Origin of the sequence: Streptococcus sp. 2022WUSS083 (genome assembly GCF_044427155.1) — a bacterium.
Classification (GTDB): Bacteria; Bacillota; Bacilli; order Lactobacillales; family Streptococcaceae; genus Streptococcus; species Streptococcus hashimotonensis.
The window spans coordinates 1-230,686 of the sequence record NZ_JAOTGK010000002.1; the positions used below are offsets into that span (position 1 = coordinate 1).

The 230,686-nt window shown below is 40.8% G+C and carries 223 protein-coding genes, 5 pseudogenes and 1 riboswitch (1 of these 229 cut by a window edge); of the genes and pseudogenes, 172 read left to right on the plus strand and 56 right to left on the minus strand.

Translation table 11 applies throughout. The features are described 5' to 3' along the window. Window positions 1–97 precede the first annotated feature (97 nt). Both ODU41_RS01985 and dcm read right to left on the minus strand, forming a co-directional pair. A complete protein-coding gene (locus ODU41_RS01985) occupies window positions 98–766 on the minus strand; it encodes an ATP-binding protein (RefSeq protein WP_398578587.1) in 669 nt (222 codons plus the stop codon). Window positions 767–1,187: 421 nt separating this feature from the next. Beyond that, entirely contained in the window at window positions 1,188–2,453 is a 1,266-nt protein-coding gene (dcm, locus tag ODU41_RS01990; protein ID WP_172076163.1) for a DNA (cytosine-5-)-methyltransferase, read from the minus strand. 111 nt (window positions 2,454–2,564) lie between these two features. On the opposite strand from dcm, the gene ODU41_RS01995 reads away from it, so the two are divergent. From ODU41_RS01995 to ileS, 17 genes are all read left to right on the plus strand, one after another. After that, window positions 2,565–4,055: a Sau3AI family type II restriction endonuclease gene (locus ODU41_RS01995; protein WP_398578588.1), complete on the plus strand. Its 1,491-nt coding sequence runs from the start codon at window positions 2,565–2,567 to the stop codon at window positions 4,053–4,055. Window positions 4,056–4,080: 25 nt separating this feature from the next. Continuing rightward, entirely contained in the window at window positions 4,081–5,139 is a 1,059-nt protein-coding gene (locus tag ODU41_RS02000; protein ID WP_398578589.1) for an MmcQ/YjbR family DNA-binding protein, read from the plus strand. 82 nt (window positions 5,140–5,221) lie between these two features. Continuing rightward, window positions 5,222–6,214 (plus strand): aspartate--ammonia ligase, encoded by a 993-nt coding sequence (gene asnA / locus ODU41_RS02005; RefSeq protein ID WP_044678118.1) that lies wholly within the window; start codon window positions 5,222–5,224, stop codon window positions 6,212–6,214. Between the two features lie 132 nt (window positions 6,215–6,346). Further along, entirely contained in the window at window positions 6,347–8,194 is a 1,848-nt protein-coding gene (gene typA, locus ODU41_RS02010; protein ID WP_009909450.1) for a translational GTPase TypA, read from the plus strand. Between the two features lie 17 nt (window positions 8,195–8,211). Then, window positions 8,212–8,502, plus strand: a complete 291-nt coding sequence (locus tag ODU41_RS02015) for a DUF3165 family protein (RefSeq protein WP_099832401.1) — start codon at window positions 8,212–8,214, stop codon at window positions 8,500–8,502. 97 nt (window positions 8,503–8,599) lie between these two features. Further along, entirely contained in the window at window positions 8,600–9,949 is a 1,350-nt protein-coding gene (gene murD / locus ODU41_RS02020; protein WP_398578590.1) for a UDP-N-acetylmuramoyl-L-alanine--D-glutamate ligase, read from the plus strand. A 2-nt stretch (window positions 9,950–9,951) separates the two neighbouring features. Further along, entirely contained in the window at window positions 9,952–11,016 is a 1,065-nt protein-coding gene (locus ODU41_RS02025; protein WP_032500041.1) for a UDP-N-acetylglucosamine--N-acetylmuramyl-(pentapeptide) pyrophosphoryl-undecaprenol N-acetylglucosamine transferase, read from the plus strand. A gap of 5 nt (window positions 11,017–11,021) precedes the next feature. Next, window positions 11,022–12,104 (plus strand): cell division protein FtsQ/DivIB, encoded by a 1,083-nt coding sequence (locus tag ODU41_RS02030; RefSeq protein WP_398578591.1) that lies wholly within the window; start codon window positions 11,022–11,024, stop codon window positions 12,102–12,104. A gap of 152 nt (window positions 12,105–12,256) precedes the next feature. Then, the gene (gene ftsA / locus ODU41_RS02035) at window positions 12,257–13,636 is read left to right on the plus strand and encodes a cell division protein FtsA (protein ID WP_024395232.1); all 1,380 of its coding nucleotides are present in this window, start codon (window positions 12,257–12,259) and stop codon (window positions 13,634–13,636) included. Between the two features lie 25 nt (window positions 13,637–13,661). Then, complete coding sequence (ftsZ, locus tag ODU41_RS02040) at window positions 13,662–14,891, plus strand: cell division protein FtsZ (protein WP_398578592.1); 1,230 nt, start codon at window positions 13,662–13,664, stop codon at window positions 14,889–14,891. 6 nt (window positions 14,892–14,897) lie between these two features. Then, window positions 14,898–15,569: a YggS family pyridoxal phosphate-dependent enzyme gene (locus ODU41_RS02045; RefSeq protein ID WP_136628089.1), complete on the plus strand. Its 672-nt coding sequence runs from the start codon at window positions 14,898–14,900 to the stop codon at window positions 15,567–15,569. 16 nt (window positions 15,570–15,585) lie between these two features. Next, window positions 15,586–16,149, plus strand: a complete 564-nt coding sequence (locus tag ODU41_RS02050) for a cell division protein SepF (protein WP_024393136.1) — start codon at window positions 15,586–15,588, stop codon at window positions 16,147–16,149. A 4-nt stretch (window positions 16,150–16,153) separates the two neighbouring features. Then, window positions 16,154–16,417: a YggT family protein gene (locus tag ODU41_RS02055; RefSeq protein WP_002943042.1), complete on the plus strand. Its 264-nt coding sequence runs from the start codon at window positions 16,154–16,156 to the stop codon at window positions 16,415–16,417. A gap of 2 nt (window positions 16,418–16,419) precedes the next feature. Next, window positions 16,420–17,211: a YlmH/Sll1252 family protein gene (locus tag ODU41_RS02060; RefSeq protein ID WP_248017958.1), complete on the plus strand. Its 792-nt coding sequence runs from the start codon at window positions 16,420–16,422 to the stop codon at window positions 17,209–17,211. 8 nt (window positions 17,212–17,219) lie between these two features. Then, window positions 17,220–17,909 (plus strand): DivIVA domain-containing protein, encoded by a 690-nt coding sequence (locus tag ODU41_RS02065; RefSeq protein ID WP_024385043.1) that lies wholly within the window; start codon window positions 17,220–17,222, stop codon window positions 17,907–17,909. A 231-nt stretch (window positions 17,910–18,140) separates the two neighbouring features. Next, complete coding sequence (locus ODU41_RS02070; RefSeq protein ID WP_398578593.1) at window positions 18,141–18,581, plus strand: GNAT family N-acetyltransferase; 441 nt, start codon at window positions 18,141–18,143, stop codon at window positions 18,579–18,581. A gap of 12 nt (window positions 18,582–18,593) precedes the next feature. Next, window positions 18,594–21,383, plus strand: coding sequence for an isoleucine--tRNA ligase (gene ileS / locus ODU41_RS02075; protein ID WP_398578594.1), 2,790 nt, complete (start codon window positions 18,594–18,596; stop codon window positions 21,381–21,383). Between the two features lie 183 nt (window positions 21,384–21,566). Here the strand turns inward: ileS and ODU41_RS02080 are convergent, their stop codons facing one another. The 3 genes from ODU41_RS02080 to ODU41_RS02090 form a co-directional block, all read right to left on the minus strand. Further along, window positions 21,567–21,875, minus strand: coding sequence for a DUF1827 family protein (locus ODU41_RS02080; RefSeq protein ID WP_002938710.1), 309 nt, complete (start codon window positions 21,873–21,875; stop codon window positions 21,567–21,569). A 54-nt stretch (window positions 21,876–21,929) separates the two neighbouring features. Then, window positions 21,930–22,391, minus strand: a complete 462-nt coding sequence (locus tag ODU41_RS02085) for an NUDIX hydrolase (RefSeq protein WP_002938708.1) — start codon at window positions 22,389–22,391, stop codon at window positions 21,930–21,932. Window positions 22,392–22,576: 185 nt separating this feature from the next. Continuing rightward, on the minus strand, window positions 22,577–24,805 hold the full coding sequence (locus tag ODU41_RS02090; RefSeq protein WP_015646546.1) for an ATP-dependent Clp protease ATP-binding subunit: 2,229 nt from the start codon (window positions 24,803–24,805) through the stop codon (window positions 22,577–22,579). A gap of 223 nt (window positions 24,806–25,028) precedes the next feature. Between ODU41_RS02090 and ODU41_RS02095 the strand changes: the two genes are divergently transcribed. The 7 genes from ODU41_RS02095 (at window position 25,029) to ODU41_RS02125 (ending at window position 34,909) form a co-directional block, all read left to right on the plus strand. Then, the gene (locus tag ODU41_RS02095; RefSeq protein ID WP_002938704.1) at window positions 25,029–25,259 is read left to right on the plus strand and encodes a DUF1797 family protein; all 231 of its coding nucleotides are present in this window, start codon (window positions 25,029–25,031) and stop codon (window positions 25,257–25,259) included. 125 nt (window positions 25,260–25,384) lie between these two features. Continuing rightward, entirely contained in the window at window positions 25,385–26,074 is a 690-nt protein-coding gene (locus ODU41_RS02100) for an amino acid ABC transporter permease (RefSeq protein ID WP_002938702.1), read from the plus strand. Then, window positions 26,067–26,801, plus strand: coding sequence for an amino acid ABC transporter ATP-binding protein (locus ODU41_RS02105; RefSeq protein WP_002943067.1), 735 nt, complete (start codon window positions 26,067–26,069; stop codon window positions 26,799–26,801). Before ODU41_RS02100 ends, ODU41_RS02105 begins: the two co-directional genes overlap by 8 nt. A gap of 233 nt (window positions 26,802–27,034) precedes the next feature. Further along, window positions 27,035–27,883, plus strand: a complete 849-nt coding sequence (locus ODU41_RS02110; RefSeq protein WP_024385039.1) for a bifunctional methylenetetrahydrofolate dehydrogenase/methenyltetrahydrofolate cyclohydrolase — start codon at window positions 27,035–27,037, stop codon at window positions 27,881–27,883. A gap of 242 nt (window positions 27,884–28,125) precedes the next feature. Continuing rightward, window positions 28,126–30,303, plus strand: a complete 2,178-nt coding sequence (locus tag ODU41_RS02115; protein ID WP_398578595.1) for a YSIRK-type signal peptide-containing protein — start codon at window positions 28,126–28,128, stop codon at window positions 30,301–30,303. Window positions 30,304–30,464: 161 nt separating this feature from the next. Then, the gene (locus tag ODU41_RS02120; RefSeq protein ID WP_074391563.1) at window positions 30,465–31,010 is read left to right on the plus strand and encodes a hypothetical protein; all 546 of its coding nucleotides are present in this window, start codon (window positions 30,465–30,467) and stop codon (window positions 31,008–31,010) included. Between the two features lie 293 nt (window positions 31,011–31,303). Then, the gene (locus tag ODU41_RS02125; RefSeq protein WP_398578596.1) at window positions 31,304–34,909 is read left to right on the plus strand and encodes a KxYKxGKxW signal peptide domain-containing protein; all 3,606 of its coding nucleotides are present in this window, start codon (window positions 31,304–31,306) and stop codon (window positions 34,907–34,909) included. 264 nt (window positions 34,910–35,173) lie between these two features. Here the strand turns inward: ODU41_RS02125 and ODU41_RS02130 are convergent, their stop codons facing one another. Next, window positions 35,174–35,881, minus strand: a complete 708-nt coding sequence (locus ODU41_RS02130) for a hypothetical protein (RefSeq protein WP_044682202.1) — start codon at window positions 35,879–35,881, stop codon at window positions 35,174–35,176. Between the two features lie 1,630 nt (window positions 35,882–37,511). On the opposite strand from ODU41_RS02130, the gene ODU41_RS02135 reads away from it, so the two are divergent. After that, the gene (locus ODU41_RS02135; RefSeq protein ID WP_029171951.1) at window positions 37,512–39,491 is read left to right on the plus strand and encodes a M13 family metallopeptidase; all 1,980 of its coding nucleotides are present in this window, start codon (window positions 37,512–37,514) and stop codon (window positions 39,489–39,491) included. Window positions 39,492–39,625: 134 nt separating this feature from the next. Beyond that, window positions 39,626–41,035, plus strand: a complete 1,410-nt coding sequence (locus tag ODU41_RS02140) for a collagen binding domain-containing protein (protein WP_141591216.1) — start codon at window positions 39,626–39,628, stop codon at window positions 41,033–41,035. 781 nt (window positions 41,036–41,816) lie between these two features. Here the strand turns inward: ODU41_RS02140 and ODU41_RS02145 are convergent. Then, window positions 41,817–42,524 (minus strand): CPBP family intramembrane glutamic endopeptidase, encoded by a 708-nt coding sequence (locus tag ODU41_RS02145; RefSeq protein WP_029694000.1) that lies wholly within the window; start codon window positions 42,522–42,524, stop codon window positions 41,817–41,819. 163 nt (window positions 42,525–42,687) lie between these two features. Between ODU41_RS02145 and ODU41_RS02150 the strand changes: the two genes are divergently transcribed. From ODU41_RS02150 to ODU41_RS02175, 6 genes are all read left to right on the plus strand, one after another. Beyond that, complete coding sequence (locus ODU41_RS02150; RefSeq protein ID WP_024385031.1) at window positions 42,688–43,332, plus strand: response regulator transcription factor; 645 nt, start codon at window positions 42,688–42,690, stop codon at window positions 43,330–43,332. A gap of 2 nt (window positions 43,333–43,334) precedes the next feature. Beyond that, window positions 43,335–44,693: a HAMP domain-containing sensor histidine kinase gene (locus tag ODU41_RS02155; protein WP_024385030.1), complete on the plus strand. Its 1,359-nt coding sequence runs from the start codon at window positions 43,335–43,337 to the stop codon at window positions 44,691–44,693. Window positions 44,694–44,986: 293 nt separating this feature from the next. Then, entirely contained in the window at window positions 44,987–45,532 is a 546-nt protein-coding gene (locus ODU41_RS02160) for an isoprenylcysteine carboxyl methyltransferase family protein (RefSeq protein WP_395379919.1), read from the plus strand. A gap of 195 nt (window positions 45,533–45,727) precedes the next feature. After that, the gene (locus tag ODU41_RS02165) at window positions 45,728–48,628 is read left to right on the plus strand and encodes an LPXTG cell wall anchor domain-containing protein (RefSeq protein WP_395379918.1); all 2,901 of its coding nucleotides are present in this window, start codon (window positions 45,728–45,730) and stop codon (window positions 48,626–48,628) included. A gap of 217 nt (window positions 48,629–48,845) precedes the next feature. After that, entirely contained in the window at window positions 48,846–49,352 is a 507-nt protein-coding gene (locus tag ODU41_RS02170; protein WP_044669092.1) for an isoprenylcysteine carboxylmethyltransferase family protein, read from the plus strand. 67 nt (window positions 49,353–49,419) lie between these two features. After that, window positions 49,420–50,526: a hypothetical protein gene (locus ODU41_RS02175; protein ID WP_395379916.1), complete on the plus strand. Its 1,107-nt coding sequence runs from the start codon at window positions 49,420–49,422 to the stop codon at window positions 50,524–50,526. Between the two features lie 85 nt (window positions 50,527–50,611). Here the strand turns inward: ODU41_RS02175 and ODU41_RS02180 are convergent, their stop codons facing one another. Further along, a complete protein-coding gene (locus tag ODU41_RS02180; RefSeq protein WP_024413789.1) occupies window positions 50,612–51,520 on the minus strand; it encodes a neutral zinc metallopeptidase in 909 nt (302 codons plus the stop codon). A gap of 166 nt (window positions 51,521–51,686) precedes the next feature. Between ODU41_RS02180 and xseA the strand changes: the two genes are divergently transcribed. The 11 genes from xseA to ODU41_RS02235 all read left to right on the plus strand — a co-directional run bounded on the left by xseA (window position 51,687) and on the right by ODU41_RS02235 (window position 60,746). After that, a complete protein-coding gene (gene xseA, locus ODU41_RS02185; protein ID WP_398578597.1) occupies window positions 51,687–53,030 on the plus strand; it encodes an exodeoxyribonuclease VII large subunit in 1,344 nt (447 codons plus the stop codon). Next, on the plus strand, window positions 53,005–53,220 hold the full coding sequence (locus ODU41_RS02190; RefSeq protein ID WP_002936269.1) for an exodeoxyribonuclease VII small subunit: 216 nt from the start codon (window positions 53,005–53,007) through the stop codon (window positions 53,218–53,220). Before xseA ends, ODU41_RS02190 begins: the two co-directional genes overlap by 26 nt. Beyond that, window positions 53,220–54,089, plus strand: coding sequence for a polyprenyl synthetase family protein (locus ODU41_RS02195; RefSeq protein ID WP_398578598.1), 870 nt, complete (start codon window positions 53,220–53,222; stop codon window positions 54,087–54,089). Before ODU41_RS02190 ends, ODU41_RS02195 begins: the two co-directional genes overlap by 1 nt. Beyond that, the gene (locus ODU41_RS02200; RefSeq protein ID WP_398578599.1) at window positions 54,082–54,903 is read left to right on the plus strand and encodes a TlyA family RNA methyltransferase; all 822 of its coding nucleotides are present in this window, start codon (window positions 54,082–54,084) and stop codon (window positions 54,901–54,903) included. The genes ODU41_RS02195 and ODU41_RS02200 overlap by 8 nt, the downstream gene beginning before the upstream one ends. Next, window positions 54,896–55,321 (plus strand): arginine repressor, encoded by a 426-nt coding sequence (locus tag ODU41_RS02205; RefSeq protein ID WP_172017402.1) that lies wholly within the window; start codon window positions 54,896–54,898, stop codon window positions 55,319–55,321. The genes ODU41_RS02200 and ODU41_RS02205 overlap by 8 nt, the downstream gene beginning before the upstream one ends. A 2-nt stretch (window positions 55,322–55,323) precedes the next feature. Continuing rightward, window positions 55,324–56,985: a DNA repair protein RecN gene (gene recN / locus ODU41_RS02210; RefSeq protein WP_002942943.1), complete on the plus strand. Its 1,662-nt coding sequence runs from the start codon at window positions 55,324–55,326 to the stop codon at window positions 56,983–56,985. A gap of 93 nt (window positions 56,986–57,078) precedes the next feature. Then, window positions 57,079–57,912, plus strand: coding sequence for a DegV family protein (locus tag ODU41_RS02215; protein ID WP_002936253.1), 834 nt, complete (start codon window positions 57,079–57,081; stop codon window positions 57,910–57,912). Beyond that, window positions 57,905–58,738 (plus strand): SGNH/GDSL hydrolase family protein, encoded by an 834-nt coding sequence (locus ODU41_RS02220; protein WP_002936251.1) that lies wholly within the window; start codon window positions 57,905–57,907, stop codon window positions 58,736–58,738. Before ODU41_RS02215 ends, ODU41_RS02220 begins: the two co-directional genes overlap by 8 nt. Further along, complete coding sequence (locus ODU41_RS02225) at window positions 58,710–59,306, plus strand: YpmS family protein (protein WP_398578600.1); 597 nt, start codon at window positions 58,710–58,712, stop codon at window positions 59,304–59,306. Before ODU41_RS02220 ends, ODU41_RS02225 begins: the two co-directional genes overlap by 29 nt. Before the next feature lie 89 nt (window positions 59,307–59,395). Continuing rightward, on the plus strand, window positions 59,396–59,671 hold the full coding sequence (locus ODU41_RS02230) for an HU family DNA-binding protein (protein WP_002936247.1): 276 nt from the start codon (window positions 59,396–59,398) through the stop codon (window positions 59,669–59,671). Window positions 59,672–60,278: 607 nt separating this feature from the next. Next, window positions 60,279–60,746 (plus strand): GNAT family N-acetyltransferase, encoded by a 468-nt coding sequence (locus tag ODU41_RS02235; protein WP_024385015.1) that lies wholly within the window; start codon window positions 60,279–60,281, stop codon window positions 60,744–60,746. A 20-nt stretch (window positions 60,747–60,766) separates the two neighbouring features. Here ODU41_RS02235 and ODU41_RS02240 read toward each other — a convergent pair whose 3' ends face one another. From ODU41_RS02240 to ODU41_RS02250, 3 genes are all read right to left on the minus strand, one after another. Further along, window positions 60,767–62,026: a hydroxymethylglutaryl-CoA reductase, degradative gene (locus ODU41_RS02240; RefSeq protein WP_398578601.1), complete on the minus strand. Its 1,260-nt coding sequence runs from the start codon at window positions 62,024–62,026 to the stop codon at window positions 60,767–60,769. Window positions 62,027–62,286: 260 nt separating this feature from the next. Further along, window positions 62,287–63,441, minus strand: a complete 1,155-nt coding sequence (locus ODU41_RS02245; protein WP_024385013.1) for a hydroxymethylglutaryl-CoA synthase — start codon at window positions 63,439–63,441, stop codon at window positions 62,287–62,289. 28 nt (window positions 63,442–63,469) lie between these two features. After that, window positions 63,470–64,654, minus strand: a complete 1,185-nt coding sequence (locus tag ODU41_RS02250) for an acetyl-CoA C-acetyltransferase (protein WP_002942924.1) — start codon at window positions 64,652–64,654, stop codon at window positions 63,470–63,472. A 225-nt stretch (window positions 64,655–64,879) separates the two neighbouring features. Between ODU41_RS02250 and ODU41_RS02255 the strand changes: the two genes are divergently transcribed. The 3 genes from ODU41_RS02255 (at window position 64,880) to ODU41_RS02265 (ending at window position 67,749) form a co-directional block, all read left to right on the plus strand. Further along, the gene (locus ODU41_RS02255) at window positions 64,880–65,572 is read left to right on the plus strand and encodes a phosphoglycerate mutase (RefSeq protein ID WP_172054634.1); all 693 of its coding nucleotides are present in this window, start codon (window positions 64,880–64,882) and stop codon (window positions 65,570–65,572) included. Between the two features lie 105 nt (window positions 65,573–65,677). Continuing rightward, window positions 65,678–66,061: a VOC family protein gene (locus ODU41_RS02260; protein ID WP_044680420.1), complete on the plus strand. Its 384-nt coding sequence runs from the start codon at window positions 65,678–65,680 to the stop codon at window positions 66,059–66,061. Window positions 66,062–66,351: 290 nt separating this feature from the next. Beyond that, a complete protein-coding gene (locus ODU41_RS02265) occupies window positions 66,352–67,749 on the plus strand; it encodes a polysaccharide deacetylase family protein (protein WP_172054633.1) in 1,398 nt (465 codons plus the stop codon). A gap of 66 nt (window positions 67,750–67,815) precedes the next feature. Here ODU41_RS02265 and ODU41_RS02270 read toward each other — a convergent pair whose 3' ends face one another. Together ODU41_RS02270 and ODU41_RS02275 are read right to left on the minus strand one after the other, a co-directional pair. Continuing rightward, window positions 67,816–68,898 carry a DEAD/DEAH box helicase gene (locus ODU41_RS02270; protein WP_172054632.1) on the minus strand — a complete coding sequence of 361 codons (1,083 nt, stop codon included), beginning with the start codon at window positions 68,896–68,898 and terminating at the stop codon, window positions 67,816–67,818. Beyond that, complete coding sequence (locus ODU41_RS02275) at window positions 68,888–69,874, minus strand: Gfo/Idh/MocA family protein (RefSeq protein ID WP_398578602.1); 987 nt, start codon at window positions 69,872–69,874, stop codon at window positions 68,888–68,890. The genes ODU41_RS02270 and ODU41_RS02275 overlap by 11 nt, the downstream gene beginning before the upstream one ends. Before the next feature lie 82 nt (window positions 69,875–69,956). Between ODU41_RS02275 and udk the strand changes: the two genes are divergently transcribed. The 6 genes from udk to ODU41_RS02305 all read left to right on the plus strand — a co-directional run bounded on the left by udk (window position 69,957) and on the right by ODU41_RS02305 (window position 74,098). Next, the gene (gene udk, locus ODU41_RS02280) at window positions 69,957–70,586 is read left to right on the plus strand and encodes a uridine kinase (RefSeq protein WP_002936217.1); all 630 of its coding nucleotides are present in this window, start codon (window positions 69,957–69,959) and stop codon (window positions 70,584–70,586) included. A 1-nt stretch (window position 70,587) separates the two neighbouring features. Continuing rightward, complete coding sequence (locus ODU41_RS02285; protein WP_014638430.1) at window positions 70,588–71,127, plus strand: PadR family transcriptional regulator; 540 nt, start codon at window positions 70,588–70,590, stop codon at window positions 71,125–71,127. Between the two features lie 87 nt (window positions 71,128–71,214). Continuing rightward, complete coding sequence (locus ODU41_RS02290; RefSeq protein WP_002940218.1) at window positions 71,215–71,484, plus strand: DUF1294 domain-containing protein; 270 nt, start codon at window positions 71,215–71,217, stop codon at window positions 71,482–71,484. A gap of 64 nt (window positions 71,485–71,548) precedes the next feature. Continuing rightward, on the plus strand, window positions 71,549–72,046 hold the full coding sequence (locus ODU41_RS02295) for a GAF domain-containing protein (protein ID WP_044758508.1): 498 nt from the start codon (window positions 71,549–71,551) through the stop codon (window positions 72,044–72,046). Further along, a complete protein-coding gene (gene dnaX, locus ODU41_RS02300) occupies window positions 72,046–73,713 on the plus strand; it encodes a DNA polymerase III subunit gamma/tau (protein WP_074391544.1) in 1,668 nt (555 codons plus the stop codon). Before ODU41_RS02295 ends, dnaX begins: the two co-directional genes overlap by 1 nt. 196 nt (window positions 73,714–73,909) lie before the next feature. Beyond that, the gene (locus tag ODU41_RS02305) at window positions 73,910–74,098 is read left to right on the plus strand and encodes a DUF3272 domain-containing protein (RefSeq protein ID WP_002936839.1); all 189 of its coding nucleotides are present in this window, start codon (window positions 73,910–73,912) and stop codon (window positions 74,096–74,098) included. Here ODU41_RS02305 and birA read toward each other — a convergent pair. After that, a complete protein-coding gene (gene birA, locus ODU41_RS02310) occupies window positions 74,064–75,020 on the minus strand; it encodes a bifunctional biotin--[acetyl-CoA-carboxylase] ligase/biotin operon repressor BirA (RefSeq protein ID WP_044693680.1) in 957 nt (318 codons plus the stop codon). The two genes, ODU41_RS02305 and birA, sit on opposite strands and share 35 nt — an antisense overlap. Before the next feature lie 64 nt (window positions 75,021–75,084). Between birA and ODU41_RS02315 the strand changes: the two genes are divergently transcribed. The 11 genes and pseudogenes from ODU41_RS02315 (at window position 75,085) to ODU41_RS02365 (ending at window position 86,771) form a co-directional block, all read left to right on the plus strand. Next, window positions 75,085–76,119: a M42 family metallopeptidase gene (locus ODU41_RS02315; RefSeq protein WP_015647192.1), complete on the plus strand. Its 1,035-nt coding sequence runs from the start codon at window positions 75,085–75,087 to the stop codon at window positions 76,117–76,119. 1 nt (window position 76,120) lies between these two features. Next, entirely contained in the window at window positions 76,121–76,858 is a 738-nt protein-coding gene (locus tag ODU41_RS02320) for a hypothetical protein (protein ID WP_257110168.1), read from the plus strand. Between the two features lie 142 nt (window positions 76,859–77,000). Further along, window positions 77,001–78,866: a P-loop NTPase fold protein gene (locus ODU41_RS02325; RefSeq protein ID WP_172035385.1), complete on the plus strand. Its 1,866-nt coding sequence runs from the start codon at window positions 77,001–77,003 to the stop codon at window positions 78,864–78,866. A 241-nt stretch (window positions 78,867–79,107) separates the two neighbouring features. Then, window positions 79,108–79,959 (plus strand): annotated as a pseudogene (locus ODU41_RS02330) (DUF4238 domain-containing protein); the annotation flags it as partial. A 56-nt stretch (window positions 79,960–80,015) separates the two neighbouring features. Further along, window positions 80,016–80,483 (plus strand): cytidine/deoxycytidylate deaminase family protein, encoded by a 468-nt coding sequence (locus ODU41_RS02335; RefSeq protein ID WP_014638424.1) that lies wholly within the window; start codon window positions 80,016–80,018, stop codon window positions 80,481–80,483. 550 nt (window positions 80,484–81,033) lie between these two features. Then, the gene (gene metK / locus ODU41_RS02340) at window positions 81,034–82,224 is read left to right on the plus strand and encodes a methionine adenosyltransferase (RefSeq protein WP_172035384.1); all 1,191 of its coding nucleotides are present in this window, start codon (window positions 81,034–81,036) and stop codon (window positions 82,222–82,224) included. A gap of 30 nt (window positions 82,225–82,254) precedes the next feature. Next, the gene (locus tag ODU41_RS02345; protein WP_398578603.1) at window positions 82,255–82,866 is read left to right on the plus strand and encodes an NAD(P)H-dependent oxidoreductase; all 612 of its coding nucleotides are present in this window, start codon (window positions 82,255–82,257) and stop codon (window positions 82,864–82,866) included. Between the two features lie 150 nt (window positions 82,867–83,016). Continuing rightward, complete coding sequence (locus tag ODU41_RS02350) at window positions 83,017–84,276, plus strand: UDP-N-acetylglucosamine 1-carboxyvinyltransferase (protein ID WP_012775282.1); 1,260 nt, start codon at window positions 83,017–83,019, stop codon at window positions 84,274–84,276. A 94-nt stretch (window positions 84,277–84,370) separates the two neighbouring features. After that, window positions 84,371–84,943, plus strand: coding sequence for a GNAT family N-acetyltransferase (locus ODU41_RS02355; RefSeq protein WP_398578604.1), 573 nt, complete (start codon window positions 84,371–84,373; stop codon window positions 84,941–84,943). Next, window positions 84,940–85,800, plus strand: coding sequence for a methionyl aminopeptidase (locus ODU41_RS02360; RefSeq protein ID WP_044768827.1), 861 nt, complete (start codon window positions 84,940–84,942; stop codon window positions 85,798–85,800). The genes ODU41_RS02355 and ODU41_RS02360 overlap by 4 nt, the downstream gene beginning before the upstream one ends. Window positions 85,801–85,847: 47 nt before the next feature. Beyond that, a complete protein-coding gene (locus ODU41_RS02365) occupies window positions 85,848–86,771 on the plus strand; it encodes a YihY/virulence factor BrkB family protein (RefSeq protein ID WP_024380072.1) in 924 nt (307 codons plus the stop codon). Between the two features lie 46 nt (window positions 86,772–86,817). Here ODU41_RS02365 and ODU41_RS02370 read toward each other — a convergent pair whose 3' ends face one another. Then, window positions 86,818–87,255: a GtrA family protein gene (locus tag ODU41_RS02370; RefSeq protein ID WP_398578605.1), complete on the minus strand. Its 438-nt coding sequence runs from the start codon at window positions 87,253–87,255 to the stop codon at window positions 86,818–86,820. A 28-nt stretch (window positions 87,256–87,283) separates the two neighbouring features. Beyond that, window positions 87,284–87,386: riboswitch (PreQ1 riboswitch) on the plus strand. Here ODU41_RS02370 and ODU41_RS02375 point away from each other — a divergent pair. From ODU41_RS02375 to ODU41_RS02400, 6 genes are all read left to right on the plus strand, one after another. Further along, complete coding sequence (locus ODU41_RS02375; protein WP_012027540.1) at window positions 87,384–87,899, plus strand: QueT transporter family protein; 516 nt, start codon at window positions 87,384–87,386, stop codon at window positions 87,897–87,899. Its footprint overlaps the riboswitch before it by 3 nt. Before the next feature lie 115 nt (window positions 87,900–88,014). Continuing rightward, complete coding sequence (locus ODU41_RS02380; protein WP_024402049.1) at window positions 88,015–88,857, plus strand: aldo/keto reductase; 843 nt, start codon at window positions 88,015–88,017, stop codon at window positions 88,855–88,857. A gap of 81 nt (window positions 88,858–88,938) precedes the next feature. Next, window positions 88,939–91,095, plus strand: a complete 2,157-nt coding sequence (locus tag ODU41_RS02385) for a Tex family protein (RefSeq protein WP_024411552.1) — start codon at window positions 88,939–88,941, stop codon at window positions 91,093–91,095. Beyond that, window positions 91,082–91,516, plus strand: coding sequence for a SprT family protein (locus ODU41_RS02390; RefSeq protein ID WP_318831267.1), 435 nt, complete (start codon window positions 91,082–91,084; stop codon window positions 91,514–91,516). Before ODU41_RS02385 ends, ODU41_RS02390 begins: the two co-directional genes overlap by 14 nt. Before the next feature lie 69 nt (window positions 91,517–91,585). Beyond that, a complete protein-coding gene (locus ODU41_RS02395; RefSeq protein WP_012027536.1) occupies window positions 91,586–92,347 on the plus strand; it encodes a hypothetical protein in 762 nt (253 codons plus the stop codon). Then, entirely contained in the window at window positions 92,337–92,609 is a 273-nt protein-coding gene (locus ODU41_RS02400) for a PspC domain-containing protein (RefSeq protein WP_002936774.1), read from the plus strand. The genes ODU41_RS02395 and ODU41_RS02400 overlap by 11 nt, the downstream gene beginning before the upstream one ends. 41 nt (window positions 92,610–92,650) lie before the next feature. On the opposite strand, the gene manA is transcribed toward ODU41_RS02400, so the two are convergent. Then, window positions 92,651–93,592, minus strand: coding sequence for a mannose-6-phosphate isomerase, class I (gene manA / locus ODU41_RS02405; RefSeq protein ID WP_029171923.1), 942 nt, complete (start codon window positions 93,590–93,592; stop codon window positions 92,651–92,653). A 217-nt stretch (window positions 93,593–93,809) separates the two neighbouring features. Here manA and hprK point away from each other — a divergent pair, with 217 nt between their 5' ends. The 4 genes from hprK to ODU41_RS02425 are packed head-to-tail and all read left to right on the plus strand — an operon-like array spanning window position 93,810 to window position 96,464. Beyond that, complete coding sequence (gene hprK, locus ODU41_RS02410; RefSeq protein ID WP_004194807.1) at window positions 93,810–94,742, plus strand: HPr(Ser) kinase/phosphatase; 933 nt, start codon at window positions 93,810–93,812, stop codon at window positions 94,740–94,742. A gap of 1 nt (window position 94,743) precedes the next feature. Further along, a complete protein-coding gene (gene lgt / locus ODU41_RS02415) occupies window positions 94,744–95,520 on the plus strand; it encodes a prolipoprotein diacylglyceryl transferase (RefSeq protein ID WP_398578606.1) in 777 nt (258 codons plus the stop codon). 13 nt (window positions 95,521–95,533) lie between these two features. Then, window positions 95,534–95,944: a DUF948 domain-containing protein gene (locus ODU41_RS02420; protein WP_024376744.1), complete on the plus strand. Its 411-nt coding sequence runs from the start codon at window positions 95,534–95,536 to the stop codon at window positions 95,942–95,944. Continuing rightward, window positions 95,928–96,464, plus strand: coding sequence for a YtxH domain-containing protein (locus ODU41_RS02425; RefSeq protein WP_024376745.1), 537 nt, complete (start codon window positions 95,928–95,930; stop codon window positions 96,462–96,464). The genes ODU41_RS02420 and ODU41_RS02425 overlap by 17 nt, the downstream gene beginning before the upstream one ends. Before the next feature lie 27 nt (window positions 96,465–96,491). Here the strand turns inward: ODU41_RS02425 and ODU41_RS02430 are convergent, their stop codons facing one another. Continuing rightward, the gene (locus tag ODU41_RS02430; protein WP_238710099.1) at window positions 96,492–96,827 is read right to left on the minus strand and encodes a helix-turn-helix domain-containing protein; all 336 of its coding nucleotides are present in this window, start codon (window positions 96,825–96,827) and stop codon (window positions 96,492–96,494) included. 179 nt (window positions 96,828–97,006) lie between these two features. On the opposite strand from ODU41_RS02430, the gene ODU41_RS02435 reads away from it, so the two are divergent. The 8 genes and pseudogenes from ODU41_RS02435 (at window position 97,007) to ODU41_RS02470 (ending at window position 103,715) form a co-directional block, all read left to right on the plus strand. Then, window positions 97,007–97,831, plus strand: coding sequence for an SIR2 family NAD-dependent protein deacylase (locus ODU41_RS02435; protein WP_398578607.1), 825 nt, complete (start codon window positions 97,007–97,009; stop codon window positions 97,829–97,831). Then, window positions 97,819–98,565 carry a protein-ADP-ribose hydrolase gene (locus ODU41_RS02440; RefSeq protein ID WP_398578608.1) on the plus strand — a complete coding sequence of 249 codons (747 nt, stop codon included), beginning with the start codon at window positions 97,819–97,821 and terminating at the stop codon, window positions 98,563–98,565. The genes ODU41_RS02435 and ODU41_RS02440 overlap by 13 nt, the downstream gene beginning before the upstream one ends. Window positions 98,566–98,642: 77 nt before the next feature. Continuing rightward, window positions 98,643–98,903 (plus strand): annotated as a pseudogene (locus ODU41_RS02445) (alcohol dehydrogenase catalytic domain-containing protein); the annotation flags it as partial. Between the two features lie 82 nt (window positions 98,904–98,985). Continuing rightward, window positions 98,986–99,435, plus strand: a complete 450-nt coding sequence (locus ODU41_RS02450) for a MarR family winged helix-turn-helix transcriptional regulator (protein WP_024396153.1) — start codon at window positions 98,986–98,988, stop codon at window positions 99,433–99,435. After that, a complete protein-coding gene (locus ODU41_RS02455; RefSeq protein WP_002936747.1) occupies window positions 99,428–100,159 on the plus strand; it encodes an ABC transporter ATP-binding protein in 732 nt (243 codons plus the stop codon). Before ODU41_RS02450 ends, ODU41_RS02455 begins: the two co-directional genes overlap by 8 nt. Beyond that, entirely contained in the window at window positions 100,159–101,670 is a 1,512-nt protein-coding gene (locus ODU41_RS02460; RefSeq protein WP_248020384.1) for an ABC transporter permease/substrate-binding protein, read from the plus strand. The genes ODU41_RS02455 and ODU41_RS02460 overlap by 1 nt, the downstream gene beginning before the upstream one ends. 11 nt (window positions 101,671–101,681) lie before the next feature. After that, the gene (locus ODU41_RS02465; RefSeq protein ID WP_248020385.1) at window positions 101,682–102,443 is read left to right on the plus strand and encodes a nuclear transport factor 2 family protein; all 762 of its coding nucleotides are present in this window, start codon (window positions 101,682–101,684) and stop codon (window positions 102,441–102,443) included. Window positions 102,444–102,590: 147 nt separating this feature from the next. Next, window positions 102,591–103,715, plus strand: coding sequence for an aminotransferase (locus ODU41_RS02470; RefSeq protein WP_248020386.1), 1,125 nt, complete (start codon window positions 102,591–102,593; stop codon window positions 103,713–103,715). Window positions 103,716–103,728: 13 nt separating this feature from the next. On the opposite strand, the gene ODU41_RS02475 is transcribed toward ODU41_RS02470, so the two are convergent. Continuing rightward, window positions 103,729–104,910, minus strand: a complete 1,182-nt coding sequence (locus ODU41_RS02475; RefSeq protein ID WP_024384979.1) for a DUF2974 domain-containing protein — start codon at window positions 104,908–104,910, stop codon at window positions 103,729–103,731. A 169-nt stretch (window positions 104,911–105,079) separates the two neighbouring features. On the opposite strand from ODU41_RS02475, the gene ODU41_RS02480 reads away from it, so the two are divergent. The 7 genes from ODU41_RS02480 to ODU41_RS02510 all read left to right on the plus strand — a co-directional run bounded on the left by ODU41_RS02480 (window position 105,080) and on the right by ODU41_RS02510 (window position 111,061). Further along, entirely contained in the window at window positions 105,080–105,763 is a 684-nt protein-coding gene (locus tag ODU41_RS02480) for a response regulator transcription factor (RefSeq protein ID WP_024384978.1), read from the plus strand. Beyond that, the gene (locus ODU41_RS02485; RefSeq protein WP_024384977.1) at window positions 105,756–106,748 is read left to right on the plus strand and encodes a HAMP domain-containing sensor histidine kinase; all 993 of its coding nucleotides are present in this window, start codon (window positions 105,756–105,758) and stop codon (window positions 106,746–106,748) included. The genes ODU41_RS02480 and ODU41_RS02485 overlap by 8 nt, the downstream gene beginning before the upstream one ends. Window positions 106,749–106,844: 96 nt before the next feature. Further along, entirely contained in the window at window positions 106,845–107,603 is a 759-nt protein-coding gene (locus ODU41_RS02490) for an ABC transporter ATP-binding protein (RefSeq protein ID WP_024401113.1), read from the plus strand. Between the two features lies 1 nt (window position 107,604). Beyond that, window positions 107,605–109,608: an ABC transporter permease gene (locus tag ODU41_RS02495; RefSeq protein ID WP_398578610.1), complete on the plus strand. Its 2,004-nt coding sequence runs from the start codon at window positions 107,605–107,607 to the stop codon at window positions 109,606–109,608. Window positions 109,609–109,786: 178 nt separating this feature from the next. Further along, complete coding sequence (locus ODU41_RS02500) at window positions 109,787–109,951, plus strand: hypothetical protein (RefSeq protein ID WP_024384974.1); 165 nt, start codon at window positions 109,787–109,789, stop codon at window positions 109,949–109,951. Then, a complete protein-coding gene (locus ODU41_RS02505; RefSeq protein WP_024384973.1) occupies window positions 109,948–110,265 on the plus strand; it encodes a PadR family transcriptional regulator in 318 nt (105 codons plus the stop codon). Before ODU41_RS02500 ends, ODU41_RS02505 begins: the two co-directional genes overlap by 4 nt. A gap of 1 nt (window position 110,266) precedes the next feature. Further along, entirely contained in the window at window positions 110,267–111,061 is a 795-nt protein-coding gene (locus tag ODU41_RS02510; protein ID WP_398578611.1) for a hypothetical protein, read from the plus strand. A gap of 317 nt (window positions 111,062–111,378) precedes the next feature. Here ODU41_RS02510 and ODU41_RS02515 read toward each other — a convergent pair whose 3' ends face one another. The 17 genes and pseudogenes from ODU41_RS02515 to ODU41_RS02595 form a co-directional block, all read right to left on the minus strand. Continuing rightward, window positions 111,379–111,471 carry a type I toxin-antitoxin system Fst family toxin gene (locus tag ODU41_RS02515; protein WP_109371243.1) on the minus strand — a complete coding sequence of 31 codons (93 nt, stop codon included), beginning with the start codon at window positions 111,469–111,471 and terminating at the stop codon, window positions 111,379–111,381. 1,164 nt (window positions 111,472–112,635) lie between these two features. Next, window positions 112,636–112,845: a BOW99_gp33 family protein gene (locus tag ODU41_RS02520; RefSeq protein WP_009910447.1), complete on the minus strand. Its 210-nt coding sequence runs from the start codon at window positions 112,843–112,845 to the stop codon at window positions 112,636–112,638. Window positions 112,846–112,956: 111 nt separating this feature from the next. Further along, on the minus strand, window positions 112,957–113,409 hold the full coding sequence (locus tag ODU41_RS02525; protein WP_023371005.1) for a type II toxin-antitoxin system HicB family antitoxin: 453 nt from the start codon (window positions 113,407–113,409) through the stop codon (window positions 112,957–112,959). A gap of 39 nt (window positions 113,410–113,448) precedes the next feature. After that, window positions 113,449–113,631: a type II toxin-antitoxin system HicA family toxin gene (locus ODU41_RS02530; protein WP_009910449.1), complete on the minus strand. Its 183-nt coding sequence runs from the start codon at window positions 113,629–113,631 to the stop codon at window positions 113,449–113,451. A 183-nt stretch (window positions 113,632–113,814) separates the two neighbouring features. Beyond that, a complete protein-coding gene (locus tag ODU41_RS02535; protein WP_009910450.1) occupies window positions 113,815–114,201 on the minus strand; it encodes a hypothetical protein in 387 nt (128 codons plus the stop codon). 139 nt (window positions 114,202–114,340) lie between these two features. After that, window positions 114,341–114,841: a hypothetical protein gene (locus ODU41_RS02540; RefSeq protein WP_398578613.1), complete on the minus strand. Its 501-nt coding sequence runs from the start codon at window positions 114,839–114,841 to the stop codon at window positions 114,341–114,343. A 69-nt stretch (window positions 114,842–114,910) separates the two neighbouring features. Continuing rightward, window positions 114,911–115,342: a hypothetical protein gene (locus tag ODU41_RS02545; protein ID WP_172027108.1), complete on the minus strand. Its 432-nt coding sequence runs from the start codon at window positions 115,340–115,342 to the stop codon at window positions 114,911–114,913. A gap of 335 nt (window positions 115,343–115,677) precedes the next feature. After that, on the minus strand, window positions 115,678–117,138 hold the full coding sequence (locus tag ODU41_RS02550) for a phage/plasmid primase, P4 family (RefSeq protein ID WP_398578677.1): 1,461 nt from the start codon (window positions 117,136–117,138) through the stop codon (window positions 115,678–115,680). 59 nt (window positions 117,139–117,197) lie between these two features. Beyond that, a pseudogene (locus ODU41_RS02555) lies at window positions 117,198–117,443 on the minus strand (primase alpha helix C-terminal domain-containing protein); the annotation flags it as partial. A gap of 68 nt (window positions 117,444–117,511) precedes the next feature. Next, window positions 117,512–118,061 (minus strand): annotated as a pseudogene (locus ODU41_RS02560) (hypothetical protein); the annotation flags it as partial. Then, entirely contained in the window at window positions 118,058–118,330 is a 273-nt protein-coding gene (locus tag ODU41_RS02565; protein WP_024402462.1) for a hypothetical protein, read from the minus strand. The pseudogene ODU41_RS02560 and the gene ODU41_RS02565, both read right to left, overlap by 4 nt. After that, entirely contained in the window at window positions 118,323–118,673 is a 351-nt protein-coding gene (locus tag ODU41_RS02570; RefSeq protein ID WP_398578614.1) for a hypothetical protein, read from the minus strand. The genes ODU41_RS02565 and ODU41_RS02570 overlap by 8 nt, the downstream gene beginning before the upstream one ends. Before the next feature lie 60 nt (window positions 118,674–118,733). Continuing rightward, window positions 118,734–118,937: a hypothetical protein gene (locus ODU41_RS02575; RefSeq protein ID WP_398578615.1), complete on the minus strand. Its 204-nt coding sequence runs from the start codon at window positions 118,935–118,937 to the stop codon at window positions 118,734–118,736. Further along, a complete protein-coding gene (locus ODU41_RS02580) occupies window positions 118,930–119,133 on the minus strand; it encodes a hypothetical protein (protein WP_024409202.1) in 204 nt (67 codons plus the stop codon). The genes ODU41_RS02575 and ODU41_RS02580 overlap by 8 nt, the downstream gene beginning before the upstream one ends. Beyond that, window positions 119,123–119,398: a hypothetical protein gene (locus ODU41_RS02585; protein WP_398578616.1), complete on the minus strand. Its 276-nt coding sequence runs from the start codon at window positions 119,396–119,398 to the stop codon at window positions 119,123–119,125. Before ODU41_RS02585 ends, ODU41_RS02580 begins: the two co-directional genes overlap by 11 nt. A gap of 386 nt (window positions 119,399–119,784) precedes the next feature. After that, window positions 119,785–120,405, minus strand: a complete 621-nt coding sequence (locus ODU41_RS02590; RefSeq protein WP_105159888.1) for a Rha family transcriptional regulator — start codon at window positions 120,403–120,405, stop codon at window positions 119,785–119,787. A gap of 17 nt (window positions 120,406–120,422) precedes the next feature. Beyond that, window positions 120,423–120,623: a helix-turn-helix transcriptional regulator gene (locus ODU41_RS02595; protein WP_015647585.1), complete on the minus strand. Its 201-nt coding sequence runs from the start codon at window positions 120,621–120,623 to the stop codon at window positions 120,423–120,425. A gap of 207 nt (window positions 120,624–120,830) precedes the next feature. On the opposite strand from ODU41_RS02595, the gene ODU41_RS02600 reads away from it, so the two are divergent. The 16 genes from ODU41_RS02600 (at window position 120,831) to ODU41_RS02675 (ending at window position 137,273) form a co-directional block, all read left to right on the plus strand. After that, complete coding sequence (locus ODU41_RS02600) at window positions 120,831–121,346, plus strand: helix-turn-helix transcriptional regulator (RefSeq protein ID WP_398578617.1); 516 nt, start codon at window positions 120,831–120,833, stop codon at window positions 121,344–121,346. 349 nt (window positions 121,347–121,695) lie between these two features. Further along, entirely contained in the window at window positions 121,696–122,841 is a 1,146-nt protein-coding gene (locus tag ODU41_RS02605) for a tyrosine-type recombinase/integrase (protein WP_398578618.1), read from the plus strand. Between the two features lie 95 nt (window positions 122,842–122,936). Continuing rightward, window positions 122,937–123,173, plus strand: a complete 237-nt coding sequence (locus ODU41_RS02610) for a DUF2829 domain-containing protein (RefSeq protein ID WP_004194840.1) — start codon at window positions 122,937–122,939, stop codon at window positions 123,171–123,173. Next, window positions 123,166–123,864, plus strand: coding sequence for a 3-oxoacyl-ACP reductase (locus tag ODU41_RS02615; protein WP_024384971.1), 699 nt, complete (start codon window positions 123,166–123,168; stop codon window positions 123,862–123,864). Before ODU41_RS02610 ends, ODU41_RS02615 begins: the two co-directional genes overlap by 8 nt. Before the next feature lie 10 nt (window positions 123,865–123,874). Beyond that, the gene (locus ODU41_RS02620) at window positions 123,875–124,426 is read left to right on the plus strand and encodes a GNAT family N-acetyltransferase (protein WP_024384970.1); all 552 of its coding nucleotides are present in this window, start codon (window positions 123,875–123,877) and stop codon (window positions 124,424–124,426) included. After that, the gene (locus ODU41_RS02625) at window positions 124,423–124,896 is read left to right on the plus strand and encodes an ASCH domain-containing protein (protein ID WP_024384969.1); all 474 of its coding nucleotides are present in this window, start codon (window positions 124,423–124,425) and stop codon (window positions 124,894–124,896) included. Before ODU41_RS02620 ends, ODU41_RS02625 begins: the two co-directional genes overlap by 4 nt. A 65-nt stretch (window positions 124,897–124,961) precedes the next feature. After that, window positions 124,962–125,276, plus strand: coding sequence for a hypothetical protein (locus ODU41_RS02630; protein ID WP_024384968.1), 315 nt, complete (start codon window positions 124,962–124,964; stop codon window positions 125,274–125,276). 304 nt (window positions 125,277–125,580) lie between these two features. Beyond that, entirely contained in the window at window positions 125,581–126,963 is a 1,383-nt protein-coding gene (gene glmU, locus ODU41_RS02635) for a bifunctional UDP-N-acetylglucosamine diphosphorylase/glucosamine-1-phosphate N-acetyltransferase GlmU (RefSeq protein WP_024390222.1), read from the plus strand. Between the two features lie 8 nt (window positions 126,964–126,971). Further along, window positions 126,972–127,517: an NUDIX hydrolase gene (locus tag ODU41_RS02640; RefSeq protein WP_004194850.1), complete on the plus strand. Its 546-nt coding sequence runs from the start codon at window positions 126,972–126,974 to the stop codon at window positions 127,515–127,517. Window positions 127,518–127,527: 10 nt separating this feature from the next. Continuing rightward, on the plus strand, window positions 127,528–127,848 hold the full coding sequence (gene macP / locus ODU41_RS02645) for a cell wall synthase accessory phosphoprotein MacP (RefSeq protein ID WP_002936700.1): 321 nt from the start codon (window positions 127,528–127,530) through the stop codon (window positions 127,846–127,848). Between the two features lie 8 nt (window positions 127,849–127,856). Then, window positions 127,857–128,546: a 5'-methylthioadenosine/adenosylhomocysteine nucleosidase gene (locus tag ODU41_RS02650; protein WP_015647163.1), complete on the plus strand. Its 690-nt coding sequence runs from the start codon at window positions 127,857–127,859 to the stop codon at window positions 128,544–128,546. Window positions 128,547–128,897: 351 nt separating this feature from the next. Next, window positions 128,898–129,746 (plus strand): pyridoxamine kinase, encoded by an 849-nt coding sequence (locus ODU41_RS02655; protein WP_398578619.1) that lies wholly within the window; start codon window positions 128,898–128,900, stop codon window positions 129,744–129,746. Next, window positions 129,743–130,273 carry an ECF transporter S component gene (locus ODU41_RS02660; protein ID WP_395383348.1) on the plus strand — a complete coding sequence of 177 codons (531 nt, stop codon included), beginning with the start codon at window positions 129,743–129,745 and terminating at the stop codon, window positions 130,271–130,273. Before ODU41_RS02655 ends, ODU41_RS02660 begins: the two co-directional genes overlap by 4 nt. 345 nt (window positions 130,274–130,618) lie before the next feature. After that, entirely contained in the window at window positions 130,619–134,851 is a 4,233-nt protein-coding gene (locus ODU41_RS02665; RefSeq protein ID WP_398578620.1) for a SpaH/EbpB family LPXTG-anchored major pilin, read from the plus strand. Next, entirely contained in the window at window positions 134,838–136,376 is a 1,539-nt protein-coding gene (locus ODU41_RS02670) for a SpaH/EbpB family LPXTG-anchored major pilin (protein WP_398578621.1), read from the plus strand. The genes ODU41_RS02665 and ODU41_RS02670 overlap by 14 nt, the downstream gene beginning before the upstream one ends. Window positions 136,377–136,397: 21 nt before the next feature. After that, window positions 136,398–137,273 (plus strand): class C sortase, encoded by an 876-nt coding sequence (locus ODU41_RS02675; RefSeq protein ID WP_079396919.1) that lies wholly within the window; start codon window positions 136,398–136,400, stop codon window positions 137,271–137,273. Window positions 137,274–137,537: 264 nt separating this feature from the next. Here the strand turns inward: ODU41_RS02675 and ODU41_RS02680 are convergent, their stop codons facing one another. Beyond that, window positions 137,538–138,341, minus strand: a complete 804-nt coding sequence (locus ODU41_RS02680; protein ID WP_398578622.1) for a peptidylprolyl isomerase — start codon at window positions 138,339–138,341, stop codon at window positions 137,538–137,540. A gap of 143 nt (window positions 138,342–138,484) precedes the next feature. Here ODU41_RS02680 and ODU41_RS02685 point away from each other — a divergent pair, with 143 nt between their 5' ends. The 10 genes from ODU41_RS02685 to ODU41_RS02730 all read left to right on the plus strand — a co-directional run bounded on the left by ODU41_RS02685 (window position 138,485) and on the right by ODU41_RS02730 (window position 149,029). Next, the gene (locus ODU41_RS02685) at window positions 138,485–138,838 is read left to right on the plus strand and encodes a DUF2500 domain-containing protein (RefSeq protein ID WP_044683780.1); all 354 of its coding nucleotides are present in this window, start codon (window positions 138,485–138,487) and stop codon (window positions 138,836–138,838) included. An 84-nt stretch (window positions 138,839–138,922) separates the two neighbouring features. Next, window positions 138,923–139,300, plus strand: coding sequence for a VOC family protein (locus tag ODU41_RS02690; protein WP_024407510.1), 378 nt, complete (start codon window positions 138,923–138,925; stop codon window positions 139,298–139,300). Then, on the plus strand, window positions 139,301–139,840 hold the full coding sequence (locus ODU41_RS02695; protein WP_074391522.1) for a hypothetical protein: 540 nt from the start codon (window positions 139,301–139,303) through the stop codon (window positions 139,838–139,840). A 103-nt stretch (window positions 139,841–139,943) separates the two neighbouring features. Beyond that, the gene (locus ODU41_RS02700; protein WP_172078634.1) at window positions 139,944–140,933 is read left to right on the plus strand and encodes a LacI family DNA-binding transcriptional regulator; all 990 of its coding nucleotides are present in this window, start codon (window positions 139,944–139,946) and stop codon (window positions 140,931–140,933) included. A 155-nt stretch (window positions 140,934–141,088) separates the two neighbouring features. Continuing rightward, window positions 141,089–142,009, plus strand: a complete 921-nt coding sequence (locus ODU41_RS02705) for a sugar ABC transporter permease (protein WP_044678925.1) — start codon at window positions 141,089–141,091, stop codon at window positions 142,007–142,009. Between the two features lie 9 nt (window positions 142,010–142,018). Beyond that, window positions 142,019–142,906, plus strand: a complete 888-nt coding sequence (locus ODU41_RS02710; RefSeq protein ID WP_023369721.1) for a carbohydrate ABC transporter permease — start codon at window positions 142,019–142,021, stop codon at window positions 142,904–142,906. Between the two features lie 254 nt (window positions 142,907–143,160). Beyond that, complete coding sequence (locus ODU41_RS02715) at window positions 143,161–144,771, plus strand: ABC transporter substrate-binding protein (RefSeq protein ID WP_398578623.1); 1,611 nt, start codon at window positions 143,161–143,163, stop codon at window positions 144,769–144,771. 18 nt (window positions 144,772–144,789) lie between these two features. Further along, window positions 144,790–146,148, plus strand: coding sequence for a glycoside hydrolase family 32 protein (locus ODU41_RS02720; protein WP_141591159.1), 1,359 nt, complete (start codon window positions 144,790–144,792; stop codon window positions 146,146–146,148). 125 nt (window positions 146,149–146,273) lie between these two features. Then, a complete protein-coding gene (locus ODU41_RS02725; protein ID WP_248029147.1) occupies window positions 146,274–148,643 on the plus strand; it encodes a DNA translocase FtsK in 2,370 nt (789 codons plus the stop codon). Beyond that, a complete protein-coding gene (locus ODU41_RS02730; protein ID WP_398578624.1) occupies window positions 148,643–149,029 on the plus strand; it encodes a VOC family protein in 387 nt (128 codons plus the stop codon). Before ODU41_RS02725 ends, ODU41_RS02730 begins: the two co-directional genes overlap by 1 nt. A gap of 368 nt (window positions 149,030–149,397) precedes the next feature. On the opposite strand, the gene ODU41_RS02735 is transcribed toward ODU41_RS02730, so the two are convergent. Continuing rightward, on the minus strand, window positions 149,398–149,766 hold the full coding sequence (locus tag ODU41_RS02735; protein WP_004194874.1) for a DUF3397 domain-containing protein: 369 nt from the start codon (window positions 149,764–149,766) through the stop codon (window positions 149,398–149,400). Window positions 149,767–149,920: 154 nt separating this feature from the next. Between ODU41_RS02735 and rplK the strand changes: the two genes are divergently transcribed. The 13 genes from rplK to ODU41_RS02800 all read left to right on the plus strand — a co-directional run bounded on the left by rplK (window position 149,921) and on the right by ODU41_RS02800 (window position 159,958). Beyond that, window positions 149,921–150,346 carry a 50S ribosomal protein L11 gene (gene rplK, locus ODU41_RS02740; RefSeq protein WP_002935890.1) on the plus strand — a complete coding sequence of 142 codons (426 nt, stop codon included), beginning with the start codon at window positions 149,921–149,923 and terminating at the stop codon, window positions 150,344–150,346. A gap of 40 nt (window positions 150,347–150,386) precedes the next feature. Then, window positions 150,387–151,076: a 50S ribosomal protein L1 gene (gene rplA / locus ODU41_RS02745; protein WP_004194879.1), complete on the plus strand. Its 690-nt coding sequence runs from the start codon at window positions 150,387–150,389 to the stop codon at window positions 151,074–151,076. A gap of 107 nt (window positions 151,077–151,183) precedes the next feature. Continuing rightward, window positions 151,184–151,474 carry a hypothetical protein gene (locus tag ODU41_RS02750; protein WP_024384954.1) on the plus strand — a complete coding sequence of 97 codons (291 nt, stop codon included), beginning with the start codon at window positions 151,184–151,186 and terminating at the stop codon, window positions 151,472–151,474. Between the two features lie 8 nt (window positions 151,475–151,482). Then, window positions 151,483–152,271, plus strand: a complete 789-nt coding sequence (gene yghU, locus ODU41_RS02755; protein ID WP_398578625.1) for a glutathione-dependent disulfide-bond oxidoreductase — start codon at window positions 151,483–151,485, stop codon at window positions 152,269–152,271. Between the two features lie 254 nt (window positions 152,272–152,525). Beyond that, window positions 152,526–154,166: a polysaccharide biosynthesis protein gene (locus ODU41_RS02760; RefSeq protein WP_024408418.1), complete on the plus strand. Its 1,641-nt coding sequence runs from the start codon at window positions 152,526–152,528 to the stop codon at window positions 154,164–154,166. A 166-nt stretch (window positions 154,167–154,332) separates the two neighbouring features. Further along, entirely contained in the window at window positions 154,333–155,067 is a 735-nt protein-coding gene (gene pyrH, locus ODU41_RS02765) for a UMP kinase (RefSeq protein ID WP_015445263.1), read from the plus strand. Window positions 155,068–155,201: 134 nt separating this feature from the next. Next, window positions 155,202–155,759, plus strand: a complete 558-nt coding sequence (gene frr, locus ODU41_RS02770) for a ribosome recycling factor (protein WP_024391695.1) — start codon at window positions 155,202–155,204, stop codon at window positions 155,757–155,759. 131 nt (window positions 155,760–155,890) lie between these two features. Continuing rightward, window positions 155,891–156,745, plus strand: a complete 855-nt coding sequence (cvfB, locus tag ODU41_RS02775; RefSeq protein ID WP_024394250.1) for an RNA-binding virulence regulatory protein CvfB — start codon at window positions 155,891–155,893, stop codon at window positions 156,743–156,745. 9 nt (window positions 156,746–156,754) lie between these two features. Then, window positions 156,755–157,675 (plus strand): 2-dehydropantoate 2-reductase, encoded by a 921-nt coding sequence (locus ODU41_RS02780; RefSeq protein ID WP_014637703.1) that lies wholly within the window; start codon window positions 156,755–156,757, stop codon window positions 157,673–157,675. A 9-nt stretch (window positions 157,676–157,684) separates the two neighbouring features. Beyond that, a complete protein-coding gene (locus tag ODU41_RS02785) occupies window positions 157,685–158,140 on the plus strand; it encodes a DUF1801 domain-containing protein (RefSeq protein WP_044757717.1) in 456 nt (151 codons plus the stop codon). 5 nt (window positions 158,141–158,145) lie between these two features. Continuing rightward, on the plus strand, window positions 158,146–158,361 hold the full coding sequence (locus tag ODU41_RS02790) for a YozE family protein (RefSeq protein WP_009910192.1): 216 nt from the start codon (window positions 158,146–158,148) through the stop codon (window positions 158,359–158,361). A gap of 78 nt (window positions 158,362–158,439) precedes the next feature. Continuing rightward, complete coding sequence (locus ODU41_RS02795; RefSeq protein WP_024399092.1) at window positions 158,440–159,462, plus strand: PhoH family protein; 1,023 nt, start codon at window positions 158,440–158,442, stop codon at window positions 159,460–159,462. A 115-nt stretch (window positions 159,463–159,577) separates the two neighbouring features. After that, window positions 159,578–159,958, plus strand: coding sequence for an N-acetyltransferase (locus tag ODU41_RS02800; protein WP_052506639.1), 381 nt, complete (start codon window positions 159,578–159,580; stop codon window positions 159,956–159,958). A gap of 42 nt (window positions 159,959–160,000) precedes the next feature. On the opposite strand, the gene ODU41_RS02805 is transcribed toward ODU41_RS02800, so the two are convergent. Beyond that, complete coding sequence (locus ODU41_RS02805) at window positions 160,001–160,639, minus strand: MBL fold metallo-hydrolase (RefSeq protein ID WP_398578627.1); 639 nt, start codon at window positions 160,637–160,639, stop codon at window positions 160,001–160,003. 107 nt (window positions 160,640–160,746) lie between these two features. Between ODU41_RS02805 and ODU41_RS02810 the strand changes: the two genes are divergently transcribed. The 4 genes from ODU41_RS02810 to proC all read left to right on the plus strand — a co-directional run bounded on the left by ODU41_RS02810 (window position 160,747) and on the right by proC (window position 166,551). After that, window positions 160,747–163,215, plus strand: coding sequence for a bifunctional DnaQ family exonuclease/ATP-dependent helicase (locus ODU41_RS02810; protein WP_398578628.1), 2,469 nt, complete (start codon window positions 160,747–160,749; stop codon window positions 163,213–163,215). Window positions 163,216–163,376: 161 nt separating this feature from the next. Further along, window positions 163,377–164,453, plus strand: coding sequence for a glutamate 5-kinase (gene proB, locus ODU41_RS02815; protein WP_024393632.1), 1,077 nt, complete (start codon window positions 163,377–163,379; stop codon window positions 164,451–164,453). A gap of 64 nt (window positions 164,454–164,517) precedes the next feature. Further along, window positions 164,518–165,756 carry a glutamate-5-semialdehyde dehydrogenase gene (locus ODU41_RS02820; protein WP_172076042.1) on the plus strand — a complete coding sequence of 413 codons (1,239 nt, stop codon included), beginning with the start codon at window positions 164,518–164,520 and terminating at the stop codon, window positions 165,754–165,756. A 9-nt stretch (window positions 165,757–165,765) separates the two neighbouring features. Continuing rightward, a complete protein-coding gene (gene proC, locus ODU41_RS02825) occupies window positions 165,766–166,551 on the plus strand; it encodes a pyrroline-5-carboxylate reductase (RefSeq protein ID WP_044676510.1) in 786 nt (261 codons plus the stop codon). A 22-nt stretch (window positions 166,552–166,573) separates the two neighbouring features. On the opposite strand, the gene ODU41_RS02830 is transcribed toward proC, so the two are convergent. After that, window positions 166,574–166,978 (minus strand): TetR/AcrR family transcriptional regulator, encoded by a 405-nt coding sequence (locus ODU41_RS02830; protein ID WP_024395920.1) that lies wholly within the window; start codon window positions 166,976–166,978, stop codon window positions 166,574–166,576. Window positions 166,979–167,104: 126 nt separating this feature from the next. Between ODU41_RS02830 and ODU41_RS02835 the strand changes: the two genes are divergently transcribed. Continuing rightward, window positions 167,105–167,956 (plus strand): DegV family protein, encoded by an 852-nt coding sequence (locus ODU41_RS02835; protein ID WP_024377015.1) that lies wholly within the window; start codon window positions 167,105–167,107, stop codon window positions 167,954–167,956. 98 nt (window positions 167,957–168,054) lie between these two features. Here the strand turns inward: ODU41_RS02835 and ODU41_RS02840 are convergent, their stop codons facing one another. Beyond that, entirely contained in the window at window positions 168,055–169,314 is a 1,260-nt protein-coding gene (locus ODU41_RS02840; RefSeq protein ID WP_044669341.1) for a PLP-dependent aminotransferase family protein, read from the minus strand. A gap of 122 nt (window positions 169,315–169,436) precedes the next feature. Between ODU41_RS02840 and yaaA the strand changes: the two genes are divergently transcribed. The 11 genes from yaaA (at window position 169,437) to glf (ending at window position 181,510) form a co-directional block, all read left to right on the plus strand. Next, on the plus strand, window positions 169,437–170,171 hold the full coding sequence (gene yaaA, locus ODU41_RS02845) for a peroxide stress protein YaaA (RefSeq protein WP_024389399.1): 735 nt from the start codon (window positions 169,437–169,439) through the stop codon (window positions 170,169–170,171). 101 nt (window positions 170,172–170,272) lie between these two features. After that, window positions 170,273–171,718, plus strand: a complete 1,446-nt coding sequence (locus ODU41_RS02850; RefSeq protein ID WP_044674299.1) for an LCP family protein — start codon at window positions 170,273–170,275, stop codon at window positions 171,716–171,718. A 17-nt stretch (window positions 171,719–171,735) separates the two neighbouring features. Next, window positions 171,736–172,425, plus strand: a complete 690-nt coding sequence (locus ODU41_RS02855; protein ID WP_024408432.1) for a YveK family protein — start codon at window positions 171,736–171,738, stop codon at window positions 172,423–172,425. A gap of 9 nt (window positions 172,426–172,434) precedes the next feature. Beyond that, on the plus strand, window positions 172,435–173,118 hold the full coding sequence (locus ODU41_RS02860) for a tyrosine-protein kinase (RefSeq protein ID WP_024407532.1): 684 nt from the start codon (window positions 172,435–172,437) through the stop codon (window positions 173,116–173,118). Window positions 173,119–173,158: 40 nt separating this feature from the next. Next, window positions 173,159–173,890, plus strand: a complete 732-nt coding sequence (gene cps4B / locus ODU41_RS02865; RefSeq protein ID WP_044764209.1) for a capsular polysaccharide biosynthesis protein Cps4B — start codon at window positions 173,159–173,161, stop codon at window positions 173,888–173,890. Window positions 173,891–173,919: 29 nt separating this feature from the next. Further along, the gene (locus tag ODU41_RS02870) at window positions 173,920–175,746 is read left to right on the plus strand and encodes a nucleoside-diphosphate sugar epimerase/dehydratase (RefSeq protein ID WP_024411599.1); all 1,827 of its coding nucleotides are present in this window, start codon (window positions 173,920–173,922) and stop codon (window positions 175,744–175,746) included. Window positions 175,747–175,987: 241 nt separating this feature from the next. Then, the gene (locus ODU41_RS02875; protein WP_024400836.1) at window positions 175,988–176,812 is read left to right on the plus strand and encodes an aldolase/citrate lyase family protein; all 825 of its coding nucleotides are present in this window, start codon (window positions 175,988–175,990) and stop codon (window positions 176,810–176,812) included. Window positions 176,813–176,929: 117 nt separating this feature from the next. Then, complete coding sequence (locus tag ODU41_RS02880) at window positions 176,930–177,976, plus strand: lipopolysaccharide biosynthesis protein (protein ID WP_398578629.1); 1,047 nt, start codon at window positions 176,930–176,932, stop codon at window positions 177,974–177,976. Between the two features lie 52 nt (window positions 177,977–178,028). Beyond that, entirely contained in the window at window positions 178,029–179,105 is a 1,077-nt protein-coding gene (locus tag ODU41_RS02885; protein ID WP_044753275.1) for an alanine--glyoxylate aminotransferase family protein, read from the plus strand. Next, the gene (locus ODU41_RS02890; protein WP_024407540.1) at window positions 179,105–179,815 is read left to right on the plus strand and encodes an NTP transferase domain-containing protein; all 711 of its coding nucleotides are present in this window, start codon (window positions 179,105–179,107) and stop codon (window positions 179,813–179,815) included. The genes ODU41_RS02885 and ODU41_RS02890 overlap by 1 nt, the downstream gene beginning before the upstream one ends. A 582-nt stretch (window positions 179,816–180,397) precedes the next feature. After that, window positions 180,398–181,510, plus strand: a complete 1,113-nt coding sequence (gene glf, locus ODU41_RS02895; RefSeq protein WP_105141390.1) for a UDP-galactopyranose mutase — start codon at window positions 180,398–180,400, stop codon at window positions 181,508–181,510. Window positions 181,511–181,607: 97 nt separating this feature from the next. Here glf and ODU41_RS02900 read toward each other — a convergent pair whose 3' ends face one another. Together ODU41_RS02900 and ODU41_RS02905 are read right to left on the minus strand one after the other, a co-directional pair. Further along, window positions 181,608–182,153, minus strand: coding sequence for an NADPH-dependent FMN reductase (locus ODU41_RS02900; RefSeq protein ID WP_002941732.1), 546 nt, complete (start codon window positions 182,151–182,153; stop codon window positions 181,608–181,610). 62 nt (window positions 182,154–182,215) lie between these two features. Continuing rightward, window positions 182,216–182,665, minus strand: a complete 450-nt coding sequence (locus ODU41_RS02905) for a MarR family winged helix-turn-helix transcriptional regulator (RefSeq protein WP_009909619.1) — start codon at window positions 182,663–182,665, stop codon at window positions 182,216–182,218. A 253-nt stretch (window positions 182,666–182,918) separates the two neighbouring features. Between ODU41_RS02905 and ODU41_RS02910 the strand changes: the two genes are divergently transcribed. The 18 genes from ODU41_RS02910 (at window position 182,919) to ODU41_RS02995 (ending at window position 204,845) form a co-directional block, all read left to right on the plus strand. Continuing rightward, window positions 182,919–183,416, plus strand: a complete 498-nt coding sequence (locus ODU41_RS02910; protein ID WP_105134088.1) for a DUF5590 domain-containing protein — start codon at window positions 182,919–182,921, stop codon at window positions 183,414–183,416. Next, window positions 183,413–184,594 (plus strand): pyridoxal phosphate-dependent aminotransferase, encoded by a 1,182-nt coding sequence (locus ODU41_RS02915; protein ID WP_398578630.1) that lies wholly within the window; start codon window positions 183,413–183,415, stop codon window positions 184,592–184,594. Before ODU41_RS02910 ends, ODU41_RS02915 begins: the two co-directional genes overlap by 4 nt. Before the next feature lie 14 nt (window positions 184,595–184,608). Further along, window positions 184,609–185,955 (plus strand): asparagine--tRNA ligase, encoded by a 1,347-nt coding sequence (gene asnS / locus ODU41_RS02920; protein ID WP_014638198.1) that lies wholly within the window; start codon window positions 184,609–184,611, stop codon window positions 185,953–185,955. Between the two features lie 215 nt (window positions 185,956–186,170). Continuing rightward, window positions 186,171–186,398, plus strand: a complete 228-nt coding sequence (gene relB, locus ODU41_RS02925; RefSeq protein WP_002938604.1) for a type II toxin-antitoxin system RelB family antitoxin — start codon at window positions 186,171–186,173, stop codon at window positions 186,396–186,398. After that, window positions 186,388–186,657, plus strand: coding sequence for a type II toxin-antitoxin system RelE/ParE family toxin (locus ODU41_RS02930; RefSeq protein ID WP_024385504.1), 270 nt, complete (start codon window positions 186,388–186,390; stop codon window positions 186,655–186,657). The genes relB and ODU41_RS02930 overlap by 11 nt, the downstream gene beginning before the upstream one ends. Window positions 186,658–187,010: 353 nt before the next feature. After that, window positions 187,011–188,330, plus strand: a complete 1,320-nt coding sequence (locus ODU41_RS02935; protein ID WP_398578631.1) for an MATE family efflux transporter — start codon at window positions 187,011–187,013, stop codon at window positions 188,328–188,330. A gap of 183 nt (window positions 188,331–188,513) precedes the next feature. Then, entirely contained in the window at window positions 188,514–188,891 is a 378-nt protein-coding gene (locus tag ODU41_RS02940) for a RidA family protein (RefSeq protein WP_029171852.1), read from the plus strand. Between the two features lie 21 nt (window positions 188,892–188,912). Continuing rightward, window positions 188,913–189,800 carry an RNase adapter RapZ gene (rapZ, locus tag ODU41_RS02945; RefSeq protein WP_024412169.1) on the plus strand — a complete coding sequence of 296 codons (888 nt, stop codon included), beginning with the start codon at window positions 188,913–188,915 and terminating at the stop codon, window positions 189,798–189,800. Beyond that, a complete protein-coding gene (locus ODU41_RS02950) occupies window positions 189,797–190,771 on the plus strand; it encodes a YvcK family protein (protein WP_024400159.1) in 975 nt (324 codons plus the stop codon). Before rapZ ends, ODU41_RS02950 begins: the two co-directional genes overlap by 4 nt. Continuing rightward, window positions 190,768–191,685 (plus strand): DNA-binding protein WhiA, encoded by a 918-nt coding sequence (gene whiA / locus ODU41_RS02955; RefSeq protein WP_029171851.1) that lies wholly within the window; start codon window positions 190,768–190,770, stop codon window positions 191,683–191,685. The genes ODU41_RS02950 and whiA overlap by 4 nt, the downstream gene beginning before the upstream one ends. Before the next feature lie 285 nt (window positions 191,686–191,970). Next, window positions 191,971–192,666 (plus strand): Crp/Fnr family transcriptional regulator, encoded by a 696-nt coding sequence (locus tag ODU41_RS02960; protein ID WP_024414617.1) that lies wholly within the window; start codon window positions 191,971–191,973, stop codon window positions 192,664–192,666. 261 nt (window positions 192,667–192,927) lie between these two features. Continuing rightward, window positions 192,928–194,157 (plus strand): arginine deiminase, encoded by a 1,230-nt coding sequence (arcA, locus tag ODU41_RS02965; protein WP_014736009.1) that lies wholly within the window; start codon window positions 192,928–192,930, stop codon window positions 194,155–194,157. Further along, complete coding sequence (locus tag ODU41_RS02970; protein WP_044760898.1) at window positions 194,157–194,597, plus strand: GNAT family N-acetyltransferase; 441 nt, start codon at window positions 194,157–194,159, stop codon at window positions 194,595–194,597. Before arcA ends, ODU41_RS02970 begins: the two co-directional genes overlap by 1 nt. Before the next feature lie 18 nt (window positions 194,598–194,615). Beyond that, a complete protein-coding gene (argF, locus tag ODU41_RS02975; protein WP_011922164.1) occupies window positions 194,616–195,629 on the plus strand; it encodes an ornithine carbamoyltransferase in 1,014 nt (337 codons plus the stop codon). A 314-nt stretch (window positions 195,630–195,943) separates the two neighbouring features. Continuing rightward, window positions 195,944–196,891, plus strand: coding sequence for a carbamate kinase (arcC, locus tag ODU41_RS02980; RefSeq protein ID WP_009909634.1), 948 nt, complete (start codon window positions 195,944–195,946; stop codon window positions 196,889–196,891). 342 nt (window positions 196,892–197,233) lie between these two features. Then, window positions 197,234–198,736: a YfcC family protein gene (locus ODU41_RS02985; protein ID WP_024411618.1), complete on the plus strand. Its 1,503-nt coding sequence runs from the start codon at window positions 197,234–197,236 to the stop codon at window positions 198,734–198,736. Window positions 198,737–198,854: 118 nt separating this feature from the next. Next, window positions 198,855–200,195, plus strand: coding sequence for a dipeptidase (locus ODU41_RS02990; RefSeq protein WP_014636894.1), 1,341 nt, complete (start codon window positions 198,855–198,857; stop codon window positions 200,193–200,195). A gap of 369 nt (window positions 200,196–200,564) precedes the next feature. After that, a complete protein-coding gene (locus ODU41_RS02995) occupies window positions 200,565–204,845 on the plus strand; it encodes a family 16 glycosylhydrolase (protein ID WP_398578632.1) in 4,281 nt (1,426 codons plus the stop codon). A 52-nt stretch (window positions 204,846–204,897) separates the two neighbouring features. Here ODU41_RS02995 and ODU41_RS03000 read toward each other — a convergent pair whose 3' ends face one another. The 5 genes from ODU41_RS03000 to queA form a co-directional block, all read right to left on the minus strand. Continuing rightward, window positions 204,898–206,418: a hypothetical protein gene (locus ODU41_RS03000; RefSeq protein ID WP_105138723.1), complete on the minus strand. Its 1,521-nt coding sequence runs from the start codon at window positions 206,416–206,418 to the stop codon at window positions 204,898–204,900. 3 nt (window positions 206,419–206,421) lie between these two features. Continuing rightward, window positions 206,422–208,083, minus strand: a complete 1,662-nt coding sequence (locus ODU41_RS03005; RefSeq protein WP_024411622.1) for an Hsp70 family protein — start codon at window positions 208,081–208,083, stop codon at window positions 206,422–206,424. Continuing rightward, a complete protein-coding gene (locus ODU41_RS03010; protein WP_172065150.1) occupies window positions 208,080–209,066 on the minus strand; it encodes a hypothetical protein in 987 nt (328 codons plus the stop codon). The genes ODU41_RS03005 and ODU41_RS03010 overlap by 4 nt, the downstream gene beginning before the upstream one ends. Before the next feature lie 227 nt (window positions 209,067–209,293). After that, entirely contained in the window at window positions 209,294–209,767 is a 474-nt protein-coding gene (locus ODU41_RS03015; protein ID WP_002941715.1) for an arginine repressor, read from the minus strand. Window positions 209,768–209,830: 63 nt separating this feature from the next. Continuing rightward, window positions 209,831–210,859, minus strand: coding sequence for a tRNA preQ1(34) S-adenosylmethionine ribosyltransferase-isomerase QueA (queA, locus tag ODU41_RS03020; RefSeq protein ID WP_029171845.1), 1,029 nt, complete (start codon window positions 210,857–210,859; stop codon window positions 209,831–209,833). Window positions 210,860–211,206: 347 nt separating this feature from the next. Here queA and ODU41_RS03025 point away from each other — a divergent pair, with 347 nt between their 5' ends. Continuing rightward, window positions 211,207–211,914, plus strand: coding sequence for a glucosamine-6-phosphate deaminase (locus tag ODU41_RS03025; RefSeq protein WP_141599050.1), 708 nt, complete (start codon window positions 211,207–211,209; stop codon window positions 211,912–211,914). Between the two features lie 55 nt (window positions 211,915–211,969). On the opposite strand, the gene ODU41_RS03030 is transcribed toward ODU41_RS03025, so the two are convergent. Together ODU41_RS03030 and ODU41_RS03035 are read right to left on the minus strand one after the other, a co-directional pair. Then, the gene (locus tag ODU41_RS03030) at window positions 211,970–213,085 is read right to left on the minus strand and encodes a low temperature requirement protein A (RefSeq protein ID WP_074391496.1); all 1,116 of its coding nucleotides are present in this window, start codon (window positions 213,083–213,085) and stop codon (window positions 211,970–211,972) included. A gap of 565 nt (window positions 213,086–213,650) precedes the next feature. After that, window positions 213,651–214,613 (minus strand): glutathione S-transferase family protein, encoded by a 963-nt coding sequence (locus ODU41_RS03035; protein WP_074391495.1) that lies wholly within the window; start codon window positions 214,611–214,613, stop codon window positions 213,651–213,653. Window positions 214,614–214,744: 131 nt separating this feature from the next. Between ODU41_RS03035 and ODU41_RS03040 the strand changes: the two genes are divergently transcribed. Both ODU41_RS03040 and ODU41_RS03045 read left to right on the plus strand, forming a co-directional pair. Beyond that, entirely contained in the window at window positions 214,745–215,461 is a 717-nt protein-coding gene (locus ODU41_RS03040; RefSeq protein ID WP_074391494.1) for a pseudouridine synthase, read from the plus strand. A gap of 13 nt (window positions 215,462–215,474) precedes the next feature. After that, window positions 215,475–215,954, plus strand: coding sequence for a glutathione peroxidase (locus ODU41_RS03045; RefSeq protein ID WP_074391493.1), 480 nt, complete (start codon window positions 215,475–215,477; stop codon window positions 215,952–215,954). A gap of 18 nt (window positions 215,955–215,972) precedes the next feature. On the opposite strand, the gene ODU41_RS03050 is transcribed toward ODU41_RS03045, so the two are convergent. From ODU41_RS03050 to ODU41_RS03070, 5 genes are all read right to left on the minus strand, one after another. After that, window positions 215,973–216,974, minus strand: a complete 1,002-nt coding sequence (locus tag ODU41_RS03050; RefSeq protein WP_074391492.1) for an iron ABC transporter permease — start codon at window positions 216,972–216,974, stop codon at window positions 215,973–215,975. Continuing rightward, window positions 216,971–217,996 carry an iron ABC transporter permease gene (locus tag ODU41_RS03055; RefSeq protein WP_074391491.1) on the minus strand — a complete coding sequence of 342 codons (1,026 nt, stop codon included), beginning with the start codon at window positions 217,994–217,996 and terminating at the stop codon, window positions 216,971–216,973. Before ODU41_RS03055 ends, ODU41_RS03050 begins: the two co-directional genes overlap by 4 nt. Before the next feature lie 13 nt (window positions 217,997–218,009). Continuing rightward, on the minus strand, window positions 218,010–218,939 hold the full coding sequence (locus ODU41_RS03060; RefSeq protein WP_398578633.1) for an ABC transporter substrate-binding protein: 930 nt from the start codon (window positions 218,937–218,939) through the stop codon (window positions 218,010–218,012). 12 nt (window positions 218,940–218,951) lie between these two features. Beyond that, window positions 218,952–219,737, minus strand: coding sequence for an ABC transporter ATP-binding protein (locus ODU41_RS03065; protein WP_074391489.1), 786 nt, complete (start codon window positions 219,735–219,737; stop codon window positions 218,952–218,954). Window positions 219,738–219,888: 151 nt separating this feature from the next. Then, on the minus strand, window positions 219,889–221,334 hold the full coding sequence (locus tag ODU41_RS03070; RefSeq protein ID WP_074414563.1) for a UDP-N-acetylmuramoyl-L-alanyl-D-glutamate--L-lysine ligase: 1,446 nt from the start codon (window positions 221,332–221,334) through the stop codon (window positions 219,889–219,891). 360 nt (window positions 221,335–221,694) lie between these two features. On the opposite strand from ODU41_RS03070, the gene ODU41_RS03075 reads away from it, so the two are divergent. The 8 genes and pseudogenes from ODU41_RS03075 to ODU41_RS03110 all read left to right on the plus strand — a co-directional run bounded on the left by ODU41_RS03075 (window position 221,695) and on the right by ODU41_RS03110 (window position 230,005). Continuing rightward, window positions 221,695–222,441, plus strand: coding sequence for a 1-acyl-sn-glycerol-3-phosphate acyltransferase (locus ODU41_RS03075; RefSeq protein WP_024407568.1), 747 nt, complete (start codon window positions 221,695–221,697; stop codon window positions 222,439–222,441). Window positions 222,442–222,507: 66 nt separating this feature from the next. Further along, window positions 222,508–223,170 (plus strand): helix-hairpin-helix domain-containing protein, encoded by a 663-nt coding sequence (locus ODU41_RS03080; RefSeq protein ID WP_398578634.1) that lies wholly within the window; start codon window positions 222,508–222,510, stop codon window positions 223,168–223,170. Next, window positions 223,154–224,827 (plus strand): annotated as a pseudogene (locus ODU41_RS03085) (ComEC/Rec2 family competence protein); the annotation flags it as partial. The gene ODU41_RS03080 and the pseudogene ODU41_RS03085, both read left to right, overlap by 17 nt. Window positions 224,828–224,957: 130 nt before the next feature. After that, window positions 224,958–225,593, plus strand: a complete 636-nt coding sequence (locus tag ODU41_RS03090) for a CpXC domain-containing protein (protein WP_105154084.1) — start codon at window positions 224,958–224,960, stop codon at window positions 225,591–225,593. Between the two features lie 593 nt (window positions 225,594–226,186). After that, window positions 226,187–226,420 carry a hypothetical protein gene (locus tag ODU41_RS03095; protein ID WP_105154083.1) on the plus strand — a complete coding sequence of 78 codons (234 nt, stop codon included), beginning with the start codon at window positions 226,187–226,189 and terminating at the stop codon, window positions 226,418–226,420. A 94-nt stretch (window positions 226,421–226,514) separates the two neighbouring features. Continuing rightward, window positions 226,515–227,630, plus strand: a complete 1,116-nt coding sequence (locus tag ODU41_RS03100) for a recombinase family protein (protein ID WP_172009909.1) — start codon at window positions 226,515–226,517, stop codon at window positions 227,628–227,630. A gap of 14 nt (window positions 227,631–227,644) precedes the next feature. After that, window positions 227,645–228,052 carry a hypothetical protein gene (locus ODU41_RS03105; protein WP_105154081.1) on the plus strand — a complete coding sequence of 136 codons (408 nt, stop codon included), beginning with the start codon at window positions 227,645–227,647 and terminating at the stop codon, window positions 228,050–228,052. 180 nt (window positions 228,053–228,232) lie between these two features. Then, on the plus strand, window positions 228,233–230,005 hold the full coding sequence (locus ODU41_RS03110) for a DUF262 domain-containing protein (RefSeq protein ID WP_398578635.1): 1,773 nt from the start codon (window positions 228,233–228,235) through the stop codon (window positions 230,003–230,005). 92 nt (window positions 230,006–230,097) lie between these two features. Here ODU41_RS03110 and ODU41_RS03115 read toward each other — a convergent pair whose 3' ends face one another. Both ODU41_RS03115 and ODU41_RS03120 read right to left on the minus strand, forming a co-directional pair. Then, complete coding sequence (locus tag ODU41_RS03115; RefSeq protein WP_398578636.1) at window positions 230,098–230,397, minus strand: DUF5960 family protein; 300 nt, start codon at window positions 230,395–230,397, stop codon at window positions 230,098–230,100. Beyond that, a protein-coding gene (locus tag ODU41_RS03120; protein WP_014636307.1) for a hypothetical protein crosses the window boundary here: on the minus strand, window positions 230,384–230,686 show its 3' portion. Its footprint extends 66 nt past the window's final position; 303 of the gene's 369 nt are visible here — the last part of the coding sequence; its start codon lies beyond the right edge, outside the window — the gene reads right to left on this strand; its stop codon occupies window positions 230,384–230,386. Before ODU41_RS03120 ends, ODU41_RS03115 begins: the two co-directional genes overlap by 14 nt.

Here is a 230,686-nt window from a genome sequence, read left to right on the forward strand (position 1 = left end):
TGGCCAAGAAAATAGTCCAAGATAATAGAGATAAAAAGAAAAACACAGACAGTACGGCTGGATTTCATCAAAATCAGCTTGAATCTATCTGTGTTTTTTATTTACTGGCTAGTTTTTGCCCAGCCTCCTCATCCAACTCTCTTATTTCCCCTTTTTCAGAGATTATTTTTACTAAAAAATCTTCTCTGGAATATTTGTTGAATCGTTTTGAAAGACTTTCATAAAGAGTGTCAATAGGAGTCAAAGACTTTAGAGTAATATCTTGTATTGTTATTTTAGTTCCGTCTGGCTCAAGTGTATCTTCTTCATAGCAGATTGTTTGTGGATGATATATATTACTAGAGGATTCTTGAATTGCGTCATAGTTTAGCATAAAAGAATTTTTCTTTCGGTTTTGGATGCTATCAACAATAATAGTATTGGCTATTCCAAATAAAGCTAATTTACCAAGACCTTTTTTTCCTGTAACTTTACGTCCAGATTTTGATAAACCGCTAACACCATCTTTTGTTGAGTCTGATAATCGTCGATTTCGTGCAATTGTCAGAAAGTTGTTGTTTAATTCATTAGCAGACATGCCGTTGCCATCATCTGTGACAGTAATAACCATATCTGTATAATCAATATTAATTTCTACATTATGACTATCTGCATCCCAAGAATTACTAATCAACTCTGCAATTGCTTGAGGAAGTTGTTTATATAAACCAATACCTAGGTGCTGAATAGTTGCTGCATGATATTCAAGTTTAAATTCATTACTCATATAAATTGTCCTTTTTTTATTTTATTATAGCATAAACTTTTGTTTGATTGATTTATTTTTATATTCTAACAGTTTCTGATTCACATTTGTATCAAATCTTGGGGGACTAGATTATATAAAATAAACTAAGGATACCTCTAGAAAATGTGCAAGGAGTATTCTAGCATTAATTGATAGTAAAAATCACAATAGAATGGAAAATTCTTAAATTTAGGAATCTAGTGTATGGTATGTCCAAATTTGATTAGAAGAATTAACAATCAGTTGTTGAACTGGTAAACATTTTTATGAATTATATTTATTGTAGCTCTAGATTACAGGGAAAACTAAAAGACTATAACTCTAAACGACCTAGGGCTATAGTCTTTCAATGATTATTTGTCTAATTATTAAGGTTAATATATCGATTTGTTTTTGAAATCTATTCAATGTTTTTTATATACTCTCCAATTTTTCGTACGATATCAGTTACGAGGGCATTTCCCATAAAGAACATACGCATTTTATCAGATACCTCTATAATGGAGCCATCTGCTAATTTTTTCTGCTTAGTCCAATCGTCTGGAAAGTCCTGCAATCGTTCCGCCTCTACTGGAGTTATCAAACGATAGCGATTGTTCACATTGATAAAGTGAGTGGAGCGATTAACGGTCCCCTCGGAAGTCAACATGGTTCGTCCAGGAAGATTTAGGTCATCGGTTGGTGACATTCCACCTTCGGAATAGGTATAGGTGTGACCGTCTGCCGAAGTTCTTTCAATTTTTTTAGGACCTCGTAGATATTGGAATTTTTCTAGCTTAGCGGGGTCTGTCAAAAAGTATTTCTCAGGTACATCTTTTTCATCTTGTAAGATTTCTCCAAGAGTGATTGGTTGACCTTTATAGTCACACTGAGTATCAACGGAATAGTATTTTCCGTGTCTCATCACACCAGTATTCCAAACTGTTCCAGTGAAGTTATCTGATACTTCAACAATATCTTCTGCTAATTCGTAATAAACCTGGCGATTCTTTACGGGTGTTGATTTAATTGGGAATTGGGTTGCAAACAAACCTGAATGGAATAGATACTCATTGTAGCGATTTTCGTTAAACACAGTTTCAGTGTTTTCAAATTGTTCGTCAAGTCTTTTTGCAAAAGTGGTATCATTTCGATAAACAAAGAAGAATACACGACGACGGCGTTGGCTTCGTCCGTATTCGGCAGCATTGACAACTCGCCATTCAACCGAGTAACCAAGATTGTTAAATGCGGTCAACATAATGGCAAAGTCACGCCCTCTTTGTTTAGATGGTGCTTTTAATAGACGGTCAACATTTTCCAAAATAAGATACTTGGGTTTGGTGATTCGAGTGGCACGGATAATTTCCCAAAAGAGAACTCCTTTTTTTCCTTCAATTCCCTGTTCGTTCTTTTTGCTGCGAGCGACAGAATAGTCTTGGCATGGGAAACCGCCAACAATCATTTCTGGATTCATCTCAGCAAACTTTTCGTCAGAAATTTCTGAGATACTAATATTGATGTTTTCGCTATCTGGAAAATGCAAATTGTAAACTTCAAAAGCATCCTGTGATTTTCGAGAAGGCTCCCATTGATTTGCCCATTTTGTTTGGAAGTAATCTTTGTCAGCATTTTCAAGACCGATGCGAAAACCGCCTACACCGGCAAAGAGTTCGAGAATATTCATTTTTTCTCCTCAAGTTCATTTAATACTATCTATTATAGCGTAAAAAACAATTTCGATCAAGGATTTTTATTTGATATAATAGAGCTATAGGAATTTAGTAGGAAATTTAATATGGAAAAACAGTTATTCAATTATGATGAAACAGATATTCAAAGTATTCTTGATTATTCTCAATATTTATTAGATAGATCACTTGGAGAGATTATTGCGGAATACCAAGTTTCACCTTATAAAACTTATCAAGATTTTAAAGAGGGTACGCCTTCAGAAGTTGTTGATAAAGAAATCAGCATGAAATCTAAGGGGCAATATGGCAATTACATAGAAAAGTATTTCTATGGATATCAGCCCAATAGTGATTCTGCCGCTGACTTTGATAAGGTTGGAGTGGAATTAAAAGTAACGCCTTTTAAAGTGAACAAGAATGGAACAATTAGTGCAAAAGAGCGATTAGTTTTAACAATATTAAACTATATGGAGGAAAATCTAGATGACTTTTACTCCACTCATCTATGGCAAAAATGTTCTAAAATACTTTTACTGTTTTACAATGGTCTCATTCCAGGGCAGACTATGTCAGATTATATCATTGAAAAAGTCTTTTTGTATGAATGGTTTGAAGAGGATATGGAGGTTATCCTTGAGGATTATAATCGCATTGTAGAAAAGATTAAGCAAGGTAAAGCCCATGAACTTTCCGAATCAGATGGAAACTACTTGTCTACCTGTACAAAAGGTGCAGGAAAAGGAAAAGATTTTCGTATTCAGCCGTTTAGTGACACTCTAGCAAAACAAAGGGCTTGGGAATTAAAGTCAAGTTATATGACATATTTGATCAATCATAAGATATTCAATCAAATTGATCAAGAAAGTATTCTCGCAACTGCCAGAGGCGAGAAAAAAGCATTTACACAGGTTATTGCAGACAAAATTTTAGCCTATAAAGGATTTTTTGAGGAAGAATTATATAGTCGATTTGACGTGAATCCTAAAGCAAAAGGAAAAAATAGTACCTTAATTAAAAATATTTTGGGACTAACTGGTGACCTTGATAAGACACAAGAATTTCAAAAAGCCAATATGAATTTACGAGTCATTCGGGTAGATAAAAATGGCTTGCCTAAAGAAGATTCACCGTTTAAAACTTATCAATTTGAAGAATTGGCAAGGAATGATATTTGGGAGGAATCGCATCCATTTTTGGAAATTTGTAATAAACGGTTTTTGTTTGTCATTTTTAAAGAAGTATCGGATAAATTATTTGTATTAGATAACATCAAGTTTTGGGGTTTTCCAGATAGACTAATTCCGGAGGTCCAAAGAGTTTGGATAGAAACACGAAAAATCATCCAAAACGGTGTTGAATTGAGTCAAAATGGTAATAAAGTATCTACCAACTTCCCTCAGAGTAAAGTCAATACAATTTTATTCACGAAAATTCATGCTCAAAATACTTACTACGAAATACGACCAAATGAGTTTGTAGGTAAGGGTAAATTATCAGATACTGACAAACTACCAGACGGAAGAAGAATAACGAAACACTCATTTTGGATTCCTAAAAAATTTTTGAAAGAAGTTTTATTAGGTCAGTGGGATTAGAGTCAAATACAGTGAAAGGATTAGTATGAACAAATCAAATTCTTATCAGATCCACCTCCCCTCCCTCCTCCCTTTCGGTTTTATCCTCTCCAACAATCGTTACACCTACCGTGAGGTCTTCATGGAGGGGCAGTTTGAGGCGGTGGTGGAAGTCGATGAGGCTGGTCAGATGTCGTCCTATGTTTGGGATTGTGAGATGGATGAAGTCTATACTGCCCATATGGTGACTGCGCCAGCTGGGGCTTTTGTGGGGCAGGTACGTGAGGCTTATCAGTCCATTTTAGATCGGGTAGAGGAAGCCTGCTGTATCGCTCTGCCATTTTCCAAAGACCAAAGCAACCGCCTAGCCCAGCTCATCAAGGTGCAGTGGGGCGACCTTCCTGACTATCCCTTTGCCAAGTTGCCGACCTATGGGGCTTTTCGCCATCCTTCTAATAACAAGTGGTACGCCCTGGTCAGTCAGATTCCGAGGGACAAGCTGGACGGGAGCGGGTCACAAGAAGAGGTGGAAATTGTCAATCTCAAGGTTGACGGTCGGGAAATAGCAGAGCTGCTGAGTCAGTCGGGCATCTTCCCCGCCTACCATATGTCGAAGAAGACCTGGGTGTCAGTCTTACTAGATGATACGGTGGAGGATCAGACGATTTTTGACCTCCTTGAGAAAAGTCGTTATCTGGTGGGACCAAAAACCTACAAGGCAGAGCAAGGACCTGATTACTGGGTTATTCCAGCCAATCCAAAGGTCTATGATATTGATACCGAGTTTGCGGAAAATAAGGTAGTCTATTGGCCGCAAAAATCAACCATTCAAGCTGGGGACTTCGTAGCCATCTACGTGACGGCACCTGTACAGGCTATTCGCTATGTCTGCCGTGTCTTGGGGGCGAACTTGGAAAATCATGGACAATCAGACATTTCTACAGAAAAGAAAGTCATGCAGGTCGAATTGCTCGCTCAGCTGTCCGATGATGTACTTCCTAGAGCGCGCATGATGGACTTGGGAGTCAAGGCGGTGCGTGGGCCAAGACGCTTGACAGAGGGCGTGATAGAAGTACTGACATCCGAAGTGAAAAACCTCCATTAAATTATCAGAATATTTAATAAAAAGACTTTACAAGTAGGTAAAAAAGAGTATAATAGGGTGTATAAATTTAAGGAGGTAAGGTATGAAGAAAAGCTTCATTCATCAGCAAGAGGAGATTTCTTTCGTCAAAAATACATTTACACAGTATTTGAAAGACAAGCTAGAAATCGTAGAAGTGCAAGGACCGATTTTGAGTCGTGTCGGGGATGGTATGCAGGATAATTTGTCCGGTGTGGAGAATGCGGTTACTGTTAATGTGAAGTTGATTCCAGATGCGACCTATGAAGTGGTTCACTCACTTGCTAAGTGGAAGCGCCATACCTTGGCTCGTTTCGGTTTTAATGAGGGAGAAGGGCTCTTTGTTCACATGAAGGCTCTTCGTCCTGACGAGGATTCCTTGGATCCCATTCACTCAGTATACGTGGATCAATGGGACTGGGAGAAGGTCATCCCTGATGGTCGTCGCAACTTGGCTTATTTGAAGGAAACGGTTGAACAAATCTATAAGGCCATTCGATTGACTGAGCTTGCAGTTGAAGCACGCTACGATATCGAATCTGTCTTACCGAAGAAGATTACCTTTATTCACACAGAAGACTTGGTGAAAAATTTCCCAGACTTTACACCAAAAGAGCGTGAGAATGTGGTTGCCAAAGAATACGGCGCAGTTTTCCTAATCGGTATTGGTGGTGAACTGGCAGACGGTAAACCACATGATGGACGCGCCCCAGACTATGATGACTGGACAAGCCCATCAGAAGCAGGCTATAAAGGACTCAATGGAGACATCTTGGTTTGGAACGAAGCACTTGGTTCAGCATTTGAGTTGTCCTCAATGGGGATTCGTGTGGATGAAGAAGCGCTGAAGCGCCAGGTTGCTATTACAGGCGACGAGGACCGTTTGGAATTTGATTGGCATCGTGCCCTTTTGAATGGACTCTTCCCGCTGTCTATCGGTGGTGGTATTGGTCAATCCCGTTTGGCCATGTTCTTGCTTCGTAAGAAACATATCGGTGAAGTGCAGTCCAGTGTTTGGCCGCAAGATGTACGCGATAATTTTGAGAACATTTTATAAGAGATTGGCTTCAATCTCTTTTCTTCTGCTTTCAATCTGCTATCTGAAAACATTTACAACAAGATTATCTGTGATTTTTACGCCAATCTATGATATACTTTTTTAGTTAAATTAAAATATACAGAGGATATTATGACAAAACTTAGAGAAGACATCCGTAACGTAGCCATTATTGCCCACGTTGACCACGGAAAAACAACCCTCGTTGATGAATTATTGAAACAATCCCAAACACTTGATGAGCGTACGCAATTGGATGAGCGTGCCATGGATTCAAATGACATCGAAAAAGAGCGTGGTATCACCATCCTTGCAAAAAATACTGCCGTAGCTTATAACGGTACTCGTATCAACATCATGGACACACCAGGACACGCAGACTTCGGTGGTGAGGTTGAGCGTATTATGAAAATGGTTGACGGTGTTGTGCTTGTCGTGGATGCTTACGAAGGGACTATGCCACAGACTCGTTTTGTATTGAAAAAAGCCCTTGAGCAAAACTTGACTCCAATCGTGGTTGTTAACAAGATTGACAAACCATCTGCTCGTCCAGAAGAAGTTGTAGATGAAGTGCTTGAACTCTTCATCGAATTGGGTGCAGATGATGACCAGTTGGAATTCCCAGTGGTTTACGCATCAGCTATCAACGGTACTTCATCTTTGTCTGACAATCCAGCAGACCAAGAAGAAACAATGGCACCAATTTTCGACACCATCATCGAGCATATCCCTGCACCAGTGGATAACTCAGATGAGCCTTTGCAGTTCCAAGTATCCCTTTTGGACTACAACGACTTCGTAGGTCGTATCGGTATCGGTCGTGTCTTCCGTGGTACTGTTAAAGTTGGTGACCAAGTTACCCTTTCTAAACTAGATGGCACAACGAAAAACTTCCGCGTTACAAAACTCTTTGGTTTCTTCGGTCTTGAGCGTAAAGAAATCCAAGAAGCAAAAGCTGGTGACTTGATTGCCGTTTCTGGTATGGAAGACATCTTCGTTGGTGAAACTGTGACTCCGACAGATGCAGTTGAGGCACTTCCAGTTCTTCGTATCGATGAGCCAACTCTTCAAATGACTTTCTTGGTGAACAACTCACCATTTGCAGGTCGTGAAGGTAAATGGGTGACATCTCGTAAGATTGAAGAGCGCCTTTTGGCTGAGTTGCAAACGGACGTTTCTCTCCGTGTTGACCCTACTGACTCTCCAGATAAATGGACTGTTTCAGGTCGTGGTGAATTGCACTTGTCTATCTTGATTGAAACCATGCGTCGTGAAGGCTATGAGCTTCAAGTATCACGTCCAGAAGTTATCATCAAGGAAATCGACGGCGTGAAAATGGAGCCATTCGAGCGCGTGCAAATCGATACTCCAGAAGAATACCAAGGTTCTGTTATCCAATCCCTATCTGAGCGTAAGGGTGATATGTTGGATATGGTTGCGACAGGTAATGGTCAAACGCGTCTTGTTTTCCTTGTGCCTGCGCGTGGTTTGATTGGTTATTCAACAGAATTCCTTTCAATGACTCGTGGTTACGGTATCATGAACCATACTTTCGACCAATACTTGCCTGTTGTTCAAGGTGAGATCGGTGGTCGTCACCGTGGTGCCCTTGTCTCTATCGACCAAGGTAAGGCAACGACATACTCGATCATGCGTATCGAAGAGCGTGGTACAATCTTCGTTAACCCAGGTACTGAGGTTTATGAAGGAATGATTATCGGTGAAAACTCACGTGAAAATGACTTGACCGTTAACATTACGACTGCTAAACAAATGACCAACGTTCGTTCAGCTACCAAAGACCAAACGTCAGTTATCAAGACACCACGTATCTTGACTCTTGAAGAATCATTAGAATTCTTGAACGATGATGAATATATGGAAGTAACGCCAGAATCTATCCGTCTTCGTAAGCAAATCTTGAACAAGGCAGAGCGTGATAAGGCTGCGAAAAAGAAAAAATTAGCGACTGAGGAATAATTTCTAGGAGAAGAAGCATGTTTTATTTAATCCTCGCCATCATGTTAGTACTTTTTTATATTTTTATTGCACCTCGCAATATTAAGGGGACTATGAATTTGATTGCGGCAGTATTTTTACTGGTAGCATTAGCAATTGCCTTGGTACTTGGATTTTTAAGAATCATGCAATTTCCAAAGGAAATTTGGGTTGGTCTACTAATGATTCTGATTGGTTTTTGGGCGATGCGGGATATTTATTATCTCGATAAAGAACCTAAAGACAGGCAGAGGAGAACAGAGCGACCTGATCCTTATAGATATAGATGAAATTAACCGACGCTTTGCGTCGGTTTTTCTGTCCTCTGGCTTGAAAAAGGTCTTCGTAAAGGGTAAAATAAGGTGTTAGAAAGTAAAGGTAATTGAGATGAAGATGATTGATATTGTAAAAAATAAGAAAGTGTTAGTGCTAGGTTTAGCTAAATCAGGGGAATCCGCAGCCCGTCTCCTGGATAAATTGGGTGCTATCGTCACTGTTAACGATGGAAAGCCTTTTGAAGAAAATCCGACTGCTCAATCTTTGTTGGAAGATGGTATCCGTGTTATTTGCGGGAGCCATCCCTTGGAATTATTGGATGAAGATTTCGCTTTGATGGTAAAAAATCCAGGAATTCGCTATGATAATCCTATGGTTGAAAAAGCAATTGGAAAAGGAATTCCAGTATGGACAGAGGTTGAATTGGCCTACTTGGTATCAGATGCTCCAATCGTGGGGATTACAGGTTCGAACGGCAAGACAACCACAACGACCATGATTGCAGAAGTCTTGAATGCTGGAAATAAACCTGCAAAATTATGTGGAAATATTGGTTACCCAGCATCTTCGGTCGCTCAAACTGCGACTGCAGAGGATACCTTGGTCATGGAATTATCGTCTTTCCAGTTGATGGGGACAGAATCTTTCCGCCCACATATCGCTGTTGTGACCAACCTCATTGCCAGTCATATTGATTATCATGGGACTTTTGAAGACTATGTAGCAGCAAAATGGATGATTCAGCGTCAGATGGCGGCTGAGGATTTTGTGGTGCTCAACTTCAACCAGAAAGAAGCCAAGGAATTGGCTGGACAGACCAAAGCAACTGTAGTTCCCTTTTCAACACAGGAAGTGGTTGATGGAGCTTATTTGGCAGATGGAAAACTCTATTTCAAGGGTGAATACATCATGGATGCTGACCAAATTGGTGTTCCAGGTTCACACAATATTGAAAATGCCTTGGCAACAATTGTGGTTGCAAAATTGTTGGGAGTAGACCACCAAGCGATTCAGGAAAGTTTGTCTGCCTTTGGAGGAGTCAAACACCGCCTACAATTTGTAGGTGAGATCAGTGGCGTTTCCTTCTACAATGATAGTAAGTCTACCAATATCTTGGCGACTCAAAAAGCTCTTTCAGGGTTTGACAACAGCAAGGTTATTTTGATTGCAGGTGGCTTGGACCGTGGCAATGAATTTGATGAATTAGTCCCTGATTTAGTCGGACTAAAGAAAATGGTGATCCTTGGTCAATCAGCTCCCCGTGTTCAACGTGCAGCAGATAAGGCAGAAGTGGAAACGATAGAAGCTCTTGATATTGCGGATGCGACTAGAAAAGCCTTTGCCATTGCAGAAAAAGGAGATATTGTCCTGTTAAGTCCAGCCAATGCAAGCTGGGATATGTATGCCAATTTTGAGGTGCGTGGTGACGTCTTCTTACAGACCTTTGAGGAGTTGAAATAATCATGAAAAAAATTGTTTTTACAGGCGGTGGGACTGTTGGGCACGTGACACTCAATCTCCTTTTGATTCCGCGATTTTTGGAAGAAGGCTGGGAAGTCCACTATATTGGTGATGGGAATGGTATTGAGCATGAGCAGGTTGTGAAATCAGGCTTAGATGTCCATTTTCATTCTATTTCGACTGGAAAATTGCGCCGTTATTTCTCTTTCCAAAATATGTTGGACGTGTTTAAAGTTGGTTTTGGTGTTCTTCAATCCTTGGCCATCATTGCTAAAATTCGTCCGCAAGCTCTTTTTTCAAAAGGTGGGTTTGTATCGGTTCCGCCAGTTATTGCTGCTAATTTGTTGCGGGTTCCGGTCTTTATCCATGAATCAGACTTAACAATGGGACTGGCCAATAAAATAGCCTATAAATTTGCGACAACCATGTATAGTACTTTTGAGCAACCTGCCAGCTTGACTAAAGTAAAACATGTTGGTGCAGTTACAAAAGTGGGGCAAACGAATGACAAAGTTACACCAATTCAGTTGCCAGAAATTCTCAGTCACTTCGATAAAAGTCTGCCGACCCTACTGTTTGTAGGTGGTTCAGGCGGTGCTAAGGTCTTTAATGATTTAATCAGTCAGAATAGTGCTGCTCTGACCGAACGATTCAATATTATCAACTTGACAGGGGACAGTAGTCTCAACCAATTAGATAAAAACCTATATAGAGTTGACTATGTGACAGAACTTTATCAACCCTTGATGGATTTAGCGGATGTCGTTATTACCCGTGGTGGTTCCAATACTCTGTTTGAGTTGATTGCCATGCAACAACTCCATTTGATTGTGCCACTAGGACGGCAGGCCAGTCGAGGGGATCAGATTGAAAATGCTCTCTATGCAGAGAAAAAGGGATATTCTAAGCAGATTGATGAAAGTCAATTGACATTTGCCAGTCTGTTAGTAGAAGTTGATGAGCTATTGAAAAATAAGGAATTTTATATCCAAAACATGGCAAATTCTAATGAAATTCAGTCAGTAGATAGTTTTTACAATTTGCTTAGAGAAGATATGGGAAGGTAGGTTCTATGACGGAAAAAGATTCAAATGTAGAAGAATCAGTGCTAGAAGTGGAACAGGCATCCCAAGTAGAATTGGATTCAGAACAAATTTCACCAGCGGAGAAAGAATCTGTATTAGCCGAAGAAAAAGGACTTTCTACGGATGTAGACGTACCTGAGATGACTGCTCCGGATGATGAAAAAAGTGCCTTTTTCGAACAATGGAAAGCACGCCACCAAGCCTACCTTGCTCATAAAGATGAGGCAGATGTTCAGGCAGTTGACGAAGGGCAGACAGAACAGAGGAGCCCAAAAGCTAGAAAGAGTAAAAGAGTCCTTTTTCAGGGAATAAACAGAAGACAAGAGAATCGGGAATCCAAAAAGGAAACAGAGAAAGAGGTTCAAACTTTAAAAGTTGATATTCCTTCCAAGGTAGTGTGGAAAGCCGTTCCAGTTCTTGTGGCGAGCTTGTTATTGGCAGCCTTGGCTCTGTATTTTATTTCTCCAACCAGCAAGAAAAAACAGATAGAGGTCGTTGGAAATGAGCGACTAACTGCTGAGCAAGTAGAAAATTATAGCCTTATCTCTCCAGATGATTACATTGTAACCATAGCTTTGCATGCAGATGCTTACGCAAAGAATATTAAGAAGAATAGTTCGTCTGTAGAGACTGCAACAATCAAGTTCCAGTTTCCAGCTACCTTTACGATTCAAATTAAAGAATACGCTATAATAGGCTACATTCAGCAACAAAGTCAGTGGTATCCAGTATTGTCTAGTGGAGAGGTTGGTGGAGAGTCGATTTCACAGGATTCCTTGCCAGAAGGCTATCCAACGATTAATTTATCCGACAAGGAATTAATCAAGGAACTGGCCATTGAATTGGGGAAAATAGATACAGGAATTCGTTCTGCTATTCAGACAATAAATTTAACGCCAAGTAAAGTGACAGCGGATTTGCTGACACTCAATATGGCAGATGGGAACACGGTTTTAGTTCCATTGAGTGAGATTAGTCAGAAGTTGCCTTACTATACAAAAATAGCGGCAGAAGTGACAGTTCCAACGACAATTGATATGGAAGTTGGCATTTATAGATATGCAAGCTGAAATAGACAATTTTGTAAAGAAAAAGTAATAAAAAAAACCTTTAAAATCACCATAATTCGATATAATATGGTATAATGAATGATGACTAATTATACTATTTTTCAAAATGGAAGATGATTTGTTAAAGTTGGAAGTAAGAGAGGACTGATAGAATGGCTAGAAACGGCTTTTTTACGGGATTAGATATTGGTACAAGCTCCGTTAAAGTCTTGGTTGCAGAATATATTGATAACGAAATGAATGTGATTGGGGTCAGCAATGTAAAAAGTGCTGGCGTCAAAGATGGAATTATTGTAAATATTGAGGTGGCTGCTGGAGCGATTAAAAAAGCAATCGAGCAGGCAGAAGAAAAGTCAGGTATCCGCATTGAAAAGGTAAATGTTGGATTACCTGCCAACCTTCTTCAGATTGAACCGACTCAAGGGATGATTCCTGTTACAACAGACTCACAAGAAATTACAGACTTGGATGTTGAGAATGTTGTAAAATCAGCATTGACAAAGAGTATGACTCCGGAACGCGAAGTGATTTCATTTATTCCAGAAGAGTTCACTGTCGATGGATTCCAAGGCATTAAGGACCCTCGTGGAATGATGGGAATTCGCTTGGAAATGCGTGGTATGCTGTACACAGGACCACGTACCATTCTTCACAATCTTCGTAAAACGGTGGAGCGTGCAGGTGTCCAAGTTGAAAATATTGTAATTTCTCCGTTGGCACTAACTCGCTCTGTATTGAATGAAGGTGAACGTGAGTTTGGTGCGACTGTCATTGATCTTGGTGGTGGTCAAACGACTGTGGCTGTTATGCGTGGCCAAGAGTTGCAATACACAAACATCTACCAAGAAGGTGGAGATTATATCACAAACGATATTTCAAAAGTATTGACAACATCAAAGAGTATTGCTGAAAACTTGAAATACAACTACGGCATTGCCTATCCGCAAGATGCAAGTGATAAGGAAAAGTTCACTGTCGAAGTGATTGGAGAAAACGCTCCAGTTGAAGTGACCGAGCGCTACCTTTCAGAAGTGATTGCGGCACGTTTGCGTCAGATTTTTGACCGTGTGAAACAAGATTTGGAGCGTACACGTGCTCTAGATTTACCAGGAGGCATTGTTCTTGTAGGTGGTGGTGCTATCTTACCAGGAATTACAGAATTGGCCCAAGAAGTGTTTGGTGTTAACACTAAACTTTTTGTTCCAAATCAAATTGGTATCCGCAATCCAGCATTTGCAAGTGTGATTAGCTTTGTTGAGTATGTTGGTGAGTTAGAAGATGTTGAAAATATTGCCCAACATGCAGTAAATGGCGAGACTACCTTGAGACATAAGCCAGTTGAAATTCCTGTTGCTCGTCCTCGAATTAGTCAGCCAATTCAAAGAGAAATCGTGAACGAATTGAACACAGTCGATCAGGTAGAGGAACAAGTTGCTCCTACTTACCATGATGAGGAAGAAGAAGTTCGTCCAGCTGCTAAGGGAAACATCACAGATCGCATTCGTGGTTTGTTTGGCAGCATGTTTGAATAAGAGAAAAGAAAAGGTGATTTAAACTATGGCATTTTCATTTGAAGCAGCAGCTAGTCATGGTGCTGTCATTAAAGTAATCGGTGTCGGCGGTGGTGGCGGAAACGCGATTAACCGTATGATTGAAGAAGGTGTTGCTGGGGTTGAGTTCATTGCAGCAAACACAGATGTACAAGCGCTAAGTAGCTCTAAAGCTGAAACAGTTATCCAACTAGGTCCTAAATTGACTCGTGGTTTGGGTGCTGGAGGTCAACCTGAGGTTGGTCGTAAAGCTGCTGAGGAAAGCGAAGAAGCATTGACTAATGTATTAACTGGTGCAGATATGGTCTTCATCACTGCTGGTATGGGCGGTGGTTCAGGGACTGGTGCGGCTCCTGTTATTGCACGTATTGCTAAAAACTTGGGTGCGTTGACTGTCGCAGTTGTGACTCGTCCGTTTGGTTTTGAAGGAAATAAACGTGGAAACTTTGCGATTGAGGGAATTGAAGGTCTTCGCGAACAAGTAGATACACTTTTAATTATTTCAAACAACAACCTTCTTGAAATTGTTGATAAGAAAACACCGCTTTTAGAAGCACTAAGCGAAGCTGATAATGTTCTTCGTCAAGGTGTTCAAGGAATTACAGACTTGATTACAAATCCTGGTTTGATTAACTTGGACTTTGCAGATGTGAAGACAGTTATGGAAAACAAAGGAAACGCCTTGATGGGTATCGGTATCGGTACTGGTGAGGATCGAGTGATTGAGGCGGCTCGTAAAGCGATTTATTCTCCTCTTCTTGAAACAACAATTGATGGTGCAGAGGATGTCATTGTCAATGTTACAGGTGGTTATGACATGACTCTGACAGAAGCAGAAGATGCTTCAGAAATCGTTAATCAGGCTGCGGGTCAAGGTGTTAACATTTGGTTGGGTACATCTATTGATGAAACAATGAAAGATGAGATTCGTGTGACTGTTGTGGCTACAGGTGTTCGTCAAGATACTGCTGATAAACCAGCCCGCCATCGCACGGAAGCTGTTTCACCACGCCCTTCTCAACGCTTTGATCATTCAGTAGCATCAGCACCAACACGTGGAGCTGTACAACAAACTGAAGCGCCGAAAGCTTCTGCTTTCGGAGAGTGGGATTTGCGTCGCGAAAACTTGATTCGTCCAACTGACACAGAACCAACATCCACTGTTTCAGTCGAAAAATTTACAATGGATCAAGATGAGGATGAATTGGATACACCACCATTCTTCCGTAATCGCTAAACTAAAATGAATTTTCAAAAGAATAAGGATGCTATCTTTTCAGCAGTGGCAAAAGCTGTTGAGAAGGCAGGTCGTCCGAGTGAATCAGTAAAGGTAATAGCTGTCACCAAATATGTTGACAGCTCTATTGCTAATCAGCTAGTGAATACTGGGATTACCCATATTGGAGAAAATCGAGTCGATCAGTTCTTAGAAAAGTATAATGCCCTAGCAGACAAACAATTGACATGGCATTTGATAGGGACTTTACAGAGAAGAAAGGTCAAGGACATTATTCCATTTGTTGATTATTTCCACGCCCTAGACTCTGTCAAACTAGCTCAGGAAATAGATAAACGTGCGACTAAAATAGTCAAGTGTTTCCTCCAAGTCAACGTTTCCGGTGAGGAGAGTAAGCATGGCTTTGCAGTATCTGAGATTGATGCGGCACTTGCTGAAATTAGTTTATTGGAGAACATTGAACTTGTTGGATTGATGACGATGGCACCGATTGATGCGACAGATGATGAATTAGACGAGATTTTTTCTAAAATGCAGGAAATCCAAGAAGAACTAGCTACAAGGAACTTACCACGTATGCCCTTTACAGAGTTAAGTATGGGAATGAGTGGGGACTTTGAACGCGCCATTGCTCACGGAGCTACATATGTGAGAATTGGTTCAGCATTCTTTGAATAATGGAGAGGAGGAAAATATGGCATTAAAAGATACATTTAAGAACTTATTTAATTACTTTGAAGTTGACGAAGTCAATGAAGTTGAAGAGCAGGCAGATGCCTATTCAATGCCTAATGATCGTCCTAAAATGCGTGTTGCCAATACTACAGCTGCACCTGTGCGCGAACAGCAGCCAAAAGTAGAGACGCGTCGGGAAGCACGTTCAGAAAGTCAACTTCAACGCCTACATGAAAGGCAGCAAGAATTGATGACTAATAATAACGAAAAAGAGATTGTCAAAACTACAATTGATATTAAGTTTCCAAAACGTTATGAAGATGCACCAGAGATGGTAAATCTTTTATTAGATAATGCGAGTATTCTCATTGATTTTCAATATATGTCGGAGCAACAAGCTAGACGTTGCCTAGACTACTTGGATGGTGCTCGTTCAGTATTATCTGGAAATTTGAAAAAGGTCTCAAATACCATGTGGCTGTTAACTCCAGTAAATGTCACAGTCAATATTGAAGAATTGCGCAATGCTGGTACAACTACTGGTGTGGCTGATTCAAATTTTGACTTTGATATCAAACGGTAACGCTATGCAAATTTTGATTTTTTTACTATTAAAAATTGTAGAAATTTATTCCTATCTCTTATTGGCATACGCTTTGCTAAGTTGGTTTCCTAGCCTATATACAAGCTCGATTGGACGTTTGATTCAATGGCTGGTAGCACCGATTTTAAAACCCTTTAGGCGATTTAATCTACAATTTATGGGGTTGGATTGGACCGTAATGGCAGCCATGATTGCGCTTAATATGGGAACACGCTTCTTGGTTCAGTTATTGCTCCTGTTAGCATAGTTATGAAAAATGACAAAAACTTATTGCAACATTTTTCTAGGGAAGAAAGAGAGTTTGTAGAGAAAATAATGGATATGTGTCAGCAAGTTGAAGATACGTATTCATATAGATTAACTCACTTTTTACATCCTAGACAAGATGAAATTGTATGCAAAATTGCTAACTACTACCAGTTACAAACATTTTCTAGTCGGGACTTTGTTTCGACTGAACATTCGCGGGTTATTATTGCCCCGGCTTATTATGAGTTGGACATCAAGGACTTTGAGTTAACCGCTCTTCATTTGTCCTATGCTAGAAAATTTCACACCTTATCCCATTCACAAGTTCTTGGAACTTTTCTCAATCAACTAGGGATTAAAAGGGAGTATTTGGGTGATATTTTGATTGATGATGAACGATTGATTGTCTTTATCGATCAGAAATTTGGGCAGATTGCCTTACAATCTATCACTAAAGTTGCTCGTGTCCCTGTTAAGGGAAAGGAAGAAGAATGGACGACTGTTCGACTACCGATTGGACAGGAATGGCGTTCAAAGGATGTGTTGGTTTCTAGTATGAGATTGGATAAATTGATTTCGGTCGCATTTAACCTTTCAAGGGCAACTGCAAACAAGTTGATTGAGGCTGGACATGTGAAGTTGGATTATGTTCTGACAGAACAAACTAGTAAATTAGTTGAAATAGGGCAATTAATTAGTGTTAGGAGATATGGTAGAGTTCGCCTAAATGAATTTTTAGGTTTTTCTAAGCAAGGGAAGATAAAATTAAAGTTAGACATTGTTAAAACTTAGGAGGAAAGATGGCACTTACAGCATTAGAATTAAAAGATAAAACCTTTGCTACAAAATTTAGAGGATACGACGCAGATGAAGTTGATGACTTTTTGGACATTGTAACACGTGATTATGAGGATTTAATTCGTAAAAATCATGACCAAGAGTTAGAATTGAAAAATTTGCGGGAACGTTTGGCTTATTTTGACGAGATGAAAGAATCATTGAGTAAATCAGTTCTTTTAGCTCAAGATACAGCTGAGAAAGTAAAGGTTGCGGCCGAAGATCAAGCGGCAAATATTATTAAACAAGCTGACTATGATGCGGCAACATTGTTACATGAAGCTAAAGATAAGGCAAATGAAATTCTTCGTAATGCGACTGACAACGCGAAAAAAGTTGTCATTGAGACTGAAGAATTAAAAAACAAGACACGTATTTTCCATCAGCGTCTGAAATCAACAGTGGAAAGCCAATTATCATTGGTTAATTCATCTGAATGGGAGGAAATCCTTCGCCCAACAGCAAGTTACATTCAAACAAGTGACGAGGCTTTCCGTGATGTTCTTCATAAGGCTTTGGATGAAGAATTACCTGTTGAAGAAGAAAGTTTGGATTATACACGTCAATTGACACCAGAAGAAATTGCAGAATTAACTCGTCAGGCAGCGGCTTTTGAGAGTGGAGAATCTGTAGAAATTTCAACAGAAGAATAATAAAGATCATAAGCAGAGACACGGTCGGTAGAAATATTTATAGCGAGTAGGAGATGGTGGAAGCCCTACAATCTCTTTCTATGGATCATCACTTTGTTTGATTTTTCCTGAAAATAGTAAGGAAAGACGCCCGTTCACGTTACGAACATAGAGGGATAGGGGAAACTCTATCTAAACTAAGGTGGTACCACGAACTTTCGTCCTTATTTGGCGGGAGTTTTTTTATTTTTTATGATACGATTAGAATTAGTAAACAAGGATAACTTTGAAGCAGTGTTACAAGTTCAACTTGCACCTGAGGACCAACGCCGAGTAGCATCGGTTGAATATTCTTTAGCCCAAGCTTGGTTATATAAAGATTCGGGGATGATTCTACCATATGCTGTGGTATCTGGTAGAAAAGTTGTTGGTTTTGCAATATTATCTATTGAACCCAAAGATAATAGTTATTATTTATGGCGCTTGTTGATTGATAAGGATTTTCAAAATCGTGGATGCGGAAAGGAAGCCATCCAGCAAATAATTGGAAAGGCGAAGGCGGATCCGCTTTGTCATAAAATTTCTATAAATTATGTCATTGGCAATCATAAAATGAGGTATATCTTAGAAAAACTTGGCTTTCAATCAGTTGGTTTAGAAGGACAAGAAATAAAAATGGAATTAACTTTTTAAAAAGGAGATAAAATGAAATTAAAAGAAACCCTTAATCTAGGTCAAACTGCTTTCCCAATGCGTGCAGGCTTACCAACACGTGAGCCAGAATGGCAAAAGGCCTGGGATGAAGCAAACTTGTATGCTCGTCGCCAAGAACTCAATGAAGGCAAACCTACCTTCCACCTCCACGATGGCCCTCCGTACGCTAACGGAAATATCCACGTTGGACATGCTTTGAACAAGATTTCTAAAGATATTATCGTTCGCTCTAAGTCAATGTCTGGTTTCCGTGCTCCATTTGTACCAGGTTGGGATACGCACGGCCTTCCTATTGAGCAAGTCTTGGCAAAACAAGGTGTCAAGCGCAAGGAAATGGACTTGGTTGAATATCTTGAAATGTGCCGTGATTATGCTCTTAGCCAAGTTGACAAGCAACGTGATGATTTTAAACGCTTGGGTGTTTCTGCAGACTGGGAAAATCCATATATCACTTTGACAAAAGACTACGAAGCAGCTCAGATCCGTGTCTTTGGTGCTATGGCAGACAAGGGCTATATCTACCGCGGTGCTAAGCCTGTCTACTGGTCATGGTCATCTGAATCTGCCCTTGCAGAAGCTGAAATCGAATACCATGACATTGACTCAACATCTCTTTACTATGCTAACAAGGTCAAAGATGGCAAGGGACTCTTGGATACAGACAGCTACATCGTTGTCTGGACAACCACTCCATTTACAGTAACGGCTTCGCGCGGTTTGACAATGGGAGCAGACATTGACTATGTCTTGGTTCAACCTGCTGGCTCTGACCGTAAGTATGTCTTGGCAGAAGCCTTGGTTGACAGCTTGGCAGCCAAATTCGGTTGGGAATCCTTTGAAGTGATTTCAAAACACAAGGGTGCTGAATTTGAATATATCGTGACCGAACACCCATGGGATACTGAAGTGGATGAATTGGTTATCTTGGGTGACCATGTCACAACGGACTCGGGTACTGGTATCGTCCATACGGCTCCAGGTTTTGGTGAGGATGACTACAATGTCGGTGTCAAATATGACTTGGAAGTTGCGGTAACTGTCAACGAACGCGGCTTGATGAATGAAGCTGCGGGTCCTGATTTTGAAGGGCAATTCTATGACAAGGTTGTGCCAACTGTTAAGGAAAAATTGGGTGACCTGCTCCTTGCTAGTGAAGTGATCAACCACTCCTACCCATTCGACTGGAGAACCAAGAAGCCAATCATCTGGCGTGCAGTGCCACAGTGGTTTGCCTCTGTTTCTAAATTCCGTCAGGAAATCTTGGACCAAATCGAGGCAACGACTTTCAATCCATCTTGGGGTAAAACACGTCTTTACAACATGATCCGTGACCGTGGTGACTGGGTCATCTCTCGTCAGCGTGCTTGGGGTGTGCCGCTTCCAATCTTCTATGCAGAAGATGGAACAGCGATTATGACCAAGGAAGTGACAGACCATGTAGCAGCACTCTTTGAAGAGCATGGTTCTATCATCTGGTGGAAATCAGATGCAAAAGATCTTTTGCCAGCTGGTTTCACTCATCCAGGTTCACCAAATGGCGAATTTACCAAGGAAACAGACATCATGGACGTTTGGTTTGACTCAGGTTCGTCTTGGAATGGTGTCATGAATGCTCGTGAAAATCTTGCCTACCCAGCAGATCTCTACCTTGAAGGTTCAGACCAATACCGTGGCTGGTTTAACTCATCTTTGATTACCTCTGTTGCTGTAAATGGTCATGCGCCATATAAAGCTATCTTGTCACAAGGTTTTGTCCTTGATGGTAAGGGGATGAAGATGTCTAAATCATTGGGTAATACCATCCTTCCAAGTGATGTTGAGAAGCAGTTTGGTGCAGAAATCTTGCGTCTGTGGGTAACTTCTGTGGATACTTCAAACGATGTACGTGTGTCTATGGATATTCTTGGACAGGTTTCTGAAACCTACCGTAAAATCCGTAATACCCTTCGCTTCTTGATTGCCAACACTTCTGATTTCAATCCTGCAAGTGATGCGGTGGCATACGAAGAGCTTCGTTCTGTTGACCAATTTCTCTTGGTTAAATTCAATAAATTAGTAGCTCAAATCCGTGAAGCCTACGACAATTATGATTTCATGGGCATCTACAAATCTGTAGTAAACTTTGTAACCCTTGATTTGTCAGCCTTCTACCTCGATTTTGCCAAAGATGTCGTCTACATTGATGGTGCTAAATCACTTTCTCGTCGTCAGATGCAGACAGTCTTCTATGACATCTTGGTGAAAATTACCAAGCTCTTGACCCCAATCTTGCCACATACGGCAGAAGAAATCTGGTCTTATTTGGAACACGAAGCAGAGGAGTTTGTTCAGTTGGCGGAAATGCCAGAGGTGGAAACCTTTGCTAATGAAGCGCAGCTTTTAGCTGATTGGGAAAACTTTATGGTCTTCCGTACTCAGGCACAAAAAGCCTTGGAAGAAGCACGCAATGCCAAAGTGATTGGTAAGTCACTTGAAGCTCATTTGACTGCCTATGTCTCAGCTGAAACCAAGTCCTTCTTGGAGAGCTTGAATGCAGACCTTGCTCAGTTGCTCATCGTTTCAAACTTGACAGTAACCACGGAAACAGCTCCTGAAAGTGCTGTTCTGGTAGAAGAAGTTGCCTTCACTGTAGAGCGTGCACGTGGTGAAGTATGTGACCGTTGCCGCCGTATTGATACAAGTGTTGTAGAACGTAGCTATGGTGCGACAATCTGTGACCACTGTGCAAGCGTAGTGGAAGAAAACTTTGCTGAAGCAGTAGCTCAAGGTTTTGAAGCTTAAGTAATCACAATACATTTGTTAAAGTCTATCTAGCGATAGGCTTTTTTTGTAATACTCTTCGAAAATCAAAATTATTCGTTGTCAAGAGCCTTGATGAACTCCAGTTCTATCTTCGGCTTCGTTTCCTAGGCTACTTTTGATTTTCATTGAGTATAAATAGAAAAAAAGAAGCCATCTGGCTTCTTACACTTCTGCGATAATGGGAATAGACATTTCAATCAAACGGTCTGTGTGAATCGTTTGAATGGCAGCCTTGTTAATAGTTCGTTCATCAATTTTTCGATGAAGGAAGAAATCACGAATTTGCTCGATTTCATTTTGTTGTACTGCACGGTATTTATTACTAATCAAGAGTTCATAATGACGGGGTGCCTGTGTGAAAATAACGTCTGTATTACCTGCAGAATAAGTCTCTACTAGGAAAGCATCAGTATTAGCCAACTGGCTTTGGACAAGATTGGGATGACTATTTGTCGTGTTAATGATTTTCATGTGGAACCTCCTCTATCTCTTTGGCTACATTATAGCACGATTAGAGTGTTTTTACTAGTTATTGAATGAATTTTCTTGCAATTTCCATTGTTCAATGCCCCATTTGTGACTACCACGTTTGAGTTTATCGATGGCTTCATTGACTGGGAACCAAGCAATATGGTTGAAATCTTCTAGTGGTTGTCCTATTTGATGGTAGCTAGTTACTTCATAGATGTAGGCTGGATTATAGAAATGGGTATCGCGGTGGCTAGAGTAGAAGTATTCGTCAGCCTGACCAAAGTATTTTCCGATTTCAGCGGTGAATCCAAGCTCTTCCATCAATTCGCGCTCCAAGGCAATGAGGTGATTTTCTCCCTTTTCAATTTCTCCACCAGGAAGAAACCAAGCTCCGTTTGGTGCTTGAACGAGTATAATCTGTTCTTTCTTTTCATCTGGGATAACTGCGTAAACACCAAAGCGACTCTGGTAGCTGACGCCAGCCTTCTTTTCTCCAAATACAGCAATTTTCTCCATAGGCAATTCTATCCTCTTTCATTATTGGAATGAGTTGTATACATTATACCACTTTTTTATTATTTTTCCTTGTGATAGGCTTTACAAAGTAAAGTTTTTTTATAGGATGGAGATGGGGAAGAATTTAGAAAAATAGAGTAGCAAAACAGTAAAATAGGCTACTCGTAGAGAGCAGCTCTATTTTCTTATTTTGTCTTTGTTTGTGCCTTGATTTGAATTGTACCTTTACTTGACATGACAGCACGTAGGTCTTTTTCTGCTGGATGTTCTAAGTAGAAGTCGGTGATAGCATCTTCAATCTGATCTTGGATCGTTCTGCGTAGTGGACGAGCTCCCATCTTTGGATCGTAGCCAAGGTCCACTAATTTCTCCTTAACTTTATCTGTTACATGGAGGCTGATGCCATTGTGAGAAAGGCGTTTGTTTACATCGTCTAGCATAAGGCTGACGATTTCAAGTAGATTTTCCTTGCTCAGTGGTTGGAACTCAATAATACCGTCAAATCGGTTCATAAATTCAGGTGTGAAGAAATTGCTAAGTTGGCCAAGGACTGATTGAGTCCGCCCTTCCATAGCCGCACCAAAACCGACACTTGCTTCAACTTTTCCAGTACCAGCATTTGATGTCATGATGATAATGGTATCTTTGAAGCTGACTGTCCGACCTTGTCCATCTGTCAGACGACCATCGTCTAAGACCTGAAGGAACATGTGCATGACATCTGGGTGGGCTTTTTCAACTTCGTCAAGGAGGATGAGTGAGTAAGGATTACGACGGACTTTTTCTGTCAATTGTCCAGCCTCCTCATAGCCTACATAGCCTGGAGGAGCTCCGACGAGTTTAGCGACAGCGTGTTTTTCCATGTATTCGGACATGTCGAAGCGGATCATGCTGTCAGCCGAACCGAAGAGTTCGATAGCTAATTGCTTAGACAATTCGGTTTTACCGACACCTGTTGGTCCGACAAAGAGGAAGGATCCAATGGGACGATTTGGAGCACCGAGACCGACACGATTACGGCGGATGGCTTTAGCTATCTTGTCAACTGCTTCATCTTGTCCGATAACATGAGCTTTTAAGTCACTAGCGAGGTTCACAAGCTGGGACTGTTCCTTTTCTTTTAAATCACCAACTGGGATATTTGTTTTTTGCTCAACGATGGCTTCAATTTCTTTTTCAGTAATGAGTGGAATATCTTCTTCGCTGATAGTTGCCTTTTGCATCTCCTTGTACTTAGCAATTTGGTCACGGAAATAGGCTGCTTTTTCATAGTCCTCATCCCGTGTAGCTTGTGCTTTACGATTTTCGGCATCAATCAGGCGTTGGTCAATTTCCTTTGGATCAATAAAGTTGAGGGTCAAATTCATTTTTGAACCAGCTTCATCCAGAAGGTCAATAGCCTTGTCTGGTAGGAAACGGTCTTGAATGTAGCGATTGGACAGTACTGCGGCAGCTTCGATAGCAGCATCGGAGTATTTAACATGATGGTAATCCTGGTATTTATTTTGGATACCTTTGAGGATGGTAATGGTTTCTTCGACACTTGGTTCTTCAACTTTTACAGGTTGCATACGGCGTTCTAGGGCGGCATCTTTTTCGATAATACGGTACTCGTTGAGCGTTGTTGCACCGACTAGTTGCATTTCACCACGTGCGAGGGCTGGTTTGAGGATATTGCCAGCATCCATGTTGCCATCGCCTGCAGAACCAGCACCGACAATTTCGTGAATCTCGTCAATAAAAAGAATGATTTCGCGACGATTACGGATTTCTTCCATGAGTTTTTGCATGCGTTCTTCAAATTGTCCGCGGATACCTGTTCCTTGTACGAGGCTGACAACATCCAGACGAATGACTTCCTTGTCTCGTAATTTCTGTGGCACATCGCCATCGACAATTTTTTGAGCCAAGCCTTCAACAACCGCTGTTTTACCTACTCCAGGCTCACCGATAAGAACAGGGTTATTTTTTGTACGACGGTTGAGAATTTCGATGACACGGGTAATTTCTTGATCGCGACCGATTACTGGATCAATATCCCCACGACGGGCAATTTCGGTAACGTTGATACCAAATTCTTCAAGGAGCCCATTTGGTTGTTGGGGTTGTTGCGGAGGAGGGGTCTGTCCACCACGTCCATTATGCCCACCGGCTTGAGTGGGAGGAGTCTGTTCGCGATTTTTTCCAGCAGGGGTATTGCCAGGATAGCCACCTAGGTGATTGAAGAATTCACTAAAGGGATCCATATTGTTAGGATTTGTTAAATCTCCCAACCCACGTAGGATGGCATTATTAGGGTCTGTTTTCATGATTTGGTAGCAGTTGTGACAGAGGTCTACCTGCTGCTGTTTACCGTTTAAGTTGGTGTAGAGATGGATCGTTGCGTCGTTGATATTACAATTTTTGCAGAGCATAATTCTACCTCTTTCTGTGAAAAAATGTGACCTATTGTTAAATAGTCAAAAAAGGTCAGTTCTAGCTTTATTATAACAAGATTCATAGAAAAATCAAGAAACTGCTACGCTTGGAAAAACTTTCTATGAAAAATAGGGCGATAGGAAGAAAATAGGGAAAAAATAAGACTTTTTTGGCAATATGTGGTAAAATATTCCTATAAAAAGGATTAGGAGAACGAATATGGAATCACATTTGGTGAGAATTATCAATCGTCTGGAAGCTATGGCTAATGACGGCGGTACGTTGAAACGTAATTTCGAACGTGATGGTATTGTTGTTGCAGAAGTGGCTTATAGCTATGACGAGGAAAATGGTTCAGTATTTACCTTGCGTGATGTTGCTGCTCGTGAAACGTACGCGTTTGACAGCATCGACCTGATTGCAATGGAAATCTATGAGCTATTGTACTAAGAAGAAGTGAGAGGCACCTAAGGGTGCTTTTTTCTTGTGTAAATTGAATATTATAAACAAAAGTATTGCATAAATATTCAAAAATGGTATAATAGACTCTAAATGACAGAATTGGAGTAAGATGAATGAATTTTTCTTTTTTGCCTGAGTATTGGGCTTATTTTAATTATGGGGCAATTGTTACCCTCATTATTGCATTTTTCTCAGTATTTTTTGGTAGTATTTTAGGTGTGTTGCTTGCCTTTGCTCAGCGTAGTAAGTATAAAGTTTTAGCTTGGACTGCCAATATCTATGTCTGGATTTTCCGTGGGACACCGATGATTGTCCAGATTATGATTGCTTTTGCGATGACACATTTTGTAGCACCAACTTTTCAGCTAGGAATTTTGACGGTTGATTTGACGCGCTTGATTCCAGGTATCATTGTTATTTCGATGAACTCGGGTGCCTATGTATCTGAAACTGTTCGTGCAGGTATTAATGCTGTACCAAAAGGACAGCTGGAAGCAGCTTATTCGCTTGGTATTAGACCAAAGCAGGCGATGCGTTACGTTATCATGCCGCAGGCTATCAAGAATATTCTTCCAGCCTTGGGAAATGAATTCGTGACTATTGTTAAGGATAGCTCACTTTTGTCAACCATCGGTGTGATGGAATTATGGAACGGTGCTCAGACAGTTCAATCCACTTCTTATATTCCTTTAACACCACTTGTATTTGCAGCGAGCTATTATCTAATTATGACAACGGTGCTAACAGTGATTATTCAGTCGTTTGAGAAAAAGTTGAACAAGGGAGGGCAGTTCCATGTCTAATGCGATTATTTCTATCAAGGATTTACATAAGTACTTCGGAAAGAATGAAGTTCTAAAAGGAATTGATTTAGATATTCAACAAGGTCAGGTGGTCGTTATTATCGGTCCATCAGGGTCAGGGAAATCGACTTTCTTACGTACAATGAACCTCTTAGAAGTGCCAACCAAGGGAACTGTTACATTTGAAGGTGTTGATATTACTGACAAGTCAAATGATATTTTCAAGATGCGTGAAAAGATGGGAATGGTTTTTCAACAGTTCAATCTTTTTCCAAATATGACGGTATTAGATAATATTACTTTATCACCTATTAAGACAAAGGGAATTGCAAAGGATGAGGCTGAGAAGAAGGCTAAGGAATTACTTGAAAAGGTAGGATTGCCAGATAAGGCAAATGCCTATCCACAAAGCCTTTCAGGTGGTCAGCAACAACGGATCGCTATTGCACGTGGTCTGGCCATGGACCCAGATGTCCTACTTTTTGATGAACCGACCTCTGCACTAGACCCTGAAATGGTTGGTGAAGTTCTTGCTGTTATGCAGGATTTGGCTAAGTCAGGGATGACCATGGTTATCGTGACTCATGAGATGGGATTTGCGCGTGAGGTAGCTGACAGGGTTATCTTTATGGATGGTGGTGTCATCGTGGAGGATGGAACGCCTGAAGAAGTCTTTGAACATACCAAGGAAGAACGGACTAAGGATTTCTTGTCTAAGGTCTTGTAATATAGTCATTTAGTTTTTCTTTTATTACTTCGTTAACTCGCTTTGCCGTACTCCAGTACTGTCTGCAGCTCGTTGCCTAGTACTAAAAGTAAACTAAAAGACTATAAATGAACAAATAAGTACGACTCCGATATTGTTCGGAGTTTTTTGCTACATGCTATATTCTACTTTGTACAAGTATAGTCAGTCGGAGAATTTTAGGGTATAATAGAAAAAACAAAAGGAGTGTAGGTATGACAGTCATTGATGGGAAAGCACTAGGTGTAAAAATGCAGGCTGCCTTGGCGGAGAAAACTGCTCGATTAAAAGAAGAAAAGGGTTTGGTACCAGGTCTTGTAGTTATTTTAGTTGGCGAAAATCCTGCTAGTCAGGTTTATGTACGGAATAAGGAGCGGTCAGCTCTAGCTGCTGGATTCAAGAGTGAGGTTGTTCGCGTTCCAGATACGATTTCTGAGTCAGACTTGTTGGATTTGATTGAGCGCTATAATCAGGATGATGAATGGCATGGTATTTTGGTGCAATTGCCCTTACCAGCCCACATCAGCGAGGAGAAGGTCTTGTTGGCTATTGACCCAGATAAGGATGTGGATGGTTTTCATCCGACTAACATGGGGAAATTCTGGTCAGGTCATCCTGTCATGATTCCATCTACTCCAGCAGGAATTATGGAAATGTTCAAGGAATATCAGATTGAGCTGGAAGGGAAGTCTGCTTTAGTTATTGGTCGTTCTAATATTGTTGGTAAACCGATGGCACAGCTGCTATTGGATGCCAATGCTACTGTAACGATTGCACATTCTCGTACCAAAAACTTGCCAGATCTTGCTCGTCAGGCCGATATTCTTGTTGTTGCCATTGGTCGTGGTCATTTTGTGACCAAGGAATTTGTTAAGCCAGGTGCCGTGGTAATTGATGTTGGTATGAATCGTGATGAAAATGGCAAGCTAATCGGTGATGTCAAATATGATGAAGTATCAGAAGTAGCAAGTTATATTACCCCAGTTCCAGGTGGTGTTGGTCCGATGACTATTACCATGTTGATGGAACAGACCTATGAAGCTTGTGTCAGAAGTGCAAAATAATTATCTGAAATATCAGCTATGTGGTGTAGCTGGTATTTTTTATTTTGGGAGTGGGAAGACGAAATCAGAGAAGTGCTACTGGTCTTGAGCCAAGCTTCGTTTTGAGGTTTATTCTTGGGAATGAGCATGGGCAGATTAGATAAAAAACAAACGAAACATAATACTATGTGAGATTGGTTTTCTATAATTAGAGTAGGCACTGTGTGTGTTGAGTATTAAATGATAGAAAACAAGGAGAAAAAATGAATAGACAGACTGAAATTTTTTCGTTGAGAAAGAGTAAGGTTGGATTAGCTTCTGTTATGATTGCGCTTATGTGGTTTGGAACAGGTGTTGGAGCAGTTGCAAAAGCTGATGAAACAGCTATTATGAGTACAGAAATCGAAGCCAAGGTAAGGGAAACGCCACTTGCTATTGAAGAAGAGCTGGTAGAAGATTCGGATAGAAAAACAGAAAAGGAAGAAGCTACTGAGGTAGAAGTGAAACCGACGGATGCTAGTCTTCCTGACAGCGAGAACAAGGCTAAAGAAAGCATCTTGAAAATCGATCCTGTCCATGCTGGTGACAAGCAAATTTCAGGTCAGACTATTCCTGGAGGATATGTATTTATTTCTGTGGATGGTGAAGCGATTACTTCCATTGATAATAGTCTAGAAGCGGATGAAGAAGGTAAGTTTAAACATTCTTTAGAGAAGCCATTGGGCTATAACCAAGTGGTTGAGATTAGTTCATTTCCGAAAGAATCTGAAGAAGAGTCTGAGGGCGAAGGTGAAGAACTGATTGAAACTGTCAAAACTGAGCGTCATCCAGATGCCTATAAAATTCCGACTGAACGACTAGAGAAGACAGAAGATGGGCAACACCAAGTTCTGGTGGAACCAATTTTGGAACATGCCAATAAGGTCATTGGGCATACCTCTGTTAAGGGATTTGTTTATCTGTCTATAAATGGAAGTTTTGTATCGGATAAGACGCCAATCAATGAAGATGGGCGATTTGAGGTGACTTTTTCTGACAGTTTAGCAGGCTCGAAATTTAAGGCGAATGACAAACTAGTTTTATCATTTATTTCTGAGGATAATCGTCCAGTTATTACAAATCATATTGTTATTCCGTGGGAAAAAACAGATAGCCCTTCACAGATAATGGTGAAGCCACTTTCAAGTGATAATTCCGTTTTGGAGGGGCAGACGGTGCCGTTTGGTCAAGTACAATTATATAATGTTGCTACTTTTGAATTTTTGGAAGAAGCAATTGCTGATAAGACAGGGAACTTTAAAGTTACCTTACCGAAATTGCAACCAGGAGAGCAATATTACCGCTTGGTGTACAATCAGCAAGGAGAAGTTGAATCAATTTATATTGACACGGTAGATGGTCCAAGCAAACAATTAGATAAGGCTGTTATTGCCCCCTTGGTGACATATTTACAAGAGGTAGATATGGATGAGGCAACCTTTGAAAATCCGATTGTTGTCCCTACTTTGCACAATAAGAAAGACTATATCGTTGGTAGAACACTGTTTCCACATGCCTATGTTCGGATGGTTTCATCAATTGAAGGTAAGGTATACCCGCCTGTCCAAGTTGATGAATTAGGTTTTTTCGGTTTTCAAATTCAAGATTTGCAACTCCCCTTTGAAAAAGGAGAGAAAATTCGTTTTGAGATTTTAGATCCAAAGACAAATATTTTGTTGGCTTCAAAAGAGGTAGTCGTCGGTCAATATTTAGAAGATGAGGATGAGAGTGACTTGCCATTCCAAGTGGACGAAGTGACAACTGATCACGGCTATATTAGTGGAAAAATTGTCCCAGGAGTGACAGTAGAATTGGTATCGACACATAAGGCTGAAGAAATGCTTGCTCGGACAACCGCTGATGCCACAGGTCAGTTTGTATTTGATTTAGGAAATCGAGTATTAAAAGAGGGAGAAACTCTGTCATTCAGGGCTTTTGACCAAGATGGGAATCAGATGGCCTGGGAGGTTGTGACAGTACAAAAAGGAAAAGGGAAGCGGATTAGTAAACCAGCGCCCCTCATCAGAAAAAATGATGCCATCATAGATGAAGTCAAGACAAATGATATGAAGAAACCAAATTCTTCTCAGTCCCCATCAATGAGTTTGTCACGAGAGAATCAGCAGATGGATGTTGTTCAGGAGAAAGTGAGCTTGGAGTCGAAGGGGCATCAAGAAAAAATGGGGACCAAGGAAGAGAAGGTAGCTCCATCAAAAAAATCTGAAGCTAAGGAAGAAGACAAGCAAAGAAAAGAGGATTTACACGCTGTTGTTAAGCAAAGCCAGAGCGTTTCCCTCCCAAAAACAGGTGAGAAAAATGGGATGCTTTTAGCTATTCTGGGAGCTGTCAGCTTATTCTTTACAGTTTTGATTATGAGCATCTTAAAGAAGCGTAATGATTAAATTCGATTATCGAATAGGTATTAAAATCGAGTTCGTCTTATTGGTATTTTTAGGCTATTTTTTATCTATTTTTTGAAAAAAACGTCTTTTCATAAATTGTATTTTTGTTATAATAAAACCGTACATTGGTACGGAAAAGAAAAATTTAAAGGAGTATTTTTATGTCAACATTAAAATTAGGTGCAGTAACCTTGTTAGCAGGACTTGCATTATTTGGAGGAGCTACTGCACAAGCAGAAACATTTACAGCTGTATCATCTGAAGCAACTGGCTTTAAAACATCAGATCCATGTCGATTTGATGGGGAGGCAGTAGAAACAAAAAATAGCTGGGGTAATTATACGTTTATCAACCACTATAGACCAGGTGGACGTGGCTCAGAAGGCGAAGTGAACAATGAGCTCGCAAAACAGATTGAAAACGGAGATTTTACATTGCAACACTCTCCAGCAACTGGCTTTAAAACATCAGATCCATATCGATTTGAAGGTGAGGAAGTAGAAACAAAAAATAGTTGGGGTGATTATACATTTATCAACCACTATAGACCAGGTGGACGTGGCTCAGAAGGTGAAGTGAATAATGAGCTTGCAAAACAGATTGAAAATGGAGATTTTACATTGCAACACTCTCCAGCAGGTGGATTTAAGACGTCAGATCCATGCTTAGTAGATGAGTACGGATTCGGACAAATTAAGATTCTGTAAAATTTTAGTATTTACAAATAAGATACGAGGCTATTCTTCTATTTTATTTGTATGGTTTATAATAATTTAAGTCAGAACAATTAAGAGAAAAGTCATCAAAAATGATGGCTTTTTTTATCGTGAAAAGTTTGAGGGAGAAAGGTAAAACGTTCGTATTTTTTGGATATTTTTTATCTATTTTTTGCTGTAAGAGGCTTTTTACGGGATATTTTTTTGATAAAATTATCCAGTACAAATGAATGACGTACGTTTTTTAAGAATGTGAAAAAATAAGTAGAGAGGTATATTCACAGATGTCAAATAATTTTTTCAAATTTCAAGGCCGTTTTAGGATGTGGAAATCAGGGAAACGATGGCTATATGCAGGTGCCATTGTCACGTTAGCTTCGGTTGGTCTAGTCGTAGGCGGAAATAAAATTCTAAGACCGGGTGGAAATGCAAATGAGCAACGATTGTCTATTGTTGAGAATAGCAGGATGGAGCAGCAAACCGAGGGAGAAAATTCAGCATTAAGTGGTCGGAATACTAGGACATTACCGGGTTCAGAAGGAGGAAATCGAAGCCCTCAAAATTCAGAATCGAGCGTTTATCATCAAGAAAGTGAAAATAGAAATTCTCAATTAGCGGGTGAAGGGGGAACTAGTCAGCAATTAGGACAGAATGGCAATGCTGGAATGCATCGCTTATTAGGTAGTAGTGGCGATAATAGTGGTCCACTTTCCAGCGATTCTGGCTTAGGGGGTCGTACACCTAATCCGCTTCCAGGTGCTAGTGGTGAAAGTCAAGTGCCGAATTTAAGTGGTAATAATGGTGACCATCAACTTCCAGGTGCCAGTGGTGAAAGCCACGTACCGAATTTAAGTGGTAATAATGATGGCCATCAACTTCCAGGTGCCAGTGGTGAAACCCACTTGCCAAATTTAAGCGGCAATAATGGCAATCGTCCTCTTCCAGGTGCCAGTGGTGAAACCCACTTGCCAAATTTAAGTGGTAATAATGGTGACCATCAACTTCCAGGTGAAAGTGGTGAAACCCAGCTCCCAGACTTAAGAGGTGATAATGGTGACCGTCAACTTCCAGGTGAAAGTGGTGAAGGTCAAGTGCCTAACTTAAGCGGCAATAATGGTGGTCTTCAACTTCCAGGTGAAAGTGGTGAAACCCAGCTCCCAGGCTTAAGTGGTAATAATGGAGGCCATCAACTTCCCGGTAAAAGCGGCGAAAGCCAAGTGCCTAACTTAAGCGGTAATAATGGTGACCGTCCCCTTCCCGGTGCTAGTGGTGAAAGTCAAGTGCCTAACTTAAGCGGTAATAATGGTGACCGTCCCCTTCCCGGTGCTAGTGGCGAAAGCCAAGCGCCTAACTTAAGCGGCAATAATGGCGATCGTCCTCTTCCAGGTGAAAGTGGTGAAAGCCAAGTGCCGAATTTAAGCGGTAATACTGGCGATCATCAACTTCCCGGTGCTAGTGGTGAAAGTCAAGTGCCGAATTTAAGCGGTAATAATGGTCATCGTCCTCTTCCAGGTGCTAGTGGCGAAACCCAGCTCCCAGACTTAAGCGGTAATAATGGTGGTCTTCAACTTCCAGGTGCTAGTGGCGAAAGTCAAGTGCCTAACTTAAGCGGTGATAATGGTGACCGTCCCCTTCCAGGCGAAAGTGGTGAAAGTCAAGTGCCTAACTTAAGTGGTAATAATGGAGGCCATCAACTTCCAGGTGCTAGTGGCGAAAGCCAGCTTCCAGACTTAAGAGGTGATAATAGCGACCGTCAACTTCCAGGTAAAAGTGGTGAAAGCCAAGTGCCTAACTTAAGTGGTGATAATGGCAATCGTCCTCTTCCAGGCGAAAGTGGCGAAAGTCAAGTGCCTAACTTAAGCGGTGATAATGGTGACCGTCACCTTCCAGGCGAAAGTGGTGAAAGTCACTTTCCAAATTTAAGCGGTAATAATGGTCATCGTCCTCTTCCAGGCGAAAGTGGTGAAACCCACTTACCAAATTTAAGTGGCAATAATGGTGGCCATCAACTTCCAGGTGAAAGTGGCGAAAGCCAAGTGCCTAACTTAAGCAGTAATAATGGCGGTCTTCAACTTCCCGGTGAAAGTGGTGAAAGCCAGCTCCCAGACTTAAGCGGCAATAGTGGTGGCCTTCCTCTTCCAGGCGAAAGTGGTGAAACCCACTTGCCAAATTTAAGTGGCAATAATGGTGGCCATCAACTTCCAGGTGAAAGTGGCGAAAGCCAAGTGCCTAACTTAAGTGGCAATAATGGCGATCGTCCTCTCCCAGGTTCGGAGGGAGACAATCGTGGACCGAAATTAAGTGAATCTAGTTCAGAAGAGGGATGGAAAACAGGCTATGAAATAGGTTATTTAGATGGTTATAGAGGGTTTGGAAAAGCTCCTATTCCAGATCCGGACTATGAGAGAGGTTACTTTGAAGGGCGACTTGCACGAAAACAGTCCCATCTAGAAGGTCGTAATAGTCATCCACTTCCCGGCAAGGAAGGTGAGACTGTCGTCCCCGGCGATTCCGGCTTAGGTAGCCGCAATCATAGTCCGCTCCCAGGCGAAAGTGGTGAAAGCCAGCTCCCAGGCTTAAGCGGCAATAATGGCGATCGTCCTCTTCCAGGTGAAAGTGGCGAAAGTCACGTGCCGAATTTTAGTGGTAATAATAGTGACCGTCCCCTTCCAGGTGCCAGTGGTGAAACCCACTTGCCAAATTTAAGTGGTAATAATGGTGGTCTTCACCTTCCAGGCGAAAGTGGTGAAAGCCACGTGCCAAATTTAAGTGGTAATAATGGCGATCGTCTTCTTCCAGGTGCTAGTGGCGAATCCCAGCTCCCAGACTTAAGCGGTAATAATGGTGGTATTCAACTTCCCGGTGAAAGTGGCGAAAGTCAAGTGCCTAACTTAAGCGGTGATAATGGCGGTCATCCACTTCCGGGTGAAAGTGGTGAAAACCACTTGCCGAATTTAAGCGGTAATAATGGCGGTCATCAACTTCCAGGCGAAAGTGGTGAAAGCCAGCTCCCAGGCTTAAGCGGTGATAATGGTGACCGTCAACTTCCAGGTGCTAGTGGTGAAAGCCAGCTCCCAGGCTTAAGCGGTGATAATGGTGACCGTCAACTTCCAGGTGCTAGTGGTGAAAGTCAAGTGCCGAACTTAAGTGGCAATAATGGTTATCGTCCACTTCCAGGTGAAAGTGGTGAAAGTCAGCTCCCAGACTTAAGTGGCAATAATTTGGACCGTCAACTTCCAGGTGAAAGTGGCGAAAGTCAAGTGCCAAATTTAAGCGGTAATAATGGCGGTCATCAACTTCCAGGTGCTAGCGGCGAAAGCCACGTGCCTAACTTAAGCGGTAATAATGGTTATCGTCCACTTCCAGGTGAAAGTGGTGAAAACCACTTGCCAAATTTAAGTGGTAATAATGGTGGTCATCAACTTCCAGGTGTTAGTGGCGAAAGCCACGTGCCTAACTTAAGCGGTAACAATGGTCATCGTCCACTTCCAGGCGAAAGTGGTGAAAGCCACGTGCCTAACTTAAGCGGTAACAATGGTCATCGTCCTCTTCCAGGCGAAAGTGGTGAAAGCCACGTGCCAAATTTAAGTGGTAATAATGGCGATCGTCTTCTTCCAGGTGCTAGTGGCGAAAGCCAGCTCCCAGACTTAAGAGGTGATAATGGCGGTCATCAACTTCCGGGTGAAAGTGGTGAAAAGCACTTGCCTAACTTAAGCGGTAACAATGGTCATCGTCCCCTTCCAGGCGAAAGTGGTGAAACCCAGCTCCCAGACGAAAGTAGTAATGATGATTGGCCATCATTTGTTGAACTTGGATATGAGCACGGACGCGTAGATTATAACAACGGTAGTTTTATCGAGTGGGAAATCGGTTGGAGGATTGAACTGTAATCTACATCCGAAAACCCATCTTGGTTTGAATACTTCCTAAAATGACATATAGAAAAAAACACTCCTGTTGAATTCTAGTATAAAACTAGACACAGGAGTGTTTTATTGCGTGGAGTATGAAATGATTGGCATTACTGTAGACTGGTCTCAAATAAAGAAATAAAGAGAGAGCAGTTGCTCTCTCTAGTTTATACATTGTTTGATGATAAAAGGAATTTATACGTAATTTTATAAACTATGAAAAGTGAAATGGTAGTAAAAGGATTAGGATTCGTTCACCTGTGTTCGCCAGGTTGCAAGATTACGAAGGATTCTCTCATATTCTTGAATTAGGGACTGTTCAATGTGATAGTATTCAAGTTTCATAACTTGGTTGCGGAAATTATTAGCTTTTGGAGTCCAATAGCCTTTTCTTGATTCCAAGTTTTCGATTTCAGTGATACGGCTTTCCAAGTCTGCTTTTAATTCGTCTCGTAATTCATAAAACTCAGGAGTGCGACGAAGAGGAATGATGTCACCATCTAGATATGGATAGTCATCAATAGGATTTAAGCCGTGATCCTCTACTTGTGCCTTCCAAATCGCAATATCTTGAAGAATCATTTCGTATATCTGAATCAAATCATCTTTGGAACCCCAAACAAAGTCAAGCTGCTGAACTTTTACGCGTAATTCATCAGCTTGGCTTGTGACTTCGGGAGAGTAAGAAGCTCGTTTTTCCACCTCGCTAATACGGTCTTCTAAATCGGCACGTAATTCCTGAGCCAATGTTAGAGTTTCTGTTGTTTGTGGAAAGAGAAAATCGTAATATCCATTAAATTGAGCCGACTCAACAGGCATGTTAGCTGCCTGGGTGTCGGCGTGGATAGTGGCAGTTGTCCCAGCCATTCCAATCATTGTGATTAGTGCTAGGGCAGGAATTGCTTGTGCATGTAAAATAGCTACTGCTTTACTTTTAAGTTGATTCTTCATAAAGCACCTCTTTCTAAAAAAATATATAAAAGAATGGCCATTCCTCTACACACTCATCTTATCATAAACGAGAAATTTGTAGGTGGGGACAGACTATTATTTGTATACGCTTTATCTGTAAGATGATTTATTTGAAAAATTCAATCGTTGTACGATGTAGTTGGAGAATGAAGGTCTACAAAGTTTAACGTTAATGGCTGTTATTAGAGTAGCCACATAATCACGCAAAAAAGCTGGATAGAATGATAAGTGTAGGCTAGTATATTGTAAAAATGTCAAGCTGGTTTGGATGGGAAGAAAACTTTGAGAAATGACTTTACTATAAATAGTAAACACAGCGAAGTTCATATTATTTCTTACGAATAGCCAAAGGTGTTTGTGTAAGAGATGATACATATCTGTTTTTTAGGTTATATAACCCTACCCTAGTTTTTATGTAATATTTGTATATGTTTTGTTTTTTTGACATTTTTTTATGCTATACTAACTTCACGGTATCGATTAAGATAGCGAATGATGAAATTGAAAAGGAGTTATGATGGAATAAGTCATAGCAAAGCGAAATGTAATCTGAAGTGATATTGCATATACGTCATAGTTGTCCAAATATTGTCGGAACTAATTTAATATTTCTTGCTTACCTTTGGTTAAATTAGCGCCCATGACAATGGAAAGGTACTATGTATCAGATAGATCGTAGTACCGAAAAGAAGTTTTAGAGATAGTCTCAAATGGAATCATCCGTACAAATCTAGTCTCGTTCAGATGCGGCATACAAGAAAAAGTACATTGACTAGGACTCTTAATGAATCTGACATTGGTTGAAAGAAATGTTGAAATAACTTTCTCATAGCTTAGAGAGTAATTCTTATCAATCTTATAATTTTTGTCCTTCATAATTTAATAAAACTTTCTTATACACTGAAATTTCATAATCAAACAAAACTTTCACAAACTTTTTTAATTCATTAAACTATCGTAGTCCAGTAAATGATTCGCATAAACTCTAAAAACTTCTTTATTTACTATTGCCTTCTAAAATCTTTTTCAATTCATAATATAAAAACCTGTCTCTTCCTTCCTAGAGGCAGGTTTTTATATGGCTGTATTTCTGTTGCAGAAGAAAGGAAAGGGGAGTCAGTAAGGATGAATCCATCTCTTTTTTAGGCAATATAAGATTTGTATAAGCTTTTTGTATTTCTTTTGAGTTTTCCAGTTTTGAAGGGGTTTGGTGTGATATACTGAGGCTGATTCTAAGGGAAATTGAGACTCATTAGATGGTTTAGTCAGGCGCTGAAATCTATGCTGAAGTGACTGCTGACATCAGGCTGAGGAGAATTTTTGTGCAACAAGCACATGATTCGATTGAGACCTCCTATCGGCAGTTGCTAAGATGACATGGACAAACGGCTATTGGTCTCTTTTGGAAAATGTGCGAGACTTATCTTGTGTCTTACAGGATGGGGACTGCTCAGCTAAATCTAGAGATGAGGCGAAATGGACGAATAGGGATAGTCTGACTTATTTGTGCATTTATTGATAAGGAGGAGATAAGTAGACAGTGTTTATTTAAAGAAATAGTAAATTATTGACTTCATTTCAAATTTAACGAAAGGTATGTGTAATCAAGATGAATAAGACGCTTAAGTTAACTGCAGTTTCCATGTTTTCTGTGGTATTTCTAGTAGCCTGTGGAGTGGGAAAATCGACTCCGCAAGCAACACCGCAAACCGATTTTCATTCCTATATCAATGCTGAATGGTTGAAGGAAACAAAATTGGGAGAAGGTCAGGCTCAAATCGATAACTTTGCTCAAATGACAGACAGAACCCAAGAAAAAATCCGAGAAATGATTGACCAGTTGGATGAAAATTATCAGCAGTTGAAAATCGGAAGTGAGGAGAGAAAGCTGATTGACTTTTATCGTTTAGCGGCTGATTTTGAGACACGAAATAAACTAGGAATTGAACCGCTCAAACCGTTTCTAGACGAGATACAGAAAGCCTCTACAATGGATGAAGTGAGCAAGATTTTTGTTTCTATGTATGGTAAAAATATCCGAACACTCATCAATTTGAGTGTCACCCAGGATATAAAGGATAGTAATAAAAATTCTCTCTATATTGACCCTCATAAATTAAGTTTTGCGAAAGAAAACTATGAAGGGACTGATGATTTTTCAAAGAAAAGTCAGAAAGCTTTTAAAGAGTATTTACAAAAAATCTTTCATTTAATAGGGGATGATTCCAAGGAAGCCACTGCAAAGGCAGAGCTTGTATTTAACTTGGAAAAAGAGATGGCTATAGTACAGCGTCCAAAGAAAGAGGCAGATAATTTTGATGCGATGTATAATCAAAAGACCTGGGATGAGGTGAAAGCATTAGCACCGAATCTACCAATTTCAGCACTTGCTTCGGAACTGGAGCTTGAGCATGCTGCAACAATGGTGGTATCAGAACCAGATGCTCTTAAGAAATTAAATGAATTGTATCAAGAAAAGAACCTTGCAGCTCTTAAAGCTCTACTCCAATATCGTTTGATTGCCCACTACAGCAATTATTTATCAGAAGATGTTATTGAAGCTAAGGCAACTTATGAGGGGGCAATGGAAGGGACTGTAAATATTCCAAGTCATGATGAAGTTGTCGAATCTGCTGTTGATGAAAACTTTGCGGACTTGATTGGCAAACTTTATGTGAAGAATCATTTTTCAGAAGAATCTAAAGCAGATGTTCTCAAAATGGTGGAAGAAATCAAGTCAACCTATCGCGAACGTATCCAAGCAGTACAGTGGATGTCTGAGGAGACAAAAGCGCATGCCCTTAAAAAAATAGACAGTATGGGCGTTAAAATTGGTTACCCAGATCAGTGGAAAGACTATACTAATTTTAGCATCCAAGCCAAGGAGGATGGAGGTAGTTTGCTATCTAATATTGATACGATTCGGATGAGCAAATTGAAAGAAGAGTTTGCTGAGCTTAATAAGCCTTTTGATAAGACTCACTTTGGAATGCCTGCGCACACTGTCAATGCTTTTTACAGCCCATCAAACAATGAAATTGTTTTTCCAGCAGGTATTTTACAAGCACCTTTCTATGACCCATCTGCCAGTCCAGAGGCAAATCTGGGTGGAATTGGTGCTGTCATTGGACACGAGATTTCCCATGCTTTTGATAGAGCAGGCTCACAATTTGATGAAAAAGGGAACTTAGTGAACTGGTGGCAACCAGAAGACTTGGAAAAATTCAAGGCTAAGGTTCAACAAGCAGCAGATATTTATTCAAAATTGGAAGTTGCCCCAGGATACTATGTCAACGGGGAGATTTCAACGGGAGAAATTATTGCTGATTTGGGAGGAATGACAGTTGCCATTGATATTGCTAAGAAAAAAGGCTATGATACCAAGAAAGTATTCGAAGCCTACGGAAAAGTTTGGCGTGCAGTGACAACGAAAGAATTTGCAATTGCCAATATTACTGATGAACATCCACCTGCTAAATACCGTGTGAATAATATTGTGAATCAGCTGGAACAATTCTATACAGACTTCAATGTTAAAGAGGGCGATCCTATGTATGTTAAGCCTGAGGAGCGTTTGAAGGTCTGGTAGGAGTATAAAAAATACAAAATCATTTTACACTGAAAAGATCCCTTTGATGAGGAGAGCCTTGATTTAGAACAACTAATAAAGGCTCTTTTTTGAGGGGGTATATTAAAGAGTTTATATTTTAGAAGGAGACTATTATGTTATTTTCAAAACATCACACCATTCGATTTGTATCTGTTGTAGCACTTTTAACTGCTGGACTGGGCTCAATGCCTACTATTTTAGCGGAGGAAACAGATGCAGCAACCAACAAGACTGAATTGGATTTCAGAGCAAACATAGTTGACAGCAACAATACGGCATCAGGTGAAGGAAACATGCCTGATTTAGCGAATAAGCCTGAATCGGAGACCAATGTTGCGACTAATAAGGAGCACTTGAGTGGGAAGGCGATTGAGATTACCGTTCAGGATGAAGATGCAACTCCCTTATCTTCTCAATTAGTAGAATTAAAAACCTCTTCTAATGAATCCCTTGGAAGTCGCTTATCTGATCAAAACGGAAAGGTCAGCTTTACTGACAAAATCGTTGAAGGTACTTTCTATGAATACTATGTCAATGGAGAGAAAATTGGAGAGGTATTCCCAGGACAGTCTCGTTTTGCTTATCTTTCTTCAGATAAAATTGTAAAGGAAGAGGCTTCATCTTATAGCAGTAAGAAAGAAGAAACTGAAGAAAAAGGATTTACTTTTACAGCAACTATTCTCAATAAAAACGGAAAAGTATTAGCAGATAAGGAAGTCCAGATAGTGGATACCTCAACAAGAGAACATAAGGTAGTCGCTACCAATAGAACAAACGCCAAAGGACAGGCTATTTTTAATCATCTTCCCTTAAATATTAATTTGAGTGTAGTTGTAGATGGGGTTGCGCAGGGCTATACCCTCCGTGCTAATGGTAGTGAGAGTCAGTTGGGCTCTAGCTTTATTGCTGAGGGGGAGGGGACTGTTGATCCAGAATTCAGCATGACACCGTTGACAGTGGTTATTCGTAATGCAGGAGCTAATCCTGTAAGCGGGCAAGAAGTGACCTTGGTGGACAAAACAGGTCGCTCAATTGGGACGCAGCGGACGAATGCAGATGGAAAGGCTATTTTTAAAGAGGGGTTGCTTGATGGTACCTTCTATACAGTACTGGTAAATGGTAAGGTGATGTCTGAAGTCATGACAGGTATGGAACGCAGTATTTACTTGTCTAACAAGGAAATTATCAAGTCATCACCTGCGGAAAAACCTCAGATAAAGACAGAGGCCCTCATCAAAGAAAAATTTCTGTCAGACAGGGAAAAAAATCAACCAAATTCTAGCAGTAAAAAGGAAAACATGCCAGAAAAAATGGATTCCAACAAAGGTAAAGAAACAAGTAGTAATAAGATGGATACGAAAAAATCTTCTGCTACTATTGAAAAAACAGAGAAGAAAGACAATCGGGATCACAGAAAAATGCTGCCTAATACTGGGGAGAAAAATGGAATCGCGACCCTACTAGGATTTCTGCTACTTTTGGTCTTCCCATTCCTACGGAAAAAGAGTGGAAAAAATGCATAAGGTCCAGTTTGTAGCAATTTTTAGGGAAAGCTTGAACAATTCTATCGATAATAGAGTAAGCATAAACAAACAATAGATGAAACATAAATGAATTCAAGGATTCCATGATAAAATAGATTATGCAAACATATCGCCATCCATAGTATGTTTTGCACCTAAGTTGGTACATAGTAGTTGGTGTAGTCACATGATAAAGAAGATACGTGGACTACCTAACAGGAATTATGATACAATGTCTAATTTTCATCTTCATCCTTAGGAATCCAATTACTATATTTGGATAACAACCACCTCAATGCGCACGATGAGGTGGTTGTTGTTTATTTAAAGAGCGTCTGTACTGCCATGCAGAATAGATACAAACTGACTGTGAAAGCTTAGAAACTGGATAAAAGCATCAGCTGAATCGGGAGGAATTTAGCTCATTTAAAATAGTTCTATGTTTTGTCTAAGTATTCTGTGTTTCTTTTGAGTGACTTTTCTATATATCTTTTTATTGTGATATACTATTGTTGTTATCTACAGAGAAGGTAATGTGAAGTTGTTTTATGAGGGCAACTTTTTATAAGCTAAACATAATTGATTCAAAGAAAAGTCTGCTATAAGGACTGTGTTGAGCCACTATTTATATGCTGTTGACAGGACATGATATGCCATAGAGTTCTATCTTAGTGGTAGGAAATGGAGGGCTTCTGATCCCCCGCCTTTCAGACAGGTCTGAAAGCATAAATAAAACCCACATCACCTTTAGATGGTTATGTGAGTCATAAATGTGTACGTATTATATGTATATATGCCCCAGGACTGTTAGCCCGATAATATCTGCTATGGCATGAGCCAAGAAGAACGGAAGCATGTTTTGAGGTTTTATTTTTTGGTAGAGTAGATGGAAAATAATTCCAACGATTAAACCTAGTCCGATGCCAGCAACTAGACCCTGATAGGTATGGAAGCTACAACGGATAATAAGTGAGTAGAGAAATGCCCACTTAGCATGTTTTGGATTGCCCATCAGACAGATACCAAGGAAGAAAATCTCTTCGTAGAATCCATTTAGCAAGGCATAGAATATTAATGAATAGCTGGCTTTATGTACCAAGTGGAACATCGATGGTGTCGCAGGTGCGATAACTTGATGGGACACAAGCTGAAAAACATCCATACAGAGGGCTGCGACAATGAAGATGACGATAGTCTGTAGTGGAACCCACGGTGTAAAGAGAATTCGTTTTTTCCACTGTGAAAAGTCAAAATTACGCAGTAGTAAATAGAAGAGGGCAAGAGCTAACCAGACAATTTGAATGGCCACTGCCTTGCAGTTATCTAATGCTGAAAAAGTCAGATTTTCCTGTAGGGTTCTCGTTTGATCTTGTAGTGCCAGGTATTGGAGTGTGGAGTTGAAAATTCCCTCACCAAATAAAATCAGACTCAGGATGACAATATCAAACCACTTTAGAACAGTCAGTTTTTCAGAATTCAAGTTGAACATTAGTAGTCCTTTCTTTATTAATTTAATTTAGTTTAGTCTACCAAACAATTCTATACATGTTCTCTTCGAGATGTATTTTTTATCTGTTTTTTCAAGATAGTAGATATATACAACAAGAGACACAAGAATACCAATTTATTTATAGGTTTTAAAGGAGAGTATAATGGCGAAAATTATGGTTGTAGAAGATGATATTGTTATCAGTCAAGTAGTTTGTGAATTTCTAAAGGATCACGGCTACGAAGTGACCCATATTTCCGACGGAAAAATTGCACTTGAAACATTTCGAGAAGAATCATTTGATTTGATTGTATTGGACATTATGATACCGTCCATGACAGGATTGGAAGTCCTACAGGAGATTCGTAAGACATCAAAAATTCCAATTCTTATGTTAACGGCAATGGATGACGAATACACACAATTGGTTAGCTTCAATCAACTGATTAGTGACTACGTTGTAAAACCTTTTTCGCCGATTATTCTTGTGAAACGCATTGAAAATATTTTGCGTGGTGAAGGTGATATTATAGAAGCAGCCGACATCCAAATCCATCCGTCCAGTGGAGCGGTTTATATGGCAGAAGAAGAAGTACAATTAACGAAAAAAGAATACGAAATTTTACTGTACTTGGCAAAACGCCGTGGAAAAATTGTCAATCGTGATCATCTAATGCTGGGAATTTGGGGCTATACAGAACTGGATAGCCGAGTTTTAGACAATCATATCAAGAATCTACGTAAGAAGTTACCATCTCTTCCTTTACGAACGGTAATTGGTCGAGGTTATCAGGTTGAGGAATTCTAACAATGGGAATCGCTAGAAAAAATTTCATCGTTGTTACGGTGATGATTACCTTTATTTCTTTGACCTTATTGGGACTATTATATTATGCTATGCCGATCTATTATAATCAAGTTCGGAAACAAGAACTCAAAGATGATTATATGAGAGTTGCGATGCAGCTGGACGGGAAGCCAGAAGTTGAAATTCTAGAGGAAATTGATGATTATGATCAAAAAACTCCGAATATCATCATTACTCTATTCTCCGAGTCAAATAAAATTATCTATCCAGATCCTAATGACGAAGAGGCCAAAAAGAACGAGGAGGAGTATTTAAAGAAAGGAAATTTTGATGAGTTTGGTTCATGGTCAGTAGCTATTGAATCCGCTGAAGGGACGATCTACTATTTGCTGTTTAATTACGGTTTTCATTCTCTCTCGGATGTCAGTCAGATCCTGGTTACCTTCTATCCCTTCATTCTGGTATTAATCATTTTGCTTGCAGTTTCCTCGGCCTTTGTCTACAGTCGACTGGCCACTCGTAGAATCGCAGCCATTTCTGCAACAACCCGCAAAATGCAATCTTTGGAGCCAGGGATCAATTGTTCTGTATCTGGTGTGGATGAAGTAGCAACCCTAGCACAAGATGTCAATAGTCTTTATAGTAAACTTTTGACCAGTATCAAGGAATTGAAAACGGAGAACGAGAGGACTTTAGCCCGTGAAAAGGAAAAATCTGACTTTCTCCGTATTACATCTCACGAATTAAAAACTCCGATTGCTAGTGCGCTAGGTTTGATTGAGGGGATGATTCATAATGTCGGTCCCTTTCAGGATCATGATACTTATTTGAAGAAATGTAGAGAATTGCTGAAGGAACAATCTAATTTGGTTTATTCCATTTTAGAAGCAACCAATCTCGATATGGCATTGAAAGATAGCAAGGGAAGTATCCAATTAGATGAGTTAATTAAGGATTCATTGACGAGCTATTTTAGCTTAGCGGAAGTTCGTCCCTATCAGTTTACAGTTGATTTAGCTCCAGTTATTATTGAAGGAAATTCAGTTTATCTACTGAAGGCTATAAAAAATGTTTTGGACAATGCATTTCGTTATACAAAAATTGGAGGCGCTATTCGTCTACAATTAACTGAGCATCAGTTAATTATTGAAAATGAAGTCGAGGCTGTACTGGATGAGGAGGAATTATCGCAAATCTTCAAGCCTTTCTATCGTCCAGATTTTAGTCGGCAGAGAAAAGATGGTGGAACAGGGATTGGTTTGTTCATTGTGCAACAAATTCTTGAAAAACACCAATTTGGATATACATTTTATGCTGCTGATGAAAAAACAATGCGCTTTGTTATTCAATTTGATTCCTAGGTTATCCCATGATATAAAAAATTTTGACAGTAGGAAATAGAGAGTAATTGCTTGTGACTAGATAGTAGTCATGAGCAATTTTTTTTATTGAATATTGGAATATTCTATTTGAATCTTGATGAGGATGAGATGGGATGAGAAGCGGAAAGTTCGATGGATAAAGACGACATGCAAAAATATAAAAAATACAAAAAAGATAGAACGAAGGCAGGGTGAAAATAGTTGGGACTGATATAATTTTTTTGCCACAGGGTAAGAACTCTGTGAATTTGCAAAGAGAAGGGAAGGACATTATGATTGTCTTTTGGGTTATTAGTGTTTTTGTACTGAGATTGTATTTTTTGAAAATTTCGCTAAAAAATGAACAGCAGATTTTAGCAAATGGTGGTTCTGAATACGGTGTGCAAAATACAAAATTACTAACAGTCGTCCACATTGTCTTTTACTTATCATGTTTGAGTGAGGCAGTGTTAAAACAAGCTAGTTTTGACGGTTTGAGTGTACTTGGTCTAGCAATATTATTCTTTTCGATGATGATGCTATGCTGGGTTACAAGGATTTTAGGAGATATTTGGACTGTTAAATTGATGTTGGTAAAGAACCATCGATTTATTGATCATTGGCTTTTTAGAACAGTAAAACATCCAAATTATTTCTTAAACATTATCCCCGAATTGCTAGGCTTATCTCTGTTATGCCACGCCAAGTACAGCTTTATCATCCTATTCCCAATCTATATGGTTGTACTGTACAGACGGATCCATGAAGAAAATATCTTATTGAAGGAAGTCATTATTCCTAATGGTAAGGTAGAGTCTGCTGGTGAAATGTTGGAGTGAAGTGTGCAGGGAGAGAGATAAAGATAGAACTTTACGAGAAATCATTCTAGTGGTTACATTAATTTAGTTTAAATATCGTTTTTTATGAATTACTACTGACCCAAGGAAGGCTGTGCATTTAGAATAGTAGGGTAATTTCCAGTTTGAAAACAGGTATTTTATAAAGATTATGCGTTTTTTTAAAAGGAGCAAATTATGAGCAAGCAAAAAGTAATATCAGGCTTATTATTAAGTACAACGGTATTGGGTGGTTTATTACTTTATCCAACATCATTGGTCAAAGCAGAAGGGACAGAGCTTACAGAAGTAGCTGTGACCGAAGCGCCAAAGTCAAATAGTGAAGAGATTTCCGTGACATCTAAAAATAGTCCATCTCCAGTATTGGAGGAAGCGGTTATGGTTGCAGATAATAATCCTTCAACTAATGCTGAGTCTTTTTTGAAAGAAGAGGGAGATAAAAAAGAAAATGTAGATTTGGAACTAGTTTCAAATGAAGAGCTAGTTTCATTATCAGAATCGAAAAACGTAGTAGAGGGGGAGGAGGCCTCCCTAAATGATGAGGAAGGATTAATTCAGGGGACAAATTTTAGCGGTAATGATCAAGGTGATTATTATAAAAAATCAGTATCAATTGAGCCTGTAAAGGTGGATAATAATGAGGCTACATGGAAGGTGACATTCGATACTAAGAATTGGTCTTTCGACCGAGGACGCGGGGGATATTATTTTATTCTTCCTAAGAGTTTGCAAGTGACAAAGATTGTAGAGGGGGAAAAAACAGATATATTAGATAAATTCCCTAAAATGGTCCAAGACTTGGACAACTCATCCTCTAATACTCATCGTTTTTTTAGTAAAGAAGATCGGATAGAAGGAGAGCGTAGTTTTAACGCACAGTGGGAATGGTCAGTAGGAAATGTGAGAGGGAAGTTATCTGATTGGAGAAATGAAAGTTCCAAGATCTATTTTCTTAAAGCTCCGTCAAGCCATACAGATAAAGTGACCTACGAATTGACAGCTAAAATTGAGAATACAAATGTAAAGACTCTTCCTGTCATCGCTGTTATGAAATATTTCGGTTTCTTCTCAGATGTTGTATCTGCTGCTGGAATAAGAATGGTAGTACCAGACAATGCTCCTGAGGTAGATAAGAAATCAGAAGTCCCAACGTTGGAACCGAAAACAATAGATAAGGTTTCTATCACTTTTAAGGATGTAGATTCTTTGGCAGATGCAACTTATTACTTTTATAAAGGCTCGTATTCTGTAACTGTTCCTGTAGGTTCACTATTAAAAGTTGCATTGCCAAAAATAGTCAAAAAACCGACTAATGATACCCCAAAAGGAACATTAGTTATTCCTAAAGGATATAAATTGGAGGGGTGGAAAGTAGATGGCAGCAATAAAACGATTCTTGAAACAGATGCCATAACTTCTTCGCTGACAGTAGTCCCTATTGTCAAGAAGATTGAAGAATTTAAACCCGAAACACCTAAATCACCATCTATTCCAGAAAAACCTATGGTTGATCCGAAGGTATCGGAAACAGAGAAGCCTGGTACACCAGAACAACCGAAGAAGCCTTCTGTACCAGAACAGCCGGAAGCACCAGCGCCAAGTCCATCTCCTGAAAGTCCTAAGAAAGAAGACATGGCGCCAAATAAAACCAAAGATGAGATCTATGAGCCAATTGTCCAAACAGACAAATGGGTGGTTTATCCTGTAGGAACTTCGAAGGAAGAAGCAGAGAAGAAAATTCTTGATGCAGTAATGGTTCCTAAAGAAGCAGGAGAAACTAAAAAAGAAATCGTTGGGGACGTTCCATTGGCAGCAGGGCAATACGGAGTAAATGTAAAGGTCATTTACGATGATAAGTCGTACGATGTCACTTTAGTTGATGTTCATGTGACATCTAACCAGACTGACAAACCGAATGAAGATATGCCTCGAAGTCCAGAGCAACCTCGTATGTCTGAAATGCCAAAGGTTGAACCAAAAGTAGAAGAAATGCAGCCGAAGGTCATGCCACAAAGTCCAGAAATGCCATCTCCTGCTCCAGAACCAGAACAACCTAAAACTCCAGAAGTACCAGATATGTCACAGCCAGAAGTTCCTAAGAGCGAAACACCTAAAATGGAACAACCAGAGGTAGTGCCACCGACTTCAGAGTCAGAGCAACCGCAAGCTCCTATGAAACCAGAGACTTCATCTCCAGAGGGACCAGAGATGCCTCGTGTACCAGAAATGCCAGACACACCAGCACCAAGTCCAGCACCTGAAAGTCCAAAGAAAGAAGAAATGGTGCCCAATAAGACTAAGGATGAACTTTATGAACCGATTGTTTCAATGGTTGACTGGGTAGCGTATCCAGTAGGAACCTCAAAAGAAGTTGCGGAGAAAAAAATCTTAGATGCTGTCACAGTTCCTCAAGAAGCTGGTCCAGTTACAAAAGAAGTTGTTGGAGAAGTTCCGCTAGTAGAAGGGCAATATGGGGTAAATGTGAAGGTCATCTATGATGATCATTCTTATGACGTTGTCTTGGTAGATGTTAGAGTTACTAACGAGAAATCACACATGGACATGCCACAGCCAGAAGCTCCTAAGAAGGAGACACCTAAACAGGAACAACCAGAGATGGTTATTCCTGAGGAGAAAATGCCTAAGGTAGATAATCCAAAACAGGATACACCAAAGTTAGAACAACCAAAAGTAGAGACTCCGAAAGAAGAAGCTCCGAAAAAAGAGATTCCACAAACTGAAACTCCTAAGATTGAGGTTCCTAAAGAATCTGAAAAAGAAAAATCTGATATTCAGAAAATGGCTAAGCCAAAACAAGAAGATCAGATGGCAAAAGAATCTCAAAAAATGGATAATCCTTCTGAGAAGATGAAACCTAAGTCACAAGGGGCAAAAACAACATCACCAGCGGTCAAACAGCCAATGGCTGAAATGTCAGATGGTAAGAAACCTCAGAAGAGCAAAGAAACTTTGCCAAATACTGGAGAAGCAGGTGGCAGCTTAACTTGGTTAGGAGCAGCCCTGGCCACTCTTTCAACTTTTGTGTATGTATTTAAAAATAAAAAGAAAGAAGAGTAATTTCTTTTAAATTAGCAATCGTAGCTACCAAGTATGAAAATCATAAAAAGTTCCTGAGCTCAAATGTACTGACTCAGGAATTTTTTTGATTTGGCACCAGCTAGGGTCACTACTAGTCAACCAACAAAAATAAATAAAAAATAGAACATGGGCAGGGTGAAAATGGATTGACTTGATATACTAAGTCTGTAATTCAATAGTAGAAGGAGGGATTATCGTGATTATTTTTTCAGTCGGTCTGGTTGTTTTGCTGAGGCTATATTGTTTGAGAATAGCTCTTGAAAATGAAGAGAAAACAGTATTTACTGGTGGGATAGAAGACAGCATCCACAATGTCAGATGGCTGTTAGTTGCACATATGGTATTTTACTTTTCATGCCTATGTGAAACACTGATAAAACAGCCCCTATTTGACTGGTTTAGTGGACTGGGGTTCGTGATGTTATTTTCTGCGATGGCAACCTTATATTATCTGAGAAGAATTTTAGGAGACAAGTGGACAGTTGGGCAACTATTCGGGGAAACCTACCATCCTATTCATCATTGGCTATTTCAAACCGTAAGACATCCGAATATCTTTCTAATCATTATTCCAGAATTAGTAGGGCTTGCCTTACTATGCCATGCGAAATATAGTTTAATTTTTCTCTTTCCAATCTATATGAGGATTTTGCATGGACGAATACGAGAGGAAAATCTGCTGGTAAAAGAAACGGTCGCATAAAATAGCAGGATAGATTTTGGAAGGAAAATTGCCGAAAATAATTAATGAAGTGAGGTTAACGTATTTTATGAAAAAAACAAAAATGATAGCTGGATTACTAGTAAGTAGCGCCCTATTAGGTGCTACAATGACTGCGAATGTATCAAATATCAAGGCGGATACGGAGGCATCAACCGATGCAAGCCTTGTGACAATAGAATCTAACCAAACGTTAGAAGAACAGCCATTGACAGTTGAAGAACAAGCTATAAAAGGAGCTGAGAATGGAGAAAATCAAGACGATGAAGTTCCAAACCAGTCTGCTAACCTAGAGGAAATCGAGAATGTCATTTCTGAGCCAAAGGCTGAAGCAACCCCAGAAACAAAGGTTGAAGATTCAACCCTTTCTGAATTTACACCGCGTGCTGTAAGGTCAGCTGAAAATAATTTGGATATGGAATCCCTCCCTGTTACTCCAGAATTGCCGAATGAGAAACAACCGGCTTATATCCAAGATACGAACTATCCAGGCAAACCATTTCAAGTACAGCAATCCGTTTTGATAGAAGCAACTTCCGTAACCGATAAAAAAATTGAGTGGAAAGTGACTTTCAAATCTAGAGACTGGGCATTCTATGAATCAATTGGTGGATACTATTTTATCATTCCAGATGGCTTAAAACTAACTAAGTTAGTAGATCAGAGTAACACGGATATTTTAAATCACTATAAGTCAGAAGGTGCTGGTGGAGATGAGTATAGGGCGTTTGAAAATGGAAAGGGAGAATTTGATGCGCAATGGGGCTGGTCTGCAGGGCTTATGGACAATGCTATATTTAATAAATGGAAGGAAGAAAATCGTTTCTCAAAAATTCTCTTTCGAGACTACCGTAGAGATGTACAGACCGTTACTTATAAATTAGAGACAGAAATAGAAAAACAATCAGAAAAGCCTTTCTCTCTCATCGCAGTGATAAAGAATTTTAATAAGTATACTCACTATATTTATGGTAACCAAATTGCTTCTGCTGCGGGATTAGAGGTAGTGGCTCCACGAACAGAGAAGGTTCCTAAAGAGAAGAAAAAGAAAGAAGGCAAAGAACGAAAGAAAGATCGTCCGAAAAAGAACCGTCACTCACACAAAGAGCATAAAAAACAACATCGGACCAAAGAATTAACTGGACGTAAAAAATAGATTGGCAGTTAATCTTGGCTGATGAATAGACTGTATTGATAAAAGCTCCTGCATTTTACAGGAGCTTTTATTGATAGCATCGAGGTTAAGGATTCTCTACGGAGAATGTATCGGCGTGAGCAAGGTCACCATAGGTATAACCGAGATTAAACCATTTTTTCCTTTGCTCAGAAGTGCCGTGGGTAAAACTGTCTGGAACAGTACGGCCGTAGGCTTCCTGTTGAAGAGTATCGTCACCAACTGCATGGGCAGCATTCATAGCTTCGTCAATATCACCAGCATCCAAGATGCCTTGTCCATCAACATATTTGGCCCAGGCTCCTGCATAATAGTCAGCTTGCAATTCTAAGCGAACATTTAGCGCATTGCCTTCCTTATCGGATAGTTGAGCCCGTTTTTGATGGTAGGCCCCAAGAACTTCTAATTCATTTTGAACATGGTGACCAACTTCATGAGCTATGACATAGGCCATGGCAAAGTCACCAGCAGCCTTATACTTGCTAGATAATTCTTGATAGAAAGAAGTATCAATATAAATCTTGCGGTCAGCAGAGCAATAGAATGGACCGGCTTGGGCGGAACCAACTCCACATCCGGTTTGGGTCTGGTTAGTATAGAAAACCATAGTCGGTGCATTGTAGGTTAAACCATTGGCTTTAAATTCTTGGACCCAAAAATCTTCTGTCGATCCTAAAACCTTACTCATGAATTCAGCATCTGCATCAGACACATCTGTACCAGTCGTTGTGACTTGACTCGATTGGTAAGGATTAGTCCCTGTTGATGGGGAAAGCAGCCCACCAAGGTTTGACATGCCTCCGAAGGCTAATAAAAGGACAAGAACAAGTAGTTTTCCTTTCCAACCAAGTCGTGAAAAGAGTAGTCCCAATAGAACATTTCCGCCAGATGAACCAGACGAGAAAGATGAGTTAGAACTGGATTGTCCCCTGCGGTCCTCAATGTTAGAACTTTTTCGTAAATCATCAATTTTCATATAAATCTCCTTAGAACCTGTCAACAAGTTCTTATATTCTCACAAACTATTATATAGCAAATTGTTGAAAAAAACACAGGAAAGCTATCGGAAATAATAGGCCTAGTTCTGTATAAAAGTGCAAAATTTGGTATAATAGTAGGGATACAATATAGAAGGAGTGGACATGGTTGAATATTTATCGGTTAGTCATCTAACTAAGTATTTAAAATTAAAGTTTGACCGCGATCCGTATTTGGAGAAGGTGTATTTGACAGGTCAAGTGTCCAACTTCCGTAAACGCCCTAGCCATCAATATTTTTCGCTCAAGGATGACAAGGCAGTCATCCAAGCGACCATGTGGGCAGGCGTCTATAAGAATCTGGGCTTTGAGCTTGAAGAGGGAATGAAAATCAATGTCATTGGGCGCATTCAGCTCTATGAACCAAATGGTTCTTATTCCATTGTCATTGAAAAAGCTGAGCCAGATGGTATTGGAGCCTTGGCAATCAAGTTTGAACAGCTCAAACAAGCTCTGACACAGGAAGGCTTATTTAAAGAAGAATTCAAGCAAGTCTTGCCGCGGTTTACCAAGAAAATCGGTGTCATTACTAGTCCAAGTGGAGCCGTTATTCAGGATATTATTACAACCGTTAGCCGACGTTTTCCAGGCGTAGAGATTGTTCTTTATCCGACCAAGGTGCAAGGAGATGGTGCTGCTCAGGAGGTTGTTGCCAATATCCAAAGAGCCAATGAACGGGATGACTTGGATGTTCTGATTGTTGGTCGTGGCGGTGGTTCTATCGAAGACCTTTGGGCTTTCAATGAAGAAATTGTGGTTCGGGCTATTTTTGAATCCCGTATTCCAATCATTTCCAGCGTAGGTCATGAAACTGATACGACTCTGGCTGATTTTGTAGCAGATAAACGAGCTGCTACCCCAACAGCTGCCGCAGAATTAGCAACACCTGTGACCAAGGCAGACTTACTGGGCTACCTCAATCAGCAGGAAAATAGAGCCTATCAGGCCATGACCAATCGTTTGAAATTCCTAAGAGGTCAGCTTGAGAAAATTAGCCAGTCAGTCATGTTCCGCCAGCCTGAACGCTTGTATGATGGTTATTTACAAAAATTAGACCGCTTGACCAATCAATTGCAGACACGGATGAAAGAACTCTATAGCCAGCAGAAACAGGCCGGTCTCCTACTACAGCAACGATTACAAGGTGTGCACCCAGGTCGTAAAGTAGAGAGTTTCCAAGAGAGAATTATCCAGCAGGAACGACTCTTGAAGAGCAATATGGCTAATATCTATGACAATAAGATGGCCAAGGCGGACAAGCTGATTGAGGCCTTGACTATGCTGGATACCAGTCGCATCGTAGCCCGTGGCTACGCCATGATTCGTCAAGATGGTCGGGTGATTGATAGTGTAGAAAATGTACAAACGGGTGAAAACCTAACCATCCAGATGAAGGATGGTCAACTTGATGTGGAGGTAAAACATGTCCAAACAGACGAAAACATTTGAAGAAAACTTAGCTGAATTAGAAGGAATCGTAACCAAATTGGAGCGAGGCGATGTGGCTTTGGAAGAAGCACTTGCCGAGTTTCAAAAAGGAATGGTCCTATCGAAAGACCTACAAAAGACACTAGCAGAAGCTGAAAAGACCTTGGTCAAGGTCATGCAGGCGGATGGCAGTGAAGCGGAGATGGATTAATGGTTGCCAGTAAATTGCAGCGGCTTGAGGAAGCCATGGCAGAATTTTACCAACCTCAGGTAGCTGAACGCCTCAACCAATCGGTTCTTTATTCGCTACAGGCTGGTGGTAAACGAATCCGCCCCTTGCTTTTATTGACCATCTTAGAGTCCTTTGGAATGGAATTAAAACAAGCTCATTACCAAGTGGCAGCATGTGTCGAGTTGATCCATACGGGAAGTTTAATTCACGATGACTTGCCTGCTATGGATAATGATGATTACCGTCGTGGTCGCTTGACCAACCACAAGGTTTACGATGAAGCAACGGCTATTTTGGCAGGGGACAGTCTCTTTCTAGATCCATTTGGTTTCCTAGCCCAAGTTGATTTACCAGCTGAGACCATCCTTGCTCTCGTGAGAGAGCTTTCCCAGGCATCTGGGACCTTTGGAATGGTTGCTGGTCAAGTATTGGATATGGCTGGTGAAGGGCAGAATCTGACCTTAGAGCAATTACAAGCCATTCATGCCAATAAAACTGGGAAATTATTGACCTTTCCCTTTGTAGCAGCAGGTTTGATTGCAGGACAATCAGATGTGGTAATCAACCATTTGCGACAAGCGGGTCAATTAATTGGTCTAGCCTTTCAAGTTCGGGATGATATTTTGGATGTGACAGCCACTTTTGAGGAAATCGGAAAAACTCCCCAAAAAGATGTATTGGCTGAGAAGTCTACCTACCCTGCCCTAATGGGATTGGAAGCCTCAAAAGTCTTTCTAGCAGATAGCTTGAATCAAGCAATCAACGAGCTAGATCAAGTGGCTAAACAAGTCCCATTTTCAACAGAAAAAATCAAAGAAATCATAGAAAGTTTACGAATCAATGGCTAAGGAAAGAGTAGATGTACTAGCTTTTAAACAGGGGCTTTTCGAGACGCGGGAGCAGGCCAAACGCGGTGTTATGGCTGGCTTAGTTATATCCGTCATTAACGGGGAACGCTACGACAAACCAGGTGAGAAGATTGACGAGGGAATTGAACTCAAGCTCAAGGGGGAAAAACTCAAGTATGTCAGCCGTGGTGGTCTCAAATTGGAGAAAGCCTTGCAGGTTTTCCAATTATCAGTTGAGGGTCAAACAACGATTGATATTGGGGCTTCTACAGGCGGATTTACGGATGTTATGTTGCAGGCTGGTGCCAAGCAGGTCTATGCTGTGGATGTAGGGACCAATCAATTGGCCTGGAAATTGCGTCAGGATGAGCGTGTGATCAGCATGGAACAGTACAATTTCCGCTATGCTGAGTTGGGAGATTTCGAACTTGGTCAACCAAGTTTTGCGTCCATTGACGTCAGCTTTATCTCATTGAGTCTGATTTTGCCAGCACTCCATCGTATTTTAGCGGAGGGTGGCCAGGTTGTTGCCCTTGTCAAACCCCAATTCGAGGCTGGACGTGAACAGATTGGGAAAAATGGCATTGTCAAGGATAAATCTGTTCACTTGAAAGTATTGGAAGATGTAACAAAAATGGCCGTGGAAACAGGCTTCTCAGTCAAAGCCCTTAGCTTTTCCCCTGTTCAAGGCGGTCATGGTAATATCGAATTTTTAGCGCACTTAGAAAAATCAACGCAACCAAACCAGATTGATAAAGAGGTCATAACAACTACAGTCTATCGAGCACATGAGGAATTTAAAAAGGATGAATAAACGAGAACGATTAGAAGTCATTAAAGATTTGGTAGTCCGATTTCCTATTGATACACAGGAAGAAATTGTTGAACGTCTAGAAGCAATGGGTGTCAATGCGACACAAGCAACGGTTTCACGTGATATCAAGGAACTTGGCATTATTAAGGTTCCATCAGCGGATAAGGGATATATTTATGGTTTACCAAAGCCAGGTCTTGTTAAGGTAAAATCGCAGAATGTTTTTGAAGTCTCAGTGATGGATAAAATGATTAATCTCCGTCTGGTACCTGGAAGCTCTGCTGTGGTTAAACGCCAGATTTTGGAACAATTTCAAGAACATGTTTTTTCAGTGATTGCTGATGATGACAGTATTCTGCTCATTGTTACAAACGAAGGTATTATTTCGCAAATCGAACAGACGGTTAGAGGGTGGTAGCCATGTTACTAGAAGTGTCCATTAAAAACTTCGCCATTATTGAGCAGGTATCACTGAATTTTGAAAACGGGATGACCATCCTATCTGGTGAAACAGGTGCAGGTAAATCCATTATCATTGATGCCATGAACCTGATGCTAGGGGCGCGTGCGACGACAGATGTTATCAGACATGGGGCCGCCAAGGCTGAGATTGAAGGGCTCTTTTCCTTTGAAAATAGCAGAGCTCTCGAGCAGATTTTGCTTGAACAGGGGATTGAAGTAGCTGACGAGCTCATTATCCGTCGTGAAATTCTACAAAATGGCCGTTCGGTCAGTCGTGTCAATGGACAAATGGTCAATTTATCTGTCTTGAAACAGATTGGGCAATATTTAGTAGATATTCATGGTCAACATGACCAGGAAGAATTGATGAAATCCCAGCACCATATCCGTCTTTTGGACAGTTTCGGAGAAGATGAATTTTGGAGTCTTAAAGACCGTTATCAGACAACCTTTGATGCCTATCGTAGTCTTCGCAAACGAGTTCTTGAAAAGCAAAAAAATGAGCAAGAACACAAGGCGCGGATTGAGATGTTGGAATACCAAATTGCTGAAATCGAAGCAGCGGATTTGAAGTCTGGTGAAGATATTCAACTCAATCAGGAACGAGATAAACTGCTCAACCACAAACAAATAGCGGATACCTTGACTAATGCCTATGCACTGTTAGACAATGAGGATTTTTCAAGCTTGAACAACCTCCGCTCAGCTATGAGTGACTTGCAAAGTCTGGAAGAATTTGATCCAGACTACAAACAGCTCTCTTCTAGCCTGACAGAAGCTTATTATGTCGTTGAAGATGTGACCAAGCGTCTCAGCGATGTGGTGGACAATCTAGACTTTGACGGCAATCGTCTCTTGCAATTGGAAAGTCGTCTGGATTTGCTCAATACCATTACGAAGAAATATGGTGGGACTGTCGATGATGTTTTGGACTATTTTAGTAAAATCAGTGAAGAATACAATCTATTGACAGGCAATGATTTATCTGGAGATGATTTGGAAGTTCAGCTTAAGAACTTAGAGAAAGAATTGGTTGAACGAGCAGGTCAGCTCAGCCAATCACGCCATGAATTGGCAGTTGTTTTAGAAGATATTATTCGCCAAGAATTGCAAGACTTGTATATGGAGAAAGCTCGTTTCCAAGTTCGATTTACCAAGGGTAAGTTTAACCGTGAAGGAAATGAAACAGTAGAATTTTACATCTCCACCAATCCTGGCGAAGACTTCAAACCACTGGTTAAGGTGGCTTCTGGAGGAGAATTGTCTCGCTTGATGTTGGCCATTAAGTCAGCCTTTGCCCGTAAAGAAGGAAAAACTTCTATTGTCTTTGATGAGGTGGATACAGGGGTGTCTGGACGTGTGGCCCAGGCAATTGCCCAGAAAATTTATAAAATCGGGCAATATGGTCAAGTATTGGCGATTTCTCATCTACCACAAGTCATTGCTATTGCAGATTATCAGTTCTTTATTGAGAAAATATCCGACGAACATTCGACTGTTTCTCGTGTCCGTCTCTTGACCAAAGAAGAGCGTATTGAGGAAATTGCCAAGATGTTAGCCGGTGACAAAATCACAGATGCAGCCCGTAATCAAGCAAAAGAATTAGTAGAAAAAGGTTAGGCGACTAGCCTTTTTGCTTATGTCCAAAGTTTATTTTTTAGTTAAAATTTGTTATAATAGATGGCAAAATTGAAGAGAATTGTAGGATGAAATATGTCAAAGATTAAGATTGTTACGGATTCAAGTACGACTATCGAACCCAGTTTGGTCGAAGAATTGAATATAACAGTTGTTCCATTATCTGTAATGGTTGACGGAGTCGTATACTCTGACAACGATTTAAAAGAAGGAGAATTCTTAGAGCTCATGCGTGGGTCGAAAAACTTGCCAAAAACAAGCCAGCCTCCAGTAGGACTCTTTGCGGAAACTTTTGCTGACTTGGCTAAAGATGGCAGTCAGATTATTGCTATTCTCTTGTCGCATGCCTTGTCAGGGACAGTAGAAGCTGCAAGACAAGGAGCAACCCTATCAGGTGCTGATGTGACAATACTCGATTCAAGCTTTACAGATCAGGCTGAAAAATTCCAAGTTGTAGAAGCAGCACGTATGGCACAAGCTGGTGCCAGCAAAGAAGAAATCCTTGCAGCTATTGAAACAGTCAAAGAAAAAACGGAATTATACATCGGTGTATCAACCCTAGAAAATCTAGTCAAGGGTGGTCGTATTGGACGTGTTCAAGGGATGCTGAGTAGCCTACTCAATATCCGTGTCATCATGGAAATGAAAGACCATCAGCTGACTCCGATTGTCAAAGGACGAGGTAATAAGACCTTTAAAAAATGGCTGGAAGAGTTCACGGCAACTCTAGCAGATAAAAAAGTAGCCGAGATTGGTATTTCCTATTCAGGAACGGCTGATTTTGCAAATGAAATGAAGAGTCAATTACAAGAGTACGTCTCAAAAGAAATTTCTGTCTTAGAGACAGGTTCCATCATTCAAACTCATACTGGTGAGGATGCCTGGGCTATTTTGATTCGTTATGAATAACAGGAAGTTGATTCAAGGTTTTGTTTTCTTTTTTCTGGCAATTTTAGGGTCGATTTTTCTATTTCATCAACTCATTCCTGTTGCCTCATCTCGTATCTCCAGACAAGAGCTTACCGTATCAGAAAAAATCAGTTTTCGATATGTGGCACTTGGTGATTCTTTGACAGAAGGTGTTGGAGATACAACTGGACAGGGGGGCTTTGTTCCCTTGTTGGCTCAATCTCTAACTAACGATTATGGTTATGAAGTAGATTATAAAAATTTCGGAGTTTCTGGGAATACCAGTAATCAGATTCTTAAGCGAATGAAGGAAGATGGAGAGCTGATAAGCTACTTAAAAACAGCAGATCTGTTAACTCTGACAGTTGGTGGCAACGATTTGCGCAAGGCTATTATTAAAAATATTGCCAATCTCAAAGTTTCAACTTTTGATAAGCCCGCAAAAGATTACGGAAAACGATTGGATACGATTATTAAGACAGCGCGTAAGAATAATCCAAATCTTCCCATCTATGTTGTCGGGATTTACAATCCACTCTACCTCAATTTTCCTGAATTGACAGAAATGCAGACAATTGTTGATAATTGGAATACGATGACAGAACAGATAACGGAAAAATATCAACATGTCTACTTTGTTCCGATCAATGATTTGCTCTATAAAGGATTGGAAGGGGAGGCTGGTATTAGTCAAAATGGTAGCCAAGTTACCAATAATTTACTGTATGAGGAAGACAGTTTCCATCCCAATAATACTGGATATGAGATTATGAAAAAAGCGATATTGGAGAGAATGAATGAGACCACGGAAAGCTGGGAACCTTAATATTTGGAAATGGCTATTTTTAGCCCAGTTGGCTTTATTGATTGGTTGCGGAATAGTCCTCTATACACGGATTCAAACAGATAGAGAGGATTTAACAAAGCTCGTTCAGACTAGTGGAGAAGATACCAAGGTTGGGACCTTCTCTACTAATAGGGAACAGCTCAACCAAACCCTCACTAACTATCTAAAAGAGTATCAGACGGAAGAGTTTTCCTATCAATTATTCATAACGAGTCAGCAAGTTGTTTTTGAAGGCAGCTATCAGATTTTTGGTGTGACTATCCCACTCTATATTTATTTTCAACCTAGCAAAATGGAAGATGGCAGTATTTTGTTACGGATAACAGAAATATCAGTTGGAAGTTTATCCTTGCCGAAAGCAGAGGTATTAGCTTATTTACAAAAAAATTATAAACTACCTGCCTTTGTAAAAATAGACTCAGAACAAGCGCAAGTACAGGTTCAACTGACAGAACTGAAGAACAAATTTGGTCTGTATGGAAAGGCGAATACGATTGATTTGTACAACGACCAATTCATTGTTGATATCTACAGAAAAAGACAGTGAAATAGCATTAAAAACTTGACCAAACGCCTAAAATTCGGTACTATATAGAAGTGAGTAATAACTCAGAAAATTATTGGAGGACTTAGCAAATGGCTAATAAACAAGATTTGATTGCAAAAGTTGCAGAAGCAACTTCATTGACTAAAAAAGACTCAGCAGCAGCTGTTGATGCAGTATTCGGAGCAGTAGCAGACTACCTTGCAGCTGGAGAAAAAGTACAATTGATCGGTTTCGGTAACTTTGAAGTTCGTGAGCGTTCAGCACGTACAGGCCGCAACCCTCAAACAGGTGCAGAAATCAAAATCGCAGCATCAAAAGTTCCAGCATTTAAAGCTGGTAAAGCTCTTAAAGACGCTGTAAAATAATAAAAAGGTCCAGTGGACCTTTTTATCTTTTGCTTGAAAATGGGAGAGCAAAACTGGGGATAGACTGTTTTATCCCTCGCCTAGAAATAAAAGAGCGAGGAATAACGTGAAAAAAGCCTATTGTATCAACGTTTCTGCGTTGTGCAGTAGGCTTTTTCTGTGTTTTGGGGCTCCCAGAGTCAGGGAAGTGACTCTGGGAGGTTGGAAATGAAGCAAAAACATTTTGCGTCAAAGAGGGAGAAGCTTTATACTCAATGAAAATCAAAAGTAGCCTAGGAAACGAAGCCGAAGATAGAACTCTGTTACTTTCTTATTTCAAGGTAACAGGCTGAAAACCTCCACTGGAGCTTTTCACTCATCAAGGCTCTTGACAACGGATAATTTTGATTTTCGAAGAGTATTAGTAGTTTTCTACAGTACACATTCTCGTTTTAAGACAACAAAAAAACCAGCCTTGGCCAGCTGATTTTTTAGGAGATTTATGAAAAATTTTAGGATACACCTATAGTATACTCGAATTTTCAGATTCTTCATCGGTCTGTAGACCTATTTTGTTAAAAAATAAACATGTGTTATAATAGAAAAAATAAAAAAGGGAAGATTTTTTATGACAATCCGTAAAGCTAGACAATCTGATATTCCAGTTTTAAATGAATTGCTTCAAGATATTTTACAGGTGCATCACCAGGCACGACCAGATATTTTTAAAAGTGCAGGTCAAAAATTTTCTGAGGCTGAATTAGTAGCACTTTTGGAAAATCCAGATAAGCCTATTTTTGTCTTTGAGCTAGAGGGACAAGTGGTTGGGCATTTGTTTTGTGAATTATCTACCGCAACAGGCGATGTTTTAGAACCAGTTAAAACCTTGTTTATTGATGATTTGTGTGTAGCCGATTCGGCGCGTGGTCAAAAAATTGGCGAGCAACTTTATGAATTTGCTCTTTCCTATGCTAAGGAGCAGGGTTGCCACAATCTTACCTTGGATGTATGGGCTGACAATGCAGGAGCTGTCCGTTTTTATGAACGCCAAGGAATGAAACCGCAAAAGTTCCGTATGGAGCAAATAATAAATTAAAAAAGAGGGAGTCCCTCTTTTTAATGTTCTCTCATTTTTGCTAATAAGTTTTGAGCAGTTTCTAGGTTGCTGTGCTTTTCTTTCCGCAGGAGTTGGGCTAGTTGGTCTACTTCATGCTCCTCGGCACCAGCAAGTAGCGCTAGGGATTTTGCCTGGAGCTTCATATGACCAGCCTGAATCCCTGAAGTAACAAGAGCGCGCAGGGCAGCAAAGTTCTGACAGAGACCGACAGAAGCGATGATAGAAGCTAATTGGCGTGCCTTTGGTTGTTGGAGAAGGTCAAAAGCGACTGCTACCTTTGGATTGAGCCCGATAGAGCCACCGACGGAGGCGATCGGAAGAGGTAGGGTGATGGAGCCGACCAAGTGCTCGCCATCAATGGACCAAGTAGAAAGCCCCTTGTATTGCCCATCACGGCTGGCATAAGCATGAGCCCCGGCTTCGACTGCCCGCCAGTCATTTCCTGTAGCGATAACGACAGCATCTATACCATTAAAAATCCCTTTGTTATGTGTCGCAGCACGATAAGGGTCCACTTGCGCCAGTTTGCTTGCCAGGGCTATTTTTTGAGCAGTTTCTTGGGCAATGGCAGAGCTGGTAGCCAGGCTAGAGATGGCTATATGACATTGGGCGGTGACCAGTGACTCCGTTGCATAGTTGGAGAGGATTCCCATCAAAGCCTGTCCCTTGCTGAGCTCTTCTAAATCATCCTTAATCGCTTCTAACATGTTATTGAGGATATTGGCTCCCATGGCTTCTTGTACATCAACCTGAAGATAGACAATCAAAAACTCATCCTTACTCTCAACAGTCAATTCTCTTGCACCGCCCCCTCGTTTAACAATGGAAGGGTGTGCTTGATTGGCAGTTTCTAAAATACTCTCCTTATGGTCAAGAATCGCCAGTGTCGCTCTGCTATGGTCCGAAATAGCGTAGAGAGCAACTTGTCCAATCATGATACGGTTGTGAATAGTCGTTGTAATACCGCCTGATTTAGCGATGATATTGGCTCCGAATGATGCAGCTGCAACCACAGAAGGTTCCTCAGTGACCATGGGTACTGAATGAGTCTGTCCATCCACTAGAAGTTCTGGAAGTACAGAAAAAGGTAAGGAAAACGTTCCTAGATGATTTTCTGCCATCTTTCCCGCAATTGCTTCTGGCAGGTTTTTGTCTTTGTATAGAATGTCTAAGCTATCTTCCGATAGGGAACGATTCTGACGGAGAATATCAATGCGCTCTTGGCGTGATTTTTTATAAAATCCGGAAAAAGTTGACATAGGTTCCTCTTTCTATAGGAAAGCGCCCCTTGGTGAGAGCCAAAGGGCGCCGTTTTGGGGAGCGGGAAAGAACTTGACTGATAGAAAAGAGTTCGTCTTCCCGCCCCCGCACAGTTGATTAGGTCAGATTTAGAGTGTAATAACACGAATAAATCTGCCAATCAACCACTGCGCTGAGATGTTGACGCTAACTGTGAAAAGTGTGTTGGAAATTCGATCAGCCTATCATTCATTGGAATAATGAATGATAGGTAAAATGTTTATTTACGATAGATACGTTTGTGATTGTCCACTTTGATAAGGGCAAAGGGAGTTTGGTCTTCTGGTAGGTCAAGGGATGAACCAGTTTCATCAAGGATAATTTCTTCAAAGAAGACTTGTTCGTATTCCTTAACGCTGAGTTTTGTACGCTGATTGAGTTGTTTTAAACGATTTTCTTGTAAGTGGTCGCGATAACCTTCAACGAGTTGACCGCTGAAAATTTCACAGACAGCACCGCTACCATAGCTATAAAAGAGGATTTGATCCCCCGTCTCTAAAGCTCTGCTATTTTCCAAAAGGGAAAGGAGGGAGAGGAAGATAGAGCCAGTGTAGATGTTGCCGACAACCTTATTATAGACGATTGCTTCTTGGAAACGCTCTGTCAAACGTTCCAATGTTTCTTCGTCCTGAGTGATAGCCTGCAATCCTTTAAGACCTTGCTTGGAGAAAGGAATGTGTAAGCACATGGCAGCAAAATCGTTGAGGGTTTTGCCTGTTTTTTGTTGATAGTAGTTGAAAGTTGTCGTCAAGCAATCAGTGTACTGTTCAGTTGAAAATTTACCATCAACACGTGGATATTTGTCGTAGTTAGGACGCCAGAAGTCGTAGATGTCACGTGTCTGGCAGACATTATCATTGTTGAGGACCAAAATTCGTGGGTTTGCGGTTACCAACATGGCAACTGCACCAGCACCTTGGGTAGGTTCACCGCCAGAAGCGACTCCATACTTTGCAATATCACTAGCAATGACTAGGACTTTTGATTCTGGGAATTGAGCGATATGGCTTTTGGCAAGACTTAGTCCAGCCGTTGCACCGTAACAAGCCTCCTTCATCTCGATGGAGCGAGCGAAGGGCTGAATACCGAGTAATCCATGAATGGTGACGGCAGCTGCCTTACTTTGATCTACGCTAGATTCTGTACCGACAATAACCATGTCAATAGTTTGTTTATCTTCTTCTGTCAAAATAGCTTCGGCAGCCCTTGCCCCAAGACTGATAATATCTTGAGTGACAGGAGCTACAGCCATTTCAGACTGAAGAAGACCAATCTTAAATTTATTTGGGTCCACATTGCGGGCTTGGGCTAAATCAGCCAAATCTAAAACATAATCGGGTGCCGCAAATCCGATTTTATCAATACCGATGTTCATAATATATCCTTTGTGTACAAATGATAGGTTAACTTGTTTGCGCATTGGAAACGATTAGGGAGATGCCTTGACCGCCTCCGATACAAAGTGAGCAAAGACCAAGCTCTTTTTCTTGCTTGATTAATTCGTGAATCAGAGTGACTAGGATTCGACTACCACTAGCTCCGATTGGATGTCCAAGGGCTATAGCACCACCATTGACATTGACTTTTGCAGGATCAATGCCGAGTTGTTTGACAACTGGAATTGATTGGGCTGCAAATGCCTCGTTGAGTTCGAATAGATCGATATCCTCGACTGTTTTATTCAGTTTTTGTAGCGCTTTTTGGCTAGCAGTAATAGGTCCAAGCCCCATCAATGCGGGATCTAAACCGCTTGTTGCATAGGCCTCAATATAGGCGAGTGGCTGGATATTTAGCTCACTGGCTTTTTCATCAGACATGAGTACCAAGACAGCACAGCCGTCGTTGATGCCAGAAGCATTGGCTGCGGTGACGGTTCCATCCTTTTTAAAAGATGGCCGAAGTGTTGCCAATTTTTCAATTGGCGTCAGACGAGGGTACTCATCTGTGGCAAAAATAGTTTCGCCTTTCCGATTTTTTAATCTAATAGGAACAATTTCGTCAACAAATCTTCCCTCAGCAATAGCTTTCGCAGCCTTCTCTTGGCTACTGTATGTAAAAGCATCTTGCTCTGCGCGACTGACTTGATAGTGTTCAGCAACATTTTCTGCAGTAATGCCCATGTGATAGTCGTTGAAGGCATCTGTTAGACCGTCTGTCAGCATAGAATCTTCTAGAGTAATATGACCAAATTTACTACCAAACCGGCTAGTTTTGGATAGATAAGGTGCCTGGCTCATAATTTCAATGCCTCCAGCCACAACTACATCATTGTCACCTAGCATGATTGACTGGGCAGCCAGGAGGACTGATTTGAGACCGGAACCACAGACTTTATTGACTGCATAGGCAGAGGCTGTCTGAGGAATGCCTGCACGAATAGCAATTTGACGTGCAATATTTTGTCCTTGTCCTGCTGAAAGAACATTTCCGAAGATAACTTCATCAACGCTGTCTGCAGGGATGTTTTTATTAGCTAAGGCTGTTTCGAGGACTTGCGCCCCTAAATCAGCAATTTCAATATCTTTCAGACTACCTCCGAAACTGCCGATGGCAGAACGATAGGCAGACACGATAGCTACTTTTTTCATGATAACTCCTATAGTGGTATCGTTTTGAACTGTCGTGTTCAGCCTTACTATTATACCATTATTTTGTATTTTTTCTAAGAAGAAAGATAGGTCTAGAGACTGAATTTACATGAAAGAGTAATGAAAGCGTACACAGATTGTGGAAAGGCTGGCATTTTTTTACCTTTTCGTGTAAAATAGAGAAGTATAAGAGGGGAACCTCAAAATTTAAAGGAGAATCCATAAATGGTAAAATTGGTTTTTGCTCGCCATGGTGAGTCTGAATGGAACAAAGCTAACCTTTTCACTGGTTGGGCTGATGTTGATTTGTCTGAAAAAGGTACACAACAAGCAATCGATGCAGGTAAATTGATCAAAGAAGCAGGTATCGAATTTGACCTTGCTTTCACATCTGTATTGAAACGTGCTATCAAGACTACAAACTTGGCTCTTGAAGCTGCAGATCAATTGTGGGTACCAGTTGAAAAATCATGGCGTTTGAACGAACGTCACTACGGTGGTTTGACTGGCTTGAACAAAGCTGAAGCAGCTGCTGAATTTGGTGATGAACAAGTTCACATCTGGCGTCGTTCTTATGATACTTTGCCACCAGAAATGGCTAAAGATCATGAGCATTCAGCACACACTGACCGTCGCTATGCACACCTTGATGATTCAGTTATTCCAGATGCAGAAAACTTGAAAGTAACGCTTGAGCGTGCCCTTCCATTCTGGGAAGATAAAATTGCTCCAGCATTGAAAGACGGTAAAAACGTATTCGTAGGTGCACACGGTAACTCAATCCGTGCCCTTGTAAAACACATCAAACAATTGTCTGATGACGAAATCATGGATGTGGAAATTCCAAACTTCCCACCACTTATATTCGAATTGGATGAAAACTTGAACATTGTGAAAGAGTACTACTTGGAAGCATAATTCATTTAAGGCCTGAGTTCGCTCAGGCTTTTTTAGTTTTGAATATCGGATTTTTCATAGAGAGTATGGTATACTGGTGGTATTAAATGGTAGGAGGAATTTATTATGGCAAGTAAAAAAATGCTACATGCATGTTTGCGTGTTGAGAACTTAGAAGCATCTCAAAAATTTTATGAAGAAGCATTTGGATTTAGGGAAACCCGTCGCAAGGACTATCCAGAGCACAAGTTTACCTTGGTTTACTTGGCACTTGAAGGAGATGACTTTGAGATTGAATTGACCTACAATTATGATCATGGTCCCTATATCGTAGGCGACGGTTTCTCGCATCTAGCTCTTTCTTCAGATGATTTAGAAGGTGATAATGCTAAACATAAAGAATTGGGCTATCCAACGACAGACATCAAGGGCTTGCCAGGAAGTCCAGGTCGTTATTATTTTGTGACAGATCCAGATGGCTACCGTGTGGAAGTCATTCGTGCAGATTAATTTAGAAAAGATTGCCTAGGCAGTCTTTTTCTTTTCAAAAAAAATCAGAAAATGGCAGAAGGGAGGGATTAGGAAGCAAATCAATTATTTATACTTAATGAAAATCAAAAGTAGCCTAGAAAACGAAGCCGAAGATAGAACTGGAGTTCATCAAGGAAAGTTGACAACGGATAATTTTGATTTTCGAAGAGTATTACCTAATCTTTTTATGAGTTTTTATAGAACTGTCTTGACAAGAGCCTTTAAATGATTTAGCATAGTTTATATATGTTTTGAATGGGAGGTTGGAGATGAAAAAAGTTAGTTTTTGGTTGGGAATCAACATCGCCTTGCTCGGCATAATGGTAAGTTTGGCTGTATGGTTATTTGCAGGACTTCAAGAAAGACAGGTTAGTCAGTTTATCGAGGAAAAACAACAAGCCATCCTCGCTAAAGGCAAGGGAAAAATTCAAGAGGGAAATATTGATACGACCCATGTTGTGGCTGCCTTACCTACAGATGATGCAGGTCATGTCTTAGGACCTGTAGAAAGTCGAATGATTTCCTATGTTCAAAGACGCTTTGGTCATAAAAAACCAGCAGGAAAAATTCAAAAACTGGTCTTTGTTTCATCAATAGAGGGAAAAACAAATTTTAAAAATGTAACAGCTCGTGAAATTCAAGCGGAGCACTATAAAGTAGACAACTTGCAAATTAAAAAGCAGGATAAACTCCCGTCTGAGCGTGTGTTATTGACGCAGGACAATGAATTGTTTACCCTGGAAGATTTATTACCTAATTTATCCTCTGCAGCAAGTATTATTGTTGGTCATCTAAGAGAAGCCCTACTTGCTCAAGGAATGAAAGAGACTGATGTAGAAGCGATTGTCAAAAAATTTGAAACACTAGACTTAAATGCTATTTCCTTTAGTTATGGAGACAGCCAATTAACCTTACAATTACCAGATGGTTACGGCATCAACCAGTTGGTTCTACCAATTTCAGATTTGTACCCAGTAGTGAAGAGTGATTATCTAGTAGATGCTGATAAGGTTGGCTATGATGAGTATATGGCTGCACAAGTTGTGGATAAGAAACATTTGAGGCAGGTCGCTCTAACCTTTGATGATGGACCAAATTCGAACACAACACCGGTAGTTTTAGATTTACTGAAAAAATATAATGCCAAAGCAACTTTCTTTGTTGTTGGTAAGGCTGTAGCTGGGAATGAAGCTATTCTCCGTAGAATGGTAGCAGAAGGGCACGTCATTGCCAACCATACGTGGAATCATCCCAATCTAGTCACTATATCTGGGGAGCAAGTACAGAGAGAGATTCAAGATACACAGGCAGCTATTACTGAAGCTACAGGTATTGTACCAACAATGGTTCGCCCTCCTTATGGTTCGGTTAACCAGGCTGTTGTCAATCAGATGGGACTTCCATCGATTTATTGGTCGGTCGATTCTAAAGATTGGAAGAGTCGCAATCCCCAAGCCATTTTGAAAGAAATAAAAGAACAGACTTGTCCAGGAAGTATTATCCTAATGCATGATATTCATCAGTCAACAGTTGATAGCCTCGAGTCTGTATTGCAATATTTAACAGGTGAGGGCTACAATATGGTTACTGTAACAGACTTACTCGCCAGTCCTCTCAATCCTCAATTAATCTATTATTCACAAGAATTATCTGGTCCAGCCCAGTAAGAATGATAAAAGGCTTAGAATCATGTTAGTAGAAACACTGGTTCTAAGCCTTTTGTATATTGTTCATTATATTTTGTAGAGCTCTTGATTCTTGAGAATGACTTCTTGGACGGAGGCATACTTTTTCAATTGTTTTAGTTCGCTAGGACTAGATACTAGAGTGATGACAAGACCTTCCTTGCCCATGCGTCCAGTACGTCCAGAACGATGAGTGTAGGCTTCTTGGTCAAAAGGAACTTCAAAGTTGAAGACACATTCTAAGTTATCAATATCGATACCGCGTGCGACCATATCTGTAGCAAGTAGAAGATTGAGTTCGTGATTTTTGAAACGTTCGATGATGACCTTACGGAATTTTACGTTGACATCAGAAGCCAATGAAACTGCATTCACACCATTATAGAGTAGTTTATCTTCGCTTGCACCAAGGTCTGATAGGCTGTTGAAGAAAGCTAGAGCACGAAAATCAGGGATATTGGCAAACTTACGTAGAGTTTCCAAACGTTCACGCTTATCTATCATCATATAGCAATGCTGGATATTATCCAATTTCTGCTCAGATAAATCAATGCTTTCAATGTCTTCAGCAATTTTTTGATGGTCAAATTTAGCTGTTGCACTCATGTAGATTAACTGGTGGTCACGAGGTACATAGCTGATAATCTTTTCAACAAACTGATATTGAGAATCGGAGAATAGCTGATCAAACTCATCTAGGACGATGGTGTTGATATTCATCATCTTGATTTTTTTCAATTTAATCAACTCGAAAATACGACCAGGTGTTCCAATCAGGATTTCTGGTCCTTTTTTTAGTCGCTCAATCTGGCGTTTTTGACTGGAACCAGACAAGAATAGTTGGGCAGTCAACCCAATTGTCTCCGACCAAGTCTTACAAACCTCAAATATTTGACCAGCCAGCTCTGTATTTGGTGCGAGGATGAGCAATTGTTGGGCTTTTTTAGGAGTTAGGGCTAATAAGCTAGGCCAGAGGTAGGCAAGGGTTTTACCAGTACCAGTTGGGCTGATAGCTAGAAGGGACTTGCCGTTTGCAATAGGCTCGAAGGCCTGGACTTGGATAGGAGTAAAGTCCTCAAAGCCAAGTAGGGTAAGCTGGTCCGTCCAGCTGGAGGGAAATTTAGATTTCATTGTTATCCGCCTTAAAGATTATTCCTGCGTCTTGACGCATGGTGTAAAGTGTTTGATGGACGCTTTCTGCCACAGCCAACCACTGGTCCACAAGCTTGCGGTTTTGTTGCTTGATTGCCTGTGCAATTTCTAGCGCTTCTTCGAGCATAGGGTGCTGGGCCGCTTGGATTGGTAAAACAACTTGCTCTCCATCATGTTTTGTGAAAATAGCAGAGCTGATATACTGGCATGCGTTGAGTGTTAGTGTTCCATTCTTTGTATAGATTTCGCTCGCTAGATTGCTTGTAATATTTTTTCCTGCTTGAATGTGGACGATATAGTTGTCATAAATGAGTTGTCCCGAACCATTTAAGTCAATACTAGAAGGTAGCTGTTGTGCTACATAGCGGGCCGTTCTGGGAGTTCCCAAAATGCCGATAGCGGCGTAGAGCGTATAGACACCTAAATCCATGAGAGCACCACCGGAAAAATCAGTTGAAAAGATATTTGGCATTTGCCCAGCTAACAATTCAGGCATCTTAGAAGAATATTTGGCATACCCAAATGAACCACCTAAAATCGTTTTATCCGTCAAAAATTCACGGATAATGGTGTGAGCTTGTTCGTGATAGTTTCGAGCAGCCTCAAAGAGGAAAACATTATTTTCTTGGGCAACGCGACGCAATTGTCCTAATTCCTGAGGTGTAGAAACCATGGGTTTCTCAACAATAGCATGTTTACCAGCAGCTAGAACAGCTTTTGCCTGTTCAAAGTGAAGGGCATTTGGACTGGCGATATAGACAACATCAATGGGAGCAGAAAGAAATTTTACCCATTCTGTGTATAAATCGACTCCTTCATACTGCTCTGAAAAGGCAGCAGCAGTTTCTAGTTTACGGGAGAAAACAGCCTGTAGCTGATAATGTCCACTTAAATGGGCCGCCTCGATAAAACGATGAGAGATGTCTGAGGTGCCAACAATACCAAAATTAAGCATAAATTCTCATTTCTTTTGTGTTATCCTTTTCATTATACCATGTTTCATGGTAAAATAGTATTGAAAATAGAAGGAGATGATGATGACTCAGAAACCCATTATTATTGGCGTAACCGGCGGATCTGGGGGTGGCAAGACAAGTGTGTCACGTGCCATTCTGGATAATTTCCCAAATGCTCGTATATCTATGATTGAACACGATTCTTATTATAAGAATCAGTCCCACCTGACCTTTGAAGAACGGATACTAACCAATTATGACCATCCACTGGCTTTTGATACGGATTTGATGATTTATCATATCAGTGAGCTATTAGCAGGACGTTCAGTGGATATTCCGATTTATGATTACACTCAGCACACACGTTCAGAGAAGACCTATCGTCAGGAACCACAAGATGTATTTATTGTGGAAGGTATTTTAGTATTGGAAGACAAACGGTTGCGGGATTTAATGGATATTAAGATATTCGTCGATACTGATGACGATATTCGTATCATTCGCCGCATTAAGAGAGACATGGAAGAGCGTGGCCGTAGCTTAGATAGTATCATTGAGCAGTACACCTCGGTGGTGAAACCAATGTATCACCAGTTTATCGAGCCAACCAAGCGCTATGCAGATATCGTCATTCCTGAAGGCGTCAGCAACGTTGTAGCCATCGACTTGATTAACACCAAGGTGGAGAGTATATTAAGAGAGCGTGGTTAAGATGCCGAAGCAAAGAATATTACCTCATATCATATTAGGGATTATGGGTGCTAGCGGTCAAATGGTAACTGGCAAGCAGATTACCGACTATGTTCAACGTGATTTAGGCGAATTTTGGCAGGTTGCCCATAGCCAAGTCTATCCAGAATTAAAACGTATGACCAAGGAAGAATTGATTACTTGTCATGCAGTACCTGGAAATGAAAAGGAAAAGCAGTATGCGATGACGGCTACTGGTCGTCAGATTTTAGACGAATGGCTATCCATTCCAAATGAAGAAACGCCTCAGCAAAGAGACTTGTTTTCAATCAAGATGTTTTTTATCCGTGAAAAGGATGACCCACGGATTCCTGGTTTGTTGCAGAGTCAAATTGAACTAGTCACCAAGCACTTAAAACACCTAGAAAGTCGTAAAGTTGAGCTGTTCTCAACCAAGGAAAGTATCCAAGACAATTATGGACACTATTTGATTTTGACACGGGCTATTGAACGCAACCGTGCCCAGCTCAAATGGTTAGAGGATACACTGGCAGAAATGTAACGATTCGGATTTCCGAATCGTTTTTTCTTGTGTCCTGTTTTGGATTATGTTAGAGTAAGAAGAAATGTGACTTAATTGGAGGAATGTATGTCAATCAAACAGATGGTTAGTATGGCGCTAGTAGTTTGGAATTTAGTTGTCTTTATTACCTATGGTATGGATAAAGGGAAGGCAAGAAAGAACGCCTATCGGATTTCAGAAAAGACCTTATTACTCATGTCCTATTTTGGTGGCGGGCTGGGTGCCTGGGCAGGTGGAACCCATTTTCGGCATAAGACACAGAAAAAGTATTTTCAACTAGCCTGGGCTATAGGGGTATTGATTGATGCAGTGATTATGTACTGGATGTGGAAATAGGCGCAAGCCTTTTTCTTTATCGCTCGGACTATAAAAGTCGGCTTAACTATGCTATAATGTTCCTATGACAAAACAAGAAAAAATTTCAAATTATCAACTATTATTGGCTCAATTGGAAGCTCTTCTTGATGGTGAAACCAATGCTTTAGCCAATCTATCAAATGCTTCTGCTTTGCTCAATCAAGCTCTACCAAACTCTGTCTTTACAGGATTTTACTTATATGATGGTCAAGAATTGATTTTGGGGCCTTTTCAGGGTGGCGTTTCCTGTGTTCATATTGCACTTGGAAAGGGTGTCTGCGGTGAGGCTGCAGCTAAGCGCCAGACTATTCTCGTAGACGATGTTCGTCTACATGATAACTATATTTCCTGCGATGCGACAGCTCTTTCGGAAATCGTTGTGCCAATGGTGAAAAACGACCAGTTGCTGGGCGTTTTGGACTTGGATTCGAGATTGGTTGCTGATTATGATACGATTGACCAAGACTATCTAGAAAAGTTCGTTGCTCTCTTGGTTGAGAAGACGGACTGGAATTTTGCTATGTTTGGAGAAAAACGCTAATGTACCAAGCTTTATATAGGAAGTACCGAAGCCAGACCTTTGAGGAGATGGTGGGGCAGGAGGTGGTTGCGACCACACTCAAACAGGCCATTGAACAGGGGAAAATTAGCCATGCCTACCTCTTTTCAGGTCCTCGTGGTACGGGTAAGACATCGGCAGCTAAGATTTTTGCCAAGGCCATGAATTGTCCTAATCAGGTTGGAGGCGAGCCTTGTAACGATTGCTATATCTGTCAGGCTATTACGGAAGGTAGCTTGGAAGATGTGATTGAGATTGATGCTGCTTCCAACAATGGTGTGGATGAAATTCGTGATATTCGTGATAAGTCGACCTATGCACCTAGTCTTGCGACCTATAAGGTCTATATCATCGACGAGGTCCACATGCTGTCTACTGGTGCCTTCAACGCCCTCTTGAAGACCTTGGAAGAACCGACTGAAAATGTAGTCTTTATTCTAGCAACGACGGAATTGCATAAGATTCCTGCTACCATTCTGTCAAGGGTGCAACGATTTGAATTTAAGTCCATCAAGGTGACGGACATTCAGGAGCACTTGGCTGCAATTTTGACCAAGGAAGGGCTAATCTTTGACGAGCGGGCTCTGACGATCATTGCGCGTCGGGCAGAAGGGGGGATGCGGGATGCCCTATCTATTTTGGATCAGGCTCTCAGCCTTAGTCAGGACCAGCAAGTGACCTTGGAAATTGCTGAGGAAATTACGGGTTCTATCAGCTTGCGTGCCTTGGATGACTATGTGGCAAGTCTGCGTCAAGGGGATAGTGTCACAGCTCTCCAGCATCTACAAACCTTGTTTGACCAAGGAAAGAGTATGAGCCGTTTTGCGACAGATCTTTTGCACTATTTGAGAGATGTCCTTATCGTGCAGACGGGTGGTGAGGATACGCATTTAACAACAGGTTTTTCAGAAAATCTAGCTCTTGAGCAGGCACGGATTTTTACCATGATTGAGACGGTGACCAGGGGTTTGGCGGACATCAAGTCCAGTCCTCAACCGAAGATTTACGCTGAAATGATGACCATTCGTTTGGCTGAAGATAGTTCTCCTTCGGGGGCAATGGCAGAGCTGCCAGCTGATTTACTGGGGCAACTAGCCAGTCTGCAACAACAAGTTGCGGATTTACAGAAACAACTAGGTCAATTATCTAGTCAACCAAGTGCTGTTAAGCCAGTTTCACGCAAGCCGCAGGCTCCGAAGAAGTACCGATTGGATACCAGCAAGGTTCATGCTATTTTGCAGGAAGCTATGGAAAATCCAACCTTGGCGCGTGAAAATTTGACTCGCTTGCAGAATGCTTGGGGAGAAATTATTGAGAGTTTATCAGGAGCAGATCGTGCCTTGCTTGTTGGTTCTCAACCAGTCGCTGCAAATGAAAATCATGCGATTCTAGCCTTTGATTCTCCACTTAATGCTGAACAGACTATGAAGCGTGACAATCTCAATACCATGTTTGGAAATATTCTCAGCAAGGCCGCAGGTTTTTCGCCACAGATTTTAGCCATTGCTCAGGAAGATTGGGTCAGCATTCGTGCTGAATTTTCGGCTAAGGCAAAAGGGCAAAAAACGCAAGAAATCGAAAAAGAAGCCAGTCCAGTCCCAGAAGAATTTGGCTTTCTAGCGGACTCAGTAGAGATTTTGAATGATTAAAAAATATCAGTCCTAAGACTGATGAATAGTTTTGATAGATATTTTATACTATATTCAATCCTAAATATTTTTCATATCTCCTTAAGAAACACTGACTGATTAGTTGGTGTTTTCTTGTTTAGAAAAGAATCGAAACCTATCAAGAAAGCATATAAAAATTCAGCCAGTTGACTGAATTTTTGGTATAATCTATTTTATGAAACTTCCACAATTTCTTTTTTTAGCCATTACAACTATTTTAGCTGTTTATTTTATGAATGCATCGATTTTGACAGGAGATTTCTTGATTGCAGGTATCTACGCCTTTATCGCCTATCGGAATCTTCATTTTGCTTACAAGGTGACTAAATTTATTCGTTTGGTGGAGAAGCAGACCAAGAAGTAAGGCTGATTTCTCCGCTGGAGATAATTTTTGCTTTGCCGTTATCTAACTGGATAACCAGATTTCCTGTATCAGTAACAGCGATGGCAGTACCCTTAAATTCAACTTGATTTTCTACAAAGCTCACTTGTTGGCCAACGACAAGTGATTTTTCTTTGTAAAGGGCAATTAGTTCCTTCTCATCGGTTTCTAAGAAGGCTTTCCAGATGGCAGTAATGAGTTGGTTGCGGGTAAATGGTGGTTGTTCCTCGAAAAGATTTCCTGCTGATTGTTGTAATTCCTTAGGGAAATCGTCTATGCGGACATTGATGCCGACACCGATAATGACATCGGTTACCCGTTGGTTTTCCATAGAAGAGATAGCCTCAGTGAGGATGCCAGCGACCTTTTTGTGTCCGAGATAGATGTCATTGACCCACTTGATTTGGACGTCCAAGTCGCAAAGAGATTGAATGGCCTTCACAACAGCGGCAGCGGCCAGTATGGTGTAGGGCTTAAATTCTAGAAATGGAACATTGGGAGAGAGACGAAGCGACATATAAATGCCACCTGACTTGGAGGCATAAAAGGGTCTCCCAAATCGTCCCTTGGCTTTATTCTGATAGGGAGCTAGATATAAGGCAGGACTAGAATGACCTGCTTCAATACCTTGCTTGGCATCTAGCTGGGTGGAGTCGCTATCCATATTCAGATGGACAGGTAGTTGAAGCTCCTGAGAGATTAATTCGGGTAGGAGTAAATCGCCTTCGGCTAATCTATAGCCACGATTACGGGCAGCCTCAATAGTTAAACCATGCGTTTCTAACTGGCGAATGGCCTTCCAAATGGATGTCCGTGAAATGCCCAATTCCTGTGCCAAATCTTCTCCGCTGACATAATCCTCTCTCTCTTTTAAAAGGAGATATATTTTCTGATAGGTTTTCATACCTTCATTATAGCAAAAAATTCACCTAAAACGTGATATAATAGTTTCAAATAAGGAGGTTTTCATGAAGACACTTGATTACATTGTTACATTGACCAACACTCCGTCGCCAACTGGTTTTACGACGGATATTATGAATTATATCAAGGCAGAGGTTGAAAGTTTCGGCTATGCTGCTAGTAAGACCGCTAAAGGTGGTGTTTTGGTGACAGTTCCGGGGGAAAATGACCAGGAACACCGCATGGTGACTGCTCACCTGGACACTTTGGGTGCCATGGTTCGTGCAGTTAAGCCAGACGGCCGACTCAAAATGGATTTGGTGGGAGGATTTGGATACCCTTCTATTGAGGGAGAAAACTGCTTAATTCATTGCGCTAAAAATGGCAAGACTTTCACAGGTACTATTCTCATGCACCAGACCTCTGTCCATGTCTATCGGGATGCCAGTACCGCTGAGCGCAATCAGACCAACATGGAAATTCGTTTGGACGAAAAAGTGACCAATGCGGACGAGACGCGGGCCTTGGGTATTGAAGTCGGAGATTTTATCTCCTTTGATCCTCGTACCGTCGTGACAGAAACTGGCTTTATCAAGAGTCGTCACTTGGATGATAAGGTATCCGCAGCTATCTTGCTTCATCTATTGAGGGTCTATAAGGAAGAGGGGATTACTCTACCTTATACGACACATTTCTATTTTTCAAACAATGAAGAGATTGGCTACGGTGCCAACTCCAGCATTCCTGCTCAGGTGGTTGAATATTTGGCAGTCGATATGGGGGCAATGGGAGATGACCAGCAAACTGACGAATATACAGTTTCTATCTGTGTCAAAGACGGCTCAGGTCCCTACCATTATGAACTTCGTCAGCACTTGGTAGCCTTGGCTGAGAGGGATGGTATTCCTTACAAGCTGGATATTTATCCTTACTATGGTTCCGATGCTTCGGCAGCTATGCGAGCAGGTGCAGATGTTAAGCATGCACTGCTTGGTGCTGGAATCGAGTCCAGCCATTCCTATGAACGGACGCATTTGGATTCTGTAGTTGCGACTGAGCGGATGGTAGATGCCTATTTGAAATCAGCAATGGTAGATTAAGATGAATGAAACCCGTTTTTTAGAGTTATTCAATGACTTGGATAAGGTCTTGCGTAGGGTGTGCGGTGTTGCGGATGGGGAATATGCAGATGTAGGCTCTATGTTGACCAAGGCAAAGGAATTGACGCGACATAATCCCGTTGAGGCGAACTGGGATAAACTCTATGTGGCTCGTCAGTTGCGTAATCTCATGGTTCATGAGAAACGAACAGGTTTGAAGGAAGTAGCCCAACCTTCGCAGGAATTAATCACTGTTTTGGAAAAAGTGATAGCCCAGTACCAAGAACCGATTATCATTGCTGACTATTTGCAAAAGACCCAGAAAATTAAGCCGGTTATTTTTGAGGCCAAGGACAAATTGATAAAGGCTTTAGAAATTGTGGAGCAAGAGCATTTTTCTAAGTTTCCTATTTTTTCTGACAAGGTTTATCAAGGCCTGGTTTCTGACAAGGGATTGACAAATTGGTTGGCCAAGGCAAGCAAGGAAACGGGCTCTATACGTGAAAAATTGGTGGAGGCTAGTCTTGAAGACGTACTAGCTTGTGAGGAAGATAGTATTCAGGTGATTGTTCTACCAATAACAGCCCATCTTTATCAGGTAATTAATCATTTTGAGGGGCGTAAGCGCACAACCGTCCTAGTCAGTCGTCAGGCGAGCGGGAAGCTTCATTCGCCAGAGGATCTTGTTGGTATTGTCACAGCCCAGGACTTGGCAGAGATTTATGGGATGGTGGATTGAAGCAATAGTTCTTGTTAATCCATTATCAAGGTGTATTACTGTGTTGAAAAAGACTTGAATATGTTGTGAAACTCGTAAATAAAAGATATTTAGGAGTCCCAATTCTACATTGTCACAATATAAATATTTTTTAGGAAAAAATATGGAAAAACAAACTTTTATCACTTTAGAAGATATTGATACCTCTATTGCAGCAGAAAATTTTAATAGACTTTTGGATGAAAATAAAACATACTTTTTGAATGGTTCGTGGGGATCAGGAAAAACAACGTTTTTAGAATCAACAGAGTCGCAATCAAAAAAGAAGTTCGTTACTATTGATTTATGGAGAAATACTGACAAAAGAAGTCTTGTTGAAGTTGCTTATGCCGGTTTACACCCTGTTTTATACTGGGGAGCATTACTATTCAGTTTTCTTTTTGTAATCATCTCTATTTTAATGACCAATACAGTAAATCTAGGATTAAGTAAATTTCTACACCCCATATGGATACTCCCTGTTGGGTTTATTTCCCTAGTAGTTGCGGCGGTGCAATTAGTAGCGATAAAGACAGAAATAGTTTATTCTTGGTTATTGGCTAATTTGTGCTTAAAAAATAAAGTTCTAGTGATTGACGACTTTGACCGTTTAACGCCCTCACAACAGGAGGAAGCATATAGATTATTTTCCTTGTTAAGAGGGAGGTTGCCTATAGTCTTTGTTGGTGATATCGAGAATATTTATAGTGTAAAAGATAATTTTCTATCAAAAATTATTGATAGGAGGGTAGAGTTGCCATTTGTGCTTCAATCTGAACAGATTTGGGATGATTATTTTATAAAGTTAGAACAAAGATTTGCCACTGAAATTTCTGATAGTTTCAAAAAAAGAGTAAAGGTAGAAAAGAGAAGTCTAAGGGATAGAGAGCATTTCAATGACTATGTTAACCAAGAATTTTTTTCCAGAGGAAAACTTGGGCATGTTCAGGTAGAGGAACAATTATTAATCATTTATTCCTATCTTTTCTATATTGAATACTATAGGAAGTTACTCAATAATGAAACGATTATTGAAAATAAAAGCAATTCGTCAGATTTTAGTGAGATATTTACTAAAGGAGAGGAAATTCCCAACCTTCTGTCTCGCCTACAACGTGATAACACAAACAAATATCCAGTAAGTTTTAAGATGAATAGAGAGGGATATTTTCTTTATGAATCGCCTTCAAATAGGAAAAAGGCAGAACTAGATAGGATATTAAATGGATCAGAAGAACAATTGTCTAGGGAATTAGCTTACTCAAATAGTGGTACAGATTTTTATCAGTATCTTTCATCTGAATACAAGTATCTAAGAGTTGATATAAAAGAGAAGTTACTATCATTAGTTATTCAACTTTCACTTAAGTACACCTCTAGTCGAATAATGGATTATATTATTCAAGAATATTTTAATGATAAGATTCCAAGATATGCTCGAAATAAACCATATAGCAAAGAGATTACTACCAGTATTATTGATTTTTGGAATACTTTATTGGATGATAAGAAATTAGATTTTTCAGAAAAACTATATTTTTTGAAAAAACATTATATTTTTTCATTCAAGGAGCTAGGAGAAATATTTGATAATCTATCCATTGATAAGGACTCGATCAAAATACTAAAACGTAGGGATTTCTATTTGCTAACTTACTTATCCAGCAAAAATATCTGGAATAATTTTTCCGAATGGGAAGACAATGTTTGGTATGTTATTGATGAAATGAGTGATCACGAGTTTATTTCTTTCTGGATATTACAAGGGATTATATTTAATGGCATGGATTACTATGCTTTTGATTATAGGCCAGCTGATAAAAACTATACTCTTTGGGTTAAAAAGTATAGTGTTGATAAATCAAATAGAATTGAAGATTATGAAGACTCTGTTATTAAAAAGATTCAATCACGGATTGATTTGCTAGAAATCAAGGGGTATCGGTTTGAAAAGAGAATAGATGAAAGATACAAACGTGACTATGATTAATATATGATTTGTTATGAAGACGGTCTCACATTTTTTCTAAAATAATAGGCTGAAATATTCATTCTCTGAACAGAATCTTTTGATTTATCCACTGGTAAAAAATGGAATTTAGTTGGAATGGGCTAATCAAGTAAAAAACAGAATTTCATTATAAAACTTTTTAAGGAAGATTAAGTGGATGGAAAAGCATAGAGTTAGACAACACATAGTTCCTCAAGCATATTAAAAAAAATTTGCACAAAAGAATGTCAACAATAGCGGAGCAAATATATCTGTCTATCAAAAAGAAAATAATAGACAGTTTAATTGTGCGGTCAAAAATGTTGCTTTCGAAAAAAATTACTATGACGTAACCAATAAAGAAAATACAAAATATTGGGAAGAGCATTTTGCAACACACATTGAGCCCTTATACGGCGATGAGCTAACAAATATAATTTCTAGCATTATGCTTTCTAATTCGAACGAGAACGTGATAAATCTAAGTCAGAAGTTTTCTTTAGCAATGATGATTGTATTTCAAATAATCAGAGTACCAAAATTTTTGAAAGGAAGATTTCAAAACGGAGAAGTGATTTTTGATGAAACAATTAGGGAGTTGATACAACTAATGCCTATGGAGTTTATTTCTAAAAATATAGAGGTATTAGAGGATTTAAAAAGAGAGCGTAAGAATTTAATAAAAGATATTACGATAGAGTTGATTGCTCAGTATGATATGTTGGATAGATTAGCAAAATATATTGAGAATAGAACATGGTTATTTTACGTCAATAATTCCGAAGTTCCATTTGTGACTAGCGATAATCCTGCGCTAATGTATAATTTTACTACCAATTCAATTAATCGAGAAGATGTTGGGATTGGAAGGAGGGATACAATTATTTATTATCCTTTGACAAGTAGGGTTTTGCTTGTGCTATTGCCTCAGAATGACAATTGTAAACATTTCGACAATTTCATAATGGGAATTGGAAATGAAAAATTAAAGTTTATTAAATCATTGAATACCTTACAGTTACTTGGTTCACATAGTCAAGTGTTTATGCATCCAAGGTATTCATTCAATGAATCAACTTTTTATCATTTTTAAAAGCACAAATAGTTGGTGGTGAGCAGTGATTTATAAAAATATATAAAGGAGAAATCATGTCAACAAATCGTTTAGCTTGGGATGAGTATTTTGCGGCTCAGGCGCTTTTGATTGCCAATCGGGCGACCTGTAAGAGAGCAAAGGTCGGTGCGGTTTTGGTTAAGGACAATAAGGTTATCGCAACAGGCTACAATGGTTCTGTTTCAGGAACCGAACATTGTTTGGATCAGGAATGCCTTATGATTGATGGTCATTGCGCTAGAACCTTGCATGCGGAAGTCAATGCCATTTTACAAGGAGCGGAGCGAGGAATTCCAAAAGGTTTTACTGCCTATGTGACCCATTTCCCATGTCTCAACTGCTCCAAGCAATTGTTACAGGTTGGTTGTAAGCGGGTTGTTTATATCAATGAATACCGCATGGATGACTATGCTCAGTACTTGTATAAAGAAAAGGGCTGTGAGTTGGTTCATTTGCCTCTAGAGGTGGTTAAACAGGCAATTGCAGATGCCGAATTTATCTAATGATTCTGTAGAAGAGTGGGAGTGGGAAAGAACTCAACCATTCATAGAAGAGTTCGTTTTCCCACCCCCGCACAGTTGATTAGGTTAGATTTGGAGTGTAAAACACGAACAAATCTGCCAATCAACCACTGCGCTGAGATGTTGACACTAACTTTGAGAAGAGGTGCTGGGCTTTTTACCCAGCCTCCTCTTTATTTTTAAGAAAATGCTAGGATAGTCGGTCAATCTATGCTATACTAGAAACGTTATTAAGTCCCGAAAAGGTAGTTTATAGACTAGTTAATATTTGCAGAAACACTTGAAACGCAATTAAAGAAGCTGGTAACATTGAATAGTAAGCGTAAAAACTTTACTACACTTCAGTCACCACTTTCTTCAAATAAGGCTGATTTCATACAGTCTGGTATTGTCTTTCTCGTTGGGTACCTGGAAATTTCCCTTTGCTCAAGACAGGTGTCTTTCGCAAAGAACTAGTCTTCGACTAGTTCTTTGTAACCTTAGTAACCCGCTAGGTTTCTAGCATATATTCTATTTTAAGGGGGACATTTTTATGTCAGAACGTAAGTTGTTTACGTCTGAATCTGTTTCGGAGGGTCATCCGGATAAGATTGCAGACCAGATTTCAGATGCCATTTTGGACGCTATTTTAGCAGAGGATCCAGATGCGCACGTAGCGGCGGAGACGGCTGTTTATACAGGTAGTGTTCATGTGTTTGGAGAGATTTCAACCACTGCCTATGTGGATATTAACCGTGTGGTACGGGATACGATTGCGGAGATTGGCTATACAAAAGGTGAGTATGGTTTTTCAGCTGAGTCGGTTGGGGTTCATCCGTCACTTGTAGAGCAATCGCCAGATATTGCTCAAGGTGTCAATGAAGCCTTGGAAACTCGTCAAGATGCTAGTCAAGATCCATTGGATTTGATTGGTGCAGGTGACCAGGGGCTCATGTTTGGTTTTGCAGTAGATGAAACGCCTGAACTTATGCCCTTGCCAATTTCACTTAGTCACAAGTTGGTGCGTCGTTTGGCCGAGTTGAGAAAATCTGGTGAAATTGCTTATCTCCGTCCAGATGCTAAGTCACAGGTAACAGTTGAATACGATGAAGACAACCAACCTGTTCGTGTGGATACAGTCGTTATTTCGACCCAGCATGATCCAGAAGTTAGCCAAGAGCAAATTCGTCAGGATGTCATTGAACGTGTAATCAAGGAAATCATTCCAGCTCATTATCTGGATGACCAAACCAACTACTTTATCAACCCAACTGGTCGCTTTGTCATTGGCGGACCACAAGGTGACTCTGGTTTGACAGGCCGTAAGATTATCGTTGATACCTATGGTGGTTATTCTCGTCATGGTGGCGGTGCCTTCTCTGGTAAGGATGCGACCAAAGTGGACCGTTCTGCATCTTATGCGGCACGCTACATCGCAAAAAATATCGTAGCAGCTAGTTTGGCTAAAAAGGCTGAAGTTCAATTAGCCTATGCTATCGGTGTTGCTCACCCAGTTTCAGTTCGCATTGATACCTTCGGTACGAGTACAGTAGCAGAAAGTAAATTGGAAGCAGCTGTTCGTCAGATTTTCGATTTGCGCCCAGCTGGTATTATTCAAATGTTAGATCTCAAACGTCCGATTTATAAACAAACTGCAGCCTATGGACACATGGGACGTACCGATATTGATCTCCCATGGGAGAAATTGGACAAGGTGGAAGCCTTGAAAACTGCTGTTTTGTAATGAAATAGTTGTCCACTTAGTGAGAAGTTTATGAAAGCGTTAATTGTCTTTGCACACCCTAGAAAAGAAAGCTTTACACATGCTTTGGTTGATAGAGTGGCGGAAGCTCTGCTGGAAAATGGAGCAGAAGTTGTCATCCGAGATTTATACGAAATAGGATTCGATCCCGTGTTACGTGGAGAAGATACCATTCATATTGAAGATGGTAAATTTGTACGTCAGGCAACTGTTTTTCCAGTAGATGTTCAAGTTGAAATGGATTTGATTGCGGAAAGCGACTTACTAGTCTACATATTTCCGAGTTGGTGGAATGGAATGCCTGCTATTATGAAAGGGTACGTAGACCGTGTATTTCAACATGGCTTTGCTTACAGTTTTGAATCTGATGAACCGCGTAAATTATTTTCCACTAAGAAAGCTATTTTCTTTACGCCAACAGGGCAGCCACAAAATGCAGATGGAAGTCTGACACCGATTGATCAAGCGATGAAAACCCTGACCTCAGAATGGCTCTTCAATAGCAACGGTGCTCAAGTCATTGACCATATCTTCTATGGGCGAGTACCTTATTTAACGAGAGAAGAGCTGGAGTTGTATCTCGTGGATGCAAGGGAGCAAATTCAGAGAATTTTTCATAAATGATGAAGAGAGATTCACTAATCGTATATAAATATGAAGGACTGAGCTCATTAGCTCGGTCCTTTTGCATGCTATATAACTAGCTTTTTCCAAGACTTTATGATAGAATGAAACGTATGCCTTTTTAGGCAAATTAAGAAAGTGAATGTTAGTATGAGAAAAATTGTAATTAATGGTGGAAAAACACTGAAAGGGTCGGTTACCGTTAGTGGTGCAAAAAACTCAGTTGTTGCTCTTATTCCGGCCATTATTCTTGCAGACGGGATTGTTACTCTGGACGGAGTACCTGCAATCTCGGATGTAGATAGCTTAGTTGATATTATGGAAACAATGGGCGCGACGGTCAAGCGTGATGGTGAAACCTTGGAGATTGACCCTCGTGGTGTAAAAGACATGCCTATGCCGTTTGGCAAAATTAATAGCTTGCGTGCATCCTACTATTTTTACGGTTCCCTCCTTGGTCGCTTTGGTCAAGCTGTTGTTGGCTTGCCAGGTGGTTGTGATTTGGGACCGCGTCCGATTGATTTGCACTTGAAAGCATTCGCGGCAATGGGAGCTGAGACAACCTATGAAGGTGACTATATGCGCTTGGCAACTAATGGTCAGCGTATTCAAGGGGCACATATCTTCATGGATGTTGTCAGCGTCGGTGCGACAATTAATACTATCTTAGCAGCTGTCAAAGCAGAAGGCCGTACAGTTATTGAAAATGCGGCGCGTGAACCTGAAATTATTGATGTGGCAACTTTGCTTAATAATATGGGGGCACGTATCCGTGGTGCGGGTACAGATATTATCACCATTGAAGGCGTAGACAGTCTAAAAGGAACACGCCATCAAGTGATTCCAGACCGTATTGAAGCAGGGACTTATATTGCCCTTGCTGCTGCTGTTGGTGAAGGTATTCGCATTGATAATGTCCTTTATGAACACTTAGAGAGTTATATCGCTAAGTTGGAAGAAATGGGGGTTCGCATGACCATTTCTGAAGATAGTATTTTTGTTGAAAAGCAAGAGAAATTGAAGGCGGTAAGTGTGAAAACTTCACCTTATCCAGGTTTTGCGACAGACTTGCAGCAACCCATTACACCTTTACTGCTTAAGGCAGAAGGTACTGGTACGATTGTTGATACGATTTATGAAAAACGTGTTGGTCATGTGCAGGAGCTTGCAAATCTTGGAGCAAAAATCTCTACTCGTAACAACCATATTGCCTTTGAAGGTCCAAATCAACTGACTGGTACATCTGTTAAAGCTACTGATTTGCGTGCGGGAGCCGCAATGGTTATCGCTGGTTTAATGGCTCAAGGGCGTACAGAAATTACAAATATTGAGTTTATTCTACGTGGTTACTCAAATATTATTGATAAACTGACAGAATTGGGTGCAGATATTCAATTGATTGAGGATTAGAGAGTCTAATTGAGAACTACTTTCTCAAAACGTAAACGATTTAAAAACAAAACAATCTGGGGCTGGGAGTAATTCTCAGCCCCTTGGGTACACTATGACACTTTGGACAAGACTAGCGAAGTTTGCTTACTTTGAAACGGACCGTTTGTATTTACGACCATTTTCTTTTGAAGATGGAGAAAGTTTCTATGAAATTGTATCAAATCCCGAAAATCTTCCTTTTATCTTTCCAGCTTTAGAGGACAGAAATATTGCTTTTTCGACAATGGTTGAAAAATTTATGCGTTCACCATTGGGAAACTGGGCCTTAGTTGATAAGTATTCGGAGAGGATGATTGGTGCGCTTTGCTTTGAAAAGGTAGATGAACGTCAACTTTCTGCGGAGCTCAGCTATTTCCTAAAAAAAGACTACTGGAGAAGAGGCTTAATGACGGAAGCAGTGAGGACTTTAGTTTATCTAGCTTTTTATGAAATTGGTCTTAAAGAAATAACTATCATCACCCATGAGGAAAATGTGGCCAGTCAGATGGTGGCGAAAAAAGCTGGTTTGGTACAGGTTGTGCAGTATCGCGGAAGTGACCGCTATAGTCATAAAACAAGAAATTATCTAAAATTTAGCTTGAAGAGGGCTGAATTTAGTTTAGAAATGTATGAGGAGAATGAATGATTACCATTAAATCACAACGAGAAATTGATGCAATGAGCCGTGCTGGAGATGTTCTGGCTGGTATTCATATTGGTTTGCGAGAGATTATCAAGCCAGGTGTGGACATGTGGGAAGTAGAGGAATATGTCCGTAAAACGTGTAAGGAAAAGAATGTTTTGCCACTCCAAATTGGTGTTGATGGAGAATTGATGGATTATCCTTATGCGACTTGTTGTGGATTGAATGACGAGGTCGCTCATGCCTTTCCACGTCATTACAAGCTTAAAGAAGGTGATTTACTGAAGGTCGATATGGTTTTGAGCGAGCCTTTGGATAAAGCGGTAGTTGATGTTTCTAAGCTCAACTTTAATGATGTCAAGGCTATGAAGAAAATCACCCAGACCTATCGTGGTGGTTGTGCGGATTCCTGCTGGGCTTATGCGGTTGGTCAGGTCTCTGAGGAGGTTCAAAACTTGATGGATGTGACTAAGGAATGTTTGTATCGCGGTATCGAGCAAGCCGTTGTTGGTAATCGTATCGGTGATATTGGTGCAGCCATTCAAGAATATGCAGAAGGTCTTGGCTACGGTGTTGTTCGTGATTTGGTGGGTCACGGCGTTGGACCAACTTTCCACGAAGAGCCGATGGTTCCTCATTATGGAACTAAAGGTCGTGGACTCCGTTTACGTGAGGGCATGGTTTTGACTATCGAGCCAATGATAAACACAGGGACTTGGGAAATCGATACGGATATGAAGACTGGCTGGGCTCACAAAACACTTGATGGTGGCTTGTCTTGTCAATACGAACACCAATTTGTCATCACCAAAGATGGACCGGTTATTTTGACCAGTCAAGGTGAAGAAGGGACCTATTAATTCTCGGTGTGGTCGTGAATAATAGATGAATGAGGAAGGAGGAGAGAATGAAGAAAACCAAAATAGTTGAAGGTTTGAAAACATTCTGCTCAACCTTCTTTTCTTTTTATCGTTCTGCTGATAGCGATGTAACAAGCGTTGCAGTAGCTTACTATTTGTTAATTTCTATTTTCCCTATTCTTCTAACTCTCGCGAATTTACTGCCATATTATCCATTTGATGTGGATATGATTTTATCGGTTGTAGCTGAATTTGTGCCAGACAAGCTCTATCCTTCGGTTTCATCTTTTATCACTTCTGTATTAACAAAGCCGTCGTCATCGTGGTTAGGGATTTCAATTCTGACAACTCTTTGGACCCTGTCACGTAGTATGACTATTTTGCAGAAGGCCTTTAATAAGGCTTATGGCATCAATGAACACCGTGATTTTATTATTGGGCACTTGATTGGCATATTTTTAGGAATTGGTCTGCAGGTAATTATCCTCTTAAGTATTACGCTTTTGACTTTCGGGCAGGCAGTTTTTTCTTATATTAATAAGCTGGTTCCTATTGAAGACGCCTGGCTGAAGGGACTTCTTAGTCAAACACAGTTAGTAGGTTTAATGGCTCTGTTTGCCGCCTTGGTTATGCTTTATTTCTTTTTGCCAAATGTTCGAATAAAAAAAGTTCGATATGTTTTTCCAGGAACGTTGTTTGTTCTATTGACGATGACTTCTATTGGAAAGTTATTTTCGATTTATGTTGATAATTATGCTAATAAGTTGCTGGATTTTAGAATAGTAACAGCTGTCGTCTTTCTTGTTTTTATGCTTTGGTTCATTTTTATGGCTCAGGTACTCATCATTGGTGCAATGATTAATGCTACGGTTCAAAGTATGCAGGTAGAAGAGTTTCATGCTAGAGATGGGGATATTGTTTCTATCTTGAATAGGCTAAAGGCAAGATTTACAGCGATAGATAAAGAATGAAGCAGGAAAATCAATCTATATATAAAAATGAGGTTCCGTTGGAGCCTCATTTCGTATTTTTAAAGATAAAGAGTTTGCTCAAGAAATAGTTGACTACAATGACCAAGACTTGAGAGAAGAGAGTGGAAATGGCGTTGATAAGTGTCAAATCATGGTTGACAAACTGTCCAATCAATTGTGGGTAAGCTTGTACTAATAAATAGGCTAGAGCCATATCCATGACCAAGGTCGCGATGCGGGCAGATACAAACTTGACCAATCGCTGAGGCCAACCCTCTCTGGCTTGTTTGAAAACGAAACGGTCGTTGGTCCAAAAGGCAAAGAGAATAGCTACTGCATTGGCTAAAAGAGTAACCAATAGAATGGAAGGAATGACTAAAAATAGCCCCATTCGAGTGACCATATAGACAAGGGTTGCTACCACACCTGCAATCAAATAGAGAATAACTTCGTTATTGATGAGTTGATAAAATAGTTTTTTCATAGGACTAGTCTATCATTTTTAGCAAAAATATGCTATACTAATCAACGTTGTTGACAAATTCAATGACCCTTGGGGCTTGCTCACTTTACCCAAGCATATTTTAAGCTTTTTCGCTAAAGGAGAATTTTATGAATACATCTAAATGGACTGCCAGAGATATGGCAGAAATTGCTCTTGTTGCGGCGATTTATGTCGCTCTTACCTTGACACCGCCATTGAATGCTATTTCCTTCGGGGCTGTTCAGTTTCGTTTGTCTGAAATGCTCAATTTCTTGGCTTTTTATAATCGTAAGTATATTATCGCTGTGACCATTGGCTGCATGATTTCCAACTTGATTGGTTTTGGTGTGATTGACCTCTTTGTGGGTGGATTCTCGACATTAATCTTCGTTACCTTGGGAGTTATTCTGTTTGAAAAATACAAGAAGGACTATCTATTCGGTGGATTATTTAACAAGGCTTTCTTTTATTTCTCATTCTTTTTTGCGGCAACTATGTTTACCATTGCTTTAGAATTAAAAGTCTTATATGATTTACCATTCTTTCTAACTTGGTTGACAACAGCAGCAGGAGAATTGCTTTCTCTATTAGTTGGAGCTGTTGTTATCGATAAACTATCCAAGAAAATAAATTTTGAAAAGTAAGTATACAATAAATGTGAGCAGACACTTTCGGGTGTCTTTTATTTTTAGGTCGCATTATTTTGTATTGATTGACAATTTAGTTTATACTGGGGATAGAAGAAATAGGAGGTCTTTTATGACAAGATATACGTTTTCAAATGGTGTAACTGTTCCTAAAATTGGTTTTGGAACTTGGCAGATACCCGATGGTGAAGTGGCGTACGGTGCGGTTTCTTATGCATTGGAAGCTGGTTATCGTCACATAGACACGGCACAGATTTATGGCAACGAAGCTAGTGTTGGTCGGGCTATAGCTGATAGTGGCCTAGCTCGTGAGGACATTTTTTTAACAACTAAGGTTTGGAATGATAAGATTGGCTATGAAGATACCCTTGCTTCAGTAGAAGAATCCATGCAAAAACTTCAGGTGGATTATCTGGATTTGTTACTGATCCATTGGCCAAATCCCAAGGCTGTTCGCGACAGCATTGGCTGGAAGGAACGCAATGCCCAGGTTTGGAAGGCATTAGAAGAGCTCTATCGTGCTGGAAAAGTGAAAGTAATTGGAGTTTCTAACTTTATGGAACACCATCTAGAAGCTTTGCTGGAAACGGCTGAGATTATCCCAATGGCTAATCAGATTATGTTAGCTCCAGGAACTCCTCAGTCAGAATTAGTTGCTTACTGCAAAGTAAAAGGGATTCTCTTGGAGGCCTATAGCCCATTTGGTACAGGAAGCCTTTTCCAAAGCCAAGAAGCAGCCGATTTGGCTAAAGAAGCTGGTTGTAGTGTTGCACAGTTAGCATTGGCTTGGTCTTTAGATAAAGGCTTTCTCCCTCTCCCGAAATCAACTAGTCCAGAAAATATTAAGGCGAATTTGGAAATTGATGGCTTGGCTATTAGTCCGACAGCAGTTGCAAAGTTGGATAAACTAGAAGGAGTAAAAGGTCGACTTGACCCGGATCAGGCTGAATTTTAATTAGCTATTGAGAGCATGTAGTTTATCTACGTGCTTTTTCTATTGAGTCATTTGTACCGCTTTCATGCTATAATAGTAGCTATGGAAGAAAAATATTTGAAAATTGCTCAGGAATTGGGCGTTAGTTTAAAACAGATTGATACGGTTCTCTCTTTGACGGCTGAAGGCAACACCATTCCCTTTATCGCTCGTTATCGGAAGGATGTGACGGGGAACTTGGACGAGGTGGTCATCAAGTCTATCATTGATCGGGATAAGGCCTTGACTGCTCTCGCTGACCGTAAGGCTACTGTCCTTGCCAAGATTGAAGAACAAGGCAAATTGACAGACCAGCTCCGTCAGGCTATCGAGGAAGCGGAAAAGTTGGCAGATGTGGAAGAACTCTACCTGCCTTATAAGGAAAAACGTCGGACCAAGGCAACGGTGGCGCGTGAGGCTGGACTATTCCCGCTGGCTCGCTTGATTTTGCAGAATGTGGCTGACTTGGAAGAACAGGCTGCTGGCTTTATCTGCGAGGGCTTTGACACTGCTCAGGCTTGTTTGGCTGGTGCTGTGGATATTTTGGTCGAAGCTATCTCAGAAGACAATAAGCTTCGGGCCTGGGTCTACCATGAAGTACAGACCAATTCAAGCCTGACTTCAGAGCTAAAAGATCAAGAAGCAGATGAAAAAGAAGTCTTTCAGATTTATTATGATTTCTCTGAGAAAGTGGCGAAGATGCAAGGCTACAAGACCTTGGCTATTAACCGCGGTGAGAAATTAGGCGTTCTAAAGGTTACTTTTGAACACAATGTGGATAAAATGGTTCGTTTCTTTGAGCTACGTTTTCCACAGTCCAATAGCTATATCAAGGATGTGATCCAGCAGGCTATTAAGAAGAAAATTCTACCTGCTATGGAGCGCCGTATTCGGACAGAATTGACGGAAGAAGCGGAAGAAGGAGCTATCCAACTTTTCTCTAAAAACCTACGAAATCTGCTCCTTGTATCTCCTCTAAAAGGCAAGATTGTCCTTGGTTTTGACCCTGCCTTTCGAACAGGGGCCAAGCTGGCGGTTGTGGATCAGATTGGAAAACTCTTGACAACCCAGGTCATCTATCCTGTTGAGCCGGCTGGTCAGCGACAAATTGCTCAGGCAAAAAAAGACTTGGCAGACCTGATTGGGCAATACCAAGTGGAAATCATTGCTATCGGAAATGGAACGGCCAGCCGTGAATCGGAGGCTTTCGTCGCTGATTTACTCAAGGACTTCCCAGAAGTTTCTTACGTCATCGTCAATGAAAGCGGAGCTTCTGTCTACTCAGCTTCTGAACTGGCGCGATACGAGTTCCCAGACCTCCCTGTGGAAAAACGCTCTGCTATTTCCATCGCCCGCCGTCTGCAAGACCCTCTGGCTGAGCTGGTCAAAATTGATCCCAAGTCTATCGGTGTCGGCCAGTACCAGCACGATGTCAACCAGAAATCTCTGTCTGAAAGTCTGGACTTTGTGGTTGATACGGTGGTCAACCAGGTCGGTGTCAATGTCAATACGGCCAGTCCTGCCCTTTTGGCTCACGTTGCTGGTCTTAACAAGACCATTTCGGAGAACATCGTCAAGTACCGCGAGGAAAATGGTGCTCTGACCTCTCGTCAGCAACTTAAAAAGGTGCCTCGTCTGGGTGACAAGGCCTTTGAGCAGGCAGCTGGTTTCTTGCGCATCCCAGATGCGACTAACTTTTTGGACAATACTGGCGTGCACCCTGAGTCCTACAAGGCTGTGGAAAACCTGTTAGAACTTCTAGCTATTGACCACTTAGATGAGGCTGCGCAGGAAAAATTGAAGCAGGTTGCTATCGCAGATACGGCAGAAAAAATCGGTGTTGGTCAGGAAACCTTGAAGGACATCGTCGCAGACTTGCTCAAGCCAGGTCGTGATTTACGGGATGACTTTGAAGCACCAGTCCTCCGTCAAGATGTCTTGGATGTCAAGGACCTGGTAGTCGGACAGGAATTGCAAGGTACGGTCCGCAATATTGTGGACTTTGGAGCCTTTGTGGATATCGGTGTCCACGAAGATGGCTTGGTTCACATTTCACGCATGGTCAAACGCAAACGGGATAAAAATGGACGCCAACAAGCCTTACCGCATCCTAGCGAAGTCCTCGCTGTTGGGGAAATCGTAACCGTCTGGGTGGTCGAAGTGGATATCAAACGAAATCGTATCGGTCTTAGCCTTTTGAAACCAAATGGATCTGAATAAATATGTGCAAGAAGTCTCCTTGCAAGACTTCGGTAAGGAATTTCGGCATGTAGCAATCTGGAACAGGCGATTACGCTCAACGGGTGGTCGCTTTTTTCCAAGGGATGGGCATTTGGATTTCAATCCCAAGCATTTGGAGGAGCAAGGTTTAGAAGTTTTTCGGAAGATTGTCCGCCACGAGCTCTGCCACTACCATCTCTACTTTGAGAAGAAAGGCTATCGGCACGGAGACAGGGATTTCAAGGAATTGTTGGCTGCGGTGGACGGCCTGCGCTATGCTCCCAAACTGGAACAAGCTGCCAAGCCTAGTCTGATTTACTGCTGTCAGTCCTGTGGACAAGTCTACCAGCGCAAGCGCCGCATTGACCTAAAAAAATACCGATGTGGGAAGTGTAGGGGCAAACTTACTTTGAAAGAATAGAGAATCAGTCTTCGGGCTGATTTTTTTGTGGAGAAATGTGATATACTAGAGTAGAATTGAGGTGAGTCTATGACGCAAAAGAGAGAAGAACGCTTAATTGAGTTATATGAAAAAGGTGTCTTGACCAAGGAAGAGGCGCGTGCCTGTTTTAAGGAAATGAATCAAGAACCAGACTTTCTTTTTGTGGAAGAAAAAGTAAAATTGAATTTTACCTTGCCAAGTTTTAAGGTCTTTGCTTCCTCCAAATTGAAACAATCCTATAGTTTTGAAGGGATTGAATCACTCTTTTTAAAATTATCTGAGGGACGTCTAACTTTGGCTAAGTCTAAAAATAATCAGATTAGTGTGGAGATTTGCTACAATCAAGATGCACCAGAAGATAAGCTTCCTCGTCTTTATGTTGAAAAAAAGGGGCTTTATTTTCACAGTAGCTTGGCCTGTCGTTTGACAATCAACTTGCCTCAGGAATGGATGTCGGTGCTGGATTTGGAACTTGGTCAGGCAGATGCTCGCTTGGATTACTTACCATTTGAAGACATTTCTATCCGCAGTTCAAGGGATAAAAAACAACAGGATATTCGCTTGACGACTTGCGGTGGTTATCCCCAACACTTGTATGTGCAACTAGCTCAGGCTCCCTTGACTTTACAAACTGGCAAAGGTCAGGGAATTCGGGGGCAGATTGAGTCGCAATCAGGTCATGTCTTGGTTAACCGGAAAAAGAAAAATAGTCCCTATCAGTTTGAAAAATCTGGCAATGATTTACTTTTCTTGAAAGTACAAACAGGTCAAGGGGGCTTTTATGTGAAAGGAATAAAAGATGTCAATTGAATTATATAAAGTAAGGCAGGGGAAGATAGTATCTGGGGTTCTTGCCGGCATAGCGCATAAATTGGGCTGGGAATCCTGGGTAACACGCGCGATATTTATTGCAGGTCTCCTCTTAGGCAAATCCTTCCTCCTTCTGATTGCTCTCTATATTGCAGCAGCTTATTTTTTACCCTATAAGGAAGATAGGGACGCGGAACGCTATGGAACAGGTCCACGTAAGATAAAAGAAGCGGAAAAGATAAATAAGTCTTGGTTTGAATAATGCAAAAAACTTGAGTTTAAAGGCTCAAGTTTTTTGTATGTTTAGTTTGTGTGGCTTGCGATAATTTCCATTTGTCCTGTAAATGTCCAGTCTGTCACATCGGCTGGTAAGATAAAGTGGCTTCCTTTTTGAAGTGGGTAGCTGGTTTCACCGACTTGGATGGCACCTTCCCCTTCGATGACACTGACAAGCAGGTAAGGAACTGTCTGTTCCATTTTGATTTCTTGTTGGATATTCCATTTATATACGGTAAAGAAGGGATTGGCAACCAGAAGTGTCGAGTCAAGATTGCCCGCTTTGAGGTGGGCAGGTGTTGAGTTAGCAACAGGTCCGATGGTCAGGACATCAATCGATTTCTCAATGTGTAGTTCACGGAGGTTGCCTGCATCGTCACGGCGGTCAAAGTCATAGACACGGTAGGTTGTATCGCTAGATTGTTGGGTTTCTAAAATAAGGATTCCCTTACCGATGGCGTGCATGGTGCCGCTTGGTACAAAGAAGAAATCACCTTTTTTGACGGGTACATGGGTCAACAGCTTGTCCCAATCTCCAGCTTCGATTTGCTGACGGAGTTCTTCTTTGGATTGGGCATTGTGACCATAAATGATTTCAGCTCCGTCTTCGGCTTCTAAAATGTACCAACATTCTGTCTTGCCCAGTTCCCCTTCGTGAGCCAAGCCATAGCTATCATCGGGATGGACTTGAACGCTGAGCCAATCGTCTGCATCAAGAATTTTTGTTAATAATGGAAAGACATCATCGGTTGGATTGCCAAATAAATGTTTTTCATTCTTATAGAGGTCATCCAGTCCTCTTCCTTTATATTGACCGTTTGAGACTGTTGTTACGCCATTTGGATGGGCAGAAATAGCCCAGCATTCACCAGTCTTTTCACTAGGAATGTCGTAGTGGTAGTTGGTTCTTAGGCGATTGCCCCCCCAAATTTTTTCGTGCATAACAGGTGTGAGAAACAATGGTTCCATGATTTTCTCCTTAGTAGTAAGTATTAATCTATATAAAGTATAACAGATTTGTTAGAAATATGTAGCACTGGGAGGGAAGTGCATTTAATCTGTGGAAGTTTTGCTAATTTTGTGAGAAAAAGAAAGAAACTCATTCTTTTTACCAAATCAGCTACTTGTTTTTCCCCCAACCCCCTGCTTATGGTATAATATAATAAAACGGAAAGTGAGGGAAGAAATGACCGTTTATGTGAAAGATTTGGTCGATAATCTGCGGATTGAATGTGCTTACAGTACAGAAGAGCTCCTGCAAAAGCAAATTACGACGGCAGATATTACCCGACCAGGATTGGAAATGACTGGCTATTTTGATTACTATGCTCCAGAGCGCATCCAGTTGATAGGGATGAAGGAATGGTCTTATTTGATGGCCATGACTGCCCATAACCGCTATCAGGTTCTTTCTCAGATGTTCCAGCCAGAAACCCCTGTTGTCATAGTAGCACGTGGTTTGGAAATTCCTGAGGAGATGTACAAGGCTGCAAAAGAAAAACAAATTGCTATCTGTCGAAGCAAGACAGCAACCAGTCGTCTATCGGGAGAATTGTCTTCTTACTTGGATAGTCGCCTGGCTCAGCGGACGAGTGTACACGGTGTCTTGATGGACATTTACGGTATGGGTGTGCTTATCCAGGGTGATTCTGGTATCGGTAAGAGTGAGACTGGTCTTGAGTTGGTTAAACGAGGACACCGATTGGTGGCTGATGACCGTGTTGATGTCTATGCAAAAGACGATGTCACTCTCTGGGGTGAGCCTGCGGAAATTCTGCGCCACTTATTAGAGATTCGAGGAGTCGGCATTATCGACATCATGAGTCTATACGGTGCTAGTGCCGTGAAAGATTCATCAGAAGTGCAATTAGCTGTCTATCTTGAAAATTTTGAAACAGGTAAGGTATTTGACCGTTTGGGAAACTCTGGCGATACTATCGAAATAGCAGGAATTGCTATTCCACAAATACGTATTCCTGTAAAAACCGGTCGAAATATTTCTGTCGTAATTGAAGCAGCAGCTATGAACTACCGTGCCAAACAGATGGGGTTTGATGCAACGAAGATTTTCGAAGAACGCTTGTCTAATCTAATTGAACACAATAGAGAAGAGGCTTAATATGGATCCTATTGCGATTAAATTAGGTCCCTTAGAAATTCGTTGGTATGCAATCTGCATTTTGCTTGGTCTGATTCTAGGTGTTTATCTGGCGACAAAAGAGGGGCCGCGAAAGAAAATTCGTCAGGATGATATTTTAGATTTTATTCTAATCGCATTTCCGCTTTCTATCATAGGGGCACGGATTTACTACGTCGCCTTTTCATGGAGTGAATATAAGGATAACATTTTATCTATCTTCGCTATCTGGAACGGTGGTATTGCCATCTATGGTGGTTTGATTACAGGTGCGATTGTCCTTTATTTCTTTACCCAGTATCGCTTTATTAATACCCTGGATTTTTTGGATATTGTAGCGCCATCGGTCATGATTGCTCAGGCAATAGGTCGTTGGGGAAATTTCTTTAACCAAGAGGCCTATGGTAAGGCAGTAGAAAGTTTGAACTACCTGCCAGCCTTTATCCGAGACCAGATGTATATTGATGGTGCCTACCGTCAGCCAACCTTCTTGTTTGAGTCTCTCTGGAATTTGCTAGGCTTTGGCTTGGTTTGTGTGTTACGTAGACGGCCAAAATTCCTTAAACAGGGAGAAATTACAGCTTTCTACCTAGTCTGGTATGGTTGTGGTCGCCTTTTGATAGAAGGCTTGCGGACGGACAGCCTCATGTTCTTGGGAATACGTTTTTCACAATGGCTATCTGGGGTGTTAATCCTCGTTGGTATTATCATGGTTGTGTTGCGGAGAAGAAAGTCTTCTATTCCATTCTATCAACCCTAAAGGAGAAGATATGATTATTGAAATTTCTGTCTTGATTATTGCCTTGTCCATCGCGGCGGTGGCAGTATATATTGTTTTGTTGTTGAAAAAACTGGGTACGGTGACAGATGAAGCCCAGCAAACGCTTAAGGTCTTGACCAGCGATGTCAATGTGACTCTCTATCAGACCAACGAGCTTTTGGCTAAAACCAATGTTCTGGTGGAAGATGTCAATGGTAAGGTTTCGACCTTGGATCCCCTCTTCGTTGCAGTTGCGGACTTGTCCACTTCTGTATCTGATTTGAATGCTTCGGCGCGTGATTTGACGGTCAAAGCTAAGTCTGCTGGAGCAAGTACTGTAAAAGCCGGCGGAGCTCTTTCAGCTCTGTCAACTCTCTCATCTCTCTTAGGTAAGAAAGGAGAAAAAAATGGTAAAAAAATCTAGTAGCGTGTGGACTAGCCTTTTGTTAGGGGCAGCAGGAGGAGCTGCTGCAGCTGCTTTTCTAGCAAGTAAAACTGGTAAAACAGTCAAAGAAAAAGTTGTAAACTTTGCTAATGACTATAAAGAAAACCATGAAGAAATCAATGCTGATTTTGTCACTAAGGCACAAGATTTAGGCAAACAAGCGACTGAACGATTTACTGAAGTAAAAACTCAACTTGAAACTGGTGAGTTGACAGTAGAAGATTTGGTCAAGTCTGGTAAGGAAAAATCCTTGGAAACCTTTGAGCAAATCAAGGAAAAAATTGCGGAACAAAACTTGTCAACGGCTGACATTTTGGAAGCTATCAAGGCAAAAACTGCTAAAGCTCCGACAGTGGATTTGACAGAAGAAGATATTGAGGATGCTGTAGTTGTGTCTGAAGATATTGAAATTGATATCGAAGATGTTCAAACTGAAGTGGTATCAGAAACTGTTTCAGAAGTAGCAAGCGAAACTGCCTCAGAAACAGTTGAAGGATAAAATGAAACTAGCTTAGAATTTTCTAGGCTAGTTTTGTTGTGTTTTGTACCATTCTCCCCAGTCCCACATAGAATCAAGGATGGGTTTCAAAGAGTGCCCTAGTTCTGTCAGAGAATATTCTACTCGGGGCGGGACTTCTGGATAGACCTGGCGTTTCACAATGCCTTTTGCTTCAAGGTCTCGCAGGTTGCTAGTCAGGACCTTCTGGCTAATGGAGCCAATGGAACGTTGTAATTCGCTAAAGCGTTTGGTGCCATCCATCAAATCGCGTAGGATGAGAATGTTCCACTTACTGCCAATCAAAAGCAAGGTCGTTTCGACAGGACAGGCTGGTAGAGTTTGCGGTAATTTTTTACTGGTCATGGTTTCCTCCAAAAATTTTTTTCAAAAAACTTCAGTCTATTTTTCCTTGAAAGTATACATTTCTTACCTTGAGGTAACTACCCTACTTTAAGGTGCATACTTTCCAAAATATACTGTTAGTGTTAGTATAATGGCAGAGCTGCAAAAAAGCAAGGAAAGAAGACAGAAAGAGGGTGAATATGATGGAAGATAGAAAAATGACCCAAGCAAAGAAATTGCTTGCAGAAGCGGATGCGATTGTGATTGGAGCAGGTGCTGGTCTGTCCAGTGCTGCGGGTTTGACCTACTCAGGCCAACGTTTTGAGAAACATTTTGCCCCTTTTATCAAGACCTATGGGCTGACAGATATGTATTCCGCTGGATTTTATCCCTTTACGACTGAGGAGAAGAAGTGGGGCTACTGGAGCCAGCACCTCTATCTCAATCGTTACCAGACAGGCAGTTTGCCACTCTATCAGGATTTGTATGAGGTAGTGGGAGATAAGAATTATTTTGTTATTACCACCAACGTAGATAATCAGTTTGAAAAGGCGGGATTTGACAAAGAAAAACTCTTTGAAGTTCAGGGAAATTACGGTGAGTTTCAATGCTCGGTGCCTTGTCATGATGGCGTTTATAATAACCAAACAGCCTTGGAAATTCTGCTTGCCAATCGTCAGGGTTTGGAGGTTAGAAGTGAAGATATTCCCAAATGTCCTAAGTGTGGGGCAGACATGATGAGCCGCTTGAGAATTGACCATCGTTTTGTCGAAGATGCTAATTGGCACAGGCAAGAAAAGGCTTATCTGGATTTTTTGCAGGGCAATGCTGACAAGAAAATTGTCTTTTTGGAACTGGGTGTGGGCTTCAACACGCCAACCATTATCAAGTTTCCCTTTGAACGCTTGAATCAGACCCTGCCAAATGCCAGTCTGATTCGGCTTAATCTGGAAGACCCAGAACGTGAGGGCATTATCACCATCAACCAAGATATGCAGGAGGTTATCAGAGCATGGAAAGACTAGAAAAATTGATTGCTTATCTTGTACCTGACCTAGACCTGCCTCAGACCCGGGAAGAGCAGGAATGGGTCTTGCGAGCCTTGATGAACATCTGGGAGCCCAAGGTCATGCCGGCGGAGTTTTGGAGCCTGCAAGATGCCTATTTACAGGAAAGATTAACTCAGAAAAGGGTGACAGGCCTTTCCGACTTACAGGAGGTGGAGCCGCAGATCTATCTCTGGCAGGGCGACATTACTTGTTTGAAGGTAGATGCTATTGTCAACGCGGCAAACAGTCAGCTCTTGGGGGGCTTTGTGCCTCATCATCGTTGTATTGATAATGCCATTCATTCGCAGGCGGGTCTTCAACTGCGGCTGGCTTGCTACCAACTCATGAAGGCTCAGGGGCACTTGGAAGCAACAGGTCAGGCAAAAATAACGCCAGCCTACAATCTGCCAGCCAACTATGTCATTCACACGGTTGGGCCGATTATTCAGGCGGAGGTCCGTCCACAAGATGAAGCACTGCTGGCTTCTTCTTATCAAAAAAGTTTGGAATTGGCAGTGGAAAAGGGGCTGACCAGTATAGCCTTTTGCTGCATCAGTACAGGTGAGTTTCGTTTCCCCAACCAGTTGGCTGCGGAGATTGCGGTCAGAACTGTTCGGAATTTTATCAAAGAACATCCAGAAATCAATGTAATTTTTAATGTTTTCAAAGATGAGGATAAAGAAAACTATCAAAAATTACTTAAACGTTAGTCAAAGCGATTGACTAATTTTCTTTTTTTGATAAAATGGTAAAAAACTTTGACTAATTTGATGAAGGAGGACAGTTTATGAAAGCTGTTGTGGTTTCAAAAGCAGGTGGTCCAGAGGTTTTGGAGGTACGAGAAGTAGCCAAACCACAGGTTAAAACAGGCTGGTCCTTGGTAAAAATCAAAGGGTTTGGTATCAATCATTCGGAGATTTTTACCAGACAAGGCTTGTCACCAAGCGTTGTCTTTCCGAGAATTTTAGGGATTGAATTGGTCGGAGTGGTCGAGGAAACGACGGAGCCAGACAGGTTGCCAGTTGGTCCTGAGAAGATTTTTAGTTTGGATACCATTCAGGAGGCTCACCGCTATTTGGAGGGACCAGAGGCTTTTGGCAAGGTGATTGTGCTTAATAGGGAGGGTAACGATGACAGAAGTTAGGAAAAGAAGTAAGGATTACGCTCGTATGTTTGACCAGCAAGTCGGGCTCTATGAGGGCTACGCTCGCCGGCATGGACTCAATGCAAAATGTTTATCCATTCTCATGTGGATTTATTATAATCCCGGAGGTGTGACGCAAAACTGGGTCAGTAAGAAGACCTATTCAAGCAAACAAGTTGTCAATGCTACTGTAAAGAAATTTTTGGATGGAGGCCTGGTAGTTTTAGAGGAGAATCCAGCAGATAAGCGACATAAAAAAATTAAATTGACAGAGGAGGGGCAACAATTTGCTAGTCGCATTTTGGATCCCTTAGAGGAGGCGGAAAATAAGGCGCTGTCTCAACTCAGTCAGGAGGAACAGGAGCTTATGCTAGGATTAATTCAGCGCTACAGTCAGAGTCTCATGGCTATTTTAAAAGGAGAAGATGATGATTGATTATCAAAATGTATCCCTGACCTGTAAGGTTAGCGGACCAATCTTGAAAAATTTGACCTTTGATATTCAAGAAGGGGAGTTCTTTGTCTTGATTGGACCGAGTGGTAGCGGAAAGACAACTACGTTGAAATTGATTAACCGTCTAATTGAGCAGACCGAGGGAGAGGTTTTTTTTCAAGGTAAGCGACTTAAGGATTTCGACCTGCGTGACTTACGTTTGGAAACAGGTTATGTCCTTCAGCAGATAGCCCTTTTTCCAAATATGACGGTAGCTGAAAACATTGCTCTTATTCCTGAAATGAAAGGTTTGGGCAAGGAAGAAACCTTGACGAGGACGAGAGAGCTCTTGACCAAGGTTGGCTTGGAACCAGACAGCTATCTGGATCGTTTGCCCAAGGACTTGTCTGGAGGAGAAAAACAGCGGATCGGGATTTTGCGGGCCATCATTGCCAATCCGAAAGTGTTACTCATGGACGAACCTTTCTCAGCTCTGGATCCAATCAGTAAGGCTCAGTTGCAGGACTTGATTAAGGAATTACATGAGGAATTCAAGATGACAACGGTTTTCGTTACCCATGATATGGATGAGGCGGTTAAATTGGCGGATCGCATCTGTCTCATGCAAGATGGACAAGTTGTGCAATTAGGAAGTCCTGATGAATTGAGGAATCATCCTGCCAATGATTTTGTCAAGGAATTTATCAGAGCTCGAGGAGGTATGTAATGAACCTATTTGAAACCTTTATAGAACGTAAGGATGAGTGGGGAATCGCTCTTTTTGAACACCTTCGCATCTCCCTTCTAGCTTTGATTATTGCGATTGCAATTGCAGTACCTTTGGGACTGATTCTATCTAGTAAAAAACGCTTGACTGAGTGGAGTCTGCAAATAACAGGTATCTTCCAAACTATTCCATCCCTTGCTTTGCTTGGTCTTTTCATTCCTTTTATGGGAATTGGAACCTTGCCAGCAGTAGTAGCACTCGTCATTTATGCTATCTTTCCTATCTTGCAGGGGACATTGACAGGCCTTGGAGAAATCGACCCTTCCCTGGAAGAAGCAGCAACCGCTTTTGGTATGAATAAATGGGAGAAGTTGAAAAAATTTAAGTTAGCACTTGCCATGCCTATTTTGATGTCAGGGATTCGGACGGCTTCCATTATGATTATCGGAACGGCGACTCTGGCGGCCTTGGTGGGTGCTGGGGGCCTTGGCTCCTTTATTCTACTTGGAATTGACCGCAATGATTCAGCCTTGATTTTGATTGGTGCGTTATCGTCGGCTGTCCTTGCAGTACTTTTTGGTTACGGCATTCGTCTGTTGCAGGACAAGAAACCCAAGACAATTTTGTTGGCTCTATTGGTGACTTTATTTACTGTTGGAGCTAGTTATGTTCCCATGCTTAACTTTTCCACAAAACAGTTGGTCATTGCAGGGAAGCTCGGTGCAGAACCTGAAATTCTCATCAATATGTATAAGTTGTTGATTGAAGACCAGACAGACATCAAGGTGGAGATAAAACCTAATTTCGGAAAGACTAGCTTCCTCTATGAAGCACTCAAATCAGGTTCTATTGATATTTATCCTGAGTACACAGGGACCATTACAAGTACTCTTTTGAAAAATTCATCAATGGATTTATCTACTAATTCTGATGAGGTTTACACTTATGCCAAAGAGGCGATTTTGGAGCAGGATGGTCTAATGTATCTAGCACCAATGGCCTTCCAAAATACCTTTGCCTTGGCAGTGACAGAAGACTATGCTCAGAAAAATGGGATTGAAAAGATTTCGGATTTGGCAAAAGTGCAGCAGACAGCTGTCGCAGGCTTCTCATTAGAGTTTAACGACCGCGAAGATGGTAATATCGGTCTAAAAAATCTCTACAATCTTCAACTCAATGTCAAGACTATGGAGCCAGCCCTTCGCTACGAAGCCATTAAGAGTGGTAATGTGCAGATTATCGAAGCATATTCTACAGACAGCAAGGTGGTCACCTACAAGCTGAAAATCCTGGAAGACGACAAACAGCTCTTCCCACCCTACCAGGCCGCTCCGCTATTGTCCAAAGAAACCTTAGAGAAATATCCCGAGTTGGAGCAAGTCCTAGGGGTCTTGGCAGGCAAAATCTCGACCGAGGAAATGACCCAGATGAACTATGCGGTCGATGTGGAAGGTAAGTCGGCAGAGCAAGTGGCGAGGGAATATTTAGAACAAGAAGGATTGTTAAAATAGGAGAAAATACTATGTCACATCAACTAGAAAACGCTAAAAATCTTTACCTTCGTGGCATTCGCGATGGCGAAATCAAGGAAGTTCATGAAAACTATATGGGAGCCAGCTATACCCAGCACAGTACGGGTGTACCTGATGAGAAAGAGGGCTTTGCGGCTTTCTTTGAGGACTTTTTCAAACGCAATCCCAAGCGGGAAATCAGCATTGTTCGTGCCATTGAAGACGGAAACTTTGTCTTCGTCCATGTCCACCAGAAACTCAATGACGGTGAAGCTGAGTGGGTGACGGCGGACATTTTCCGTTCAGATGAAAATGGTCGTATCGTCGAGCATTGGGATGTCATTGATGCCTATCCAAAAACCATTGGCCAAACAGACCCGATTTACGCAGACTTTGAGCTGACTGACTTAGATAAGACCGAGGACAACAAGAAAATCGTCCGTCGTTTCTTGGTCGATGTCCTTCAAAATGGGGAAATCGAGAAGTTTGACGACTATGTAGCAACTGATCTGATTCAGCACAACCAAGAAATCGCTCAAGGCGGTGCAGCCTATAAGGACTATCTGGTAGAGAGTCAAGTCAACTACGACTTTGTCTTTAAGGTGATGGGACAGGGTGACTATGTGGTGGCTTATTCGAAAGTCTGGATTGCAGGTCAGAACTACGCTCACTTTGACATCTATCGCCTCAAAGACGGTAAGATTGTCGAGCACTGGGACAACAAGGAAGTCATGCCAGACAAAAAAGACTTGACGAATCTAGGGAAGTTTTAAGGGAAAAAAGCAGAGCAGGCAGTCTCGTTTGAGAAAGTCTGCTTTTTCAATTGTAAAAATATTCCTTTTATGATATATCGCATATTTATACAATTGTTGAAAGAATATGGTACAATAGGGAAAGATTAAATTGAAGTAGGAAGTCTTATGAAATTACCACGTTTTGGCGTTGAGGAATGGCTGAATGTCCATGAAAATAGCGCGATTTATGATATAGCAGGGGTGTCTATTTCTTCATTGACTTTGGAAGAATTGTTTGCCTTGTCGGGAACCAATCCTGAGGATTTTTATAAGAAATTGCAGGGAACCAAGCTCAACTATGGCTGGATAGAAGGTTCGCCAGCATTTAAAAAATCAGTTAGTCAACTCTATACAGGCGTCAAGCCAGAACAAATTCTCCAGACCAACGGGGCAACAGGGGCAAACTTGTTAGTTCTTTATGGTTTGATTGAGCCAGGAGACCATGTCATTTCCCTTTATCCGACCTACCAACAACTCTACGATATTCCAAAGTCTTTGGGAGCAGAAGTGGATTTGTGGCAGATTGAGGAGGAAAATGGCTGGTTGCCAGACTTGGAAAAACTGCGTAAACTCATCCGTCCTAACACTAAGATGATTTGCATCAACAATGCCAATAATCCAACTGGTGCTGTCATGGATAGGACCTATTTGGAAGAATTGGCGGAAATTGCTGGTGAAGTTGGTGCTTACATCCTATCAGATGAAGTCTATCGTTCCTTTTCTGGACTGGATGTGCCATCTATTATAGAAGTCTATGATAAAGGAATTGCTGTAAATAGCTTATCCAAGACCTATTCTCTGCCAGGTATTCGCGTGGGTTGGGTGGCCGCCAATCTTGAAGTGACAGATATATTGAGAGATTATCGGGATTACACTATGATTTGTGCAGGTGTCTTTGACGATCTGGTGGCTCAATTAGCTTTGGCCCATTATCAAGAAATTCTAGAACGAAATCGGCGCATTTTAGAAGAAAATTTAGCAATTTTGGACCAATGGATTGAGGAAGAACCCCTCGTTTCCTATATCCGTCCAGCGGTTGTTTCCACTAGCTTTGTCAAGATTGCAGTGGATATGCCTATGGAAGATTTTTGCTTGCAACTCTTGCAAGAACATGGTGTTCTCCTAGTTCCTGGTAATCGGTTTGAACGTGACGGCTATGTCCGTCTAGGTTTTGCCTGTGAACAAGAAACTCTAATCAAAGGATTAGAAAAATTATCCCAATTTTTAAGAAGATTCGATAAAGAAAACTAGCTCAGTGGTTGAGCTAGTTTTCTTTATCTTCAGCTGTAGTTCTTTGGAAAAGTTTCCGCCAATCTGGCAGGGAGATTTCAGGGCTTGGAATGGAGGTGCTAATATTGTCCCTCCAAATTTGGTAGCGGGTATCAAAGAGTAGCCGAATGAGTTTGTCCATCATCTCAGCTTCTTCTGGAGCTACTTCTTTTCTCAGTCGATCAATTTCCTGTAATTTCTGTAGGGGATTTACCGTGATGTCGCTAAAACGTTCAATTCCTGCTTTGATGAAGATGCCGAAAAACAAATCGAAGAAGTCTCGTAATTCATCGTCTGTTAAACTAGCCGTCCAAGTTTTTAAGGCTTGGTCGGTTTGTAGGCTATCGCTGGTCAGGGCAGGGGCTAGTTTGAAGTCGCTTCCGTCAACCTCCCAAGAAAAACTGATGTGTTGTAGAATGCCGAGGGTATTACTCTGAACGATTTGAGCATTTTCTGGTGTTTCTAACATCATACCGACAATTGAATTCTGGGGAATGACAGGGAAAATCCGTTGGTGAATAGCTTGGTAACTAGGTGCTTCCAAGTGTTTTTTGTGTAAGCCAGGTGAATCAAAGGGATAGATAGCTAGGATTCTATCCTGTTGGTCTATAGCTTGCTGGCATGCTGCATAGAGGGCTAAATTTCCGCCTTTCGAATGACCTGCCAGATAAAAATGGCCCATCTGCTGCATCATAAGTTTTTCTAAGTAGCCACTCGCTGCACGTTGGGCAGGAATTTCATCCATATAGGTCATGTGGAAATCTTCCTTCCAACCGATAATGGTATCGTCTGTTCCTCTGAAGCAAGTCACAATCGTTTTTCGGTCAATGCGATAGCTGATTGCTGAAAACTGCTTTTCCTGTTCCAACTGATAATCGTCAACGAAGCCAAATGCCTTGATAGATTTGAAGCGTTTGGATTTGGCTAGAAGTCCAAGTAAGGCTAGGCGGTTTTTGGTCACCATAGAAAAGGGAGGGAAATTATTTTTGTAGGCCTCTTCAAAGGCCGTTGCCAACCGATCAAGTCGCACACCATTTTCTGTAAAAGAGTAGGGGACCAGATTATCAAAAGGGAGGTAGGAAAGTTCGGTCAGAGCCAGAATATCCAGCTTATTGATAGGTTTATCATAAAAATTATCGTATTGGCTTTCTTCTATGTAATTTAATAAATTTGGCATGGCAATCCTTTCCTTTTTTATCTAGTATAACGAAATATGTGGGGAATGACAAATTTGCACCACTGATGACCTGGTTTTATAGTCTACTTCTTGTGTAAATGTATAAAAATACTCAAATTTGTTCCAATGTAAGCTATAATAAATAGTAGGGATATGAAAGGAGATAGTTATGCAGAAAATTCTTCTTATCGAGGACGATAAAACGATTAGCCAACTAGTTGCTAAAAATTTGATAAACTGGGGTTACCAGGTGCAAGAGGTCAAGGATTTTCAGATGGTTTTGGAACAGATGGAAGAGTTTCAGCCCCATTTAATTTTACTGGATATTGGCCTGCCTTTTTTCAATGGCTATTACTGGTGTCAGGAAATTCGCAAGACATCCCGTGTGCCCATTATGTTTCTGTCTTCCCATGACCAGCCAATGGATATTGTTATGGCGATCAATATGGGGGCGGATGACTATGTGACCAAGCCCTTTGAAATGACGGTTCTCCTAGCCAAAATACAGGGGCTTTTGCGGCGAACTTACGATTTTGTAGGTGAACAAAGTCTACTCTGGTTTGAAGAGGTATCCTTGGATTTGAAGACTATGCAGGTGTCATATGGACAGGCTGTAGAGGAGTTGACACGAAATGAATTTCAGATATTACGGGTGCTTTTTGAGCATGGCAAGGAGGTGGTCAGCCGTGAGGAGCTGATGAGAGAACTCTGGAACAGTGATATTTTTGTGGATGACAATACTTTGTCGGTTAACATTGCTCGCCTGCGTAAAAAGTTGGCAGAACTGGGTCTGCCAGATTTGATTGCCACCAAGAAAGGAGTGGGCTACGGCCTGGTGTGGACACATGAATAAGGATAATTTTAGCTCACTAGTATCAGAATTTTTACCCACTTGGTTCCATCATCGTTGGCTGTTTTTAGTTAGCTACGGTCTTTTTGCCACGACCATTATGGCTTATAGTAGTCTCTTTGACATCGAGAGGGACCTGGTTCTCTATGCCCTCATCCTCCTGAGCATTTGTTGGCTCCTTGCCCTCCTCTTGGATTTTGTCAGGGAATTTTCCCGTTTTGGAAAAATCTGGCGTGGTCAGAAAGTAGTTACTGAGACAGCCAGTGAACGTTGTTTGCAGGAGAGAGTGGAGCGACTAGAAGTCCAAAACAAGCTCCTGCTGGAAAAACAACGTCAGGAACAGACAGAATTAGATGACTACTACACCCTGTGGGCCCACCAAATGAAAACGCCTATTGCAGCCAGTCAGCTCTTGGCCAAGGAAGTGGACAGCAGTTCAGTCCGTCATCAGCTAGAATCAGAACTTTTTAAAATCGAACAATATACAGGTTTGGTCTTGAACTACCTCCGTTTACAATCCTTCCATGATGATTTGGTTATTGAATCTGTCAATTTGGAAGAGCTGGTCAGATGTCTGGTCAAGAAATATTCCCTCTTTTTTATCCAGGGCAATACCAGCTTGGACTTGGGACAGCTGGATAGGACAGTAAAGACCGACAAACGCTGGCTGGGTCTCTTGATTGAGCAAATTTTATCCAACGCCCTCAAATATTGTCAGGGGGGAAGAATTTCGATTGCTCTCGACGGAGATGAGTTGGTCATTCGTGATACAGGAATAGGGATTGCAGAGAGTGACTTGGAGCGGGTTTTTGAGCGTGGTTTTTCAGGTTTCAATGGTCGCAGAACCCAGCAGTCTTCGGGTCTGGGACTTTATCTCTCCCGGAAAATCGCTACGGAGCTGGGCTATTCCCTCAAACTAAGCTCCAAAGTGGGGTGGGGAACAGAAGTGCGAATTGGCATCAAAGAAGTGGAGTTGATTTTTGACTAATCTTACAAAACTGTCACGCAAATGAAAGCTAGATCTATGGCAGCTTGTCGGAGGATGGGCTAGAATGGGGGTAGAAAAAGAAAAGGAGGCAGTAAGATGACACTTTTAGATGTACAACACGTTCAAAAAATTTACCAAACCCGCTTTCAAGCCAGTCAGGTTGAAGCCTTGAAAGACATTCATTTTACAGTTGAAAAGGGGGAATATGTCGCCATCATGGGGGAATCAGGTTCTGGAAAATCCACCTTGCTTAATATTTTGGCAACCCTTGATAAGCCAACGCAGGGCAAGGTCCTGCTCAATGGCTTGGATACTCAAGCTATCAAGAGCAAGGAAGCGGCTGCCTTTCGTCGGGAGAAATTGGGATTTGTCTTCCAAGATTTCAACCTCTTGGACACCCTCTCGGTCAAGGACAATGTGCTCTTGCCTCTGGTTTTGTCCCGCTATCCGATTGATGAGATGAACAAGCGACTGGTTCATACACTGAATAGTCTAGGAATTGCGACCTTACAAGACAAGATGCCCTACGAGCTTTCAGGCGGTCAGCAGCAACGAGTTGCGGTGGCGCGTGCCATCATCACCCAGCCAGAAATCCTCTTAGCGGATGAACCGACTGGAGCCCTCGACTCCAAATCAACGGCAACCCTTCTCGATATTTTTGAAAAAATCAACCAAGATGGGCAAACCATTTTGATGGTAACCCATTCAACAGCGGCAGCCAGTCGCGCCAAACGGGTCCTCTTTATCAAGGATGGGATCCTCTACAATCAAATCTACCGAGGTGAAAGAAACAATCAGGAGATGTACCAACTGATTTCAGATACCTTGACAGTCATGGCGAATCGAGGTGAGTAATATGTTTGGACTAACCTTTCGATTGGCTCTGACCAATCTCAAAAAGAACTGCAGGCTCTATTTTCCCTATGCCCTGATGACCATCTTGTCCACAGCCATTGCCTATATTTTCACCGCGCTTGCCTTCCATCCTGATTTAGGTCAGGTCAAGGGAGCCAATGGGGTAACCATGGTTTTGGGCTTCGGTATGATTGTAGTCATGTTGGCAGTTGCCATCATGGTCTTCTATGCCAATAGTTTTGTCATGAAGCAGCGGTCAAAAGAGTTCGGTATCTATAGTATCCTAGGCTTGGAGAAAAAACACCTTCTCTTGATGACTTTCCTAGAAAATCTGGTATTTTCAGTCGGTACCATTCTATCTGGCTTGCTCTTGGGACTGGCTCTAGATAAACTCTTCTATGCGCTCTTGCTGAAAGCCATGCAGATGCCTGTGGTCCTGGCTTCAACCTTCCAGTTGAAAAGTCTAGTCACTGTACTTATCTATCTCTTCGGTATTTTCGCCTTGGTCAGCCTCTTTAATATTGGGAAGTTGGGCTTGACCGACTCGCTCAAACTAGTTCAGGGCAAGAAGCGTGGGGATAAGAAAACAGGCTTCCTCTGGCTACAAACCCTCTTAGCTATTATTTTACTGGGGTCAGGCTATGCCATTGCCCAGCTAGTGACCAATCCTTTTCAGGCGGTTCCGAATTTCTTTGGAGCGACTCTTCTGGTTATCCTTGGGACTTATTTGCTTTTCCAAGCAGGTGTTATCAGTCTCTTAAACTGGCTAAAGAACCGTCAGACCTATTACTACAAGCCTGAGAATTTTATTTCTGTATCCAACTTGATTTTTCGCATGCGGAAAAATGCTCTGGGCCTTGCGACCATTACCATCCTCTCCAGTATGTTCTTGGTAACTATGGTTGGAGGACTTAATATATACATCGGTGGCAAAGATTATATTGCCAATCAAAATCCAAATGACTATTCGATCGATGTTGGAATGCAACCAACCACTTCAAAAGAACAAACGGAGGAGTGGGCGGAAGCTATCTTGGAAGAGACAGATATTCCAGTTGAAAGTAAGGTAGTCTATCCTTATCAGCAAGCCTATTTTTCTGAGGTGACAAATCAGCAAATAAAATTTTTGACGGATGAAGAAGCTGCTGGTATGGCTTTCTCTGACCGAGTTGGGATCGGTTTAGTCCTTGATCAAGCCAGCTATGAAAAGATGACGGGAGAAAAACTCCAGTTGGCATCTGACCAAGTGGCAATTTTTAGTAAGGGAGTCCAGTATCAAGCTGGTCAAACCCTCACCTTTGATGAAAAGGAAATGGAAGTTGTCCAAGTCTTGCCCAAGAATGTGACCTTGGGCCATCTGCCAGACCATGGTTCCTTCCTTCTCAGCCAGTATCTGGTCATTGTTGTTCAAGACTTGGCTGTTTTTGAAAATCAAGCTGAGAATCGCTATTATATGGGCTTTGAAAGCAGTCTGTCAGAAGAAGAACAGGTAGAACGCTATGATGGTTTCGTATTTGGAAACTTTGAAAGCGAACTGTGGAGTTCTAATATTCTTCCAGATGGTACCAACTCGATTAGTCTGTCCTATCGTGCCTATGCGATGCGTGGTTTCTTCAGCTTTGCTGGGTCACTTTTCTTCATTGGACTCTTGCTATCGCTCATCTTTTTGATGGCGGTGGTGCTGGTGATTTACTTCAAACAGATTTCAGAAGGCTATGAAGACAGAGATCGCTTCGTCATTATGACTAAGGTTGGTCTGGATGAGGATCAGACGAGACAGTCCATTCGCAAGCAATTGCTGACCGTCTTTTTCCTACCTATCCTACTTGCCTTTGTCCATCTTGCCTTTGCCTACAAGATGCTATCGTCCATTCTTTTGTCTATCGGCGTGGTTAATGCAGGGCTTATGTTGCAGGTGACAGCAGGCATCTGTGGTGGCTATCTTCTACTGTACCTTGTGGTTTATGCCATCACTACACGGTCTTATAAACAGATTATTTCGTAAACTTGGGGCAACCCAAGTTTTTAATTTTTTTCACTATTTTGTTTTACATACTAGCCACCTTGTGTTATACTATAGGTACAAAACTAATAGGTAAAACAAACTAGTGATAGAAGACAAAGAAAATCACTTTTATTTTTATCAGACTAGTTGGTATTACAAACTAGATAGGAGTAGTAAAATGAAATTGGATAAAAAAGTAAGAGAAGAATGGGAAATTGCAGGCATCACGATTGTGACGGCGATTATAACAGGTTGGGCCTTGGATTCTATTTTGATCTTAGGCACCATGTTAGCGTCAGGCTTGCTGTTTGGATTTTTTGTAGAGGAAGTGGAGGAGTTATGAAAGAAACCCAGATGCTCAAGGGAGTCCTGGATGGCTGTGTCTTACAAATAATCAGCCAGAAGGAGATTTATGGTTATGAGCTGGTTCAGGAGTTGAGAAATCAGGGCTTTGAAAACATGGTCGGAGGAACGGTCTATCCACTCCTTCAGAAGTTAGAAAAAAATAGCCTGATTTTTAGTCAGAATAAGCCCTCGCCAGATGGACCCGACAGGAAGTATTTTTATCTGACAGACCAGGGAAAGGCTTATCTAGAAGATTTTTGGAGCCAGTGGACGGAATTGGTCCAAAAGGTTCAGCGATTGAAAGGAGAGTAGGATGAGCAAACAAATGGAATACCGCAAGCAGATTGAAGTGATTGAAAGCCAATTGACCAAGGAAAACAAGGAATACATGGGCCGTATCAATGGCTATATGATGATTGCCTCTGTCTTTCACAGGCAGGAAGAAGCAGTGACTGCCCAGCTCTTATCCATTTACCAAGATGTTCTTGAAGCCCAAAAAGACGGGCTTTCAGCGGAGGATTTTCTAGGCAAAGACAGCAAGCAGATGGCGGATGACCTACTCAGCTACCTCCCTCCGATTGGTTTCAGGGAAGTCGCAAACCTGAGTGGCCTCATGCTCATTATTTACCTTGGTAGCCAATGGCTGATGGATTTTGCAGGGACGGGAACCATCTCCCTCAACTGGCTGGGTTTGATCTGCGACGCGCTACTTAGCCTCCTCCTCCCCGCTGGTATTTTCCTCGTCATTCGCGGTTTGATTTACCAGACTAGCAAAATCAAGATATGGGCAAGCTTTCTCTGCATTCCCCTTCTTTTTCTTGTGATTTGCGGACTTCGTCTCTGGGCAATGCCCAAGGAACCTGACCTAGTCTTGACTGGCTGGGGGCTTCTAGTACCACTCACCTTGCTCGGTCTCACTCTGCTATTTTTCCAAAAGGAAAAATTAGTCCGCTATGTCTTTTTACCGACCTATCTCTTCATGATTGTTGGCGGTGTAGTAAATATGGTCATGACCGTTCCCGTTTGGCTCAATCTGATGTTGGTGATTCTTCCAGCTATGGCCTTTTGGATTGGAACTGCGGTTTTGTTGGTGGGGAAAAAGAAATAGACGGCATATTTTGGTATAATGGAGTGAGGTTTGTAGGGTTCGATTGATAGACTGGAAATAAGAAGTCACCTTCGGCGCGTTATGCTAGTCCCTCGTGTCAGGTAAACTGCGGGGGTATTCTGATACTAGACTATATTTTGCCAATTTAGAGATAGTCTATGAATAGCTAACGTAAATAAACTATTTGACAATTGAATAGAGGGGTGCTATACTCTAAGTAATGATAAGTAGTTCTAAAGGAACACAAAAAGCCCCCAACGTGCCAGCGTTGAGGGTTTTCTTTTTGGCTCTTAGCTATTTAAAGCTATGCCCTAGGGTTATTTGTTGCGTGAGTTGAGCCAATACTCAAACAATGCTGTCAGGATAGATACCAGCAAAGGAGCAACAAACGTGATGATAAAAAGTTCCATTAGAACACTTCACCCCCTTTCTATCCCAAAGGGGCAAGGAAAGTATATCAGAATACCGATTGACCTTTCAATCGCTCGAATTCATCCCTATTTGTTTCTTTTTAATCAAATTATGGATATTTTCTGCTTTCTAGCAAGAAGCACCCCTGTTTAAACGGAATATCCAGTAAAATAGGAGACAGAAGATGACCTGCAGAAAAAAGATGCTGTTTCATATTACAAAAAAGCCATCAATAATCTCTAGGGTGAATACGAGGGTGAACAAATTACTAAATCAACGCATTACAAGGTTACAGAAACCTTATTAAATCAACATTTATAGACAACAAAGGAGAAAACCATGACATTTGAAGAGATTTTGGAAAATGTCTAGGAATGGCTTGAAATAGGCGTTTATAGCCTCTGAATTTGTGGACTTTTTGAAAAAACATAGTCACAAATGACCTTTAATATTCTCCCAAAGTCCACAAAAAGGGGAGTAAAAAAAGACCTAAAATAGGTCAATAATTTACGAGTTCAGCAGGCAGGAACTAGCACCCCACAAGGTGCTTTTTTCAGGTCTTCTTAATTACCATACAAAAAAAGAGGGATACCCCTCCTCACTATCCCCTCAACCACCAACAGGGGACACCAGCAAAACTAACGACATATTGGCTGGTACGTTTATCACTGAGCGGCATTCAATGTCGCACTATATTCCGCTCCTTTGCTATCAGAATAGCGGTGGAACCTGTAAAGGATACTATATTTTCATGCTATCATATTCACTTTACAAAAGCAAATCTTAAGTACACTTGATAAGGTGCTTTTTAGTTATCTGATGTCTTGCTGATAGCTATTTTATACCAAAAAAGGGAGTGTATGACCTCACGGGTTAACTCTCCCTAATCGGCTAGACTATGCAAGCCTCCAGCTGTGAATATATTATACCACGGATAGCTGGCACAAGTTAGTTATTTCTCACAATATGCCATTTTTAAAAGATAGATAACTGTTTCCAAATTGGAAAAGGTTAAAACTTTACCGTATTGGGATTTTATCAACCGTAAATTAAGTAGCTTAAATGCGCGTGGTTATCAATTTTGTTGACCTTGACAAATCAATTTCAAGCAATTATCACGCGCAAATCTACTGTATTTTACTGTTTTCTACTGTATCTTGGTGCTATAGCTCACCCTTTTCTATCTTCTCTCTAATTATCCTAGCCCAAATATTATAAAAAGGATGTCCGTCTGGAATAACAGGGGGATTTTTAGAAAATTCTTCTTGTGATAAGGTGGTTTCTTTGTCTAATATTGTGCCGTCTGCTAGTTCAGTATCTTTAGGGACAATGTGGGTTATTATTGGTGTCCATTTTTCTTTAGGTTTAGCCATGTTAAAATTACTCCTTTATTGTGTAAAAATACAAAATAGGGCTAACCTTACACCTTAGCAGTTACCTGTTTTAGTGTACTGGTTTAGCCCTATCATATAAGTTAGATAGTGTTAAGCATGAATTTTCTTATCTGCAATAGCGTCTGTTAAGGTCTGTGAGAAATTTAGCCCTAACTCACGCCCTAAAGTATCCGCCCAACGTGGAATAGTTAGTGTTTTCTTTACAGGCTCTTGACTGCCTAGATACTCAGCAACGTCAACCATAACCATAGATACAAAAGACTTGCTAGGGTCATAAACTAGCTCTATGTCCTTATCATCACGGAAAGGGTTATTATCAGCCAATGATAAAGCGTTAATAGGGGTAGGAGTGGGAATATCACGCCCATTCTCAATATAATCAGCTAGATGAATACCTAACCAATCACTAGCCATTGCCATAGCGTCTGCCATATCTTCGCCCTGAGTTGCTGAATGTTCAAAGTCTGGGAAAGTGACAAAATAAGGGGCGTTAGCTCCGTCTGTATCGTCATAATAAAATAAAGCTGGATAAGTGACAAGCATAGTTTACCTCCAAAATCAAAGACAAGCGAGGGACTGCTTTTATAACAGCCCTGCTTGCTTTTTGATACCCCTTTCGGTGTATTTGTTAATTTCACCGTGGGGAATGGTTATAGGTCGCTCGCCTACTTTTTCAAGTTTAACGTGAGACCCCTTACCACCTTTAGTTTTTGTCCAACCATGGGCGGTAAGTAGCTTAACCATTTCTTTTTGTGTCATAGGCATAGCGCTTTTACCTCCTGACAACATTATTATATCACACGTACTACACGTATTCAAGTAAAAAGATAATATTTTGTCTAATATCAGTTATCAAAAATAGCCCCTAAAATCGTTTCTAAGGGCTTTTAGTTGCTGTATGGTTAATTTATCGGATAAAGCAAAACACGCGCTAAAATAGGGCTAAATTTAAGCTTGAGGCTGTTCTAGTTGCTTTTGTAACCGCTCTAAGTTCTTAATAGCTTTTTGTCTAATGCTAGAGACTTCTCTATAATCTTTTAGACCGCTTACCTCTACTAGATGTTTGTCTTTTACTCCTTCGATATATTGTAAGGTCAAAATTTTACGTTGGTTTTCGTCTGATAGCTGATTGATTAAATCTGTCATACGTTGCCGTTTTACTTTAATTCCTCGTATTGCTACCAATAATCTTGCTTTTTTCTTTCTAATTCTCCTAGACTGTACTGGATAAGTTTTCTCAAGTTCAAGTTTATCATTTTCTAAACTAGAAATAGCATCTTTCAAATCTCTAATGTCTCTTAGTCGCTCGTTAATCGTCATATTGATTTCAAACATAATTTAATACCTCGCTATGACTATGATTATATCAAAAAAGCGCGTATTCTTTGTTCGTTCTTTGTTCGATTGAGTAAGTTTATTTGTTTTGGGAACTAATAGAGCGTTCTTTATTTGTTTGTTTTGTAAATGCACCCTGTTATTTTAGTCCACCCAACCAATTGCTCACCCCTTTATCTAAATAGCTAGTAAACTTTCTGTAATGTTTCCAGTATGTCTTAGCCCTCATTCTTTTTGGTCTGCTAGGAAAATTATCATAATCAACGTACCCTTTTTCTGGGTAATAACTGGGGTCTATCTTCCTAGCCTCTTTGAAAGCTAGTTCAAAATAATACTGGCAGTCTGTTTTACTTCGGTTCAAAGTTGCCCTATGCCTATCTTGACAAGTACCGCAAGCAAAGATAAGGCTATTTTTGAATAGTTTTCTACACCTCTTTTCACAAATAGGACAAAGAAAGAAGTAGCGGATACCTCCATAAGTTCCTGGTATGCTAGCTAGGTTTATCTGTTGGCTACCGTAGTTTACAGTTAGGTTATTAAGGTCAATAGTGATACCTACTCCCTTTAACTTACCAGATATTTTTGATAAGCCTTTTTGTTTCAGTGGTTTGGTTATGCTTTCTATGGTCAATTCAATCATTTTCCTCTCCTTTATTGGCAAAACCCAAATTTATTGATTAAACAACAAAAGAGGCGCGTGCCTCTCTGTTCAACCTTTGGCTAGTAACCCACTGATTGCCATATCTCGGATAAACTGGCTTGCTGGTAGCTCTAACAAATCTAGTAACTCACCTAGTGCCTGTTTGTCTGTGCTGGCAATCATTTTCTTTAAGGTGTTTTCGTATTGCTGTTCTAGATAGTCGCAAAATGCCAATCTTTGGGCTTGTGTCGGTGTAGCATTCAAAGCTATATAACAAGCTTCAGTTATCTGTGAGAATAGTTTAGCACGCGCTTCTGGGTGCTTATACAGTTCATAAATGTTCAGACTGGTATCCTCTGCTTGTAACTTTTTAGCTATTTCCATTAGTTTAGGAATATCGCTAGGCTCAATAGGTGTGTCATCAGCCATATAATTTAGGCGGCGTTTCTCCAGTTCTAATCTATCTTTTTCAGCTTGTTCTAGGTAGTCATTTTCTGTCATTTTTTAGTCTCCATTTTCTGCTTTAAGAAAAATTATGTAAACTTTTGCTATTTGTGACCAACTTTAAAAAATCTTGGTCACGTTAAAAAAGTTAGTAGTATCAAGGGTTTAGCTATGGTGTTGACCTTGTGACCGATTTTGAAAAAAATTATTTATATAAAAAAGATGAAATGATTTCCAACTCCTATATATATAAATAAAAAACTTGGTCACATGGTCACATTTTGATAATTTAGAGGTAAAAAGTCAGTATTATCAAGGGTTTCAGCGTGTGACCGATTTTTAAAATCTTGGTCACATCTTGGTCACACGGTCACAAACTTTGATGCTTCTTATTATTCTTGGTTATTTCTGTGTACTCCCTTAGGTACTCCTTGAAGTTTTCGGCTATGCCAACCGTTAGGGTCAAGGATATTATAATCGTCTAATGGCACGCGCCCAGTCTTTAAGTTATAAATATCAGCAACTTCTTTATTTAGTACAGCAGTTATTTTTTTTCCAAAGCTGTATAGGTTAGCGTTTTTTATCCCCTCATCTTCTGTAAATTCTTCTAGCCATTGCTTGATAATGGGTAGCGGTACATGTTGCAACTCATGGTAGCCATTGGGAATATAAGTTCCAACCACAAAAGAATAATAAAAGTCGTTATCCTCTTTGTACTCGTCTAACATGTCTTTAACCGCTTTAGGTTCAATAAATTTATCAAACTCCGCCATATTTAAGATTTCATAGAGTACCCACTCTAAAAGAACTTTGTTTTTAATAAAGTCGTCTTTGATTTCTGGGCGCTCTACTGTGCCATTAAAATCTGCATTAAATGGCACGATACACAAGCGCCTATACCAACCTTGTGACTTGTTGCGACTTCTAGGGATACCATTTCCAGAAAAGATACATAAAAGGCGATAAGTAGCCTCATAGGGCTGTAAATGTTTAGGGTTTACTTGTATAGTATCGCCTGTAACAATACTCATTAGGTCAGAAACACTATCAAGGTATTTATCAGAAATATCATCACCAATATTACAAACTTTTCCATTTAGGGCTGAAAGTAGGTGCTGTTCTTGAAATTGGTCTGGTTTAAGGTTGCTAATGTTTTCCTTACCTATCAGATTTTCTAACAGGGCTTGAAATGTCCCTTTTCCGTTGTTCCCATCTCCAGTTAAAATGACCATCTTTTTGCGCGTGCGGTTGGGGTTGATAGCCTCGTTCATGACTTGCCAAAGTAGTGTAATGATTTCCTTATCGTCACAAGCAAGAGTACCTAGCCACTTATCAAAATCAAACCAGCCACCAAGTAAAGGCTTTTGAGCCTCTGGGTTGTATGCTGTGGTTATCTTGGTTGTGATAATATGCTTAGGGTTAAATGGCTCTAATTGTTTAGTATGTAAGTTAAAAATGCCGTTTCTGACTGGTATTAAATAGCTTTCCTGCATAGGGGGCTTGATTTTTGTTTCTGTCCTTAGAAAAATAATCACTTCCTCGGTAAATCGCTTAGATGTCAGCCTGCTATCAAATTTTAGAATTAGCTTATTGACTATATCACGGCTAGCAATATAATAGCCTAAATCTAAATGGTAGATGTATAGCTGGCTACTGTCTGTTAGTTTACTGTACCCAATAAAGGTAAAATAGCAATTTTTGAGTAAAATATTAGCTACCTCAGCAACACTAGGGCGTGGTATTTTTGTTTCTACCTCGCCTTTTCGGTTGCCTTTTGTAATCTCCTTTTCTTCTTTGTGTTCATCACGCCACGCCTCGCCTAATGATTGTAATAGTTGGTATAGCTCTTTCATATTTTGGGGCTTTTTAACCTGTTTGGCGTTATCTAATTCCTGTTGTAATTCATTGATATTCACATTCTCGACCTCTTTCTAATTTCAGATTTTACAATACTCTCAAAAGTTCTATCTAACTCTCTTTGTGGTATTGGGTTGTTAGTAACGCTATTTGCTATCAGTGTAAGCTCATAAGCTGTTTCTACGTCACAATCAATCCATTTATTAAGCAGTAACCCCACAAAGCGCGTGAGTGCTACGTTACGCCCTCCCTCATCACCAAAACCATGTAATAAGGTATCTATCACGCGCATAGTCATAGATTTTCTTTTAGGTTGTCGGTTATCTATATAGAGTGGAGCAGTAGCGGGATAATCAGATAATGGCTGACTAGGTACAATATAATCATACCCCCTGTTCACAATTATTTGATAATCTGCTGGGTCTCCTGTTGTCACTGGTAAGCCTTGTAATTGTGACCATGTAAGGCTTGCTGTATCATAAGGTAAGCCTATTTTTTCGGCTACTTCCGTTACAGTTTGCTTATAGACTGCCTCATTCATCACATTACTAGGCTTAATTACAAGCCTAAAACGCTGTTTTTCGGCTGTGTGCTTAATAGTTGGGTAAATGATATAGGAAAAGGCACTAAGTGCCTCAGAAACGATTTTAGGGAGGTCTACGCCTGTTTCTATATCGTCATAGTCTAAGAAAATCAAATCACGATAGATAAGGCTAGCGTTATTACGCTTATAACTTCCATTGGTATCTGGTTTCACTTTACCACTCAAACAGTAAGGGGCTTTGGTTTGTTTGTATTCGTCAATATTAGTCCCTTTGGGAACTATTTGAGGTTTGAACCGTGCGATATATTCAAAAGGTTCTAACTTATCGAAAGGGTGTAAGATATTGCTGAACCCTCTAGCCTCGTATATTGTCATTTCTCTGCTCCTAAAAATATTAAAAGGTCATCAATTTTATAAAAGACTTTGCGCGTGTCCTCAATAGGAGGGGATAGCCTTTTGAGACCTGCACGCTCCCAACGTTGCAAAGTTTTATAATCTACGTCTAGCTCATCTTTTATCTGTTTGGGAGTGATTAAGCCTGTTATACGTGGTTTGGGTTTCAGATATTCTTTCAGAAACCCAGATATTAGCGTTAATATGCCACGTTTTAGGCTGTTTTCGCTTTCTTTACTTAGGCTAAACATTCATATCAGCCCCTTTCAGTAGTTCCTTATAGCTATCAAGGTCAGCATTTAACAAAACACTTAGGCGCTTTTGTTCTTCCTGTACCTGGTTGTAAAAAGCCTTAGCACCATCTAATAGCTCAGCCTTATCTGCTGGGATAAAATAACCACGATTAAAGCCTTGTCGTACGCCAATGATAGGAACGCCATAGCGCGTGATTAGGCGACTGACAATACTTTGTACTGTCCTTTCTTCTAACTTCAAAATAAGGGCTATTTCTGCCCCTGTGGTGGGGTTGTCAGCTCCTACCTTGATAAGATTAAGCACGCGCTTATAATTCTCTGGTAGCGGTGGTAGTGTCATTCTGTTACCTCCGTTTGCCTGTCTGGGTAAATGTCTATTGTGTAAATCATGAAATGCCTCCTAGTTAAATTTCTTACCAGCAAGCCATACATAAGCACCATAGCGCTCTTGTACGTGGGCTGTGGTGTTTTCCTCCACCTTGTCAGTTTGTGAGCTAATATCAAGCTCTATATAGCTCTCATAACGCCATAATAAAATTAGAATAGCCAAGGAAACAATAATCAAGATAACACTTTCAGTCAATGTTGGGATTAATTCATTCATTGCCATACTCCTTGAAAAATTTATCTGATAATTCTGTGTGTTCTGAAACAAGATGCTTTAGCCCATTGGTTGCTACTGTTACAAGGGCTGTTGCCTTGCCTGGTTCAATATCGCCGCTAGCTATCTCTAAAGTACTGATAACATTTTCTAACTCAGTACATAGCAATTCATAGTTACTTAAAATCTTATCGTTCATGCTGTCTAATAACCTCCAATTCTTTATCATCATCACAATTTATCAACTTACAAGCGATTAAATCTAAGTCTTTATATAGCTGTTCAGTCATTTCAAAAATAACGCTAAATGCTTGTTTCATTTGATGGTGTAATACTGTGTTATCTGCTCCAGAATTATCAGCAAGTAATAAAGCATTGCCTAGCTGTTGGATAATTTCAATACGTGGGAGTAACTCAGCAATTTGGTTACCCTGTTGCTTGATGTTTCGTGTGCTTAATGCCATATTTGGATACCTCGTTATCATATTTTTTTTGTGTAATTGCCTCATGCTCTCGGTCGCCTAATTTCTGAGCGTGGGGCTTTGGTTGTTTTTTTTTCAAATTGGTTTCTTGCGTCTGTCATTTTTAAGAGTTAGTTCTCTCCGTATGGTCAAGATACTTAAATCATGGTATAATCTAGGTATCAATAAATTACTAAAATCCCTTTAATAACGGCTTGCCTGCTGTTATTGGATTTAGTTTAATTGTGTGAAAAGGCTTGGAAGTTTGGTCGCTATCAAAGCCTTTTTTTTGTTGCTCTCACGCGCCCACAAGGTGCGTTTTTAATCATCTTCTGGGCTATCTGTTGTAAATGCCCATAGTAAAAGGTGCAGTAGTGCTGTTAGTATGCCTATTGTGATACCTCCGTTTTCTGTCTGAATACCATTGTTTTTATATCTTGGTAACTCATGCCTAGGTTAATCATAGCGATAGCCATATCCTCCAAGGCTTGGTATCTGATTAGCTCAGCACTTGTTAAGCTGTCAATGCCATTATGACCGCCACGTTGTGCCATAAGTTGCTTTTTATTCAATCCGCTAGCGCCTTTTAGTAGCAAGTTGTTAACGGTTGGGTGCGCGTGTTTGGGAGCTTGTTCCCATGTTTCTATACTATCGTGCAAGGTTTTGCGCTTTGGTTTTTCTAACGCCCTCTGATAGCGGAACTCTGCCACCTCTTTACGTAGTTCAAAGAATGCTTTAACTAGGTTTTCTTTGAAATTAGCGACTTGCTCAGTATTCTTTAAGAAAGTGATTAGCAACGTTGCTTGTTGCTCATTTAGAATATAATCTTTAGCCTGTTGTCCACTTGGTAAAGGTCGCATTTGAAATGAGACCTTTCCATAACGTTCTAGGCGCTCCTTGTGTTTCCTGATATGTTCCTGTATTGCGTGATGTTTCACACCAGCACAATCAGCAATAATGCTACTAAGTGTATACGGCTCTTTCTTACCGTCCATGTAAACAATGTTCATGGTGTGCCTGCTCCTTTCTAGCTGTAAAATAGTTCGTCAATGGTTATATCGGGCTTAACCTCTGCGACAATGGTCTTGATTGCTTTCTTTTCCTTGTCATTGAATGGGGTCTTGCCTGTTTCTTTGTTGTTGTATGACTGCAAAGAAATATCTAGCTTGTCCGCCATAGCTTGCTGGGTTAGCCCTAACATGACCCGATAGCCTTTCAGTTTGCTCATGCCGTTCTCCTTTCTTTAAAAATCCCCCTCCGTAGGTTGAAAGTGTGAAAGGTCGTGGAGGGGGAGAAGTATCCGTTTCGGATAACTTTGAAAACGATTATATATCCATTTCGGATACTTGTCAAGCGTTTTTTTAAAAAATTTGTATCATTTCTTGATACTTTTTGCATTTTTGGTTATAATCAACCTTGAAAGGTCGTGAAATGTATGAATAGGTTGAAAGAATTACGCAAAGAAAAAAAGCTAACTCAGGAAGAGTTAGCTAGTGAAATTGGTGTATCAAAAATAACTATTCTCCGTTGGGAAAACGGCGAAAGACAAATCAAACCAGACAAAGCTAAACAATTAGCAGATTATTTTGGGGTTCAAGTTTCTTATTTGCTTGGGTACAGTGATTTTAGAACTTGGGCGGAAGAAGATTTTTATCATACAACTGGTTATCCAATGAATCTATCTTATGAACCTACTGAAAGAGTAGTAAAAATAGATATTCCTAAAAATACCCTAAGCGATAAAGAACTTATGGCTTTACCTCCAGAAGAAAGAAAAGCGTATATCAGTGAGTATCTAGATGCTATGAGTAAGGCTCTGTCTTCTCTGTCAGATACAATAGCAGATACTGCGGGGATAGCAGCAGACGTTACGGGTGACCAATTAGGTAAGTTAACTAATAGCTTAATAAAAACTTTGGCTAAACTAAATGAAGTTACACATAGAGACTAACTCACGCGCCACATAGCAAAGCTCCGTAGCCTAAAATTTTAGATTCTCTACGTGCTACACCTTAAAAAATGTCTAGTTTTGTCTAGTTTTGTAAATACGCCTTTCAACATGTTTCAACAAAATCAGTATTTTTTAGTAAATTGCGCGTGGTACAAAATTATCTTACTCTTACCATTTCATAAAGGCGCTCAAATGCTTTGTATAGCGTTTTAATCTCAATCAATATAAATGACTATCTACCTAAAACAAACGAAAATAGAGACCTTCTCGGAAGCCTCGGTATGATATAAACCTAATAACTCAAAATCTTTTTAATAACGGCTTGCCTGCTGATAGAAAGGTTCATATCATGAAAATTACAGAAGTCAAAAAGAAAAACGGTACGATCGTGTACCGTGCTAGTGTTTATTTAGGTACTGACCAGGTAACAGGTAAGAGATCTAAAACAAGCGTAACAGGTAGGACAAGAAAAGAAACTAGGCAGAAAGCAAAGCACGCGCAAGACGATTTTATTTCTAATGGCTACACGGTTACTAAAGTTGTGCCAGTAAGGAATTATCAAGAATTGGCTGAGTTATGGCTAGAAAGCTACCAACTTACAGTAAAGCCTCAAACATTCATAGCAACTAAGAGAATGCTATATAATCACTTAATACCAGTCTTTGGTGCTTTGAAATTAAATAAGCTATCTGTTAGCTATATTCAAGGTTTTATCAATGATTTATCTAGTGAGTTGGTACATTATAGTGTTGTCCACTCAATCAATAGGCGTGTGTTACAATATGGGGTATCTCTCCAGTTATTGCCATTCAATCCTGCGCGTGATGTTATATTGCCTAAAGTACCAAAAAGGGAAAATAAAGCTATTAAGTTCATAACTCCAGAAGATTTAAAAGCGTTAATGGCTTACATGGAAAAGCTAGCCAATAAGAAATTTAGCTATTTCTTTGATTATGTCTTATATAGCGTTTTACTTGCCACTGGTTGCCGATTTGGAGAAGTAGTAGCCCTAGAATGGTCTGATATTGACCTAGAGAATGGAACTATCAGCATAACCAAAAATTACAGTAGACTATTAAAGTTAATCGGTACGCCAAAGAGTAAGGCAGGGGTTAGGGTCATCAGCATAGACAAGAAAACAATCAATCTGCTACGACTTTACAAGAGTAGACAACGACAATTATTTATCGAGACTGGGGCGCGTGTTTCTGCTGTGGTATTTGCTACACCACTAAAGGAATATCAAAACATGGCAACTAGACAGGATAGTCTAGACAGGCGCATCACTGAAATTGGTATCCCTCGCTTTACCTTTCATGCTTTCCGACATACTCATGCTAGTTTATTGCTAAATGCTGGTATCAGCTATAAAGAATTACAATACCGTTTAGGTCATGCTACGTTAGCTATGACAATGGACATTTACGGACACCTCTCAAAAGACAAAGAAAAAGAGGCAGTTTCTTATTACGAAAAAGCCATAAATTCTTTATAAGTCCACAAAAAGGTGAACAAATTTTATTTTTTGAACTCATATGTCGATTGAAAAGCCTATTAAATCAACGTTTATAGACGAAAAGGAGTAAAACCATGACATTTGAAGAGATTTTACCAGGCCTCAAGGCCAAGAAAAAGTACGTTCGCACAGGCTGGGGCGGAGCGGAGAACTACGTCCAGCTCTTTGACACGATTGAGGTTCACGGGCAAAAACTGGAGGCGACGCCCTATTTCCTCATCAACGTGACAGGCGAGGGCGAAGGCTTCTCCATGTGGAGCCCGACCCCCTGCGATGTCCTTGCGACCGACTGGGTAGAAGTCCATGACTAAGACAGCCCTCATCACCGGCGTTTCCAGTGGCATTGGTCTTGCACAAGCGCGGATTTTTTTGGAAAATGGCTGGCGTGTCTACGGGATTGACCAGGCCATCAAGCCTGATTTGGCAGGTGATTTCCACTTTCTACAACTGGACCTGACTGGCGATTTATCACCAGTCTTTTCGTGGTGCCAGACAGTTGATGTTCTATGTAACACCGCAGGCATTCTAGACGATTACCGCCCCCACCTAGATATTGAGGAGGAAGAATTAGCTCAGGTCTTCTCGGTGAATTTTTTTGCGGTGACAAGACTAACCCGCCCTTATCTGCAGCAAATGGTGGACAGACAGTCAGGCATCATTATCAATATGTGCTCCATTGCTTCTAACCTTGCAGGCGGCGGAGGCTCGGCTTACACCGCCTCCAAGCACGCTTTGGCAGGTTTTACCAAGCAGTTGGCTTTGGACTATGCCAAGGATAAGGTACAGGTATTTGGTATTGCCCCAGGTGCTGTCCAGACAGGCATGACCCAGAAAGATTTTGAGCCAGAGGGATTAGCCGATTGGGTGGCAGACCAGACCCCTATCGGACGCTGGACCCAGCCCAGCGAAATCGCAGAGCTGACCTTCATGCTGGCTACTGGCAAACTCGCTTCCATGCAAGGCCAGATTGTCACTATTGACGGTGGCTGGAGTTTGAAGTAGGGGGAATGTTATGATTCTTGAATCTAATCGCCTTTTGCTCCGTCCTTGGAGCGAGTCAGACACAGTTGACTTATTTTCTCAGGCCAGTCATCCAGATGTAGGACCCGCAGCAGGTTGGCCAGTTCATCAAAGTCTGGAAGAAAGTCGAGAGATTATCAAGACAGTCCTCAGCCAACCCGGAACCTATGCCCTTGTCCTCAAGGAAACAGGTCAGGTCATTGGCAGTATTGGTCTCATGATTGGCAAGCAGAGCGGTCTTGATTTGCCAGATTCAGAAGCAGAACTGGGCTACTGGCTTGGCCAGGGATTTTGGGGACAAGGCCTGGTACCAGAGGCTAGTCAAGCTATACTGAACTACGGCTTTACTCAACTGGATTTAGATAAAATCTGGTGTTGTGCATTTGTAGAAAATAGCAAGTCTCTGCGTGTACAAGAAAAGCTGGGTTTTGTATACCAATACCTCTTGGAAGATGTGCATTTCCCACTCATTGATGAAGTTCGTACCGAACGAGTGAGTTTATTGACGAGAGAGGAATGGTATTCTAGAAAGGAAAAACCATGACACCAACACAACTCTGGCAAGATTTTCTTGCCATCAATTCCCAAGCTGGTCCTGAGCCGGAGGCCTGGGCCTTTGGGGCGGAAGCTGATTGGCTGGCTGATTTGGTAGCCAAGGGCATCAAAACCTCGACTAGCTCTGCTCATGCCCTTTACGCAGTAGAGGGAGAAGAAATCCCTATAGCTGGTGGCTATGACATCATTCTTGACGGGCAAGGTCAGGCTGTGTGCATTATCCAGACCACCAAGGTCTATGTGACGCCCTTTTCCCAAGTGACGGAAAATCATGCCTATAAGGAGGGGGAGTTCCGTCAGGAAGGTGACTTGTCTGACATAAAAGCGAAAAGTCTGATTCACTGGCGACAGGTCCATGAAGAGCTTTTCACTATCTGGCTGGCAGAAGCAGGCCTGTCCTTCTCAGAAGATATGCTGGTCGTCTGTGAAGAATTTGAATTGGTTTACCCTAAAAATTAGGTCCTCTCTTGTTTATTTTAAGTTGTTTATATTATAATAATATAAAATTAAACAAGGAGGTTTCTATGAATAAGGAACGTGTCATCAATTTATTGGACCAGCTTTCTTCTATTCTTGCTGGAAAAGAGGAGGAGATTGGCAAAGAGAAGACAGGGAAGTTGCAGTCGGTCTTGCTTGTTGCCAAGGAAGATGTGGCTAGTAAGGAAGGAGTGGCTTTGGCAAATAGTTTGTCAGGTTTTGTGCAGACCATTTCTAATGCTAGTCTTCCAGGTGCCAATCTCCGTTTTACAGACCAAGAACGCCCTGTTTGGGAAGAGTTTAAAGCCTTGACAGAGAAAGCAAGAGAAGATGGTCAACGAGGCCTTCATTTAACAATCTAAGGAGCTTAGGCTCCTTTTTCTATCCTAGATTGTAGCATCTTTCTTGAACCTGGCATCAAAACAGTCTAGGCTATTCAGTGAAGTGTTTCAGCCTAAACCTAGAAAGGTAAAAGCGAGGAAAAGGTTGAGATGTTGGCGGTAGTAGGTTCACATCATTCAGGGACTACAGTTAGCCCAGACTAGATGCTTGGAAGTGAGAGGGATACTTTGCATTTTGTCGAGTTATATTTCACTTCTTCCGCTATTTTCCAAAAACATCAAAATTTGCTATAATAGGAGTATATCATTGAAAAGAGAGAAAACTATGAGCAATAACTATGCAATTATCCTAGCGGCGGGTAAGGGAACTCGCATGAAGTCTGACTTGCCAAAGGTCTTACACAAAGTGGCAGGAATTACCATGTTGGAGCATGTCAAACGGGCTGTTGATGCTATGGAACCTGCTAAAACAGTAACCATTGTCGGTCACAAGGCAGAATTGGTGCAGACTGTTCTCGAAGGGCAGTCAGAGTTTGCCCTTCAATCTGAACAGTTGGGGACAGGCCACGCCGTTATGATGGCCGAGCCAGCTCTTGCAGGTTTGGAAGGTCAGACCCTTGTTATCGCAGGGGATACACCGCTGATTACAGGAGAAAGCTTGAAGAACCTCATTAACTTCCATGTCAGCCACAAGAACGTTGCGACTATCTTGACAGCTCAGGCTGATAACCCATTCGGATATGGTCGGATTATTCGCAATGCTGATGGGGAAGTGCAAAAAATTGTTGAGCAAAAAGATGCCAACGATTTTGAAAAACAAGTGAAAGAAATCAATACAGGAACCTACTTGTTTGATAATAAACGTCTTTTTGAAGCGCTTAAAGATATTAATACGGACAATGCCCAAGGTGAGTACTATCTGACAGATGTTATTTCGATTTTCCGTCAGGCAGGCGAAAAGGTTGGTGCCTATGTATTGCGTGATTTTGATGAAAGTTTGGGTGTCAATGATCGCGTCGCTCTTGCGACTGCAGAAGCTGTTATGCGCAAACGAATCAATGAAAAACACATGGTCAATGGTGTGACATTTATCAACCCAGATGCTACCTATATTGATATTGATGTTGAGATTGGCGCAGAAGCTGTTATCGAAGCTAATGTTGTCTTGAAAGGTCAAACGGTGATTGGTGAACGCACTGTCTTAACCAATGGTACCCGTGTATGTGACTCCAAAATTGCAGCAGATGTCGTTATCAGCAACTCAGACATTGAAGAATCTGTCATTGAAGAAGGTGTGACGGTAGGACCATACGCCCATATTCGTCCAGGCAGTCTCTTGAAAAAAGATGTTCACGTTGGAAACTTTGTGGAAATCAAGGCCTCTACACTTGGTCAAGGAACGAAGTCTGGTCATTTGACCTACCTAGGAAATGCAACGATTGGCAATAATGTTAACGTTGGTGCTGGCGCCATCACTGTCAATTACGACGGTAAAAATAAATTTAAAACAACCGTTGGAGATAATGCCTTTGTTGGCTCTAACTCAACCATTATCGCACCAGTAACTATTGGGGACAATGCCTTGTTGGCTGCAGGTTCTGTTATTACAAAAGATATTCCAGAGGATGCCATCGGTATTGGTCGTGGTCGTCAAGAAAACAAAGAAGGCTATGCGACTCGTTTTCCGTTCCATCCAAGTCAAAAATAGGTAATCGTATGAATTTTGAAGAAAAAACCATTGAGCGGACAGAAATTTTTAAAGGGCACATTTTTGATGTAGTAGTAGATGATGTTGCCTTGCCAAATGGTGGAACTGGTAAGCGCGAACTCATTTTCCACAAGGGAGCAGTTTGCGTTTTAGCCGTCACTCCAGAAGGTAAAATGATTTTAGTCAAACAATACCGCAAGGCTATTGAACGTACTATTTATGAAATTCCGGCGGGGAAATTGGAGCTGGGCGAAGAAGATACGCTTGAAGATGCTGCTTTGCGTGAATTAGAAGAAGAAACAGGCTATACTAGTGACAAACTGACCTTGTTGGCAGATTTCTATTCAGCCATCGGTTTCTGTAATGAACGAATTCGCCTTTATTTAGCAGATAACCTTATCAAGGTTGAAAATCCTCGTCCAATGGATGAAGATGAGGTTATCGAATTACATGAGGTAACCTTGGAAGAGGCTTTGAACTTGGTGGCTACTGGTGATATTTGTGATGCAAAGACCATCATGGCTATCCAATATTTACAACTCATGAGAAAGTAGGAAACTAGCAATGGGCAAGCCCTTGTTGACGGATGAAATTTTAGAGAAAGTGAAAAAGAAACAGTATTCCGACCAATCTAGCCAGTTTGGACACTATCGTCCAAACCAGGATATATCAATGGATGATGCTCTATTCGATCCATATCTAGAAGAAGATTATCAGGGATATGAAGAGGGACAAACGATCCGAATCCCGGTCAAACCTACTGTAGTAAAAAGTCGCCGTATCGAAACCATCAAGCGAGAAGCTTTCCGCAGTAAGGTAAACAAAATCCTTTTTTGGGTCATCATCTTACTGATAATGTTTATCATTGCAGTATTATTTATTTAGGAGAAGAGATGAAATTTGGAATTATCGCAGCCATGCCTCAGGAATTAAAGATTTTGGTCGAGCATCTACAAGATGCAACTGAAATCGATGTCTTGGGGCGAACTTACTATCAGGGACGAATCGGTCAACATGAAGTTGTTCTTGTTCAGTCAGGTATCGGTAAGGTTATGTCAGCTATGTCCGTGGCTGTTTTGGCAGATCGTTTTTCAGTTGATGTCATTGTCAATACTGGCTCGGCAGGAGCTGTTGCTGAAGGTATTGCCATCGGTGATGTGGTTGTAGCGAATCAATTGGCTTACCACGATGTGGATGTGACGGCTTTCGGCTATGCTTACGGGCAAATGGCAGGGCAGGAATTGTATTATCCGGCAGACCAAGTCTTGTTAGAACAGCTAAGAACCGTTTTAGCAGAGCAGGAAATGATTAGCCATGTGGGTCTGATTGTGACAGGTGACAGTTTTATCGCAGGTCAGGAGAGAATCGCTACAATCAAAACTCATTTTCCAGAAGTCCTTGCTGTAGAGATGGAGGGAGCAGCTATCGCTCAAGCAGCTGTCAATACAGGTAAGCCATTCTTGGTTATCCGTGCTATGAGTGACACAGCTCAGGGAGATGCCAATATCACCTTTGATGAATTTATTATTCAAGCAGGAGAACGTTCTGCCCAGACATTGATTGCCTTTCTGGAGAAAAATTAATACTCTTCGAAAATCAAAATTATCCGTTGTCAACTTCCTTGATGAGTGAAAAGCTCCAGTGGAGGTTTTCAGCCTGTTACCTTGAAATAAGATAGTAACAGAGTTCTATCTTCGGCTTCGTTTCCTAGGCTACTTTTGATTTTCATTGAGTATAAGCAGATTGTGACAACAATACATTGAAATAGGATGACAGTAGCAAAAAGTTGTTACTGTTTTTCTTATGCAGTGATTTGAGCCCGATATTATAAGGTTTCAGCCATCTGTCCCCATACAATTTATGATAAGAGTTATTGAAAAGCTCGTGAAAATACTTTACAATTTTGTTAAAGAAAAATAATTTAGGAGGTTGTTATGGTTCAGCGATTATTGCTTGCAAATGATTTGCCTGGTGTGGGCAAGGTTGCCCTAGCCACTAGCATCCCACTTGCAGCAGCCTGTCAGGTAGAAACGATTCTTTTACCAACGGTACTACTTTCTTCTCATACGGGTGGTTTTCCAGATGTTGTCGTTGAAGATATGACTGACTTGAATCGAGCCTATTTTGAACAGTGGAAGAACTTGAATTTAGAGTTGGCAGGCATCTTGTCTGGCTACTGTAGAAATCCTCAGCAACTAAGTCAATTGGCTATGTATGCTAAACAAACAGAGACACCATTGATTGTTGATCCGGTCATGGGGGATGGAGGGAAGTTGTATACAGGTTTTACCCCTACCTATGTAGAAGCCATGAAAGAATTGATTCAGTCGGCCAAGCTCATTCTCCCCAATGTAACAGAGGCAGCTTTTTTGACAGGGAGGGATTATTTGGGAGCTTGCTACGATAGGGCGGCTATTGAGGACTTACTGGAAGCTTTAGCAGAGCAGGTGTCTGCAGATATTGTACTGACAGGGGTTTCCTTTGATGATAGCCAAATAGGTGTAGCCTATTTTCAGCAGGAAACAGGGGAAATAACTACCTATATGTCTAAAAAATATCCAGCAAATTTCTTTGGAACAGGTGACATTCTATCTACCTTGTTGGCTGTAGCAACCATCCAACAAATCAGTCTCCATCAAGCTATCCCTCTAGCTTTAGATTTTATTGATAAGAGTTTAAGGCAAACCCTGTCATTGAATCGAGACCTAAAGTTAGGGATTTATTTTGAACCATTTTTAGCAGAATTACAGCAGGCATTTCAAACATTAAAGGAGAATTTATGAAACAGAATCAATTGCGTCAATTAACCGAAGTTAGTTTATTTGCAGCCCTTATTTGTGTGGTTGTCTTCTTTATTCGTATTCCTTTTGGGAGTCAATTTGTCCATCTAGGCAATGCTCTGGTGGTAGTAGGAGTACTAATCTTTGGTGCTAAAAAAGGGGCATTGGCAGCCTCACTCGGTCTAGGCATCTTCGATTTACTGTCGGGATATGCTTCCGTTGCTTGGATTACCATTTTAGAATCACTCATTGTCTGTTTTGTCCTACACGTATTTTATGAGAAATTCCTACAGGCAAACGATAGTCTATCAAATATTATGTTTGTTGGGATAGTTGCAGCCCTCACAAAAATTATCTTGAACCTATTGAAGTATACATTAACGGGGAGTTTAGTCGGTGGACTAACGCCATCAGCATCATTTTTAGCTGCTTTGGGTCGGATTTTAGGAACCTATGGCACTGCAATTACGACCATCATTGCTGTACCTATTCTTTATCAGGTATGTAAAAAGTTATATAAGAGAAAATAATTTATATAAAGTGTTAAAGTACGCTCATTGAATACAAGGTATTTCAATGGGGGTACTTTTATTGTTGTATTTTATATTTTTGCTCAATTTGAATAGATTTTTAAAATTGTTATCGGTATCAATTTTATTTAATTTTTTTATGAAAATGTATAAAAATGCATTGAAAACATGGACAAATAAGGGTTTTGTCGCGATTAGATAGCTTTTTCAGGAAGCTTGCCAGCTCATCTTAAATGTGTTATTATGCTTTACGAAAACGTTTGCGTAAAGACAAAGTGGAGATTGTCGAAAGAAAACAGTATAGTGGTGTTCTTGATTTTTTAATAAAATGAAAGAGAGATGCCTATGAAGTTTTTAAGGAAATTATTGGCAGGGCTTTTGGTTGTTTTTGTAACCTTAGCTAGTGGCTCGCTGGAAACAGTGGCATGGAGTCCTTATACGGACTTTCCTGACCAAAGTTTGCGTGAGTGGCCTACCAAAGACAGCAACTATGTTGCCAGCGACCTACCTGCCCCTCCTGCTATAGCTAACACTGTAGATATGGCGGATATGTTTCATTATCCACAGCTGATATATACAGGTTCAATATCCGATGATGCTGTTCAGACAGGTAGGTTGGCTAAAAATCGTTCCTATGTCACGGATATTGATACATCCGTAGCCGTCATCACACGTGATGCCAGATGGCAATCAGGGGTTATGTGGAGTTTGGAAGAGAATAAAATTAAGCTCAACGAACCCTTTCAGATGGTTAGTTATGTTTATCTAGGGAACAGAACCCAATATGATAAGAATTTTAATGGTTTAGGTGGTGCGGATGGTATTACCTTCACGATGCACAATGACAAGAAATCCGTTGCAGATATGCAAGCGGGGAATAAGATTGGTTCGGGAGACCTGAGCAATACAGGAATAAATGCCTACGGTGCTCTGGGGAACGGCTTGGGAGTATATGGTTCAAACTTTAGCGCAAACGTCAGCAGTGAAAAAAATAATATGGTTGATTTTTGGCGTGGTGTTGAAAATGGTATTACATTGGAGTTTGATACCTTTTTCAACGATAATGATACTACCCAACATTCAGATAATGACCTGACTTCGATTATCTACAATGAGAACCACAGCAATACGCAGTACGGTCACATTGCCATAAATTTATTAAATGATTTTAAAAATAATCGAGCAAATTACAATAAAGAGCCAGATAAAACAGCTAACAAGCATAAAATAAAGCTTAGTTTGGGATGGGATGGCGAGGTAGCGGATAAGACTAATCCTTACAGTTGGAATCTTTCTAACTGGCCAACCAGTAGTTTGGCAGATGGTAGATGGCATCGCCTCGAGGTGACTTGGACACCAGATACTGCTAGTAATACAGGGAATTTGAATTATACGATATACAAGCAAGGTCATGAGGGGTCCCGTAATATCGAATATAGCGACGATCGCTCCAAAGATGGTACGGATGTTCTCTCTTATGATGTCTCAATCGGAACAGGTGACTATTCCCTTGAAAAGGTATTTGGTATTTCAGATCTAAATCATACGGTTTACTGGGGCTTCTCAGGGTCGACAGGAGGTTTCCTGAATAATCAGGCTGTTCAAATGGTGCAATTACCAATCTCGTATTACAATGCTGAATTGAGGAAAGAAGACCAGGATGGCAATTTAGTTTCTGATGCTATCTTTGAAATTGAAAAGAAAAATCCTGATACAGGTGAGTGGATTCCTCTGGAATTTTACAACCCAAGGACTGGAAGAACAGTTTCACAGATTTCTACAGGCTCACACCGATTCTATCAAGGTGTAGTTGGAGAAGAGGGGATTTTGAAACTTTCGCAATTAACAGAAGGGACCTACCGTTGGAAAGAAATAGCAGCTCCTGAGGGCTACCAGCTTGATCAGGTATATTATCCAAATGAGGATGGTTTTGTTGTTAATTATGCGGAATCTCTCAAAGAAAATGCCTTTGTTTATACGGCTACAAATAAAAAATTATATCAACTTGAATTAATAAAAACTGATGCAGATACGGGTCAGGCGATAAATGATGTGCCCTTTGTTATTTCAAAGATTGAAAATGACATCTCACATTATCTGAAAATCAAGGCAGATAACACTGGCTTTGATTGGACAAGAATAGAGGGCGAGGCCAAACAATTTCTATCTGGCAAATCCTATTCTATAGGGGCAGATGGCCAGGTCTCTGAGCAAATTGGAGAAGATGGAAAAATCAGCATCCAGTATTTTCCAGATGTACCAAATCTCTTTTGGAAAGAAGTGTCCGTACCGACTGGATACAATTCTAAAACGATTCTGAGTGGAGCGTTTACTACTGTAGCCGATAATAAATACAGCTATACAGCTAGTCAAAGAAATGAACGATTGTTCCAAATCAACTTAGAGAAAAAAGGTAGTGACACCAATGCTGCCTTGCAAGGAGCTGTTTTTGCTTTACAGGAAAAAGTTGGTTCTGAATGGATTCCTGTCAGCTATAGCGGGAAAACAGAATTCACTACGAATCTAGAAGGAAAAATCAGCATTCCAAATCTCACTGCTGGGCGGTATCGATGGGAGGAAAAACAAGCTCCGGTAGGTTACCAACTTAGTCAGCAATATTATCCAAATGAAGATGGTTTTGTAGTAGCATATCGTGAGGGGCTGGAAGTTGACCAAGTGTATCATAATTATATCTTTGATACAACAACCGTTACGAATCAACCTAAGGATTTTGAGTTATTCTTGGAGAAAAAATCCTCTACATTCCAAAGACCGCTTGAAAATGTTGAATTCAAACTTTATTCAACACGTAATGGAGATACTTTTTCTGGAGAGTTGGCAAGAGTCAGAACAAATTCAGAAGGAAAAATTGTTTTTGGAAAGGATATTCTAAAAGCTGATAAAACCTATTATTTAGTTGAAAGTCAGACGATTGATGGTTTTATACGATTAGAAGGTTACTTTACGATAACCACATCCAAAACAGATGGTATCAATATTACTTATACGAAAGCAGATGGTGAAGAAGATTCGAGGCCGTTTGAATTTACCAGGGCAGACGACACTATCTACAAAGGTACTTTAGCAGTCTATAATAAGCGGAAGTCAATGTTACCCATTACAGGTGGGAATGGGATTGTCCCCTATATTGTCATTGGTGGCAGTTTGACGATTCTTGCTTTACTCTTTTTCACACGAAAGCGATTTGTCAAATGGCTTTTTGTGATCATCATTGCAACAACAGGGCTTATTGGACAGAATACTAGGATTTTTGCACAAGAGCAAGGGCAGGTCACCATTGAGGTCAATCGTCTGATTTATCCAGTAACGGATACTCAATACAAATCAGGAAGTCCAGTAGCAGGGGCATACTTGGAAATTGTTGATGTTACGAATGAATTTTACGACCTAGTCCACTTGAAATCCTTATCGAGACTAGAGGCGCAGGAAACATTGAGTAAGGCGCAAAACGTCCAAGGTGAGAAAGTAGGTCAGGCTGTAACGGACGATAAAGGAAAGGCTTATTTTACTGTAGAAAAAATAAGTAGAGACCACCCGGCGGTCTACCTCATCAGGGAAAGGGTAACACCTGTTGCAGTTACACCTATGGAGCCGCTTGTGGTAGTGTTACCCCTGTTAGATGATCAAGGGAAAGAGCGGTCTCAAATATCGGTTTATCCCAAATCACAGGGAACCTTTACTTTTGATAAAACAATAGATGGAAAGAGGGACAGTTACAGTTTGGGAGAACCCATTCATTACCGTCTGTCTACTATTCTTCCACAAGATATTGTAAACTTAGCAAGGTATGAATTAGAAGATGTTTATGATGTAGGTTTGGAATTTATCAGTGAAAGTCTGAGAGTCTCGATTGATGGACAGGAACAAGTGGGTTTCATAGAGTCAATCAGCCAGTCAGAAAATCGTTTTAAACTATCGTTTGATATTGCAAAACTCGCTCAGTTTGGCGGAAAAACACTAGACCTTACCTACAATATGGTTATTACCGATGAAGCTGCAATAGATCAACCATTGATAAATACAGCAACTCTCTATCCTGGAGATCTAACTCCATTAGTTGATAGGGAGCAGGTGATAACAGGCGGTTTTCGATTTATCAAGCAAAAGGCAGGCGGAAACAAGGCTCCCTTAGCCAATGCAAAATTTATTATCAAGCATCCCGTTAATCAAACAATCCTTACCTATAAGGAAGGAAAGTATCAATTTGAAAAGGTAGCCCCTGAGGAAAAGGATGTTGTTCAACTGACTTCCGATGCCCAAGGTCATTTTGAGATAAAGGGATTGAGTTATGGCACCTATCTTCTAAGTGAGATACAAGCGCCATCAGGCTACATCTTAAATGAAAAGCCGATTACATTTACTATCTCTACCTCTACTTTTACGAAAGGGCCGATTTTATCGATATATAATGTTGAAAAACCTCGGATTCAGCTTCCTAAAACAGGGACAGCAACAACATCGTTAGCAGTTATCGGATTATTATGTTTAGTATCATCCATTATGATGAATAGGAGCAGATGCTCGTCTAAAAAGGAGAAATATAATGAAAAAGTTTAAGTTTTTTGCATTACTAGCGACTCTTTTAGTGAGTACGTTTAGCAGTTTACTGACACCGTTTGTGTCGGCTGACGAAACAGAAAAAGTATCAATTACACTACATAAGGTAAAGGACTATACAGGTACGATTACCAATACAGGTGAAATCCTAGCAGGAGATTTTAACTTTCTTCCTGGAATTACCTTTGATGTTTATGATGTAACGACAGAATATTATGCAGTCTATGATGCCTCTGTTGCGACAAAGTCAGTATCACAGGCGGTAAATGATGCGGTTGCCACTGTCAAAGGAACAGCTGGAGTGGCTCCATCAGGTAAAGTTGCATCTGCAACTCAAACAACAGGTCCAGATGGCAGTACTACATTCAGCCTTAATACCAAATCTTCTGGCCGTAATGCAGTATATCTTTTTGTAGAGCAAGCGAGCGAAGGTGTAACAACTGTTGCTGATAATCTGGTGGTAAGTCTTCCAATCTATAAACAGGGAACAAATGATACGGTATTGACATCCATTCACCTCTATCCAAAGAATATCACAAAAGATACACCTTTTGACAAAGATATTACCAGTCAAAAAAATAGTGCAAAACAAACGGATTTCTCTATTGGACAAACCATTGATTATAAATTAAAAACCACCATCCCAGCAGACATCGCTGCAACCAAATTAGTCGATGGTGTAGCTAAAAAGTTGTACAATGTTTTCCAATTTGTAGATAGTTTTGAAACAGACCAACTTGTCTTTATCAATGAACCAGCTACTTACTCAGTAAAAGTGGCAGACGGTCCTGTATTGGCAGCAACTGAGGACTATACTGTAACAGTAGCGGAACAAGGTAGTAAAACCACTGTCACAACGAAATTAACAGAAGCAGGTATTGAAAAATTAGCAAGTCATGCCAATAAAGAAATTGCTTTTAGCTATCAAATGAAGATTCATTCCCTCCAATATATTGATACGGGCATCGTCAATACTGCAAAAGCAATTTTTGGTAACGATGGTACCACAGGTATTAATAAATGGGATAAAGAAACACCAGAAGATTTTGAAACAGTAAAAACAGGTGGTTATAAGTTTAAAAAAGTTGATGTGAACAATGAGGCTAAAACTCTTGAGGGAGCAGAATTCGTCGTTCGCAAAAATACTACTGATTCTGCAGAATACTTCAAAGCAAGTGCCGAGGGTGGTCAATGGGTTACTTCTTATGAAGAAGCAACAAAATATACAACTGATTCAACAGGAATTGTAGATGTAAAAGGTCTCGAATATGGCACCTACCAACTTCAAGAAACAAAAGCTCCAGAGGGCTACGCTTTACCGACTGGTATGGCAGCCTACACTCAATTTGAAGTAACAGCTAATTCTTATACGACTACTACAGGAGCTCCGCATAAACTCGTCAATACACCGAAAGGCTTCCTTCCTTCTACAGGTGGTACAGGAATTGTTCTTTTCGTTGCACTTGGAGCTGTAATGATTGCTCTTGCAGGTACCTATTTTGTGTCTCGTCGTAAAGCAGCATAATGATAATGAACAGGGGAGAATATGGAGCGAACCAAGAAAAATACAAAAAGAAAAATAGTGGATACTGTTATGGGGGTCGTTCTGGCCTGTGGTATTGGCATTCTCTCCTATCCATTCATTAGAAATAGTTTGAATGACTTGATGAACCAACAAATCATTCAACATTACCAGCAGCAAGCAAATCAAAAAAGTACCGAGGAATATCAACAAAAATTAGCCGAAATGGAGGCAAAAAATAAGCAATTTGCCTATCAAAATATCTCTCCCGGATTTGATCCTTTCTCCGAAGAGGCCAAAAAAGTTGAAGATTTAAAAACGGTCTATGAAGACCATGTTTTGGGCGTTATTTCTATCCCTAAAATCCAAATCAGATTGCCTATTTTTGACCAAACCAGGGAGGACTTTCTCGCGCGTGGTGCAACCTATTTAGAAGGGACCTCCTTCCCCATCGGTGGAGAATCGACGCACTCGGTTATTTCTGGACATCGTGGCTTGACCGAAGCTAAATTGTTTACAGACTTACCAGACCTGGTTGAAGGGGATAGATTTTATATTGAGCTCAAAGAGTCTGAAATTCATGCCTACCAAGTAGACAAGATTCAAGTTGTTGATCCTAGTGACGTTAGTAGCCTACAGATTGTTGAAGGACAGGATTATGTCACGTTGGTGACTTGCACACCTTATATGGTAAATAGCCACAGGATTTTGGTTAGGGGACATCGTATCCCATACAAAGCGGAGATAATGGAAGCAGAAGTGAAGCAAGTCGCGGACCTTCCAGTCAATTACATCCCTCTATTTATTGGAATACCTGTTTCATTTATCTTTTTGGCTATATTGTTAAAGAAATGCTGCGGAAAAATGAAGCCGTCGCGTAAAAGTCATAAGAGAAATTAACCTAGCTTGGCTTCTTTAAATAATGTCTTTAAACTCGTGAAAAACAGTTGACACCCCTGTTTTCATAACATAATCTCCAATTTATGTCTTTCGTCTTCCTTTTGTTACTTAGGGATGGTTGTTTTCTTCTTTCCGAATACCGATAATTTTTCTTTATAGAGTAAGAGTAAGCTGAAAGACCCTAGCAAACAGTAACTGGTTTTCACGTGATAAAAGAAACAGAGTGCCTACTCTCCGACAGGAGGTGGGCACTCTGTTTCTTTTTTAAAAGGTGTAATCTTTCAGAATTTCAATAGACTCAATTTTTACATCTGTTTTAGGTTTATCGCTATCATCTGTTTCGACGGAAGCGATTTTATCTACGATGTCCATCCCTTCGATGACTTGACCAAACACGGTATGCTTGCCATCTAAGTTTGGGTTGCCTCCGTTTTTATAAGCATCGATGATTTTACCAGGATAGCTAGAACTAGAAAGTTGGCTAGACATGTCTGTTGTATTTTGATTGATGAAAAACTGACTTCCATTTGTTCCAGACCCAGCATTTGCCATAGAAAGTGAGCCACGGATGTTATAGAGGAAAGCTGAAATTTCATCTTTAAACCCATTTCCGGCATCGATAGTAGTATCTTTTCCGGCCCAGATAGACTCTCCACCAGTACCATTTCCAAGAGGATCGCCACCTTGAATCATGAAATCCTTGATGACACGATGGAAAATCGTTCCATTATAGTATCCTTCCTTGGTATGGGTCAGAAAGTTTTCCACAGTTAGTGGAGCTTGCTCGGGGAAGAGTTTTATAGTGATGTCGCCTTCGGTTGTTTTTATTTTAACAGCAGCCTCATTTTCACCAATTTCATTGGAAAGTTGGGGGAATGTAGCTTTAGGATTGTTAATGGCGTATGCCAAATCTTTGGCATATTGGCTAGAAGCAGTTGTGTCAGCTGTCGTAGTCGAGCTTGAACTAGAGCTAGATGCTGTAGAAGATGAGCTATTAGCTGTCGAGTTGTTTGTGCAGGCAGTTAGCAAGATGCTCGAAGCCAGAGCAAGAGCTAGTATTTTTTTCATTGAAAATCCTTTCTTGTCTTGTTCAAAATTATGCTCATTCTACCATGAAATATGGATTTTTTCAATTTTTATCTAGTATAAAAAGTGTATCTAACTCAACAATATGATATACTATATTCACAAATGTAAAAAGGAGAATAGTGATGTTTGAGAACTTGTTTGGCCCAGATGGAAGCCTAGTATGGCATACGGTCCTTTTCTACAGTTTTTCTGCAATCATATTAGCGACGGTTTGTTTCCATATTATTAAAAATTTTATGGAATGGCACCATAACAATCAGGCCCCAAAAGAATCCTACAGGGCCAAGCTTGTCTCAAAACGAACTCATGTTTTTGGTAACGAAGTAGCACGAACCAATTATTATGTAACGTTTGAATGGGAGGGAAGACGGCAGGAGTTCCGTGTACGCTCGGACGAGTATGCCCTCTTGGCAGAGGGAGATGTAGGCAACCTGCATTTTCAGGGGACTCGCTTCCTAGGTTTTGAACGGCTCTAAGAGTCGTTTTTCTTTTGAAAATATCCCTACCTAGTGTATAATGGTCTGAACAGATATTTGTACAACATAAAAGAGGTATTTAAAATGATTCAATCAATCGGACAGGTTATGCTGTATGTCAATAATCCTGAAGCAGCTGCAAAATTCTGGAATGAAAAAGTTGGCTTTGAGCGTGTAGAACGCCAAGAACAAGGTCCGCAAGTTTCTTATGTTATCGCGCCAAAAGTAGATAGCGATGTTCAATTTGTTCTTCATGATAAGGCAGCAGTTGCTGAAATGCATCCAGAGATGTTTCTTGGTATTCCATCCATCTTGATGGCATCTGCAGATGTTGAAAAAACCTACCAAGAATTTATCGAACGCGGTGTCAATGCCAACCCAGTTATGGATCTTGGATTTATGAAAACTTTCAACTTTAGCGACGAAGAAGGCAACTATTACGCAGTACAAGAGGTAAAATAAATGTCAATTCAGAATCGGATTGAAGAAATGTACAAAGACCATGAGGTCAAGCCCTATATTTCCCCTGAACGTGACCTGGCAGCCTGGCTTTTGGAGGCCAAGCCCGTTCCAAAACGCAATATGATTCGGCTAGAAGAAGGTCTGCTGGCAGGGGACATTATCCTCCTCTGGCGTGTCAATTTTGGCACTTTTACAACTACGACGCCCTATTCCAAGTATTTTGAGTACATTTACGGCATCAATGGCCCTGCCCACATGGAAAAGTTGTTGGCGGAAGGCTATGTTTATTTAGAGTCAGCTTTTGATTCGCTGGACCACATCACCTCCACTGCCAAGAAGAATATCCTCAAGGCAGAAGGCGTGACAGGTCTGTCCAAGATGAAGGCGGCCGACCTCGACACTGCCCTCAAGGACCACTTGACAGAAGAAAAACTAGCTCCTTACTTTGCTGTTCGTGGCTATGCCCTGACGGAAAAAGGCAGAGCTGCTCTGGATAATCACCCAGAAGTCATTGACAAACACCCAAAGAAGAAAATGTAGACTGGCAAGGCTGGTCTATTTTTTCTTGACAGAAAACGTTATCAATGGTATTCTAATATAAAATATTGAAACGTTTCAAAAACGAAATAGAAAGGAGCAAACAATGGAAGAGCAAAAATCAATTACTATGAAAGATGTAGCAAGACTAGCTGGTGTCAGTGTTGGTACGGTTTCGCGAGTTATTAATAAGGAGCCTGGTATTAAGGAAAGCACACTTGAAAAAGTTCAGACTGCCATTCAGGAATTAAATTACATTCCAGATGTTTATGCACGTGGGATGAAAAAGAACAGGACGGAAACCATTGCCTTAATTATTCCAACAGTCTGGCATCCATTTTTTGGAGAGTTTGCCTACCATGTCGAAGTAGCTTTAAGCAAGAAGAATTACAAGCTCTTGCTCTGCAATATCTCGGGACCCAAGCGGGAACTAGACTACCTAACTATGCTCCAGCAAAATAAGGTTGACGGCATCATTGCCATCACCTACAGTCCGATTGAGGATTACTTATCTTCTAACATCCCATTCGTCAGTATCGACCGCACCTATGAAAATAAGGCTATTCCTTGTGTCAGTTCGGACAACCAAGCTGGTGCGGAACTGGCAGCGGATACCTTGATTGCAAAAGGAGGTCGCCATTTTGCCTTTATCGGCGGGCACAATAAAACAATCAATGAAACCAAGAAGCGCAGATTGTACTTTGAAAAACGGATTGTAGAGGCAGGTTTTCCTTGTCAGGTCTTGGACTTGGAAGAGCCATATGATGACTTTGTCGGCCAAGTCGAAGAGTTTCTGATTAACAATCCACAGGTTGACGCCATTTTCACCATCAATGATTTTGTAGCCCTAGACACACTTGCTGTTTTGGAAAAACTGGGACGACGGGTTCCAGAAGATGTACAGGTGATCGGCTATGATGGCATTCAGTTGGCAAGTGAACGCTCTTTAGAACTTTCCACCATTCGTCAGCCTCTAGAGGCTATGGCCCAAGAAGCAGTTGCCTGTCTAGTCGATGTCATCGAGAAAAGAGAGCGTCCCCTCCAAGTTACGTTACCAATTTCTTATGTGGACGGAAAAACTACAAAAAAATTTTAAAAAAGCAGTTGACAGAAAACGGTTACAATGGTAAAATAAAATCATCAATAAACAGTTGGTTTTATTTTTACAAGAAAAATGAAACGTTTCAAAAAAGAGGTTCGCACCCTCTTTCTAAAATCAACAAATTTGAAACGTTTCAAAAAGGAGTTCTTATGAAAACATCAAAACTGCAACAAGCTGGGCTCTTGGATCGAATCAAGCAACAGAAACTCTTGTTACTGATGTTACTACCAGGCTTGGTCTTGACTTTCATCTTCCGTTACATCCCTATGTACGGGGTCTTGATTGCCTTTAAAGATTACAATCCTTTAAAAGGGGTGCTTGGTAGTGAGTGGATTGGGTTTGAAGAGTTTACCAAGTTTCTCTCTTCTCCCAATTTCGGTACCTTACTTGCCAACACCTTGAAATTGAGTGTCTACGGTCTACTACTAGGATTTCTCCCGCCCATTATTTTGGCAATTATGCTCAACCAACTATTGAGTGATAAGGCTAAAAAACGGATTCAGTTGGTGCTGTACGCTCCAAACTTTATCTCAGTCGTTGTCATCGTTGGTATGATTTTCCTCTTCTTCTCAGTAGGAGGACCAGTCAACTCAATCCTCAGTCTATTTGGTATTGAAGCCAACTTCCTGACAGATCCTGACTTCTTCAGACCGCTCTATATCTTAAGTGGTATCTGGCAGGGAATGGGCTGGGCATCGACACTCTACACGGCTACCTTGGTCAATGTTGATCCAGCCTTGATTGAAGCGGCTAAACTTGACGGTGCCAACATCTTCCAACGAATCTGGCACATTGACTTGCCTGCACTGAAACCAGTCATGGTCATTCAATTTATCCTGGCAGCTGGGGGCATCATGAACGTTGGCTATGAAAAAGCCTTCCTGATGCAGACCTCCCTCAACCTAACCAGTTCTGAAATCATCTCAACCTATGTCTATAAAATCGGTTTGGTGTCAGGTGACTACTCTTATTCAACAGCGGTTGGCTTATTTAACGCACTTATCAATATTATCCTGCTGATTGCAGTCAATAAGATTGTCAAACGCATCAATGATGGACAAGGCTTATAGGAGGTTCGTATGAATACACAAATGTACACAAAATTTGACAAGCGAATGCTGATTGTCAATAAAATCTTGCTGGCATTTCTTGTTCTCATAACAGTTGTGCCTATGGTCTATATCCTAGTCGCATCCTTCATGGATCCGCAGGCCTTGGTCAGCAAGGGAATTAGCTTTGATCCAAAGGACTGGACAGTAGAAGGCTACCAACGGGTATTTTCAGATAAGTCTATCCTACGCGGATTTTTCAACTCCCTCTTTTATTCCTTCTCCTTTGCCTTCGTGACCGTGGCTATCTCAGTCATGACTGCCTACCCTCTTTCTAAAAAAGATTTGGTTGGGAAAAAATGGATCAATGCCTTCCTTGTCTTCACTATGTTCTTCGGTGGTGGCCTTGTTCCGACCTATCTATTGGTCAAAGATTTGGGAATGTTGAATACTGTCTGGGCCATTATTATCCCTGGTGCAGTCAATGTTTGGAATATCATCTTGGCACGGACCTATTTCCAAGGCTTGCCAGATGAGTTGGTAGAAGCGGCAGTGATGGACGGTGCCAATGAATTTCAGATTTTCTGGAAAATCATGATTCCACTAGCTAAGCCAATCATGTTTGTACTTTTCCTATATGCCTTTGTAGGTCAATGGAATTCTTACTTTGATGCCATGATTTACATCAAGGACCCAGACTTGGAGCCACTCCAACTAGTACTTCGTAAAATCCTCATTCAGAGCGAGCCTGCTAAGGACATGATTGGTGCCCAGGCTGCCATGAATGAAATGAAACGAATCGCAGAAATGATTAAGTATGCGACCATAGTTATCTCTAGCTTGCCACTCATTGTCATGTATCCATTCTTCCAGAAATACTTTGACAAGGGTATTATGGCTGGTTCATTAAAAGGTTAATAATACTCTTCGAAAATCAAAATCAGACGTTGTTGACTTGATTTGATGAGTGAAAAGATCCAGTGGATCTTTTCAGCCTGTTCCTTGAAATATAAAAGGAACAGAGTTATATCTGCGTGAGTAGAAACGAACTACGTTCGCTCTATCTCCAACCTCCAAAGGTTCCCCAAACCTTTGGAGCTAGTCTGTTTTTGATTTTCATTGAGTATAAGTATCAATTATTTTTAAGAAAACAAAATAGGAGGTTGTTTCTGATGAAACACAAATTTGGAAAAACAGTTGTTACGCTTCTTGCAAGTACCGTTTTATTGGCTGCTTGTGGCTCAAAAAATACCGCATCAAGCCCTGACTATGAATTGACAGATGTCCAGTTCCCTTTGGAAAAATCAGTTACGCTTAAGTTTATGACTTCAAGTTCGCCTTTAGCCCCAGCAGATCCGAATGAAAAATTAATTTTCAAGCGATTAGAAGAGGAAACAGGCGTTCATATTGACTGGACAAATTATCAGTCAGACTTTGGTGAAAAACGGAACTTAGATATTGTCTCAGGTGATTTGCCAGATGCTATTCATAATGACGGGGCTTCTGATGTGGAATTGATGAACTGGGCGAAGCAAGGGGTCATCGTACCAGTTGAAGACTTGATTGATGAGCATATGCCAAACCTCAAGAAAATTCTTGATGAGAACCCAGAATACCGTTCAATGATTACGGCTCCAGACGGACATATCTACTCATTCCCATGGATTGAAGAGTTAGGTGAAGGTAAGGAATCAATTCACACCGTTAACGATATCGCTTGGATTAACAAAGAATGGTTGAACAAACTCGGTCTTGAAATGCCAAAAACAACGGACGACTTGATTAAGGTCCTTGAAGCCTTCAAGACCAAGGATCCAAACGGAAACGGCAAGGCGGATGAAATTCCAATGGGCTTCATCAATGGTGGAGGAAATGAGGACTTCAAAATTCTTTTTGGTGCATTCGGTGTAGGTGATAATGATGACCACTTAGTTGTCAGCAATGACGGAACTGTTGACTTCACAGCGGACAATGAAGACTACAAAGAAGGTGTTGAATTTATGCGCACCCTTCAAGAAAAAGGTCTTCTAGATCCTGAAGCGTTCGAACAAGATTGGAACACTTACATCTCTAAAGGAAGTGAAAATCTCTACGGTGTTTACTTTACTTGGGATAAGGCAAATGTGACAGGTATGAACGATACCTATGACATCTTGCCAGTCTTGGCAGGTCCTGATGGAACCAAGCACATCACTCGTACAAACGGTATGGGCTTCCAACGTGACCGCATGGTCATCACATCAGCTAATAAAAACTTGGAATTGACAGCCAAGTGGATTGATGCCCAATACGCTCCGCTCCAATCTGTCCAAAACAACTGGGGTACTTATGGAGATGAGACACAGCAAAATATCTTTGAACTTGACACAGCAACTAATAGCCTCAAACACCTACCATTGAACGGTACAGCTCCAGGCGAATTGCGTCAGAAGACAGAAGTTGGTGGACCCTTGGCTATTCTTGATGAATACTACGGCAAAGTGACCACCATGCCAGATGACGCTAAATGGCGTTTGGACTTGATGCACGCTACTTATCTTGACTATGTAACAAACGATGATATTTACCCTCGTGTCTTCATGGAACAAGAAGATTTGGATAAGATTGCCCAAGTTGAAGCAGATATGAACGACTTCATCTACCGCAAACGTGCAGAATGGATTGTCAACGGCGGTATTGAAGAAGAATGGGATAGCTATTTGAAAGAATTGGAAAGCTACGGTCTGTCTGACTGGTTAGCTATCAAGCAAAAATACTACGATCAATACAAAGAAAATCAGTAATCAAAAAGGAGGCTGCCTGTGAAAACAGTTGAAAAAGCCAATGCATATATTCAAGCAGAAAAAGTAACCCTTGATCCGACTTTTAGACCAGAACGTCACTTCGTTCCAGAAATTGGCTGGATCAATGACCCAAATGGATTTGTCTATTTCAAAGGAGAATACCACCTCTTTTATCAATTCAATCCCTATGAAAGTGTTTGGGGACCAATGCATTGGGGCCACGCCAAAAGTAAGGACTTGGTCAACTGGGAACATCTCCCAGTTGCCCTGGCTCCAGACAAGGACTACGATAAGGATGGCTGTTTCTCGGGCTCTGCTATTGTCAAAGAAGATACCCTCTGGCTCATGTACACGGGCAACATCGTCAATGAAGATGGCTCTGTCAGACAGGTGCAGAACATGGCCTATTCGACAGACGGTATTCATTTTGAAAAAATCGCTCAGAACCCTGTCGCAACGGAGGAACTTCTACCAGAAGAAGTCATCGCCAATGACTTCCGTGATCCAAAGATTTTCGAGAAAGATGGTCGCTATTACTCCGTTGTAGCGACCAAGCATAAAGACGGTGTCGGCTGTATTGTCCTACTAGGATCTGACGATTTGCTGGACTGGCAATTTGAGTCTATCTTCTTAAAAGGCCAAGCCCACCAAGGTCACGTTTGGGAATGTCCTGATTACTTTGAAGTAGATGGTCAAGAATACCTGATTGTTTCGCCGATGCGCTATCAAAAAGAAGATAATGACTTTGTCAATATCAATTCCAATATCTTTGTGACTGGTCATGTGGACTGGGACAAGAAAGTCTTTGAGGCAGATTCTTTTAAGGAAATCGACCATGGGCATGATTTCTATGCAGCTCAAACGACTGAAGGTCCAGAAGGGGAACGTGTCATGATTGCCTGGATGCATACATGGGGACGTCCGCTTGTAACCAATGACTTGGGACATAAGTGGTATGGTCAAATGAACCTACCTCGTCTACTTAAGCAAGGTGAGAATGGACTCAGACAGGTCTTGCCAGCAAGTATCTTGAACAGCTTTGACGACATTGAAATCGGTCAAGTTATTCAAGGACCAAGTAAGCTCTCCCTCAAACTGGACGATAGTCTAGACTTGAAACTGGGAGCAGACCAAGACTATTTGCAATTTGGTTATGATAAAGAAAGACAAGAAGTCTATATCGACCGTAGCTCTCTCAAAATCCAGCAAGTTGGTGAGGAGGAATGGTCAACTGTTCGTCGAGCGGTCACGGTTCAAGCGACAGAGCTAGAGGTCTTGGTTGACACCAACTGTTTGGAAATCTTTATTAACGATGGTCAAGAAACCTTGACATCAACCTTCTACGTAGAAGGTCAGATTATTCTAAACGCTCTATAATATTATTTGCCCTCTTAAATTATTCTTTCACTCCAAGAGAAACCCTGTATTTTCAGGGTTTTTTCTATCATGAAAATTCTTCCCAATTATGATAGAATAAAGAGATTGAGAAAGTTGAGGTATCTATGAGAAAGACAAGTAAAAAAGGAAAGGCTACGAGGCGACCAACCAAGGCAGAATTAGCACAGCAAGAACGTGTTAAAAATATCACCCTTCGAGTATTGGGGCTTTTATTCATTGCCTTTGCAGCCAGTCGCCTAGGTGTGTTTGGAGTGACCAGCTACAATATTTTCCGGCTATTATTTGGTAGTCTGGCCTATCTATTATTGGCGGGTGCATTTATCTACCTTTTTATTCCCAAAGTCTTACGCGAAAGAGAAGGGACCATATCGGGCTTCTGGCTGATTGTGATCGGGTTATTGATTGAATTTCAGGCTTACTTAGACTGGACCTATCAAGGGAGTGACTTATTCGGTCATACTCTAAAATTGGCCTTGTCAGACCTAGCTAAGTTTCAAGTAACAGCATTTCTAGGCGGAGGGATGATTGGAAGTATCTTCTATCTGCCAGTCTCCTTCCTCTTTGCAAATGTCGGTTCCTTCTTCATCGGTCTTCTAGTGATAGCATTTGGTATCTTTTTTGTAAGCCCATGGTCTGTTTATGATGTTGCCGATGGCTTGGCGGTTGCCAAAGATAAGTTGGTGGAGACGCAGGTAAAAAGAGCAGAGCTTCGAACACAGAAGAAGGCTGAACGAGAAGAAAAACGTCAGCAAGAATTAGCTCGTCTAGAAGAGGAACGCCTTCGTCTAGAGGAAGAGGAAGTGTCGGCTCGGGCTTTGGCACTGGTAGATAGACATGTCGATTTAGAAACTGGTGAAATCCTTGAAGAAGAGCCTGTTCAAGTACCGATTATTTCAGAATATGACCACTTAGACATAGAAGATGAATTTCCTATTATGTTGGCAGAAGATGACCAACCAGCACAATCAAACTCGGCAAGCCAGGATTCTGAAACAAATGAGTTTGAGAAGGACGAGACAGATGTGCAGATTGATTTCAAGCCTAAGCAGAGACTAGCATATAAACTTCCGTCCATAGACTTATTTGCTCCTATAAAAGCTAAGAGTCAGTCCAATGAAAAACGAATTGTTCGTCAGAATATTAAAGTTTTAGAAGACACCTTTGCCAGTTTTGGAATCAAGGTAGTAGTTGAGCGTGCTGAGATTGGACCATCGGTAACCAAGTATGAAGTCAAACCAGCAGTCGGCGTTCGTGTCAATCGGATTTCTAACCTAGCTGATGATTTGGCTCTAGCCCTTGCGGCTAAAGATGTCCGTATTGAAGCTCCTATCCCAGGAAAATCTCTGGTCGGTATTGAAGTTCCAAACTCCGAAGTAGCTACAGTACCTTTCCGTGAGCTCTGGGAACAATCTAAAACAGACCCAGACAAGCTTTTGGAAATTCCTCTCGGTAAGGCTGTCAATGGCTCCGTCCGTTCCTTTAACCTAGCACGTATGCCCCATCTATTGGTGGCTGGTTCAACTGGTTCAGGGAAGTCTGTTGCTGTCAACGGTATCATCTCTTCAATTCTCATGAAAGCTGGTCCAGACCAAGTTAAGTTCATGATGATTGACCCCAAAATGGTCGAATTATCGGTCTATAATGATATTCCCCACCTATTGATTCCCGTTGTGACCAACCCACGCAAGGCTGCTCGAGCTCTTCAAAAAGTAGTGGATGAAATGGAGAAACGCTATGAGTTGTTTAGCCAAATTGGTGTCCGAAACTTGGAAGGTTATAATGCGAAGGTCGAAGAATTTAATAGCCGTTCAGAAGAAAAACAGATTCCACTTCCTCTCATTGTGGTAATCGTAGATGAGTTGGCAGACTTGATGATGGTAGCCAGCAAGGAAGTGGAAGATGCCATTATTCGCTTGGGACAGAAGGCTCGTGCAGCAGGTATCCACATGATTCTTGCTACCCAGCGACCATCTGTTGATGTTATTTCAGGTTTGATTAAAGCCAATGTACCATCTCGTATCGCCTTTGCCGTATCAAGCGGTACAGATAGTCGGACGATTCTAGATGAAAACGGTGCTGAAAAACTCTTGGGCCGCGGTGACATGCTCTTTAAACCGATTGATGAAAACCATCCAGTCCGCTTGCAAGGTTCCTTTATATCCGATGATGATGTAGAAGCAATAGTTGGCTTTATCAAGGATCAAGCAGATGCAGATTATGATGAATCCTTTGATCCAGGTGAAGTGGCAGAAGGTGATGGCGATGCAGGTTTTGGTGATGCTGGAGGAGATCCACTTTTCAACGAAGCACGTGCCTTGGTAGTTGAGACACAAAAAGCCAGCGCCTCTATGATTCAACGACGCTTGTCTGTTGGTTTTAACAGGGCAACACGCCTCATGGAAGAGCTAGAAGCAGCGGGTGTCATTGGTCCAGCTGAAGGAACAAAACCTAGAAAGGTATTGGAAACACAATAATGAAATTTGATGCAGTTCATCATATTGCAATTATCGGTAGTGACTATGACAAAATAAGAGAATTTTATGTTGAGAAACTAGGATTTGAACAGGTGGATGAGCATATTCGCCCAGAAAAAAATGATATTCTCTTCAATGTCAAAAAAGGCAATCTGATTTTGGAAATTTTCATCAAACCAGATGCGCCAATGCGTCCGGTCATGCCCAATCCTGAACATACAGGTCTACGCCATCTAGCCTTCCAGGTTGCAGATGTGGAAGCTTGTCTGGAAGAGTTTGACCGTTTGGACATCCGACATGAAGTCCTGCGAACAGATGATTTTGATGGTAAAAAAATGGCCTTCTTCTTTGATCCAGATGGCCTCCCTCTAGAAATTCATGAATAAGTCCATCTTTTCATGCCCAGAGAGGCCTATCAGTATGACAACTAATTAATACTCTTAGAAAATCAAAATCATACGCTGTTGACTTGATTTGATGAAGGTCAGTTCTATCTATAGTCATTTGAATTAACTTTGATACATCGTCACTTTCGGCTTGCCGTACTCTGCAGAAGTGACTTGCTTTGCAAGTTATATCTCCAACCTAGCACAGCCACTAGGCTGTGCTAGCAACCTGCACCTCAGTTCCTTGTCTGAAAGCTAATTCATTCGACTATACATCTACGTCGCCTTGTCTGATTTAGTATAAAAAAGAATCCCCACTGCGCCTGCAATGGGGATTTATTATGCCATCTATGAAAGGATAGATGATTTTAGGATTTTAAAGTGAAGACCGCAATAACCAAAGCTAGATACATCAAAAAGGTCAAGATAAAACTAGCTCGCCAGAAAACCTTGAAGAAACGGCGATATAAAAAATTCTTTTTCTTTAAAAGGAAGAAACCACAAAGACCAATCGCTAGTAGTGATAGGGCTAGGACAAGCTGAGGCAGTAGACTGTTATAGTAGGCCTTGTCCGAAATCAGATAAAATTCAATTGCATAGAGAGGAAAGGCAATGTCCGCAAAGTTCCATCCTCGGTTTTGCAACCTAAAAAACTTGACAGCAATTATCGAAATGGCCAAGGTTAGAAAGATAAATAGAAAGGCTACTATTTTTAAAAATATAATCGATTCAAACATACATTCATTCTATAAAAAATGTGAAAAAAAGTAAACCTAAAGCTTGCATTTCTTTGAAATTCGTGTATAATGAAAAGGTATGTGTAAAACACATATTTGTGGGAGGTAAAAATCTTTAATTACCGCCAAAACCACAATAGGAGGATTTTATATCATGGCTAAAAAAGTCGAAAAACTCGTAAAACTTCAAATTCCTGCAGGTAAAGCTACTCCAGCTCCACCAGTCGGACCAGCACTTGGTCAAGCAGGTATCAACATCATGGGATTCACAAAAGAGTTTAACGCTCGTACAGCTGACCAAGCTGGCATGATCATCCCAGTAGTTATCTCTGTGTATGAAGATAAATCATTCACTTTCATCACTAAAACACCACCAGCTGCTGTTCTTTTGAAAAAAGCTGCAGGTGTTGAAAAAGGTTCAGGTACACCAAACAAAACTAAAGTTGCAACAGTTACTCGTGCACAAGTACAAGAAATTGCTGAAACTAAAATGCCTGACTTGAACGCTGCATCTCTTGAAGCTGCAATGCGTATGATCGAAGGTACTGCTCGTTCTATGGGATTCACTGTTACTGACTAAGTAGCACCCAAGATTATCTGATTACAAGGAGACATATAACATGGCTAAAAAAAGCAAAAACTTGCGTGCTGCTCTTGAAAAAATCGACAGCACAAAACTTTACAGCGTAGAAGAAGCTGTTGCTCTTGCAAAAGAAACTAACTTCGCTAAATTTGATGCGTCAGTTGAAGTTGCTTACAACTTGAACATCGACGTACGTAAAGCTGATCAACAAATCCGTGGTGCAATGGTATTGCCAAACGGTACTGGTAAAACTTCACGCGTTCTTGTTTTCGCACGTGGTGCTAAAGCAGAAGAAGCAAAAGCTGCTGGTGCAGACTTTGTTGGTGAAGACGACCTCGTTGCTAAAATCAACGGTGGTTGGTTGGACTTCGACGTTGTTATCGCAACTCCAGATATGATGGCAGTTGTTGGACGTCTTGGTCGTGTACTTGGTCCACGTAACTTGATGCCAAACCCTAAAACTGGTACAGTAACAATGGATGTTGCTAAAGCAGTTGAAGAGTCTAAAGGTGGTAAAATCACTTACCGTGCTGACAAAGCAGGTATCGTACAAGCTCTTATCGGTAAAGTATCATTTGACGCTGACAAACTCGTTGAAAACTTCAAAGCTTTCCACGATGTAATGGCTAAAGCTAAACCAGCTACAGCTAAAGGTACTTACATGACTTCGGTATCAATCACAACAACACAAGGTGTTGGTATCAAAGTTGATCCTAACTCACTTTAATCAATAGAAAGATTGTCTTAGGGCAATCTTTTTTTTCTTGAGATTTTCTTGACAAGCACTTGATTTCGATTTATACTATATTCAATTTACATAAAAGGAGTTATCCGATGAAAGTAGCAGAGAAAGAAGAGCTTTATAAATACCTTTCTGCAGCCTACAACCTTCCGCAGGAAGCATTTTCAGAAGCCCTGCGTGAAAAAATATTGGAGGTAGCAGGTCAGCTGGACAAGGAGGAAAATCTCTATATACTGGCAGGACACTTAAGTCGCTTTATCAATGCAGAGTTAACAGCTCTGACTTGCCGAGCGCCTAAGGAATTGGTGCAACTAGCCCATTACCTTCAAGAGGTTCAAAACCAATATCGCTATGCCAGTCTTTTTCCAGGAAAGGTAAAATAGGAGAAAACATGACAGAATATACAAAACCACTCGTTTGGAAGTGGGAAGATGAAAATGACAACCGATCTGGCAACCGTCCAACAGCGGGCAGTCGCTTTGAGCAAGACCTACCAAAGGGAGAGAAGCCTTTCCAAGTCTATTCATTGGGGACGCCGAATGGCATTAAGGTTGTTATTATGTTGGAGGAGTTGAAAGAGTTAGGTATTTCGGAAGCTGATTATGACCTCTTTCTCATCAATATCGGTCAAGGGGATCAATTTGGCTCCGATTTTGTTGCCATCAACCCCAACTCCAAAATACCAGCTATGGTAGATTATTCCGAGCAAGAACCGATTTCGGTCTTTGAATCAGCTAATATTCTTCTCTACTTGGCAGAAAAGTTTGAGGCCTTCCTACCAAAAGCTTGGGCAGAGCGGACAGAGGTTCTTAATTGGCTCTTCTGGCAAACTGGCTCCGCTCCATTTGTTGGTGGAGGATTTGGACATTTCTTCCATTACGCTCCGACAGCGCAAGAATATCCGATTAATCGCTATACAATGGAAACTAAGCGTCAGCTGGATCTCTTGGATCAACTATTGGCGACTAGAGAATATATAGCTGGAAATACCTATACCATCGCAGATATTGCTATTTGGTCTTGGTATGGTCGCTTGGTGCAAGGAGAACTATATCCAGGTTCGGCAGAATTTTTAGATGTTGATTCTTACAAGCATCTAAAGACCTGGGTAGAGAAAATAGCTCAGCGCCCAGCTGTACAACGAGGGTTGACAGTGAAATATCATTCAATTGATAATTAATTGACTTGCCCACCTTATGGGTGGGTTTTTCTTTTACTTTGGTATGATAAAAGTTTATAATGAAAGAGTTAGACTTTGTGAAAATCCAAAAATAGAAATTAATAATTGATACTTAATGAAAATCAGAATTAGACTAGGCGACGTAGATGCAGATAGAACTGAAGTTCATCAAATCAAGTCAACAACGTCTGATTTTGATTTTCGAAGAGTATGAGTTTTTCCTGTCTTATATTTACATAGAAAGTAATAGAAGAATGTCCGAAAAAGTTGAAATGCAGCAGTCCAAAGAACAGGCGACAATGGCCAGAGGCTTGGCTTGGTTGACTGCTGGAAATATTCTTAGTCGCCTGCTTGGTGTTGCCTATGTTATTCCCTGGTATATTTGGTTAGGGGAATATCGAGCTGAAGCCAATGCCCTCTTTAGTATGGGGTATCAAATCTATGCCAACTTCTTATTGATTTCAACAGCTGGTCTTCCGACAGCTATTGCTAAACAAGTAGCTAAATACAATGTCTTGGGTAAAGAAGAGGTGTCGCTTTACTTGGTCAGAGAATTCTTCAAGCTCATGTTGGTCTTTGGAGCTGTCTTTGCAGGGGTCATGTATCTAAGTGCTCCGTGGTTGGCAGACGCATCGGGGTCGAAGGAAAAGTTACTTCCAGTCATGTATAGTCTAGTCCCGCCTCTCTTTATCTTCCCAGCCATGAGTATCTTGCGTGGTTTTTTCCAAGGTCGGCACGATATGAAGCCCTATGCGATCAGCCAGCTTGCAGAGCAGCTGGTACGGGTTATCTGGATACTGGCAGCAACATTTATGATTATGAAGTTGGGTAGCGGTGACTATCTTGAAGCAGTTGTCCAATCTACCTTTGCAGCTTTTGTCGGGATGATTGCTAGTGTTGGGATTTTAGTTTATACTTTATGGAAGCAAGGTTACCTTGGTAAGTTGCTTCATGCTAAGAAACAAAAGATTTCTTTGGATACAGGTCAACTTATTAAGGAAACTGTTCGAGATGCGATTCCAATTATCATTTTAGGTCTAACGATTCAATTATTGCAGTTTATTGATCAAGTCACCTTTATTCGTGTTATGGAAAGAATTACGGATTACAGTAATTCGGAACTTTTGGAACTTTATTCATATATGGCTGCCAATCCAAGTAAGATTACGATGATGATTATCGGGATTTCACTGAGTTTGGGAAGTGTTGCTATTCCATTGATTACAGAGAAATTTGTCAAGAAAGATTTGAAGGCGGCGTCTCATTTAGTGGCGGATAATCTACAATTACTCTTTATATTCACTATACCGGCAATTGTTGGAACGGTCTTGTTGGCTGGGCCACTTTATACGATTTTTTACGGACCGTCAGACCCTATCGCCATTACTCTATTTATTTGGAACTTATTTTTAATTTTACCTCTGGGACTATATTCTGTCATTAGTGTGGTCATTCAAGCGATATTTGAAAATAGAAGAGCCATTTATTATTTCTTGATTGGGATGCTAGTGAAAATCGTTTTACAAGTACCAATGATCTATGTCTTTAAGGTATATGGTAGCTTTATCTCAACGATATTTGGGTTGGGAATTATGCTGTACCTCTTCTATAGGCGAATTGACAAGGTTCTGCATATTGATGAAAGACTAGTGATAAAAGATATTGCGACCATTAGTTGGATTTCTATCGTAATGGGACTCATTGTATGGGGGATTGAATTTGTTTTGAATCTTATCCTTCCAGCAAATGGCTATGTATCTAGCTTTATCCACTTGGCTGTTGCAGGTGGAGCAGGTATGCTTGTCTTTGTCATCTTGACATTGAAGACTCGTCAGCTAGATCGTTTAATTGGAAGTCGGGCTCAGAGTTTACGGAGGAAATTGCGCCTAGGCTAGTTTGTTTTAAAGATCTCTATTTTCTACTATTGAAAAGCTGGGAAAAAGAGGCGTTTTAGAATGTGAGAAGGAAAGTTCGTTGAGGATTTTCCTTTTTTCTTGGAGATTTCAGTATAAAAAAAACGGTTTTTGTGGTAGAATAGTAGGGATAAAAAAGAGGAGAGAGATGATGAAACCTAAATACGAACGTATTCTAATCAAACTATCTGGTGAAGCCTTGGCTGGTGAACGTGGTGTCGGTATTGACCTTAAAACTGTTCAGGAAATGGCAAAGGAAATTCAGGAAGTCGCAGAATCAGGTATTCAGATTGCCCTTGTTATTGGTGGTGGTAACCTTTGGCGTGGAGAACCTGCTGCTGAAGCGGGTATGGATCGAGTTCAAGCAGACTATACAGGCATGTTGGGGACTGTTATGAATGCTCTTGTAATGGCTGATTCCCTTAAACAGCTTGGTGTGGATACACGTGTGCAGACAGCGATTGCGATGCAGTCAGTTGCAGAGCCTTATATTCGTGGTCGTGCTCTTCGTCATCTTGAAAAAGGTCGCATTGTTATTTTTGGAGCTGGTATTGGTTCTCCGTACTTCTCAACGGATACGACAGCGGCTCTTCGTGCTGCAGAAATTGAAGCAGATGCGATTTTGATGGCTAAAAATGGTGTGGATGGCGTCTACAATGCTGATCCGAAGAAAGATGCTAATGCAGTTAAATTCAATGAATTGACCCACCGTGAAGTGATTAGTCGTGGTTTGAAAATCATGGATGCGACAGCATCAACTCTCTCAATGGACAATGATATTGATTTGGTCGTGTTCAATATGAATGAACCAGGAAATATTAAACGTGTTGTCTTCGGTGAGCCAATCGGTACTACCGTTTCAAATTCTTCAGAAGAAAAATAAATCATATCGTCATTTAGTTTTTCTTTTATTACTTCGTTAATTCGCCTTACCTAACTTCGGTTATGCCTGTGGCTCGTTGCCTAGTACTAAAAGTAAACTAAAAGACTGTAAAAAAATACAAAGAAGGAAGTCTTATGTCTAAAGAAATTATTGCTAAAGCGCAAGAGCGCATGAACCAATCTCATCAGAGTTTGGCACGTGAATTCAGCCACATTCGTGCTGGCCGTGCTAATGCTAGTTTGTTGGACCGTATTTCCGTTGAGTACTACGGTTCTCCAACGCCATTGAACCAGTTGGCTGGTATTACAGTGCCAGAAGCGCGTGTTCTATTGATTACTCCGTTTGATAAGTCAATCTTGAAGGATATTGAGCGTGCTTTGAACGCATCTGACCTTGGTTTGACACCACAGTCTGACGGTACTGTTATCCGTTTGGTTATTCCTGCCCTTACAGAGGAAACTCGTAAGAATTTAGCGAAGGATGTGAAAAAAGTGGGTGAGAACTCTAAAGTTGCTATCCGCAATATCCGTCGTGATGCTATGGATGATGCTAAAAAAGCTGAAAAAGCAAAAGAAATCACTGAAGACGAATTGAAGTCGCTTGAAAAAGATATTCAAAAAGTAACAGATGATGCTATCAAGACAATTGATAAAATGACTGCCGACAAAGAAAAAGAATTGTTGGAAGTTTAATCGACACGTTTTTAGGCTACAAAAACAGATTATCACTGGGCTGTCTAACTTCCAGTGGTGAACCAATAAGAAATCTAATGGGGGGAGTTAGACAAGACTTCCCCCACTTTTTAATCAGAAAGAAGAAAATCATGAATGATTTATTAGCACAGTATATCGTTGGTTTAGTGACTGACGAAAACGATCAGTTTTACTTTGTCCAAAAAGAGGGGAGAACCTTTGCTCTTTCTAAGGATGAAGGAGAACATAGTCTAGGTCAATCTGTTAAGGGATTTGCCTATACTGATATGAAACAAAAACTCCGTTTGACAACTAAGGAAGTTGGAGTGAGTCGTACCAGCTTTGGTTGGGGAACTGTCACAGAGGTACGTAAGGATTTGGGTGTCTTTGTGGATACAGGTCTACCAGACAAGCAAGTGGTTGTTTCCTTGGACATTTTGCCTGAAATCAAGGAACTCTGGCCGAAGAAAGGGGATCAGTTGTACGTCAAATTAGACGTCGATAAGAAGGATCGCATTTGGGCTCTGCCAGCTTTTCAGGAAGATTTTCAGAAAATGGCTGGACCTGCTTATGACAATATGCAAAACCAAAATCTGCGAGCGATTGTCTATCGTTTGAAAATGAATGGTACTTTTGTTTATTTGCCAGACAACAACATGCTTGGTTTTATCCATCCGAGCGAACGCTTTGCGGAACCACGTCTGGGTCAGGTTTTGGAGGCGCGTGTCATCGGCTACCGTGCAGTTGATCGGACCTTGAACTTGTCTCTCAAGCCACGTTCATTTGAGATGCTGGAAAATGATGCTCAGATGATATTGACTTATCTGGAAAGCAATGGAGGTTTCATGACCTTGAACGATAAGTCTGCTCCGGAAGACATCAAGGCCACCTTTGGTATTTCCAAAGGGCAATTCAAAAAAGCTCTTGGTGGTTTGATGAAGGCTGGGAAAATTAAACAGGATTCTTTTGGAACAGAGTTGGTCTAGGGGGCGTCTATGCTAGTATATATTGCTGGTAGTGGGGCAATGGGTTGTCGTTTTGGTTATCAATTGTCTAAGACAAATCATGAAGTGATTTTGCTGGATAATTGGGAAGAGCATATCGAGGCAATTCGAGAAAACGGCTTGAAAGTGACTGGAGACGTAGAGGAAACTGTACACTTACCCATCATGAAACCGACCGAAGCAACGAGAGAAGCAGATTTTATCATTCTATTGACTAAGGCTGATCAGTTGCCAAAGATGTTGCGGGATATTAAACCGATTATCGGTCCAACTACCAAGGTTTTGAGTCTCTTGAATGGTTTGGGGCATGCGACGACCATGCGTCGGTACGTGCCAGATGAAAGTATTATGGTTGGGGTGACCATGTGGTTGGCGGGACTAAAGGGTCCTGGACATGCTCACTTAGAAGGTCCGGGTTCTATGTCCGTTCAGCATATTCTTGGTGATGAGCAATCAGTTGCGGATATTATTGAAATGCTGAATGAAGCTGGACTAAATGTGACCTATGACAATCATGTTGTCAGTGCCATTTGGCAGAAAGCCTGTGTCAATGGTGTGATGAATCCAACTTGTACCATTTTAGACTGTACAATTGGTGAATTATTTGGTACGGAGGCTGGACTGAATCTAGTACAGGGGATTTTCAAAGAATTTATTGCTGTTGCTAAGTCTGAGGCAGATGGAATTGACGAAGAAGCTATTTGGAAATATGTTATTGATGCTTCGAAGAAGGCTTCCAATCACTATCCATCTATGCATCAGGACTTGGTCCAACATGGTCGAAAGACAGAAATTGATTATCTGAATGGAGCGGTTGTTTTTAAGGGCAAACGTGCAGGTATCCCAACGCCATACTGTCAGATGATAACAGATATGATTCATGCCAAGGAAAGTATGCTGGGGTTGAGATAGGAGAAAGTCATGCTGATTGAAGTGGAAACGATTGAAGAATATATGGCTGCCTTGCCTGAAAATCGGAAGGAAGTAGTTGGACGACTCCATCAAGTGATTGTGGAACAGTTACCAGCTGGTTTTGAAGTAGGCATCTTGGGAGGTATGATTAACTATTATGTGCCACTTACTGCCTACCCTGATGGTTATCATTGCACACCGGGAGAGCCCTTGCCTTTCCTTGCCTTGGCATCACAAAAGGCACATATCGCCCTCTACCACATGGGAATCTATATGGACCAAGAATTGAATGATTGGTTCGTTGCTGCTTATCAAGCACAGGTGCCTACCAAACTGGATATGGGCAAATCTTGTGTTCGTATGAAAAATCCCAAGAATATTCCTTATGAATTGATTGGGGAATTGGTTAGTAAGATGTCTATGGAGCGCTATATAGAGCTCTACGAAAAAAATCATAGAAAGTAGATGTAGTGAGAAGAAGTTTTTATTCTTGGTTGATGACCCAGCGCAACCCGAAAAGTAATGAACCAGTAGCTATCTTGGCAGATTATGCCTTTGATGAATCTGATTTTCCTAAGCAATCAGATAATTTCGATGAAGTCAGTCGTTTTTTGGAGGAATCGGCCAGCTTTGCCTTTTCCATGTCTGATTTTGATGCGATTTGGGAAGATTATTTGGGACATTGATGGATAAAATAGTACAAAATAGCCTTGTTTGGGCTATTTTTGTTATAATAGAGAAAAGCACAGGAAAAGGAGCAACTCTTGCTAGAACATTCAATTGATATTCAACTCAAGCATCCAGATGATTCATTTAGCCTATTTGGTTCGAATGAACGCCATCTGAGATTGATGGAACAGGAACTAGGTGTGGTTATTCATGCCCGTACGGAAAAAGTGCAGGTGATTGGACAGGAAGAACATGTAGAACAGGCGCGTCTTGTTATCCAGTCTCTCCTTGTCTTGGTGAGTCGTGGTTTGGTTATCAATACGCCAGATGTGGTCACGGCTATTTCCATGGCAAAAAATGATGAGATTGAGAAATTCGTTGCCCTCTATGAAGAAGAGATTATCAAGGACAACTATGGCAAACCCATTCGCGTAAAGACCCTTGGACAAAAACTCTACGTGGACAGCGTAAAGCGTCATGACATCGTATTTGGAATCGGTCCTGCTGGTACAGGGAAGACCTTCTTGGCGGTTACTCTAGCTGTAACAGCCCTCAAGCGGGGACAGGTCAAGCGCATTGTCCTGACCCGTCCTGCGGTCGAGGCAGGTGAAAGTTTAGGCTTTTTACCAGGGGACTTAAAAGAAAAAGTAGACCCCTATTTGCGTCCTGTCTATGATGCCCTCTACCAGATTTTGGGCAAGGAGCAGACCACGCGCCTAATGGAGCGCGAGATTATCGAGATTGCACCGCTGGCCTATATGCGGGGGCGGACCTTGGAAGATGCCTTTGTCATCTTGGATGAGGCGCAAAATACCACCATTATGCAGATGAAGATGTTCCTGACCCGTCTGGGCTTTAATTCCAAGATGATTGTCAATGGGGATATTAGTCAGATTGACCTGCCACGCAAGGTTAAATCGGGCTTGATTGATGCGACAGAGAAACTAAGCAAAATTCCACAGATTGATTTCGTGCATTTTTCAGCCAAGGATGTGGTTCGTCATCCAGTTGTTGCCCAGATTATCAATGCCTATGAAGAGGAGGCTCGGGCAGCTGATAGTCGAGCAAGTTTTGAAACGATTGGGGAGCCTAGTCGGAGCGAAGAGGATGAAGATTAGTCAATTTTCAAAGCATTATCAAGTCCGAAAGCTAACAGAAGCTGATTTGGAGCAGGTCTAGGCACTCTACCAGACCAACCCTCTCTATTTTGAACATTTTCCACCCTTGCCTAGTATGGAAAGTTTGGCCAATGACCTGGTAGATTGTCCACCAGGTAAGGAGCTATCAGATAAATATTTTCTAGGATTTTGGGATAAAGAGCGATTAGTTGCCATCTTAGACCTAATTGACGGTTATCCGACAGAAGACACCGCTTATATCGGGCTTTTTATGGTGGATTCAAGATTGGCTGGTCAGGGTCTTGGCTCAAAGATTATAGCAGAGCTCCTGTCTCAGTTAGCAACTCACTTCAAAAAGGTGCGTCTAGGTTATGTAGAAAGCAATCCTCAGGCCAGTCATTTTTGGTCCAAAGTTGGATTTTGTCCAACTGGTGAGGTCAAAGAGTTGGCTGGAAAAACAATCGTCATAGCAGAATATGCATTAGATGAATACTAATAAAAAACTGCCTAGTTCAATCAGAACTGGGCAGTACTTATTTTACATTCTAAAAAATGGATTGAAATTTTTCTCATGTCCAACGCTGGTATTTTGACCATGACCTGGATGGACAGTGTAGTGGTTTGGCAGGGTGAAGATATGTTCTCTGATGCCAGTAATCAGGTCATCAAAGTTGCTGGTTGGCAGGTCTGTGCGTCCCACAGTTTCACGGAAAAGTGCGTCTCCAGTGATGACACATTCATCCTCTGGGAAAATAAAGGAAACACCACCAATAGAGTGCCCAGGTGTTGGAACTACCTTGAAATGAAAACCGTCAAACTGGTAGTCTTCTTGGTATTGGAAGATTTTTTCAGCAGGTCGGCAGACTACATTTTCCATATCATCATGACGAGGTAGACCTGATAGATTCATCTCTGGTGTGTAGAGCCATGTGGCTTCACTTTCAGCCACATAGACAGGCGGGAAATTGTAGGTCTCACGCAGGATGTCCAAACTCATAATATGGTCATAGTGAGTGTGAGTCAGGAGAATAGCCGAAATTGGTTTTCCGATTTTTTCGATAGTTGCTTGGATTTTTGTCCAGTCACTCCCAGGGTCAATGATAATCAGATGGGTATCATTTTCAAGGTAGTAGGTATTTTGAAAAGCGACAGGATTGACAGATTTGTGAATAATCATTCTTTTTCCTTCTTCTAACAGTTACTGATGTTACTAGTCTAACAAAAAAACACGCCTTCTTCATGGAATTTGTTTGGAGCTTTTTCCATGAGAGGGAATATGCTATAATGAACAGTATGAAAGACACAAGAACAAGCAATCGGTATGCCGTTGTAGATTTGGAAGCAACTGGTACAGGTACCGATGCAAAAATCATTCAAATCGGGATTGTTCTCGTTGAAAATGGAGAAATCATTGACAGTTACGCAACGGACATCAATCCCTATGAGCTACTGGATGACCATATCAAGAATCTGACAGGTATCACAGACCAACAGCTAAGTCAGGCTCCAGATTTTGGTCAGGTAGCAAGTACCATTTATGACATGATTGGAGATGCTATTTTTGTAGCCCATAATGTCAAGTTTGATGCTAATCTCTTGGCAGAAGCACTCTTTTTTGAAGGCTATGAACTGTTGACACCGCGTGTAGATACGGTAGAATTATCACAGCTATTTTTTCCGACTTTTGAAAAATATAGCTTGGGAAACCTTGCAGAGCATTTGGGACTTGGTTTGGACCAGGCACACACGGCCATATCAGATGCCATGGCTACGGCGCGCTTGCTCATCAAAATTCAAGAGAAAATAAAGAGCTTACCCAGGTCTATTGTTGAAAAGATTCTTGATTTGGCGGACAATCTGCTCTTTGAATCCCGTCTGGTCATTGATGAGATGGTGCCTGTTCTGTCAGAAAATCTATCATACGATTTAGAATCTATTCATGACTTGGTCTTGAAAAAGCCAGAAGAAATCAAGTCAGCCTACCGATTATCTGAAGATTTTTCGACCAATATTGCCCTTCTCGGCTTGCATGAACGAAAAAAACAAACTGCTTTTGCTCAAGTAGTAGAAAAACGCTTGGTTGACGAAGAAAAAGTGCATTTTATCCAAGCGCAGGCAGGTTTGGGGAAGACTTACGGTTATCTCTTGCCTTTACTTGCTAAGTCAGACCAACCTTTATTGGTCACCGTACCGACCAAGCTCCTTCAAGAGCAGATTATGGAAAAGGAAGGGAGCAAGCTTAAAGAGATATTTCGTATTCCCGTAGTCTCTCTAAAATCGCCTAAGCATTTTATCAAGTTAGACAACTACTGGAAAACCCTGCAGAGGCAGGATGATAATCGCCTAGTCAATCAATTCAAAATGCAGGTGCTTGTCTGGTTATGCGAAACCACGACAGGTGATTTGGATGAGCTTAAGCAAAAACAGCGCTATCAAGCTTACTTTGATGAGATTGCCCACGATGGGAAATTGGAGTCTGAAAGTCTTTTCTGGGGCTTGGATTTTTGGCAACGATTGAACCAACAAGCTCTCTCTAGTAGACTGCTCATTACCAACCACGCTTATTTTCTCAACCATCTTAAGGATCAAGACCCTCTCATGGATAAGCGTCTGGTGGTGATTGATGAAGCACAAAAGTTTCTCTTGGCTGCTGAAAATCTAGCGACGGCTTCGCAAGATTTGACAAATATGTTACAAGTATTGCAAAGTAAAAAGGACAGAGCGACGACTATTTTGGACCAACGTTTGTATGAGTCTTGCCAGTTTGAACTCAACCACTTTTTGAGTCGTTTTCGTCAGCATGGTCAACGAGAGGTTCAAAAGGCTGAACTTCATCAACTTGGTCAGAACCTGGAGGAGCTTGGAGATGTTGATTTGAACGACTTGCATCAGCTCATAGACTATTACGATACCTTTTGGTTGGAGGAGAAAAATTTAGAAGAAAAGCGGCTTGCCTATTTGCGGGGCTCCAAGGACAGCCTCTTAAATGTGACCAACTACCTGCCAGATACTAAGATTTTCTGCATCAGCGCAACCTTGATCATCAGCAAAAAGGTCAGTCTGGCGGATCTGCTGGGCTTTGAGCAGGTCACCTTGGATTTGATACCGACTCAAACTGTGACTAACCAGCAGTTGCTTTTTCCGACCCATCTCCCCGACATCCTCTCTTGGACCAAGGAGGAGCATGCAGCTTATTTGGCTACTACTTTAGGAGAAATAGCAGAGCTGGGACGACCGATTTTGGTCTTGTTCACATCGATTTCTCTGCTCTTGCAGGTGTCGGAATTGTTAGAAGACAATAACATTCCCCACCTAGCCCAGCACAAGCATGGACAGGAAATGACTCTCAAACGCAAATTTGAACGAGGGGAATGCCAAATTTTACTCGGCACAGGTGTATTCTGGGAGGGCGTTGACTTTGCCAGTCAGAATCAATTGATTCAGGTTATTACAAGGCTCCCATTTGACAATCCAAAGGACCGGTTTGTACAAAAAATCAATCACCATCTGCGTGAAGAAGGGAAAAATCCATTTTATGATTACAGCCTGCCTATGATGATGATTAAGCTCAAACAAGCCATCGGTCGTACCAATCGCCATGACAAACAAGATTCACTAGTCTTGGTTTTGGACCCGCGTGTTCACACCAAACGCTATGGACAGCAAATTCTGTCCTTCTTTGAGAAAGATTATTCAATGTTAAGTGTGGATGCGAAAGAAATAGAAGGAGCTATTCAAGATTTTTTTGAATAAGTTGAAAGGGAGCCACAAGGCTTCCTTTTGTTTCCAGCGTTTTTTTAATGCTACTCATGATTAGGAATCTATTCCCTCTCTCCTTGCCGAATAACAGTGATTTTCTTTATGATTAAAATATGGTATAATTTTCCAAATATTAGTTTTTGTGAGAAGAGATTATGACAGAAAAAACAATTGTATTTAAGGTCGGGACAAGTTCTCTGACGCAAGAAAATGGGAGTTTGGACCGTATCAAAATCGCTCGGATTACCAATCAGCTGGCACAGTTGCACCAGAAGGGTTATCAGATTGTACTAGTAACATCTGGTTCAATCGCTGCTGGTTTTCGGAGATTGGGCTTTGACAAGCGGCCGACTAAGATTGCGGAGAAGCAGGCTTCTGCGGCTGTTGGGCAAGGTTTGCTGATTGAGGAATATACGCAAAATCTAATGAAGGACGGCATCGTATCGGCTCAGATTTTGCTGACCCAGGATGATTTTGCGGACGCCAGACGTTATCAGAATGCCTCTCAAGCCTTGCAGGTCTTGCTGAAGCAGCGTGCTATTCCTATTATCAATGAAAATGATACCATTGCCATTGAGGAGATTAAGGTAGGGGACAATGATACTTTATCTGCTCAGGTGGCTTCTCTCTTGAAAGCAGACCTCTTGGTGCTCTTGACGGATGTGGATGGGCTTTACACGGCCAATCCCAACAGCGATCCGACTGCCCAGCACTTGCCTGAAATCAAGGAAATTACGGAAGATTTATTTGCCATGGCAGCAGGAGCAGGCTCGTCCAACGGAACAGGTGGCATGACCACCAAATTGCAGGCGGCCCAGATTGCGACCAAGTCAGGCGTGCCCGTCTTTATCTGCTCTTCAAAAGAGGATACCGCCCTCTTACAGGCGGTCACCCAAGCCAATCGTGGAACGCTCTTTTTAGCAGATGACCATGCCATGAACCAACGCAAGCAGTGGATGGCCTTCTATGCTCGGACAGACGCGGCGGTTGAAGTGGATGCAGGAGCGGTTGATGCCATGTTGCATCAGGGGCGCAGTTTGTTAGCTACTGGTGTCAAAGCCCTCGAAGGAGACTTTGAAGTGGGCCAGGTCGTAGAAGTTTACAGCCAAGCAGACCATCGTTTGATTGGTAAAGGACGGGTCAAACTGTCCTCCAAGGACTTGCAGGACCAGTTGGCAAATGGCAGAGCAGAGGGCGTGTTGATTCACCGCAACGATTGGGTGAGCTTATAGTTGTTCAGTTTGTCTCGATTATGTTGACGAACGAGTAAACTGAAAGACTAAATAGGAGAAAGATATGACAACAACACAAGTATTATTAGATAGTTTATTGGCCCACAAGGCTTCTATCAACCTAGCGACAACAGAACAGAAAAACCAGGCCCTATCAGCAATGGCAGACCAGTTGGTTGCTCAGACTGAGGCAATCCTAGCAGGCAATGCCATCGATATGGAAAATGCCCAAGGCAAAATTAGCCAGGTGATGCAGGACCGTTTGCTGCTGACAGAGGAACGGATTGAAGCCATGGCAGATGGTATTCGGGCCTTGATTGGCTTGCCAGATCCTGTCGGATTAGTCTTGGAAGAATCTACTCGGGCAGACGGCTTGAACATTTGCAAGAAATCCATTCCCTTTGGTTTGGTGGGAATGATTTACGAAAGCCGACCAAACGTGACCTCAGACGCCGCTGCCTTGGCAATCAAGAGTGGTAATGCGGTCATCTTGCGTGGAGGAAAGGAAGCCTTTCATTCGGCTCAGGCCATTGTCACAGCCCTCAAAGCTGGTTTGGAGCAGGTTGACCTTTCACCAAAGGTCATCGAGTTAGTCCAAGATACCAGCCGTGCCTCTGCGACAGAGTTGATGACCGCAAAAGGCAAGATTGACCTCTTGGTGCCACGTGGCGGTGCAGGACTCATTCAAGCCGTCGTTGAAAATGCGACTGTGCCAGTTATAGAAACAGGCACGGGTATCTGCCATGTCTATGTGGACAAGGATGCGGACTTGGACAAGGCCTTGCGGATTGTGGTCAATGCCAAAACCAGTCGTCCCTCAGTCTGCAATGCGGCGGAAGTCTTGTTGGTCCATGAGGAAATTGCCAGCCAATTCCTACCTCGCTTGGAAGAAGCTCTTTCTGGTCAGGTGGAATTACGTGCCGACAGTCAGGCACAGGCTCTTCTCAACCAATCCACACCAGCAGGCGACCAAGATTTTGACACGGAATTTTTGGACTACATCATGGCTGTCAAAGTCGTTTCAAGTGTCGAAGAAGCCATCAGCCACATCGCTCAACACTCGACAGGGCACAGCGAGGCCATTGTGACGGAAAACAGCCAGACGGCAGACCTCTTTACGCTCTACGTAGACTCGGCGGCAGTCTATGTCAATGCCTCTACCCGCTTCACAGACGGGGGTGAATTCGGTCTGGGCTGCGAGTTGGGCATTTCCACCCAGAAGATGCACGCCCGTGGTCCAATGGGCCTGCGTGAGATGACCACCTACAAGTACATCATCACAGGCGACGGCCACATTCGTTAGGAGGACAAGATGAAGATTGGATTTATCGGACTAGGCAACATGGGAGCGGCCTTGGCTCATGCAGTCAGCCAGCAGCCAGATACCCAGCTCCTCCTCAGCAACCACAACCCAGCAAAAGCTCAGGCTCTACAAGATCAGCTGGGCGGTCAGCTCTTGTCTAATGGACAAATAGCAGAGCAGGCCGAGGTTATTTTCCTTGGGGTCAAGCCTCACCTGATTCAGTCAGTCTTGTCAGGCTTGCAGAACCAGATTAGCCAGAATCCGTCAGCTATCTGGATTTCCATGGCGGCAGGAGTGCCCCTTGACAGCCTGGCAGAATTTGTGTCGGCTGATAAACTCATTCGTATCATGCCCAACACACCAGTCGCTATCGGCCAAGGCATGACAACCTATAGCCTGGTCAATCAAAATCTCGCTCCGCTATTGGAACAAATCCTAGAAAAATCAGGCAAGGTCCAACAGGTGCCAGAGAGCCTGATCGACGCAGCAACGGCTATCGCAGGCTGCGGACCAGCCTTTGTCTATCAGATGATTGAGGCTTTGACCGATGCCGGTGTGGAAAACGGGCTCACGGCTCAAGATGCCAAGGTTTTGGCGGCCCAAACCCTAGCAGGAACTGCTCAGATGGTCTTAACCAGCGATAAACACCCAGCCCAGCTGAGACAGGAAGTGACCTCGCCAGGCGGCTCGACTATCGCAGGTGTGGTAGCTCTTGAAAAAGAAGGCTTCCGTTACGCCATTATCAAGGCAGTCGCCGCAGCCCTCAAAAAAACTAGAAAATTAGGCAAAAAATAGAAGACAGCAAAAAACGGGACTTTTAATCCCGTTTTGTTTTTTCCTTGATCCATTGACTGACGTTGGACAGGGCCTTGCTTTGCTCTGCCTTGCGTTTTTGTTCGTGGACAAAATCTGCAAAGCTTTGCTTGACGCCGTCCTTTTGAACCTTGTCCTGCAAATCATGCCATTTCTTTTTAAGGTTGCTGGAAGTCCGTTCGTAGTAGTCTTCAAGGATTTCTTCCTTGGACTTGTAATTGCGGTAGAAGGCATTGCGTGACACACCAGCTTTTCGGACCAATTCAGATACCGAAATTTGCTTGAGCTCCTTTTTCTCTAGGAGAAATAGCAGAGCAGTTTCTATTGATTCCTTAGTCAGTTGATTCGCTTCTTTATTTGATTGATAGAGGTTTTTCAAAGATTGGGGTGAAATTTTACGACCTGCCATAGTTTTCCTTTTCCGAGTGTCACATCTGAAAGAAAATGCTTTCAGATGGGGTAGTTTAATGATATAATTGTAAGTAAATAGAGATTTATTGTCAAATAAAAAAGTAAAATTGGAAATGAGAATATTATGTCAAAATGGAAAATTGTTGCAGATTCGGGCTGCGACTACCGTCAATTAGCCAATCTAGCTCCGGACACTGAATTTATTAGTGTGCCACTTACCATCCAAGTTGGAGAACAAGCATTTGTTGATGATGCAAGCTTGGATATTGATCACATGATGGAGGTGATGGAAGCATCTAAGTCTGCAGCGGGGTCGGCGTGCCCAAGTCCGCAGGCTTATCAGGCAGCTTTTGAGGGAGCTGAGAACATTATCGTTGTGACGATTACAGGTGGGCTATCTGGTAGTTTTAATGCGGCACGTGTAGCTAGGGATATGTATATCGAAGAGCATCCGAATGTCAATATCCATTTGATAGATAGTTTGTCAGCCAGTGGGGAAATGGATTTACTTGTTGACGAAATCAATCGCTTAATTGGTGCAGGATTAGATTTTCCACAAGTAGTAGAAGCGATAACTCACTATCGGGAACACAGTAAGCTCCTCTTTGTTTTAGCGAAGGTTGATAATCTTGTTAAGAATGGAAGACTGAGCAAATTGGTAGGCACTGTCGTTGGTCTTCTCAATATCCGTATGGTTGGTGAGGCAAGTGCTGAAGGAAAATTAGAGTTGCTTCAAAAGGCGCGTGGTCATAAGAAATCTGTGACAGCAGCCTTTGAAGAAATGAAAAAAGCAGGTTATGATGGTGGTCGAATTGTCATGGCCCACCGCAACAATGCTAAGTTCTTCCAACAATTCTCAGAGTTGGTAAAAGCAAGTTTTCCAACGGCTGTTATTGACGAAGTTGCAACATCAGGTCTATGCAGTTTTTATGCTGAAGAAGGTGGACTTTTGATGGGCTATGAAGTGAAAGCGTGATTCACAGAGTAACAATTTTGGGATGTAATTTCCACTATAGAATAATCCCCCTCGTCTTCTAAGTTCGAGGGGGATTATTTGTATGAGACTATTGGATTTCATTCATTCAAATATCTTACGAATTGCTCCAGTTTATCTGCAAAATCTTGTTCAAAGAAGATCTGTAAGAAATCAGCTTTCTGTCCGCTGAAATAATAACATTTGCCAAACATGTGTTGGATGCTAGGAGAAAGAATCCCCTTGCTTAGCTGAAAGGTCACGCTCCCTTTGGAAATTCGATAGGGGATGTTCAAAGCGTATTTCTCTAAACAATCTTTTATTTTATTCCACTGAGCGTGATAAATGTGATGAAGATGCTGTGTGTTCCGTGCAAACATGCCGTTATCAATGTAGAGCGAGAGAGCTTTTTGCATGATAAGATTGGTATCGTAGTCGATTAGACTCTTATGTTTGATGAAGGTATCACGTAGCTGATTAGGAAGGCTGATTGCACCGATTCGGAGGGCAGGAAAGAGTGTCGGTGTAAACGATTTTATATAGATGACATGATTATCTGTATCAAGATAGTGTAAAGGTAGGCTATGACTAGAGTCGAAATCCGCCAAATAGTCATCCTCAATGATGTAGACATCGTATTGCTTTGCTAATTTTACGATGGCTGTTTTTGTTGCTATATCATAAGTTGAACCGAGAGGGTTGTGCAAGCGAGGAATTGTGTAGAAAAACTTAATTTTTCCAGTCTGGAAGATACTTTCCAATTCTTCTAGGTTAATTCCATCTAAATCCCGTTCAATTGTTTGATAGGGGATTCCTTGATGTCGAATGAGCTCTATCATTCGTGAATAGGTAGGGTTCTCTATCAAGATTTCCGTTTTTCCAGCCAAGGTTTCCATTTGTGTGAGAATATATAGAGCTTGTTGACTACCAGCTGTGATAACCAGCTGGTCTTTTTTTGTATAGACATGATAATCCATTAACAGACTTTGAACGGAGGAAATCAATTCTGCTAATCCCTCTTGCTGGTGATAGTAGTTGAATAGGTAATTTTCCCTCCCAATAAGACTTTCGTTTAGACAAATTCGAAAATCTTCATAGGGTAATTCTTGAAAGTCTGCAGGATTGAGCTCTACAGTAAGGTCTTGGAAATCCCTATCTTCTAAGATATAATAACCGCTTTTTTCGACAGCGTAGATCTTGTTTTGGTATTTTAATTCCAACATAGCCTTTTGGACAGTGTCTTTGCTACAATGATATTGCTCGCTGAGTTGACGGATAGAAGGTAATTTCTCTCCACGTTTGAATCGGTGTTCCTCTATTCCAGTCAAAATATCTTGGATGATAACTTGATATTTTTTCATCTAGGCCCCCTTTTTTATAGACTATGTTACTAGCTAGTATATAGGAAAAATTGAAGAAAGACAATATATGAATGATGGGGTTGAGGTTCAGGAATTAAGCTACTCTATGGTATAATTAAGTGATGAAAATAATTATACCTAATGCAAAAGAAGTAAATACAAATCTAGAGAATGCCTCGTTTTATCCCCTGTCTGATCGAAGCAAGCAGGTTCTGGATGCCATAAGTCAATTTGATGTAAAAAAGATGGCTGCCTTTTATAAATTGAATGAAGCAAAGGCTGAGTTAGAAGCTGACCGTTGGTATCGAATCAGGACAGGTCAAGCAAAAACCTATCCAGCCTGGCAGTTATATGATGGTCTCATGTATCGTTATATGGATAGGCGAGGTATAGATTCGAAAGAAGAAAATTATCTACGTGACCATGTTCGTATAGCGACAGCCTTATACGGATTGATTCATCCTTTTGAATTCATTTCACCTCATCGCTTAGATTTTCAAGGGAGCTTAAAGATAGGCAATCAGTCTTTGAAACAGTACTGGCGACCGTATTATGACCAAGAAGTTGGTGACGATGAACTGATTCTCTCACTGGCTTCGTCAGAATTTGAGCAGGTGTTTTCTCCACAGATTCAGAAAAGATTAGTTAAAATTCTTTTCATGGAAGAAAAAGCAGGTCAGCTAAAAGTTCACTCGACTATATCAAAAAAAGGTAGAGGAAGATTACTGTCCTGGTTGGCTAAGAACAATATTCAGAAATTATCGGACATTCAAGATTTTAAGGTGGATGGTTTTGAATATTGTGCTTCCGAATCAACGGCAAACCAACTTACCTTCATACGATCAATCAAAATGTGAAATAATGAACAAGATAACGTTTTCTGATGTCGAGCGTATCTAGAAAAATCTTGATTTCTATGGTATAATGGGTAAGTTATAAGTAAAAAGGAAGGTTGTTTATGAAAAGGAGAAGCGGACGGAGAAAATCGTCTAAGCTCAAGTTGATAAATTTTGCGCTTTGGGGACTTTACGCCATTACTCTATGTCTATTCTTAGTGACCATGTATCGCTATAATATCTTAGATTTTCGGTATTTAAATTATATTGTGACAATTCTATTAATAGGTGTTGCGGTGCTGACAGGATTGCTGATGTGGCGTAAGAAAGCGCGTGTCTTTACAGCACTCTTACTTGTTTTTTCACTCTTTATTACTTCAGTTGGAGTATATGGAATGCAAGAAGTTGTTAAGTTTTCGACACGACTAAATTCAAATTCGACATTTTCAGAATATGAAATGAGCATCCTCGTCCCAGCAAATAGTGATATTACAGATGTTCGTCAGCTTACTAGTATTTTATCTCCTGCCGAATACGACCAAGATAACATCACCGCTTTATTGGAAAATATTTCCAAAATGGAGTCTACTCAACTAGTGACTAGCCCTGCGACCTCATACCTGACAGCCTACCAATCTATGATAAATGGTGAGAGTCAAGCGATGGTCTTCAACGGAGTTTTTACCAATATTTTAGAAAATGAAGATCCAGACTTTTCTTCAAAAGTGAAAAAAATATATAGTTTCAAAGTGACTCAGACTGTTGAAACAGCTACTGAGCAGGTGAGTGGAGATAGCTTTAATATCTATATTAGTGGTATTGATGCTTATGGACCGATTTCTACGGTCTCTCGTTCAGATGTCAATATCATTATGACTGTCAATCGTGCGACACATAAGATTTTATTGACAACTACTCCACGAGATTCATACGTTGCTATCGCAGATGGCGGGCAAAATCAATACGATAAACTAACACATGCTGGGATTTATGGTGTCAATGCCTCTGTGCATACCTTAGAAAATCTTTATGGTATTGATATTAGTAACTATATCCGACTCAACTTTACTTCCTTCTTACAGTTGATTGATTTGGTTGGTGGTATTGATGTTGAAAATACCCAAGAATTTACAAGTCGTGTTGGTGGCTACTATTTTCCTGTTGGTCAGGTTCACTTAAATGCAGAGCAAGCGCTAGGTTTTGTTCGGGAACGTTATTCACTTGAGGGAGGGGATAATGATCGCGGTCAAAACCAAGAAAAAGTCATTGCAGCCCTCATAAAAAAATTGAGTTCACCAGATAATCTAGCGAATTATCAAGCTATTCTAACTGGTTTGGAAGGATCTATCCAAACAGATTTGAGCTTAGAAACGATTATGGGCTTGGTAAATACTCAATTAGAATCAGGAACACAATTTACAGTAGAGTCACAAGCATTGACAGGAACAGGACGCTCAGATTTATCTTCTTATGCGATGCCTGGGTCACAACTTTATATGATGGAAATTAACCAAGATAGTCTGGAGCAAGCAAAGGCAGCGATTCAGTCTGTACTTGTTGAAAAATAAAGATTTTAGGAGAAAATATGAACAATCAAGAAGTAAATGCAATCGAAATCGATGTTTTATTCTTACTAAAAACAATTTGGAGAAAGAAATTTTTAATTCTCTTAACTGCAGTGTTGACTGCGGGGTTGGCATTTGTCTACAGTAGCTTTTTAGTGACACCTCAATATGACTCCACTACCCGTATCTATGTAGTGAGTCAAAACGTTGAAGCAGGTGCGGGCTTGACTAACCAAGAGTTACAAGCGGGTACCTATTTGGTAAAAGACTATAAGGAAATTATCCTATCACAAGATGTATTGACACAAGTAGCAACGGAATTGAATTTGAAAGAGAGTCTGAAAGAAAAAATATCAGTTTCTATTCCTGTTGATACTCGTATCGTTTCTATTTCCGTGCGTGATGCGGATCCAAATGAAGCGGCACGTATTGCAAATAGCCTTCGCACCTTTGCAGCGCAAAAGATTGTTGAGGTCACTAAGGTAAGTGATGTGACGACACTTGAAGAAGCAGTACCAGCGGAAGAACCAACCACTCCAAATACAAAACGAAATATCTTGCTTGGTTTATTAGCTGGAGGTATCTTGGCTACGGGAATTATCTTGGCTATGGAAGTTTTGGATGACCGTGTCAAACGCCCTCAGGATATTGAAGAGGTAATGGGCTTGACCTTGCTTGGTGTAGTGCCAGATTCGAAGAAATTAAAATAGGAGAACAATATGGCAACGTTAGAAATTGCACGTACAAAAAGAGAGATAGTAAATAAAACCGAGGAGTATTTCAATGCTATCCGTACCAATATTCAGCTTAGCGGAGCAGATATTAAGGTTGTTGGCATTACCTCTGTTCAGTCAAATGAAGGTAAGAGTACAACTGCGGCTAGTCTCGCTATTGCCTATGCTCGTTCAGGTTATAAGACAGTCTTGGTGGATGCAGATATCCGAAATTCAGTCATGTCTGGTTTTTTCAAACCTGTTACAAAGATTACAGGTTTGACGGACTACCTAGCAGGGACAACAGACTTGTCACAAGGATTATGCGATACAGATATTCCAAACTTGACTGTCATTGAGTCAGGAAAGGTTTCCCCTAACCCTACTGCCCTCTTACAAAGTAAGAATTTCGAGAATTTAATAGCTACACTTCGTCGCTACTATGATTATGTCATTGTTGACTGTCCTCCGTTAGGATTGGTGATTGATGCAGCTATTATTGCGCAGAAATGTGATGCGATGGTTGCAGTAGTAGAAGCTGGGAATGTAAGACGCTCAGCTGTTAAGAAAGTAAAAGAACAATTGGAACAAACAGGAACGCCGTTCTTGGGAGTTATATTGAACAAGTATGATGTGGTCACTGAAAAATATGGTGAATATGGAAATTACGGAAATTACGGCAGAAAATGATTTCCTCTTGATGGTATAAGTTTGATAAGTAGGTATTAATATGATTGATATTCATTCGCATATCATATTTGGTGTGGATGACGGCCCCAAAACTATTGAAGAGAGCCTAAGTTTGATAGGCGAAGCTTATCGTCAAGGTGTTCGCTATATCGTAGCGACATCTCATAGACGCAAAGGGATGTTTGAAACACCAGAAAAAGTCATCATGACTAACTTTCTTCAACTTAAAGAAGCAGTAGCAGAAGTTTATCCTGAAATACGATTGTGCTATGGTGCTGAATTGTATTATAGTAAAGATATCTTAAGCAAACTTGAAAAAAAGAAAGTACCAACACTTAATGGCTCGCGCTATATTCTCTTGGAATTCAGTATGAATACTCCTTGGAAAGAGATTCAAGAAGCAGTGAATGAAGTGACGCTACTTGGACTAACTCCCGTACTTGCTCATATAGAACGATATGACGCCCTAGCGTTTCATGCAGAAAGAGTAGAAGAGTTAATTGACAAGGGATGCTATACTCAGGTAAATAGTAATCATGTGCTGAAGCCCGCTTTAATTGGTGATCGAGCAAAAGAATTTAAAAAACGCACTCGGTATTTTTTAGAGCAGGATTTAGTACATTGTGTTGCTAGTGATATGCATAATTTATCTAGTAGACCTCCGTTTATGAGGGAGGCTTATAAGTTAATAACAGAGGAATTTGGCAAAGATAAAGCGAAAGCATTGCTGAAAAAGCATCCTCTTATGCTATTAAAAAACCAGGCGATTTAAACTGGTTACTCTAGATTGTGGAGAGAAAAATGGATTTTGGAACTGTTACCGATAAACTTTTAGAGCGCAACAGTAAACGATTGATACTCATGTGCATGGATACGAGTCTTATTATAGTTTCCATGATTTTGAGCAGGCTGTTTTTGGATGTTATTATTGACATTCCAGATGAACGCTTTATTCTTGCGGTTTTATTTGTTTTAATATTCTACCTGATTATCTCAGTTAGACTAAAGGTTTTTTCGCTAATTACGAGGTATACTGGATATCAAAGTTATGTGAAAATAGGACTGAGTTTGATATCCGCTTATTCATTATTTTTAATCATTTCAATGATTCTATGGCAGACCTTTAGTTATCGTTTCATCTTAGTATCCTTATTTTTGTCGTATGTAATGCTCATTACTCCAAGGATTGTTTGGAAAGTCTTACATGAGACGAGAAAAAATGCCATTCGAAAGAAGGATAGCCCACTAAGAATCTTAGTAGTAGGTGCTGGAGATGGTGGGAATATTTTTATCAATACCGTCGAAGATAGAAAATTGAATTTTGAAATTGTCGGTATAGTTGATCGTGATCCAAATAAACTTGGAACATTTATCCGTACCGCTAAAGTTTTAGGAAACCGCAATGATATTCCACGATTGGTAGAGGAATTAGCTGTTGACCAAGTGACGATTGCCATCCCTTCTTTAAATGGTAAGGAGCGAGAGAAGATTGTTGAAATCTGTAACACTACAGGAGTGACCGTCAATAATATGCCGAGCATTGAAGACATTATGGCGGGGAATATGTCTGTCAGTGCCTTTCAGGAAATTGACGTAGCAGACCTTCTTGGTCGACCAGAGGTTGTTTTGGATCAGGATGAATTGAATCAATTTTTCAAAGGGAAAACAATCCTTGTCACAGGAGCAGGTGGCTCTATCGGTTCAGAGTTATGTCGTCAAATTGCTAAGTTTACGCCTAAACGCTTGTTGTTGCTTGGACACGGAGAAAATTCAATCTATCTCATTCATCGAGAGTTACTGGAAAAGTACCAAGGTAAGATTGAGTTGGTCCCTCTCATTGCAGATATTCAAGATAGAGAATTGATTTTTAGCATAATGGCTGAATATCAACCCGATGTTGTTTATCATGCTGCAGCACATAAGCATGTTCCTTTGATGGAATATAATCCACATGAAGCAGTGAAGAACAATATTTTTGGAACGAAGAATGTGGCTGAGGCGGCTAAAACTGCAAAGGTTGCCAAATTTGTTATGGTTTCAACAGATAAAGCTGTTAATCCGCCAAATGTCATGGGAGCGACTAAACGTGTTGCAGAAATGATTGTAACAGGTTTAAACGAGCCAGGTCAGACTCAATTTGCTGCAGTTCGTTTTGGGAATGTTCTAGGTAGTCGTGGAAGTGTTGTTCCGCTATTCAAAGAGCAAATTAGAAAAGGTGGACCTGTTACGGTTACCGACTTTAGGATGACTCGTTATTTCATGACGATTCCTGAGGCAAGTCGTTTGGTTATACAAGCTGGACATTTGGCAAAAGGTGGAGAAATCTTTGTCTTGGATATGGGCGAACCAGTACAAATCCTGGAATTGGCAAGAAAAGTTATCTTGTTAAGCGGACATACAGAGGAAGAAATCGGGATTGTAGAATCTGGAATCAGACCAGGCGAGAAACTCTACGAGGAATTGTTATCAACAGAAGAACGTGTCAGCGAACAGATTCATGAAAAAATATTTGTGGGTCGCGTTACAAATAAGCAGTCGGACATTGTCAATTCATTTATCAATGGATTACTCCAAAAAGATAGAAATGAATTAAAAGATATCTTGATTGAATTTGCAAAACAAGAATAAGAAAGTAAAAAATATTTTTACTTTCCTAGAGTTTAAACGATGTTTAGATTCTAGGAAGGTTGGAATACCTCAAAAAGTGAACAGATATGACTCAGTTCGTAGAGTTCGGAAAAATTAAATATTTACAAATAGTTTGTATTGTTGTCAGATTTTATGAGAAGTTTGGTTGACAGAAGTTAAAATGTTTTCGACATTATAACTGAACTTTTGTAAGGCTACAAGAGGAGATGAATATTATATTATGGGACTAACATTAATGTATATTACGAATCAGCTAGATGTTGCTTTAATTGCTGAAAAGTATGGTGTTGAACGGATTTGGGTAGATTTAGAGACTCTTGGGAAAGCAGAACGCCAAAAAAATATGGACACAGTCCAATCTCAACATAAGATCAGTGATATAAGATTGATTTCTAGCAAATTGACTACTTCAGAGATGTTAGTGCGAGTCAACCCCTTAAATGATTCTTCCAAACAAGAAATTGAGCAGGTTATTGCGTCGGGAGCTGACTTAATTATGTTGCCGATGTGGCGAACAAAGGCAGAAGTATCCCAATTTATTGATTTTGTTGGTGGTAGAGCAAAAGTTGTTCTCTTATTAGAAACAAAAGAAGCATTTAATAACCTTGATAGTATTTTAACACTGAATGGGATCGATGAAATTCATATTGGATTAAATGATCTTCATTTAGATATGGGACTAACATTCATGTTTGAATTACTGACGAATGGTGTAGTGGCAGAAATTACACAAAAACTAAATAAGGCTAAAATTCCATATGGATTTGGCGGGATTGCTAGACTGGGGTTAGGAGAGCTGCCAGCAGAGATGATTGTTAAGGAGCATTATAGACTTGGGTCAACTCGCGCAATTCTTTCACGTAGCTTCTGTAATGCTGAGAAAGTGACAGAATTATCGAATATAGAGGATATTTTTAGAAATGAGTTAAGAAAATTAAGGGAATTTGAAGAAAATTTATCAGAGTTAAATGACGCAGAATTTGAAGAAAATTTTGAAACGATGCAAAAAAAAATAGATGTGATTGTGAGAAATAAAAAGAAATGAAATTATACTTAATTGTTAAGAGAATTTTTGATATTTTAGTATCAGTAGTGGGAATTAGTTATTTCAGATCAGAAAAGATATCTTGCGACATTATATCGTTACATTTTCTTTGTATTAATGAATGTTCTTCAAATTATCTTCTTAATTCTAACCAAAGATTTTATTATATTTTTGCTTATTGCACTATTTAGTACAGTACTTGAGAATATTTTAATTTCAAGGAAAGCGGATCAGTTATATCCGTTCTTAAAAGAAAAAGATATTGAAAAAGTTAGTAAAGAGACAACAGACAGCATTAAAAAGAATACAGTTGCACTTTTATTTCACAAAGTAGGGAGTTCTGTAGTCAATTCGACAGATAATATTTTGATCGCACAAATTATTGGAATTGTCGCTGTTGGGGTATATTCTAATTATCAACTGATTATAAATGCTCTCAATATTGTTATTGCACAGTTTTTTATGGCCCTGACAGCCAGTATCGGTAATTTAGGTGCAACAGAAAATGTTGAAAAGTCAGAAAGCATTTTTTATAAAATATTCTTTTTAAATTTTTGGATTGATTGCATTATATCGGTCTCTATTTTTGCTTGTATCGACTTATTGATTGGTTCATGGTTTGGTAATCATTTGATACTTGATAAGTTGGTGTTAGCTACTATTGTGATAAATTTTTATATTTATCAAATTCGTAGAACGGTCATGACATATAGGGATGCTTATGGTTTGTTTTGGAATGATAGGTACAAAGCATTGGCCGAAGCGATTTTAAATATTATTATTTCAATTTATCTTGGATTTAAATTAGGGTTAGTTGGTATTTTTTTGGGAACAATTATCAGTACAACAATAACAAGTTTATGGATTGAACCATATATTCTGTTTAAATATGGTTTGAAACGTTCGACTGTGACTTATTTTAAACGATTAGCGCAGTATTCGGTCATCACTTTAGTTGCAAGTTTGGTGTGTAGTTATTTAGTCACCCTATTTCACTTTAATGGCTTTTTGGGGTTTATTCAAGGAGTTGTTCTATGTGTTGTTGTCGTTTCAAGTATCATTTCATTATTATTTTGGAAAACTGAAGAATTCCAATATTTTAAAAAATTACTTTTAAAATTTCAAAATATGATTTTAAAATACTTGAAAACTAGTAGGAGCTAGCTAATTATTAACAATAGAATTTCTATAAGTTTTGGCATTTAAAGGAGAGAATATGATAAATTTTTCAGTTGGTCCTGTTTTAATGGATGAAGCAACTCGTGCTATCGGTTCAGAAGAGATACCTTATTTTCGGACAGATGCATTTTCTCAAATTATGTTTGATAACGAGAGGATGATGAAGCAACTCACATCGGCTGATGAAAAAACTAGGTTGATCACATTGACTGGTTCTGGAACTTTAGCAATGGATGCAACTATTTTAAATTGTTTTACCAAAAAAGATAAATTATTAATTATCAATGGAGGAAGTTTTGGTGCAAGGTTCTGCGAGATTGCAGATTGTTATAGTATACCATTTGAAACCATTGACTTACAATTTGGTGAGGAATTGACAATAGAGCATTTTCAAAATATCGAGTTTTCAGATTTTACAGGACTAGTTGTTAATGCGGATGAAACGTCTTCAGGGGTTCTTTATGACATAGAAATGCTCGGGAATATTTGTAAGGAACATAACTTATTTTTTGTTGTGGACGCCATTAGCTCATTTTTAGCAGATCCAATTAACATTAGTAGTGCTCGGATTGATATTTTGATTGCAGGTTCTCAAAAGGCATTAGCGCTTCCACCTGGTGTCTCTTTGATATTATGTTCTGAAAAAGCTCAAGACCGCATTAATAATAATCTCAACCCAACTTATTACCAAAATTTAAAGAGAGCATTAAAAGATGGTGAAAGAGGACAAACTCCCTTCACACCTGCAGTCGGAATTATCTTGCAGTTACATGAAAAATTATTGCGTCTTTCTCAAAAAGGTATTGAACAACAAATTCAAAAGACACAAGAATTAGCAACCTATTTTAGAAAAAAAGTTTCTCAATATAATTTTGAATTTGTTACCACTTCTCCATCAAACGCAGTCACGGCGTTACGTGTACCTGAAGGAGTCTCAGCAAAGCGGATTTTTCAAGAATTGGAACATCGTTTTGGAATATGGATTTGTCCAAATGGCGGAGAATTAAGTGATAAGGTTTTTCGTGTCGGACATATCGGGAATCTGCAGAAAACAGACTACGATACTCTATTCAATGCACTTGATCAGTTAAAAAAGGAAGGTATTATTAGATAATGAAAATTATTTTACTTGCTGCTGGAAGAGGTACAAGAATTAGTCGTTATATTCAAGATAGACCTAAATGTACAGTGAATTTGACGGAGAAACAGACATTAATTGAGTATACTGTATCTATGTTTAATCGATATGGTTTTGATGATATTTCTATAATTCTTGGTTATCGTCAAGATGTGATTAGAGAAGTATTAAAAGATTATAATGTGAAATTCTACTATAACCCATTTTACGATGTAACAAATAGCATTGCTTCGTTGTGGTTTGCTAGAGAAGAGTTGAATGATGATTTATTCATCATGAATGCTGATGTTTTCCTAGATACCAAAACATTAGATAAGATTCTTAGTGAGAAAAAGTCACCTGTCCTGTTTTCGGACGAATCGAGGAAAGAAGAAGCGGATTATAAATTTTATTATGAAGCTGAAAAATTGATAAAATATGGTAAAGAGCTATCTGTTGAAGAAACAACGGGTGAATATATTGGTGCAGCGATTATTAATAAAGAATTTTTACCAAAATTTAATCGAACTCTCCTCAACAAGATTAACCACCAAGAGCATGGACAATGGTGGGAAGAAATACTGTATTCAATGACAAGAGATGAGTCTATTTATGTTTCTTCTGTAACAGGTAACTTTTGGGCAGAAGTAGATTATATAGAGGACTATGAAAATATCATTTCTTTCGTGAAAAATAACAGTATTTGAGCTCTTTATCAACTGTAGTGGGTAAATGCCAGCTAACACATAGAGAGGACGAACTTCGTTCTCTCTTTTTTTCTATACTCAAAAAGGCTCCATAATCTCTACAGTGGATTTACCCACTGCAGAAATTATAGAGCCAAGAAAAGACGATTTTCTAGTTTGGAAGTCGCCTTTTTTGATGTTTTCGAAATACTACATATTGTTGTTAGTGTAAACATATATATAGTTTTAAAAATTTTTTAGTAAATGTTTTTAGAGTTTTTATAGTCGAATGAATTAGCTTTCAGACAAGGAACTGAGGCGCAGGCTGTACTAGAGTACGGCAAGTCGAAAGTGACGATGTATCAAAGCTAATTCAAATGACTATATATTATTTATTTCCTACTATTCTCTCTATTATTGCTAAACTTGATGAAGGTTGTATTGTCTGTTATAATATTGGATATTGCAAGCTTTAAGTGAAAGGTTTTAGGGAAGAGATTATCACAACTCATTCTTTATTGGTTATGAGACGATGGTGTAAATGATAGTCTAGTAAAAGATTTGGAGAATTGACTTCCTTAGAAAGTTAAATGTAAAAACAATATGAAAAAATACGATTATCTAGTTGTTGGAGCGGGTCTGTTCGGTGCAGTCTTTGCTCATGAGGCAGCTAAAAAGGGTAAAAAAATAAAGGTTATCGAAAAACGAGACCACATTGCAGGTAACATCTATACAAAAGAAGTAGAAGGTATTCAAGTCCATGAATATGGCGCACATATTTTCCATACTTCTGAAAAAGAAATTTGGGATTATGTGAATCAGTTTGCGGAGTTCAACCGCTATACAAATACACCAGTCGCCAACTACAAAGGTGAAATCTACAATCTTCCATTCAACATGAATACCTTCAATAAACTGTGGGGCGTGGTGACCCCTGCTGAAGCAGAAGCGAAGATTGCAGAGCAACGAGCTGTTTTGGGAGGAAAAACGCCTGAGAACTTGGAAGAACAAGCCATCTCACTAGTTGGTACAGACATCTATGAAAAATTGATCAAGTCATATACCGAGAAACAATGGGAAAAACCATGTACGGAGTTACCTGCCTTTATCATCCGTCGTTTACCCGTGCGTTTGACTTTTGATAATAACTATTTCAACGATAGCTACCAAGGTATTCCAATCGGCGGTTACACGCAGATTGTTGAAAAAATGTTGGAACATGAGAATATTGATGTTGAGACAAATGTTGATTTCTTTGCCAATAAGGAAGACTATTTAGCTACCTATCCGAAGATTGTCTTTACAGGAATGATTGACGAGTTCTTTGATTACCAACTTGGTGAATTGGAATATCGTAGCCTTCGATTTGAGACAGAAGTATTGGATATGGAAAACTATCAAGGGAATGCAGTTGTCAACTACACAGATAGTGAAACGCCATTTACTCGCATCATCGAACACAAACATTTCGAATTTGGTACACAAACGAAAACCATTGTTACACGTGAGTATTCGAAGACCTGGAAACGAGGCGATGAGCCGTATTATCCAGTGAACAATGATCGTAACAACAAACTCTATACTGCTTATAAGCGTCTCGCAGAACAGCAAGAGAATGTTATATTCGGTGGGCGTCTTGGTCATTATCGTTACTACGATATGCACCAAGTCATCGGAGCAGCCTTGCAGTGTGTTAGAAGTGAAGTCGGGGAATGATTTTGAGAAGTCATCAAAGTAGTAATTGATTCTTGGCAGAAGTCGGAATACTCTTAAAATGTTAATCAAAAAAAACCAGAAATTCTGGTTTTTTTGACTATTGAATTGCTGCCAACAGGTCAGCTGCTTGTTGTTCGAGTTTTGTTAGAGTTTCGTCAGATAACTCCAATACACCTGTTCCCCATGCTTCTGGATTGATGGTTGAACCTGTAAATTCACCAGCAATCTGAGTACGGATAAATGGAAGAAGGTGTTGGAAGTCTTTGAATAGGTGGTCGTGACCACTGTTTGCGACTGCAGAGACAGTTGTGATTTTATCTTGTAGGATAGATGGTCCTTTTGGATTGGATAAATCGAGCGAACGACTGAGCCAATCGAGAGCATTTTTTACGATGCCTGGGATTGCATAGTTATATACTGGTGAGAAAATCCAGATAGCATCCGCAGCGTCTACTTGTGCACGTAGCTCTGCAATTTCAGGAAGGATAGGTGTCTCGATGTCTTGGTTGAATAGGGGAATTTTTGCAAGATCAATGTAAGATACTTGAGCCTTATCAGCCAAGAACGCTTCGGCTTTTTTTGCCATTTGATGGTTAAAAGAACCGTCACGTAGTGAACCAACTAAAAACAATACGTTTGCCATGATGGCCTCCTTTTCATAAAAACATGAATTTAGTATATCGTATTTGTCTTTTGTTGGCAATTCTAGGTCTGCTGATTCTTGAATTTTTTAAGTATCTCGGCTAATTGGTCTTGTTCTTCTGAACTAAGGACAGAAAAAATCTCTCCAACGTGATCATAATGCTCTGGAAGGATTTTTTCAATGGTTTCGCGTCCAAGTGGAGTGAGAGCAATCAAGGAAGCACGACGGTCATTTGTATCGATCGTCTTGTAGATATAGCCATCTCGAATCATGTTTTTTATAACGACAGTCATGTTGCCAGATGTACTTAATAATTTATCAATTAAGTCTTGAATCCGCAGATTTCCTTTGTTGTAGAGTGCCTCCATCACTCCAAACTGACAAACTGTCAGTCCGTATTTTTTGATTGTTTCTAATTCTGATTTTGCGATAGTATTAGCTGCTCTGCGAAAGACGACTAGACTGTGAAGTGCATGCTTGTTCTCATTTAAAGATTGTTCAACAGTTCTCATGAGAATATTTTAGCAATAAATAGTTCGGTTATCAAGCAAAAAAAGTTAGATCCTATATTCATAGGTAAAGTATTTTTATAGCAAAGTTAGATCCTATATTCATAGGTAAAGTATTTTTATAGCATGGAAGAGCTGAACTGTGGGTCCCAGTTCTTATATTCGTTCTCTGTCTGAAGGAGAATGAAAGTTTATTCACAATTCAATTACGGAAAAAATGGAAATATGCTTTAACTTGTAGTATAATAGGACTACTATGGAAAAAAAGATTTTTCAACTTTTGGAAGTATTGGCAACGAAGAAGGGACAGCTGATAGCTGGTTCCTTTATACTCCTAAGTGTTATGACTTTTTCGATATTCGTTATTTGGGACCTTGCAGCTAAGCCTTTTTCTGATGTACAGAATCACGCTATTTCTGTAGCTCGAGACTATGCGGATATAGAGGTTATTGATGATGTCTCTATCTATAATGGGGCAGAAACATACTTTAGCGTGCAAGGAAAGACGAGTCAGGGAGAAATGATTGCAGTGATCATTCCTGAAGAGACAAATACTGTGTACATTTATCCAATGGCGAATGGTATTTCTAAGGAAGAAGCGCAGGCAGTCGCTACAGAGAATGGTGCTGGAGAGATAGAAAAATCGGTTCTTGGCTACAGAGATGCGAAGCCGATTTGGGAAGTCAAGTCAGGTACTGCCTACTATTTAGTTGAATTTGAAACAGGGAACTTTATCAAACGGGAGGGCTTATGAGCAAGTTATCAAGAAGAGTCTTAGAGATGGAAGAAAGTGTAACTCTGGCAGCAGGTGCGCGTGCAAAAGCCTTGAAGGCAGAAGGACGTGATATTTTAGAGCTGACCTTGGGTGAGCCAGACTTCGTCACACCGAAAAATATTCAAGAAGCTGCAATTAAGTCTATCGAAGATGGTAAGGCGAGTTTTTACACGGTAGCTTCAGGACTTCCAGAATTGAAGGACGCAGTCAATACCTACTTTGAGAACTTCTATGGCTACTCTATCGAACGCAATCAAGTCGTGCTTGCGACAGGTGCTAAGTTTGTTCTTTATGCCTTCTTTGCGGCGGTCATCAATCCTGGTGATGAGGTGATTATTCCGACACCTTACTGGGTTTCTTATGCAGATCAAATCAAGATGAATGATGGGGTGCCTGTCTTTGTCACTGCGACAGAAGAGCACAATTTCAAGGTAACGGTTGACCAGCTGGAAGCGGCTCGTACGGATAAGACCAAGGTTCTCTTGCTCAATAGCCCTTCTAATCCGACTGGCATGATTTACAGTCGTGAGGAATTGGAAGCTATTGGAAACTGGGCTGTAGAGCACGATATTCTCATCTTGGCAGACGATATTTACGGTCGTTTGGTCTATAATGGAAATACCTTCACACCGATTTCAAGCATTTCAGAAAGCATTCGCCAGCAAACTATTGTTGTCAATGGGGTGGCCAAGGCCTATGCCATGACAGGTTGGCGGGTTGGCTTTGCCGTTGGCAATCCTGAAATCATTGCGGCCATGAGCAAGATTATCGGACAAACGACTTCAAACCTGACAGCAGTTGCTCAGTATGCGGCTATTGAGGCCTTTACAGGTCCGCAAGATACAGTAGAAACCATGCGTCTGGCCTTCGAAGAGCGGCTCAATACCATTTATCCATTGCTGGCAGAAGTGCCTGGTTTTGAAGTGATTAAGCCAGAAGGTGCCTTTTATCTCTTCCCAAATGTCAAAAAGGCTATGGAAATGAAGGGCTACACAGATGTGACTGAATTTACCACAGCCATTTTGGAAGAAGTGGGAGTCGCAATGGTGACAGGTGCTGGTTTTGGAGCTCCTGAGAATATCCGCCTCAGCTATGCGACAGATATGGACACGCTCAAAGAAGCAGTGGCTCGATTACACACATTTATGAAAAAATAAAAAGAGGAAAAATAATGTCTAGAAAATTGATTACCATCAACCAAGTAAAAGATTATGTCGGTCAAGAAGTGACCATTGGTGCCTGGGTTGCCAACAAGTCTGGCAAGGGCAAGTTAGCCTTCCTGCAATTGCGTGACGGAACAGCCTTCTTCCAAGCAGTTGCTTTCAAGCCAAACTTCATTGAAAAATTCGGCGAAGAAGCTGGTGCGGAAAAGTTCGATGTAGCAAAACGCCTCAGCCAAGAAACGTCTGTCTATGTGACAGGTATTGTCAAGGAAGACGAGCGTTCTAAGTTTGGCTACGAGTTGGATGTGACAGACCTTGAAGTCATTGGTGAGTCACAAGATTACCCAATCACACCAAAAGAACACGGAACGGACTTCCTTATGGACAACCGTCATCTCTGGTTGCGTTCGCGTAAGCAGGTCGCTATTCAGCAAATCCGTAATGCGATCATTTATGCGACCTATGAATTCTTTGAAAAGAATGGCTTTATCAAGTTTGATAGCCCAATCTTGTCAGGAAATGCTGCAGAAGATTCGACAGAATTGTTTGAAACGGACTACTTTGGTCAACCTGCCTACCTCAGCCAATCAGGTCAGCTTTACCTTGAAGCTGGTGCTATGGCACTTGGTCGTGTTTTCGACTTCGGACCTGTTTTCCGTGCGGAAAAATCAAAAACTCGCCGTCACTTGACTGAGTTTTGGATGATGGATGCCGAGTATTCCTTCCTCAGCCATGAAGAGTCACTTGATTTGCAAGAAGCTTATGTCAAAGCCTTGATTCAAGGTGTTATCGACCGTGCTCCACAAGCCTTGGAAACTCTTGAGCGTGATGTGGATGCTCTCAAACGCTATATTGCAGAACCATTTAAACGTGTGGCTTATGATGATGCCATTACCCTTTTGCAAGAGCATGAGGCTGATGAAGATACGGACTACGAACACATCGAGCATGGGGATGATTTTGGTTCGCCACATGAAACTTGGATTTCAAACTACTTTGGTGTACCGACTTTCGTTGTTAACTATCCAGCAAGCTTCAAGGCCTTCTACATGAAACCAGTTCCTGGTAATCCAGAGCGCGTGCTCTGTGCGGACCTTTTGGCGCCAGAAGGCTACGGTGAAATCATCGGTGGTTCTATGCGTGAGGACAATTACGATGCCTTGGTAGCCAAGATGGACGAGCTCGGCATGGACAAGTCAGAATACGAATTCTACCTTGACCTCCGTAAATACGGATCTGTGCCACACGGTGGTTTCGGTATCGGTATTGAACGTATGGTAACCTTTGTCGCTGGTACAAAACACATCCGTGAAGCCATTCCGTTCCCACGTATGTTGCATCGCTTGCATCCGTAATACAGTCGTTCAGTTTTTCTTTTATTACGTCGTTAACTCGCTTTGCCGTACCTTAGTACAGCCTGCAGCTCGTTGCCTAGTACTAAAAGTAAACTGAAAGACTGCGAAGTAAATATTCACTTACAGACTACAAACGTGGTCTGTTTTTCTGGTGTCAATTGATATTTTGAACGAATTGTTATACAATGTATTACAAGAAGAAAGTAGGTGGAATGATGGGAATTGTATCCTTGCGGTTAAACGATGCAGAAGAAGAAATCTTCAGAAGCTATGCCATTCATACAGGAAAAAGCCTGTCTGAGTTATTTAAAACTGCACTTGCTGAACAGATAGAAGACCAGTTGGACTATGAAATTGGTATCAAGGCTTTGAAGAAATTCCAAGAAAATCCTGTTACACACTCGATTGATGATGTTCTTGCGGAGTTAGAAGATGGCTTATAAACTTGTTCTCAGCGATGATGCTTTGAAACAGTTGAAAAAAATGGACAGGCATGTGGGGATGATGCTTGCTAAGGATTTGAAAAAACGTTTGGACGGTTTGGAAAATCCAAGACAGTTTGGCAAGGCCTTGGTTGGAGATTATAAGGGCCTGTGGCGGTATCGTGTGGGAAATTACCGTGTGATTTGCGATATTATTGATAACAAAATGGTCATCCTAGCCCTTGAAATCGGGTACCGGAAAGAAATCTATAAAAAGTGAAGCCTTAGGAAACTAGGCTCGGTATCGGTGCACTTCTCAGAGCTCGTGTCAACATCTCAGCGCAGTGGTTGATTGGGTTTAACAGTCCAGTGGACTGTTAAAGGTTGGAGATAAGATTTGCGAAGCAAATCTCAGCAATTCGTGTTTTCCACTCCAAATCTTCCTTATACGACTGAAGCGAACGGAGTTCGCCTTATCTCCAACCTCCAAAGGTTCCCCGAACCTTTGGAGCTGTGCGGGGGTGGGGAGACGAACTCCTTTTTGACTTATCGAGTTCTTCCCCATTCCCTGTTTTCTTGCTTTTTAACCGGTATTTATTTATAATTGTTCTAAATAAAGTTATGGAGAGGAAAATGAAGCAAGAAAGTTTAGGAAAAGAAATTATTCGTTTGGCCTTGCCTGCTACGGTGGAAAATATCTTTCAGACCTTGGTTGGTTTTGTGGATACCCTCTTGATTGCACAACTGGGGCTGGTAGCGGTGACGGCAGTGGGTTTGGCCAATACGATTCTCAATGTCTATTTGGCGGTATATATGGCTTTGGGAGTTGGGGCAACAGCTTTGATTGCTCGGTCTATTGGAGCAGGAGATAGGGAATCTCTTATCTTTCATGTCCGTCAAGCCTTAGTGCTTTCAGTAGGTGTAGGTCTGATATTGGGGTTACTATCCCTTATTTTTGGGCGGCAGATGCTGGTTTTGATGGGGGCAGATGCGGAGAGTTTGGCTGGCGCCCAGGCATTTTTTTACTGGGTTGGTGGTTTGACGATTTTCCAAGCTCTGATGACCATTTTGGGAACAATCTTGCGGGCATCTGGTGATACAGTATCTCCTATGAAAATGAGCTTACTGACCAATGGTTTTAATGTGGTTTTGGACTATTTCTTGATTTTTGGTATTGGCTCTTGGTCAGGTTTGGGGATTGTAGGGACAGCCTTGGGAACCGTCTTAGCTCGCTTGCTTGGTACCGTCTTGCTTTACCGCAAGGTGCAGCAGACTAACTTGGCAGTTGATTTCAAACAATTGTTCCACTTGGGAAGTCCTAAGGAAATGGTGGATTTGACCCTACCTGCAGCAACCGAACGCTTGGTTATGCGATTGGGACAGGTGGTCTATTTCAGTTTGATTGTGGGGCTGGGGACGACTATCTATGCTTCTCACATGATTGCAGGCAATATCGAGAGTTTTACCTATATGCCAGCCTATGGTCTTGCGACAGCGGCAGCGGTTTTGATTGGTCAAGCCTTGGGAAAGGGGGACATCCTCACAGTTAGACGGGTCGCATTTCACAGCTCTGCCTATGGTGTTACCATCATGTCCCTGCTCGGTACCATCTTATTTTTCGGAGCTCCAAGTTTTGCTCTACTATTTACCAAAGACCTAGAAGCCGTCAAACAAGTTGTCACAGCCTTACGTATTGATGCTTTCAACCAGCCAGGCCTTGCGGTTTCTTTAATCATGGCTGGCGCACTGCAGGGCTTGGGGGATACCAAGTCGCCTCTCTATTCCACAGTGGTTGGGATGTGGGGGCTGCGCGTCTTAGGTGTTATCGTCTTAGGTCAGATGTTCGGTTTAGGAATTGCCGGCGTCTGGCTGTCGCTTTTGATTGACCTGCTACTGCGAGCGATTTTTCTGACTTGGAGATTTTATGTAAAAACAAGAAAACTGGCTGAGTAGGCTAGTTTTTTGGTATAAGCAGGTAGTTTTAGAAATAGATTATATATTGCCTTATTTCATGTTGGTGATACTATCTCAATTCCTTTTTTATAAAAGAAAATAGGTGTAGGATAGTAGTAGGTGAGCTGTTTTATACAGAACTTGTGCTATAATAGATATAAAAAATTAAAAGGAGATAGAGATATGAAAACCATTCACACAGATAAGGCACCTGCAGCAATTGGTCCATACGTTCAAGGGAAGGTTGTTGGAAATTTCCTATTTGCCTCTGGTCAAGTTCCTTTGTCACCTGAAACTGGTGAAGTGGTTGGTGAAACCATTCAGGAGCAGACTGAGCAAGTCTTGAAAAATATCGCAGCAATTTTAACAGAAGCAGGAACAGACTTTGACCATGTGGTGAAGACGACTTGTTTCCTAAAAGATATGAATGATTTTGTAGCCTTTAATGAAGTTTATAAAACAGCTTTCTCAGCAGATTTTCCAGCTCGTTCAGCGGTGGAAGTTGCTCGCTTGCCACGTGATGTTAAGGTTGAGATTGAAGTTATTGCAGTTATTGATTAGAAGAGAAAAGGAGGGAATGTCATGTCGGACAAACTCCATTTAGTGATTGTGACAGGGATGTCTGGAGCTGGTAAGACGGTAGCCATTCAGTCTTTTGAAGACTTGGGTTATTTTACCATTGATAATATGCCACCGACTCTCTTGCCGAAGTTTTTAGAGTTGATTCGCCATAGTCAGGATAACAATAAGATTGCTCTTGTTGTAGATATGCGGAGTCGCTCCTTCTTCTCGGAGATTCGAGAGGTGTTGGATGAGATTGAGGGGGCAGAGGATTTAGATTTTAAAGTCCTATTCTTGGATGCGACGGATAGTGAATTGGTTGCTCGCTATAAAGAAACTCGTCGTTCCCATCCTTTGGCGGCTGATGGTCGTGTTTTGGACGGGATTCAGCTAGAACGTGAACTTTTGGCTCCCTTGAAAAATATGAGTCAAAATGTTATTGATACGACAGAGCTGACTCCTCGTAATCTGCGTAAGGAAATCTCGGAGCAGTTTGCTAGTCAAGATAATCAACCGTCGTTTCGCATAGAAGTGATGTCCTTTGGTTTCAAATATGGGCTACCTCTGGATGCAGACCTGGTTTTTGACGTTCGGTTCCTACCAAATCCCTACTACAAGTTAGAATTACGGAATCTTACAGGACTAGATCAGCCTGTATTTGACTATGTCATGGAGCATCAAGAATCGGAAGAGTTTTATAGTCATTTGCTCGGCTTGATAGAACCGATTCTTCCTGGTTATCAGAAGGAAGGAAAATCAGTTCTAACGATTGCCGTTGGATGTACGGGTGGTCAGCATAGAAGCGTAGCCTTTGCTAAACGTTTGGCAGACGATTTAGAGAAAAATTGGAATGTCAATCGTAGTCATCGTGATAAGGACAGACGGAAGGAGACGGTCAACCGCTCATGAGAAAACCAAAGATTACAGTTATCGGGGGCGGGACTGGTATTCCAGTCATCTTGAAGAGTTTGCGGGATAAGGATGTAGAGATTACCGCTATCGTGACGGTAGCTGATGACGGAGGATCTTCGGGGGAAATTCGTCAGGCTTTGCAGGTGACCCCTCCAGGTGATTTGCGTAATGTCCTTTTGGCTATGTCGGATATGCCCAAACTTTATGAACAAATTTTCCAGTATCGTTTTGCGGATTCAGATGGTCCCTTGGCTGGTCATCCGCTAGGCAATCTCATCATTGCTGGTATTTCAGAAATGCAGGGTTCAACCTACAATGCGATGAGGTTGTTGACGCGCTTTTTCCATACGACAGGGCGGATTTATCCATCTAGCGAACAGGCCTTGACCCTTCATGCTATTTTTACAGATGGGACCGAGGTAGCAGGTGAGAGCAAGATTTCCAAGCATAATGGGATGATTGATCATGTCTATGTGACAAATTCTTATAACGATGATGAACCGAAAGCCAGTCGCCAAGTAGTTGAAACGATTATGGAAAGTGACATGATTGTACTTGGACCGGGTTCTCTTTTTACCTCAATCTTGCCGAATCTGATGATTTCTGACATTGGCAAAGCCCTAAAAGAAACCAAGGCTGAAGTGACCTATGTGTGCAACATTATGACCCAACGGGGAGAGACTGAGTTTTTCTCAGATGCGGACCATGTGGCGGTTCTCAATGCTCACCTAGCTGAACAATTCATTGATACAGTTTTGGTCAATATTGAGCCAGTTCCACAAGAGTATATGAATAGTAATCAGTTTGATGAATACTTGGTACAGGTAAAACACGATTTTGCAGGTTTGCAAAAACAGGCTAATCGTGTGATTTCTTCGAATTTTCTTCGCTTGGAAAATGGCGGAGCTTTCCATGATGGTGACTTGGTGGTAGAAGAGTTGCTCAAGATTTTGCAGGTGCGGTCATGAGTTTTACAGTACAAGTAAAGGAAGAATTGCTGCTTCAGTCTAGCCAAAATAAGAGCGAGCTATCTGCTATTATCAAATTATCAGGTAGTTTGGGCTTAGCTTCATCAGGTTTGACTCTTTCTATCAGCACGGAAAATGCAAAGATTGCCCGTCACATTTATGAACTGTTACTTCATTTCTACCAGATTAAGGCTGAGATTCGCCATCATCAAAAACCTAATCTCAAAAAGAATCGTGTGTATGCAGTTTTGATAGAAGACGGCGTGAATGAGATATTGAATGATTTGTATTTGGCTGATAGCTTCTTTGGATTAGAGACGGGGATTTCTCCCTTGGTTTTGGAAAATGATTCGTGGAGTCAAGCCTATCTTCGTGGAGCATTTTTAGCGGCAGGCTCTGTTAAAGATCCTGAAAAAGGGAAATACCAGCTTGAAATAGCTTCTGTCTATAGTGACCATGCCAATGACCTGGCCAATCTGATGCAGAAATTTCTTTTGGATGCCAAAGTCATTGAGCGAAGTAAGGGAACTATTACCTATCTGCAACGTGCAGAGGACATTATGGATTTTCTTTTGGTGATTGGAGCAGAAGAGGCAAAGACAGAATTTGAGAATGTTAAATTGCTTCGTGAGGCTCGAAATGATCTAAATCGAGCTACCAATGCGGAAGCTGCTAATATTGCAAAGACGGTCAATGCTAGTATGAAAACAATTAATAATATTATCAAAATTATGGATACTATCGGTCTAGATCAGTTGTCAGGTGACTTGCAGGAGATTGCCCAGTTGCGAATTCAACATCCAGACTATTCCATTCAGCAATTGGCGGATAGTCTAACGGTACCAATCACTAAAAGTGGTGTCAACCATCGTTTGCGGAAAATCAATAAGATTGCGGATGAATTGACTGAATAGATAGGTATACATAGAATGCTACAGTCTTTTGAATTAACTTTGATACATCGTTACTTTCGGCTTGCCGTACTCTAGTATTGCTTGCACCTCAGTTCCTTGTCTGAAAGTTCATTCATTCGACGAGACTAAGACTGGTTCGAGAGGACCAGTTTTTTGTATTAACTGTGATAGCATTCCTCTTCACAGGAATGATCCTGTTTTATGAATTTTTCAGTAATGATTAGCATAGAACGTTAATATATGTTAAAATAGATAGAAGGATACTTTAGCTAGAAAGGAGTTTTGATGATAAGCAACGAACAATATGATTATCTAAGGGCACATCCAACTTTTGAACGTTTGACACGTGATAGCTTTGATCAATTAGCTAAGCATATTCGTTTTCGAAAGATTCCTAAGGGACAAATCTTTTTTTACGCAGAGGATCCTAGAGATTATCTATTTGTATTGTATAAGGGCTATGCTCGGATTGAGCAATATGATGAGACGGATAGTTTTACGTATTTAGACTATATTCGGCAGGGTGGTGCCTTTCCTTTTGGGGATATGTTTCAGGACAAACCTTACCATTATACTGCCATTGCCATAACGGACCTAGAGTATTTTATTGTGCCGATGGTCTTGTTTGAAACCTTGTCGAAGATAAATCCTAGTCAAATGACTTATATCTGTCAAAAATTATCCAAAGTGCTTCGTTTTCAAGAGTTGCGCTTGCGAAATGCGATGCGTTCCAAGGCATCAGATCGAGTCGTCCAAGCCTTGGCTCTTCTTTATTGGGATATGTGCCAGCGCGATCAGTTTGCTACCTTGCCATTTGAAATTCATATTCAAGAGATTTCGCGTTTAGCAGCTACGACACGGGAAACAGTTAGCCATGTTTTGAAGCAACTGAAACAGGATGGTAAAATTGCTTATAGTCATAAACAGTTAACTTATTTAGATATTGATTATTTCTTAGAAAATTTGACAGAAACTCATTGAAGTTTCTGTTTTTTTATAAAAAAATAAAAATTCATATAATGATATAACGGAAAGAATTATGCAGAATATAGGCGATATAATCGATAATTATTTATAAATAAGGTTAAAAATGTGAAGAATTTCTCAAAATGAATGTGAGCGTTTTCAAGTTTTTGTTTTTTTGCTCTGTTAAACTATGGATGTAAAGAGGAAATGAGAGGCAGGAAAGCGTACGGTCCTCCTCGTTTCCCATCATGTATAAATCTACAAGGAGGACAGATCATGTCAAACCATCCAATTCATGTCTTTTCAGAAATTGGTAAGCTGAAAAAAGTTATGTTACACAGACCAGGTAAGGAAATTGAAAACCTCATGCCTGACTATCTAGAACGCCTACTCTTCGATGATATTCCGTTCTTAGAAGATGCACAGAAAGAGCATGATGCTTTTGCTCAAGCTCTTCGTGATGAAGGTGTAGAAGTGCTCTACTTGGAAAAATTGGCTGCTGAGTCACTTGTTACACCTGAAATTCGTGAACAGTTTATCGATGAATATCTTGAAGAAGCTAACATTCGTGGTCGGGCAACTAAAAAGGCAATTCGTAAGCTGTTGATGTCTATTGAAGATAATCAAGAACTGGTTGAGAAAACGATGGCCGGTGTTCAAAAGGCAGAATTGCCAGAAATCCCTTCTGAAGAAAAAGGTTTGACAGATTTGGTTGAATCCTCTTACCCATTTGCAATAGACCCAATGCCAAACCTTTACTTCACACGGGATCCATTTGCTACGATTGGTAATGCTGTTTCTCTTAACCACATGTATTCAGAAACACGTAACCGTGAAACCTTGTATGGTAAATATATCTTCACTCATCACCCAGAATATGGTGGAAAAGTTCCATTGGTTTACAATCGTGAAGAAACTACTCGTATCGAGGGTGGGGACGAATTGGTTCTTTCAAAAGATGTTTTGGCAGTAGGTATTTCACAACGTACCGATGCTGCATCAATTGAAAAACTATTGGTAAATATCTTTGAACAGCATGTTGGCTTCAAGAAAGTATTGGCATTCGAATTTGCTAACAACCGTAAATTCATGCATTTGGATACGGTATTTACCATGGTTGACTATGATAAGTTTACTATCCACCCAGAAATTGAAGGTGACCTTCGTGTCTTCTCTGTAACCTATGAAAATGATACACTTCATATTGAAGAAGAACATGGTGACTTGGCAGAACTTTTGGCTGCGAACCTTGGTCTTGAAAAAGTAGAATTGATCCGTTGTGGTGGCGGTGATATGGTTGCTGCTGGTCGTGAGCAATGGAATGATGGTTCAAATACATTGACCATTGCACCAGGTGTGGTAGTTGTTTACAAACGCAATACGATTACCAATGCAATCCTCGAGTCCAAAGGGCTTCGTTTGATTAAGATTGGCGGAAGCGAATTGGTTCGCGGTCGTGGTGGACCTCGTTGTATGTCAATGCCGTTTGAACGGGAAGACATCTAATGCCAAGTATAGAACGAACAACTATCGGTTCGGAAGAATGGCAACGTGCAGCCTCTATCTATGTCCGCTATAAGGTATTTGTTCTTGAGCGTGGCATTGCAAAGGAAGATGAATTTGACCAGAATGATATTGAAGGAAGAGTTTACGCCAATCTCTTTATTGGTGAGGAGCCTGTTTCAACGGGACGTTTTCTTCCTGTCGGTCCTGGTCAAGCTCGTCTAACCCGAATAGCCACTCTACCGAATTTTCGTGGAAAAGGCTATGGAAAAATGATTATCAGCTCTTTGGAAGCTTATGCACGTGAAACAGGCTTTCATCAGTTGGATATACATTCGGAGTTAACCGCAAAGACTTTTTATGAGTCAGTCGGCTACCAAGCAACTTCTGAAGTTTATCAAGAAGATGGAGAATGGTGCCAGACATTGACAAAATTTATTTAAACATTAGGAGAAGAGACAATGACAAACGTATTTAAAGGCAGACATTTCCTTGCAGAGAAAGATTTCACACGCGCAGAATTGGAATGGTTGATTGATTTCTCAGCTCATTTGAAAGATTTGAAAAAACGCAATATTCCACACCGTTATTTGGAAGGTAAAAATATTGCCCTCTTGTTTGAAAAAACATCCACTCGTACTCGTGCTGCCTTCACAGTAGCATCTATTGACCTTGGTGCCCATCCAGAATATCTTGGTGCAAATGATATCCAACTTGGTAAGAAAGAATCTACAGAAGATACTGCTAAAGTTTTGGGACGCATGTTCGACGGTATTGAATTCCGTGGTTTCAGTCAAAAAATGGTGGAAGAATTGGCAGAATTCTCTGGTGTGCCAGTATGGAATGGTTTGACAGATGCATGGCACCCAACTCAAATGTTGGCTGACTACTTGACTGTCAAAGAAAACTTTGGCAAGTTGGAAGGTTTGACTTTGGTTTACTGTGGTGATGGCCGTAACAACGTTGCTAACTCACTTTTGGTAACGGGCGCTATCCTTGGTGTCAATGTCCATATCTTCTCTCCAAAAGAACTCTTCCCAGAAGAAGAAGTAGTTGCCTTGGCTGAAGGTTTTGCGAAAGAAAGTGGAGCACGTGTTCTCATTACTGACAATGCTGACGAAGCAGTCAAAGGCGCAGATGTTCTCTATACAGACGTTTGGGTATCAATGGGTGAGGAAGACAAATTTGCAGAACGCGTTGCCCTCTTGAAACCATACCAAGTGAATATGGAATTGGTGAAAAAAGCAGAAAATGAAAATCTCATCTTCTTGCACTGCTTACCTGCCTTCCATGATACAAACACTGTTTATGGTAAAGATGTCGCTGAAAAATTTGGCGTAGAAGAAATGGAAGTAACAGACGAAGTATTCCGTAGCAAGTATGCTCGTCACTTCGACCAAGCTGAAAACCGTATGCACACTATTAAAGCGGTTATGGCTGCTACTTTGGGGGATCCATTTGTTCCACGTGTGTAATACTCTTCGAAAATCAAACTCATACGTTGTTGCCTCGATTTGATGACTGAAAAGCTCCAGTGGAGGTTTTCAGCCTGTTCCCTTGAAGTATAAAAGGAACGGAGTTCTATCTTCATATGTCGAAACGAACTTCGCTCGCTTTATTTCCAACCTCCAAAGGTTCCCCGAACCTTTGGAGCAAGTCTGATTTTGATTTTCATTGAGTATATTCTCTAGTCATCGCAACCTCCGGGGGCTGGCACCCAGCCCCCTTATTTTGAGGATAGATGTGTAAGCGATTACTATTTCGCGAAAGTGAGGAAAAAGCAAGAGATATGGCAAATCGTAAAATTGTAGTAGCCTTGGGTGGCAATGCCATTTTATCGTCCGACCCATCGGCTAAAGCACAAAAAGAGGCCTTGGTACAAACAGCCAAGCACCTTGTAAAATTGATAAAAAATGGGGATGACCTTATTATCACGCATGGTAATGGTCCTCAGGTTGGAAACTTACTTCTTCAAAACCTTGCTGCTGATTCGGAAAAGAACCCAGCTTTTCCACTAGACAGTTTGGTAGCCATGACAGAAGGTTCGATTGGTTTCTGGTTGCAAAATGCCTTGGAAAATGAATTGCACAAGGAAGGCATTGAAAAAGATGTAGCATCTGTTGTGACCCAGGTTATCGTGGATAAGAATGATCCCGCCTTCGAAAATTTGACCAAGCCGATTGGACCATTCTATACAGAAGAAGAAGCGAAAGCAGAAGCAGAAAAGACTGGTGCAACCTTCAAAGAAGATGCCGGTCGTGGCTGGCGCAAAGTTGTTGCTTCGCCAAAACCTGTAGGAATCAAAGAAATTGGTACCATTCGTACCCTTCTCAATGCAGGTGAGGTAGTCGTAGCTGCTGGAGGCGGAGGTATTCCAGTTGTCCAAGAAGCAGATGGCACCCTGACCGGTGTGGAAGCAGTTATCGATAAGGACTTTGCTTCTCAATGTTTGGCAGAATTGGTTGACGCAGACTTGTTTATCGTCTTGACCGGTGTAGACTATGTCTTTGTTAACTACAACAAACCAGACCAAGAAAAATTAGAAACAGTTACTGTGGCTGAATTGGAAGAATATATCAAACAAAATCAATTCGCACCAGGTTCCATGCTACCGAAAGTTGAAGCAGCTATTGCTTTTGTAAACAATAAGCCGCAATCAAAAGCAGTCATTACCTCATTAGAAAACTTAGGCGCTTTGATTGAATCCGATAGCGGCACTATCATTGTCAAAGGCTAAGCAGCTGTATGTATCGTTGAGGCTTCTATTTATGGATGTACTCTGCATGCAAATATAGTTTTTAAACTAGACGGGTTATTTATTGATGGAGTTAGGGGAGTGAAAGTGTTGATAGTCCCACAAGGGTTCCCTTTAATCTAAACATGAAGGTCTGGTCTTCTAAGCTCCCTCCCCTCTCATCCATTTCCTATCAAGTATCTATCTATAAGCAATGATTTCAGATAATAGACTGAAGGAGATAGACATCTCTTGAAGATAGGTGGATATTTGATACGGTTATTACGGATACAATTTCCCTTAAATAGGGGATAAACTTTCAAAATATTATAGGAGGTTTTTGCGATGAGCGAAAAAGTGAAAAAAGGCTTTAAATTGCCTTCGTCTTATACAATATTGATGCTCATTATTGCCTTTATGGCAGTGATGACATGGATTATTCCAGCTGGTCAGTATCAGGTGGATGAAGCTGGACATTTGGTGGCTGGTACCTATGAGAAGGTTGCTCAAAATCCACAAGGGATTTACGATGTTTTTATGGCTCCAGTTCGTGCCATGCTTGGTCACGGTGCGACTGAAGCAGCGATTAACGTAGCATTCTTCATCATCATGGTTGGGGCCTTTCTTGGTGTAGTTAACGAAACAGGTGCACTTGATGTAGGGATTGCTTCTATTGTAAAACGCTTCAAAGGTCGTGAAAAAATGTTGATTTACATCCTCATGCCTTTGTTTGCCTTGGGAGGCTCAACCTATGGTATGGGTGAAGAAACAATGGCTTTCTTCCCGCTCCTTGTTCCTGTTATGATGGCGGTTGGTTTTGATAGTATTACTGGTGTAGCTATCATCTTGCTAGGTTCTCAAATCGGCTGTTTGGCTTCTACTGTAAACCCATTTGCGACAGTTGTAGCCTCTGACGCAGCAGGTGTAAGTGTTGCGGATGGTATGATTTGGCGCTTGGTCTTCTTCGTTGTCATTCTCTTGATGGGGGTTCTCTTTGTAGCCAACTATGCTGAGAAAGTGAAAAACGATCCGACTAAGTCCTTGGTTTACAAACAGCGTGAAGCAGATATGCAACACTTTAATGTCGCAGCAACTCAAGAAGTGAATGCAGAATTATCACCAGCTCAAAAACGTGTTCTCTGGGTGTTTGTACTAACATTTGTTCTCATGATTTGTAGCTTTATTCCATGGGAAGATTTGGGTGTGACTATCTTTACACAATTTAATGATTGGTTGATTGGTCTTCCATTCATCGGTCAAGTGATTGGTTCTTCAACAGCTGCTCTTGGTACTTGGTACTTCCCAGAAGGAGCAATGCTCTTTGGTATCGCAGGGATTGTAGTTGGTTTAGTTTATGGTATGAGTGAAGAACGTTTGGTAAAATCCTTCATGTTCGGTGCGGCTGATATTTTCAGCGTAGCTTTGATTTGTGCTATCGCGCGTGGTATTCAAGTCATCATGAACGATGGTATGATTACTGCCACTATTCTCCACATGGGTGAAGAAGGATTGCAAGGTTTGTCTTCACAAGTATTCATCATTTTGACCTATCTCTTCTACCTACCAATGTCCTTCTTGATTCCATCTTCATCAGGTCTTGCAGGGGCTTCTATGGGTATCATGGCACCTCTTGGTGAATTTGTAAATGTACCAGCGAGCTTGGTTATCACAGCTTTCCAAGCTGCATCAGGTCTCTTGAACTTGGTGGCTCCAACATCAGGTATTGTAATGGGAGCCTTGGCACTTGGTCGTGTTGAAATTGGTACTTGGTATAAATTTGTAGGTAAGTTAATCGTAGGCATCATGATTGCCTCCATAGCTATTTTGGTCATTGCGACATTCTTCTAATCGAAATTCTGGGTCAGATTTTATCATGAATACAGATAAAATTTGGCTCAGTTTTTCCTTTTATGATAGAATAGTGCTAGAAAATATATCATATCTTATTATGTTGAAAGGGGACACAATGAGAACAAGTTTTATTCAGTCATCGCATCAGGAGGCATGTATTCAAGCCATCCAAGAACTGGTTGCTTTTCCTTCTGTTTTGCAAGAACATCAGGCAGATACGCCATTTGGTCAAGCGATTCAGGATGTTCTGGAGCACACGTTGGCTTTGACGGAAAAAATGGGTTTTAAAACTTATTTAGACCCTGCTGGCTATTATGGCTATGCTGAAATTGGGCAAGGCGAAGAATTATTAGCAATCCTTTGCCACTTAGATGTGGTACCTGCTGGTGATCTTAGTCAATGGCAGACGCCGCCTTTTGAGGCTGTGGTAGAGGGAGATTATATTATTGGACGCGGGGTTCAGGATGATAAAGGTCCTTCGATGGCGGCCTTATTTGCAGTAAAAGCACTTCTTGATGCGGGAGTCCAATTTAACAAACGGATTCGTTTCATTTTTGGAACAGATGAAGAGACCTTATGGCGGTGTATGAACCGCTACAATCAGTTGGAAGAAGTAGCAACTATGGGCTTTGCACCAGATTCTTCCTTCCCCTTGACTTATGCTGAAAAAGGATTACTACAGGCTAAATTGCATGGTCCGGGTCACCCTTGTTTGAGTATCGAAGCGGGAACTGCCTATAACGTAGTACCTGCCAAGGCAAGCTATTCTGGTCATTTATTAGCCGGAGTTATTGCGGAGTTAGATCAATTAGGCTTTGATTATGAAACCAAAGATGATCAAGTAACGGTTCTTGGTATTTCGCGGCACGCCAAGGATGCTGCCGAGGGGGTCAATGCCATCGTTCGTTTGGCAAAGGCTTTGGAACATTTCGAAAATCATCCAGCCTTGGACTTTATCGTCAATGCAGTTGGTGAAGATGCCACAGGATTTAAGCTTTTTGGTGATGTGACCGATGAACCATCAGGGACACTCAGTTTCAATATTGCAGGTCTAACCATTAGCGCAAAAAAATCAGAAATTCGCTTGGACATTCGTATTCCTGTCACTGCGGATAAAGAAGCCCTAGTTTCTACTTTACAAGCCAAAGCGCAATCATGTGGCTTGACCTATGAAGAGTACGACTACCTTGCTTCCTTGTATGTGCCATTAGACAGTCAACTGGTATCTACGCTCATGTCTGTTTATCAAGATAAGACAGGAGATTTGACAAGCGAGCCAATCTCGTCAGGTGGGGCTACCTTTGCTCGTACTATGCCAAACTGTGTAGCCTTTGGTGCATGTTTCCCAGATACAGAACAAACAGAGCATCAGGAAAATGAACGCATGCCATTAGAAGACTTATATAAAACAATGGATATTTATGCTGAGGCAGTCTATCGCCTAGCTGCGGAATAGCCATTATCAGTATTGAATAGTAAATTACAGTTTAAAAGCTCTTAGTGAAATATCTAAGGGCTTTTCTTATGAAGAATATCATTGAAAGATGAGATAGAAATGTGTCACTGTTTACAAGAAGTGGACAAAAATATATGAAAGTGTGACTTATTATATGCTGTTTTAGAAATAGACCCCATCTGCATATAGAATAAGTCAAGTTAGACTATTCTACAATAAAACGCTTACATGTTATATTTGTGACAGAAATGCGATTGCACATCAACCAGTAAACTGAATTTTGAGTCTTATACGAGACTAAATAGGTTTACAAACTGCTTTATTTTGGCTATAGGTAGGATAAACTTGCAGATTTTATAGGAGGAAATAATGAAAAAAGAAACAAGTAAGTTTACGAAAAAAGTCATTCTTGGTCAGCTTCTTATCTGTACCAGTTTTTTGGTATGGGCAGGGCAGACTGCAGTAGCAGAGGAGGTATCTCAGGGAGAACCAGTAGCAATCAACAATGATGTTCCCCCTACTATTGAAGCAAAACCACTTGTGGAAGCTACTCCATCAACTGAAACAGAACCTTCAACTCCAGAAGAAAAACGGGAGGAACCAAAGGTAGTTGAGAAAAATGTGATAGAAGGAAAAGAGCCGACTACCAACAGTCAGCACTTGATGGCTTCAGAATTGACGACCATTCCTTCGGTTGCCATAAAAAATCCAGAGAAAGCAACGGATGGTGTGGCTTACGGTAGTTCAGATGATGCCAGCAACAATACAAAAATTATTGCAGGTGAAGAAACGGGAGGTGCTGATAATGGCTATTCTCAGTGGGATCATGTCTATGTTCAGTATGACTTTGAAAAGGAAGTTCCTGTCCATGCTGTAAATATTTACCGTAATACCTATGAAAATGCAATCTCTACATTTAAAGATGTTAAGGTCGAGTTGTCCACCAGCGAAGACTTTTCTCCTGAAACTACGAGGGTCATCTTCGAACAGGCAGATGTAGAAGAGACAGTAACAAACAAGGGGAAACCACAAGTTATTCAACTCTTGTCACCGTTTGATGCACGTTATATGCGTATTTGGGGACGGGGGCATTATATCCAAAATACAAACAGTTCCTGGAAGGGATATAGTAATGGCGTTCTTTTCAACGAGATAGAAGTCTTGGCGCAGGTTGAAACAGACGAAAGCGCAAACGAAAATCCACAGACCGAGCTAATCAATCTTGCCGAATTGAAGAAGCCATATTTTTATGGAAAAGCTCCCACCAATCCAGAAGCCATTAATGATGGCAAATTTGATGAGAATTATACTACTCAGGAATCAAAAGGCATGGGAGCCTATCTCCAGTATGAATTTAAAAATGTCTACACTATCGAGGAAATCAAGGTTCAATTAGCTCAAGGTACCTATTCTCATTTTCGTGTAGATTTAGATGATGATTACAATGCATGGAACACCTATAAAACAGTTTATCAAGCAAGCAATCTTTCTGTGAATGAAGGAGAGATTTTGACGATTGCGGTTCCGAAAGGCTCTAAAGCAAGATACGTTCGATTTACAGGGGAATCTGCTGACGGAGAAGCACTCCGTTATTCAGAAATCCAAATTATGGGACATGGAAAATCATATGATGAAGCCGCACCTGAATACCTTCCGCCAAAATCTGATTACGATACCTTAGTCTGGTCTGATGAATTTGACGGAGATAAGATTGACGAAAGCAAGTGGCAGATTATTGATGGCATGTGGAACCACGCAGCTATCTACAATCGGAAAGCTGTTTCTATTAAAAAAGAAGGAGACAAGAGCTATTTATCTATTCGCACTACCAATCATAATACGACAGATGAGCTGATAAAAGCAGTTGGTTTGGACCGCTATAATGATACGAAATTGCCAGAAAAAGTAACCTGGTCATCTGGCCGTCTAGAATCTAAGGATAAATATTCTTTCCAATTTGGTCGGATGGCTGTCCGCGCCAAGGTAAATGACTCTAAGGGAATCTGGCCGGCTATTTGGATGTTGGCACAGGATGAGACTGGTCACGATGAGATTGATGTTTTGGAATATCTAGGGCAAAATCCATGGGAGGCATGGACAACAAATCATTTTGGTATTCTAGCTAAAAATAAGGAATCTCACGGTGTACCAATTAAGAATTATGAGGCCTGGAGTCAGGAATTCCACGTCTATGAAGTAGAGTGGACTCCAGATGTTATCAAATGGTATATTGATGGAAAATTTGTTTTCCAAACTATGCGCGGTAAGGATAGGGATGGTATGCATACCCGCCCTATGTTCCCAATACTGGAAACCCAAGTTGGTGATGGCTGGGTTGGTGACGTTGACTACAGCAAAAATATGACCAAGCAAGATAGTGAATACCTGATTGACTGGGTACGCGTTTACCAAAAAGCAGGACAAGACAAGGTTTACTTTGATAATCTAGACGATGCAACTGCTAGTGACTATACAATTAAACCAAGTGAGAAACGTGGTCAATTAGTATCAGTTTCACACGGTCAGGCTGCGCATGAAAATAAAAATAACTTTTATTATGGAGGGCAACCACGTTACGAAACAAGTCGTCTATATGCAGATGGTCAAGGTGAGAATGCACTCATTTATAAGGTGAATGATCCAAGAGCACTCCATCTTACAACCTATTATAAAACCTTGGAAGATTATGCAGTATACAATGATAAGGCATGGGCCAAGGAAGGAAAATCTATTCGTAAACACTTGGTTGGAGCAGCTGAAGGTGCAATTGATTTTACCGTCTATTCATCGGTTGATGGGAAAACTTGGAATAAGGAAACAACAAGTGTAGTTGATAATTTTGTAGAGGCGACACCAGCCTATGCACGTACGACATTTGATATTAGAGACATCCGAAGAGGAACCAAGTATATCAAGATTGTCTTTCCAGAATTATCAGGTATATCCTATAAATTGGAAAGCGGAGCTGAAAAAGCAGTGGTTGCTAGCGATGTTCAACTGGCAAAAGTTACCTTTGTAGCTGCGGACCCTAGTGCAGAGCCAGAAAAACCGATTGTTGACGAACGTAAATTAAGTTTATCCAAAGTTTTTTCTCTAGATGCTGGCCGTAAATATTTCTCAGTTGACCAATTAAAAGAGATTGTTGATTTGGCTTCTTATTATGGTTATACAGATTTGCACCTATTGGTGGGTAATGATGGCATGCGATTCCTATTGGACGATATGGAATTGACGGTTGGTGATAAGACCTATACCAGCGATGCGGTAAAGCAGGCACTTATCAATGGAAATAATCATTATTACAACGATCCAAATGGAAATCATCTTACCCAGGCAGAGATGGACGAACTGATTGCTTATGCTAAGGCAAGTAATGTTCGTTTGATTCCAGCCGTAAATAGCCCGGGACACATGGATGCCATTTTAGAAGCCATGGAAGAGCTTGGTATCCCATCTCCTAAGTTTACTTACAACGGTAAAACTTCTGCGCGAACAGTTGACTTAAATAACAAAGAAGCAATTGCTTTTACCAAAGCATTAATTGATAAATATGCTGGATATTTTTCAGATAAGGCCAAAATTTTCAATATCGGTCTGGACGAATATGCAAATGATGCTACAAATGCGTCGGGCTGGCGCATCCTTCAATCTCAGGGAGACTATGGCAAATTTATTCAATATGCCAATGAGTTAGCGGCTATCGTCAAGAAGCATGGTTTAGAGCCAATGGCTTTCAATGACGGTATCTATTATAACCACGATACTAGTTCAGGTACTTTTGACAAGGACATTATTGCTTCTTTCTGGACTGGTGGCTGGGGAGGATATGACGTTGCCTCATCTAAGTTTCTTGCTGACAAAGGCCATAAGATTTTAAATACCAATGATGCTTGGTACTATGTTATTGGACGTGAAGCAGAAGGTTGGGGATGGTATAATCTTGATCAAGGTTTGCGTGGAATTGAATCAACACCACTGGAAGTTGTTCACAAAAATGAAAACTCAGAGATACCGGTAATTGGTAGTATGGTTGCTGTTTGGGCAGATGATCCAAGCAAAGAATACAGTTATGATTCTGTTCATCGCCTCATGTACGAGTTTGTAATGGCGAATCCAACTTACTTTTTAGCTGATTATGTTGATTTGCACGAAGAAATTGGTAAGCTTCCTGCTGATTTGAGTGATTATAGTCCAGAGAGCGTAGCAAACTTAAAAGAGGTTTTGGACAAGATTGACTGGAAACTCAGTAAAAATAACCAGGCATTTGTAGATGGTTATTTAGCAGAGGTAAAAGCTGCGCGTGAAGCATTAGTTCCTCTGCCACCACTAGTGACAACAAAAGGAGACAGCGTCAAAGCGGAGCCCTTACCAGTAGGGCAGTTACCTTTGATTACTGCTAAGGGAAAAAGTGTCCAAGCAGAACCACGTCCCGCCTTTAAGGGATACCTGACACCAAACTATGGTCCCTCTGTCACGCCTTTATCCCTTGTATCAAAACCAAGCAGTGAGCAGTCAAATTCCAAGCAAGCAGCATCTCAGAAGAAAGAATTGCCAAATACAGGCGCAGTAGATGGTCTTGGATTCACTCTTCTTGGACTTATCGGCCTAGCAACTGCTAGTCGTCGGAGGAAAGCAACAGACAGTAAATAAGTATTGTTTACAAATAACACCATCCCAGAAGTTAAGTTGGGATGGTGTTATATTATATCTTAAAAGCGTCTTCAAAACTTTGATATTCCTGATAAAGGTGCCATTGGATGAGTGTTGACTGTTGTAAAAAGGCATCATCAACTCGAAGTAACTGCTGCTGATACAGTAAAAGGAACTTTTTAAGGTTTTGTTTAGACCATCCGATTTCTTCTCCTTGTTGTAGGACTGGCAGGAGAGATTCTAAATCATCAACTAAGTAGGAAATTTGCCATTTCTTTAAATGATTTATAAACAAAGGGATTTTTTGAGCGAAATATCGAGAGGATAGCGTTTTGTAGATACCGTTATGCTCAATAGAGGTAATCAATAAATATAGTTCGTTCCAAGATTGTATGTTCTGTTCGGAATAGTTGGGAACACAGCGAAATCTTTCGATTTTAAAAGAAAGTTTATTTTTGTATTGAAGGCGGTAAAAGATAATCTGATTTGCAAAGTAAAAGTTAGGAATATCTCGCAGTGCTTCTTTTAAATGATTATCACCTAGGGAAAGTTTTGCGTTATAAGTGGCTAAGAAAGTCATAAAGGCAATAAAGAATGTTAGACCTAAAAAGCCATATTGAATGGGAAAACCTGTCAGGATGGAATAATGGATTAATAAAAGACACGTACCGCTAATTAGCGGATGTACTCGCTTATTCAAGTAACGTAATGGCTTCACTACCTCTTCAACTTCGGGAGAACCAAGGTATTTATAGTTAAAGAGTAGACTCAGCTGATTCCATAGAATAATAAAGAAAAGGAAGCGGTAGTCATAATCAAAAATACTAAGTAGGTAAGTGAATAGTGTAAATAGTATCAGATAGATAGTCGTTACATTATGACGAGATTTAGATGGAATAAACTCGGTCTTAGTCGTTTGGAATAATAAGTAGATAGCTAAGGCGTAAGCAAATCCTCTAAAGATACTGGTAAGACTAAAAACATGGTATTCAAAAATATCCAGATATGCACCTATAAAGCTAGGAATCATACATAGAGCAATAATGCCTCCTAGTATATACAAATGCCTATTAAAATCCTTCTGAAATACAGGTTCGTAGTCTAAGGAGCATCTCCTTTTTTGTAGACGATTTAGGACCCGCAAGGTCAAGAAGGAACCCCAAATATTGCTGAGAAGGAAGCTGATTTGTTCATCTCCCAGTTCAATTGTAGTTCCCGTAAGACAGGTAAGAGAAATAAGCAAAGTGAGTAGAGATAAGAATTGCGCAATTCCAATAAATATTGATAGTGCTAATAATAGTCGGTTATCATTTTTATTTTCGAATTGAGCTCGCCGCGTTTTGCACCATTCTAAAAGATAGGCTCTGTTACTTGCTTTACGACAAGATTTTGCTCGTCGCTCAATGAGTCGTATGACTCGAATATCATATATTGAATCAAGGATTGATTCGTTCAATTGCTCGAGTATCAAAGCCATCTGACTTGGATGATATGATAGTAGGGCCTTCCAGCGTGCATAGGAGCGATTTGTGCTAGAAGCTAAGGTTGTTAACAGAGTGTGTACATCTAGCATGTCCTACCAACTTTCCTCTAGTCCATCTAGCTGGTTTTCAAATATTTTGTTAGCTTTCGCGATGCGTTTTGCATCTTGGGTCTCAATCACTTTTTCATATCGCTGAATACAGTTCATCAAATAATCACGCTGTTCGGCTAATAGGGTCCGGAATAGACGTTCTGCGCGTGCTCGTAATAATTGGTAATGTTCACTATCTCGAGGATGGATTTTCAAAGAAGCTAGTTTTGCTCTTTTTTCCAATATTTCTTCGGCGGATAGCTGTTGTCGATCACGTAGTATTGTTTTGTTGTACACTTTTCCGGTAGATAGAACGGTAATATCTACATCGAGAATACCGTTTATATCATAAGAGAAGCGGCAGTCTATTGCTTCATGTTCTTCATGATTTACAGGGATTGGAATATCCAAGGAACCGAGAAGAAGATTGGTGTCGGCTTGGTAGTTTTCTCCTTGATAAATGGTAAATAGAACATGTTGTTGCCCTAATTCATTCGTCCAGTAGCGTTCGACGTAGGAGGCAGGAAGTGTTGTATTTCTTTCTATTATGGGTGAGAAGACATTTCCAACAATGGCAGTTCCTAATGTAAAAGGACAAATGTCTGTTAACACAACATCTTTGATACCCTTGTCACGTTTTTTAATACCTGTTACAATACCACACCCCATAGCTACGGCTTTATCCTGATCAACTTTAACGGAGATGGGACGTTTGAGCAGAAAAATTAGATAGTCTTGAATGAGTTTCATTTTAGTTGAGCCGCCAACTAGGATGACATCGGTCAAGTCTTCAGCATGTATCTGGGCATCTCGTAGGGCATTTTGAATAGGGGCATTCATTTTTGCAAGGAGAAAACGACAAATCTCCACATATCGTTCCTTGGTTAATTTATACACATGAAGACTATCGTTGATGTTTACAGACATTCGAACGCTATCTTCCTTATTGAGGGCCAATTTTGCTTTTTCAGCTTCCTGGTAAAGAAATCCCATTACCTCGTCAGACAAGTCTGATTTTTTATAAGGAAGATTTTGGATGAAGTCTTCAACAATTTGTTGAGTGAAGTCTTCCCCACCTAAGTGGTTTTCTCCAGCAACCGATACGATTTCAATAACATTGGCAAAAGCATCAACAATTGAAATGTCGAGTGTTCCCCCACCGAAGTCAATAATCATATAAGTGGCATCTTCTTCTCGACTGTGGTGGAGAGCAAGGGCGGCAGCAGATGGTTCATTGATAATTCGTTCAATTTTGACACCTGCTAAGTGACCAGCAATTTTTGTTGCTGCGCGCTGATCATCGCTGAAATAGGCAGGGACGCTGACAATAATTTCATCAACCTTTTCACCTAGAAATTCTTCGGCATCTTCAATCAATTTTTTCAATATGAAGGCGCTAAGCTCCTCAGGTAGATACATCTGATCACCTAGAGGCAATTTTTTCCCAGTTCCCATTAGGCGTTTGAATCTTGATTGTGTAAGATGAGGATGACTCATCAACCGTTCTTTAGCAAATTTTCCTACGATGATATCTCCGTTGTCAGATAAACCGACTACAGAAGGTGTTAAGAAATCGCCCAAATTGTTGGGAATGAGTTCTACCTTATTATTACGCCATGTTGCAACTAGTGAATTTGTTGTTCCTAAATCGATTCCAATAATCATACTAATCTCTCCGTTGATAAACCTTTTTGAGTCTCAGGATTATTTAATCCTATCCAATAAATGTATCCAGCCAGTTCATTTAAACCATAATTTTGACAGAGTTGAACAAGTTCAATACGGTGTTCCCAAGGGCCAAAGAAGTAGTAGTTTAAAAGATGGGCTGTTAGTTTGTTACAGAATTGTTCATTGGCTACAAAATAGCGGAAGTCATCACTGCGAAAGGCTTTCAATAGTAAATAAAAATCGCTTACCAATTCGAGAGAAGACAATAATTTTCCTAGATACTCTTCTGCTGCTAGTGCTATTGATTCTGTATCGGTACTAAATTGATCTTCTAATTGCTTTTGTTTATCTTGTGATAGATAAAGAGCTAGTTCATCTAATCCCAGTAGTTCACACTGCTCAATGACCTTTTTGCGTTCAAATTCTTCCCCGTAAAAAGTAAGCTGACTGAGTTCAGCAATTAGTTGCTTTTGTATTTCTATATCTCTGATATGGAAATTGAATTCATCGGAAAGTAAAATTTGATATAGAAGATGGTAGTAAGGGGAGTTTTTGCAGGCAGTTATTATATTGTCTACAAAGTTGGTATTTTCAAATAGTTGGTTGTTGGCAGCGATAGTTTGTTCGCTTGCTTCCTGTTCGGGAATTTCTTCCGAATGTGAGAAAGTAGAGAAATCAAAAGTGGAATGAGAAATATCTTCAGTTTTATTCTCGTTGCGATCATCAAAGAAATCGAACGATGTCGCACTCTGCTGATTTTCAAGGTTACTTTGTTCTCCAAACTCAGTAAATGTTTGTTTTGGCTTTGGTCTTGCTTGCTTAGCGTATTGTAAGGCTGCTTTATAAGCATGCTGTAGGCGTTTAAAACCTTCGGGGTCTTCTTCAGGATGGACCTTTTTAATCCGTTCAGCGTATGCTAATTTTATAGTACGTTGATCTGTTGTTGCAGCAATTTGCAACTCTTGCCAACAACTTTTCATATTCATTACTCCTTTATGGATACTTAAATTATTATAGCATATTTGTTGCGAAAAATTAATGGGAGTGGGAAAGAACTCGACCAAGATAAAAGAGTTCGTCTTCCCACCCCCCGCACAGTTGATTAGGCCAGATTTGGAGTGTAAAACACGAACAAATCTGCCAATCAACCACTGCGCTGAGATGTTGACACGAACTCTGAGTAGTGGTCCTGGGTTTGAGCCCAGGCTTATAATTTACTAAAGAAAAATGGTGGAGTAAACTGTTTCAAGTGCTCGAAGCAAGCTTGTGCCCCCTCGACATCTTCACAAATGATGAGACAGACATCGTCACCGCAGACGGTTGCTACAATTTGAGGAATCTCCATGGCATCCAAAATAGAACCGAATGAGTTAGCCAATCCAGGTAGGGTCTTGAGAACCACTTGATGTTGGATAGGTTTTAGCATGACCAAAGCATCTTCCATATAGAGTCGCAGTCGTTTTTCCCAGCGAGTAGGAGCAATGGGGTTGATGACATAGTGAGAAGAATCATCTTCGTTGACTTTGACAAGATTGAGCATCTTGATGTCACGGGAGAGGGTAGATTGTGTGACGGAGACTCCGTTGACCTCTAGTAATTCTTGCAATTCCTGCTGGGTGTGTATTTTCTTCTCCATGATTAGAGACAGGATCAGCTGATGGCGACTTTCAATCTTATTCATAGGGCCCTCCTTGAGATGTAAGGAAAATAAAATCTGAACTCAGAATAATTTGGTGATAACAGCCTATTGAATAAACATTGCATCCCCAAAACTAAAGAAGCGGTAGCGTTCTTCAACAGCATGTTTATAGGCATCTAACGTAAATTCTCTACCTGCAAAGGCAGAAACTAGCATAACCAAAGTAGATTTTGGTAGGTGGAAATTGGTTGAGAAGGCATCAACGATTCGGAAGGTGTAGCCAGGTTTGATGAAGATATTTGTCCAACCAGAATCAGCTTCCAAACGGCCATCAAATTTATTACCGATGGTTTCGAGGGTGCGGATGGATGTCGTGCCGACTGCGACGATACGACCACCGCTCTCTTTGACCTGATTGAGGGTTTGAGCAGCTTCTGCTGATAGGTTATAGAATTCCGAGTGCATTTCATGCTCATCAACGTTATCAACAGAGACTGGTCGGAAGGTCCCAAGCCCAACGTGAAGAGTCAAATAGACTAGTTTCACTCCTTTAGCTTCGATTTTTTCGAGTAACTCTTGGGTGAAATGTAGTCCAGCAGTTGGAGCTGCGGCAGAACCGTTTTCCTTGGCATAAACTGTTTGATAGCGTTCACGGTCTTCTAATTTTTCATGAATGTAAGGAGGAAGTGGCATTTCGCCTAGGCTTTCCAAGACTTCAAGGAAGATACCTTCATAGGAGAATTCAACAATTCTTCCACCGTGTTCTAATTCTTCTACGATAGTAGCAGTTAATCGTCCGTCACCAAAAGCGACTGTGGTACCGACTTTCAGACGTTTTGCTGGTTTGGCAAGAACTTCCCACTGATCACCTTGGGTATTTTTCAAAAGCAAAAGCTCAACATGTCCCATAGTTTCAGGTTTGTAGCCATAGAGACGGGCAGGCAGAACACGTGTATTGTTCATGACCAGAGCATCACCGGGATTCAGCTGGTCGATGATATGGTCAAAGTGACTGTCAACCATGCTCCGTTTTTCGCGGTCGAGGATCAATAGTTTAGAGCTGTCGCGCTTTTCAAGGGGAACTTGAGCGATAAGCTCTTCGGGTAAATCAAAATCAAAATCTGCAGTATTCATATTCACTCCTTAGACTAAAATAAAATATAGGTAAAATAAATCAATAGGGCAAATGGCAAAGCCACCAATAAACTACCAATCAGGTAGAAAATAAACTTTAGGACCTTTGATTTAGAAATAAAATAGCCAGTAAGGCAGAACAGAATACCAATAAAAAATAAGTAAAAAAGCACATCTGTCATAAATGTATTATATCATAGTTAGACACTTAAGTCTTGATGGATGGGAAGAGAATTAAAATTATTCGTGTTGATGTAATACTCTATAAGTATAAATTCTTGACAAAAATTGGTCTATACCATATAATAAAGAAAAATAAGAAATGGTATAGACCAAAGAGGTGCGCTATGAAAATTCATGTAGTAAACAATCAAGTTGAAGGAGCAAGTGTAGCATTAGATATTTTGAGAGAAAAATTGAACGGAGGTGCCAAGGTATTAGGTTTGGCAACAGGCTCCAGTCCGTTAGAATTTTACAGATTGATTCGTGAGTCGGATTTAGACTTTTCGGATGTGACATCTGTAAACTTGGATGAGTATGTTGGTTTAGGTGAGGAGAGCGACCAATCCTATATCCATTTTATGAAGGAAAATCTTTTCAATGACAAACCGTTTAAACAATCTTATTTACCGAATGGTTTGGCGACAGATGTAGCTGCTGAAACAGAGCGTTACAATAAAATTCTGGCTGAACATCCAGTTGATTTCCAAATTTTGGGTATCGGTCGCAACGCCCATATCGGTTTCAACGAACCAGGTGCTCCATTTGATGGTCAGACCCATCTGGTTGAATTGGCGCCATCAACCATCGAAGCCAATGCACGCTTCTTTGACAATCCAGAAGATGTACCAAAACAAGCTATCTCAATGGGCATCGCCAACATCTTATCAGCCAAGACCATTGTCCTCATGGCTTATGGTCAGGAAAAAGCTGACGCCATTAAGGCGACTGTGGAAGGTCCTGTGACGGAGGAAGTTCCAGCAAGCGTCCTCCAAAACCATGACGATGTCGTTCTTATCCTCGACCAAGCCGCAGCAAGTAAATTGACAAAATAAGAGTTAAAAACCACAACAGTTTTAAGCCGTTAGAACGGTCTGTTGTGGTTTATTTTTATACCTCTTCCCCAATCAAACTCTGACGAGCTTTTCGGAAACGAATGACATGATAGGCGACCATGGCATGCGAGAGCAGGTTGAGGATAATAAAGATGAGTAGGTTTGCATGTCCAGCTAGCAGTAAGGCAACATTTCCAATCACTAAAATCAGACCGTAGATGAACAGTCCTTTTCTACCAACTTGGTGAATTTGTTGATTATAGAAGGAAGTCGAAAGGATGCCTCCGTAGAAAAGTAAGTTTCCTACAACCAGCATGGGCAAGGCCAAATCATTGTGATGGCTAGGGAATAGCTCCATTGCCACGGTGAAGAAATTTAAACCAAGGACAATCACCAAGTGGGCATAGAGCAAAACGGTCACATCTGCCTTATGGTGATGATCAATGGATAGGTAGGTTTGGGAAATGTAGAAGATGAAAAGGGTCGCCATAGCGAAGAAAAGCAAAATTCCTTCCAGAGCCAAGTCTAGTAGCGGATAATTTTTGATAATGGCAATGACTGTTTCACCGAAGGTGATAATGGTAATCAGCTGACAGCGTTCCACCATGTGTGGAAAGTTGATGGGGTCATGACTTATTCTCTTTTGAAAGAAAAAGGAAATCAAGAAGGGAATGATATAGACAATCAACATTCTCTCATCGTTGGTCCAGAGCTTGAAAACGACTAAAATGGTTGCACCAGCAAAGATAGCAATATAAGAGGCTAACATCTGCAAGGTTGCCTTAATGTCCTCATTAAAGCCAATCCGTCTTCCTCTCAGATAGTATTGCAGGAAGATGAGGATATAAGACAGGGTCAAGAAGGCATTAAATGGCAGAGCTGTTTTTTCAAAATCATTGCTGAAGTTGAGTGACATGTTACCAATCAGATACATGGATGGAATAATGGTGAAAATATCCAGAAAATCTCGTTCGCCATATTTATTAAGATAGATAGTTTCATTCATCCACAAGGTCATGATAATCAAATTAGCAGTGATAAAGGTGACAATCTCCTTGAAACCGATATGGTCACCATGTAGCAAGCCCGTCAGTGAAGAAGTAGCAAGGACAAAGACCAAATCATAAAACAATTCATAGTTGGATACACGTTTTGCCTTAATGTCAGACATGTTAATCTCCTCTTTCTGAAAATCTGAAATATTATACCACAGAAATTGTGAGGGAGCAAACCAGTTATTTTTGGAACTGATGTTCTGAAAATCGTGGAAAATATCTGTAGGAGCTATTTAATAGTTGTTTCATGAGTGGATAAAAACTTGTTTATAATAGCATGGTTTATTCATTTTAGGGTATAATATCTAAGTCGCAATCACTAAACAGCGCAAGTTGGGAGGTGAGACTTTATGCTACAATACTTTACCGAATTTGTTTTGCTACCGTTGTTAGTCAGCGTAGTTGCAGAACTTATTGCGGAGTGGCTAATTTGTAAGTGGCAAAACAAAAGCGACAATCAATCATTTATTTTTCCTTTTATTACTTCGTTAACTCGCTTTGCCGTACCTTAGTACAGCCTTCAGCTCGTTGCCTCGTACTAAAAGTAAACTAAATGATCGTCACTTAGCCTGCGTGCCTTGAGCAAGCACAAAAAAACACCCATGGCGGCAACTGTGGGTGTTTTACTTTATGCTTAACTTTACCGAACTTTTAAGCACAATGATTATAACATATGTGTCTTTAGTTTTCAAGTGTCCAGTCCAAGTCAGGGCCGACTGGGACAATACCTGTTGGGTTAATGGTCTTATGGCTACCGTAGTAGTGTTGTTTGATATGGTCGAAGTCCACCGTTTCTGCAATACCAGCATGATTGTAAAGACGTTTGGTATAGTTCCATAGGTTTGGATAATCAACCAAGGCCTTGATATTGCACTTAAAATGCCCAAAGTAAACTGGATCAAACCGCACTAATGTAGTAAAGAGACGAAGGTCTGCTTCCGTTAATTGATTGCCCACCAGATAGTCCTTGTCTGCCAAATGCTTTTCCAATTTATCCAAGGCGGCAAAAAGGTTCTTGACCTCTTTTTCATAGACTGCCTGGTTGGTTGAAAATCCAGCCTTGTAGACGCCATTGTTGATGTTTGGATAGACAAAGTCATTCATGGCATCAATCTCGGCTTGCAGGTTTGCTGGATAGTAGTCATCGTAATTTCCAGTAATATCATTAAAAGCAGTGTTAAACATGCGCATGATTTCAGCAGATTCATTGCTGACGATGGTATTTGTTTCCTTATCCCAAAGGACAGGGACGGTTACACGGCCAGTGTAATTTGGGTCTGCTTTCAAGTAAACTTGATAAAGATAGTCGCTGTTAAAGAGGGAATCCTTGATCACACCAGGTCCGTCCGCAAAAGTCCAACCATTTTCCAACATGAGCGGATGGACGATTGATAGGGAAATATGGTCTTCCAGCCCCTTCAATTTTCGCATGATTAAGGTCCGACTAGCCCAAGGACAGGCCAAAGAAATGTAGAGATGGTAACGTCCTGATTCAGCCTTAAAACCACCCTCACCTGTCGGTCCTGCTTGTCCATCAGGTGTAATCCAGTTGCGAAATTGTGTGACAGTACGGACAAACTTGCCACCAGTTGACTTGGTGTCATACCATTGATCCACCCATTTACCATCTTGTAAAAGTCCCATAAAGTTCTCCTTTATTATAAAAAGTAGGAAATCCAAGCAAACTGGATTTCATTTGTATACATATCACTAATTAGTATTATAGTCTTTTTTCAATCAAAGTCAAGACCTAGGTTTTATGCTAGAATAGAGATATGAGATTGGACAAATGTTTAGAGAAAGCCAAAGTTGGCTCGCGCAAGCAAGTTAAAAAACTTTTTAAAGCCCAGCAAATCAAGATTAACGGACAAGCAGCTCAAAGTCTCAGTCAAATCGTCGATCCTGAACTCCAAGAGATTCAGGTGGCAGGGCGAAAAATCGAGCTAAAAGGCTCGGTCTACTATTTACTCAACAAACCAGCAGGAGTCGTTTCTGCTGTGACAGACCAGGAGCATCAGACAGTCATCGACTTGATTTCTTCGCGAGACAGTAGGGAAGGTCTCTACCCCGTCGGTCGCCTGGACAGGGATACGGAGGGCCTAGTCCTCATTACCAACAATGGTCCGCTCGGTTATCGTATGCTCCATCCCAGCCACCATGTGGACAAGGTTTACTATGTGGAGGTTAACGGCCCCTTGGGTCCGGATGCCCCGACTTTCTTTGCATCAGGCGTTACCTTTTTGGACGGCACCCGTTGCCAGCCCGCAGATTTGACTGTTTTGGAGGCTTCTTTGGACCATAGCAGAGCGACCATCAAGCTGGCAGAAGGTAAGTTTCATCAGGTCAAAAAGATGTTTTTAGCCTATGGTGTCAAGGTCACTTATCTCAAGCGGATTTCTTTTGGAGGTTTTGAGCTGGGGGATTTGGAACGAGGGGCATACAGACAACTCACTCCAAATGAAATGGAACATTTATTTACTTATTTTGACTAGAGGAGGATATATAATGAGCATTTATGATTTTACAGTACAAAAACAAGATGGAACAGATCAGTCCATGGCTGATTATCAAGGACAGGTGCTTTTGATTGTCAATACGGCGCCAGGTTGTGGGTTGGCACCTCAATACAAGGAATTGCAAGAACTTTATGATATTTATAAAGACAAAGGTTTTGTTGTGCTCGATTTTCCTTGCAATCAATTTTTAAATCAGGCTCCTGGTTCTGATGAAGAAATCAATCAGACATGTAGTTTAACTTATGGAACAAGTTTCCCACGATTTGCTAAAATTGCTGTGAATGGATCTGAAGCTAGTCCGCTATATCGCTATCTTAAGAAAGAAAAATCGACCTTATTAGGAGGTCGAATCGAGTGGAATTTTACCAAGTTTTTGGTGGATAGACAAGGGCGTGTGGTCAAACGCTATTTACCAACGACTAGTCCATTAAAACTTAAAGAGGATATTGGACTTTACCTAGAAAAATAATAAGAAGGCTGGAGTCATCTAGCCTTCTTGTTTTAGTAACCACAGAAAATAGGGAGCGCCGATAAGGGAGACGATGATGCCGGTTGGGATGCCTGTTCCGACAAGTAGTACTCGTCCTATGGTATCCGCTAGAAGTAGAATGAAGCTTCCTATTATCATAGTAGCTGGAATGATGACACGATGGTCATTTCCTAACCATTTGCGCACAATGTGACCAGCAATGAGACCAACGAAGGTGGTATTACCAACTAAAATGACACTAAGAGAGGCTAGGGCGGTAGCCAATACCAAGGTAATCCGTCTTTCACGCTGTAAGTGGAGTCCCAAAGCCATGGCTGTCTGGTCGTTTAGATTCATAATATTGAGTGAGCGACTTCGACTAAATGTTGCCAGCCATACCAAGAGAAGAAGAGGAGTATAGATTGCGATAGTTTTCCAATCTCCACCATTTACTCGACCACTGAGCCACTGGACAATGTATTCCATCTTAAAGTCATCTAATTGGCTGATGATGCTAACCATGATACCAGATAACATGCTCGAAATTCCAACTCCCGTGATAATTAAGCGTGCAGGATGGATGCCGTACAGCTTCTTGCGTGCAATCCAGTAAACTAGAAAAATGGTTAATCCACCGCCCATCATAGCAAATAGAGGCATGAGACTCAATAAGACAGGGCTGATTTTTGAAGAGAGACCGACAAATAGTGCCACAACAAGACCAGCTCCTGCGTTGATTCCTAATATTCCAGAATCTGCCAGAGGATTGCGGGTCAAAGTTTGTAGCAACAAACCCGCTAAAGCCAGAGAAGCCCCTCCGATAATGGAGGCGATTATTCTAGGTAAGCGAATTCTCCCAATGATAAGTAGAGTCGATGAACTGGCACGACCACTCATGATGTCAATGAGATCCGAAAAGGATGAATTGCTATAGCCGATAGATAAGGAAAGTAGGAAAATGACAAATAAAAGGATTAGTAGGAATGTGAATATTTTTAGAGAGTTGTGATGTCTTATCAAAAGTGTTTCTCCTTTCTAATCAACCATAGGAAGCAAGGGAGACCAATGATACTGATGACTGCGCTAATGGGAGTTTCAACAGGTGGATTGATAGAACGGCAAACCAAATCTACCCAGATGAGGAAACTAGCCCCTGCAAAGGCAGTTAATGGCAAGAGTAGCTTGTAATTTTTCCCTGTAAACATGCGGATAAAGTGAGGAATAATGAGCCCGACAAAAGAAAGTGAGCCCACAAGAGCTACCGCAGAAGCTGAGAGTAGAAGGACAATTCCCAACAAAACCAAAGTCATCAGTAAGGTTCGTTGCCCTAGATTTTTAGCAACAGTTTCGTTGAGACTCAGGATGGTCAGCTGATGCGAAAAGAGTTGAGCAAGGATGAGGCCAATGATGATAAGAGGAGCGATGATGGCCAGCATCTTCCAGTTTACCTGTACCAATCCCCCTGCTTGCCAGCCAATCACTGCAGTTGATAAATCAAAGTAGATAGTAATAGCCTGACCAATAGCAGAAAATAGACTTGCTACCATGGCACCAGATAAAATTAAACGTAGTTGATTGTAGCCTTTTTGTACCTGATAAGCTAGACCAAAGACTAGGCCGGCTGCCAGATAGGAGCCCAGTAAACATATTAATAAAATTTGACTGTAGTGCAAACCACCGAATAGAGCATAGGCAACAATGAGAGCAAGTCCTGCGCCAGCATTGATTCCTAATAAGCCAGGATCGGCAATCGGATTGCGTGTAATTCCTTGCATCATTGCCCCAGCTTGAGCCATGGCAGCTCCCACCAAGATGGCGGCTACCATTCTAGGCAAACGCAAATCGATGATAACATCCTGAGCGGAAGAATCTGTCAGTGGATGCTTTAGGGTTTCTATCAGTTGTTGGTGGCTATAAGAAATAGCTCCAAAGCGTAAACTAAGATAGCCTCCAGCTATGAAAGAAAGACAGATGATGAAAAAAACAAGCCAAATATTCTTTGGCTTTGTTTTGGGATAATGAGAACTCACTAGTTTGTTCATATATCCAGTCCTTTTACTGAAGTTTTTGAATTGCTGAGACAAAGGCGTCAATTTGTAAATCTAAAGACATCGGGTCGGAGAAGTAGAAGAGGTTGTAGTCTACCTCGATGACGTGACCATTCTTTACAGCAGGTAGATTTTTCCAAATATCACTTTCTTTGAGAGATGCAGCTGCTTCTTTTGTTTTATCATTGACGTTAACAAGCACATAGTCGCCAACGTATTCTGGAAGAGCTTCCTGAGATACCCCAAACCAGCCTTCTTTACTGATAATGTCTTCTTGAACCTTTGCAGGAGCAGCAAAACCGAGAGCGCGATAGACTAATTCTCCACCACGACCAAAGTTGTTACCGTAAAGGAAGATGTTTTTATCGAAGAAGTCCATGACAGTAAATGTTGAACTTGTATCAATCAATCCTTTCAATTCCTCTTTCGCAGTAGCAACTTTCTTATCCCATTGATCTAACCAGGCTTGTGCTTCCTTTTCTTTTCCAAAAATCTGACCAACATCTGTCAGCATTTTCAGGTAGTCACTCTTTCCATAAGTGATTTCAATAACTGGAGCAATTTCTTTCAGTGTTTCTAAGTTATCATCACCAGAAAATACTAGAATGACATCTGGTTTTTGTGCGGCAATTGCTTCTGTATCTGCCGTTGTCAATTGTGGAACATCCTTTAGTTTGTCTCCAAATGCCGGACTATTTTTTTCTAAATCTAGACTATAGCTAGATACATCAATTCCTAATTGTAAGAGATAGCCTGTGTAAGAGTAAGCAAAGTTGACAACTTTTTTAGGATTTTTTGGAATGTCACCGTGGTAAGTAATTCCTTCAATCTTTGGCATGCTAGACAATTCTACGTCTGTTGAAGAGGAAGAGGTAGAACAAGCTGTTAAGAAAACCAGCCCAACAAATAAACTAAAAATAGCTAAAAACTTTTTCATTTTTTCTCCTTATTATTTTTTTAAATCGTAAGTTAGCAAAATAGGGTAATCTTGACCAGCAACCTGCATCAATTGAGGTTCAATGCTAAAAATGTCCCTCAGTATCTCAGTTGTCATAATATTGGACACAGACCCATGGTAGCGAATATCTCCCTCTTTCATGGCAATCATATAATCTGAAAATCGAGCTGATAAATTGACATCGTGAAGGACCATCACAATAGTTTTCTGTCGGCTTTGATTCAGTTCTTTTAAAAGTTCTAAGACTTCCAATTGATGATTGAGATCAAGATAGGTTGTTGGTTCATCTAAGAAAATGGTATCCGTATCTTGGGCAAGTGCCATCGCAATCCAAACACGTTGCCTCTGACCACCTGATAAATCATCAACTGGGAACCTAGCGTAGGGAGCGGTCTGAGTAACCTCCAAGGCCCAGTTGATTTTCTCTCTATCCTGATCTGTGAGATGCCCCAGCCCATTTTGATGCGGAAAGCGACCATAGGAGACTAGTTCATAGACGGAAATCCCTTCAGTCGCTTCTAAGACCTGAGGGAGCAGGGCCAATTTTTTTGCGACTTCTTTGGTTGGCAGTTGTGAAATGGCTTGTCCATCTAAATAGATAGTCCCTTTTTGGACAGGGATAATCCTTGTCAACGCCTTAAGCAAGGTCGATTTTCCACAGCCATTGGCACCAATGATCGTCGTTATATTTCCTTTTGGAATACTTGTTGATAATTCATCAATAATAATCCGATTGTCGTAAGAGACTTGGATATTTTCCGCTTGAATAGAAGACACAAACTCCTCCTTTCCAGAATATGATTCATTAATATTTTGTTCCGACCAGTATTATATCAAAAAAATTCACCAAAACAAAGAGTTTTCTGAAAATTTTAATTTAATGAGAATCGTTATAAAAAAGTCCTTGTCTGTGAACAAGGACCCTATGTTACAAATATTGTTTTGCTACTTCCAAATCACCGTCATAGGCGGCCTTTTCGCCATTGACAATCTGGTAGGCGTCAGCCCCCTTGCCTGCGATGATGACAGCATCCTTAGGAGAGTTTGTCAGGTTCATGGCTGTGCGAATGGCTTCTTCCCGGTCCAAGATAAAGTCGCTTGGACGGGTCATGTGGGTACGGATTTGTTCAGCGATAGCAGCTGGATCTTCACGGTTGGGGTCATCAGCTGTCAGGATAACATCAATCTGCGGATAGTCATTGAGCAGAAGACCGAAGTCTTTGCGGCGACTTTCTCCCTTGTTGCCAGGAGCCCCAAGGATTAGGATGACCTTGCCTGTCTGGTGCTCTAAGACGACATCAATCAGCTTCTTGACACTATCGCCGTTATGGGCGTAGTCCACGAATACCTTGGCACCGTTTTGCTGGGTCAGGACTTCCATGCGACCAGGGACATTGGTTTGGGCGATTCCTGCGTGAATATCTTCCAGACTTGCTCCCAAACGGAGACAGGCCAGCCCGGCTGCGATGGCATTTTCTTGGTTGAAGCCACCGATCAGCTGGATGTCGTAATGGCCAGCCAATTTGCCAGTCGCTGTGAAGTCAAAACCTGCTGACTGACTAATCTGGTTTTCAGAAGTTGGCCCATAAAAGTCATGGTCTTTGGAGCTGACTTGGTCTTTTACTACCTCAAAATGATCCATTCCAGCATTGACAATAACCGCTCTGCTATTGTCCATCAAAAGACGCTTGTGGTAGAAGTAGTCCTCAAAAGTTGGATGCTCAATGGGGCCAATGTGATCGGGGCTGATGTTGAGAAAAACGCCGACATCAAAGGTCAGCCCGTAAACCCGCTTGACCAGATAGGCCTGGCTGGACACCTCCATAATCAAGTGAGTCATGCCGTTCTTGACCGCCTCCGCCATCATGGCAAAGAGGTCCAGGCTCTCAGGCGTGGTTAAGGTGGACTTGAAGAAAGTCTTGCCGTCCAGCGTGGTGTTCATGGTCGAAAGCATGGCAGGTTTCTTGCTCTGTTTAAGGATGTTAAAAGCAAAATAAGCCGCTGTTGTCTTACCCTTTGTGCCGGTGAAGGCCAGGAGTTTGAGCTGTTTCTGGGGATGACCATGAAATTCCATGGCAATCAGGCTCATAGCCTGCTTGATGTCGTGGACGATGATAGCAGGAATGCCGACCTCATAGTCGATTTCAGACACGTAAAAAGCCAGCCCAGCCTCGTTAGCTTTTTCCAGAAATTCTTTCTTAAAGGCCAAACCCTTGGCAAAAAAGAGGGTCGTTGGGCTAACAGTCCGGCTGTCATAGCTGAGAGCATCAAACTGGACATCCGTCCAAGTGCTGTCAGTCTGGTTATTCTGTTTGATATGGCGGAAGTTGTCATCCGCTTTTAAGATGTCTACTACACGTTCAATTTTAATCATGCTTCTATTGTAAACCTATCTAGTGGTTTTTACAAGTCGGGACTTTGTATCGTCATTTAGTTTTTCTTTTATTACTTCGACGAATGAAGAAACTTTGTTTCCTTATTTCCAACTTCAAACACACCACTGGAGTGTTTGAACTCGCCTTGCCTAACTCCAGTTATGCCTGCGGCTTCTGACGCGAACTTTGTTCGCTTTATTTCCAACCTCCAACTTTCTCCCAGATAGTTGGAGCGAGTACTAAAAGTAAACTAAAAGACTATAAATACAGGCTTTTTGATTGTAAATTTGAATGTATATGACATTTCGTTCTAACGCAAATTTGTGCTATAATAGGAGGGATTGAAAAAGGAGAAGTTTATGTTTTATTCTTATCTACGAACACTATTAACATTCTTGTTGTGGGCCATCAATGGCAATATTCACTATCATGATAGAGAGAAGATTTTGCCACAGGAGGAAAATTATATTCTTATCGCTCCGCACAAAACCTTCTGGGATCCAGTCTTTCTTGGCTACGCAGCTGCTCCTAAGCAGTTCATCTTTATGGCTAAAAAAGAACTTTTCAAGGACCGTGGGTTTGGCTGGTGGATTTCAAAATGTGGAGCCTTTCCGATTGACCGTGAAAATCCTGGTATGGCAGCCATCAAGTATCCAGTTAACATGTTGAAAAAAAGTGACCGTTCGCTGGTTATGTTTCCTTCAGGAAGTCGTCATTCATCTGAGCTCAAAGGTGGTGTGGCGGTCATTGCCAAGTCAGCCAAGGTCAAACTCATGCCAGCTACCTATGTGGGTCCCATGACTATCAAGGGGCTCTTAGCTGGTGAGCGAATCGATGTGGCTTTTGGAAATCCTATCGATGTTTCGGACATCAAGCGTATGGATGATGCAGGTACAGCAGAAGTAACTAGCCGAATCGAGGCTGAGTTCAAACGCTTAGATGACCATGCGGCATCCTTCCAAACCAAGAAAAAGCCAAATATCTTGACTTATATCTATCGTATCCCAGTTCTTTTGCTGGTTGCTCTCATCTTGGGATTGACCTATGCCTTTAGCTATATCGCCAGCTTCTTCTGGCAACCAAGTACTCAGTTGGATAAAAAATAAGTAAATGAAACTCGCAGCTTGCGGGTTTTTTGTATTTTTTGCGAACTATATAGGTGGAGGTAATTTATGGATACGATTAAAACTTATATTGAAATGCTTAAAGAATACAAGTGGCAGATTGCTCTGCCAGCAGTTGCAGGTTTGCTTCTGACCACATTCTTAATATTCAGCCAACCAGCTAAGTCAGATCAAACAGGACTGATAGATTTTCCACAGTCCGAACAAACCTCTAATAGCTCTGAGTTGGTCGAGGAAACCAGTACAGAAGTAAGTGAGGAGTCTAGCCAGCTGGTCGTCGATGTCAAAGGAGCGGTAGCAAAGCCAGGACTCTACACTTTAGCAGCTGATGCGCGTGTTAATGATGTAGTTGAAGCAGCTGGCGGCTTGACCAGTCAGGCAGACCCTAAGTCTATCAATCTGGCTCAGAAGCTCAGCGACGAAGCGGTGGTCTATGTGGCCAGCAAGGATGAAAATATCTCGGTGGTGGCCAGCACGACTGCCAGCTCTGCTATGTCCCAAGAAGAAAAAAACACCAGTCTGGTCAATCTGAACACGGCGACCGAGGCGGACCTGCAGACCATTTCGGGCATCGGTGCCAAGCGAGCGACAGACATTATCGCTTATCGTGAGGCAAACGGTGGCTTCAAGTCGGTGGACGACCTCAACAATGTATCGGGCATCGGCGACAAGACCATGGAAAGCATCCGGCCTTATGTCACGGTCGATTAAGCTCCCCTGCCAGCCCATTCACCTGGCAGTCTTGGTGGTGGCGGCCTACTTTGCAGTCCATTCTTTTTCCCTCTTGACAATGGGCCTGCTGAGTTTATTACTAGTGGTCTTTGGATTTCGGCAAGGTAAGGCAGTTTTCCTCAGAACGCTGCCGCTTCTAGCCCTGTGCGGTCTGTTTTTCGGATGCCAGAAGGTCCAATGGGAGCGGGCAGCCCAGTCAGCCCCAGAGCAGGTAACGACTGTGCAGGTCATTCCAGATACCATAGACATCAATGGTGCCAGCCTGTCCTTTCGAGGTCGGGCTGACGGACAAACCTATCAGGTTTTCTACAAATTAGCCAGTCAGGAGGAGCAGGCTTATTTTCAAAAGCTGACAGGTCTGGTCCAGCTAGAAGTGGAAGCAGAGGTCAGTCTGCCAGCTGGTCAGCGGAATTTCAAGGGCTTTGACTATCAGGCCTACCTGAAAACACAGGGTATTTATCGGACTGTCAAGCTAACGGCGATTAAGAAGATTGTTCCTGTCCAGTCTTGGAATGTTTTTGACTGGCTGTCAAGCTGGCGGAGGCAGGCCTTGGTCTATGTCAAAACCAATTTTCCGGCTCCCATGAGCCACTACATGACAGGGCTTTTGTTTGGGGAGCTGGATAGTGAGTTTGACCAGATGAGCGACCTTTATTCCAGTCTAGGTATCATTCATCTTTTTGCCCTGTCTGGTATGCAGGTGGGCTTTTTCATCGACAAGTTTCGTTGGGTTTTGTTGCGTTTGGGGTTGACCAAGGAAACGGTGGATAAGTTGCAGATTCCCTTTTCCCTTGTCTATGCTGGTTTGACAGGCTTTTCGGTGTCAGTGGTGCGGTCTTTGGTCCAGAAAATTTTTGGTAATATGGGCTTGCGGAAGCTGGATAATTTTGCGGCGACGGTCTTTGTCTGTCTGCTGATGCTGCCCCGATTTCCACTGACAGCAGGAGGAGTGTTGACTTTTACCTATGCTTTCTTGCTGACGGTCTTTGATTTTGAGGACTTGGGGCAGGTCAAAAAGGCTGCGATGGAAAGTCTCAGTATTTCACTTGGGATTTTGCCGGTGCTTATGACCTATTTCTATGCCTTTCAACCCCTGTCCATTCTCCTGACCTTTGCCTTTTCTTTTGTCTTTGATGTCCTGCTCTTGCCAGGTTTGTCAGTTATTTTTCTCCTGTCACCTCTGGTCAAGATGACTTGGGTCAACGGATTTTTTGTTTTTATGGAAAAAATCATTGTCTGGGTGGCAGATTTGGGATTTCGGTCTTGGATACTGGGCAAACCGTCTGGTCTGGTCCTCTTGCTCTTGCTGGTCAGCCTCTTCCTCCTCTACGATTTCCACAGGAAGAAAAAATGGTTCCTAGGACTGAGTCTGGTCCTCGCTCTGCTATTTTTCATGACCAAACACCCGCTGGAAAACGAGGTGACGGTGGTGGACATCGGGCAGGGGGACAGCATCTTTTTGCGGGATATGCGGGGGCGGACGGTCCTGATTGATGTGGGCGGACGGGTCGATTTTGCAGCCAAGGAAGCTTGGCAGGAGCGGTCTTCGCAGGCAAATGCAGAGCGGACCTTGATTCCTTATCTGCATAGTCGGGGCGTGGACAGGATTGATAGTTTGGTCCTGACCCATACCGAAGTGTGAGTTCTGAAATTGATACAATACAACTTAACTTTTTTTGAAAAAAATTCCAAAATTTATTTTGCATTGCGAATATAATAAGTGAGAGCAAGTTGCTTACTTAATAATGATAAAGAGGAAAAGTAGAATGACAACAATTTTTTTAACAAAAACAAACTGCACTAATTGCGGAAAACAAAGTACTTTTGAAAGATTTGATAGGGTTTATGCGGTGAAGACCCCTGAGATTGTTTCTGCTATTTTGGACTGGGATTTCTTTAAATTTACCTGCCATAACTGTAGCCATATGGTGCTAATTGATTACCCAACAGTCGTAGTAGATGAAGAACAAAAAACAATTATTCAGTATTGTGCAGATGGTAATGTTGATGTACTTTCAATGCAAATATGCTCTTTGATTTCAGAGGGTGTCAATCTCAGTGAGTATAGAATTCGAGTAGTTTCGGATATAGAGTCCTTCGTTGAGAAGGTACAGATTGTTTCAGTAGGGTATGATGATAGAGCAATTGAGCTTATGAAGTATATGAATAGTCCTCTTGAGGATGGTGATATTCAGTTTAACTATGAACATATGGTTTTCACCAAGGTTGGACATGAAAGCTATCAATTTATGTTTATTAATAACCAGACTGCAGTAGCATCTCTCGACTTTACTCAAGAACAATATGAGTACTACCTTGCTGATGTTGAGGACCTAGAAACTAATACATATTACATAGACTCTAGATGGGCGGAATCATTTTCTCGTACCAGTTTGGTATAAAATTCAAAATTTATTTACAAGTATAAATGGTCTAATTTTAGTTAGGTCATTTTTTATCTTCTAATTTAGAAAAACGTAGTGAATATATATAATTATTATGTAGATTTCTAGAAAGGAGGTAAAACCAGTGGTAAGACGGAATTCTAAAATTACCCGTCAACTAATAGATGAATATTTTCCTTGAATTTTGAGAACCTTAGGAGTAAAATTAAGGTTGTTTATTTGAAAATTCTATGATAGAATAAATTTGAAATATTGGATCTTCTGTTATCGGGGATAGGGGTTCGACTCCCCTCCTCATCATTTGCTGCTAACCGATGTTTCAGACTCCTCTACCTTTTTACTATTACTCACACAAGTGGGTGTAGAAATACTTATAGAAATAGTGAATGATTGGTTATTCAATTCATTGAATGTAATGGAGGGCAAGATTATGGCAATAATAATTTCGCAGGGTTCAAAATTTCTAATGTGTTTCGTTGCAGCGGTGAGGAGCTTCGGTAGCATTTATGCAGAGCTAACGAGACACTACAAAAGAGTATTGCAGACAATGGAATACTTTTTTGTAGTGTTATATGGATTGGAGTTATATTATGGCAGATTCTATTATTGCTAATGCGTTAAAAAATGGGATTGATAGTCCTAAGTATGAAGGATTTGATGCCTGTGCATATTTAACTTTTGATATTCTTAATGGTGAGAAGGATAAGTTAATAAGAAAAATTTCTTCCGGTGAGTATCTTTCTTCGGAAGAACAGTATTTTTTGGCAAGACTGGATACAATTATGAAAATTCTCAATGAAGAATATAATGAATTTAAGTTTTAATCCATAGGTTAGTATAATTTGAAAGGATGGCTATATAGTCATCCTTTTATTTTATATACTACAATAGTAGATTTCTGGAAAGGAGGTTAACCATATGGTAAGAAGGAATACTAGAAAGACAACTCGTCAGCAGCAACGTATTCTTGATGCGTTTGAAAATGAGCGTACGGTTGAGATTATTCCAGCAAAGCGTGAGTTTACTGATGTAAAGACAACCAAGTTGCGCGTGGCTGCCTATTGTAGGGTGAGTACCTTTGATGAATCACAATCTGGGAGTTTTGAACTTCAAAAACAAACTTATACTGAAAAGATAAACAACAACCCAGACTGGGAGCTTGCTGGTATTTATGCAGACCAAGGTGCTTCAGGGACAACAATTAAGCGGCGTGAGCAATTCAAGCAGATGATTGATGATTGCCGTGAGGGAAAAATTGATTTAATTATCGTGAAGAGTGTTAGTCGGTTTGCCCGTAACCAGTTAGACTTTATTGGTATATATCGAGAGCTTAAAGCTTTACCGAATCCAGTAGGGATTTATATTGAAGATATTAATCTTAATACCTTGGATACTAATAGCGAGTTTATACTTGGAGTTATGTCCATCGTTGCTCAAGGTGAAAGTGAGCAGAAGAGTGCGTCCATTACTTGGTCGGTAATAGAGCGGTTTAAGAGAGGAATACCAATTATTCCCACTCACAATTTACTCGGTTATACAAAAGACCAGTATGGACGGATTATGGTAGATGAATCAGAAGCAAAGATTGTCAGGTTCATTTATGACTCGTATATTGATGGTATGTCTGCTCGAGAAATTGCAGAATCACTAATGGATAGTCATATTCCTACAGTCACAGGGCTTGATAATTGGTCTAACCTAGCAATCTATAACATTCTCAAGAATGAGAAGTACAAAGGTGAAATCATCATGCAGAAGACTTTTACTGTTGATTGCTTCAGTCATAAGTCTCGTAAAAATAATGGTGAGAAGCCTAAGTATCGTCTAAAAAATGGAATTCCCTCAATCATACCAGAATCTAGATGGGATTTAGTGCAAGAACTTCTTAAACTACCAAGAAGAAAATCGAAATCTACAAATAAAGTTATTGCACCTAAGCTCTACATCAAGAAGCTCAAAACTGGTAAATTGAGGGATTTTGTTGTACTTGACCCTAGTTGGAAAACTAAGGATATTAAAGAAGTATTTAAATAAGAAAGAGGAACACTATGCGTTTTAAAGATTTTGGTTTGGAAGTAGTAACTGTTGAACGTTCGTCATTCGATTATAGCATGACCATCAATAAAAATTTTGTTACTTTTAGTAAGGGGATTGTTCAAGAGTTGGATTATCCTGCTCAAGTTTTGATTGCTTTCAATAAGGAAACAAGGGTTATGGGAATTCAAGTTTGTCGTGCCAAAACTAGAGGGTCGTTCAAGTTTTCAAAACCAGAGGGTGAGCAAAGGGGGATTGTTCAAGTCATGAATAAGAATCTGAAAGAAACTCTGCTTCATATCATGCCAGAGTGGAAAAGCGACAAACGCTACAAAATCGAGGGAATTCACATACCTGAAGATAAGGCTTTTGTTTTTGAGCTATCTAAATTTGAAGAGTTACCTGACTTCCGTAAGAAATAGTCTACAATTAAGGAATTATTAAGCAGAAGGAGCTATACCATAGTCACCTCTAAATAACTTTTTCTTTTTCATAATCTCCTTAAGACAAGAACACGATTGTTGTGTTCTTGCCTTTTTAATATTTTTATGTAAGCGTGTTTGTGGTATAATATAGTCAGATAGCGCTTAGGAGAAATTAATATGCGAAATGATATTCAGCCATCACTACAAACTATAAGATCTTACTTTGAAAAGTCAGAATTTTATATTCCCACCTATCAACGTCCGTATGCTTGGCAAGTTCCACAGTGTGAACAATTAATTGAAGATATTAATCTTCATATGGAAAACTTTGATGAAAGCTCTCAAGATAATTATTTTTTTGGTGCGGTTCTAATAGCACAAGAATCTGGTGAAGAGCATGATGTGACCTTGATAGATGGACAACAAAGGACGACCACTTTTATGTTATTACTGAAAGCTATTCTCTTAAAAATTGAGAGAGAGCTTGAAGCTTTGCCAGGTACTGATAATGATGCAAGAAGGTTAGTAAAACGCCTAAATGGTCTAAAAGAACAGATTGTAACCATGCTTTTCAGAATAACCGATGATGAAAAAGATGATTATGTTGATGGATTATACTATCCCACAGTCGAGAGAATTAAGTATGTAAACGATTCAATTTCTGAAAAATACTCTAGTGAAATACCAGTTATATTATTGGGAGAAAACTTTAATTCGATTAAGGAAAATGTCCATCAAATTTATCGTCGTCAAAAGGATAACAGGTATACTAACTTCTATAAAAATTTTAGATACTTCTATAACACATGTAATGAGTTGAATGCATTTAACCTAATAAATTTCGCTAACCATTTTATCAATAATTGCCAGGTTATCACAATTACGAGCTATAATACTGATCAGGCTATCAATATTTTCAATTCATTAAATGGAACCGGTGTTCCGTTGACACCGATCGAAGTGATTGTTTCTAAAACAACAGCAAATGCTTCTGATAGAAAAAATTTTGAACGAAACTGGCAAGAAATTGTACAACGTACTGATTCTGCAAGGCTAGACTTGAACTCATTAATTACTCACTATATTTTCGTTAAGCTATCAGAGCAGAATGGTGCTGACCGTAGGAATCCTGGTATAAGAGCATTCTTTTCAAAAAATAAATATCTTTTAAATGATGATGTTCTTTTTACAACTGAATTGGATAAAATTATAGATAATTATGAGAGTGTAGCTGATTCCATTGTGGGACAGTTACTAAGTAGACTAAATGGTAATTTACGTCCATTTATTAGTAGCTATCTATTCTTCCGAAGCGATAGTCGTTATTTAGATTACTTACTTCGATTAGGTATTTTAATTGAATTGTCAGAGTTATCTTATAGCCATAGGCATTTTAAAGGTTTTTTAGAAGAAATCAACTTGATGTATAGTCAAGTTGACTCAATTTCAACTACAGAATTGATAGATAAAGTAAAAAATCATATTCAAACAAATTTTGAATATGATGAAGTTAAACAAATACTGTCAGAAAGTGGTGTATCCAATTCGCTTCTCTATATTAATGAGTTTTTATTTGCAATAGAAACAGGGGCACAATTTAACTTAGAGGGGAATATCGATATTGAACATATTATGCCGCAAAGTGGTCGCAACCGTGAAAACATAATGTTAGATGCTGGTTTTGATAATCAAGAAGAGTTCCGTGAATACGCAGAAAAAATAGGGAATAAGATTCTACTTGAAGCTGATATCAATCGAGGTATTGGAGATGCATGGTTTAGAACTAAAAGAGAAAATAGTATTACTAGTGGTCACGGTTATATTGGCAGTAAATTTCCAATAGCTAAGTCACTTGTCAACTATCCAAAGGGTGTTTGGGCTAAAACTGAAATTGAATTAGCTACGGAGCGAGCAGCAAGACGGATTGCAAATTTTGTTTTTGAGAGATAATATTATTTTTTACAAAGATGATAGATTCAAAAGGAGCACATCAATTTAGATTTTATGAAGATTAAAAATAGGAACAGTCAGTTGAACAGTTCCTATTTTTCTGCTAAATATGTTGTAGTTTTCTTATAAGAATAGCGGTAGATTAGCGGATTTTCATCTATGGTACTTACCTCAAATATGAAGAAGTGATCGCGATTATCTCTAGCCTTTTCCTTATTTAGGACAAAGTAATTCTTACGAGAAGTTGCCATTGTTTTGAGGATATCATCAGTCAGAAAGGTCAATGGAATATTCATGTTGGAGTAGCGGTAGAAGTCACGTTCAAAATCTTGGTAGCTCTCGCTATAATAGTCCATTTGCAGGTGATTACGCTGAAATTCAAGCTGATTCATAGAGCACCTCCTCTACAAGTTCAATACTAACAATGTCTTTTAATTTCAAATTAATGTGACCTGTTGTAGTTTTTATTAATATGAAATCTTTGGTCAGACTTGGTATTGTTCCAGTATAGGAAACTCGATTGTTTTTTTCAACTACATGAATGCGCGTGTTCAGTTGCCCAGCATACACCTGACTGAGGAGTAATAATTTCTTCTCCAGTGACAAATCTGACATATACGTTACTTTGTTTGCATCGTCAGTGAGTGCTGATGTATGCTCAGATAGAAAAAAGCCCATCCA

Coding starts and splice junctions, on each gene's coding strand:
- ODU41_RS01985 (WP_398578587.1), bottom strand. CDS start 766: ATGAGTAATGAATTTAAACTTGAATATCATGCAGCAACTATTCAGCAC.
- dcm (WP_172076163.1), bottom strand. CDS start 2,453: ATGAATATTCTCGAACTCTTTGCCGGTGTAGGCGGTTTTCGCATCGGT.
- ODU41_RS01995 (WP_398578588.1), top strand. CDS start 2,565: ATGGAAAAACAGTTATTCAATTATGATGAAACAGATATTCAAAGTATT.
- ODU41_RS02000 (WP_398578589.1), top strand. CDS start 4,081: ATGAACAAATCAAATTCTTATCAGATCCACCTCCCCTCCCTCCTCCCT.
- asnA (WP_044678118.1), top strand. CDS start 5,222: ATGAAGAAAAGCTTCATTCATCAGCAAGAGGAGATTTCTTTCGTCAAA.
- typA (WP_009909450.1), top strand. CDS start 6,347: ATGACAAAACTTAGAGAAGACATCCGTAACGTAGCCATTATTGCCCAC.
- ODU41_RS02015 (WP_099832401.1), top strand. CDS start 8,212: ATGTTTTATTTAATCCTCGCCATCATGTTAGTACTTTTTTATATTTTT.
- murD (WP_398578590.1), top strand. CDS start 8,600: ATGAAGATGATTGATATTGTAAAAAATAAGAAAGTGTTAGTGCTAGGT.
- ODU41_RS02025 (WP_032500041.1), top strand. CDS start 9,952: ATGAAAAAAATTGTTTTTACAGGCGGTGGGACTGTTGGGCACGTGACA.
- ODU41_RS02030 (WP_398578591.1), top strand. CDS start 11,022: ATGACGGAAAAAGATTCAAATGTAGAAGAATCAGTGCTAGAAGTGGAA.
- ftsA (WP_024395232.1), top strand. CDS start 12,257: ATGGCTAGAAACGGCTTTTTTACGGGATTAGATATTGGTACAAGCTCC.
- ftsZ (WP_398578592.1), top strand. CDS start 13,662: ATGGCATTTTCATTTGAAGCAGCAGCTAGTCATGGTGCTGTCATTAAA.
- ODU41_RS02045 (WP_136628089.1), top strand. CDS start 14,898: ATGAATTTTCAAAAGAATAAGGATGCTATCTTTTCAGCAGTGGCAAAA.
- ODU41_RS02050 (WP_024393136.1), top strand. CDS start 15,586: ATGGCATTAAAAGATACATTTAAGAACTTATTTAATTACTTTGAAGTT.
- ODU41_RS02055 (WP_002943042.1), top strand. CDS start 16,154: ATGCAAATTTTGATTTTTTTACTATTAAAAATTGTAGAAATTTATTCC.
- ODU41_RS02060 (WP_248017958.1), top strand. CDS start 16,420: ATGAAAAATGACAAAAACTTATTGCAACATTTTTCTAGGGAAGAAAGA.
- ODU41_RS02065 (WP_024385043.1), top strand. CDS start 17,220: ATGGCACTTACAGCATTAGAATTAAAAGATAAAACCTTTGCTACAAAA.
- ODU41_RS02070 (WP_398578593.1), top strand. CDS start 18,141: ATGATACGATTAGAATTAGTAAACAAGGATAACTTTGAAGCAGTGTTA.
- ileS (WP_398578594.1), top strand. CDS start 18,594: ATGAAATTAAAAGAAACCCTTAATCTAGGTCAAACTGCTTTCCCAATG.
- ODU41_RS02080 (WP_002938710.1), bottom strand. CDS start 21,875: ATGAAAATCATTAACACGACAAATAGTCATCCCAATCTTGTCCAAAGC.
- ODU41_RS02085 (WP_002938708.1), bottom strand. CDS start 22,391: ATGGAGAAAATTGCTGTATTTGGAGAAAAGAAGGCTGGCGTCAGCTAC.
- ODU41_RS02090 (WP_015646546.1), bottom strand. CDS start 24,805: ATGCTCTGCAAAAATTGTAATATCAACGACGCAACGATCCATCTCTAC.
- ODU41_RS02095 (WP_002938704.1), top strand. CDS start 25,029: ATGGAATCACATTTGGTGAGAATTATCAATCGTCTGGAAGCTATGGCT.
- ODU41_RS02100 (WP_002938702.1), top strand. CDS start 25,385: ATGAATTTTTCTTTTTTGCCTGAGTATTGGGCTTATTTTAATTATGGG.
- ODU41_RS02105 (WP_002943067.1), top strand. CDS start 26,067: ATGTCTAATGCGATTATTTCTATCAAGGATTTACATAAGTACTTCGGA.
- ODU41_RS02110 (WP_024385039.1), top strand. CDS start 27,035: ATGACAGTCATTGATGGGAAAGCACTAGGTGTAAAAATGCAGGCTGCC.
- ODU41_RS02115 (WP_398578595.1), top strand. CDS start 28,126: ATGAATAGACAGACTGAAATTTTTTCGTTGAGAAAGAGTAAGGTTGGA.
- ODU41_RS02120 (WP_074391563.1), top strand. CDS start 30,465: ATGTCAACATTAAAATTAGGTGCAGTAACCTTGTTAGCAGGACTTGCA.
- ODU41_RS02125 (WP_398578596.1), top strand. CDS start 31,304: ATGTCAAATAATTTTTTCAAATTTCAAGGCCGTTTTAGGATGTGGAAA.
- ODU41_RS02130 (WP_044682202.1), bottom strand. CDS start 35,881: ATGAAGAATCAACTTAAAAGTAAAGCAGTAGCTATTTTACATGCACAA.
- ODU41_RS02135 (WP_029171951.1), top strand. CDS start 37,512: ATGAATAAGACGCTTAAGTTAACTGCAGTTTCCATGTTTTCTGTGGTA.
- ODU41_RS02140 (WP_141591216.1), top strand. CDS start 39,626: ATGTTATTTTCAAAACATCACACCATTCGATTTGTATCTGTTGTAGCA.
- ODU41_RS02145 (WP_029694000.1), bottom strand. CDS start 42,524: ATGTTCAACTTGAATTCTGAAAAACTGACTGTTCTAAAGTGGTTTGAT.
- ODU41_RS02150 (WP_024385031.1), top strand. CDS start 42,688: ATGGCGAAAATTATGGTTGTAGAAGATGATATTGTTATCAGTCAAGTA.
- ODU41_RS02155 (WP_024385030.1), top strand. CDS start 43,335: ATGGGAATCGCTAGAAAAAATTTCATCGTTGTTACGGTGATGATTACC.
- ODU41_RS02160 (WP_395379919.1), top strand. CDS start 44,987: ATGATTGTCTTTTGGGTTATTAGTGTTTTTGTACTGAGATTGTATTTT.
- ODU41_RS02165 (WP_395379918.1), top strand. CDS start 45,728: ATGAGCAAGCAAAAAGTAATATCAGGCTTATTATTAAGTACAACGGTA.
- ODU41_RS02175 (WP_395379916.1), top strand. CDS start 49,420: ATGAAAAAAACAAAAATGATAGCTGGATTACTAGTAAGTAGCGCCCTA.
- ODU41_RS02180 (WP_024413789.1), bottom strand. CDS start 51,520: ATGAAAATTGATGATTTACGAAAAAGTTCTAACATTGAGGACCGCAGG.
- xseA (WP_398578597.1), top strand. CDS start 51,687: ATGGTTGAATATTTATCGGTTAGTCATCTAACTAAGTATTTAAAATTA.
- ODU41_RS02190 (WP_002936269.1), top strand. CDS start 53,005: ATGTCCAAACAGACGAAAACATTTGAAGAAAACTTAGCTGAATTAGAA.
- ODU41_RS02195 (WP_398578598.1), top strand. CDS start 53,220: ATGGTTGCCAGTAAATTGCAGCGGCTTGAGGAAGCCATGGCAGAATTT.
- ODU41_RS02200 (WP_398578599.1), top strand. CDS start 54,082: ATGGCTAAGGAAAGAGTAGATGTACTAGCTTTTAAACAGGGGCTTTTC.
- ODU41_RS02205 (WP_172017402.1), top strand. CDS start 54,896: ATGAATAAACGAGAACGATTAGAAGTCATTAAAGATTTGGTAGTCCGA.
- recN (WP_002942943.1), top strand. CDS start 55,324: ATGTTACTAGAAGTGTCCATTAAAAACTTCGCCATTATTGAGCAGGTA.
- ODU41_RS02215 (WP_002936253.1), top strand. CDS start 57,079: ATGTCAAAGATTAAGATTGTTACGGATTCAAGTACGACTATCGAACCC.
- ODU41_RS02220 (WP_002936251.1), top strand. CDS start 57,905: ATGAATAACAGGAAGTTGATTCAAGGTTTTGTTTTCTTTTTTCTGGCA.
- ODU41_RS02225 (WP_398578600.1), top strand. CDS start 58,710: ATGAGACCACGGAAAGCTGGGAACCTTAATATTTGGAAATGGCTATTT.
- ODU41_RS02230 (WP_002936247.1), top strand. CDS start 59,396: ATGGCTAATAAACAAGATTTGATTGCAAAAGTTGCAGAAGCAACTTCA.
- ODU41_RS02235 (WP_024385015.1), top strand. CDS start 60,279: ATGACAATCCGTAAAGCTAGACAATCTGATATTCCAGTTTTAAATGAA.
- ODU41_RS02240 (WP_398578601.1), bottom strand. CDS start 62,026: ATGTCAACTTTTTCCGGATTTTATAAAAAATCACGCCAAGAGCGCATT.
- ODU41_RS02245 (WP_024385013.1), bottom strand. CDS start 63,441: ATGAACATCGGTATTGATAAAATCGGATTTGCGGCACCCGATTATGTT.
- ODU41_RS02250 (WP_002942924.1), bottom strand. CDS start 64,654: ATGAAAAAAGTAGCTATCGTGTCTGCCTATCGTTCTGCCATCGGCAGT.
- ODU41_RS02255 (WP_172054634.1), top strand. CDS start 64,880: ATGGTAAAATTGGTTTTTGCTCGCCATGGTGAGTCTGAATGGAACAAA.
- ODU41_RS02260 (WP_044680420.1), top strand. CDS start 65,678: ATGGCAAGTAAAAAAATGCTACATGCATGTTTGCGTGTTGAGAACTTA.
- ODU41_RS02265 (WP_172054633.1), top strand. CDS start 66,352: ATGAAAAAAGTTAGTTTTTGGTTGGGAATCAACATCGCCTTGCTCGGC.
- ODU41_RS02270 (WP_172054632.1), bottom strand. CDS start 68,898: ATGAAATCTAAATTTCCCTCCAGCTGGACGGACCAGCTTACCCTACTT.
- ODU41_RS02275 (WP_398578602.1), bottom strand. CDS start 69,874: ATGCTTAATTTTGGTATTGTTGGCACCTCAGACATCTCTCATCGTTTT.
- udk (WP_002936217.1), top strand. CDS start 69,957: ATGACTCAGAAACCCATTATTATTGGCGTAACCGGCGGATCTGGGGGT.
- ODU41_RS02285 (WP_014638430.1), top strand. CDS start 70,588: ATGCCGAAGCAAAGAATATTACCTCATATCATATTAGGGATTATGGGT.
- ODU41_RS02290 (WP_002940218.1), top strand. CDS start 71,215: ATGTCAATCAAACAGATGGTTAGTATGGCGCTAGTAGTTTGGAATTTA.
- ODU41_RS02295 (WP_044758508.1), top strand. CDS start 71,549: ATGACAAAACAAGAAAAAATTTCAAATTATCAACTATTATTGGCTCAA.
- dnaX (WP_074391544.1), top strand. CDS start 72,046: ATGTACCAAGCTTTATATAGGAAGTACCGAAGCCAGACCTTTGAGGAG.
- ODU41_RS02305 (WP_002936839.1), top strand. CDS start 73,910: ATGAAACTTCCACAATTTCTTTTTTTAGCCATTACAACTATTTTAGCT.
- birA (WP_044693680.1), bottom strand. CDS start 75,020: ATGAAAACCTATCAGAAAATATATCTCCTTTTAAAAGAGAGAGAGGAT.
- ODU41_RS02315 (WP_015647192.1), top strand. CDS start 75,085: ATGAAGACACTTGATTACATTGTTACATTGACCAACACTCCGTCGCCA.
- ODU41_RS02320 (WP_257110168.1), top strand. CDS start 76,121: ATGAATGAAACCCGTTTTTTAGAGTTATTCAATGACTTGGATAAGGTC.
- ODU41_RS02325 (WP_172035385.1), top strand. CDS start 77,001: ATGGAAAAACAAACTTTTATCACTTTAGAAGATATTGATACCTCTATT.
- ODU41_RS02335 (WP_014638424.1), top strand. CDS start 80,016: ATGTCAACAAATCGTTTAGCTTGGGATGAGTATTTTGCGGCTCAGGCG.
- metK (WP_172035384.1), top strand. CDS start 81,034: ATGTCAGAACGTAAGTTGTTTACGTCTGAATCTGTTTCGGAGGGTCAT.
- ODU41_RS02345 (WP_398578603.1), top strand. CDS start 82,255: ATGAAAGCGTTAATTGTCTTTGCACACCCTAGAAAAGAAAGCTTTACA.
- ODU41_RS02350 (WP_012775282.1), top strand. CDS start 83,017: ATGAGAAAAATTGTAATTAATGGTGGAAAAACACTGAAAGGGTCGGTT.
- ODU41_RS02355 (WP_398578604.1), top strand. CDS start 84,371: ATGACACTTTGGACAAGACTAGCGAAGTTTGCTTACTTTGAAACGGAC.
- ODU41_RS02360 (WP_044768827.1), top strand. CDS start 84,940: ATGATTACCATTAAATCACAACGAGAAATTGATGCAATGAGCCGTGCT.
- ODU41_RS02365 (WP_024380072.1), top strand. CDS start 85,848: ATGAAGAAAACCAAAATAGTTGAAGGTTTGAAAACATTCTGCTCAACC.
- ODU41_RS02370 (WP_398578605.1), bottom strand. CDS start 87,255: ATGAAAAAACTATTTTATCAACTCATCAATAACGAAGTTATTCTCTAT.
- ODU41_RS02375 (WP_012027540.1), top strand. CDS start 87,384: ATGAATACATCTAAATGGACTGCCAGAGATATGGCAGAAATTGCTCTT.
- ODU41_RS02380 (WP_024402049.1), top strand. CDS start 88,015: ATGACAAGATATACGTTTTCAAATGGTGTAACTGTTCCTAAAATTGGT.
- ODU41_RS02385 (WP_024411552.1), top strand. CDS start 88,939: ATGGAAGAAAAATATTTGAAAATTGCTCAGGAATTGGGCGTTAGTTTA.
- ODU41_RS02390 (WP_318831267.1), top strand. CDS start 91,082: ATGGATCTGAATAAATATGTGCAAGAAGTCTCCTTGCAAGACTTCGGT.
- ODU41_RS02395 (WP_012027536.1), top strand. CDS start 91,586: ATGACGCAAAAGAGAGAAGAACGCTTAATTGAGTTATATGAAAAAGGT.
- ODU41_RS02400 (WP_002936774.1), top strand. CDS start 92,337: ATGTCAATTGAATTATATAAAGTAAGGCAGGGGAAGATAGTATCTGGG.
- manA (WP_029171923.1), bottom strand. CDS start 93,592: ATGGAACCATTGTTTCTCACACCTGTTATGCACGAAAAAATTTGGGGG.
- hprK (WP_004194807.1), top strand. CDS start 93,810: ATGACCGTTTATGTGAAAGATTTGGTCGATAATCTGCGGATTGAATGT.
- lgt (WP_398578606.1), top strand. CDS start 94,744: ATGGATCCTATTGCGATTAAATTAGGTCCCTTAGAAATTCGTTGGTAT.
- ODU41_RS02425 (WP_024376745.1), top strand. CDS start 95,928: ATGGTAAAAAAATCTAGTAGCGTGTGGACTAGCCTTTTGTTAGGGGCA.
- ODU41_RS02430 (WP_238710099.1), bottom strand. CDS start 96,827: ATGACCAGTAAAAAATTACCGCAAACTCTACCAGCCTGTCCTGTCGAA.
- ODU41_RS02435 (WP_398578607.1), top strand. CDS start 97,007: ATGATGGAAGATAGAAAAATGACCCAAGCAAAGAAATTGCTTGCAGAA.
- ODU41_RS02440 (WP_398578608.1), top strand. CDS start 97,819: ATGGAAAGACTAGAAAAATTGATTGCTTATCTTGTACCTGACCTAGAC.
- ODU41_RS02450 (WP_024396153.1), top strand. CDS start 98,986: ATGACAGAAGTTAGGAAAAGAAGTAAGGATTACGCTCGTATGTTTGAC.
- ODU41_RS02455 (WP_002936747.1), top strand. CDS start 99,428: ATGATTGATTATCAAAATGTATCCCTGACCTGTAAGGTTAGCGGACCA.
- ODU41_RS02460 (WP_248020384.1), top strand. CDS start 100,159: ATGAACCTATTTGAAACCTTTATAGAACGTAAGGATGAGTGGGGAATC.
- ODU41_RS02465 (WP_248020385.1), top strand. CDS start 101,682: ATGTCACATCAACTAGAAAACGCTAAAAATCTTTACCTTCGTGGCATT.
- ODU41_RS02470 (WP_248020386.1), top strand. CDS start 102,591: ATGAAATTACCACGTTTTGGCGTTGAGGAATGGCTGAATGTCCATGAA.
- ODU41_RS02475 (WP_024384979.1), bottom strand. CDS start 104,910: ATGCCAAATTTATTAAATTACATAGAAGAAAGCCAATACGATAATTTT.
- ODU41_RS02480 (WP_024384978.1), top strand. CDS start 105,080: ATGCAGAAAATTCTTCTTATCGAGGACGATAAAACGATTAGCCAACTA.
- ODU41_RS02485 (WP_024384977.1), top strand. CDS start 105,756: ATGAATAAGGATAATTTTAGCTCACTAGTATCAGAATTTTTACCCACT.
- ODU41_RS02490 (WP_024401113.1), top strand. CDS start 106,845: ATGACACTTTTAGATGTACAACACGTTCAAAAAATTTACCAAACCCGC.
- ODU41_RS02495 (WP_398578610.1), top strand. CDS start 107,605: ATGTTTGGACTAACCTTTCGATTGGCTCTGACCAATCTCAAAAAGAAC.
- ODU41_RS02500 (WP_024384974.1), top strand. CDS start 109,787: ATGAAATTGGATAAAAAAGTAAGAGAAGAATGGGAAATTGCAGGCATC.
- ODU41_RS02505 (WP_024384973.1), top strand. CDS start 109,948: ATGAAAGAAACCCAGATGCTCAAGGGAGTCCTGGATGGCTGTGTCTTA.
- ODU41_RS02510 (WP_398578611.1), top strand. CDS start 110,267: ATGAGCAAACAAATGGAATACCGCAAGCAGATTGAAGTGATTGAAAGC.
- ODU41_RS02515 (WP_109371243.1), bottom strand. CDS start 111,471: ATGGAACTTTTTATCATCACGTTTGTTGCTCCTTTGCTGGTATCTATC.
- ODU41_RS02520 (WP_009910447.1), bottom strand. CDS start 112,845: ATGGCTAAACCTAAAGAAAAATGGACACCAATAATAACCCACATTGTC.
- ODU41_RS02525 (WP_023371005.1), bottom strand. CDS start 113,409: ATGCTTGTCACTTATCCAGCTTTATTTTATTATGACGATACAGACGGA.
- ODU41_RS02530 (WP_009910449.1), bottom strand. CDS start 113,631: ATGCCTATGACACAAAAAGAAATGGTTAAGCTACTTACCGCCCATGGT.
- ODU41_RS02535 (WP_009910450.1), bottom strand. CDS start 114,201: ATGTTTGAAATCAATATGACGATTAACGAGCGACTAAGAGACATTAGA.
- ODU41_RS02540 (WP_398578613.1), bottom strand. CDS start 114,841: ATGATTGAATTGACCATAGAAAGCATAACCAAACCACTGAAACAAAAA.
- ODU41_RS02545 (WP_172027108.1), bottom strand. CDS start 115,342: ATGACAGAAAATGACTACCTAGAACAAGCTGAAAAAGATAGATTAGAA.
- ODU41_RS02550 (WP_398578677.1), bottom strand. CDS start 117,138: ATGAAAGAGCTATACCAACTATTACAATCATTAGGCGAGGCGTGGCGT.
- ODU41_RS02565 (WP_024402462.1), bottom strand. CDS start 118,330: ATGTTTAGCCTAAGTAAAGAAAGCGAAAACAGCCTAAAACGTGGCATA.
- ODU41_RS02570 (WP_398578614.1), bottom strand. CDS start 118,673: ATGACACTACCACCGCTACCAGAGAATTATAAGCGCGTGCTTAATCTT.
- ODU41_RS02575 (WP_398578615.1), bottom strand. CDS start 118,937: ATGAATGAATTAATCCCAACATTGACTGAAAGTGTTATCTTGATTATT.
- ODU41_RS02580 (WP_024409202.1), bottom strand. CDS start 119,133: ATGAACGATAAGATTTTAAGTAACTATGAATTGCTATGTACTGAGTTA.
- ODU41_RS02585 (WP_398578616.1), bottom strand. CDS start 119,398: ATGGCATTAAGCACACGAAACATCAAGCAACAGGGTAACCAAATTGCT.
- ODU41_RS02590 (WP_105159888.1), bottom strand. CDS start 120,405: ATGAACATTGTTTACATGGACGGTAAGAAAGAGCCGTATACACTTAGT.
- ODU41_RS02595 (WP_015647585.1), bottom strand. CDS start 120,623: ATGAGCAAACTGAAAGGCTATCGGGTCATGTTAGGGCTAACCCAGCAA.
- ODU41_RS02600 (WP_398578617.1), top strand. CDS start 120,831: ATGAATAGGTTGAAAGAATTACGCAAAGAAAAAAAGCTAACTCAGGAA.
- ODU41_RS02605 (WP_398578618.1), top strand. CDS start 121,696: ATGAAAATTACAGAAGTCAAAAAGAAAAACGGTACGATCGTGTACCGT.
- ODU41_RS02610 (WP_004194840.1), top strand. CDS start 122,937: ATGACATTTGAAGAGATTTTACCAGGCCTCAAGGCCAAGAAAAAGTAC.
- ODU41_RS02615 (WP_024384971.1), top strand. CDS start 123,166: ATGACTAAGACAGCCCTCATCACCGGCGTTTCCAGTGGCATTGGTCTT.
- ODU41_RS02620 (WP_024384970.1), top strand. CDS start 123,875: ATGATTCTTGAATCTAATCGCCTTTTGCTCCGTCCTTGGAGCGAGTCA.
- ODU41_RS02625 (WP_024384969.1), top strand. CDS start 124,423: ATGACACCAACACAACTCTGGCAAGATTTTCTTGCCATCAATTCCCAA.
- ODU41_RS02630 (WP_024384968.1), top strand. CDS start 124,962: ATGAATAAGGAACGTGTCATCAATTTATTGGACCAGCTTTCTTCTATT.
- glmU (WP_024390222.1), top strand. CDS start 125,581: ATGAGCAATAACTATGCAATTATCCTAGCGGCGGGTAAGGGAACTCGC.
- ODU41_RS02640 (WP_004194850.1), top strand. CDS start 126,972: ATGAATTTTGAAGAAAAAACCATTGAGCGGACAGAAATTTTTAAAGGG.
- macP (WP_002936700.1), top strand. CDS start 127,528: ATGGGCAAGCCCTTGTTGACGGATGAAATTTTAGAGAAAGTGAAAAAG.
- ODU41_RS02650 (WP_015647163.1), top strand. CDS start 127,857: ATGAAATTTGGAATTATCGCAGCCATGCCTCAGGAATTAAAGATTTTG.
- ODU41_RS02655 (WP_398578619.1), top strand. CDS start 128,898: ATGGTTCAGCGATTATTGCTTGCAAATGATTTGCCTGGTGTGGGCAAG.
- ODU41_RS02660 (WP_395383348.1), top strand. CDS start 129,743: ATGAAACAGAATCAATTGCGTCAATTAACCGAAGTTAGTTTATTTGCA.
- ODU41_RS02665 (WP_398578620.1), top strand. CDS start 130,619: ATGAAGTTTTTAAGGAAATTATTGGCAGGGCTTTTGGTTGTTTTTGTA.
- ODU41_RS02670 (WP_398578621.1), top strand. CDS start 134,838: ATGAAAAAGTTTAAGTTTTTTGCATTACTAGCGACTCTTTTAGTGAGT.
- ODU41_RS02675 (WP_079396919.1), top strand. CDS start 136,398: ATGGAGCGAACCAAGAAAAATACAAAAAGAAAAATAGTGGATACTGTT.
- ODU41_RS02680 (WP_398578622.1), bottom strand. CDS start 138,341: ATGAAAAAAATACTAGCTCTTGCTCTGGCTTCGAGCATCTTGCTAACT.
- ODU41_RS02685 (WP_044683780.1), top strand. CDS start 138,485: ATGTTTGAGAACTTGTTTGGCCCAGATGGAAGCCTAGTATGGCATACG.
- ODU41_RS02690 (WP_024407510.1), top strand. CDS start 138,923: ATGATTCAATCAATCGGACAGGTTATGCTGTATGTCAATAATCCTGAA.
- ODU41_RS02695 (WP_074391522.1), top strand. CDS start 139,301: ATGTCAATTCAGAATCGGATTGAAGAAATGTACAAAGACCATGAGGTC.
- ODU41_RS02700 (WP_172078634.1), top strand. CDS start 139,944: ATGGAAGAGCAAAAATCAATTACTATGAAAGATGTAGCAAGACTAGCT.
- ODU41_RS02705 (WP_044678925.1), top strand. CDS start 141,089: ATGAAAACATCAAAACTGCAACAAGCTGGGCTCTTGGATCGAATCAAG.
- ODU41_RS02710 (WP_023369721.1), top strand. CDS start 142,019: ATGAATACACAAATGTACACAAAATTTGACAAGCGAATGCTGATTGTC.
- ODU41_RS02715 (WP_398578623.1), top strand. CDS start 143,161: ATGAAACACAAATTTGGAAAAACAGTTGTTACGCTTCTTGCAAGTACC.
- ODU41_RS02725 (WP_248029147.1), top strand. CDS start 146,274: ATGAGAAAGACAAGTAAAAAAGGAAAGGCTACGAGGCGACCAACCAAG.
- ODU41_RS02730 (WP_398578624.1), top strand. CDS start 148,643: ATGAAATTTGATGCAGTTCATCATATTGCAATTATCGGTAGTGACTAT.
- ODU41_RS02735 (WP_004194874.1), bottom strand. CDS start 149,766: ATGTTTGAATCGATTATATTTTTAAAAATAGTAGCCTTTCTATTTATC.
- rplK (WP_002935890.1), top strand. CDS start 149,921: ATGGCTAAAAAAGTCGAAAAACTCGTAAAACTTCAAATTCCTGCAGGT.
- rplA (WP_004194879.1), top strand. CDS start 150,387: ATGGCTAAAAAAAGCAAAAACTTGCGTGCTGCTCTTGAAAAAATCGAC.
- ODU41_RS02750 (WP_024384954.1), top strand. CDS start 151,184: ATGAAAGTAGCAGAGAAAGAAGAGCTTTATAAATACCTTTCTGCAGCC.
- yghU (WP_398578625.1), top strand. CDS start 151,483: ATGACAGAATATACAAAACCACTCGTTTGGAAGTGGGAAGATGAAAAT.
- ODU41_RS02760 (WP_024408418.1), top strand. CDS start 152,526: ATGTCCGAAAAAGTTGAAATGCAGCAGTCCAAAGAACAGGCGACAATG.
- pyrH (WP_015445263.1), top strand. CDS start 154,333: ATGATGAAACCTAAATACGAACGTATTCTAATCAAACTATCTGGTGAA.
- frr (WP_024391695.1), top strand. CDS start 155,202: ATGTCTAAAGAAATTATTGCTAAAGCGCAAGAGCGCATGAACCAATCT.
- cvfB (WP_024394250.1), top strand. CDS start 155,891: ATGAATGATTTATTAGCACAGTATATCGTTGGTTTAGTGACTGACGAA.
- ODU41_RS02780 (WP_014637703.1), top strand. CDS start 156,755: ATGCTAGTATATATTGCTGGTAGTGGGGCAATGGGTTGTCGTTTTGGT.
- ODU41_RS02785 (WP_044757717.1), top strand. CDS start 157,685: ATGCTGATTGAAGTGGAAACGATTGAAGAATATATGGCTGCCTTGCCT.
- ODU41_RS02800 (WP_052506639.1), top strand. CDS start 159,578: ATGGAAAGTTTGGCCAATGACCTGGTAGATTGTCCACCAGGTAAGGAG.
- ODU41_RS02805 (WP_398578627.1), bottom strand. CDS start 160,639: ATGATTATTCACAAATCTGTCAATCCTGTCGCTTTTCAAAATACCTAC.
- ODU41_RS02810 (WP_398578628.1), top strand. CDS start 160,747: ATGAACAGTATGAAAGACACAAGAACAAGCAATCGGTATGCCGTTGTA.
- proB (WP_024393632.1), top strand. CDS start 163,377: ATGACAGAAAAAACAATTGTATTTAAGGTCGGGACAAGTTCTCTGACG.
- ODU41_RS02820 (WP_172076042.1), top strand. CDS start 164,518: ATGACAACAACACAAGTATTATTAGATAGTTTATTGGCCCACAAGGCT.
- proC (WP_044676510.1), top strand. CDS start 165,766: ATGAAGATTGGATTTATCGGACTAGGCAACATGGGAGCGGCCTTGGCT.
- ODU41_RS02830 (WP_024395920.1), bottom strand. CDS start 166,978: ATGGCAGGTCGTAAAATTTCACCCCAATCTTTGAAAAACCTCTATCAA.
- ODU41_RS02835 (WP_024377015.1), top strand. CDS start 167,105: ATGTCAAAATGGAAAATTGTTGCAGATTCGGGCTGCGACTACCGTCAA.
- ODU41_RS02840 (WP_044669341.1), bottom strand. CDS start 169,314: ATGAAAAAATATCAAGTTATCATCCAAGATATTTTGACTGGAATAGAG.
- yaaA (WP_024389399.1), top strand. CDS start 169,437: ATGAAAATAATTATACCTAATGCAAAAGAAGTAAATACAAATCTAGAG.
- ODU41_RS02850 (WP_044674299.1), top strand. CDS start 170,273: ATGAAAAGGAGAAGCGGACGGAGAAAATCGTCTAAGCTCAAGTTGATA.
- ODU41_RS02855 (WP_024408432.1), top strand. CDS start 171,736: ATGAACAATCAAGAAGTAAATGCAATCGAAATCGATGTTTTATTCTTA.
- ODU41_RS02860 (WP_024407532.1), top strand. CDS start 172,435: ATGGCAACGTTAGAAATTGCACGTACAAAAAGAGAGATAGTAAATAAA.
- cps4B (WP_044764209.1), top strand. CDS start 173,159: ATGATTGATATTCATTCGCATATCATATTTGGTGTGGATGACGGCCCC.
- ODU41_RS02870 (WP_024411599.1), top strand. CDS start 173,920: ATGGATTTTGGAACTGTTACCGATAAACTTTTAGAGCGCAACAGTAAA.
- ODU41_RS02875 (WP_024400836.1), top strand. CDS start 175,988: ATGGGACTAACATTAATGTATATTACGAATCAGCTAGATGTTGCTTTA.
- ODU41_RS02880 (WP_398578629.1), top strand. CDS start 176,930: ATGAATGTTCTTCAAATTATCTTCTTAATTCTAACCAAAGATTTTATT.
- ODU41_RS02885 (WP_044753275.1), top strand. CDS start 178,029: ATGATAAATTTTTCAGTTGGTCCTGTTTTAATGGATGAAGCAACTCGT.
- ODU41_RS02890 (WP_024407540.1), top strand. CDS start 179,105: ATGAAAATTATTTTACTTGCTGCTGGAAGAGGTACAAGAATTAGTCGT.
- glf (WP_105141390.1), top strand. CDS start 180,398: ATGAAAAAATACGATTATCTAGTTGTTGGAGCGGGTCTGTTCGGTGCA.
- ODU41_RS02900 (WP_002941732.1), bottom strand. CDS start 182,153: ATGGCAAACGTATTGTTTTTAGTTGGTTCACTACGTGACGGTTCTTTT.
- ODU41_RS02905 (WP_009909619.1), bottom strand. CDS start 182,665: ATGAGAACTGTTGAACAATCTTTAAATGAGAACAAGCATGCACTTCAC.
- ODU41_RS02910 (WP_105134088.1), top strand. CDS start 182,919: ATGGAAAAAAAGATTTTTCAACTTTTGGAAGTATTGGCAACGAAGAAG.
- ODU41_RS02915 (WP_398578630.1), top strand. CDS start 183,413: ATGAGCAAGTTATCAAGAAGAGTCTTAGAGATGGAAGAAAGTGTAACT.
- asnS (WP_014638198.1), top strand. CDS start 184,609: ATGTCTAGAAAATTGATTACCATCAACCAAGTAAAAGATTATGTCGGT.
- relB (WP_002938604.1), top strand. CDS start 186,171: ATGGGAATTGTATCCTTGCGGTTAAACGATGCAGAAGAAGAAATCTTC.
- ODU41_RS02930 (WP_024385504.1), top strand. CDS start 186,388: ATGGCTTATAAACTTGTTCTCAGCGATGATGCTTTGAAACAGTTGAAA.
- ODU41_RS02935 (WP_398578631.1), top strand. CDS start 187,011: ATGAAGCAAGAAAGTTTAGGAAAAGAAATTATTCGTTTGGCCTTGCCT.
- ODU41_RS02940 (WP_029171852.1), top strand. CDS start 188,514: ATGAAAACCATTCACACAGATAAGGCACCTGCAGCAATTGGTCCATAC.
- rapZ (WP_024412169.1), top strand. CDS start 188,913: ATGTCGGACAAACTCCATTTAGTGATTGTGACAGGGATGTCTGGAGCT.
- ODU41_RS02950 (WP_024400159.1), top strand. CDS start 189,797: ATGAGAAAACCAAAGATTACAGTTATCGGGGGCGGGACTGGTATTCCA.
- whiA (WP_029171851.1), top strand. CDS start 190,768: ATGAGTTTTACAGTACAAGTAAAGGAAGAATTGCTGCTTCAGTCTAGC.
- ODU41_RS02960 (WP_024414617.1), top strand. CDS start 191,971: ATGATAAGCAACGAACAATATGATTATCTAAGGGCACATCCAACTTTT.
- arcA (WP_014736009.1), top strand. CDS start 192,928: ATGTCAAACCATCCAATTCATGTCTTTTCAGAAATTGGTAAGCTGAAA.
- ODU41_RS02970 (WP_044760898.1), top strand. CDS start 194,157: ATGCCAAGTATAGAACGAACAACTATCGGTTCGGAAGAATGGCAACGT.
- argF (WP_011922164.1), top strand. CDS start 194,616: ATGACAAACGTATTTAAAGGCAGACATTTCCTTGCAGAGAAAGATTTC.
- arcC (WP_009909634.1), top strand. CDS start 195,944: ATGGCAAATCGTAAAATTGTAGTAGCCTTGGGTGGCAATGCCATTTTA.
- ODU41_RS02985 (WP_024411618.1), top strand. CDS start 197,234: ATGAGCGAAAAAGTGAAAAAAGGCTTTAAATTGCCTTCGTCTTATACA.
- ODU41_RS02990 (WP_014636894.1), top strand. CDS start 198,855: ATGAGAACAAGTTTTATTCAGTCATCGCATCAGGAGGCATGTATTCAA.
- ODU41_RS02995 (WP_398578632.1), top strand. CDS start 200,565: ATGAAAAAAGAAACAAGTAAGTTTACGAAAAAAGTCATTCTTGGTCAG.
- ODU41_RS03000 (WP_105138723.1), bottom strand. CDS start 206,418: ATGCTAGATGTACACACTCTGTTAACAACCTTAGCTTCTAGCACAAAT.
- ODU41_RS03005 (WP_024411622.1), bottom strand. CDS start 208,083: ATGATTATTGGAATCGATTTAGGAACAACAAATTCACTAGTTGCAACA.
- ODU41_RS03010 (WP_172065150.1), bottom strand. CDS start 209,066: ATGAAAAGTTGTTGGCAAGAGTTGCAAATTGCTGCAACAACAGATCAA.
- ODU41_RS03015 (WP_002941715.1), bottom strand. CDS start 209,767: ATGAATAAGATTGAAAGTCGCCATCAGCTGATCCTGTCTCTAATCATG.
- queA (WP_029171845.1), bottom strand. CDS start 210,859: ATGAATACTGCAGATTTTGATTTTGATTTACCCGAAGAGCTTATCGCT.
- ODU41_RS03025 (WP_141599050.1), top strand. CDS start 211,207: ATGAAAATTCATGTAGTAAACAATCAAGTTGAAGGAGCAAGTGTAGCA.
- ODU41_RS03030 (WP_074391496.1), bottom strand. CDS start 213,085: ATGTCTGACATTAAGGCAAAACGTGTATCCAACTATGAATTGTTTTAT.
- ODU41_RS03035 (WP_074391495.1), bottom strand. CDS start 214,613: ATGGGACTTTTACAAGATGGTAAATGGGTGGATCAATGGTATGACACC.
- ODU41_RS03040 (WP_074391494.1), top strand. CDS start 214,745: ATGAGATTGGACAAATGTTTAGAGAAAGCCAAAGTTGGCTCGCGCAAG.
- ODU41_RS03045 (WP_074391493.1), top strand. CDS start 215,475: ATGAGCATTTATGATTTTACAGTACAAAAACAAGATGGAACAGATCAG.
- ODU41_RS03055 (WP_074391491.1), bottom strand. CDS start 217,996: ATGAACAAACTAGTGAGTTCTCATTATCCCAAAACAAAGCCAAAGAAT.
- ODU41_RS03060 (WP_398578633.1), bottom strand. CDS start 218,939: ATGAAAAAGTTTTTAGCTATTTTTAGTTTATTTGTTGGGCTGGTTTTC.
- ODU41_RS03070 (WP_074414563.1), bottom strand. CDS start 221,334: ATGATTAAAATTGAACGTGTAGTAGACATCTTAAAAGCGGATGACAAC.
- ODU41_RS03075 (WP_024407568.1), top strand. CDS start 221,695: ATGTTTTATTCTTATCTACGAACACTATTAACATTCTTGTTGTGGGCC.
- ODU41_RS03080 (WP_398578634.1), top strand. CDS start 222,508: ATGGATACGATTAAAACTTATATTGAAATGCTTAAAGAATACAAGTGG.
- ODU41_RS03090 (WP_105154084.1), top strand. CDS start 224,958: ATGACAACAATTTTTTTAACAAAAACAAACTGCACTAATTGCGGAAAA.
- ODU41_RS03095 (WP_105154083.1), top strand. CDS start 226,187: ATGGCAGATTCTATTATTGCTAATGCGTTAAAAAATGGGATTGATAGT.
- ODU41_RS03100 (WP_172009909.1), top strand. CDS start 226,515: ATGGTAAGAAGGAATACTAGAAAGACAACTCGTCAGCAGCAACGTATT.
- ODU41_RS03105 (WP_105154081.1), top strand. CDS start 227,645: ATGCGTTTTAAAGATTTTGGTTTGGAAGTAGTAACTGTTGAACGTTCG.
- ODU41_RS03110 (WP_398578635.1), top strand. CDS start 228,233: ATGCGAAATGATATTCAGCCATCACTACAAACTATAAGATCTTACTTT.
- ODU41_RS03115 (WP_398578636.1), bottom strand. CDS start 230,397: ATGAATCAGCTTGAATTTCAGCGTAATCACCTGCAAATGGACTATTAT.